This is a genomic window from Arthrobacter sp. Sr33, from assembly GCF_054511195.1.
In genome coordinates this window covers 110323-341008 of sequence record NZ_JBTNDD010000001.1, presented here as the reverse complement: position 1 = coordinate 341008, position 230686 = coordinate 110323, and the positions used below count along the sequence as shown (strand labels likewise).

At 62.3% G+C, this 230686-nt stretch carries 218 protein-coding genes, 5 tRNA genes, 2 pseudogenes and 1 riboswitch (2 of these 226 running past the window's edge); of the genes and pseudogenes, 118 read left to right on the top strand and 107 right to left on the bottom strand.

Annotated elements, in window-relative coordinates:
- Positions 1-1149 carry the 3' portion of an MFS transporter gene (locus tag ACX80T_RS01720; RefSeq protein WP_024475624.1) on the top strand. The gene continues 399 nt to the left of window position 1, outside the view, so the window shows 1149 of its 1548 coding nt (coding positions 400-1548); the start codon falls outside the window, past its left edge; its stop codon occupies positions 1147-1149.
- A 67-nt stretch (positions 1150-1216) separates the two neighbouring features.
- On the opposite strand, the gene ACX80T_RS01715 is transcribed toward ACX80T_RS01720, so the two are convergent.
- Both ACX80T_RS01715 and ACX80T_RS01710 read right to left on the bottom strand, forming a co-directional pair.
- Positions 1217-1861, bottom strand: a complete 645-nt coding sequence (locus tag ACX80T_RS01715; RefSeq protein ID WP_024475625.1) for a DUF3105 domain-containing protein — start codon at positions 1859-1861, stop codon at positions 1217-1219.
- Between the two features lie 54 nt (positions 1862-1915).
- Positions 1916-2551 (bottom strand): DUF305 domain-containing protein, encoded by a 636-nt coding sequence (locus ACX80T_RS01710; protein WP_019482115.1) that lies wholly within the window; start codon positions 2549-2551, stop codon positions 1916-1918.
- 161 nt (positions 2552-2712) lie between these two features.
- On the opposite strand from ACX80T_RS01710, the gene ACX80T_RS01705 reads away from it, so the two are divergent.
- From ACX80T_RS01705 to ACX80T_RS01695, 3 genes are read left to right on the top strand one after another with little or no spacing between them, the layout of a single operon-like run.
- Positions 2713-3024, top strand: a complete 312-nt coding sequence (locus ACX80T_RS01705; RefSeq protein WP_019482114.1) for a metal-sensitive transcriptional regulator — start codon at positions 2713-2715, stop codon at positions 3022-3024.
- Between the two features lie 29 nt (positions 3025-3053).
- On the top strand, positions 3054-3278 hold the full coding sequence (locus ACX80T_RS01700) for a heavy-metal-associated domain-containing protein (protein ID WP_019482113.1): 225 nt from the start codon (positions 3054-3056) through the stop codon (positions 3276-3278).
- 55 nt (positions 3279-3333) lie between these two features.
- Complete coding sequence (locus tag ACX80T_RS01695) at positions 3334-5613, top strand: heavy metal translocating P-type ATPase (RefSeq protein ID WP_024475626.1); 2280 nt, start codon at positions 3334-3336, stop codon at positions 5611-5613.
- Positions 5614-5631: 18 nt separating this feature from the next.
- Here the strand turns inward: ACX80T_RS01695 and ACX80T_RS01690 are convergent, their stop codons facing one another.
- Complete coding sequence (locus tag ACX80T_RS01690; RefSeq protein ID WP_024475627.1) at positions 5632-6600, bottom strand: EamA family transporter; 969 nt, start codon at positions 6598-6600, stop codon at positions 5632-5634.
- A gap of 76 nt (positions 6601-6676) precedes the next feature.
- Here ACX80T_RS01690 and ACX80T_RS01685 point away from each other — a divergent pair, with 76 nt between their 5' ends.
- Positions 6677-7222 (top strand): CGNR zinc finger domain-containing protein, encoded by a 546-nt coding sequence (locus ACX80T_RS01685; RefSeq protein WP_459303546.1) that lies wholly within the window; start codon positions 6677-6679, stop codon positions 7220-7222.
- 144 nt (positions 7223-7366) lie between these two features.
- Here ACX80T_RS01685 and ACX80T_RS01680 read toward each other — a convergent pair whose 3' ends face one another.
- The 3 genes from ACX80T_RS01680 to ACX80T_RS01670 form a co-directional block, all read right to left on the bottom strand.
- Entirely contained in the window at positions 7367-7699 is a 333-nt protein-coding gene (locus ACX80T_RS01680) for a hypothetical protein (RefSeq protein ID WP_019482109.1), read from the bottom strand.
- A 67-nt stretch (positions 7700-7766) separates the two neighbouring features.
- Positions 7767-8375 (bottom strand): hypothetical protein, encoded by a 609-nt coding sequence (locus tag ACX80T_RS01675; RefSeq protein ID WP_024475629.1) that lies wholly within the window; start codon positions 8373-8375, stop codon positions 7767-7769.
- A 97-nt stretch (positions 8376-8472) separates the two neighbouring features.
- Positions 8473-9810 (bottom strand): MATE family efflux transporter, encoded by a 1338-nt coding sequence (locus tag ACX80T_RS01670; protein WP_459303545.1) that lies wholly within the window; start codon positions 9808-9810, stop codon positions 8473-8475.
- A gap of 112 nt (positions 9811-9922) precedes the next feature.
- Here ACX80T_RS01670 and ACX80T_RS01665 point away from each other — a divergent pair, with 112 nt between their 5' ends.
- On the top strand, positions 9923-10159 hold the full coding sequence (locus ACX80T_RS01665) for a hypothetical protein (RefSeq protein ID WP_019482106.1): 237 nt from the start codon (positions 9923-9925) through the stop codon (positions 10157-10159).
- Here the strand turns inward: ACX80T_RS01665 and ACX80T_RS01660 are convergent.
- A complete protein-coding gene (locus tag ACX80T_RS01660; RefSeq protein WP_024475631.1) occupies positions 10156-10803 on the bottom strand; it encodes a TetR/AcrR family transcriptional regulator in 648 nt (215 codons plus the stop codon). The two genes, ACX80T_RS01665 and ACX80T_RS01660, sit on opposite strands and share 4 nt — an antisense overlap.
- 96 nt (positions 10804-10899) lie before the next feature.
- Complete coding sequence (locus ACX80T_RS01655) at positions 10900-11778, bottom strand: DUF4031 domain-containing protein (RefSeq protein WP_024475632.1); 879 nt, start codon at positions 11776-11778, stop codon at positions 10900-10902.
- A 91-nt stretch (positions 11779-11869) separates the two neighbouring features.
- Between ACX80T_RS01655 and ACX80T_RS01650 the strand changes: the two genes are divergently transcribed.
- The 7 genes and pseudogenes from ACX80T_RS01650 (at position 11870) to ACX80T_RS01620 (ending at position 17065) form a co-directional block, all read left to right on the top strand.
- A complete protein-coding gene (locus tag ACX80T_RS01650; protein ID WP_024475633.1) occupies positions 11870-12358 on the top strand; it encodes a hypothetical protein in 489 nt (162 codons plus the stop codon).
- A 79-nt stretch (positions 12359-12437) separates the two neighbouring features.
- Positions 12438-13286 carry a DUF4097 family beta strand repeat-containing protein gene (locus ACX80T_RS01645; RefSeq protein ID WP_024475634.1) on the top strand — a complete coding sequence of 283 codons (849 nt, stop codon included), beginning with the start codon at positions 12438-12440 and terminating at the stop codon, positions 13284-13286.
- A 41-nt stretch (positions 13287-13327) separates the two neighbouring features.
- Positions 13328-13525: pseudogene (locus ACX80T_RS01640) on the top strand (ATP-binding cassette domain-containing protein); the annotation flags it as partial.
- A gap of 309 nt (positions 13526-13834) precedes the next feature.
- Positions 13835-14923, top strand: a complete 1089-nt coding sequence (locus tag ACX80T_RS01635; protein ID WP_024475635.1) for a WD40/YVTN/BNR-like repeat-containing protein — start codon at positions 13835-13837, stop codon at positions 14921-14923.
- A 1-nt stretch (position 14924) separates the two neighbouring features.
- Complete coding sequence (locus tag ACX80T_RS01630) at positions 14925-15224, top strand: MoaD/ThiS family protein (RefSeq protein ID WP_459303544.1); 300 nt, start codon at positions 14925-14927, stop codon at positions 15222-15224.
- A gap of 12 nt (positions 15225-15236) precedes the next feature.
- Entirely contained in the window at positions 15237-15587 is a 351-nt protein-coding gene (locus ACX80T_RS01625; RefSeq protein WP_024475637.1) for an iron chaperone, read from the top strand.
- 83 nt (positions 15588-15670) lie between these two features.
- Positions 15671-17065, top strand: a complete 1395-nt coding sequence (locus ACX80T_RS01620; protein WP_019482100.1) for a DUF2254 domain-containing protein — start codon at positions 15671-15673, stop codon at positions 17063-17065.
- Between the two features lie 22 nt (positions 17066-17087).
- On the opposite strand, the gene dnaB is transcribed toward ACX80T_RS01620, so the two are convergent.
- Positions 17088-18470 (bottom strand): replicative DNA helicase, encoded by a 1383-nt coding sequence (dnaB, locus tag ACX80T_RS01615; RefSeq protein WP_019482099.1) that lies wholly within the window; start codon positions 18468-18470, stop codon positions 17088-17090.
- Between the two features lie 592 nt (positions 18471-19062).
- Between dnaB and ACX80T_RS01610 the strand changes: the two genes are divergently transcribed.
- Positions 19063-19590, top strand: coding sequence for a hypothetical protein (locus ACX80T_RS01610; protein ID WP_024475638.1), 528 nt, complete (start codon positions 19063-19065; stop codon positions 19588-19590).
- A gap of 16 nt (positions 19591-19606) precedes the next feature.
- Here the strand turns inward: ACX80T_RS01610 and rplI are convergent, their stop codons facing one another.
- The 17 genes from rplI to ACX80T_RS01525 form a co-directional block, all read right to left on the bottom strand.
- Positions 19607-20056 carry a 50S ribosomal protein L9 gene (gene rplI, locus ACX80T_RS01605; protein ID WP_019482097.1) on the bottom strand — a complete coding sequence of 150 codons (450 nt, stop codon included), beginning with the start codon at positions 20054-20056 and terminating at the stop codon, positions 19607-19609.
- A gap of 18 nt (positions 20057-20074) precedes the next feature.
- Positions 20075-20314 (bottom strand): 30S ribosomal protein S18, encoded by a 240-nt coding sequence (gene rpsR / locus ACX80T_RS01600; protein ID WP_005273147.1) that lies wholly within the window; start codon positions 20312-20314, stop codon positions 20075-20077.
- Positions 20315-20423: 109 nt separating this feature from the next.
- On the bottom strand, positions 20424-21008 hold the full coding sequence (locus tag ACX80T_RS01595) for a single-stranded DNA-binding protein (protein ID WP_019482096.1): 585 nt from the start codon (positions 21006-21008) through the stop codon (positions 20424-20426).
- A 64-nt stretch (positions 21009-21072) separates the two neighbouring features.
- Positions 21073-21378 carry a 30S ribosomal protein S6 gene (gene rpsF / locus ACX80T_RS01590; protein ID WP_019482095.1) on the bottom strand — a complete coding sequence of 102 codons (306 nt, stop codon included), beginning with the start codon at positions 21376-21378 and terminating at the stop codon, positions 21073-21075.
- A 184-nt stretch (positions 21379-21562) separates the two neighbouring features.
- Entirely contained in the window at positions 21563-22843 is a 1281-nt protein-coding gene (locus tag ACX80T_RS01585) for a M18 family aminopeptidase (RefSeq protein ID WP_024475639.1), read from the bottom strand.
- 19 nt (positions 22844-22862) lie between these two features.
- Positions 22863-23597 carry a response regulator gene (locus tag ACX80T_RS01580; protein ID WP_443110901.1) on the bottom strand — a complete coding sequence of 245 codons (735 nt, stop codon included), beginning with the start codon at positions 23595-23597 and terminating at the stop codon, positions 22863-22865.
- Positions 23590-24867, bottom strand: a complete 1278-nt coding sequence (locus ACX80T_RS01575; protein ID WP_024475641.1) for a sensor histidine kinase — start codon at positions 24865-24867, stop codon at positions 23590-23592. The genes ACX80T_RS01580 and ACX80T_RS01575 overlap by 8 nt, the downstream gene beginning before the upstream one ends.
- Before the next feature lie 36 nt (positions 24868-24903).
- On the bottom strand, positions 24904-25767 hold the full coding sequence (locus ACX80T_RS01570; RefSeq protein ID WP_019482091.1) for an ABC transporter permease subunit: 864 nt from the start codon (positions 25765-25767) through the stop codon (positions 24904-24906).
- Between the two features lie 2 nt (positions 25768-25769).
- Entirely contained in the window at positions 25770-26717 is a 948-nt protein-coding gene (locus tag ACX80T_RS01565; protein WP_459303543.1) for an ABC transporter ATP-binding protein, read from the bottom strand.
- Positions 26718-26959: 242 nt separating this feature from the next.
- Complete coding sequence (locus ACX80T_RS01560; protein WP_459303542.1) at positions 26960-27796, bottom strand: ABC transporter permease; 837 nt, start codon at positions 27794-27796, stop codon at positions 26960-26962.
- Positions 27793-28785 (bottom strand): daunorubicin resistance protein DrrA family ABC transporter ATP-binding protein, encoded by a 993-nt coding sequence (locus ACX80T_RS01555; RefSeq protein WP_019482088.1) that lies wholly within the window; start codon positions 28783-28785, stop codon positions 27793-27795. Before ACX80T_RS01555 ends, ACX80T_RS01560 begins: the two co-directional genes overlap by 4 nt.
- Positions 28786-28857: 72 nt before the next feature.
- A complete protein-coding gene (locus ACX80T_RS01550) occupies positions 28858-30057 on the bottom strand; it encodes an MFS transporter (RefSeq protein WP_459303629.1) in 1200 nt (399 codons plus the stop codon).
- A gap of 82 nt (positions 30058-30139) precedes the next feature.
- On the bottom strand, positions 30140-31822 hold the full coding sequence (locus ACX80T_RS01545) for an ABC-F family ATP-binding cassette domain-containing protein (RefSeq protein WP_459303540.1): 1683 nt from the start codon (positions 31820-31822) through the stop codon (positions 30140-30142).
- Positions 31823-32064: 242 nt separating this feature from the next.
- Positions 32065-33240, bottom strand: coding sequence for a glycoside hydrolase family 1 protein (locus tag ACX80T_RS01540; RefSeq protein ID WP_019482085.1), 1176 nt, complete (start codon positions 33238-33240; stop codon positions 32065-32067).
- Between the two features lie 30 nt (positions 33241-33270).
- A complete protein-coding gene (locus ACX80T_RS01535; RefSeq protein WP_459303539.1) occupies positions 33271-34149 on the bottom strand; it encodes a carbohydrate ABC transporter permease in 879 nt (292 codons plus the stop codon).
- Between the two features lies 1 nt (position 34150).
- Positions 34151-35080: a carbohydrate ABC transporter permease gene (locus ACX80T_RS01530; RefSeq protein ID WP_019482083.1), complete on the bottom strand. Its 930-nt coding sequence runs from the start codon at positions 35078-35080 to the stop codon at positions 34151-34153.
- Positions 35081-35082: 2 nt separating this feature from the next.
- Positions 35083-36354, bottom strand: coding sequence for a sugar ABC transporter substrate-binding protein (locus tag ACX80T_RS01525; protein ID WP_024475643.1), 1272 nt, complete (start codon positions 36352-36354; stop codon positions 35083-35085).
- Between the two features lie 133 nt (positions 36355-36487).
- Between ACX80T_RS01525 and ACX80T_RS01520 the strand changes: the two genes are divergently transcribed.
- A complete protein-coding gene (locus tag ACX80T_RS01520) occupies positions 36488-37117 on the top strand; it encodes a TetR/AcrR family transcriptional regulator (protein WP_035746769.1) in 630 nt (209 codons plus the stop codon).
- Here ACX80T_RS01520 and ACX80T_RS01515 read toward each other — a convergent pair.
- The 11 genes from ACX80T_RS01515 to ACX80T_RS01465 all read right to left on the bottom strand — a co-directional run bounded on the left by ACX80T_RS01515 (position 37114) and on the right by ACX80T_RS01465 (position 51582).
- Entirely contained in the window at positions 37114-38712 is a 1599-nt protein-coding gene (locus ACX80T_RS01515) for a glucoamylase family protein (protein WP_459303628.1), read from the bottom strand. The genes ACX80T_RS01520 and ACX80T_RS01515 overlap by 4 nt on opposite strands.
- Positions 38713-38945: 233 nt before the next feature.
- Positions 38946-39758, bottom strand: coding sequence for a methylenetetrahydrofolate reductase (locus ACX80T_RS01510; RefSeq protein ID WP_459303538.1), 813 nt, complete (start codon positions 39756-39758; stop codon positions 38946-38948).
- A gap of 3 nt (positions 39759-39761) precedes the next feature.
- Positions 39762-41135 carry an L-serine ammonia-lyase gene (locus ACX80T_RS01505; RefSeq protein WP_459303537.1) on the bottom strand — a complete coding sequence of 458 codons (1374 nt, stop codon included), beginning with the start codon at positions 41133-41135 and terminating at the stop codon, positions 39762-39764.
- Between the two features lie 8 nt (positions 41136-41143).
- Positions 41144-42472 carry a serine hydroxymethyltransferase gene (glyA, locus tag ACX80T_RS01500; RefSeq protein WP_459303536.1) on the bottom strand — a complete coding sequence of 443 codons (1329 nt, stop codon included), beginning with the start codon at positions 42470-42472 and terminating at the stop codon, positions 41144-41146.
- Positions 42469-42852, bottom strand: a complete 384-nt coding sequence (gcvH, locus tag ACX80T_RS01495; protein ID WP_459303535.1) for a glycine cleavage system protein GcvH — start codon at positions 42850-42852, stop codon at positions 42469-42471. The genes glyA and gcvH overlap by 4 nt, the downstream gene beginning before the upstream one ends.
- Before the next feature lie 35 nt (positions 42853-42887).
- Positions 42888-43994, bottom strand: a complete 1107-nt coding sequence (gene gcvT / locus ACX80T_RS01490; protein ID WP_459303534.1) for a glycine cleavage system aminomethyltransferase GcvT — start codon at positions 43992-43994, stop codon at positions 42888-42890.
- A gap of 64 nt (positions 43995-44058) precedes the next feature.
- A complete protein-coding gene (gene gcvP, locus ACX80T_RS01485) occupies positions 44059-46896 on the bottom strand; it encodes an aminomethyl-transferring glycine dehydrogenase (protein WP_459303533.1) in 2838 nt (945 codons plus the stop codon).
- 159 nt (positions 46897-47055) lie between these two features.
- Positions 47056-47158: riboswitch (glycine riboswitch) on the bottom strand.
- Positions 47159-47323: 165 nt separating this feature from the next.
- Complete coding sequence (locus ACX80T_RS01480; protein WP_019482073.1) at positions 47324-47503, bottom strand: CsbD family protein; 180 nt, start codon at positions 47501-47503, stop codon at positions 47324-47326.
- Between the two features lie 89 nt (positions 47504-47592).
- The gene (locus ACX80T_RS01475; RefSeq protein WP_019482072.1) at positions 47593-49059 is read right to left on the bottom strand and encodes a phytoene desaturase family protein; all 1467 of its coding nucleotides are present in this window, start codon (positions 49057-49059) and stop codon (positions 47593-47595) included.
- Positions 49052-50140 (bottom strand): lipid II:glycine glycyltransferase FemX, encoded by a 1089-nt coding sequence (locus tag ACX80T_RS01470; protein ID WP_019482071.1) that lies wholly within the window; start codon positions 50138-50140, stop codon positions 49052-49054. Before ACX80T_RS01470 ends, ACX80T_RS01475 begins: the two co-directional genes overlap by 8 nt.
- Entirely contained in the window at positions 50137-51582 is a 1446-nt protein-coding gene (locus tag ACX80T_RS01465) for a glycosyltransferase family 87 protein (protein ID WP_019482070.1), read from the bottom strand. The genes ACX80T_RS01470 and ACX80T_RS01465 overlap by 4 nt, the downstream gene beginning before the upstream one ends.
- A 177-nt stretch (positions 51583-51759) precedes the next feature.
- Here ACX80T_RS01465 and ACX80T_RS01460 point away from each other — a divergent pair, with 177 nt between their 5' ends.
- A complete protein-coding gene (locus ACX80T_RS01460; protein WP_024475646.1) occupies positions 51760-52845 on the top strand; it encodes an inositol-3-phosphate synthase in 1086 nt (361 codons plus the stop codon).
- Between the two features lie 158 nt (positions 52846-53003).
- Here the strand turns inward: ACX80T_RS01460 and ACX80T_RS01455 are convergent, their stop codons facing one another.
- The 4 genes from ACX80T_RS01455 to ACX80T_RS01440 form a co-directional block, all read right to left on the bottom strand.
- Positions 53004-54695, bottom strand: coding sequence for a formate--tetrahydrofolate ligase (locus ACX80T_RS01455; RefSeq protein WP_019482068.1), 1692 nt, complete (start codon positions 54693-54695; stop codon positions 53004-53006).
- Between the two features lie 98 nt (positions 54696-54793).
- Positions 54794-55558: a phosphatase gene (locus tag ACX80T_RS01450; RefSeq protein WP_019482067.1), complete on the bottom strand. Its 765-nt coding sequence runs from the start codon at positions 55556-55558 to the stop codon at positions 54794-54796.
- A 48-nt stretch (positions 55559-55606) separates the two neighbouring features.
- Positions 55607-56854: a D-inositol-3-phosphate glycosyltransferase gene (gene mshA / locus ACX80T_RS01445; protein ID WP_024475647.1), complete on the bottom strand. Its 1248-nt coding sequence runs from the start codon at positions 56852-56854 to the stop codon at positions 55607-55609.
- A 271-nt stretch (positions 56855-57125) separates the two neighbouring features.
- Positions 57126-57437, bottom strand: a complete 312-nt coding sequence (locus ACX80T_RS01440) for a hypothetical protein (protein ID WP_019482065.1) — start codon at positions 57435-57437, stop codon at positions 57126-57128.
- A 495-nt stretch (positions 57438-57932) separates the two neighbouring features.
- On the opposite strand from ACX80T_RS01440, the gene ACX80T_RS01435 reads away from it, so the two are divergent.
- Positions 57933-59087 carry a DUF418 domain-containing protein gene (locus ACX80T_RS01435; protein WP_162148010.1) on the top strand — a complete coding sequence of 385 codons (1155 nt, stop codon included), beginning with the start codon at positions 57933-57935 and terminating at the stop codon, positions 59085-59087.
- A gap of 33 nt (positions 59088-59120) precedes the next feature.
- Here the strand turns inward: ACX80T_RS01435 and ACX80T_RS01430 are convergent, their stop codons facing one another.
- Positions 59121-59768 carry a histidine phosphatase family protein gene (locus tag ACX80T_RS01430; RefSeq protein WP_050994851.1) on the bottom strand — a complete coding sequence of 216 codons (648 nt, stop codon included), beginning with the start codon at positions 59766-59768 and terminating at the stop codon, positions 59121-59123.
- The gene (locus ACX80T_RS01425; RefSeq protein ID WP_024475649.1) at positions 59765-61204 is read right to left on the bottom strand and encodes a CCA tRNA nucleotidyltransferase; all 1440 of its coding nucleotides are present in this window, start codon (positions 61202-61204) and stop codon (positions 59765-59767) included. The genes ACX80T_RS01430 and ACX80T_RS01425 overlap by 4 nt, the downstream gene beginning before the upstream one ends.
- A 149-nt stretch (positions 61205-61353) precedes the next feature.
- Between ACX80T_RS01425 and ACX80T_RS01420 the strand changes: the two genes are divergently transcribed.
- From ACX80T_RS01420 to trxA, 5 genes are all read left to right on the top strand, one after another.
- Complete coding sequence (locus tag ACX80T_RS01420; protein WP_024475650.1) at positions 61354-61884, top strand: NUDIX hydrolase; 531 nt, start codon at positions 61354-61356, stop codon at positions 61882-61884.
- 45 nt (positions 61885-61929) lie between these two features.
- Positions 61930-63708 carry a murein biosynthesis integral membrane protein MurJ gene (gene murJ / locus ACX80T_RS01415; RefSeq protein ID WP_019482060.1) on the top strand — a complete coding sequence of 593 codons (1779 nt, stop codon included), beginning with the start codon at positions 61930-61932 and terminating at the stop codon, positions 63706-63708.
- 145 nt (positions 63709-63853) lie between these two features.
- Positions 63854-65329 (top strand): hypothetical protein, encoded by a 1476-nt coding sequence (locus ACX80T_RS01410; protein ID WP_024475651.1) that lies wholly within the window; start codon positions 63854-63856, stop codon positions 65327-65329.
- Between the two features lie 132 nt (positions 65330-65461).
- A complete protein-coding gene (gene trxB, locus ACX80T_RS01405) occupies positions 65462-66526 on the top strand; it encodes a thioredoxin-disulfide reductase (protein WP_019482058.1) in 1065 nt (354 codons plus the stop codon).
- A 2-nt stretch (positions 66527-66528) separates the two neighbouring features.
- Positions 66529-66852 carry a thioredoxin gene (trxA, locus tag ACX80T_RS01400; RefSeq protein WP_019482057.1) on the top strand — a complete coding sequence of 108 codons (324 nt, stop codon included), beginning with the start codon at positions 66529-66531 and terminating at the stop codon, positions 66850-66852.
- Positions 66853-68899: 2047 nt separating this feature from the next.
- Here the strand turns inward: trxA and ACX80T_RS01395 are convergent.
- The 8 genes from ACX80T_RS01395 to rpmH form a co-directional block, all read right to left on the bottom strand.
- On the bottom strand, positions 68900-70264 hold the full coding sequence (locus tag ACX80T_RS01395) for a ParB/RepB/Spo0J family partition protein (protein WP_459303532.1): 1365 nt from the start codon (positions 70262-70264) through the stop codon (positions 68900-68902).
- Positions 70265-70357: 93 nt separating this feature from the next.
- Positions 70358-71317 carry a ParA family protein gene (locus tag ACX80T_RS01390; protein WP_192813065.1) on the bottom strand — a complete coding sequence of 320 codons (960 nt, stop codon included), beginning with the start codon at positions 71315-71317 and terminating at the stop codon, positions 70358-70360.
- Positions 71318-71577: 260 nt separating this feature from the next.
- Positions 71578-72210 (bottom strand): 16S rRNA (guanine(527)-N(7))-methyltransferase RsmG, encoded by a 633-nt coding sequence (gene rsmG, locus ACX80T_RS01385; RefSeq protein ID WP_459303531.1) that lies wholly within the window; start codon positions 72208-72210, stop codon positions 71578-71580.
- Positions 72211-72235: 25 nt separating this feature from the next.
- Positions 72236-72793 carry a Jag family protein gene (locus ACX80T_RS01380; protein WP_024475656.1) on the bottom strand — a complete coding sequence of 186 codons (558 nt, stop codon included), beginning with the start codon at positions 72791-72793 and terminating at the stop codon, positions 72236-72238.
- Positions 72790-73752 (bottom strand): membrane protein insertase YidC, encoded by a 963-nt coding sequence (gene yidC, locus ACX80T_RS01375; protein WP_019482052.1) that lies wholly within the window; start codon positions 73750-73752, stop codon positions 72790-72792. The genes ACX80T_RS01380 and yidC overlap by 4 nt, the downstream gene beginning before the upstream one ends.
- Before the next feature lie 13 nt (positions 73753-73765).
- Positions 73766-74113, bottom strand: coding sequence for a membrane protein insertion efficiency factor YidD (gene yidD / locus ACX80T_RS01370; RefSeq protein WP_024475657.1), 348 nt, complete (start codon positions 74111-74113; stop codon positions 73766-73768).
- Complete coding sequence (gene rnpA / locus ACX80T_RS01365) at positions 74110-74463, bottom strand: ribonuclease P protein component (RefSeq protein ID WP_083850837.1); 354 nt, start codon at positions 74461-74463, stop codon at positions 74110-74112. The genes yidD and rnpA overlap by 4 nt, the downstream gene beginning before the upstream one ends.
- Positions 74464-74545: 82 nt before the next feature.
- Positions 74546-74683: a 50S ribosomal protein L34 gene (rpmH, locus tag ACX80T_RS01360; RefSeq protein ID WP_022892375.1), complete on the bottom strand. Its 138-nt coding sequence runs from the start codon at positions 74681-74683 to the stop codon at positions 74546-74548.
- A 394-nt stretch (positions 74684-75077) separates the two neighbouring features.
- Between rpmH and dnaA the strand changes: the two genes are divergently transcribed.
- The 12 genes from dnaA (at position 75078) to ACX80T_RS01300 (ending at position 87814) form a co-directional block, all read left to right on the top strand.
- Positions 75078-76523, top strand: coding sequence for a chromosomal replication initiator protein DnaA (gene dnaA / locus ACX80T_RS01355; protein WP_050994850.1), 1446 nt, complete (start codon positions 75078-75080; stop codon positions 76521-76523).
- Between the two features lie 454 nt (positions 76524-76977).
- Positions 76978-78099, top strand: a complete 1122-nt coding sequence (gene dnaN / locus ACX80T_RS01350; RefSeq protein ID WP_024475659.1) for a DNA polymerase III subunit beta — start codon at positions 76978-76980, stop codon at positions 78097-78099.
- Complete coding sequence (gnd, locus tag ACX80T_RS01345) at positions 78095-79060, top strand: phosphogluconate dehydrogenase (NAD(+)-dependent, decarboxylating) (RefSeq protein WP_443110902.1); 966 nt, start codon at positions 78095-78097, stop codon at positions 79058-79060. The genes dnaN and gnd overlap by 5 nt, the downstream gene beginning before the upstream one ends.
- Before the next feature lie 10 nt (positions 79061-79070).
- Positions 79071-80246: a DNA replication/repair protein RecF gene (recF, locus tag ACX80T_RS01340; RefSeq protein ID WP_019482047.1), complete on the top strand. Its 1176-nt coding sequence runs from the start codon at positions 79071-79073 to the stop codon at positions 80244-80246.
- Between the two features lie 22 nt (positions 80247-80268).
- Positions 80269-80808: a DciA family protein gene (locus tag ACX80T_RS01335; protein WP_024475661.1), complete on the top strand. Its 540-nt coding sequence runs from the start codon at positions 80269-80271 to the stop codon at positions 80806-80808.
- A gap of 294 nt (positions 80809-81102) precedes the next feature.
- Entirely contained in the window at positions 81103-83172 is a 2070-nt protein-coding gene (gene gyrB / locus ACX80T_RS01330) for a DNA topoisomerase (ATP-hydrolyzing) subunit B (protein WP_019482045.1), read from the top strand.
- Between the two features lie 70 nt (positions 83173-83242).
- Positions 83243-85864 (top strand): DNA gyrase subunit A, encoded by a 2622-nt coding sequence (gene gyrA, locus ACX80T_RS01325; RefSeq protein ID WP_019482044.1) that lies wholly within the window; start codon positions 83243-83245, stop codon positions 85862-85864.
- On the top strand, positions 85861-86397 hold the full coding sequence (locus ACX80T_RS01320; protein WP_019482043.1) for a DUF3566 domain-containing protein: 537 nt from the start codon (positions 85861-85863) through the stop codon (positions 86395-86397). Before gyrA ends, ACX80T_RS01320 begins: the two co-directional genes overlap by 4 nt.
- An 86-nt stretch (positions 86398-86483) precedes the next feature.
- Positions 86484-86557: transfer RNA gene (locus ACX80T_RS01315), tRNA-Ile, on the top strand.
- A gap of 41 nt (positions 86558-86598) precedes the next feature.
- Positions 86599-86715: a DLW-39 family protein gene (locus tag ACX80T_RS01310; protein ID WP_237715235.1), complete on the top strand. Its 117-nt coding sequence runs from the start codon at positions 86599-86601 to the stop codon at positions 86713-86715.
- 36 nt (positions 86716-86751) lie between these two features.
- Positions 86752-86824: transfer RNA gene (locus tag ACX80T_RS01305), tRNA-Ala, on the top strand.
- A gap of 78 nt (positions 86825-86902) precedes the next feature.
- Positions 86903-87814, top strand: a complete 912-nt coding sequence (locus ACX80T_RS01300) for a DMT family transporter (protein ID WP_459303530.1) — start codon at positions 86903-86905, stop codon at positions 87812-87814.
- On the opposite strand, the gene ACX80T_RS01295 is transcribed toward ACX80T_RS01300, so the two are convergent.
- The gene (locus ACX80T_RS01295; RefSeq protein ID WP_459303529.1) at positions 87811-88680 is read right to left on the bottom strand and encodes a glycosyltransferase family 2 protein; all 870 of its coding nucleotides are present in this window, start codon (positions 88678-88680) and stop codon (positions 87811-87813) included. The two genes, ACX80T_RS01300 and ACX80T_RS01295, sit on opposite strands and share 4 nt — an antisense overlap.
- Positions 88681-88779: 99 nt before the next feature.
- The gene (locus tag ACX80T_RS01290) at positions 88780-89628 is read right to left on the bottom strand and encodes a hypothetical protein (RefSeq protein WP_459303528.1); all 849 of its coding nucleotides are present in this window, start codon (positions 89626-89628) and stop codon (positions 88780-88782) included.
- 171 nt (positions 89629-89799) lie between these two features.
- Here ACX80T_RS01290 and ACX80T_RS01285 point away from each other — a divergent pair, with 171 nt between their 5' ends.
- On the top strand, positions 89800-90342 hold the full coding sequence (locus ACX80T_RS01285; protein WP_019482039.1) for a peptidylprolyl isomerase: 543 nt from the start codon (positions 89800-89802) through the stop codon (positions 90340-90342).
- Positions 90343-90559: 217 nt separating this feature from the next.
- Entirely contained in the window at positions 90560-91219 is a 660-nt protein-coding gene (locus ACX80T_RS01280) for a rhomboid family intramembrane serine protease (protein ID WP_019482038.1), read from the top strand.
- 268 nt (positions 91220-91487) lie between these two features.
- Here the strand turns inward: ACX80T_RS01280 and ACX80T_RS01275 are convergent, their stop codons facing one another.
- Positions 91488-91739 carry a cell division protein CrgA gene (locus tag ACX80T_RS01275; RefSeq protein WP_019482037.1) on the bottom strand — a complete coding sequence of 84 codons (252 nt, stop codon included), beginning with the start codon at positions 91737-91739 and terminating at the stop codon, positions 91488-91490.
- 283 nt (positions 91740-92022) lie between these two features.
- Here ACX80T_RS01275 and ACX80T_RS01270 point away from each other — a divergent pair, with 283 nt between their 5' ends.
- A complete protein-coding gene (locus tag ACX80T_RS01270) occupies positions 92023-92667 on the top strand; it encodes an anthranilate synthase component II (RefSeq protein ID WP_116778037.1) in 645 nt (214 codons plus the stop codon).
- Between the two features lie 58 nt (positions 92668-92725).
- On the opposite strand, the gene pknB is transcribed toward ACX80T_RS01270, so the two are convergent.
- The 7 genes from pknB to ACX80T_RS01235 are packed head-to-tail and all read right to left on the bottom strand — an operon-like array spanning position 92726 to position 101945.
- On the bottom strand, positions 92726-94594 hold the full coding sequence (gene pknB / locus ACX80T_RS01265) for a Stk1 family PASTA domain-containing Ser/Thr kinase (RefSeq protein WP_116778038.1): 1869 nt from the start codon (positions 94592-94594) through the stop codon (positions 92726-92728).
- 42 nt (positions 94595-94636) lie between these two features.
- Complete coding sequence (locus tag ACX80T_RS01260) at positions 94637-96373, bottom strand: protein kinase domain-containing protein (RefSeq protein ID WP_459303527.1); 1737 nt, start codon at positions 96371-96373, stop codon at positions 94637-94639.
- Positions 96370-97812: a peptidoglycan D,D-transpeptidase FtsI family protein gene (locus ACX80T_RS01255; RefSeq protein WP_116778039.1), complete on the bottom strand. Its 1443-nt coding sequence runs from the start codon at positions 97810-97812 to the stop codon at positions 96370-96372. Before ACX80T_RS01255 ends, ACX80T_RS01260 begins: the two co-directional genes overlap by 4 nt.
- On the bottom strand, positions 97809-99212 hold the full coding sequence (locus ACX80T_RS01250) for an FtsW/RodA/SpoVE family cell cycle protein (RefSeq protein WP_116778040.1): 1404 nt from the start codon (positions 99210-99212) through the stop codon (positions 97809-97811). The genes ACX80T_RS01255 and ACX80T_RS01250 overlap by 4 nt, the downstream gene beginning before the upstream one ends.
- Positions 99209-100687 (bottom strand): PP2C family protein-serine/threonine phosphatase, encoded by a 1479-nt coding sequence (locus ACX80T_RS01245; RefSeq protein WP_116778060.1) that lies wholly within the window; start codon positions 100685-100687, stop codon positions 99209-99211. The genes ACX80T_RS01250 and ACX80T_RS01245 overlap by 4 nt, the downstream gene beginning before the upstream one ends.
- A gap of 44 nt (positions 100688-100731) precedes the next feature.
- The gene (locus tag ACX80T_RS01240; protein WP_019482029.1) at positions 100732-101217 is read right to left on the bottom strand and encodes an FHA domain-containing protein FhaB/FipA; all 486 of its coding nucleotides are present in this window, start codon (positions 101215-101217) and stop codon (positions 100732-100734) included.
- A 2-nt stretch (positions 101218-101219) separates the two neighbouring features.
- On the bottom strand, positions 101220-101945 hold the full coding sequence (locus ACX80T_RS01235) for an FhaA domain-containing protein (RefSeq protein WP_019482028.1): 726 nt from the start codon (positions 101943-101945) through the stop codon (positions 101220-101222).
- Between the two features lie 324 nt (positions 101946-102269).
- Here ACX80T_RS01235 and ACX80T_RS01230 point away from each other — a divergent pair.
- Positions 102270-102352: transfer RNA gene (locus ACX80T_RS01230), tRNA-Leu, on the top strand.
- Positions 102353-102434: 82 nt separating this feature from the next.
- Here the strand turns inward: ACX80T_RS01230 and ACX80T_RS01225 are convergent.
- The 3 genes from ACX80T_RS01225 to ACX80T_RS01215 are packed head-to-tail and all read right to left on the bottom strand — an operon-like array spanning position 102435 to position 108261.
- Positions 102435-105854, bottom strand: coding sequence for an error-prone DNA polymerase (locus ACX80T_RS01225; protein ID WP_116778041.1), 3420 nt, complete (start codon positions 105852-105854; stop codon positions 102435-102437).
- A 35-nt stretch (positions 105855-105889) separates the two neighbouring features.
- Positions 105890-107500: a DNA polymerase Y family protein gene (locus ACX80T_RS01220; protein ID WP_116778042.1), complete on the bottom strand. Its 1611-nt coding sequence runs from the start codon at positions 107498-107500 to the stop codon at positions 105890-105892.
- On the bottom strand, positions 107500-108261 hold the full coding sequence (locus tag ACX80T_RS01215; RefSeq protein ID WP_237742147.1) for a hypothetical protein: 762 nt from the start codon (positions 108259-108261) through the stop codon (positions 107500-107502). The genes ACX80T_RS01220 and ACX80T_RS01215 overlap by 1 nt, the downstream gene beginning before the upstream one ends.
- Before the next feature lie 102 nt (positions 108262-108363).
- On the opposite strand from ACX80T_RS01215, the gene ACX80T_RS01210 reads away from it, so the two are divergent.
- The 3 genes and pseudogenes from ACX80T_RS01210 (at position 108364) to ACX80T_RS01200 (ending at position 109955) form a co-directional block, all read left to right on the top strand.
- On the top strand, positions 108364-109074 hold the full coding sequence (locus ACX80T_RS01210) for an SOS response-associated peptidase (protein WP_116778043.1): 711 nt from the start codon (positions 108364-108366) through the stop codon (positions 109072-109074).
- A gap of 125 nt (positions 109075-109199) precedes the next feature.
- Positions 109200-109409: pseudogene (locus tag ACX80T_RS01205) on the top strand (glycosyltransferase); the annotation flags it as partial.
- 12 nt (positions 109410-109421) lie between these two features.
- Positions 109422-109955, top strand: a complete 534-nt coding sequence (locus tag ACX80T_RS01200) for a glycosyltransferase family 2 protein (RefSeq protein WP_243400495.1) — start codon at positions 109422-109424, stop codon at positions 109953-109955.
- Positions 109956-109996: 41 nt separating this feature from the next.
- Here the strand turns inward: ACX80T_RS01200 and ACX80T_RS01195 are convergent, their stop codons facing one another.
- The 4 genes from ACX80T_RS01195 to ACX80T_RS01180 are packed head-to-tail and all read right to left on the bottom strand — an operon-like array spanning position 109997 to position 114571.
- Positions 109997-111049 carry a glycosyltransferase gene (locus ACX80T_RS01195; protein WP_116778045.1) on the bottom strand — a complete coding sequence of 351 codons (1053 nt, stop codon included), beginning with the start codon at positions 111047-111049 and terminating at the stop codon, positions 109997-109999.
- Positions 111050-111100: 51 nt separating this feature from the next.
- Entirely contained in the window at positions 111101-112210 is a 1110-nt protein-coding gene (locus ACX80T_RS01190; protein ID WP_116778046.1) for a glycosyltransferase, read from the bottom strand.
- A gap of 55 nt (positions 112211-112265) precedes the next feature.
- Complete coding sequence (locus ACX80T_RS01185; RefSeq protein ID WP_026040977.1) at positions 112266-112652, bottom strand: DUF5997 family protein; 387 nt, start codon at positions 112650-112652, stop codon at positions 112266-112268.
- Positions 112653-112681: 29 nt separating this feature from the next.
- On the bottom strand, positions 112682-114571 hold the full coding sequence (locus tag ACX80T_RS01180) for an FAD-binding monooxygenase (RefSeq protein WP_116778047.1): 1890 nt from the start codon (positions 114569-114571) through the stop codon (positions 112682-112684).
- Positions 114572-114792: 221 nt separating this feature from the next.
- Here ACX80T_RS01180 and ACX80T_RS01175 point away from each other — a divergent pair, with 221 nt between their 5' ends.
- The 8 genes from ACX80T_RS01175 (at position 114793) to ACX80T_RS01140 (ending at position 123904) form a co-directional block, all read left to right on the top strand.
- Positions 114793-116286: a fumarylacetoacetate hydrolase family protein gene (locus ACX80T_RS01175; RefSeq protein ID WP_116778048.1), complete on the top strand. Its 1494-nt coding sequence runs from the start codon at positions 114793-114795 to the stop codon at positions 116284-116286.
- The gene (locus tag ACX80T_RS01170; protein WP_019482017.1) at positions 116279-116995 is read left to right on the top strand and encodes a GntR family transcriptional regulator; all 717 of its coding nucleotides are present in this window, start codon (positions 116279-116281) and stop codon (positions 116993-116995) included. The genes ACX80T_RS01175 and ACX80T_RS01170 overlap by 8 nt, the downstream gene beginning before the upstream one ends.
- A 28-nt stretch (positions 116996-117023) precedes the next feature.
- The gene (gene hpaE / locus ACX80T_RS01165; protein WP_116778049.1) at positions 117024-118556 is read left to right on the top strand and encodes a 5-carboxymethyl-2-hydroxymuconate semialdehyde dehydrogenase; all 1533 of its coding nucleotides are present in this window, start codon (positions 117024-117026) and stop codon (positions 118554-118556) included.
- A 52-nt stretch (positions 118557-118608) separates the two neighbouring features.
- Entirely contained in the window at positions 118609-119688 is a 1080-nt protein-coding gene (gene hpaD / locus ACX80T_RS01160) for a 3,4-dihydroxyphenylacetate 2,3-dioxygenase (RefSeq protein WP_116778050.1), read from the top strand.
- 2 nt (positions 119689-119690) lie between these two features.
- The gene (gene hpaH, locus ACX80T_RS01155) at positions 119691-120476 is read left to right on the top strand and encodes a 2-oxo-hept-4-ene-1,7-dioate hydratase (protein WP_116778051.1); all 786 of its coding nucleotides are present in this window, start codon (positions 119691-119693) and stop codon (positions 120474-120476) included.
- The gene (locus ACX80T_RS01150; RefSeq protein WP_165802558.1) at positions 120461-121264 is read left to right on the top strand and encodes an HpcH/HpaI aldolase family protein; all 804 of its coding nucleotides are present in this window, start codon (positions 120461-120463) and stop codon (positions 121262-121264) included. Before hpaH ends, ACX80T_RS01150 begins: the two co-directional genes overlap by 16 nt.
- Before the next feature lie 24 nt (positions 121265-121288).
- A complete protein-coding gene (locus ACX80T_RS01145; RefSeq protein ID WP_019482012.1) occupies positions 121289-122029 on the top strand; it encodes a LysR family substrate-binding domain-containing protein in 741 nt (246 codons plus the stop codon).
- Positions 122030-122290: 261 nt separating this feature from the next.
- A complete protein-coding gene (locus tag ACX80T_RS01140; RefSeq protein WP_459303526.1) occupies positions 122291-123904 on the top strand; it encodes an HNH endonuclease signature motif containing protein in 1614 nt (537 codons plus the stop codon).
- A 219-nt stretch (positions 123905-124123) separates the two neighbouring features.
- Here ACX80T_RS01140 and ACX80T_RS01135 read toward each other — a convergent pair whose 3' ends face one another.
- Positions 124124-125497, bottom strand: a complete 1374-nt coding sequence (locus ACX80T_RS01135) for a GH1 family beta-glucosidase (RefSeq protein ID WP_024477127.1) — start codon at positions 125495-125497, stop codon at positions 124124-124126.
- A gap of 298 nt (positions 125498-125795) precedes the next feature.
- Here ACX80T_RS01135 and ACX80T_RS01130 point away from each other — a divergent pair, with 298 nt between their 5' ends.
- Positions 125796-126524 (top strand): CPBP family intramembrane glutamic endopeptidase, encoded by a 729-nt coding sequence (locus tag ACX80T_RS01130; RefSeq protein ID WP_459303525.1) that lies wholly within the window; start codon positions 125796-125798, stop codon positions 126522-126524.
- 47 nt (positions 126525-126571) lie between these two features.
- Positions 126572-127384 carry an enoyl-CoA hydratase/isomerase family protein gene (locus tag ACX80T_RS01125; RefSeq protein ID WP_024477129.1) on the top strand — a complete coding sequence of 271 codons (813 nt, stop codon included), beginning with the start codon at positions 126572-126574 and terminating at the stop codon, positions 127382-127384.
- A gap of 55 nt (positions 127385-127439) precedes the next feature.
- Here ACX80T_RS01125 and ACX80T_RS01120 read toward each other — a convergent pair whose 3' ends face one another.
- A complete protein-coding gene (locus ACX80T_RS01120) occupies positions 127440-127919 on the bottom strand; it encodes a Dps family protein (protein WP_019484051.1) in 480 nt (159 codons plus the stop codon).
- 173 nt (positions 127920-128092) lie between these two features.
- Between ACX80T_RS01120 and ACX80T_RS01115 the strand changes: the two genes are divergently transcribed.
- Complete coding sequence (locus ACX80T_RS01115) at positions 128093-128662, top strand: SRPBCC family protein (protein ID WP_019484049.1); 570 nt, start codon at positions 128093-128095, stop codon at positions 128660-128662.
- A 78-nt stretch (positions 128663-128740) separates the two neighbouring features.
- Here the strand turns inward: ACX80T_RS01115 and ACX80T_RS01110 are convergent, their stop codons facing one another.
- Positions 128741-129859, bottom strand: coding sequence for a phosphate ABC transporter substrate-binding protein PstS (locus ACX80T_RS01110; RefSeq protein WP_024477130.1), 1119 nt, complete (start codon positions 129857-129859; stop codon positions 128741-128743).
- Between the two features lie 53 nt (positions 129860-129912).
- Positions 129913-131412, bottom strand: a complete 1500-nt coding sequence (locus tag ACX80T_RS01105) for an FAD-dependent oxidoreductase (protein WP_024477131.1) — start codon at positions 131410-131412, stop codon at positions 129913-129915.
- 131 nt (positions 131413-131543) lie between these two features.
- Here ACX80T_RS01105 and ACX80T_RS01100 point away from each other — a divergent pair, with 131 nt between their 5' ends.
- From ACX80T_RS01100 to ACX80T_RS01090, 3 genes are read left to right on the top strand one after another with little or no spacing between them, the layout of a single operon-like run.
- On the top strand, positions 131544-132605 hold the full coding sequence (locus tag ACX80T_RS01100) for an acyl-CoA dehydrogenase family protein (RefSeq protein WP_237742161.1): 1062 nt from the start codon (positions 131544-131546) through the stop codon (positions 132603-132605).
- Positions 132599-133960 (top strand): bifunctional PIG-L family deacetylase/class I SAM-dependent methyltransferase, encoded by a 1362-nt coding sequence (locus tag ACX80T_RS01095; RefSeq protein ID WP_024477133.1) that lies wholly within the window; start codon positions 132599-132601, stop codon positions 133958-133960. Before ACX80T_RS01100 ends, ACX80T_RS01095 begins: the two co-directional genes overlap by 7 nt.
- Positions 133957-134661 (top strand): glycosyltransferase, encoded by a 705-nt coding sequence (locus ACX80T_RS01090; protein ID WP_024477134.1) that lies wholly within the window; start codon positions 133957-133959, stop codon positions 134659-134661. Before ACX80T_RS01095 ends, ACX80T_RS01090 begins: the two co-directional genes overlap by 4 nt.
- A 33-nt stretch (positions 134662-134694) precedes the next feature.
- Here ACX80T_RS01090 and ACX80T_RS01085 read toward each other — a convergent pair whose 3' ends face one another.
- From ACX80T_RS01085 to ku, 5 genes are all read right to left on the bottom strand, one after another.
- A complete protein-coding gene (locus ACX80T_RS01085) occupies positions 134695-134913 on the bottom strand; it encodes a hypothetical protein (RefSeq protein ID WP_019484043.1) in 219 nt (72 codons plus the stop codon).
- 118 nt (positions 134914-135031) lie between these two features.
- Positions 135032-135829 (bottom strand): SDR family oxidoreductase, encoded by a 798-nt coding sequence (locus ACX80T_RS01080; RefSeq protein ID WP_024477135.1) that lies wholly within the window; start codon positions 135827-135829, stop codon positions 135032-135034.
- Between the two features lie 152 nt (positions 135830-135981).
- Positions 135982-136058, bottom strand: a tRNA-Val gene (locus ACX80T_RS01075).
- A 194-nt stretch (positions 136059-136252) separates the two neighbouring features.
- Complete coding sequence (locus ACX80T_RS01070; RefSeq protein WP_024477136.1) at positions 136253-136522, bottom strand: hypothetical protein; 270 nt, start codon at positions 136520-136522, stop codon at positions 136253-136255.
- Entirely contained in the window at positions 136522-137391 is an 870-nt protein-coding gene (gene ku, locus ACX80T_RS01065) for a non-homologous end joining protein Ku (RefSeq protein ID WP_019484040.1), read from the bottom strand. The genes ACX80T_RS01070 and ku overlap by 1 nt, the downstream gene beginning before the upstream one ends.
- 45 nt (positions 137392-137436) lie before the next feature.
- On the opposite strand from ku, the gene ACX80T_RS01060 reads away from it, so the two are divergent.
- The 4 genes from ACX80T_RS01060 (at position 137437) to ACX80T_RS01045 (ending at position 142700) form a co-directional block, all read left to right on the top strand.
- Positions 137437-137928 carry an SRPBCC domain-containing protein gene (locus ACX80T_RS01060; protein WP_156911334.1) on the top strand — a complete coding sequence of 164 codons (492 nt, stop codon included), beginning with the start codon at positions 137437-137439 and terminating at the stop codon, positions 137926-137928.
- Positions 137929-138008: 80 nt separating this feature from the next.
- A complete protein-coding gene (locus ACX80T_RS01055) occupies positions 138009-140480 on the top strand; it encodes an ATP-dependent DNA ligase (RefSeq protein ID WP_459303524.1) in 2472 nt (823 codons plus the stop codon).
- Between the two features lie 34 nt (positions 140481-140514).
- Positions 140515-140979 carry an SRPBCC family protein gene (locus tag ACX80T_RS01050; RefSeq protein WP_019484037.1) on the top strand — a complete coding sequence of 155 codons (465 nt, stop codon included), beginning with the start codon at positions 140515-140517 and terminating at the stop codon, positions 140977-140979.
- A 242-nt stretch (positions 140980-141221) separates the two neighbouring features.
- A complete protein-coding gene (locus tag ACX80T_RS01045; RefSeq protein WP_019484036.1) occupies positions 141222-142700 on the top strand; it encodes a flotillin family protein in 1479 nt (492 codons plus the stop codon).
- A 1-nt stretch (position 142701) separates the two neighbouring features.
- Here the strand turns inward: ACX80T_RS01045 and ACX80T_RS01040 are convergent, their stop codons facing one another.
- A complete protein-coding gene (locus ACX80T_RS01040) occupies positions 142702-144777 on the bottom strand; it encodes a caspase family protein (RefSeq protein ID WP_459303523.1) in 2076 nt (691 codons plus the stop codon).
- Between the two features lie 215 nt (positions 144778-144992).
- Between ACX80T_RS01040 and ACX80T_RS01035 the strand changes: the two genes are divergently transcribed.
- Positions 144993-146651, top strand: coding sequence for a gluzincin family metallopeptidase (locus tag ACX80T_RS01035; RefSeq protein ID WP_459303522.1), 1659 nt, complete (start codon positions 144993-144995; stop codon positions 146649-146651).
- A 3-nt stretch (positions 146652-146654) separates the two neighbouring features.
- Here ACX80T_RS01035 and ACX80T_RS01030 read toward each other — a convergent pair whose 3' ends face one another.
- The 3 genes from ACX80T_RS01030 to ACX80T_RS01020 all read right to left on the bottom strand — a co-directional run bounded on the left by ACX80T_RS01030 (position 146655) and on the right by ACX80T_RS01020 (position 149056).
- Positions 146655-147482 (bottom strand): caspase family protein, encoded by an 828-nt coding sequence (locus ACX80T_RS01030; protein ID WP_019484034.1) that lies wholly within the window; start codon positions 147480-147482, stop codon positions 146655-146657.
- A 74-nt stretch (positions 147483-147556) separates the two neighbouring features.
- On the bottom strand, positions 147557-148666 hold the full coding sequence (locus tag ACX80T_RS01025; RefSeq protein WP_024477142.1) for a GTP pyrophosphokinase: 1110 nt from the start codon (positions 148664-148666) through the stop codon (positions 147557-147559).
- A gap of 69 nt (positions 148667-148735) precedes the next feature.
- Complete coding sequence (locus tag ACX80T_RS01020) at positions 148736-149056, bottom strand: hypothetical protein (RefSeq protein ID WP_459303521.1); 321 nt, start codon at positions 149054-149056, stop codon at positions 148736-148738.
- Between the two features lie 78 nt (positions 149057-149134).
- On the opposite strand from ACX80T_RS01020, the gene ACX80T_RS01015 reads away from it, so the two are divergent.
- The gene (locus ACX80T_RS01015; protein WP_459303520.1) at positions 149135-150022 is read left to right on the top strand and encodes an alpha/beta hydrolase; all 888 of its coding nucleotides are present in this window, start codon (positions 149135-149137) and stop codon (positions 150020-150022) included.
- Between the two features lie 94 nt (positions 150023-150116).
- A complete protein-coding gene (locus tag ACX80T_RS01010) occupies positions 150117-151037 on the top strand; it encodes an ROK family protein (RefSeq protein WP_459303519.1) in 921 nt (306 codons plus the stop codon).
- A 59-nt stretch (positions 151038-151096) separates the two neighbouring features.
- Here the strand turns inward: ACX80T_RS01010 and ACX80T_RS01005 are convergent, their stop codons facing one another.
- A complete protein-coding gene (locus ACX80T_RS01005; protein WP_019484029.1) occupies positions 151097-151696 on the bottom strand; it encodes a DUF6318 family protein in 600 nt (199 codons plus the stop codon).
- A gap of 198 nt (positions 151697-151894) precedes the next feature.
- Here ACX80T_RS01005 and ACX80T_RS01000 point away from each other — a divergent pair, with 198 nt between their 5' ends.
- The 4 genes from ACX80T_RS01000 (at position 151895) to ACX80T_RS00985 (ending at position 155082) form a co-directional block, all read left to right on the top strand.
- Complete coding sequence (locus tag ACX80T_RS01000) at positions 151895-152821, top strand: carbohydrate kinase family protein (protein ID WP_019484028.1); 927 nt, start codon at positions 151895-151897, stop codon at positions 152819-152821.
- Between the two features lie 13 nt (positions 152822-152834).
- Entirely contained in the window at positions 152835-153365 is a 531-nt protein-coding gene (locus ACX80T_RS00995; RefSeq protein WP_019484027.1) for a YbhB/YbcL family Raf kinase inhibitor-like protein, read from the top strand.
- Positions 153366-153478: 113 nt separating this feature from the next.
- Entirely contained in the window at positions 153479-154291 is an 813-nt protein-coding gene (locus tag ACX80T_RS00990; protein WP_019484026.1) for an HAD family hydrolase, read from the top strand.
- A 2-nt stretch (positions 154292-154293) separates the two neighbouring features.
- The gene (locus ACX80T_RS00985; protein WP_116778878.1) at positions 154294-155082 is read left to right on the top strand and encodes a glycerophosphodiester phosphodiesterase; all 789 of its coding nucleotides are present in this window, start codon (positions 154294-154296) and stop codon (positions 155080-155082) included.
- 57 nt (positions 155083-155139) lie between these two features.
- Here the strand turns inward: ACX80T_RS00985 and ACX80T_RS00980 are convergent, their stop codons facing one another.
- From ACX80T_RS00980 to ACX80T_RS00960, 5 genes are all read right to left on the bottom strand, one after another.
- Positions 155140-156015, bottom strand: coding sequence for a DNA-3-methyladenine glycosylase family protein (locus ACX80T_RS00980; protein WP_207771340.1), 876 nt, complete (start codon positions 156013-156015; stop codon positions 155140-155142).
- On the bottom strand, positions 156016-157011 hold the full coding sequence (locus ACX80T_RS00975) for a phosphotransferase (RefSeq protein ID WP_116778877.1): 996 nt from the start codon (positions 157009-157011) through the stop codon (positions 156016-156018).
- 187 nt (positions 157012-157198) lie between these two features.
- A complete protein-coding gene (locus ACX80T_RS00970) occupies positions 157199-157582 on the bottom strand; it encodes a DUF7793 family protein (RefSeq protein WP_459303518.1) in 384 nt (127 codons plus the stop codon).
- A gap of 166 nt (positions 157583-157748) precedes the next feature.
- The gene (locus ACX80T_RS00965; protein ID WP_459303517.1) at positions 157749-158306 is read right to left on the bottom strand and encodes an RBBP9/YdeN family alpha/beta hydrolase; all 558 of its coding nucleotides are present in this window, start codon (positions 158304-158306) and stop codon (positions 157749-157751) included.
- 5 nt (positions 158307-158311) lie between these two features.
- On the bottom strand, positions 158312-159640 hold the full coding sequence (locus ACX80T_RS00960) for a uracil-xanthine permease family protein (RefSeq protein ID WP_019484020.1): 1329 nt from the start codon (positions 159638-159640) through the stop codon (positions 158312-158314).
- A 74-nt stretch (positions 159641-159714) separates the two neighbouring features.
- Between ACX80T_RS00960 and ACX80T_RS00955 the strand changes: the two genes are divergently transcribed.
- On the top strand, positions 159715-160542 hold the full coding sequence (locus tag ACX80T_RS00955) for an SDR family NAD(P)-dependent oxidoreductase (protein WP_459303516.1): 828 nt from the start codon (positions 159715-159717) through the stop codon (positions 160540-160542).
- 84 nt (positions 160543-160626) lie between these two features.
- Positions 160627-162051: an aldehyde dehydrogenase family protein gene (locus tag ACX80T_RS00950; protein ID WP_459303515.1), complete on the top strand. Its 1425-nt coding sequence runs from the start codon at positions 160627-160629 to the stop codon at positions 162049-162051.
- A gap of 13 nt (positions 162052-162064) precedes the next feature.
- On the opposite strand, the gene pgm is transcribed toward ACX80T_RS00950, so the two are convergent.
- Both pgm and ACX80T_RS00940 read right to left on the bottom strand, forming a co-directional pair.
- Positions 162065-163696 carry a phosphoglucomutase (alpha-D-glucose-1,6-bisphosphate-dependent) gene (gene pgm / locus ACX80T_RS00945; protein ID WP_459303514.1) on the bottom strand — a complete coding sequence of 544 codons (1632 nt, stop codon included), beginning with the start codon at positions 163694-163696 and terminating at the stop codon, positions 162065-162067.
- Positions 163697-163789: 93 nt separating this feature from the next.
- The gene (locus ACX80T_RS00940; RefSeq protein WP_459303513.1) at positions 163790-164416 is read right to left on the bottom strand and encodes a class I SAM-dependent methyltransferase; all 627 of its coding nucleotides are present in this window, start codon (positions 164414-164416) and stop codon (positions 163790-163792) included.
- 64 nt (positions 164417-164480) lie between these two features.
- On the opposite strand from ACX80T_RS00940, the gene ACX80T_RS00935 reads away from it, so the two are divergent.
- Complete coding sequence (locus ACX80T_RS00935) at positions 164481-164645, top strand: hypothetical protein (protein ID WP_459303512.1); 165 nt, start codon at positions 164481-164483, stop codon at positions 164643-164645.
- Positions 164646-164673: 28 nt separating this feature from the next.
- On the opposite strand, the gene ACX80T_RS00930 is transcribed toward ACX80T_RS00935, so the two are convergent.
- The 4 genes from ACX80T_RS00930 to ACX80T_RS00915 all read right to left on the bottom strand — a co-directional run bounded on the left by ACX80T_RS00930 (position 164674) and on the right by ACX80T_RS00915 (position 169371).
- The gene (locus tag ACX80T_RS00930; RefSeq protein ID WP_459303511.1) at positions 164674-166203 is read right to left on the bottom strand and encodes a long-chain-fatty-acid--CoA ligase; all 1530 of its coding nucleotides are present in this window, start codon (positions 166201-166203) and stop codon (positions 164674-164676) included.
- Between the two features lie 138 nt (positions 166204-166341).
- Complete coding sequence (locus ACX80T_RS00925; protein ID WP_024477146.1) at positions 166342-167808, bottom strand: peptide MFS transporter; 1467 nt, start codon at positions 167806-167808, stop codon at positions 166342-166344.
- A gap of 13 nt (positions 167809-167821) precedes the next feature.
- Positions 167822-169243 carry an amidase gene (locus ACX80T_RS00920; protein WP_019484011.1) on the bottom strand — a complete coding sequence of 474 codons (1422 nt, stop codon included), beginning with the start codon at positions 169241-169243 and terminating at the stop codon, positions 167822-167824.
- Positions 169240-169371 (bottom strand): hypothetical protein, encoded by a 132-nt coding sequence (locus ACX80T_RS00915; RefSeq protein ID WP_272944196.1) that lies wholly within the window; start codon positions 169369-169371, stop codon positions 169240-169242. Before ACX80T_RS00915 ends, ACX80T_RS00920 begins: the two co-directional genes overlap by 4 nt.
- 91 nt (positions 169372-169462) lie before the next feature.
- On the opposite strand from ACX80T_RS00915, the gene ACX80T_RS00910 reads away from it, so the two are divergent.
- From ACX80T_RS00910 to ACX80T_RS00865, 10 genes are all read left to right on the top strand, one after another.
- The gene (locus ACX80T_RS00910) at positions 169463-169789 is read left to right on the top strand and encodes a rhodanese-like domain-containing protein (protein ID WP_019484010.1); all 327 of its coding nucleotides are present in this window, start codon (positions 169463-169465) and stop codon (positions 169787-169789) included.
- A gap of 13 nt (positions 169790-169802) precedes the next feature.
- Positions 169803-170744, top strand: coding sequence for a prephenate dehydratase (gene pheA / locus ACX80T_RS00905; RefSeq protein WP_019484009.1), 942 nt, complete (start codon positions 169803-169805; stop codon positions 170742-170744).
- Between the two features lie 278 nt (positions 170745-171022).
- On the top strand, positions 171023-172006 hold the full coding sequence (locus tag ACX80T_RS00900) for a LacI family DNA-binding transcriptional regulator (RefSeq protein ID WP_083850969.1): 984 nt from the start codon (positions 171023-171025) through the stop codon (positions 172004-172006).
- 57 nt (positions 172007-172063) lie between these two features.
- Entirely contained in the window at positions 172064-173386 is a 1323-nt protein-coding gene (locus tag ACX80T_RS00895) for an ABC transporter substrate-binding protein (protein ID WP_019484007.1), read from the top strand.
- Positions 173387-173464: 78 nt separating this feature from the next.
- Positions 173465-174478, top strand: a complete 1014-nt coding sequence (locus tag ACX80T_RS00890; RefSeq protein ID WP_116778876.1) for a carbohydrate ABC transporter permease — start codon at positions 173465-173467, stop codon at positions 174476-174478.
- The gene (locus ACX80T_RS00885) at positions 174475-175368 is read left to right on the top strand and encodes a carbohydrate ABC transporter permease (RefSeq protein ID WP_019484005.1); all 894 of its coding nucleotides are present in this window, start codon (positions 174475-174477) and stop codon (positions 175366-175368) included. The genes ACX80T_RS00890 and ACX80T_RS00885 overlap by 4 nt, the downstream gene beginning before the upstream one ends.
- Entirely contained in the window at positions 175365-176948 is a 1584-nt protein-coding gene (locus ACX80T_RS00880) for an alpha-amylase family glycosyl hydrolase (RefSeq protein WP_024477147.1), read from the top strand. Before ACX80T_RS00885 ends, ACX80T_RS00880 begins: the two co-directional genes overlap by 4 nt.
- Positions 176949-177021: 73 nt before the next feature.
- On the top strand, positions 177022-177753 hold the full coding sequence (locus tag ACX80T_RS00875) for a DUF72 domain-containing protein (RefSeq protein WP_019484002.1): 732 nt from the start codon (positions 177022-177024) through the stop codon (positions 177751-177753).
- A 63-nt stretch (positions 177754-177816) separates the two neighbouring features.
- A complete protein-coding gene (locus tag ACX80T_RS00870) occupies positions 177817-178791 on the top strand; it encodes a DNA topoisomerase IB (RefSeq protein WP_019484001.1) in 975 nt (324 codons plus the stop codon).
- A gap of 84 nt (positions 178792-178875) precedes the next feature.
- Positions 178876-179241 carry a hypothetical protein gene (locus ACX80T_RS00865; protein ID WP_019484000.1) on the top strand — a complete coding sequence of 122 codons (366 nt, stop codon included), beginning with the start codon at positions 178876-178878 and terminating at the stop codon, positions 179239-179241.
- Here the strand turns inward: ACX80T_RS00865 and ACX80T_RS00860 are convergent.
- Positions 179238-180338, bottom strand: a complete 1101-nt coding sequence (locus ACX80T_RS00860; RefSeq protein WP_024477149.1) for a diacylglycerol/lipid kinase family protein — start codon at positions 180336-180338, stop codon at positions 179238-179240. The genes ACX80T_RS00865 and ACX80T_RS00860 overlap by 4 nt on opposite strands.
- Positions 180339-180410: 72 nt before the next feature.
- On the opposite strand from ACX80T_RS00860, the gene serS reads away from it, so the two are divergent.
- Both serS and ACX80T_RS00850 read left to right on the top strand, forming a co-directional pair.
- Positions 180411-181697, top strand: a complete 1287-nt coding sequence (gene serS, locus ACX80T_RS00855; RefSeq protein ID WP_019483998.1) for a serine--tRNA ligase — start codon at positions 180411-180413, stop codon at positions 181695-181697.
- Positions 181698-181740: 43 nt separating this feature from the next.
- Complete coding sequence (locus ACX80T_RS00850) at positions 181741-182571, top strand: HAD family hydrolase (protein ID WP_019483997.1); 831 nt, start codon at positions 181741-181743, stop codon at positions 182569-182571.
- A gap of 14 nt (positions 182572-182585) precedes the next feature.
- On the opposite strand, the gene ACX80T_RS00845 is transcribed toward ACX80T_RS00850, so the two are convergent.
- Positions 182586-183233, bottom strand: a complete 648-nt coding sequence (locus tag ACX80T_RS00845) for a hypothetical protein (RefSeq protein ID WP_024477150.1) — start codon at positions 183231-183233, stop codon at positions 182586-182588.
- Positions 183234-183302: 69 nt separating this feature from the next.
- Positions 183303-183869 carry an inorganic diphosphatase gene (locus ACX80T_RS00840; protein ID WP_024477151.1) on the bottom strand — a complete coding sequence of 189 codons (567 nt, stop codon included), beginning with the start codon at positions 183867-183869 and terminating at the stop codon, positions 183303-183305.
- Between the two features lie 142 nt (positions 183870-184011).
- Between ACX80T_RS00840 and dacB the strand changes: the two genes are divergently transcribed.
- The 24 genes from dacB to dhaM all read left to right on the top strand — a co-directional run bounded on the left by dacB (position 184012) and on the right by dhaM (position 208060).
- Positions 184012-185445: a D-alanyl-D-alanine carboxypeptidase/D-alanyl-D-alanine endopeptidase gene (dacB, locus tag ACX80T_RS00835; protein WP_116778875.1), complete on the top strand. Its 1434-nt coding sequence runs from the start codon at positions 184012-184014 to the stop codon at positions 185443-185445.
- Positions 185446-185486: 41 nt separating this feature from the next.
- Entirely contained in the window at positions 185487-186635 is a 1149-nt protein-coding gene (locus tag ACX80T_RS00830; protein WP_019483994.1) for a zinc-dependent metalloprotease, read from the top strand.
- 43 nt (positions 186636-186678) lie between these two features.
- Positions 186679-187671: a tRNA lysidine(34) synthetase TilS gene (gene tilS, locus ACX80T_RS00825; RefSeq protein ID WP_024477153.1), complete on the top strand. Its 993-nt coding sequence runs from the start codon at positions 186679-186681 to the stop codon at positions 187669-187671.
- 41 nt (positions 187672-187712) lie between these two features.
- Entirely contained in the window at positions 187713-188264 is a 552-nt protein-coding gene (gene hpt, locus ACX80T_RS00820) for a hypoxanthine phosphoribosyltransferase (RefSeq protein ID WP_024477154.1), read from the top strand.
- Between the two features lie 192 nt (positions 188265-188456).
- On the top strand, positions 188457-190529 hold the full coding sequence (ftsH, locus tag ACX80T_RS00815) for an ATP-dependent zinc metalloprotease FtsH (protein ID WP_019483991.1): 2073 nt from the start codon (positions 188457-188459) through the stop codon (positions 190527-190529).
- Between the two features lie 36 nt (positions 190530-190565).
- Positions 190566-191183, top strand: coding sequence for a GTP cyclohydrolase I FolE (gene folE, locus ACX80T_RS00810; RefSeq protein WP_019483990.1), 618 nt, complete (start codon positions 190566-190568; stop codon positions 191181-191183).
- A gap of 14 nt (positions 191184-191197) precedes the next feature.
- Positions 191198-192103 (top strand): dihydropteroate synthase, encoded by a 906-nt coding sequence (gene folP, locus ACX80T_RS00805; protein WP_024477155.1) that lies wholly within the window; start codon positions 191198-191200, stop codon positions 192101-192103.
- An 8-nt stretch (positions 192104-192111) separates the two neighbouring features.
- Positions 192112-192501 carry a dihydroneopterin aldolase gene (folB, locus tag ACX80T_RS00800; RefSeq protein WP_026041228.1) on the top strand — a complete coding sequence of 130 codons (390 nt, stop codon included), beginning with the start codon at positions 192112-192114 and terminating at the stop codon, positions 192499-192501.
- Entirely contained in the window at positions 192498-193013 is a 516-nt protein-coding gene (folK, locus tag ACX80T_RS00795) for a 2-amino-4-hydroxy-6-hydroxymethyldihydropteridine diphosphokinase (RefSeq protein ID WP_019483987.1), read from the top strand. The genes folB and folK overlap by 4 nt, the downstream gene beginning before the upstream one ends.
- Positions 193001-193498: a DUF3180 domain-containing protein gene (locus tag ACX80T_RS00790; RefSeq protein ID WP_459303510.1), complete on the top strand. Its 498-nt coding sequence runs from the start codon at positions 193001-193003 to the stop codon at positions 193496-193498. The genes folK and ACX80T_RS00790 overlap by 13 nt, the downstream gene beginning before the upstream one ends.
- Positions 193491-194006 carry a PH domain-containing protein gene (locus tag ACX80T_RS00785; RefSeq protein WP_019483985.1) on the top strand — a complete coding sequence of 172 codons (516 nt, stop codon included), beginning with the start codon at positions 193491-193493 and terminating at the stop codon, positions 194004-194006. The genes ACX80T_RS00790 and ACX80T_RS00785 overlap by 8 nt, the downstream gene beginning before the upstream one ends.
- Positions 194003-195598, top strand: a complete 1596-nt coding sequence (locus ACX80T_RS00780) for a PH domain-containing protein (RefSeq protein WP_019483984.1) — start codon at positions 194003-194005, stop codon at positions 195596-195598. The genes ACX80T_RS00785 and ACX80T_RS00780 overlap by 4 nt, the downstream gene beginning before the upstream one ends.
- The gene (locus ACX80T_RS00775; protein WP_237742162.1) at positions 195564-196496 is read left to right on the top strand and encodes a Rossmann-like and DUF2520 domain-containing protein; all 933 of its coding nucleotides are present in this window, start codon (positions 195564-195566) and stop codon (positions 196494-196496) included. The genes ACX80T_RS00780 and ACX80T_RS00775 overlap by 35 nt, the downstream gene beginning before the upstream one ends.
- Complete coding sequence (gene panC, locus ACX80T_RS00770) at positions 196493-197410, top strand: pantoate--beta-alanine ligase (RefSeq protein ID WP_459303509.1); 918 nt, start codon at positions 196493-196495, stop codon at positions 197408-197410. The genes ACX80T_RS00775 and panC overlap by 4 nt, the downstream gene beginning before the upstream one ends.
- 146 nt (positions 197411-197556) lie before the next feature.
- The gene (lysS, locus tag ACX80T_RS00765) at positions 197557-199020 is read left to right on the top strand and encodes a lysine--tRNA ligase (protein ID WP_083850973.1); all 1464 of its coding nucleotides are present in this window, start codon (positions 197557-197559) and stop codon (positions 199018-199020) included.
- Positions 199013-199207, top strand: a complete 195-nt coding sequence (locus tag ACX80T_RS00760) for a hypothetical protein (protein WP_019483980.1) — start codon at positions 199013-199015, stop codon at positions 199205-199207. Before lysS ends, ACX80T_RS00760 begins: the two co-directional genes overlap by 8 nt.
- A 126-nt stretch (positions 199208-199333) precedes the next feature.
- Positions 199334-199654, top strand: a complete 321-nt coding sequence (locus ACX80T_RS00755) for a histone-like nucleoid-structuring protein Lsr2 (RefSeq protein ID WP_019483979.1) — start codon at positions 199334-199336, stop codon at positions 199652-199654.
- A gap of 130 nt (positions 199655-199784) precedes the next feature.
- The gene (locus tag ACX80T_RS00750) at positions 199785-202292 is read left to right on the top strand and encodes an ATP-dependent Clp protease ATP-binding subunit (RefSeq protein ID WP_026041226.1); all 2508 of its coding nucleotides are present in this window, start codon (positions 199785-199787) and stop codon (positions 202290-202292) included.
- A gap of 203 nt (positions 202293-202495) precedes the next feature.
- Positions 202496-204586 carry a S9 family peptidase gene (locus ACX80T_RS00745; protein ID WP_019483977.1) on the top strand — a complete coding sequence of 697 codons (2091 nt, stop codon included), beginning with the start codon at positions 202496-202498 and terminating at the stop codon, positions 204584-204586.
- A 34-nt stretch (positions 204587-204620) separates the two neighbouring features.
- On the top strand, positions 204621-205169 hold the full coding sequence (locus ACX80T_RS00740; RefSeq protein WP_019483976.1) for an amino-acid N-acetyltransferase: 549 nt from the start codon (positions 204621-204623) through the stop codon (positions 205167-205169).
- Between the two features lie 85 nt (positions 205170-205254).
- Entirely contained in the window at positions 205255-205437 is a 183-nt protein-coding gene (locus ACX80T_RS00735; RefSeq protein WP_019483975.1) for a CsbD family protein, read from the top strand.
- A gap of 228 nt (positions 205438-205665) precedes the next feature.
- A complete protein-coding gene (gene dhaK / locus ACX80T_RS00730; protein ID WP_024477164.1) occupies positions 205666-206667 on the top strand; it encodes a dihydroxyacetone kinase subunit DhaK in 1002 nt (333 codons plus the stop codon).
- A gap of 2 nt (positions 206668-206669) precedes the next feature.
- Positions 206670-207329, top strand: a complete 660-nt coding sequence (dhaL, locus tag ACX80T_RS00725; RefSeq protein ID WP_459303508.1) for a dihydroxyacetone kinase subunit DhaL — start codon at positions 206670-206672, stop codon at positions 207327-207329.
- Entirely contained in the window at positions 207326-208060 is a 735-nt protein-coding gene (gene dhaM / locus ACX80T_RS00720; protein WP_459303507.1) for a dihydroxyacetone kinase phosphoryl donor subunit DhaM, read from the top strand. The genes dhaL and dhaM overlap by 4 nt, the downstream gene beginning before the upstream one ends.
- 15 nt (positions 208061-208075) lie before the next feature.
- Here the strand turns inward: dhaM and ACX80T_RS00715 are convergent, their stop codons facing one another.
- Positions 208076-209023: an HhH-GPD family protein gene (locus tag ACX80T_RS00715; protein ID WP_459303506.1), complete on the bottom strand. Its 948-nt coding sequence runs from the start codon at positions 209021-209023 to the stop codon at positions 208076-208078.
- Between the two features lie 86 nt (positions 209024-209109).
- Here ACX80T_RS00715 and ACX80T_RS00710 point away from each other — a divergent pair, with 86 nt between their 5' ends.
- On the top strand, positions 209110-209829 hold the full coding sequence (locus tag ACX80T_RS00710) for a hypothetical protein (protein ID WP_459303505.1): 720 nt from the start codon (positions 209110-209112) through the stop codon (positions 209827-209829).
- Positions 209830-209832: 3 nt separating this feature from the next.
- On the opposite strand, the gene disA is transcribed toward ACX80T_RS00710, so the two are convergent.
- The 3 genes from disA to ACX80T_RS00695 form a co-directional block, all read right to left on the bottom strand.
- Positions 209833-210909 (bottom strand): DNA integrity scanning diadenylate cyclase DisA, encoded by a 1077-nt coding sequence (gene disA, locus ACX80T_RS00705; protein ID WP_019483969.1) that lies wholly within the window; start codon positions 210907-210909, stop codon positions 209833-209835.
- A gap of 169 nt (positions 210910-211078) precedes the next feature.
- Positions 211079-212455 carry a DNA repair protein RadA gene (gene radA / locus ACX80T_RS00700; protein WP_024477168.1) on the bottom strand — a complete coding sequence of 459 codons (1377 nt, stop codon included), beginning with the start codon at positions 212453-212455 and terminating at the stop codon, positions 211079-211081.
- Positions 212456-212528: 73 nt separating this feature from the next.
- Positions 212529-213656 (bottom strand): FUSC family protein, encoded by a 1128-nt coding sequence (locus tag ACX80T_RS00695; protein WP_026041224.1) that lies wholly within the window; start codon positions 213654-213656, stop codon positions 212529-212531.
- Between the two features lie 268 nt (positions 213657-213924).
- On the opposite strand from ACX80T_RS00695, the gene pstS reads away from it, so the two are divergent.
- From pstS to pstB, 4 genes are all read left to right on the top strand, one after another.
- The gene (gene pstS / locus ACX80T_RS00690) at positions 213925-215049 is read left to right on the top strand and encodes a phosphate ABC transporter substrate-binding protein PstS (RefSeq protein WP_459303504.1); all 1125 of its coding nucleotides are present in this window, start codon (positions 213925-213927) and stop codon (positions 215047-215049) included.
- 159 nt (positions 215050-215208) lie between these two features.
- Positions 215209-216156, top strand: a complete 948-nt coding sequence (pstC, locus tag ACX80T_RS00685) for a phosphate ABC transporter permease subunit PstC (RefSeq protein WP_459303503.1) — start codon at positions 215209-215211, stop codon at positions 216154-216156.
- Positions 216156-217259, top strand: coding sequence for a phosphate ABC transporter permease PstA (gene pstA / locus ACX80T_RS00680; RefSeq protein ID WP_019483964.1), 1104 nt, complete (start codon positions 216156-216158; stop codon positions 217257-217259). Before pstC ends, pstA begins: the two co-directional genes overlap by 1 nt.
- A 29-nt stretch (positions 217260-217288) precedes the next feature.
- The gene (gene pstB, locus ACX80T_RS00675; protein ID WP_019483963.1) at positions 217289-218068 is read left to right on the top strand and encodes a phosphate ABC transporter ATP-binding protein PstB; all 780 of its coding nucleotides are present in this window, start codon (positions 217289-217291) and stop codon (positions 218066-218068) included.
- Between the two features lie 53 nt (positions 218069-218121).
- Here pstB and ACX80T_RS00670 read toward each other — a convergent pair whose 3' ends face one another.
- The 3 genes from ACX80T_RS00670 to ACX80T_RS00660 form a co-directional block, all read right to left on the bottom strand.
- Positions 218122-219132: an inorganic phosphate transporter gene (locus tag ACX80T_RS00670; protein WP_019483962.1), complete on the bottom strand. Its 1011-nt coding sequence runs from the start codon at positions 219130-219132 to the stop codon at positions 218122-218124.
- Positions 219133-219750, bottom strand: a complete 618-nt coding sequence (locus ACX80T_RS00665; RefSeq protein ID WP_024477172.1) for a DUF47 domain-containing protein — start codon at positions 219748-219750, stop codon at positions 219133-219135.
- 298 nt (positions 219751-220048) lie between these two features.
- On the bottom strand, positions 220049-220696 hold the full coding sequence (locus tag ACX80T_RS00660) for a hypothetical protein (RefSeq protein WP_019483960.1): 648 nt from the start codon (positions 220694-220696) through the stop codon (positions 220049-220051).
- Between the two features lie 482 nt (positions 220697-221178).
- Between ACX80T_RS00660 and ACX80T_RS00655 the strand changes: the two genes are divergently transcribed.
- The 5 genes from ACX80T_RS00655 to ACX80T_RS00635 all read left to right on the top strand — a co-directional run bounded on the left by ACX80T_RS00655 (position 221179) and on the right by ACX80T_RS00635 (position 224123).
- Positions 221179-221251 (top strand) — tRNA-Lys (locus tag ACX80T_RS00655).
- Positions 221252-221443: 192 nt separating this feature from the next.
- On the top strand, positions 221444-222067 hold the full coding sequence (locus ACX80T_RS00650) for a hypothetical protein (protein WP_116778957.1): 624 nt from the start codon (positions 221444-221446) through the stop codon (positions 222065-222067).
- Between the two features lie 158 nt (positions 222068-222225).
- Positions 222226-222510 carry a hypothetical protein gene (locus ACX80T_RS00645; RefSeq protein ID WP_133185515.1) on the top strand — a complete coding sequence of 95 codons (285 nt, stop codon included), beginning with the start codon at positions 222226-222228 and terminating at the stop codon, positions 222508-222510.
- A 159-nt stretch (positions 222511-222669) separates the two neighbouring features.
- Complete coding sequence (locus ACX80T_RS00640; RefSeq protein WP_024477176.1) at positions 222670-223404, top strand: hypothetical protein; 735 nt, start codon at positions 222670-222672, stop codon at positions 223402-223404.
- Positions 223401-224123, top strand: coding sequence for a hypothetical protein (locus ACX80T_RS00635; protein ID WP_459303502.1), 723 nt, complete (start codon positions 223401-223403; stop codon positions 224121-224123). The genes ACX80T_RS00640 and ACX80T_RS00635 overlap by 4 nt, the downstream gene beginning before the upstream one ends.
- A 166-nt stretch (positions 224124-224289) precedes the next feature.
- Here ACX80T_RS00635 and ACX80T_RS00630 read toward each other — a convergent pair whose 3' ends face one another.
- Both ACX80T_RS00630 and ACX80T_RS00625 read right to left on the bottom strand, forming a co-directional pair.
- On the bottom strand, positions 224290-225027 hold the full coding sequence (locus tag ACX80T_RS00630; protein ID WP_116778955.1) for a response regulator: 738 nt from the start codon (positions 225025-225027) through the stop codon (positions 224290-224292).
- Positions 225024-226607, bottom strand: a complete 1584-nt coding sequence (locus tag ACX80T_RS00625; RefSeq protein ID WP_243400619.1) for an ATP-binding protein — start codon at positions 226605-226607, stop codon at positions 225024-225026. The genes ACX80T_RS00630 and ACX80T_RS00625 overlap by 4 nt, the downstream gene beginning before the upstream one ends.
- 162 nt (positions 226608-226769) lie before the next feature.
- Here ACX80T_RS00625 and ACX80T_RS00620 point away from each other — a divergent pair, with 162 nt between their 5' ends.
- From ACX80T_RS00620 to ACX80T_RS00610, 3 genes are read left to right on the top strand one after another with little or no spacing between them, the layout of a single operon-like run.
- Positions 226770-227765, top strand: coding sequence for a Bug family tripartite tricarboxylate transporter substrate binding protein (locus ACX80T_RS00620; protein WP_019483953.1), 996 nt, complete (start codon positions 226770-226772; stop codon positions 227763-227765).
- A gap of 5 nt (positions 227766-227770) precedes the next feature.
- Positions 227771-228316, top strand: coding sequence for a tripartite tricarboxylate transporter TctB family protein (locus ACX80T_RS00615; RefSeq protein ID WP_019483952.1), 546 nt, complete (start codon positions 227771-227773; stop codon positions 228314-228316).
- Positions 228309-229865, top strand: a complete 1557-nt coding sequence (locus tag ACX80T_RS00610; RefSeq protein ID WP_019483951.1) for a tripartite tricarboxylate transporter permease — start codon at positions 228309-228311, stop codon at positions 229863-229865. Before ACX80T_RS00615 ends, ACX80T_RS00610 begins: the two co-directional genes overlap by 8 nt.
- Positions 229866-229877: 12 nt before the next feature.
- Here ACX80T_RS00610 and ACX80T_RS00605 read toward each other — a convergent pair whose 3' ends face one another.
- Positions 229878-230153 carry an HPr family phosphocarrier protein gene (locus ACX80T_RS00605; RefSeq protein WP_024477181.1) on the bottom strand — a complete coding sequence of 92 codons (276 nt, stop codon included), beginning with the start codon at positions 230151-230153 and terminating at the stop codon, positions 229878-229880.
- 24 nt (positions 230154-230177) lie between these two features.
- On the bottom strand, positions 230178-230686 hold the final stretch of the coding sequence (gene ptsP / locus ACX80T_RS00600) for a phosphoenolpyruvate--protein phosphotransferase (protein ID WP_026041220.1). 1189 nt of this gene lie beyond the right edge of the window; the window shows 509 of its 1698 coding nt (coding positions 1190-1698); its start codon lies off the right edge, out of view; it ends in the stop codon at positions 230178-230180.

Sequence of the window (230686 nt, the reverse complement as noted above, 5' to 3'; positions counted from 1 at the left end):
ATGCTGATGCCCTCGACGCTCTCCTTGCTGCGGAACATCTTCACCGATCGCAACCAGCGCCGTCTAGCTATCGCTATCTGGGCCGCCGGGTTCTCGGCCGGCGCAGCCATGGGACCGCTAGTCGGCGGCGCACTTCTTGAACACTTCTGGTGGGGGTCGGTATTCCTACTGGCCGTCCCGGTACTGGTGCTGATGCTGGCGCTCACCCCGGCGCTGGTTCCGGAATCGAAGGACCCCAACCCGGGGCGGGTGGACTACTTGAGCATCGTCCTCTCCGTGACCACCATGCTGCCCATCGTCTTCGCGATCAAAAACTTCGCGAAGGGGGACTCGGTGACGGTCACCGTCGCCGCCGTCGTCATCGGACTTACGGCGGGCACGCTGTTCACCAGGCGCCAGCTCAGCCGATCGAACCCCATGCTCGACGTGCGGCTGTTCACGGTGCGCGCCTTCACGGGGGCGGTGCTGGTAAATCTGCTGGCGATCTTCTCCCTGGTGGGGTTCATCTACTTCGTGTCGCAGCACCTGCAGCTGGTCCTTGGGCTGAGCCCCTTGAACGCGGGCCTGGTTCTGGTTCCCGGCCTGGTAATGACGATCATTGCGGGACTCACGGTGGTTCCCATCGTCCGCCGGGTGCCACCGCGCGTAGTTGTACCCATCGCCTTGCTGCTATCCGCCGCAGCGTACGCCTTCGTGGCGGTCACCGGTCAGGGTGGGTCGGCCGCCATCTTGTTGTTCGCGTTCATGCTGCTTGGTGTGGGTGTCGGTGCATCCGAGACGGTGTCCAACGACCTGATCCTCGCAACGGTGCCCGCAGAAAAGGCCGGGGCGGCGTCAGCAGTATCCGAAACCGCCTACGAGGTTGGTTCGGTATTCGGCACGGCCCTGCTGGGTAGCGTGCTGCTCGCGTCCTACCAGCGCAACCTGGTCCTTCCGGAGGGCTTGAGCCCGGATCAGGTGACCACCGCGACCGAAACACTGGGCGGCGCGGTGAATGTGGCCGCCGCGCTACCGGCCGACGGCGGCAGTCGGCTGCTCGAGTCGGCTTTCCACGCCTTCGACAGCGGAGTGGTGCTCACCTCAAGTATTGGGGCAGCGCTCATGCTGTTCGCAGCCGCGTTGGCCCTGTGGAGCCTGCGGCGCGCTTAAGAAACCGCGGGCGTACGTGGGGAGTATGCCTTCCCACGTACGCCCGGCAGATTCGCTCCCGGCAACCCTAGGCCGAAGGGGTGATGCCACCGGAGCAGGCAGCGCCCGGCTCAAGGGTCTGCTCGCCCTGAATGTACCGCTCCAGGAAGACCGCGAGACGGTCGTCGTCGGCCGTGTCAACGCCGAGCTGTAGGCCCCAGGCACTCGCGGCGATGGGCGACTCCTGATCGGCGTAAGGGCTGAGCAGGACGTACCCACTGGACCCCACGAGGTCGGTCAGGGCATCAATTTCGTCCTGAGGCAGATCGGGCTGATAGGTGATCCATACTGCACCGTGCTCCATCGAGTGGACGGTGTTCTCGTTGGGAAGCTCCGAGGTGTAGACGCCGCAGTTGGTCCAGACGGCGTTGTGATCTCCGCCCACGGGTGGAGACTGCTCGTACTCAACAGGGGCGTCGACGTGGTTGTTCGTCAGGCCATCAAATTCCTGCAGGCCTTCGATGGGCTGACTGGCGAGCGCTTCGATGCGCTGGTTCTCCTGCACCTGACCCACAATCACAATGGTCACCGCGACAATGATCGCCACGACCACCGCGCCGATGCCACCAAGGATCAGAGTGGTGCGCTTGCGGTCGCTGGCGCGCTGCTTGGACTGGATGGCAGCCAACCGCGCCTGGCGGTCGGCATTGTCCTGGGCTCGCTTCTTGTTCAACGCGTAAATCCTTTTTCCTTGAGTGTGTTTGAAACAAATGTACCGTCGGTGCCGCTAGAGCTTGTCCAGCATGTCTTCCATTGCAGTAATTTCGGCGACCTGGGCTACAGCCATCTTCTCGGCAGCACCCTTCACCCGGGGCTCCTGGGCAAGTTCCGCGCCTGCCTGCGCCATCTCGGCGCCTGCCTCATGGTGGGTGATCATCAGCGTCAGGAAAATCCGCTCTGCCTCGACTCCCGAAGCATCAGCAAGTTCCTGCAGCTGCTCGGCGGTAGCCATCCCAGGCATCAGACCGTTCGGCTCCAACATGCTTCCACCGGTGTGATGATCCATTGACCCTGCCATCCAGGCCATATTGGGCGCGGAGGAACTTTGGGGCAGCCCCCACTCTTCCAGCCAGGCATACATCTGACCGATCTGGTGCTGCTGCGTCATCGCAATGTCATACGCAATGGTGCGCACCACCTCGTCATCGGTCCGGTCTCGCACCAACCGCGACATCTCGACCGCCTGGGTGTGATGAATCTGCATGTCGCGGGCAAAACCAGCATCGGCGCTGGTGCCGGACGGATGGTCGGTGCCCGTACCGATCCGGCCAGCAACAAAAGCAAGGACAAATAGCGAGACCAGCAGCGCTCCGGCCAGAACAATGAGCAGGCGCTTCTGCCACGTCTCGAGGTGCAGGGTCATCTATCTTTTTTCCTTGTTTTCCAGGTGCTGGCGGTGGTTCCTTCTTCTCTAACGTATTGCATCAGGCTCGACGTTCCCTGAACGAACATGAAGATACCCCCCTAGGGTACTTGAAATATACCGGTAGGGGGTATATGTTCGATGAAGAACGAGGAGGACCAATGAGTGACACCACCATCGAACACGGCTATACAGCGGACAAGGACGCCTATCTTCGGCGCCTGAGGCGGATCGAGGGCCAGGTCCGCGGGATCGCCCGGATGATCGAGGAAGACAAGTACTGCATTGACGTCCTCACCCAGGTGTCGGCGATCAACAAGGCCCTCCATGCGGTCAGCATGGGGCTCCTTGAGGAGCATATTGCCCATTGCGTGGTGGGCGCCGCCAACGAGTCCCAACTCACGGGGAACCCCGAAATTGTCCAGGAAAAAGTCCAGGAAGCCTCGGCAGCGATCAGTCGCCTGCTGAGGTAGCAAACCCCCAACACCCAAGGAGTACACCCATGAGCACCACCACCGTCAGCATTTCAGGCATGACCTGCGGCCACTGCGTTGATTCGGTCAGCGAAGAAATCAGCGCCCTCGACGGCGTCCAGAGCGTCACCGTCGACCTCAACAAGGGTGGCGTCTCCACCGCCACCGTGACCTCCGACGGCGACCTCGACCCCGACCAGATCGGCGAAGCGGTAGCCGAAGCCGGCTACCTCGTTGTCGCCAACGACGCCTAGGCGCAACAGCGCCTAACTCCAGCAGTTCGACTTACTAGCATCACCAAGGACCCCCATGAGCACCGATCAGCTGTCCACCTCTCCACCGACCAGGATTGTCGAACTCGATATCCAGGGCATGACCTGCGCGTCCTGTGTGGGACGGGTGGAGCGCAAACTCGGGAAGCTTGAAGGAGTCCAGGCGAGTGTGAATCTGCCGCTGGAGTCCGCCACCGTCACAGTCCCCGAGAACATATCGGATCAGGACATCGTGGACACGGTCCATGCGACCGGGTACACCGCCCAACTGAAGCGGCCGGCCCACAGCTCCCCTGGCGACCCAGCACTGGACGGCACGGACCCGGTGCACTCCGATCACGTGTCACACGGGGGGACCGCCGCGCAATTGCGGCCGCGGCTAATTGTTGCGGCGCTGCTCACGGTGCCGGTCGCCGTCATTTCCATGGTGCCCGCGGCGCAGTTCCCCCACTGGGGGTGGCTGGTTTTCGCTCTCACCCTGCCCGTGGTCACCTGGTCTGCCTGGTCATTCCACCGGGCGGCCGCCATCAACGCCCGCCATCTCTCTTCCACAATGGACACCCTGGTCTCGATCGGCGTCACGGCCGCGTTCCTCTTCTCGGCCTGGCAGCTCCTGGCCGACCCCTCGATCACCGAACACGCCGGTATGGCCATGAGTGATCACGCCCTGTACTTCGAGGTGGCGGCCGTCGTCGTCACTTTCCTGCTGCTGGGCCGCTACCTGGAAGCGAACGCCAAGCAGCGCGCAGGGGAGGCACTCAAAGCGCTCCTCAGCCTCGGAGCCAAGGAGGCGACAGTGCTCCGCGATCAGGATGGGCGTCGCGTGGAGGTCAAAGTGCCCGCCGACTCCCTCGTGCACGGCGACCAGTTCGTTGTGCGGCCCGGAGAGAAAATCGCCACCGACGGCGTCGTGATCGATGGGGCGAGTGCTGTTGACACCTCGCTGATCACGGGCGAGTCAATGCCGGTGGATGTCGGTGTTGACGACGTCGTCACCGGCGCCACCATCAACACTTCGGGACGCCTGATTATCCGGGCCACCCGGGTAGGCAGCGAAACCACCCTCGCCCAAATGGGACGGCTGGTCAGCCAGGCGCAAAGCGGCAAGGCACCGATTGCCCGCCTGGCGGACCGGATCAGCGCCGTATTCGTGCCGATTGTGTTGGTTATTGCCGTCCTGACCTTTGTCGGGTGGATGGTCCTTACCGGCGACCTTCAATCGGCTTTCACTGCCGCGGTCGCCGTCCTTGTGATCGCCTGCCCGTGTGCGCTGGGCCTGGCCACGCCGACGGCCCTGCTGACCGGTTCGGGTCGCGGCGCCCAGCTGGGCATCCTGATTCGCGGCCCTCAGGTCCTGGAAGACACCCGGACCGTCGACACCATCGTGCTGGACAAGACCGGCACCGTCACCACGGGCAAACTGGCCGTGACCGACGTCGTCGTGCTTGGGGCACTCGACCGCACGCGTGTCCTGGCACTGGCTGGCGCCGTCGAGGCGGCCAGCGAGCACCCGATTGCCCAGGCGATCGCGGCTGCTGCCCCTGGGCATCCTTCGGTGACGGGGTTCAGCAGTTCAGCGGGCGGCGGGGTCCGGGGCACCGTCGACGACGGCGGACGGGAGGTCACGGTGGTTGCTGGGCGCTCGGGCTGGTTGGAGGAGAACGGCGTCGTCATCAGCGGGGAGCATCTGGCCGAACTGCAGGACCAGCAGGATGCAGGTTCCACCGCCATCTGGGTGGCAGTGGACGGCCGCGTCGCCGGGCTGGTGTCCCTGAAGGATACGGTCAAGGAATCGTCGGCGGCCGCCATCACACGGCTCAAGGAACTGGGTCTCCGGCCCATCCTGCTGACCGGCGATAACGCTGCAGTTGCCCGGAGGGTGGCCGAGCAGGTCGGCATTGCCCCCGACGACGTCCTCGCCGGAATACTGCCCGAGGGGAAGGTCCAGGCGATCCAGAAACTTCAGGCCGAGGGGGCCACGGTGGCCATGGCCGGCGACGGAGTCAACGACGCCGCAGCGCTGGCCCAGGCCGATCTTGGCATCGCGATGGGCTCCGGCACTGACGTGGCTATCGAGGCAGCCGACCTGACCGTGATGGGGAACAGCCTGGAGCAGGTGGCCCAGGCCATCGAGCTCTCACGGATCACCCTGCGCACCATCAAGACCAACCTGTTCTGGGCCTTCTTCTACAACACCATTGGAATCCCGGTGGCGGCCCTCGGCTTCCTCAACCCCATGGTCGCCGGCGCGGCGATGGCCGCGAGTTCGGTGCTGGTAGTGGCCAACTCGCTCCGGCTGCGCAGGTTCGGCAAGTAACGGTCGGCGGGGATGGTTCTAGGGCAGCGGAACAGGTTCGACGTCGTTCGCCCGCTCCAGGGGCTGGATCCCATCAGCTGGCGTGCGTAGCTCATCGACGCGAACCATCACCACTCCGCCGATAATCAGCAGACCGCCCAGCAGCTGGATGGGTCCCGGCAGCTCACCGAGCATCAGCCAGGACGCGAGCACCGCAAACATCACCTCGGTGAGCCCCACAAAGGAAGCCACCTTCGAGCCGAGCTGACGGGCGGCAAGGATCCCGGTGAAGTAGGACACCACGGTCGAGATCAGGACCAGGCCGAGGACGGGGACCAGCCAGCTCGTCTCCCAACCAGCCAGTGTCACATCCCGAAATTCAAAGGTGAACGGCATGATGCCCACCAGCCCCATGACCCCGATCGCCACGGCGCCCACCACCATGCCGCCCCCTGCCATCACCAGCGGCGGCAGGCCGTCGTCGGCCTTGGCTGACATGAGGAAGAAGACCGCCAGGCAGACCGCCGCCGCAAGCCCGTAAATGACTCCAATCGGGTCCAGCCGCTCGTCCGAGGTGAGATCCAGCACCAGGAGCAAACCCAGCATCGCCGTCACCGAACCAGCGGCGGTGAGGCGGCGTGGTGCCCGGCGGCTTCGCGCCCACAGCCATCCGACAATCAGTATCGGCGCCAGATATTCCAGCAACAGGGATACGCCCACTGACATCCGCTGCACAGCGTTGAAGTAGAAGAACTGGCAGAGCGCGATGGCAGTGACACCGTAGATGATGAGGGTCAGTGCACTGCCGCGAAGTGCGGTCCAGCGCCCGCGGAGCGCAAACAGGACCGGAATCAGCAAGACCAGGGCGGCACCACCAATGCGCACACCGACGGCAGCTCCGGGGCTCCAGCCGATTTCCAGCAGCGATTTGGCAAACGGCCCGGACACGCCGAATGCCGCCGCCGAGATGACCGCCCACCACAGACCCGCCGCTGCGCCGTTTTTCATGCTGAACCTCATTAGTGTCATGACCAAAAGTTGATTATGGTAGTGACAGTAGACCCCAACAATGTCAGGAGTCAATGTGACCTTTGCTAATGACACAGAGGTTGCGTTGATCTCTGCGGCAGCGCTCATCAACACGGGCAAGGAGGAACCCGACCAACTGACAACACTGGCGGACCTCGACCGATTCCTGGCGGAACAGGACTTCTCCGGCTCGCGCGCCCATACTGCCAACGAGTTGGCTGCGGTGGTGCAGCTCAGGGCAGAGCTGGAGGAGGTATGGACGTCAACGGAGGACGACGCCGTCGCGCACGTCAACCGGATGTTGAGCGACGCCCGCGCCCTTCCCCAACTGGTACGTCATGATCACTGGGACTGGCACCTGCATGCCACCGGGCCCGAGGCTCCGCTGGAGGACCGAATGGCAACCGAAGCGGCGATGGCGCTGGTCGATGTCATCAGGACCCATGAAATGGAGCGGCTGCGGATCTGCGCGGCCGACGACTGCAGCGCCGTGGTGCTGGACCTGAGCCGGAACCGCTCGAAACGGTACTGCGACACCGGAAATTGCGCGAATCGCGCCCACGTCAAGGCCTACCGGGCCCGAAAATCGGCTACGGGGTAACCCCTCGGGGCCAGAAAAGTCCCGCACCCGCATACCAGTGGTTGCCCAACAGCGCACCTGCAGTGCCACCACTTTTCTGGACCTGGGCCTGCAGTGCCACCACTTTTCTGGACCTGGGCCGGAACGACGGGCCAGCGGGCAGGGTCAGCGAGGGCTGTCCGGGCCGCCGCGCGGCGTCCCTTTGATGTTTCCGTCCTTATCGAGGTTGCCTGCGCCGCCCTGGATTTTCGACGATGACCGATTGATGCCGGTTCCCTTGCCCAGGTGATCAGCGTTGGGCTTCTCCGTCATCAGGAGCAGCGCACAGACCACCAGCGCCGCAATGAACGCGATACCGGCAGCGGTGAGGCCGATATCAACCCTGAGTTCCCTCGTTCCACCACCGGTGGAGACAACCATCGCGACGATACCGGCCACCGCCCCGAGGACAGCAGAGAAGATGAGAGGGCCTTTGACACCCTTGACCGATTTGGACACTGTTACTCCTTGAGAAATTGCCGCCGCACATTCTTCTACGAAGGGTAGAAAGACTGCCGTGTCTAGTTTACGCGGTTGACGGGGACGCCTTATCCGCGTGACGTACATCATGCCGGAAGCCGAACGACGCGATCGCCAGAACAACGGCGATGATGATCGCCCCGCCTCCCGTGACGCCGAGCAGCGCGTGCGCCCCAGCGTCCTGGAAAAACGGAAGCAACAATCCCGAGGTCATCCCCACTGCACCGACCACGATGAGATCTTTCCCAACGACGTTGAAGCGGCGTTGGCGGATTCCCACAAACAGGTCAACAGCCCCGGAAATCACCAGAACGAGCGCAACAACCTGGGCGAACATCGCATCGGTATGAATCCACAGGTTGAGCACGCCCCCCACCAGGAGGAACCCCGGCCCGATCCCGGCCACCCACCGGTCGCCGCTGGTCTTCACCCCGGCAGCCCGCTCCAACCAGGCCGCCAAAACTGCGAGCGCCAACAGGTACAGTCCACCGGCCACTGACGCGACATGAACCGATGGTTGAACCCAGAAAATCGTCAGGGCCCCGAAGGCCGCGGACACAATCGCGCGAAAGAGCAGCGGCCGCCAGACCGCCGCCGCTTGATCGAGCGGAGTGCGTGGCGGTTGGACCGTCGCATCCTGGGGTGCGGCACCCATTGCGTAGACCTCCGATAGACACAGGGCTGATCACTTCAGTCCAGAAGTCCTAGTTTATCCCCGAGTGGACCCCGTGAAGTCTGTCGGGGACCCATGCCTAGTGGGCGCCGGTTACCATCCAACGGTCGTTGCGGACCCGCCAGGCCAGGGTCAGGCCACGAGCAGCCATGTAGCCCACACCGAACGCCACCCACAGCCAGACGATACCGGCGGGTCCGGTCAATTCGGCGTTGAAGACCCAGATCAGCAGCGGCAGGTAGAGCAAAAGATTGACGACGCCGGCGATCGCCAGATACTTCGCGTCTCCGGCTCCGATCAGCACCCCGTCAAGCACAAACACCAGCCCACAGATGGGTTGTGACGCGGCGAGGACAAAGAGCCCCGCCGCGAGCGCCGACTGGACTGACTCGTCAGTGGTGAAGATCCACCCGACAAACGGCGCAGCCACCGCAAGGAGCGCACCGGTAATGACCCCAAATCCCAACCCCCAGCCGATCATTCTGCGGGTCAACGCGTGCGCGAGCGGCTTGTCGCCGGCACCCAGTTCCTTGCCGATCAGGGCCTGCGCAGCGATGGCGATCGCATCGAGGGCAAACGCAAGGAAGATGAAGATGGTCATCACTAGCTGATGTGCGGCGAGGGAAACCGACCCCTGCGCCGTCGCGACGTAGACCGTGGCGAGGATTGCGGCCCGCAGGCTCATGGTGCGCAACATGAGCCACGAGCCGACCCGCGCCGTCGCCCGTAGTCCAAGCCAGGACAGGCGCAGCGGGACCCGGTTCTTTCGGGACAGCCGGTAGACGATGGTCAGGTACACGGCGGCCATCCCCCACTGCGTGATGCTGGTCCCGAGCGCCGACCCGGCCACCGAGAGCCCCAGCCCGTACACCAGGAGGAAATTGAGGCCGATATTCACCGTGAAACCGATGCCCGCCACCAGCAGCGGCGTTTTGGTGTCCTGCAGGCCGCGGAGCACGCCGGTTGCCGCGAGCACCACCAGCATCGCGGTCAGGCCAGGCATCGAATACCGCAGGTAGTCGACGGCGAAGTCATGCACCTGCCCCTCGGCGCCCATCAGAGAGGACAGTCCGGGCGCCAGCACCCAGCCCGCGGTGGACAACACCATGCCCAGCACCAGTGCCAGGCCAATCCCGTCCCGGCCCGCTGCCACCGCATCCTGCATCCGCCCCGCGCCCAGGAACCGTGCGACGGCGGGCGTGGTCGAGTAGGCGAGGAAGACCATCAGCCCGACCGCGGTGTGCAGCACGGTGGACGCCAGCCCAACGCCCGCAAGTTCGTCGACACCCAGGTGCCCCACAATGGCTGAATCGGCCAACAGGAACAACGGCTCCGCGATCAGCGCGCCCAACGCCGGCACGGCAAGGTGAAGGATCCGGCGGCTCAGCTCGCGGGTGTCAGGCAGTGCGGTGGTCACAGTGCCACCTTAATGCCTTGCTCCGAACCGTCTCCTACCCGAGTGGAAGCGGTCAAGGGACGCTGGTCGGCTAGGCTTAATGCCGGGGCACGACGGCGCACAGGAGAGTTCAATGCAAAAACAGGTCTGGTTCTTCATCGGCGGTCTGGTGGCCTTCTTCCTGAGCACTCTCTTCATCCCGCAGGGCATCTCCGATTTCGCCAGGGCCGCTGCGCTCAATGAGGCGGTGCCCGCAGGTGCCGGGCTGAACCTCGGGATCGGTGCGCTCCTGATCGCGATAGCGATCGCCTCTCTTGCGACCGGCTATGTCGTCCGCCGCAAACACCACTCCAGCCTCGACCAGGACTAGATCCCCTTCTCCACCATTTCCAGCAGGCGCCCCGCGGCACTCAACCGCTGATCGGCGTCCAACCCGCGCAGCGGGCCGTCGATCACCAGCATGGCCAGCCCATGCACCGCCGACCAGGCAACAAATTCCGCACCCGGACGCCGGTCAACCGGCAACACCCCGGCGTCAACGAGCGCATCCAGGGCGTCGGACAGCAGCTGGAACGGGGTCCTGCCGTGCGGCCCGGCAGAGTCTTCAATCGCAGCGTCCCGCAGGTCAATATGGTTGGCGAATGCGGTTCTGAACAACCCCGGCTCGGTTTGGGCGAAACGCAGGTACCCGGCCCCGACCGCGCGTAGTTTCGCGCGCGCGAGCCCGACATTGCCGAGACGAGCGCCGTCGTCGTCGTCGATCGCTGACTGCTCCTCCTCCATAGCTGCCGCCAGTCTCGACTGTGCGGCAAGGGATACAGCCCACAACAGCGCTCTCTTGTCAGCAAAGTGCCGATAGGCGGCGTTCGGGGTCACACCGGCGCGGCGGGTCACCTCACGAAGGACGACGGCGTCGGGTCCACCCTCACGCGCCAGCTCGGTTCCCGCTGCGATCAGCGCCCGCCGCAAGTCACCGTGCCGGTACGTGGTGCGCGGATTCGACTGCTGGGTCACAGGCCCTCAACCTAACTTCGGACAACTAAAAGTAAACAGTGTCAACAATTGTGTCACGAGGCATCAGCCGTCCTGCAACGAAACCCCGGAGGAAGATCAGGGCCGCAGCTCGTTCAGCAGATTGGCGCGAGCGGCTTCCAGCCACAGTCGTTGCGCCGGGACGGTGCGGAACAATCGGTCCATGGCGAGGAGCCGCCGCACGACGTCGCTGCGGCCGACAGTGAAGTCGTGATCCGACACGTGGGCATATTCCTGGCGTACCGCCGCGACATACTGCCCGTATTGGTGCTCCGGCCTCCCCAGGACGGCCAGATCCGCGTCGCACAGCAGCTCGCCGGCGCGGTCGCCGGGTATCGGGTCGTGTGACGCGGTCAGGTGCACCAGTCTGGCCACCTCCGCCACCTCAGCTGCCGGCACTATCTCTGACAGCCAATCCTGGGCCAAGGCAGCAGACGCTCGCTCGTCCGCTCCGGCGACGCCCTCGTAGACGGCATCGTGAAACCACGCGCCAAGCCGGACCCGGCGGCGCAGGTGCTCGTCGTCGGACGGCAGGAAAATCACATCGAGCGCCTCCAGCACCTCGAGGAGATGGGAGGGTGTGTGGTAGCGGCGATGCGCCTCGGACCATCGGCCCAGCAGGCTCTCACCCAACTGTGGAGCCTGCGGCGCCACCGCACCCCACCGCACCAGCAGGGCACGCCGTAACCTCGGCGCGCGCTGCCGGGCCGGGATGCGCAAACCACTGGAGATCAGGATCCGGGTCAGGGTTCCGCAATCCACCTCCCTCGCCCCCAAGGCCACGAGTGTGCGGTAGCGGCGGGCCGGAACATCGTAGTGATCGCCGTCGAAGGCCCGTTCGGCAATCCCGGCGACGGCAGCAAAAGCGTGAAGCTCGGCGACGGAGGTATCCGAGATCAGGTGGGAAAATTCGGTCCCGTGGGCTGGCCATAGCGGGGGGTCTATGAAGATGGCCATTGCTCCAGCTTACCGGGGGCAGCGCGGGCCACTCAGAAAGTGACACCACTTATCCCTTGACGTGACACCACTGTGGTGTCACGATGGTGAGATGGAACTAGGGCAGTACATCCGTGACCTGCAACGCCAGTTGGTGGACGCCTCCGAGACCGGCGCCGACGACACCCGGGCAATCGCCGAACGGCTTGCCGCCGGGCTGGATGCTGCAACCCGGATCGTCCTGCTCGATGTCCTGTCGGCGGCAGCCGGCGAAATTACCCGGGACCTGGCACCTGGGTCCGTGGACCTCCGACTCAGGGGCCGGGAGGTCGAGTTTGTGGTCTCCCTGCCCGCAGTGGAGACGGAAGCGGACGGACCGAGCTCTGTGGCTGTTGACCATGAGGATGCGAGCACCACCCGGACCACACTCCGTCTTCCCGACGCGCTGAAGGCGCGGGTGGATGATGCGGCGGCGGCCGACGGTCTATCAGTCAACACCTGGTTGGTCCGGGCGGTAGCGGCCGCGCTCCAGCCCAAGCAACGACGCTCAGCGCAGCGTGCCCTGCGCACCGGCGACAACTTCGCGGGCTGGGCGCGCTAACCCGTCCGCCTGACAACTCCATTAACCACGCGAGCCCGCGGGGTAATACACACACGCCTACCAAGGGGAGTACTTCAGCATGCCTACCTACACCACCCCCAGTGCCATCGACCTCGCCATCAATCTGCAGGTCGGTGCGATCGACGTCATTGCCAGCGACCGGCCCGACACGGTGGTCACCGTTTCGGCCACCAACCCGGACCGGGCGGTCGACCGCCGGGGCGCCGAAGCGACAACCGTCGATTTCGACGGGCAACGGCTCACTATCTCCGGCCCAAAGCCCCGCTTCAGCGTGATTGGCCCCACCGAATCGGTGGACCTGCTCATCGAGCTGCCAGCCGATTCGCGGCTCACCGTCAAAATCGCTGTCGGCGGTGTGCGCACCATCGGCCGCCTGGGCGCCACCCGGATCAAGAGCTCGATGGGCCCCGTGGAAGTGGACGCCGCCACGGGCGACCTGTGGTTGCGGGTCGGCCACGGCAACGCGACAGTCGGCTCGGTCGGAGGTGGTGCCGAGGTGACTGCCGACCACGGTCAAATACGGGTCGGCGCCATCACCGGCGACGCCATCCTCAAGGCCTCCCATGGCGCCATTTCAGTGGAGGAAGCCGCGGGTGAACTTGAGGCGAAGCTCTCCTACGGCGACCTCCATATCGCCCGGGCGCTGGCATCCGTCACGGCCAAGACAGCCTACGGCAGCATCACCCTCCCCGACGTCTCAAACGGCAGCATCGCCGTCGAGAGCGGGTTCGGCCAGATCAGCATCGGGGTGCGGCGCGGCGTCGCCGCCTGGCTCGACCTGGCGTCAAAGCTTGGCCAGATCCGCAATGAGCTCACCGGCGATCAGGCTCCAGCGCCATCAGAGCAGTCAGTAGCCGTCCGGGCACGCACCCATGGCGGCAGCATTTCCATCAACCGCGCCCCGTAGGTGGGCGCGCTCATCGAGAACACAGAATCCAGGAACCAGACATGGGAACTTCAGCAATCAGCGTTGAGGGGCTGCGGAAATCGTACGGGAACAAGGTGGTGCTCGACGACGTCCACCTCCACGTCAGTGCGGGAACCGTTACAGCCCTACTCGGCCAGAATGGCGCGGGTAAAACGACAACGATCCATATCCTGTCTACTCTCATCCGGGCTGACGCCGGCACCGCGGCGGTCGCAGGATGCGACGTCGTTAGCTGCAGTGGTTTGCCCAGTATCAGCCGTTTACCCCCTTCATCGAAGCTATCCGCGGGTTGCTGCTTGGCAACCCACTGGACTGGAACCTTGGCTTGTCGCTCGGGTGGTGCGCCGTCATCATCGCCGTCGGCTACGCCTGGTCGATGGCAATCTACGAACGGAAGTCGGTGCGCTGACCCAAGCCTGCCACGTCGCCGACGACGCCGCGGCGTCCGATCGACCTATGTACAGGACACCGCGCCTATGCCATTGTTTACAGTGTTCACATCAGTTACCCACTGAACCGAGGACCCCATGACAACAACTCTCCTGGCCATCGGCACGAAGAAGGGCCTCTGGCTTGCGACCAGCACCGACCGGCTGACCTGGACGCTCTCCGACCCACACTTTTTGATGCAGGAGGTGGCGAGCGTGGGCATCGATACCCGTGAGGGCCGAACCCGGATCATGGCGGGCGTGCTGTCCTACCACTGGGGCCCGACGGTGGTCTACTCCGACGATCTCGGCGCCACCTGGTCTGAACCCGAACACGGTGCTATCAAGTTCGCGGCGGACGACGACGCTGCCGTCGAACGGATCTGGCAGCTCCATCCCGATTCCGCCGACCGCCCGGGAGTGGTTTGGGCCGGTTGTCAGCCCATCTCGGTGTGGAAGTCGACCGACTACGGCGAGCACTTCGAACTGAATCGCGGCTTATGGGATCACCCTCACCGCCCCGAATGGGGTGCCGGTTTCGGTGGCGCCGCAGCGCACTCAGTGGCTCCGAGCCCGGTCGACGACACAGTCCACGTGGCGATGAGCACTGGCGGGGTGTATCGCTCCGACGACGGTGGAACGTCCTGGACGCCGCGGAACAAGGGCATTTCGGCGTACTTCATGCCCGACCCCAACCCCGAATTCGGTCAGTGCGTGCACAAGATAGCCCGCGACGCGGTGGAGCCCACGAGACTGTATGCGCAGAACCACCACGGGGTCTATCGGTCGGACGACAGCGCCGAAACCTGGGAATCAATTGCCGAGGGCCTGCCCGCGGATTTCGGATTTGTGATGCTCGCGCATCCGCATCGTGCTGGAACGGCGTGGGTGATCCCACTGAAGGCCGACGGCGAACGCATCCCGCCAGCTGCCAGGCTCGCAGTGCACCGCACCTACGACGCCGGATCCTCCTGGACGCGGCTGGACCAGGGGTTACCGGAGAAGGAATATAACGCGGTGCTGCGGGACGCCGCCGGCGTGGACGCGCTGGACCCGGTGGGTGTGTACTTCGGCACCCGGGGCGGCACCGTGTACGCGAGCGCCGACGAGGGCGCAACGTTCACCGAAGTGGTCTCCCACCTGCCCGACGTCCTGTGTGTCCGCGCCTCAGCTGTCGTCGGCTCCTAGGGTGGGCGCCACCTCGGGCGGTGTGACGGTCCTGATTCCGACCCTCTTGCGGCCCTTGATCGGCGACCGGTCATCGGTGCCTGTCGCCGCTGAATCGCCGGTCCCCCTCGCTCAGCTACTCGACACCCTGCACGAGGGTTATCCGGTGTTCGCCCGGCGTATTCGTGACGAGACGGGCGCCCTGCGCCGGTACGTCAACGTGTACGTCGATGGGGAGGACGTGCGGCGCCTGGCGGGGCTTTCGACACCAGTCCCGCCAGGCGCCGAGGTGATGATCATCCAGTCCGTGGCTGGCGGCTAGCCGGATACACCGATGGATTCACTTGATGAGGCAGTGGCGGCGTTGGGTCAACCCGAGCGTGAGTGCCTGGAACGGCTTATCGCTGTCGCTCGCGCAGCGGCACCCGACGCCGTCGCCGGGGTGAGCTACGGAATACCTGTATTGAAAGTCGGGGGCAAACCGCTGATCGGTGTCACGGCCAGCGCCCGGCACCTTGCGGTCCACCCCTTCTCACCGGCAGTAGTCGACCAGGTCCGGGGAAGGCTCGGCGACTATTCACTTTCCACCGGCACGATCAGGTTCACGCCGGAACACCCCCTTCCGGCGACGGTAGTTGTTGAGATTGTGCGGGCACGGCGAGCTGAGATCACGGGTTCCGCCTAATTTGGGGTTGCTCACGGTAATCCACGGCGGCCTGGTCTACGCTTTGCAGGTACCTGTAACACCAACAAGGAGCCCTACCGCCGATGGCTATGACTTCAGGCCCAACCAGCCGGATCGGCGATAAGTTTCGCGCTGCGGGCGATGCCCTGCGCACGCAGCTCTGGCCGCTGCCGGTCTTTGCCGTGCTGGTGGCAATCGGACTGGGTGTGTGGCTCCCTCTCCTGGATGCCGCGATTGGCGAGGACATGCCGTCGGCGGTTTCCTATCTCCTCATCAACGGTGGTCCCGATGCTGGCCGTGCCATCCTTGAGGCGACGGCCGGTTCGCTGATCACTGCGACGTCATTGACCTTCTCCCTGACGGTCGTAACGCTGCAACTGGCCAGCAGCCAGTTTTCTCCGCGGCTCCTGAGAACCTTCACCGGGGACCGGGTGGTGCACGCGACGCTGGCCCTGTTCCTGGGCACCTTCGCCTATGCGCTGACCGTCCTGCGGACAGTTCGTTCCGGTGAGGACGGCGAGGAAGCGTTTGTTCCACACATTGCGGTGACTTTCGCCTTCCTTCTTGCGATTGCCAGCGTCATCGGGCTGGTGTTTTTCCTGGCCCATCTGGCCCGGGAAATCAGAGTGGAAACGATTATGCGTAAGGTCCACGGCGAAACGGCGGCGACCGTTGAACGGGTATTCCCCGATCGACGGGGTTCAGCAAGCCCGGTGCTGCCGGTAGCGCCAGACTCCGCGGCCCTGATAGTCGCGGCGAAGTCCGGGTTCCTGACCGGGGTTGATGAGGAACGGATCCTTGCCGCAGCGGTGAAGCACCATGCGATCGTGAGAGTTGATTGCCGCGTCGGTTCGTCCCTTGTGAAAGGCGTACCCATGGCCGTCGGTTGGGCGCGCAGCGGGGAGCCGAGTATGGATGATGAGGCACTGAAGGCATTCCGCCACGACGTGGTAGCCGCTTTCAACTACGGATTCGAACGGACCGCGGTGCAGGATGTCGCCTTCGGGTTCCGACAGCTTATTGATGTGGCGGCCAAGGCCTTATCGCCCGGCATCAACGACCCAACAACCGCGATCCACGTGCTTGGGCACACTTCAGCGCTGTTGTGTGATCTCACGCAGCGGGAGCTGGGAGAGCGCGTACTGCGCGACGACGACGGGTTGGTTCGGGTCATTCTCCACCGCCCCGACTTCGCCGCGTTCCTGAACATCACCCTCGACCAGCCAGTGCTTTACGGGAGTTCCGACCCGGCGGTGGTTGATCGGGTCCTGAGTCTGCTGCAGGAGGTCGCCTGGCACGCGGCTGATGAGGACAAGCCGGCGGTCCGCGAACAGCTACAGCGAGTCGCTGCAGCTATCCGGCAGGAATCGCACCCGCCGGCAGTGCAGGAACACCTGCAGGGCCGGCTGGACGAGGTGAACCAGGCCCTTGACGGCGTCTGGTCACCACGCGGCCCGGTGGCAGGCGGCCGGGTCTGATCACCAGGGTCCGGTAATCCGGTCAGAACCCGCCGCCGCCACCGTCCACAGCCATGTTGTTGAACCGGGAATAGTGGCCCTGAAACCCGACCACTATGGTTTTGGTGGGGCCGTTACGGTGCTTGGCGACGATCACGTCGGCCTCACCGGCCCGGGGGGATTCCTTGTCGTAGACGTCATCGCGATGCAGGAGGATCACCATGTCGGCGTCCTGCTCGATCGAACCACTCTCGCGAAGGTCGGAAACCATCGGGCGCTTGTCGGTGCGCTGCTCGGAGCCACGGTTCAGCTGGGAGAGTGCCACCACCGGTACGTTCAGCTCCTTGGCAAGCAGCTTCAGCGCACGGGAGAACTCGGAGACCTCCTGCTGACGCGACTCGACCCGCTTGCCCGATGACATCAGCTGCAGGTAGTCGAGGACCACCAGTTTCAGGTCATGGCGCTGCTTAAGCCGCCGGCACTTCGCCCTGATTTCCATCAGGGACATATTGGGGCTGTCATCGATGAAGAGCGGCGCATCGTTCATCCGCCCCATGGTGGTGGCGATCTTGCCCCACTGTTCGTCCTTGATCGTGCCCTTGCGCAGGTCCTGCAGCCCGATGGTGGCTTCGGCTGACAACAGGCGCATGGCAATCTCGTTGCGCCCCATTTCCAGGGAAAAGAAGACGGTGGTCATGTTGTGCTTGATCGCTGCGGAGCGAGCCCAATCCAGGGCGAAGGTCGACTTACCCATCGCGGGCCGCGCCGCCACCACAATCATCTGTCCGCCATGGAGGCCCTGGGTTAGTTCATCCAGTTCAAAAAAGCCGGTCGGGACCCCGGTCATACCCTCACCGCGGTGTCCGGCCGATTCAATCTCGTCGACGGTGCTTTCGATGATGTCTTTCAGCGCGACATAGTCCTCGGCACTTCGCCGCTCGGCCACCGCATACACCTCGGCCTGGGCGGCGTTGACAATGTCATCCACCTCGCCGTCGTTGGAGTAACCCAGCTGCACAATTTTGGTCCCGGCATTCACGAGCCGCCGCAGCACTGCGCGTTCCCGCACAATCTCCGCGTAGAATCCGGCGTTCGCGGCCGTCGGGACTGACTGGATCAGCGTGTGAAGGTAGGCGGGTCCTCCGATGCGGGAAATTTCGCCGCGTTTTGTCAGCTCATCGGAGACGGTGACGGCGTCGGCGGGTTCCCCGCGGCCATAGAGATCAATCACGGCCTCGTAGATGCTTTCGTGGGCCGGACGATAGAAGTCCACCCCGCGCAGTACCTCGACGCAGTCGGCGATGGCGTCCTTGGACAGCATCATTCCGCCGAGAACTGACTGCTCAGCAACCAGGTCCTGAGGCGGGGTTCGGGTGAACTCCGGGGACCGGGTGTCCTCTGATGAATCAACGCGCGTGAGGGACACCGCTGCACTCTCTCTTCCAGTTACCTACCCCGGGAACCACTCCGACGGATCGTCGGGGGTGGTCGTATCCGGTCTGATAACTGAGTCTTATCACCCGGTACGGACAGTTTTAGCGTCTGGGATACTCCGCAACGGTAGTGCCGAAGCACCATCCTGCCAAGCGAGTAATCCACAGGCCCTGTGGATTGACTGTGGATTACGCGGCGTGTCTTGTGCACAGGATGGGGACAACAGTGTGGATAACTAAATACTTATCCACCCAATATGTCTCTGACAAGGCCAAACACCCTCCAGGACCTGTGGAGTAAATGTTTCAGTCACCCAACGTTCATCCACTACTTGCGTGTTGACAGATGCTCCCACAGCGCCTACGGGACGAGTTATTCACCAGCTATCCACAGCTTTGTGGGTTACCAGTGTGAGTCGGACCACAGATAGAACGACGTCCCACCGGCCTATATACCGGTCACCGCACCCGCATGCCGCGCTCACACCTGAAATATGACCCTTCCGGCATACTTCCACCAGCGATGTACCCCGAGCGGTGCGATACTTTGAGTGGACACCACCCCGGGGCGAAGGGAACAGGTCGATGGAACTACAGCTGATCAGCGCAGTGCTGCTCACAGCGCTCCTCCTGACCGGCGGGTTGATCAGTTACGTGGGTCGCCGTGATCGAGGGGCAGACCCGGCCTCCGGCCCGGCGCCCGGATCGTCTGGTGAATCGCACCACCGTCGGGCTGACATTGACTATCCCGCGCCGCGGCCGGGGACTGGGCAACGGACCGCATCACTTCCTACCGATTCGAAAACCCGCCAGGCTCACGACGCACCATGGCTCCACCCAACGGTCGTCGCCGGCCCGCTGGGGCCCGGGCAGTCGGGGAATGAGGATGACGGCGTGCTGGCTACCCGGCAGGCTCTCGCGGCCAACCAGGCGGCCATGAGCGATCCACGCGTCAGCACCCTGGACCGGGTGCAGGCGCTGATGAGCAGCCCCGCCTTCGCCCTGCACCTGCAGGGCCTGGGGCTGGAACAGGCCGGAGTGCCACCCGGTGGGCCGACCGAGGACGACAAAAGGGACCCCCGCGGTAAGCGGGAGCCCCTGGAGCCGTCCTGAATGATGCGTGCCGGAACTAGCTGGCGACAACGTTCAGGTCGATAACTGCTGCGACATCGTCATGCAGCCGGACGTTCGCCTGGTAGGTGCCAACCGACTTGATGTGGGCGGGCAGTTCTACCTTGCGCTTGTCGATGGTGCCAAGGCCTGCGGCCTCGACTGCCTTCGCAACGTCGTCAGCCTTGACGGTGCCGAACAGGCGTCCGGACTCACCGGCCTTCACGGTCAGCTTGACCGGCTTGGCGGAGAGAGCAGCTGCCTGCTTCTGGGCGTCCTCGAGCGTGGAGTGCTCGCGAGCGAGGCGGGCAGCCTTGATCGACTCGACCTGCTTCTCGCCGCCCTTGGTCCAGGTGAGGGCGAAGCCGCGGGGCAGAAGAAAGTTACGTGCGTAACCGTTCTTTACCTCGACAATGTCGCCTGCAGCACCAAGACCGGTTACTTCATGGGTCAAAATGAGCTTTGCCATTGGGTTGGGTTCCTTTCCTTAACCGCGGCCTGCGCCGGAGTACGGCAGGAGGGCAACTTCACGGGCATTCTTGATTGCCTGCGCAATTTTGCGCTGCTCCTGAACGGTGACGCCGGTAACGCGGCGTGCACGGATCTTTCCGCGGTCTGAAATGAACTTACGCAGCAAAGCTACGTCCTTGTAGTCGATGACGGTGACGTCAGCGGCCTTCAAGGGATTGGACTTTGGTTTGGGCTTACGAAGTTCAGCCTTTGCCATCGTGGTGCTCCTTATGTCTGGTGGAGCCCGCAGAACGATTCTGCGGGATGGGAACTACTTGGCGGGTGGCCGCTGCCAACAGCGGAGCGGTCCTGCCGGTAAAGAAGGGTTAGAAGGGAGGCTCGGACGAATCCGGGCCGTTGCCCCAACCGGAGGAGTTACCTCCGGAGGAGTTGCCCCCAGCGGGTGCGCCCCATGGGTCATCAGCTGGCTGTTGCGCCTGCTGACCACCCTGCTGGCCGCCGCCCCAACCTGAGTTGGAGTTGTTTCCGCCGCCACTGTTCCCGCCGCTGTTGCCGCCGAAACCACCACCGCCGCCACCGCCTGAGCGCTGGGTGCGGGTGACCTTGGCTGACGCGTAGCGCAGGGATGGACCAATCTCGTCCACCTCAAGTTCCATGACGGTGCGCTTTTCGCCTTCTTTGGTGTCGTACGAGCGTGACTTGAGGCGGCCCTGAGCGACGACGCGGGTTCCCTTGGTCAGGGTCTCCGCAACGTTCTCTGCCGCTTCACGCCATACCGACGCACGGAGGAACAGCGTTTCGCCGTCCTTCCACTCGTTGGACTGGCGGTCGAAGGTCCGCGGCGTCGACGCAATGGTGAAATTTGCCACTGCTGAGCCTGACGGGGTGAAACGAAGTTCGGGATCGCTGGTGAGATTACCGACGACCGTAATTAGTGTCTCGCCTGCCATGGTGCCTCCTACTGTCACAGCCCACTGTGGTGGGCCTGTCCTAATCTGTGAAGCTAAGCCGAAATTATTCGGCTGAAACCTTCTGCTCCTCGGGACGGATGATCTTGGTACGCATGATCGTCTCGTTGAGGCTCAGCTGGCGGTCAAGCTCGGCAGCGATTGCTGGAGTGGCGGTGAAGTTGACTACAGCGTAGAAACCCTCAGCCTTTTTCTTGATTTCGTAGGCCAGGCGACGACGTCCCCACAGGTCTACCTTGTCTACGGTGCCGCCGCCGTTGCGGACGACATTCAGGAACTTCTCGAGCGAAGGCTCAACGGTACGTTCCTCGACATCGGGGTCGATGATTACCATCAATTCATATGCACGCATTTGTGAACCCACCTCCTCTGGGCTAAACGGTCACGGTCTTTCCGTAACAGGAGGTTCTATTTGCGTTGGCCTGCCTGACACCTGATTCCCAGTTCGGGCCGGTGCCAGCGCAGACTTACCAATGTTACCGGAGATTCGCCGGCCCACCGAACCGCGTGTGGATAACCGGTCCCCGGCTTCGTCGCTACCTGATGGAGGTGAAGAACAGTTCGGTGGCTGTGGCCAGGTGGTGCGGATCTTCAACGCCGCACAGTTCCCGGGCGGAGTGCATGGACAACAGTGGGGTCCCGACGTCGATCGTCCGGATCCCGAGCCGGGTGGCGGTCAGCGGACCAATGGTTGAGCCGCAGGGCATCACGTTGTTGGAGACAAACTCCTGATACGGTACCCGCGCTTCGCGGCACAGCCGGGCCCAATATGCGGCGCCTGGGGCATCGGTGGTGTAACGCTGGTTGGCGTTGATTTTCAGCAGCGGGCCACCACCGAGGATGGGGCGGTTCACGGGATCGTGGCGTTCGGCATAGTTGGGGTGCACCGCGTGACCGGCATCCGCTGAAACGCAGAACGAGGCGGCCAGCGCGCGCCGGCGTTCCTCGGACTCCGCTCCCAACCCACCCGAAATGCGGTGCAGTACATCCTCAAGGAAGGGCCCACTCGCCCCGGAGCGGGAGGCGCTGCCCACCTCCTCGTGGTCAAAGGCGGCGAGAACGGCGATCGGCCCATCCGGAGCCGCTGTGGCACCCGCCGCGATCAGGGCAACCAGTCCGGCGTGCACCGAAGAAAGGTTATCCAGCCGACCGGCGGCGAAGAACGCACCGTCCGCGCCGAAGACGCTGCCTGGCTGGGTGTCCGCGACGACGACGTCGTACCCGCCAACGTCCACCGGGGCAATCCCTGCTGAGTCGGCCAGAAGCGCGAGGAGGTCGGCGTCGCGTGGGTCGCCAACTCCCCAGACCGGATTCATATGCTGTTGCTTGTCCAGCGCGAGTCCGTCGTTGACTGCCCGATCGAGGTGGATCGCGAGTTGGGGGAACCGCAGCAGGGGGGCCGTGGACACCAGGTGCTCGACGCCGTCGTGGGTGACGAGCCTGCCCGCGAGCGCCAGCTCGCGATCCAGCCAGGAGTTGAGCAGCGGGCCACCGTAGACTTCGACGCCCGCCTGAAGCCAGCCGTGCCGACCGGTGGTGGGCTTGGGTTTCAGTTTGAAGCCCGGCGAATCGGTGTGGGCGCCCAGGATGCGGAACCCGGTGACGGGGGTGGCGTTGGCCGGGGTTACCCAGGCGATCAGGGCACCATCACGGACCACCAGGAATTTGCCCTCCCGTGCTGTCCACGTGTCGGCTTCCTGCAACCGGACAAACCCGGCGGCCTCCAGCCGGGCTGCGCCCTCAGCCGCGGCGTGGAAGCTGGAGGGTGAGGCACCAATGTAGGCGCCGAGATCGGTGATGTGCTGGAGGGCGGTCATGGAAGTGAGCCTACCAAGCTCAGTAGTCCTGTCCCTGGCTGGGGACCACCAGACCCGACTCGTAGGCGTAGACAACTGCCTGCACCCGGTCCCTGAGGTGAAGCTTGGTGAAAATCCGCCGCACATGGGTTTTCACGGTGGCTTCGGAGAGAAAGAACTTGTGGGCCAGTTCCGCATTGGAGAGTCCCTCGGCGATGGCCTCCAAAACCTCCCGTTCACGGGGGGTCAGGTCCTCCAGCAATGGATCGACGGGCCGTGGAGTCGCAAGGGGTGGCAGCGATCGCACGTAGGTTTCAAGGAGCCGGCGGGTCACCCGCGGAGCGACAACCGCGTCTCCGCTGGCAACCACCCGGACGGCATTCACCAGCTCATCGGGTCCCACATCCTTCAGGAGGAAAGCAGACGCTCCAGCCTGGAGGCCTGCGAAGGCGTACTCGTCCAGGTCAAAGGTGGTCAGGATGATGATGCGTGAACACGAACCAGACTGGGTGATCAGGCGGGTTGCCTCGATCCCGTCCATGATCGGCATTCTGACGTCCATCAACACGACGTCCGGCTTCAGGGCGGCCGCCATCCGCACTCCTTCGGCGCCGTTGGACGCTTCACCGACGATGACCACCCCGTCCTCACCCTCGAGGATGAGCCGGAACCCCATCCGCAGCAGCGGCTGGTCGTCAACCAGTAGGACCCTGATGGTCTCCCCGGCCAGCGTTTCGGGCACGGCTGTCTCGTTGAGCGCTAACCCCTCAGGCACTTCGGACACTTGGTGCTCCCCTGTTGGTGGATTGTTGCTCCTCGGGGATAACCAGTCGAGCGTCCACGACCCAGCCGCCGTCCGGGCCCGGACCGCAATCAACCGTCCCCGAATAGATGGCGGCGCGCTCCTGCATTCCAGCGATCCCCTGCCCGGAACCCACCGACACCACGGGCCCCATACTGCCGCGGCCGTCGTCGGACACCCTCACCCGGACCAGGGTTCCGGTGCGCGCAATAGCTACATCAACAGTCGTGACGCTCTTGCCGTACCGCAGGACGTTGGTCAGGGATTCCTGAATAATCCGGTAGATGGTCAGCTGGAAGGCTGGGTCCTCAGGCAATCCCGGACCCGAGAGTCCCAGTCGGATGGAGAGTCCCGCCGCCCGGAACCCGTCAAGCAGTGTGGAAAGCGAGCCGGCCGCTGGCAGGGGCTCGCGAGGTGCGGCGTCGGGGTTTTCCCGCAGGACGCCGAGCACCCGGCGCATGTCGGCCAGGGCCGTGCGTCCGCTGGTCGAAAGCTCATCGAGGACCTCTCGGGCACGGTCCTGGTCCCGCTTCATCACGACGGCGGCGCCGTCGGAGAGGGCGATCATCACCGACAGGGAGTGCGCGACGACGTCGTGCATCTCCCGGGCAATGCGGTTGCGCTCGGTGGCGGACGCCAGTTCGGCGTTGCGGATGGCCCAGTCGCGGAGGGCTGTTTCATGCTCCCGATCCTTGCGGGTGGTAACCCCAAATCCGACGGCAAGGAAATACCACATCAGGACAAAGCCGGTCACGATCCAGATGAGGTATGGCGCCTCATCGACAAACAGTGCGTCGACAAACCAGAGGGGGGTGATCGTCAGCAGTGCTGCTCCGGCGAGCGCCCAGAGGGCGCTGCGGAAGGGATGCTGGACGGCCACAGCGTACAGAGCAAACCAGACGCCGAACCCAACACTCGCCTCACCGTCGGAGGCCATGAGGCTCGCCCATTCGAGTGCCATCAAAATGCCCAGGACAATCAGTGGGCGGTCCCGGCGCCAGAAGAGGACGATCCCTGCTGCAACGACGGGGATCAAGGCCAACCATCGATCGGCCAGCACGGTTCCGACGATCGCCTGTGGCAGGCTCGCGGCGAGGTAGAGGACTACTATCAGCGCGTCGGTTACCCGCGGGTGGCTCCTGAAATAGCGCCGGAACGGGCCTAGCCGTCGTGCATTGAGCTCAGTGAAGGAGGCGGCGGCCGTTCGCTCCGCCGCCCCCTCCACCGAGGCTTTTTCACTCATTGAGTGAGCTTATCGATCCGCTGTTGACCCGCTGGGTTACACGTCCCGCTTCTTGGTGACCAGCAAGGAGGCAACCAGCAGTACGAGGGCCCAGGCGCCCAGTACCAGCGCGCCCTGCCACTGGTTCAGTGCGCCGTCGGCGATGGTGATGGCCACCATCTGTTCCCCCGCGCTGCTGGGAAGGAAACGAGCAGCGTCGGGAACCCAGTCGGCGATCCCTGCCAGCAACGTGGCTACCAGGATTGGCAGGATCAGGAGTAGGCCGATCGTGGTGACCACGCCTCCGGCCGTGTTGCGCAGTAGGGTACCAATCGACATCGCGATGATAGCCATTAGGGCGAGCACCGAACCGGTGTTGATGATGTGCATCAGCACCCCCTCGTCACCGAGTCCGAATTCGAGTTCCGACGGGGTCAGGATAGGTTGTGCGATGAGGTAGCTGACCAGGGCTGAGCCGGCGCCAACAACGAAGGCCACCACTGCGAACACGGCCTGCTTGGCGAGGAGTGCTGGAATACGTTTTGGCACTGCCACCATCGTGGAGCGGATCATCCCGGTGCCCCATTCAGACGCGATCAGGACAACTCCCAGCGACCCAATCAGCAGTTGGCCAAAGATCAGTCCCGAACCCGGGATGGTGTTGGTGATGGAGGTGGCGTCCGGGGCGCCCTGCATCTGGGCGGCCATCTCCGGGTCTCCCTGTAGATCGAGCAAAACCGTCGTTTGCCACGCAAAGAGAGCTGCCAGACCAATCATCACGATGACCGTGATCGACAGCATGATCACGGTGGAGGGCACCGTGATCAACTTGATCCATTCGGACTTCAGGATCCGCATGAAGTTCACGCCACTACCCTGGGTTGTGCCGCGCGTAGGCGCTGCGACTGCTGTGTGAGACATGGCTAGTTTCCTTCCCCGACGCCGGCGGCCTGGGTTGCCTGCGGGAGATCGGCCGAGTGATATTCGACCGAATCGTTGGTGAGCTGCATGTACGCCTCTTCAAGGGACGCCTGCAGCGGTGTGAGCTCGTAGACCAGCACCCGGTTGTCCAGGGCGGTGCGGGCGATCCGGTGAGAGTCGGCGCCGGTGATCTCGAGCATCTCGGGCTCCAGCTGCTTCGAGGTCACACCGTCACCGGCAAGCGCCCGGATGAGTTCGCTTGGGTTGTCGGTGCGTACCCGGGTGCGCGCCTGTCCCTGATCCGAGATGATTTGCTCGATGGGGGCGTCGGCAATAATCCGTCCGCGGCCAATCACAATCAGGTGGTCGGCGGTCAATGCCATCTCCGACATCAAGTGGGAGGACAGGAAAACTGTGCACCCTTCAGCGGCGAGCCCCTTGGCAAGGTGGCGCACCCACTGGACGCCCTCGGGGTCCAGTCCGTTGACTGGCTCATCGAGGATGACAGTGTGGGGATCACCCAGGAGCGCTGCGGCGATGCCGAGGCGCTGGCCCATGCCGAGGGAGAAGCCGCCGACCCGCTTCTTGGCAACGGGGCCCAGCCCGGTCATTTCGATGACTTCCTTGACCCTGCTATTGGGGATGCCGTGGGTCGCTGCCATGGCTCGCAGGTGGTTGTAGGCGCTGCGCTTGGTGTGGACTGCTTTCGCGTCCAGGAGGGCGCCGACCTCGCGGAGGGGCGCCCGGTGCTCGGCGTAACGCCGGCCGTTGACTGTCACGTTGCCGGAGGATGGGTTATCCAACCCGACGATCATCCGCATCGTGGTGGACTTGCCGGCGCCATTGGGGCCGAGGAAGCCGGTGACCTTACCGGGGTGGACCGTGAATGACACGTTATCCACTGCTGTCTTGGAGCCATAGCGCTTCGCCAGGCCTTGTGCCTCAATCATGGCTGCGTCCTTAAGATTGCTGTGGTGCCCACGGTGCTGGGCCTACCTCTACCCTACGGATTGTCCTTCGCCCGGTCGCCGCTCCTTGGGATGATGTTTGGCGGCCTTCGCCTACACCTTTCGGATGAGTAGGCAGCGTGCCCCCGGACCTCCTGACGCAGAAACGGCCCCCGGGGTCAGGAGTGCCGGGTGCACCCGGCGAACCTGACCCCAAGAGCCGTTTCTCGGTATCCGACGTGGGTCTACCGTGAGCTGATGGACTCAAACTTCCTGATGCAGAGCGGCACGAAGAAGAGCAGCATCAGCGCGATCCCCACGAAGATCGTGATGAACGGATTCTGAAGGGTCCACGCCGTGGGTTCCGGGAAGTCCGGATTGGTGTTGCCGAACAACTGCCGGGCCGATTCGACCAGGGCCGAAACCGGATTCCACTCGGCGATGTTCTTCAGCACCTCGGGCATGGTGTGGATTGGCACGAAGGCGTTGGAGATGAAGGTCAGCGGGAACAGGATCATGAAGGACGCGTTATTGATGACCTCCGGGCTCCTGACGCTCATACCCAGCAACGCCATCACCCAGCTGAAGGAGTAGCTGAACAGCAGCAGGATGGCCACGCCGCCCAGGAATCCCCAGACGGAGGTGGTGACGCGCCAGCCGACGATCCAGCCGGTACCCATCATGATCAGCATCGAAATACTGTTGATGACCAGGTCCCCGTTGGTGCGACCAATCAGCACCGCCGCGGGGTTCATCGGCAGGGTGCGGAACCGGTCAATGATGCCGTCCTTGAGGTCCTGGGCCATAGCGGCGCCGGAGAAGGTCGACCCGAAGATCACCGTCTGGGCGAAGATTCCAGCCATCAGGAAGTTGGTGTAGTCGGAGACGTTCATCGCCCCGCCGTAGACCTGGCTGAACAGCAACACGAACATGATCGGCTGCAGGATAGTGAAGACCAGGATCTCCGGCACCCGTTTGATCTTGATCAGGTTCCGCCGGGTCGCGATCCATCCATCCGAGAGGAGCTGCCCCGCGGGGGTGCCGACACTCTCGTAGGTCGTCTGCTTGGTGAGGACACTCATTTGGCTTGCTCCATTTCGGATTTCTCGGTGTCCTGCTCGTTTTCCGCAGTGTGGCCGGTGAGCTTGAGGAACACATCATCGAGGGTGGGGCGGCGCATACCGGCGTCGTGCAACCCGACGTTGGCCTGCCCCAGGTCCGCGAGGATGTATTGCAACGCGCGTGGTCCTTCGGTGACAGCCACCTCGACGCTGCGCCGGTCACTGGAAACCCTTGCCTCACCCTCGCCATGGCGGGCGAGGATCTCACTGGCCGCGCCGGCGTCGGACTCGTCGACGAGGGCCACCACCACGCGATGCCCGCCAATTCGGGCTTTCAGCTGGTCGGAGGTGCCCTCGGCTATCACCTTGCCGCCGTCGATCACCGCGATGTCGTCGGCCAGGTGGTCTGCCTCCTCAAGATACTGGGTGGTGAGCAGCAACGTAGTGCCGTCATGGACCAGGTTCTTGATGATCTGCCACAGGGCCAGCCGGCTCCGCGGGTCAAGGCCCGTGGTGGGCTCGTCAAGGAACAGGATCTTCGGGTTGATCACGAGCGCCCCGGCAAGGTCGATCCTGCGGCGCATACCGCCGGAAAAACCCTTCACCGGGCGGTTGCCGGCCTCGGTGAGCTCGAACTGGTCGATCAGCTCCTGGGCACGACGCCTCGCCGTCTTGGCTCCGAGATGGTAAAGACGGCCCACCATTTCCAGGTTTTCGAACCCGGTCAGGTTCTCGTCAACTGCCGCATACTGTCCGGACGCCCCGATGATCCGACGGGCTGCCCGGGGGTTCGAGAGCACATCGATGCCGTCAACGAACGCCGTGCCCTCCGTGGGCTGGATCAGCGTTGTCAAGACCTTCACAACGGTGGTCTTGCCCGCACCGTTGGGACCGAGCAGCGCCTTGACGGTGCCCTGGGGCACTAGCAAGTCCAACCCGTCCAGCGCGTGAACGGGGCCACTCTTCGATTTGTAGGTCTTTTTCAGACCTCTGGCCTCAATAATTGTCATGCGTCCAATCTTAAGGTTCGGAGCAGCCCGCAGGTAATCATTGAGGACAGTTTTTGTCCGCGAGGGAAGCGGTCAGAGTGGGCCCGGTTGGTCCAGCTTCTGGGGGACGGGTGTGCCCAGGGGATCGGCGTCGGTCCGGCGTTCGGCGGCAGCGGGTGCGACCAGGAATGAGGCGAGAACCGCCACCCCCACGACGAGCAGTGCGTTGCGGATGCCGACCACATCGCCGAGGAATCCAAGGAGGGGCGGTCCGGCCAGGAACGCCAGGTAGCCGATGGTGGAAACCACAGATACCCGGGCCGCTGCATGACGCGGTTCGTCGGCGGCCGCCGACATTCCCATCGGGAAGCCCAGCGCTGCGCCGGCACCCCAGAGCACCGCTCCCACCCCCGCAAGCGGCACGGTGGGCGCAAAAACGAAGATGATGAGCCCCACCAGCGACGACCCGAGGCTGATCTGCAGCACCCTGACCCGGCCATACCGGTCAATCAATCCACCGCCCACAAACCGAAACAGGGTCATCGCAGCCACAAACACGCCGAACATGATCGCGCCAGTCGCTTCGCTGGCCCCCAAGCCGTCGACGGTGGCTTTGGCCACCCAGTCGTTGGCCGCACCCTCGGTCAGGGCAGCGCCCAGCACCACCAACCCAATGAGCAGTGTCCTTGGCTCCAGCCAGGCAGCGAACCGGCTGGGCTGGGGAGTATCCGGGTACGCGTCGGCGTGGGAGATGTCCGGCAGGAAATAGCGGGGCACCCAGAGGGAAACCACGAGGACGACGGCGGCAACCCCCAGCAGGTGGTAGGACAGGTCGACGTCGAGGTGTGACAGACCGGCGCCGACCATTGCACCAACGAAGGCGCCGCCGCTGAACGCCGCGTGGAACTTGGGCATGATGGTGCGGCGGAGGCGGTGCTCGACGTCGGCACCCTCAATGTTTTGGGCCACATCCCAGAGGGCAACGCCCACGCCGAAGAGAAATAGTCCGATCGCGGTGAGGGAGACCGACGTCGTCGTCAATCCGCCGGCAATGGTCACCGCCGCGAGGGCAGACACCACGCCACCGATCCTGACCGTATTGGCGACCCCCACCCGGCCTGAGATCCCGCCCGCGAGGGGGAGGGCAATCACCGATCCGGCGGCAGCAGCCAACAACAGGGCGCCCGTCTCCCCCGAGCCGAGGCCCAGCACCGAGGACGCGGACGGGATCCGGGCAGCCCAACTCGCGAAGACCAGGCCGTTAAGGCCGAAGACGGCGAACGTCGCCCACATGGCCGACAAGACATTTGTTTGCACCAGTAAACCGTATGCGCAATTTTCGGAGCCGGTCTACTGCCTCAGCCGACCGTTTGGGTCAGCGGTCCCGCTGCACCCGGCCCTCATCCCAGACCGGCTCCTCAGTTTCGTACACCAAGCCGTCCGACCCGAAAACCATGAACCGGTCAAAACTACGCGCGAACCATCGGTCGTGGGTGACAGCCAGCACGGTACCCTCGAACGCGTCGATGGCCTTCTCCAGCGCCTCGGCCGAGTGCAGGTCGAGGTTGTCGGTGGGCTCATCGAGCAGCAGGAGCGTGGCACCCGAGAGTTCCAGCAACAGGATCTGCAGCCGTGCCTGCTGCCCACCCGAGAGGGAGTCGTACAGTTGCTCCGCCTGACCCGCCAGACCGTAACGGTCCAGAACTCCTGACGCCGCTTCGCGCGGCAATCCCGACCGGTGATCATCGCCGCGGTGCAGAATGTCGAGCAGGGTGCGTCCCAGGAGGTCGGGTCGCACGTGGGTCTGCGCGAAGAAGCCGGGTCGGATCCGCGCACCGAGCTTCACTGTTCCTTCGTGTGGGACGGGCTGGATGCTGACCTCGGAGACCGGTTCGTGTTCCTTCTCCGGATCGGTGCCGCCACTGGCAAGCAGTCGTAGGAAGTGGGACTTGCCGGAACCGTTTGAGCCCAGCACTCCTACCCGGTCGCCGAACCAGATCTCGGTGCTGAACGGCTTCATCAGCCCAGTGAGTTCGAGTTTCTGGGCGACGACTGCCCGCTTGGCCGTGCGACCACCCTTGAGCCGCATGGTGACGTTCTGCTCTATCGGGATCGCTTCCGGCGGCCCGGCCTCAAGGAACTTCGCGAGCCGGGTCTGGGCGGCGTGGTACCGGTTGGCCATGTCGGACCGGAACGCCGCCTTGTTCTTGTACATGTTGACCAGCTCTTTGAGCTTGAGGTGCTCCTCGTCCCACCGGCGCCGCAGTTCCTCGAACCTCAGGTTCCGGTCGGTGCGGGCCTGCAGGTAGGTTTCGAAGCCGCCACCGTGGATCCAGCTGGATGCGCCGAGCGCTCCCGGTTCAAGGGTGATGATGCGGGTGGCGGCGTTGGCGAGCAGTTCCCGGTCGTGGCTGACGAACAGCACCGACTTCTTCGATTCGTTCAGCTTCGCCTCCAACCAGCGCTTGCCGGGGACGTCGAGGTAGTTGTCGGGTTCGTCGAGGAGCAGCAGCTCGTCCGGTCCGGAGAACAGCGCTTCGAGGACCAGCCGTTTCTGCTCGCCGCCGGACAACGACGACGACGCCCGGTACTGTGCCCGGGCGTAAGGCACCCCGAGTGCAGCCATGGTGACTTCGTCCCACGTGGTTTCCAGTTCGTATCCACCGGCGTCACCCCACTCGGTAATCGCGTGGGCGTAGCGCATTTGGGTGGGTTCGTCGTCGTTCTCCATCATGGCGAGCTCGGCGTCGTCGACCGCTTTCGCGGCCTTGGCGAGGGCTGGCGGCGCGGCGGAGACCAACAGGTCCCGGACCGTCGTCTCATCCCTGACCTGGCCGACGAACTGGCGCATGATTCCCATGTTGCCGGAGCGGGTGACGGCGCCTTCATCGGCGGTGACATCGCCGGCGATGATGCGCAGCAGTGTGGTTTTGCCCGTGCCATTGGGGCCGATCAGGGCCGTCTTGTGCCCGTCGCCGACCTTGAAGCTGACGGCGTTGAGCAACTGCCGCCCGTCGGAGAGGAAGTAGTCAATGTTGGAAACGTCTAGATGAGCCACACTTTAAGTTTGTCACCCGGAGGCAAACCGGCCCCCGCCTGCCACCTGGGGTGTTTGTCGCCGATGCGGGCTGCCCAGCAGCGAGAAACGGCCCTTGGGGTCAGGATTGCCAGTTGCAACCGGCGATCCTGACCCTTGGGGCCGTTTCCGTGCGGAATTGGCTACTGGGCAGCTCTGTGCGGAATTGGCTACTGGGCAGCTCCGTGCGGAATTGGCTACTGGGCAGCTCCGTGCGGAATTAGCTACGGGGCAGCGTCAGCCGGCTCCAGCAGCGAGTTCGCCGCGGCCACCCTCCCCAGCCAGCCGAGGCTTGGCTTGGGGTGCCGCTCGAACGTCTTGGCGTCCCAGCCGATCAGGCCGAAGGTTGGCTTGAAGCTGCCCCACTCGTAGTTGTCCAATGCGCTCCAGTGCAGGTAACCGCGGACCTCGATTCCGTCGTCGATGCACCGGGCAACGGCTTCCAGGGCGCCGCGCGTGTAGTCGATTCGACGAGTGTCATCGCCGGTAGCAATCCCGTTTTCCGTGATGTAGATCGGCACGCTATTGCGCTGCCAGGAATTTCGGATGCCGTCCTCGATGGCTGCGGGGTAGTATTCCCAACCGGTGAGCGTCCGCTCAGCGTCGTCGTCAATCGGCAGCGGACCGTCAACGCCCACCTTGGTTCGGGTGTAGGCCTGGACCCCCACCCAGTCGTCACCGACGCAGGCCTCCAAGAAGACGTGCTCCCGTGTTCGGCCGTATTCTTCTGTGACATCCTCGGCCCCCGGTTCAGCCTGGTAGGCCTGGGTTGCGACCGACCAACCGGCTTGCTTGCCCGCGGCCTGCAATATATCGACGGCACGGCGATGCGCGGCGATGAGGTTCGTAGTGACCTCGGGGTTGCCTGCGGGAAGTCCGATCGAGGGGAAACCCTGCTCGGGGTCAGCCAGAACAGCGACCATGTTCGGCTCGTTGATGGTGCAGACCAGGTCGACCCCCTCGAGCACAGGCAGAGCGTGCTGAACGTAGCGGGCAAACCGCTCCACCGACCCAGCGTCCTTCCACCCACCGGCCCGCGCGAACCAGATGGGATTCGTGAAATGGTGCAGGGTCACCATTGGGGTGAGACCGAGTTCGACGGCGGTCGCCACCATCCGACGGTAGTGATCCACGGCGGCGCGGGAGACAAAACCCTCTTCCGGCTCGATCCGCGCCCATTCGATGCTGAAGCGGTAGGACGTCAGGCCGGCGTCGGCCAGCAATGTCATGTCCTCGCGATACCGATGGTAGCTGTCAGCAGCGTCACCGCTCGGGGCCTCGACTGGAGCGCCGGGGAAATGACCGTGCTCCCGCTGCCACCAATCAGAATTGACGTTGCCGCCCTCAATCTGGTGCGCCGCCGTGGACGCACCCCACAGAAATCCGTTTGGGAAGTTCATAGTCGACTACTTTCTGCCGGCGCAAGCCAGCTATTTGATGCCTGTCAGCGCGATGCCCTGCACAAAGTACTTCTGCAGCAGGACGAAAATGAGGAGGATTGGCAGGACCACGACGACGGCGCCAGCCATCATGAGGCCGTACTCCGCTGCATTCTGACCAACCGAGTACAACGCCAGGGCGACGGGCAGCGTGTAGCGGTCCTCGCTGGTGGCCACCACGAGGGGCCAGAGAAAGTTATTCCAGGACGCAAGGAACGTGAGGATGGTCAGGGTGGCGACGGCCGGCCCACACAACGGCATGATCACCCGGAGGAAGATTCGCCATTCACTGGCGCCATCAATGCGAGCCGCCTCAATGAGGTCATCCGGGAGGCCCAACATGAATTGCCGCATGAGAAAGACGCCCAGCGGTGCGATCAGGAAGGGCAGAATTAGCCCCGGATAGGAATTCACCAAACCAAGGTTGGCGGTCAGCACAAACAGTGGGACGAAGGTCACCACTCCAGGCACCATCAGCGTGCCAAGGACCAACATGAACAGGATCTTTTTCCCTGCGAAGTCCAGCTTCGCCAGGGCATATCCCACCATTGACGAGAAGATGATGTTGCCGGCGGTGACGAAAACCGCCACCACCAGGCTGTTGGCGAAGAAGGTGGCGAAGTCCAGCCGGACAAACAACTCGGTGTAGTTGTCGAGAGTTGGCTCCATGGGCCAGAAGTTCAGCGGGTACTGCCGAATCTCGGCCGTCGTCTTGAAGGATCCAAGGATCATCCACACGAATGGCAGGATCATCGCAATCATGCCGACTGCCAGCACAACGTACAGCCACAGCCTGGGGCGCTGCTGAAGGTGTGAGCGCTTACGGCTGGCGGGAACCGCAACGACCGGTGGTGCAACGGAGGTAGCCATGTCAGTCCTTCTTTCCAAGGATTCGGAACTGGATGAGGGACAGGATCACAATGGCGAGGAACAGGACGTAGCTCGCCGCTGAGGCGTAGGAATAGTTACCGAACCCAAACTGGTCATAGGTGTACATGGCGGTCGAAAGGGTCGCATCGAGCGGGCCGCCACCAGTCATCACATACGGTTCCTCGAAAAACTGCAGGAACCCGATGCCGGTGATCACTGCCGCGAACAGGATCGGCGGCCGCATCGCGGGAAGGGTGACATTCCAAAACCGCTGCACGGCGGTTGCCCCGTCCATCATGGCCGCTTCGTGGTGCTCCCGTGGAACTCCCTGCAACCCGGCCAGAAAGATCACCATCAGGGTTCCGATATTGCGCCAGACCGCCATGAAAATAAGGGACGGCAGGGCCGTCAACTCATTTTCGAGCCAGTTAGGACCAGCGATGCCGAATACCCCCAGTAAGCCGTTCAGGAGTCCGTCCGGCTGCAGGATGAACCGCCAGACGATCGCGACCGCAACAATGCTGGTCACTACCGGGGCGTAGAAGCCCACCCTGAAAAGCGTGCGGAACCGGGTGATCCCGTTGTTGAGCGCCAGCGCCACCAGAAGGGCCACGGTCATGGTGAGTGGCACACCAACCAACACAAACGCTGCGGTGTTGACCAGGGAGCGGACGAACCGGGTGTCGTTGAACAGAGCGATGTAGTTCTCGAATCCCACGAAATTCACCCCGAACGGGCTTCGCAGGTCCCGGGTGGTCAGATCAGTGAAGCTCATGGCGAGGGATGCCACGATGGGCCCCGCCATGAAGATCACAAAAAGAATCAGGAACGGCGCAGCGAAACTCCAGGCGACGACAGTCTGCCGGCTCCGGCGCGAGCGCGGTTTGCGCGACCGCGCCGGAGCTGGTTTTCCCGTTTGGGCGAGTGCCACTGTTACAGACCTGTCCCTATGCTTTCGGCCTGTCCCTGAATGGCGGCCAGCGCCTCATCGACTGTGGTGTCGCCGCGGGTGACCTTTTCAAGCTCCTGATCGATGACCGCCGACACCTGAGCCCAGGTCGGAATGGCGGGCGGTGCCTTGGAGTCCTCGAGCTGATCGGCAAAGACGCTCAGGTTGGGGTCCTCGGCGAAAGTGGGATCGTCGTAGGCAGCCTGGACGCTGGGCAGCGTGGTCGAAATGTCGTACCAGGCGATCTGCGTTTCGGGTTCACTGAGCCACCGCACGAATTTCCAGCTGGCGTCGCGGTTCTCGCTGTCATTGAACACAGCAAGGTTGCCGCCGCCGGTGAAACTGGTCCGCGCATCAGTGCCTGGGACCATCGCTACGTCGAACTGGTCGGCGAATCCTTCGCCGCCCTGCTCTTCAAGGAGACCAACGTGGAAGGGGCCGCTGAAGAAGGAGCCCACCTCACCGGAAATAAACTTCTGTTCAATCTCACCTGTCTCCAGCCGCACCGGATCTGAGATTCCCTCGGAGAAGAAGCTCGAGTAGTACTCGAATGCTGCCTTCCACTCAGGGGTCTCGAAGGTGAACTCGGAGCCGTCCTCGTTCATGATGTCCCCACCCTCCTGCCACACGAACGGTGCCAGGTACTGCCAGGAATCAAAGCCGCCCGGTGGCAGGGAGATGCCTGCCTCGGCGCCCTCCGCCTGGAGGCCTTCCGTGAAGGTCTTGAACTCGTCCCAGGTGGTTGGCGGTTCAACGCCGGCCGCCTCAGCCATGTCGGTCCGGTAGTAGAGGGCACGCGTGTCCACGTACCACGGGACCCCGTAGGCCACGTCGTCGACCACTGCCGTGCCCCAGGATCCTTCGAAGAAGTCGCCCTCATCGACGAGACCCTCGGGCGTCGGTTCCAGAGCCCCGGTTGCCGCAAACTCACCCACCCAGGTGGTGCCCAGCATTGAAATGTCAGGGGTCTCTCCGCCCGCGATGGAAGTGGCGATGCGGTCATGCGCGCTCTCCCAAGGGACCGGAGTGACGTTGATGGTTACGTCAGGGTTCTCAGACTCGAAGTCGGCGGCCAACTGGTCGAGAATCTCACCCTCATTGCCCATCGCCCAGATGGTGACCTCTCCGGTTGCGGGAGCGTCGTCGATGGGGCCACCGCCCTCGGGTCCGGACGCACTTCCCTCTTCGCGTCCGCAGCCTGTCAGTGCGAGTGCGCCGATGACGGCCACCGCGCTCCATGATCGCCATTGATTCATAGTCTTGCCTCCAGTAGGTGGGGTGAACACTCCGCAGGACACGGCTTTCGCCGTCGGAGTTCGTTGTCAAGCTACCACAAAAACCTTACATGCGGAAGGTTTTTATTTCCGGTCATGCGATAGGTTTTTGTCTATGACTATGCCCCCCGACCGAAAACGCGGCAGTTATGCCAAAGGCCAGGCAAAGCGCCAGGAAATTCTGGACGCTGCGCTTGTGGTCTTCGGGCGCAGCGGATTCCACAGCGGGTCCCTGCGGGAGATCGCCAAGCGGGTTGCACTCACACCGGCCGGGTTGATGCACCACTTTGCGACGAAGGAAGAACTCTTCACTGAAGTGCTGCGCCAACGTGACGAGCGCGTCAAGGATGCTGCCGGCGATGTTGCCGAAGACACCCTGCTACAACAGATGCGCCGGGTGGTCTCCTACAACCAGACCACCCCGGGGCTCACCTCGTTGTACACGGTGATTGCGGCCGAAGCCACCAACGCAGACCATCCGGCTCACGAGTATTTTGCTGCCCGGTACGCCGATCGGGCACAGCAGACGGCGAAGATCCTCGCCGACGCACAGCGCGATGGCCTGGTGCGTAGTGATCTCGACGTCCACCATGCGTCGCGGTTGATCGCTGCGGTGATGGATGGCCTGCAGCAACAGTGGCTGCTCGATGACACCGTCGACATGACCGCGGTCTTCGACGAGTTTGTCAGGGGATACTTTCTGATTCCGGCACCCGCTGGGGTGCCGGAATCAGAAGAGCGCTAGTTTTCGCCGAGGTTGGTGCCAAAGATTTGAGCCTCGACCAGCGGCCGGACAGCCTTCTCGAAGCCACGGTCTACAAAGTAGTCCTTCAGCCTGTCCTTCTTCTGCTCATTGAGGATCGCACCCATGATCATTGACTGGTCCAGGCTGAGATAGCGCTCGGCTGCGGTGCCACTGCCCACCGCGACCGAGTCATAGAATCCGCCGGGCCCGTAGGCGCCGAGATTGTTCTTGATGCCATCGAGGTTTTCCAGTACCGCCGTGCGATCGTACGGTAGGGCGAGGAATGCCGCGTGCGGCGTCACGACCCCGTCGCCAAATTCTGGCTCCGGGTTCGCGGCTTCCCGGCAGCCCTCGTACCCCTTGTCGACGTCGGTGCTCTCGACGTCGCTCGCGTAGCCGGTGCTGCTGATTCCGATCTCCTCGACCCCGTACTCGCGGTAGGAGGCGAACGGATCACTGGCGGGCGAGAAACCCCAGTACCCATAGCCGGCCTCCTCCAGGCCATGCTCAATGTGAGCCCGCACTGTCGCTGCATGGTTCGGCGCCCAGGAACGCTCGCCCCAGTCCGCCTCGGGGACGAAGAGGTCGGGCATCAGGGCTTCGAACATACTTCCGCCCCACGCCGGGACAAGTTGCATGCCGCGGTAGGAATATACCCCCTCAAAGACACTCACGCCAAGGTATTCACGGGTCTCACCGGTCGGCTTCTGCTCCTGCCAACCGAAGTCGCAGCCCCGATCCGGCATGGTGCGATAGGTCCCATAGTAGGCGGACGGCGGAATCTGGCCGTTGGCAATACCGAGATAGGTGGCTATGCGCGCCTCACTCACCGATGTGTCGTACCAGTGGCACGTGTAATAGACGTCGGGACCCTCGTCACCGTAGTTGTCGGGAACCGCACACCCGTCCCCGGGCGGCGCATCCCAAAACCCACCGCGGTTGAGGCTGACGCCCTCCCGGGCATTGAGGTCGTGATAAAAGCCGAAATCCATGCTGTCATAAAGTGCATCGGCCTGCCTGGCGAGGCGTGGTTCGGCCTCGGCCACCACCCTGAGTGCTGCGGCGAGCCAGCCGTTATCAACGGTGCTCAGGAATGGGTGAACGACGTCGCCGCTATCCGGCCAGGTCGTCAGCTTGCTGCCGTCGGTGGGTGAGTACCAGTTGTAGTACATCCCGCTAGGCTCGTGCACTTCGAGGGTTTCAAGGGTGTCGAGGGTGGTTGCCAGCCGGGCACTGGCCTCCTTCCGATCAATGATCTTGAGATCCCGGGCCGCAATGGTCGACCATAGATAGCCACCAATGTTCGTGGGGCTCGTGTACTCGCTTGGCGTGGTGAGATCGCCCTCGATATTGTCGGCGGGCAGTCCGGTCGCATCATCGGTCATCGCTGCGAGTGACAGCCAGCTGTCGGCGGCGTACTGATTCAACGGGTCGGCTTTCTTGCCGACATCGGGTCCACCTGCTGGGCCGGCGACAGCGGCCGACGGAACAACGAGCGACAGGACCGCTGCGGTTACTCCCGCCGCGAGTGCCGCCCTACGTCTGACTTTGGGACTGGGGTCAAGCTGGTTGCGGTGGCTGGGCTGCATGGGCATTGGCATGGGAACTCCTTCGTTCATCCGATGAGGAACAGGGTTCCATAGAAACCTTACACGCGCAAGGTTTCTGCGTGGCTCTGCCGTTTTCCGGTCAGGAACGGCCGCGCGGGTCAGGTTGGCCGGTTGCAATCGGCCAACCTGACGCCGAGGGCCTTTTCTGGATCGGGTCACCGGTGATCAGTCGTGGGTCAGGTCGCTGGCGGACCGCCTCCCGGCGGGATAGGCAGTGGTCAGCCGACGGTGAAGATCCGACTGATCGGCGCAAGGTTGTTGAAGCTGTAAACGTGGAGGCCCGCGAAACCACCCGAGTCGAGGACTGACCGGACCAGCGGCGAGGGGTCGTACGACGACGGCGCCAGCACGCTGCGCACGAGCGACCCACCCCCGGTGCCGGTCAGGGACCGCCTGGCAAACTTCAGCGATGGACCTACACCGATGCGTGCGGCGAGTGAGATCAGCCTGGCACGGTCAACGGCGCCCGGCACCCCAGCCCAGAGAGGCAGGGTAATTCCAGCGGTGCGCAGCTCGGCCACATAGGCTGCGAGTACTGGTCCGGAGAAGCAGAGCTGAGTGACCGCCCAGGAACATAGCTCCTGTTTGGCCAGCAGCAAATCGGTGAGCTCCCCGGCCGATGCTCCCGGCCGGCCCTCCGGGTAGGCGGCAGCTCCCAGGACGAAGGACCCGCCGCCGATCGAGGCGATGTCCTCTATCAGGGCCCCGCTCCAGGCATAGGGGCCCGCGGCGGAGCCGCCGTCACCCGCTATCACGAAGATGTCAGAAACGCCGGCCGCCTGCAGCCGGCCCAGGAAGCCAGTGAGCTGCCCGCGCGACGCGATGGATCGGGCCGCCAGGTGCGGGACGGCCTGATACCCGAGGCCGGACAGGCGCACGGCAAGATCTACAGTTTCCTCGGCCCCGTGGTGCGGGAGGCAGGTGATCGTCACCACCGCGGGCGGCGGCAGGTGTTCCTTGAGCGCCTCAACGACCCCGCGACCCGGGATGATTTCCACCCGGAGCGGAAGACCCCCAGGGTGGTCAACCATGGTTCAGCACTCCACCACGTTCAGCGCCAGGCCCCCGCGGGCTGTTTCCTTGTACTTGTCCATCATGTCGGCGCCGGTGTCCCGCATCGTCTTGATCGCGACGTCGAGCGAAACGTGGTGCTTGCCATCGCCCCGGACCGCCATCCGGGCCGCAGTGATGGCCTTCATTGCGCCGACCGCATTGCGTTCAATGCACGGGATCTGCACCAGACCGCCCACCGGGTCGCAGGTCAGGCCCAGGTTGTGTTCGATGCCAATCTCGGCAGCGTTCTCCACCTGCTCAGGGGTCCCGCCGAGCGCCTCAGCCAGTGCGCCGGCAGCCATCGCGCAAGCCGACCCCACTTCGCCCTGACAGCCGACCTCTGCACCGGAAATGGAGGCGTTCCGCTTGAACAGGGCACCAACGGCTGTCGCCGCGAGCAGGAACCGGACGACGCCGTCGTCGTTGGCTCCCGGAACGAAGTCCACATAATATTTCAGGACCGCAGGGATGATCCCCGCGGCACCGTTGGTCGGTGCCGTGACCACACGGCCACCGGCCGCGTTTTCCTCATTGACGGCGAGTGCAAAGAGCGTGACCCACTCCATGGTGCTCAACTTGTCGTTGGGATCCTCGGCCTTTTGCTGCAGCCTGAGCTGGGTGGCTGCCCGACGTCGGACGTTCAACCCGCCGGGCAGGATTCCGTCGGTGGTGGATCCGCGGCGGATGGTGTCCTGCATGACGTCCCAGATTTCGAGCAGGCCGGCACGCACCTCGGCTTCGGTGCGCCAGGACAACTCGTTGGCCATCACGATCTCGGAGAACGATTTGCCGGTCGCGGCGCAGACTTCAAGGAGCTGTTCGCCGGTATCAAAGGGGTGCTGCACCGGGGCGGTCGCCTCGGCGGCGGGGTCCGCGCCGATCTGGTCCTCGTCCAGCACAAACCCGCCGCCCACCGAGAAGTAGTCCCGGACCAGCAGTTCCGACCCATCAGCTCCGTAGGCGTGGAACCGCATGCCATTGGTGTGGAAGTCCAGCCGCTTCCGGCGATGCATGATCAGGTCGACTTCCGGATCGAAGTCAATCTCACGCCGCCCAGCGAACCGCAGCCGGCGGGTCTCACCCACCTCATCCACGCGTGGACCGGCCGTGATGGGGTCAACCAGTTGCGGCTGCTCACCCTCCAGGCCCAGGATTACCGCCTTGACGGTGCCGTGCCCGTGACCGGTTACCCCCAGCGACCCGAACAGTTCCACCTCGACCCGCTGCACCGCATCCACCAGGCCCCGCTGCTCCACCAGCTCCGTGTAAAGGAATGCAGCCGTCATCGGCCCCCCGGTGTGGGAGCTGGAGGGGCCGATTCCAATTTTGAACAAGTCAAAGGCGCTAATAGGCATGGGGTTCCTTAGCTGTGATTCTGAGTGCCCGCACCGAAAGGCACGACGTCGGCATACAGCGGGTATTGGGCGGCCAGCGCCTGAACCCGCTGCGTGAGTGACGTGAGGTCGGCATCGGCGGGAGCAATGAGGGCCTCAGCAATGATGTTGGCCACCTCGGTGAACGCTGCGGCCTCAAATCCGCGGCTCGCGAGCGCTGGCGTGCCGATGCGCAGCCCCGACGTGACCATGGGTGGGCGGGGATCGAAGGGCACCGCATTGCGGTTCACGGTGATGTCGATCTGCGCCAACCGGTCTTCGGCCTGCTGGCCGTCGAGCTCGCAGTCACGCAGGTCCACGAGCACCAGGTGTACGTCGGTACCTCCGCTGACCACTGAGATGCCGTGCGCGGCGACGTCCGGCTGAGTGAGCCGGTCGGCAAGGATCCGTGCGCCGTCCAGGATGCGCTGCTGGCGTTCCTTGAACTCGGCTGATCCCGCGATCTTGAAGGCGACGGCCTTACCCGCGATGACATGCTCGAGGGGTCCGCCCTGCTGTCCCGGGAAGACCGCCGAGTTGATCTTCTTCGCAATATCAGCATCGTTGCTGAGGATAATTCCACCACGCGGGCCAGCGAGGGTCTTGTGCGTGGTGGAGGTGGTGACGTGGGCGTGCTGCACGGGGCTGGGGTGGAGTCCCGCCGCGACCAGACCGGCGAAATGCGCCATGTCGACCATGAGGTAGGCGCCCACCTCGTCGGCGATGCTCCTGAACCGTTCAAAGTCGAGCTGCCGTGCGTAGGCGGACCAGCCGGCCACAATGAGCTGCGGCTTGTGCTCGCGGGCCAGGCGTTCGACGTCGTCCATGTCCACCCGGTAGTCATCGGTCCGCACCTGGTACGGGACCACGTTGTAGAGCCGGCCAGAGAAATTGATCCGCATGCTGTGGGTCAGATGGCCGCCGTGGGCCAGGTTCAGGCCCATGATGGTGTCGCCGGGCTTGATCAAGGCGTGCATGACGGCGGCATTCGCCTGTGCTCCGGAGTGGGGCTGGACGTTGGCGAATGCCGCGCCGAAGAGGGCCTTTGCCCGGTCGATGGCAAGCTGCTCGAGCACGTCGACGTGCTCGCAGCCACCGTAATAGCGACGGCCCGGGTAGCCCTCGGCGTACTTGTTGGTCAGCACCGAGCCCTGCGCCTGCATCACCGCGACCGAGGTGTGGTTTTCGGAGGCGATCATCTCCAGTCCGTTGCGCTGCCGGGTGAGCTCAGCGTCGATGCTGCGCGCCACCTCCGGATCCAGATCGGCGAGATTCGCGTTCAGGTGGCCAATGGTGTCCAGCTCGGTCAGGGTGCTCATGGGTCTATCCCGTTCTTCGTGGCGTATTCCTCGGCGGACAGCAGGGGGCCCTCGCTGGCGACGGTGACCTTGAACAACCAGCCAGCTCCGTAGGGATCCTCGTTCAGAATGCCCGGGTTGTCCACGGCGTCCTGGTTGATCTCGGTGACCTCTCCCGTCACGGGAGCGTAAAGGTCGGAGACGGATTTGGTCGACTCAACCTCGCCGCAACTTTCGCCAGCGGTCACCGTGTCGCCCACCTCGGGGAGGCTGACATAGACAACGTCGCCGAGCGCGTCGGCGGCGATGGCTGACACGCCGACGGTGGCCGCGCCGTCTGCTGGGGTGTCGATCCATTCGTGCTCGGCTGAGTAGCGGAGACCTGATTTAATGATGCTCACGTGGGTATATACCTTTCAGGGTATGTAAAGCCTGGCTATTTTTGGCGGCGGTAGAACGGCGTGGCAACCACCGTGAACGGTTCTGGCTTCCCTCGGAGATCAACCTGTACCTCGGTGCCCGGCTCGGCCAGTTCGGTCTTCACATAAGCCATCGCCACAGGGTAGCCGAGGGTGGGGCTGGGCAGGCCCGACGTCACGGTCCCCACGACCGAGCCGTCGACGACGACGTCGTACCCGGCGCGGGCCGACCGGCGTCCGGCGCCCTGCAGACCGACCAGTTTCCGTTCCAGCGTGGCTTCTTTAAGAGGCTCCAGCACCGACCTCCCGACGAAGTCCTCGGTCTTTTTGAGGCTGACCACTCCGCCGAGTCCTGCTTCGAACGGGTTGGTGTCCAGGCCGAGCTCGTTGCCGTAGAGCGGCATGCCCGCTTCCAGGCGTAGCGAATCCCGTGAGGCGAGACCGCAGGGTGCCAGCTGATGCTGGGCTCCGGCCGCGGCGACCGCTTTCCACAGCTGTACTGCCTCGGGGTTGCCGATGAATAGTTCGAAGCCGTCTTCGCCGGTGTATCCGGTGCGGGCCAGGAGGACCTGCAGACCCGCCAGCTCCACCTCGACGGCCGCGTAATACAACAGGTCAGTGATCAGTTGACGTGACCCAGTAGCGGCGATCTCCAGCAGGATTGCTTCGGCTGCGGGACCCTGAACGGCAATCAGTGCCGTGCTCTCGGAAACGTCCTCCACTGTCACATCGAAGGTGGCGGCCCGTTCCTGCAGGGCGGCAGCGACCGTGTCGGCGTTGCTGGCGTTGGGAACCACGAGGTACCGGTCGTCTGCCCGACGGTAGACGATCAGGTCATCGATCACGCCACCATCCTCGGTGCAGATCAGCGAGTACTTGGCTTTGCCGACGGCGATGGCGGCGAGGTTGCCCACCAGCGCATAGTTCAGGAACTCGGCGGCCTGGGCTCCCGAGACCCAGATTTCGCCCATGTGGGAGAGGTCGAAAAGCCCTGCGGCGCGCCGGACCGTGTGGTGTTCCTCGAGCTCGCTGCGGTACTTCAGGGGCATCTGCCAGCCACCGAAGTCGGTGAAACTGGCTCCGAGCAATTCATGTTCGGCGTACAGGGCTGTCTGCTTAGTCATGGTGATCCTTCCAATCGAGCGTGTGGGTCAACCCGGACAGCCGGCGGCTGCGCGGGGACTAGCTTCAGTCTTCGAAGTCCTCGATGGGCGGGCAGGAGCACACCAGATTGCGGTCGCCGTGCGCGCCGTCAATGCGTCGGACCGGCGGGAAGTACTTGTTGTGCTTCAGCGCGCGGACCGGGTACGCGGCCAACTCCCGGGGGTACGCCTGGTCCCAGGTGTCGCTGATCAGGGCGAATGCCGTATGCGGTGCCTGCCGGAGCGGGCTCTGCTCCAGCGAGTACTCGCCCGCCTGCACCTGGTCGATCTCACCCTTGATCGCGATCATGGCGTCGATGAACCGGTCCAGTTCGCCAATGTCCTCGGACTCCGTGGGCTCGACCATCAGGGTTCCGGCCACGGGGAAGCTCAGGGTCGGAGCGTGGAATCCGTAGTCGATGAGCCGCTTGGCGACGTCTTCGGCGGTCACTCCGGTGGCAGCGGTCAGGGGCCGCAGGTCCAGGATGCATTCGTGCGCGACCAGACCCTTCTCGCCCGAGTAGAGCACGGGGAAGTGTTCAGTCAGGCGAGCCGCAACATAGTTGGCGGCCAGCAGCGCATGCCCGGTCGCTGAGGTGAGGCCCTCGGCTCCCATCAGGGCCACATAGGCCCAGGAAATCGGCAGCACCCCGGCGGAACCGTACCGTGAGGCGGAGATCGGAACCCCCGCATCCCCGCTCTCGGGTGCTGCGGCGTCGCCGGGCAGGAACGGTGCCAGGTGCTCGGCAACAGCCACCGGGCCCACGCCCGGTCCGCCGCCACCGTGGGGGATGCAGAAGGTCTTGTGCAGGTTCAGGTGCGACACGTCGCCGCCGAACTCACCGGGCTTCGCGAGGCCCACCAGGGCGTTGAGGTTGGCGCCGTCGATGTAGACCTGGCCGCCGGCGTCGTGCACCTGCGAGCAAACCCACCTGACGTCTTCCTCAAACACACCGTGGGTGGAGGGGTAGGTGATCATGATGGCCGAGAGCTGCTCGGCGTGCTGGGCGATCTTCGCCTTGAGGTCGTCGTGGTCGATATTGCCGTTGTTGGCTGTCTTGACCACCACAACCTTCATCCCGGCCAGCACTGCCGAGGCCGCGTTGGTGCCGTGGGCGGAGGAAGGGATCAGGCAAACGTTGCGGTCCTGGTCCCCGCGCGAGAGGTGGTAGCCACGGATGGCGAGCAGCCCCGCCAGTTCGCCCTGCGAGCCGGCGTTCGGTTGGATGGACACCTTGGCGTAGCCGGTGATTTCGGCGAGCTTGTCCTCAAGATCCTCGATCAGCCACCGCCATCCTTCGGTCTGGTGCGCGGGGGCGAACGGGTGGATGGTGGCGAATTCAGGCCAGGAGATCGGCTCCATCTCCACTGTGGCGTTGAGCTTCATGGTGCATGAACCCAGTGGAATCATGGTGCGGTCCAGCGCCAGGTCCTTGTCGGAGAGGCGGCGCAGGTACCGCAGTAGCTGGGTTTCCGAGCGGTGGCTGGAGAAGACCGGGTGCGTCAGATAGGTCGAGGTGCGGACCAGGTCGGCTGGGACCCCGGCGTGCCCGTGGATCTCGGCAAGTTGTTCGACGCCGAACACGCCCGCAAGGGTGCCGAGGTGCTCGTCGGTGGTGGTCTCGTCGCAGGAGACGCCGAGGTGATCCTCGTCTACCAGGCGAAGGTTGATGCCCGCAGCCTCGGCTTTGACCTGGAACTCCTTGGCCCTGCCAGGGACGTTGATCAGGATGGTGTCGAAGAAGTCGGCGTGGACAACTGTGACGGTATCGGCGAGCGTCGCAGCCAACCGGGCGGCGTGTGAGTGCACGCGCGCGGCAATCGCCTTCAGTCCATCGGGGCCGTGATAGACCGCGTACATGCTGGCGACGATAGCCAGCAGCGCCTGAGCGGTACAGATGTTCGACGTCGCCTTCTCCCGCCTGATGTGCTGCTCACGGGTCTGCAGCGCGAGGCGGTAGGCGGGTGCGCCGTCGGCGTCCTTCGACACCCCGACCAGCCGCCCGGGAAGCATCCGCTCAAGGCCCTTACGGACCGCCATGTACGCGGCGTGGGGGCCGCCGAAGAAGAGGGGTACACCGAATCGCTGGGCCGACCCGACGGCGATGTCGGCGTCCTGCTCGCCCGGAGGTGTGATCAGGGTCAGCGCCAGCAGGTCGGCCGCCACGGTGACGAGGGCGCCGCCGTCGTGCGCTGCGGCGATCACTGACCGGTGGTCACGGAGGGCACCCGAGGCGCCGGGCTGCTGCAGGATGACGCCGTTGATATCACCGTCGGGCAGTCCCTGGCTGAGATCCGCCACCTCCACCTCGAAGCCGAGTGCTTCGGCGCGGCCGCGGACGACGGCGATCGTCTGCGGCAGGCAGTCGGCGTCGAGCACCGTCTTGCCCTTGTTTTTGCCGGACCGGCGCATCAGGAGCGCAGCTTCGGCGACGGCTGAGGCTTCGTCGAGGAGTGAAGCGTTGGCGATGGGCAGGGCGGTGAGGTCCTGCACCATGGTCTGGAAGTTCAGCAGGGCTTCCAACCGGCCCTGGGAAATCTCCGGCTGGTACGGGGTGTACGCGGTGTACCAGGCGGGGGCCTCGAGGACGTTCCGGCGGATGACCGGTGGCGTCACGGTGTCGAAGTAGCCCTGGCCGATCATCTGGACGGCAGTCGTGTTCTTGCCGGCGATGTCGCGCAGCTGCGCCAGAACCTGAGACTCACTCAGCGCGGCTGGGAGGTTCAGCGGCTCGGCCGAGCGGATATTGGCGGGGACCGCAACCTCCACCAGTTTGTCGAGACTGGGGTAGCCGAGCAGGCTGAGCATCTGGGCGGCGTCGGTGGAGCGTGGGCCGATATGGCGATCGGCGAAGGTTGATTCGGTGAGGGGCTGAGCGGTCATGGGAACTCCCTTGATGAGGTCCGGGCGTCGGCGTCTGCCCGGATTATGGTGAGTTCCTCCCCGCTCTGTATGGGACCTGAGAGATTCCGCAGAACTACACGCCTGCTTGCACCGTCGGTGAGGTGGACGTGGATCCGTCCGCCTGCTTTCCAGAGTTGCCTAGCCGCAGCGGTACTGGGCCTGAGAGATTCCTGGGGAGGATTTGCTCCTACGGCGCCTGCCGGAGTGTGTGTCTACGGAAGTACTCTCCCGCTGCAGATCAAGGGCTATGAAATTATGAGAATCGTGATCTAGCTTACTAGGCCTCGGACAGGAGTGCCAAAAACTCCGGTCAGGTGAATCGGTGGTCAATCTGGAGATTGGGGGTGGAAATCTTGACCCCCTATGTCCTGATTGACCCCACCGACGGTTCTAGGCGCCAAAGAGGCTACTTGTCACCCTTAAAGACGTCCTTGATGTTTTCACCGGCCTGCTTGGTGTGGGCCGACCCCTGATCGACCTGGCCGTCACGCGACAGGTCCTGGTTGTCAGTGGCATCACCGACGGCTTCCTTTGCCTTGCCGGTAAGTTCTTCGGCCTTGTTTTTCGCCTTATCAATGAAGCTCATGGACATCCTTCTCTCTTGGTAGGTGATAGCTCGATAGGTCAGCTCTCACAAAGTACCTACAGGAGTAGGACGTGCCGCTCCGAGAATCCTCACGGTAAAGTTCGCCGATCCGCTTGGAGACCCACGCCGAGCGGCGGAACCGCCAGCCCGAACACCTGCTTCAGGGCCAGCCGTGCCGCATGGTAGCCGCCCATTCCGTGGACTCCCGGCCCGGGCGGTGTCGACGCCGAACACAGGAACACACCATCCAGCGGCGTCCGCCAGGGAGCGGGAGACAACACCGGCCGCGCCAGCATCTGCGAAAGGGTCACTGCTCCTCCCCCGAAGTCGCCCCCCACATAGTTGGCGTTTGACGTAGCCAGCTCGGCCGCCGTCGTCGTGAACGAACTGACGACGACGTCGCGGAAGCCCGGTGCGAAGCGTTCGATCTGCGCGGTAATGGCATCGGCCATGTCATGGGTGGAACCACTGGGGACGTGGCAGTAGGTCCACAGGACATGTCGGCCCTTGGGGGCACGGGACGGGTCAAACAGCGACGGCTGGGAGAGCAGAACGTACGGGTTATCGGCGTGTTTACCGGCGGCCACCTGGGCTTCGGAGGCGACAATTTCGTCGCGGGTACCGCCCAGATGAACGGTTCCGGCGTGTGCAACATCCTCGTTGCTCCACGGCACTGGACCGGACAGGATGTATTCCACCTTGCAGGCGCCATCACCGAACCGGAATCGTTCGAGGGCTCGTTCGTAGCTGCGGGGAAGCCTGCCGTCCGCTAGCTCGAGCAGCCCGGGCGGGGCAACATCCAGCAGGACCAGCGGAACGCCCCTCAGTTCGGACAGGGACTGCACTGCGTGGTCGGCAACAATGTTCCCGCCGTGCGCCCGAATGTCATCGGCCATGGCGTTGGCGATTGACTGGGACCCACCCAGTGGGATTGGCCAGCCGCCGGCATGTGCCAGCGCGCCCAGAGTCAGTCCGGCTCCGGCAGCGGGGAGGGACGGCAGGGTGCCCACCGGGTGGGCCGCGACTCCGGTGAACAGTGCTGCGGCTGCGTCAGTGCTGAACCGCCGGTTCCAGAGCGGTGTCCCTTGATCGAGGGCGGCCAGGCCAAACCGCACCGCCGCAATGGGGTGGCGTGGCACCCGCAGCAGGTGATTCAGCGCTACATCGAGGGTGCCTTCGATGTTCCGTACGAGGGGCTCCATGAGCCTGCGGTAGGCGGGGCCGTCGCGCCCCAGCCCGTCGGTGGTACGCGCAAGGTCGCGGAACGCAACCCCGGCCCGACCGCCGTCGAGTGGGTGAGCGTAGGAAATATCCGGCACAGCGAAGTCGATTCGCCGCTGCAGTTCGAATTGGGAGAAGAACGGGGAGGCAAGAGCCATTGGATGCACGGCCGAACAGAGATCGTGCAGGTGGCCCGGCTCAAGTTCACCGGTGCGGGCTCCGCCGCCAATCGTCGTCGCTGCCTCGTAAACCGTGACGCTGAGGCCCGCGCGGGCAAGGACAACTGCTGCAGCAAGCCCGTTGGGGCCCGACCCGACTACTGCTGCGTCAGTCATCGCTGGGCCGCCGTCGCAACAGGGACCCGGTGCGGGTCTTGGCTGATGCGGTGAGCGATCGTACGGCTAACGGCAACGTGCGCCGCGCCTTGAGCGCTAGGGCAACCGCGCGGTAGCGAAGCGGGTCCAGGGGCACATCGTAGGTGGTCGGAACCTCGACGATGTTCTTGGAGAAGTTCCGTTTAAAGGTGGTTACGTTGCTGAGCTGTGGGTAGTTCTCGCTGACGATGCCAGTCAACCCACAGCTACGATTGCCTGCCGCTTTGAGCTCCTTGAAAGCGTGCCACAGGAGGAGATAGGGGGCGAATAACTTCCGGGCCGCCTGGGTACTCGCCGCGAAGTAGTACACCGAATAGCCACGGTACTCGGTGGTGATGAGCCAGCTGATCGCCTGACCGTCGAGGTAGGCGACCATGAGGCGGAGATGATCACCGAGTTGCTCCAGGAGTTGCTCGTAATAGGCTGACTCGAAACTGGTGAAGCCATCGCGGGCGGCGGTCTCTTCCAAGATGGGGAACAGTTCGGAGCTGAAGACAGCCGACCAGTCGGCTCGCTCGATGCTGCGGATCTCGACGCTGGCCCGTTCAGCCCGACGGATGCTGTTGCGTGCATTTGGTTTGAACGCCTTGTAGATTTCGGCTTCGCTGGGGGTGAGGTCAACGACGATCTCCCGCTCGTACCAGCCATGCTCGATTGGTCCGGTCGCCGGATCCTGCAGATGCTGGACCTGGAGCCGAACATAGAGGGGCTTGACGGCCGGGTCCGCCCCGAACTGCGCCCTGACGGTCTGCAGCAGGCGTGCTTCGGTGTCAGATGTGCGCTCGGTGAACCAGACTGGCCCATTCACCGCGACCAGCGACTTCCTGAACCGCCTGCTGCTCCAGAGGTAGCTGGCGACGGCGACCAGGGTGACGCCGTCGTAGTAGGCCCAGATGCCATAGGGAGTGCGCCCGCGGCTGGATTCGAATGCCGCCCACTGGGGGGTCTGTTCGAGCGGGATCAGCACTGCCGGGTGGGCCGACGACAGGGCTTCGAAGCCTTCCGTGCTGAGTTTCTCAAAGCGAAGGGCAACTGCGGTCACGGATGATCTTTCGGTTCAGGGGCGGGTCGGCTCAAGCGTACCCGAGTGCCGATTGATGCGACGTGGCGACGGCCGGATCGCCGATGGTCAGGTGCGTGATCGAAAGGGCCACCCTGGGGATCGTCAATGTCGAGGCGCCGTACGGGATCCTGACGGGGGTCGATAATGCCCTCAATCACGCGGTACATAATATATGCCGTTGCCAGCATATGTCCGATGACGGCCAGTAGGTAGTACGGCAAATCAATGTTGTTCTGCTGGTCGCCGCCGCTGGCCTCCCGCGCGAGGTACATCATCAGAGCCCACCAGTGGGCCGCTTCAAAGAGTTGCCAGGTCAGAAAGGTCCGCCACTTCGGATAGGCAAGCGCCACCAGTGGTACCAGCCAGAGCGCGTACTGGGGCGAGTATTCCTTGCCGGTCAGAATCAGCGCTCCCACCAGGAGCAGCGCCAGCTGGGCCAGTCGTGGCCGCCGGGGCGCCATCAGCGCAAGCGCAGCGATACCGACCCCGAGGAGGGTGAACGCCACGGCCGCCAGCACCGTGGTTGTGGCAGCACTCATTTCCCAGCCACCCACACGGGCGATCATCGAATTGTAGGCAAACCAGACTGATGAAGGTCCGGCCTCCGCGGTCAACGCCTCCGCGACGTGGGTTGTCCACCCCCGCGGGTCGTACAAAGCAAAGGGAAGATTGGCCGCCAACCAGGTTGCAGCCAGCACGATTCCCGTCAGTGCAGCGCCCCTGAAGAGGCGGGTGCGCCACGCCAGCAGTGAGACTGCGGCGAAGATCAGCAACGGGTAGCCTGCAGCGGCCGTGCCGAGACCGAGGAAGATTCCGGCCAGGACGAAGCTCCCACGCGCAAAACCCAACATTCCCAGCGCGGTAAACATCACCGCCCAGAGATCCCAGCCGAGGAACCCGGTCAACACAATCATTGGTGCGACGGCGACCATCGCCGCATCCCACGGCCGCCGGTTGGTCATTCGCACGGTCGCGTAGACGGTGACCAGCCACGCTGCAACCGCCAGCACCGAATGCAGGTCGTAATACCTCAACGTGCTTCCTGCGGGAACGAGGTGAGCGGTCACTCCCGCAAAGGCTCCCGTCAGCGCGGAGTGACCCAGCTGCAGGAAGGATGCCCCATCACCGAGATCCGCAAAGGCGTCGGGCCACTGCGAATGGCAGGCCATGTAATAGCGGTCCGGGCCCAACCATCCCTCGACCCGGCAGGGGTTCCTAATCAGAGCGGCAAGCACCGCCGCCGTCGTCGTCAGCAGGATCAGCACGCGTTCCACCGTGAATGTCCCGGGATCAATCGTGCCCGGGCTGGTCTTCCGGCCCAGCGGGCCACCGATCAGTTCAGTGAATTCCCGCAACAGTGCATCGGCACGCGACGGCGCCGAGATGCGCACCGGCCGCCGCCGGGACTGACCGGTTCCCATGCCTGAAGCCTACCGATCAAGTACGTCATTCACAGCGAATTTGGCCTATCTATCAGGATGCTGGAATGCTTCGGGAAGATCGGGTGTTAGGAATAAGAAGTAGACTGGATTAGCTGTTCGATCTGTTACGGGAGAAATCCGGCGGGTCGGCATAAGAAGTGATTCAAGAGGAGAACAGTGGGAACTAACCCCATTAGGGTGGCAATCGTTGGTGTCGGCAACTGCGCGGCGTCACTGGTGCAGGGCGTACGTTATTACCAGGATGCGGACGCTACGGCGTCGATACCAGGCCTGATGCACGTCGAATTCGGTAAGTACCACGTCAATGACGTTGAGTTCGTTGCCGCATTCGACGTCGATGGCAAGAAGGTGGGGCTGGACCTCGCCGACGCCATCGGTGCCAGCGAGAACAACACCATCAAGATCGCCGATGTACCGACGACCGGCATCAAGGTACAGCGGGGCCACACCCTCGATGGTCTGGGCAAGTACTACCGCGAGACCATCGTGGAATCCGACGCGGAGCCAGTCGACATCGTCGCCGAGCTCAAGGCCAACAAGGTCGACGTCATGGTTTGCTACCTGCCCGTCGGGTCCGAAGACGCGGCACGGTTCTACGCACAGTGCGCCATCGACGCGAAGGTGGCCTTTGTCAACGCGCTGCCCGTCTTCATTGCCGGCACCAAGGAGTGGGCTGACAAGTTCACTGCCGCCGGTGTTCCCATCGTTGGCGACGACATCAAGAGCCAGATCGGTGCAACGATCACCCACCGTGTGATGGCAAAGCTCTTCGAGGACCGGGGCGTCACCCTGGACCGCACGTACCAGCTCAATGTCGGCGGCAACATGGACTTCAAGAACATGCTGGAACGCGACCGGTTGGAGTCCAAGAAAGTTTCCAAGACACAGGCTGTCACGTCCAATGTGCAGGCTGATCTGGGCGAGCGGAACGTCCACATCGGTCCGTCCGACTACGTAGCCTGGCTGGATGACCGCAAATGGGCGTTCGTCCGTCTCGAAGGACGCAACTTTGGCGACGCGCCCGTCTCCCTGGAGTACAAGCTCGAGGTATGGGATTCGCCGAACTCTGCCGGTGTGATCATCGACGCCATCCGTGCGGCGAAGATCGCCCTCGATCGCGGGATTGGTGGTCCACTGCTTTCGGCGTCGAGCTACTTCATGAAGTCGCCACCGGAACAGTACGCCGACGATATCGCCCACGAGAAGGTTGAAGCCTTCATCCGTGGAGAGCTTGACCGCTAGCCTGCGGGTCTAGCTACCGCAGCCTTCGACCGCCTGCGTGGGCGCGGTGGACCTGTGGGGTGGTAATTTTCCGCCCCATGCCCACCGCGCCCACGGGCGTCCGGTGGCTGCGCGCCGCCAGGGCACACCACAAGATGGGCGCCGCGAGGGCCCGTGACCTAGAACAGGCCGACCGCGCCGCCGTCGTCGTCGACGTCCATGCGCATCGCGGCCGGTTCCTTCGGCAGCCCCGGCATCGTCATGACCGTGCCGGTCAGCGCCACAATGAATCCGGCACCGGTCTTGGTGATCAGATCGCGGACGTGCACCGTGAATCCCTTCGGGGCTCCGAGCATCGCAGGATCATCGGAGAAGGAGTACTGGGTCTTCGCCATGCAGACCGGCAGCCCACCCCAACCGTTGGCTTCGATCTCTGCCAGCCTCCGCAGCGCCGGCACTGAGAAGTCGACGCCGTCAGCCCCATAGATTTCCTGCACGATGGTCCTGATTTTTTCCTCCACCGAAAGCTCAAGCGGGTACAGGTGACGGAAGCTCTGCGGCCCTGCCAAAGCGGTCAGCACCTTCGCCGCGAGTTCGTCCCCGCCGGATCCACCGCCGCCCTGTCCCCAGACATCAGCCACAGCGGCTTCGATTCCTTCAGCAGCGCACCACTCGAGTAGCCAGTCCAACTCTTCTTCGGGGTCGGTTGCGAACCGGTTGATTGCCACCACCGGGGTAATACCGAACTTCTCCACGTTGTGGACATGGCGGCGCAGGTTGGCGACCCCCGACTCCAGTGCGGCCGGATCAGGCTTCCGCAGATCGGTCTTGGCCACACCGCCGTGCATCTTCAGGGCACGGATGGTGGCGACGATGACGACGGCGGCCGGCGCCACGTCCGCGTACCGCGCCTTGATGTCCATGAACTTCTCGGCACCCAGATCGGCTCCAAACCCAGCCTCAGTGACCACGATGTCGGCAAGTTGGCGGGCAGTGCTCGTGGCGATGACCGAGTTGCAGCCGTGTGCGATGTTGGCGAACGGGCCACCGTGGACGAGGGCGGGCGTACCGGCAATGCTCTGGACGAGGTTCGGTTTAATCGCATCCCGCAGGAGCAGGGTCAACGCGCCCTCCACGCCCAGATCCCCCACCGTCACTGGTTTACGGTCGAAGGTGTAACCGAACGTGATTTTCGCCAGCCGGTGCTTGAGGTCCTGCAGATCCGAGGCGAGACAGAACACCGCCATAATCTCTGACGCAACCGTGATGTCGAAGCCGTCCTGTCGGGGGGTGCCCTGTGTTGGCCCACCCAATCCAATCACCACCTCGCGCAGGGCCCTGTCATTCATGTCCAGGACCCGCTTGAAGGTGATCCGTCGCGGGTCGATGTTCAGCTGGTTGCCCTGGTAAATATGGTTGTCCACCAGCGCCATCAATGCGTTGTTGGCGCTGGTGACCGCGTGGAAGTCACCAGTGAAGTGCAGGTTGATGTCCTCCATCGGTAGGACCTGCGAATAGCCGCCCCCGGTGGCGCCGCCCTTCATGCCCAGGATCGGCCCGAGGGATGGTTCCCGCAAAGCGATCATGACATTACGTCCGCTTCGTGCCAAAGAGTCCGCCAGGCCAACCGTGCAGGTCGACTTTCCTTCACCGGCGGGCGTGGGGCTCATTGCGGTCACCAGAACCACTTTGCCGGCGGGCTTCCCGGGGTTTGGAAGCAGCTTTGCCGTATCGATCTTGGCCTTGTACCGACCGTAGTGTTCGAGTGCTGCGGCCGGTATGCCAGCTTTGGCAGCAATGTCGTCTATGGGTTGGATGGCTGCGTTACGGGCGACTTCCAGGTCGCTCGTTGGGGTGGGCAAAGACTTCATTGTCAACAGTCCTCTGGGCTTGTGGCGCGTCGGGAGTGAGTCCCATAAGGTGCCGCGGGTCTGGGCACAGCGTCAAATCTACCAGCGGCATCCGCGATTCAGCTGAGCCCGGACCGCCGCAACAGGTAGGCGATCATGGGTTCGTAGAGCCCTGGGGACACGTTGTCGTCAAGGGGAACCGCTACCTTGAGTTGCCCCTCTGCCTCGGAGACGAACAATCCCGGGTCGTTGCAGTCGGCGAACCCCACCGCTGGGATTCCTGCGCTGGCGGCGAACCCAGCCCAGCCGTGGTCGGCCACCACCAGGTCAGGGGTTGGCTCGCCGAGTTCCGCGAGCAGTTCGAGGCTAAGCTGCATTGGTTCCGGCGAGTGAGTGTGCGCCAGCCCGCCGTGCTGATGCCAGACCAGGACCCCGAAAAGTTGCCGGATGTCACCCTGCCTGAACTGTTGCCCCTCGGGTACCTCGACCACCGTTGCCCCGGCCCGGCGGGCCGCAGCGGCCAGGGCCGCATGCACCGGGAGCAGGCCTGCAGGGTGCCCGGTTGCGAAGAGGATGCGATGCCTGGCCGCCACAGCGGCTCCGAAAACGGACCCAAACCGGTCCAGCGCGGCCACGCACCGGGCCGAGTCGATGGTGTCCTGCCCCGTCACGTGGTTACGGTTCGGGCTGATCCCTACCCGGTCACTCATCAGGTCGAAAACCTCATCGAAGTTCCATGGGCGGGTGGTGCGGACACCAAACTCGAGGTGTTCGCTGCCCTCGAGGAATAGCTGCATGTGCCGCAGATTGTCTTCACGCGGGGTGGCTACCGCTCCAGTGATTTGGACAGAGTCAAGGTAGGCAGCAAGTTCGGTGGAGTTCACAGAACCATCCTAGGTGAACTCGTTTGCGGGCGAACGCCGCCGGGACTATCAGCGCGCTGCGGCTTCTTCGAACCGCTCGACGGCGGTGCGGTAGCTTTGCGCTGTCAGGAGCGCGGTACGCTGCCACCCGAAAGCAAGGGCGTGAATAGCGGCGCCCCTGCCAAGTGACGCGCGGGTCGCGGCGTCGTCGTACATGGTTTCAAGTGCAGCTGACCACAGCTCAGGGGTGTGACCGTTGACCAGGGTGCCGGTCCGGCCGTCGCTGATGGCCTGCGGCAGGCCTCCCACATTGGCGGCTAGCACCGGGGTGCCGCACGCCTGCGCCTCGAGCGCCACCAGCCCGAATGATTCAGTGAAGGAGGGCATCGCCACGAGGTCCGCCGCTCGGAACCAATGGGCCAGCTGGTTCGCCTGGACTGGCGGGTAGAGTCTCACCCTGTCCTGGAGCCCGACGTCGTCAATGAGGGGCTGCAACCGCAGTGCCTCCGCGCCGCTGCCCGAGCCCAGAATGCTGAGCTGCAACGGGATGTCCGGGCGACGTGCCGCGAGGTCGGCGGCGGCCGCGACCAGCACCTGCGGTCCCTTCAGTTTCTGGATTCGTCCCGCGAATACCACGTGAAAAGCGTCAGGCGCGAAATTGAGGGATGCCCGGGATTCGGTGCGTGACTCGGGGTTGAACGTCTCAAGATCAACGCCGGGCGCCACGATGTCCACTCTTTCGGGTGCAGCACCGTACAGGGATTCCAGCTCGGCTGCCTCGGTGGAAGTGTTGGCGATCAGGCGGGAGGCGCCATCGACAATTGCCTGTTCCCCGGCAACCCGGACATCCGGCTCCGGTGTACCACCAGCGTGCAGGCGAATGTTCTTGACGCGTGCCATGGTGTGCATCGAGTGCACCAGGGGAAGGTTGAGACTGGCCCCGACGGTAAGACCGACACTTCCGGAAACCCAGTAGTGGGAGTGGATGACGTCGAAGTGGCCATCCGCCAGGAGGTCGGTCACCTCGGCGATAGCATCGGTGAACGATTCGGACAGGCCCGGCAGTTGTTCCTTGGGAACCTTACGCTGCGGTCCCGCCCGAAGGTGTCTGACGATGACCCCCGGCGCGAATTCCTCGGAGTGCGGTTGCCCTTCGGAGGCTGCACGGGTGAAGATTTCGACGTCAATTCCGACACGAGCCAATTCCAGGGCCAGGGAACGCACATAAACATTCATTCCACCGGCGTCGCCAGCCCCCGGCTGATCCAGCGGGGAGGTGTGCAGGGAGAGCATCGCCACACGCTTTACCGGAGGCATAAGATCTCCTCTCCCCTGATTGCTCTCGAACTTGTCGAGCGCTTGAATTGTCTGACGTTTTGCCGCCGCTACTGACCATATAACGTGCCGTGCAGGCTGCACATTCCGTGTCATGCTGCAGAGTGCCGAATATTCGCGCGCGTTAAAGGCGGAAGCCCGCGCTGGGAAGCGCGGGCTTCTCGATTGGTGGGACTAATGACTTGCATCAGATCCTCCTTCGCGGGTGGTCAACAAGGTCAGAACCGGGCCATTCGCAGCGTGGATGAACCAGCTACTTGACGTACATGGTGTGCTGCGGCAGGACAAGACGGTCAACCGTGTCCCTCGCGACAGGCGGGGGTGGCTCGGGTATTCGTTTCCACAGGGACACACTGTCCCTGAGCTTCTTCAACATGATTTGCACCTCCTCTCGAGAGGCATAGTTGGGCATGACTGTGATTGGCGAATCGGGTATACCAGTTTCCGGATCCCCGGTGGCGGTGAAATTGCCAGCCATGATGAATTCGCCATGCGCCCGGATGGGGTTGCCGGGGGTAACTGGTGAGACGGCAGGGGAAGTGGAACTGGTCAGCAAAGTGGACACAGGGGTCTCCTGAATTTGATGGTGCAAAGGGAATCCTCAATCGAGGAGGGCGGGCAAACAGCGCACGCAGCAGGGCGGCGGAAACCGCCTGAGCATCAAAAGGGATACCGAAAATGGGTCGCCTCCCGCCAGGTGGGAGGGCGACCGAATCAGCAGCTAGCTAATGCGCAGCAACGGAGGCCGGACTGGTGTACGCGGTAAACGATCGGCGTAGCTTTGTATTCACAGTTCCCACCTCCCTTTCATCTAGTGCGCCAATAGAGACAGTGCCGAAATTCATCAAGCGATCACTCGATTGAGAACTCCCAATGGCACAAATCAAAAGTACCGCACGGGACGGTGATCGCCTAGGCTTTTGACTGACAATTCTCAAATGTTTTGCCCACCCCGGAACTTTCAGGGAGCCAGCCCCGTCTTCAGCCCGGTGGGCGCGTCCCGGGCTAGGCTGACAGCATCCTGCGACTGCAGGTCCTGACCAGTGAGATGGGGGCAGTCGTGGATAGGCTCCGAGAGCTCGACGGTCTGCGTGCCTTCGCGCTTTTCGGCATACTGACAGTGAATATCTGGTTCTTCGCCGACCCCTGGGCGTTCGCCGGAGACATCAGCCCCGACCATTCGTCGCCGGCGGACATTGCAGTCCGGTTCCTCGTGACGATGCTGTTTGAAGGCAAGTTCTACATACTGTTCGCGTTTCTCTTCGGGTACGGCTTCGCCCTGCAGGAGCGGGCCGCCGCCCGGGCGGGAGTGCCATTGGGGCCTCGCATGCTGCGCCGTTTGGCGGGGCTCGCGATGCTCGGGCTGGCTCATGGCTTCCTGCTGTTTTTCGGCGACATCCTGTTGACCTATGCAGTGATGGGGGTGGTGCTGTTCAGTTTGCGGACCATCCGAGCGCGGATGTCCGTCCTGATCGCGGCCGGTATTACCGTGGGCATGTCACTGCTGTTGACCCTGGTGGGAGCCTTCGTCGCTACTGTCAACAATCCAGTCGACGACGGCGTGATCCCCGCCCCGAGCGTTGCGGCCCTCACGGAAAGTCCGGGATCAGCCCTGGCAGCGAATGTGGAAAACTATCTCATCGCCCTTCCCTCAGTGATGCTTTTCCAGGGGCCCCTGTCCCTGGCGATGTTCCTTCTGGGTCTCGCCGCCGCCCGGAAAGGGATACTTGAGCGACCCCTGAGCAGTTCAACGCTGCGCCGGATTGCCATCGTCTGTCTGCCGATTGGGCTGCTCGCCGCTGGGGCCCAGTCCGCCTTGCTGTATTACGCCGACCACGACCGCTTTTCTCTTGTATCGACCGGCATCACCACGTTGACCGCGCCCCTCCAGACGGCCGGGTACGTGTGTTTGTTGTTGTTGGCTTTTCGTTCCCCGCCAGGACAAAACGTCCTGGGCGCGCTGGCTCCGGCGGGACGAATGGCGTTGACCAACTATCTGGGCCAGTCGCTGGTGCTCGTGATCGTGTTCACCGGTGTTGGGCTGGGGCTGACCAATGTCTTGCCGCCCGCCTGGGTGATGATGGTCGTCGTCGTCCTGTTTGGTGCCCAGGTGGTGCTGAGCCGACTTTGGTTATCGCGGTTTGGCATCGGCCCAATGGAGGCGCTGCTGAGACGCGTTACCTATTCGCCGCAGGAACGGCACCCTCCAGCCTGACAGGTTCACCCACCGGACGGCTTGAGTCGGGTGTCAGAGATTCCAGTGCACAATGGCGGGTGTCCGCTTATCCCATCCCAGTGCGCACACCGCCGCAGTACCGAGGACGAACCGTCGGCCCTGGCCGGGATCCATCTCCAGCCACCGCGCGGCGACCACCCGCAGGAAGTGCCCGTGCGCGACAAGCAAAACGTTACGGGCCGGGTGCGCGGAAGGATCCTGGTCTGCTGGGGTGCCGCAGCCGGCCTGGACCGTTGAGATGATCCGGTCAGCGCGCCCAGCAACCTGGGCGAGGGTTTCACCGTTCGGCACTCCGTCATTCCAGATCAGGTACCCGGGATTCTCCGCGCGAACCGTGGCGCTGTTGCGTCCTTCGTTGTCGCCGTAATCCCACTCGTGCGCATGCGGAAGAATCTCCGGATCAGGAAAGCCCGCCAAATGCGCGGTCCGGACCGCGCGCTGCAACGGTGAGGACAAAACAGCGTCGAACGTGATCCCTTTGAGGTGCCGTGCAGCGTCGACCGCCTGCTTTTCCCCGCTGGCGGTCAAGGGAAGGTCGGTGAGGCCCGTGTAGTTGCCGTCCCGGGACCACTCGGTTTCCCCGTGCCGCATCAGCCAGAGGTGCGGTAGTGGAGTTCCTGCTGGTGTCAGGTCTGGTGAGGCTGCGCCGGAGAGGCTCATGGTGTCGCCGACTCTGGTTGTGACGCCCACCAGGTGCGGAGCAACGCCTCGGCTTCTTCGGCCGACTGAGGTCCATGTTCCATTCGTTCCTCCAACAGGAATCGGTACGCCCGGCCAACCACCGGGCCGGGTTTGATGTTCAGTAGTCCCATGATCTGCGCTCCGTCGAGGTCCGGGCGAATGGATTCCAGTTCCTCCTGTTCGGCCAGCGCCTCGATTCGCGCTTCCAGGTCGTCGTAGGCGAAGGCCAACCGCTCTGCCTTACGCTGATTCCGGGTGGTGACGTCCGAACGCGTCAGCCGGTGCAGCCGTTCCAGCAGACTCCCCGCATCGTTGACGTACCGGCGCACCGCGGAGTCGGACCAACCGGCCTCCCCGTAGCCGTAGAACCGCATGTGCAGCTCCACCAGCCGCGACACAGCCTTGATCGAGTCGTTGTCGAAACGCAGGGCTTTCATCCGTTTTGCGGTGAGCTTGGATCCCACCATGTCATGGTGCCGGAAGCTGACCGCCCCGGAGGGCTCAAATTTACGGGTGGCGGGTTTGCCGACGTCGTGCATCAACGCAGCAAACCGCAGCACGAAGTCAGGCCCGGGGACGGCCCCGTCGGCGCCCGTCTCCAGGCGGCAGGCTTGCTCGAGCACAGTCAACGAGTGCTGGTAGACATCCTTGTGACGGTGATGCTCATCGATTTCCAGACGCAACGCCGCCACCTCGGGAAGCACGTAGTCGGCCAACCCGCTTTCCACCATCAGGTCAATGCCCCGTTGAGGTGCGTCCCCCAGGACCAGTTTCACCAGTTCGTCGCGGACCCGCTCGGCGGAGATGATGGTGATGCGTTGGGCCATGGAAGCCATCGCCTCGGACACTTCAGGGGCCACCTCGACCCCCAGTTGGGAGGCGAAGCGTGCGGCCCGCATCATGCGCAGGGGGTCATCCGAGAACGACGACGACGGTGCCCCGGGGGTCCGCAGCACCCCCGTTTTCAGGTCCCGGAGGCCCCCATAGGGATCCACCAGCTCCATCGATGGAAGCCGGAGCGCCATGGAGTTGATGGTGAAGTCACGGCGCAGCAGATCATCCTCCAGGGTGTCCCCGAAAGCGACAACCGGTTTACGGGACGCGGGGTCGTAAGCCTCCGCCCGATAGGTGGTCACCTCGATCATGAAGCCGCCCTTACGGAGTCCGATAGTGCCGAAATCTCTGCCGATCTCCCAGTAGGAATCGGCCCACCCGCGGATGACATTCAGGGTCTGGTCCGGTGTGGCGTTACTGGTGAAGTCGAGATCCGGGGAGGTGCGGTGCAGGAAGAGGTCGCGGACAGGCCCGCCCACCAGCGACAGTTCATGTCCGGCGGCAACGAAGAGCCGTCCCAATTCGGTAACAACCGGGGGGAGCGGAGCGGTAAGGGTTGAGTTGTCTAACAGGTGCACCATAGTGCTTAAAGGGTGCCAGATGCCACGGCAAATTCCACTATGGGGGCGGCCGGGGCCGGGGACGGCCGACACGCGGGTACCGGCCCAGCAGGACGGCGGAGCTTATGGATCGTCATCAACCGAAGCGAAAGATCGTTAGAGTGGACTGCATGGACCGTCCTGTTCCAAGCGCACCCAAGCGGACCCCGTTGACAGTGTCAATGGGCAGTGCTGGCGCGCCCCAGGTCCACCAGTCGCTGCCGACCGTCGAGGAAGTGTCAGCAGGCGGCATAGTGGTCGATACCTCCGATGACCAGCTCAACGTAGCGATCATTGCCCGGCTGAACCGTGGCGGCCGACTCGAGTGGTGCCTTCCGAAAGGTCATCCCGAAGGTAGAGAAAACAATTCCGAAGCTGCGGTGCGGGAAATCGAGGAAGAAACCGGCATCAAGGGCCGCATTCTTACTGCCTTGGGCAGTATCGATTACTGGTTCACCGTCAGTGGGCACCGCGTTCATAAAACAGTTCACCACTATCTCCTGATCTCCACTGGTGGCCGGCTCACCATCGAGAATGACCCGGACCACGAAGCAGTCGATGTGGCGTGGGTTCCCCTGGCTGAGCTGGGAAAGAAGCTCTCCTTCCCCAATGAGCGCCGCATCGCTGACCTGGCCCGGGAAGTCCTCCCGGACTACCTGTAAGTCCGCGTTATCGCCACGGGGCCAGTGGTGAGACGATAGACAACGATGTCGGACTCAAACACAGCCTCCCTCCCCGTGCAGGACGCTGGGGTACTGCCCAGCCGCCGCGCAATTCAATCTGGCGACACTGCTGCCACCTCAGCCGACGACGGCGCGCACTCTTCCACTGAAGCCCCGGATACAACAGCGCGCTCGAGCGCCATCATGGCGGCGGGAACCCTTGTGTCCCGAGTGCTCGGACTGGTCCGGGTGGCCCTCCTTGCGACGGCGCTCGGCGCCTCCGGCGGGGTGGTGGATGCATTCTCCATAGCCAATAGCCTGCCGAATTTCATCTATCTCATGGTTGCCGGCGGGGTGTTCAACGCCGTCCTGGTGCCGCAGATTATTAAAGCTACGCAAAACCCTGATCGGGGAGCCGACTTCATCAGTCGCCTCATTACCCTCGCTGTCATAGTCCTCCTGGTCCTGACTGCTTTGGTCACTCTCGCCGCACCCCTGATCATGACCCTGGTCACCGACTTTTCGGGTGAGCGTCTGGCGCTAGCCACCATTTTTGCGTATTGGTGCCTCCCACAGATTTTTTTCTATGGCCTCTACGCGATTATCGGTCAGGTCCTCAACGCCAATGGCTCCTTTGGCCCCTATATGTGGGCGCCGGTCGCAAACAATATCGTGTCAATTGCTGCGCTGGTGTCTTTCATTGTTTTGATGGGCTCGCAACTCGACAGCTCGCACACACCGGACTCGTGGACCTCGTCCCAGACACTGCTGCTCGCGGGAGGTACCACTCTCGGGATCATCATTCAGGCATTGGTTCTCTTCTGGCCGCTGAAGAGGCTCGGGCTGGGCCTCAAGCCAACATTCGGGTGGCGGGGGGTGGGATTGGGTCGCACCGGCAAACTGGCTTCCATCACCATCATCACCATGCTTGTAGGCAACGGCTTGTACCTGGTCAACATCCGTGTTGCCTCAATTGCCGCCGAAGCACGGCCGGACTATCTCGCCAGGGTGCCGCCGCAGCAGATTGCGGGACCCTTCAACCTTGACATCGGAACAATGGTGTACGTCCTGCCCCATTCCGTGATCGCCCTCTCTATCGCCACGGTGATGTTCAATCAGCTGGCGGCGGCCCATAGTCGCAACGATTTGGCCTTAATCAAGGAGACACTGTCACGTGGCCTTCGCATTATGGGGGTAGCAACAGTTTTCGGTGCGGCAGTTCTACTGGCGCTGGCAGTACCACTGGGGATGCTGTTCTCGGGTGGGATCCGACCGGACGGAGCACTCAACGCCGTGCTCATTTCCCTGCTGGCCATCGGGGCACCTTTCCTCAGTGCCAACTTCTTCCTGAACCGGGTCTTCTACGCGGCCGAGGACGCCGTGACTCCGCTACGCATCCAGCTCATCCTGTCTGTAATCGGGGTGGCGTTGGCATTGATATCCGGGACTTTTGCGCCGGAATACATTGTCCCACTGCTGGCTGTCAGCTACTCGCTGGGCAACATCATCGCCGTCGTCGTCAGCCACACGTTCCTGGTGCGCAAGATCGGCTCTTACGGTGCGGGCCGCGTCTACGATGTCCATGTTCGGCTTGTCCTCGCCGGGATGGCGTCCGCTGCAGTTGGTACCGGGGCGCTCTGGCTTTTCGGTGGCTACAGCATCGAAGGCTTTGTCTGGCAATCGGTCCTGGCCGCCTTCAGCGTGCTCGCCGTTTGTGGCACGCTGATGGCGCTTGTCTACCTGCTCATGCTCAAGGTTCTGCGCATTAGGGAGCTGGATGACTTCCTGGCTCCCCTCTTGTCCCGATTCACTCGCACCAAGTGAACTCGGCACCGGCATGCGAGCCGAAAACCCGCGGATCCACGGTACTGACCGGTAGCATTGGTGGGAATCATCTGCAATTGACTTCACGCGCTGAACAGGATGCTGTTCGTCGCCCGAGAATCCATTCATTCCACGGGAGGAACACGTGCCACAACCAGTAGACGTCGGATCAGTATTGGGAGGCCGCTACAAGGTCACCGCCTACGTACTGGCTTCTGCTGACCGGGACCTCGTGCTCGACGGTATGGACCAGGTATTGAATCGGCCAGTCAGCATCCTGGTCGCTTCAGCTTCCAACGCCAGCCAAATAGCCGCTACCGCCCGTGAAGTGGCCACTGGTGAACGGGCGGGGAACATCCAGGTCCTTGATCTGGGCGTCACCGACGAGAGCACCTATCTGGTCACCAACCGTGCCTCCCCAGCCGACTTGTTGGATCTCGTTGTCCCTCAGGATGCACCGTTTGTCGAACCATTTTTCACCGATACCCTTGGATCGGAAATCTTCGGCGGGCCCCGCTCCACCGAACCCGAGACTTACGATGACGACGACGATTACGACTACTACGACGACGACCAGCCCGAAAAGAAGTCCCGCCTGCCGAAGGCCCGGCTGCCGAAGTTCGGCAAGGGTGCCGCGGCTGCTGGCGCTGCGGGTGTCACTGCGGGAGCCTCCGGCGCTGACGCTGCCACCCCCGCCTCAGCCAACCCGGCGTCCGCTTCGTCAGCGGTTCCTCCGCCGCCGGCATCTGCGCCCCGCGGCAGCGACCAGCCCAAGGTGTCCCTCTGGTCAGAAAGCGACTACGACGCCGATGCAAAGCGGACAGACGATTCCGGCCGGGCCGCGTCACACTTTCCTGCTGCAGCCGCCTCCGGTGGCGGAGCACCTGAAGATTACGACGAATACGACACAGCTGAGGACGATGACGAGGGAAACAACCCGAAGTACACCCGGGTCCTCGTCGGAGTGGTGCTCGCGATCATCCTGGTGACCGTCGTTGCCCTGGCCGTCAACCAGCTCAGCAACTACTTTTCGCCTGACCCCCTAGCGGGCGCCGAGACCACCACCGCTCAGGTGGAAGAGGAACCGACCGACGACGTCGCAACCACCCCTGCCGAAGGCCCTGAGGAAACTCCAGAACCAACGGTGGAAGCAGTTGAGCCAGTCCCCGCGAATGTGACACGCCTCGTCCCCGATAATGCAGAGTTGAACGCCGAAACTGACGCGGACCTTCCCCTGATTATCGATGGTAATCCTGGCAGTTTCTGGGGCTCCCTCGTCTTCGCGAACGAGACTTTTGGCGGCTTGGCCCAGAGCATGGCTCTTGTCGTCGAACTCGAAGAGGAGTCGACCATCAGCCAGATCCAGATCGAGCAACTCAACGGCTCCGGTGGCAGTTTCACTGTCCTCCTCAATGATGAGCCGACCCTCGACGGCGCAGATCAGATTGCGCAGAGCTCCTTCACCGGGCCGACAATCAACATCCCTGTCCCACCAGGCGCGGAGGGCGAGCCCGCCACCGCTCAGTACGTCATTGTCAACCTCACCCAGCTTCCGCGTTTGACCAACGTTCAGGCCATCTTCCCCTGGGGCGTCCGGATAGCGGAGATCAGCGTCTCCTAAACTTCACCTTTTGTTGAGCGGTGCGCTTCGCGGACGGAATAAGCTTGACCCTGACGCGGTTCTTATAAATGACCGCTCAGCCGGGCCCCAGGCTCCTGTAGTGGTGTCAACAAAGGAAGGTCTACCAAACCCGTGAGTATAGAAACCGGCACAACCGGAACCAGCAGCACCGATCCACAGAAGATCCACGATGTGATCATTGTGGGCTCAGGACCGGCCGGATACACAGCCGCCGTGTACACCGCCCGCGCGAATCTGGCGCCTCTGATGATTGCCAGTTCCGTCAAAGCCGGCGGTGAACTGATGAACACCACGGATGTGGAAAACTATCCTGGCTTCCCTGAAGGTGTCATGGGACCGGATCTGATGGAGCAGTTCGAAAAGCAGGCCGTACGGTTCGGCACAGAGATACTGTTCGAAGATGTGACGTCGCTTGAGCTCTCCGGCGCGGTCAAGACGGTCACCATCGGCACAGGTGAGACTTTCAGCGCGCGATCCATCATTGTGTCTACCGGTTCCGAGTATCGTGAACTCGGACTTGAGGATGAGAAGCGTCTTTCAGGGCACGGCGTCAGCTGGTGTGCAACCTGTGACGGGTTCTTCTTCAGGGACCAGGACATTGCAGTGATTGGCGGGGGTGACTCCGCAATGGAGGAAGCCCTTTTCCTGACGAAATTTGCTCGCTCCGTCACAGTGGTCCACAGGCGAGACTCGCTTCGTGCATCCAAGATCATGCAGGACCGGGCATTGAGCCACGAGAAGATCCGCTTCATCTGGAACTCCGAGGTTGTGGGGATCGACGGCGACTCCAAGGTAACGGGTTTGCGCCTGGCTAGCACTGTAGACGACTCAACCCAGCATCTCCCGGTCACCGGGGTTTTCGTTGCTATCGGCAACGACCCTAGGGTGGACCTGGTACGGGGAGTGCTCGAGCTCACGACAGAAGGCACCATCGCTGTCCAGGGCCGCACATCCAAGACCTCCATACCCGGGGTATTTGCCGCGGGCGACGTGATCGACCCTACCTACCGCCAAGCCATCACTGCCTCCGGTTCAGGATGTGTTGCGGCAATTGACGTAGAGCATTACCTCGCTGACCTCGGGGACTCGGTTGAGACGGCGGCGGAAGTACCAACACCGCCAGCCGAACAGGTCTCTGAAGATGCCCACGTATCCAGCACCACCCAAGGAGAGTAGCTATGACTGCAAGAGAAGTCACCGACGCGTCCTTCGACGCCGATGTATTGAAATCAACAAAGCCAGTGCTCGTCGACTTCTGGGCCGAATGGTGTGGACCGTGCCGTAAGTTGTCGCCTATTCTCGACGAAATTGCCGGAGAACATTCGGAAAAGGTTGATGTCGTCAAACTCAACGTCGATGATAATCCGGCTACCGCTGCGAAGTATGGAATCACTTCGATCCCGGCCGTCTATGTGTTCAAGGACGGCGTAGTTGCAGCACAATCCATCGGTGCTAAGCCAAAGCAGGTTTTGGAGCAGGAATTCGCTGACTTCCTGAAGTAGGAAGCGTTTCGAGCCTGCACCTCTTTCCAGGGGCCATCACTTCTGTACGAAGTGGTGGCCCTTTTCACGCCTGCTGACTGTTTCACGTGAAACTGAATTGGACCCCGGAGCCATAGCCTCATCTTGGTAGGACTTTCAGCCGAGGCACGTCACGTGGTCGGACTGACATGGCCGACCCTGAAGGACGCTGCGTGATAATCAATATGGTGCAGCCCGTATGAAATGTACTTGCAGCAGCGAAGTAGACCGGCATCCTTCCACCCCATGACTTCTCGTAGCCAAAAGGTGCTATCAACGGATCCGTACCGCGCCGTCGCGCGAAATCTCACTCCGCGTCCCGTGGAGACAAACGGGTCCGCATCGACCGGTCTCTTAGACCCGCGCATGGCACTGGAACTAAACAACTCAGGCCCCGCCTTCTGCACAACATCTCCGGCCTCGCGGGGTGACATCTCCAGCCTGACTCCGTGACCTTTCAGCTGACTGCTAGCTTCACTCAGGTCACCACAGATACTAGTCACGGCTCGGGATTCTTTTGTGGCGTCCACAATGTTCCACGTGAAACGTTCGGTTCTGTGGAAGGCCTCGTGTCATGCCGCATAAGTGGATGCCAGCTGCCAGGATCCAGTCCGGTCCCGTGCATCGGAAAGGCGGGCCCACACGGGACGCCGGAAAGGGTCGTTGCTAGTGCAGCAACGACCGGATACCCGTAGATCGACCTTTATAGCTAGCGCGGCGCCCTCAAGTGGACAAATGTTGCTAAATAACCGTCTTTTGGTGGAATACGGATGGATACTGACGCGGGGACGCTCAAGTCGAATTCGCCGCTCTCCTAAGACTGCAAAGATCACGAAGGATCCGATGAGATCCGAGTATGTCTTCCCACGCGGGGTGGGAACCTCCGACCATGGAAACCTCGCTACCAGTCGTCCCTGAGTTGGTTCGTATTCGAAGTTGTGACCCAGCCTGCGCATCCCAGGCCAGAAGACACTTGTTCCACGTGAAACATCTTCTCTGCCAGCTACAGGCTAAATAGGAGTCAAAGGGGCGCCAGCTGCCAGAAATCGCCAGAAATCCTAGCCATGGTGGAACTCCCGCTAGCGTGGCGACCCCTGATGTCGCTGATAGGCAACTTTCGGCCTGCGCGGCACCCAGTGCACCGGGTAGGTACAACAATCCCGTCAGGTGTGGGGAGAACCGCAGGGCAATATTAGGGACCCTTACGGCAGTTGTGTTTCCCCCCTGGGGAAGGACCCTCTAGGGCTTCTCGTCTAGACCTCACTTCTCGCTAGCTGCCGTCCACGTGAAACGTCGGAGGGGACGGTCGTTTCACGTGAAACGACACCGTGCGGCGCCTTGGTACTCCAGAGCGCTCGGAGCGAAGTGACCGGGAGTCAATTCAGAAACGCTAGACGCTGCATCAGGGCAAAAGAACTGTCGGCGAATGCGAACGCGGCCAGAGATGAGGCGTGAAGTTGTCGTATGACGACCATTGCCCACTATTCGGCTGGTTGTGGATCGAATTGGACTAGGGCAGCTTCGAACACAACAAGAACACCCTCATGTTCTGTGTCTCAGTCCGGGAGAAGCTGCCGAATGTGCAGCCTATCGGTGACTAAAGGACGGCTGTTTCACGTGAAACCGAAGATTCCTGCCCCGGACCAGCAACGTTGTACAACAGCGCTCACAATAGGGGCAAAGTGCTACCGATTCAGCAAGGTTATGGACAGCACACGGCAACCATGGCTAATCTGACCTGTTTCACGTGAAACCTGCCGCCCTGCGGATCTATGTATCCAGCACGTCCATGAGGTCCACTGCACAAAAGGGGGCCTGTCACGCCTGATATCTGAAAGTCCTGGCTACATTCCGGGGGCAAATTGGCACCGAAACACACAGAGTCTTGCCCCCCAGATGGAGATCTCTTGATTTTTCTAACCCACTTCCCAAGGCACTACCCGAAACATCCAACTCTTTTGGGCAACCTTTACCGCCTTGCTGACATGTTTCACGTGAAACAGCGCATATCTAGCCCGGATATCTAGGCCTAGGAGGCCCCCGAGGTACCGAGAACTCCCATAATGCGGTTGAGGTCGTCGACGCTGGCGAATTCGATGCTGACCTTCCCCTTACGGGCGCCCAGGGTGATCTTGACGCTGGTGTCAAGACGGTCTGAGAGGGAGGATGCTAGATAATCCAACCGTTCATGCCGAGCTCCGGCGCGTGGCGTGTTCGGCTTCACCGGGCGGCGCAGCCCATCGTTCATTGAGACGAGCTCTTCCGTGGTGCGCACGGACAATCCCTCAGCGACGATCTTCTGAGCCAGCTTTTCCATCTCAACCTGATCGCCTAATCCAAGCAAGGCCCGAGCATGTCCGGCCGAGATAACGCCAGCAGCAAGGCGCCTCTGGACTAGCGGTGGCAACTTCAGCAGACGGAGGGTGTTCGATATTTGCGGGCGCGAGCGACCAATGCGTTCTGCGAGTTCGTCATGAGAACAACCAAAATCGTCCAGCAATTGCTGATATGCTGCGGCTTCTTCAAGTGGATTGAGTTGACTACGGTGCAAGTTCTCCAGGAGGGCATCCCTGAGGAGATCGTCGTCGGTCGTCGATCGGATGATTGCCGGCACCATTGCAAGGCCAGCTTCTCTGGTTGCGCGCCAGCGCCGTTCACCCATGACGAGCTCGTAGGGCTGTTCCCCACCCTCCGTCGAAGGGCGGACAACAATAGGCTGGAGCACTCCGATTTCGCGAATTGAGTTAACAAGTTCGGCCATCTCGTCGTCGTCAAAGACACTTCGAGGCTGTTTCCGATTCGCGTGGATGAGGTTCACGGGGATCTCGGCAAATGTCGCGCCAGGCACCGCGACCAAATTCGGGTCTGCTGGCTGCGGTGCTGTTTCACGTGAAACGTTCTCCGGAGTGCGGTCTGAATCCGCCTCTACAGAAGGGCTAGCGTCCTCCACCTCCACCACCTGATCTTCCAGCGGGCCGGAGGGTTCACCGACAGTGGGAATGTTTTCGGTCGTGAGATTAGACGAGGTGGGAGTAGACTCGACGACCGCGGGGGGCACCTCAACCGCTGTATCTTCTCCGGATTCCTCGGCTGCGCTTTCGCTGGCAACCCTTTTGGGAACCCGCGTGGCTTTCTTCACAGGCGTTCGTTTGGAGCCCCGGGTAGAGGCCGTAAGCGCATCCTTGTTGATTCCAGAAGCGGGTCGCTGTGAACGCGCAGACCCCGAGACGGAATCCTCCGCCTCCTCCCTGGGCGGTGCTGATGGGAAAAACAGATCAGCCGGCCGCCCGCTGCGCGGCGTCACAGAGTCTATCCCCGAGGTCTCTTCGTTCGACGGGGCGCTTGGAATGAGAGCTCCCAGTCCACGTCCCAATCCGCGTCGCTTTTCGGCCATGACCAGGTCCCTTCAAAAGTGCAGAGCAATCCGCATCGGGTGATTATTGATACCCACACTACTGCGGGAAGTGCTGAAACGGCTTGAGGCTAGCTATCCGCGCAGGGCGATTTCCGAAGCTGCTTCAAGGTAGGACAGAGCACCGCTCGAGGACGGGTCGTAAGTAATCACCGTCTGTTGGTAACTCGGCGCCTCAGAGATCCTGACCGAACGCGGTACGACGGCCTTCAAAACCTGCTTGGGAAAGTGCTCTCGCACCTCCGCAGCCACCTGCGCTGCAAGGTTTGTCCTACCGTCATACATTGTCAGCAGGATTGTAGATACCACTAACTCAGCATTGAGGTGCTTTTGGATCATCTCAATATTCTTCAGCAGTTGACTGAGACCCTCCAATGCATAATATTCGCACTGGATTGGTATCAGAACCTCCTTCGCGGCCACAAAGGCGTTTACCGTGAGGAGGCCCAGGCTTGGGGGACAGTCAATAAAGACATAGTCCAACCGTTCGTCACCACGGTCTTCGCGCTCCTGAGAGTAGAGGTCAATGGCCCGCCGCAGGCGCTGCTCCCTGGCCACCAGCGATACCAGTTCGATCTCCGCGCCGGCAAGATGGATGGTTGCAGGAGCACAAAGGAGCTTCGGAACATCAGGACACGGGACTACGACTTCCCCGAGGGGGAGGTCATCGATGAGCACGTCATAGATACTGTCGACTTCTGCATGGTGCGGAATCCCCAGGGCCGTGGATGCATTGCCCTGAGGGTCGATATCGATGACCAGCACATTCAGGCCCGCTGCCGCGAGTGCTGCGGCAATGTTGACAGTGGTCGTGGTTTTCCCCACGCCACCTTTTTGATTGCTCACCGTCAACGTGCGGGTAGCACTAGGTTTGGGAAGGCTACGCCCGCTCAGTTTTTCCCTGCGACGGTTCTCGCTGGCCAACTCCCGTGCCAGGGGTGTGCTGTCGTCCATCGCGTCCATAACATTCCTTGGTGATGCGCTAGGGGTAATCGTTTGGGCAGGAACCGGTGCCGCCTGGGAACTGGACACCATAAAAGTGGTTTCACGTGAAACAATTCCCATATTTGCCGGATCAGCAAACACTTCTGGTTGTATTTCGCCAAGAGTGACAGCTAACTGCGACCCTGCTGATAGCAAGGATTGACTTCGCTTCGCAGCGTCTTTTGTTGTCACGCAGGATAACTCGCTTTCAGCATTCCGGGGTCGGTCCTACTTCTAGAGTACCGGTCACTGGCTCGAACGAACCTCGGGACAAGCGCTATTGGTGAAGATTCGAAGGGGCTGTAAGCAGACTACCCAACGGTGATACGGACGACCGTAGTTGGTTGGTCCAATACTCCGGCACCGACCTGTACTACAGAGGTATTCCGGCCACCTAGCTTCCGGATCAGTTTCGCGGCCTTTTTGACTTCCTCAGCAGCACTTTGTCCCTTGATCGCCAACACCTGACCGCTTCCAGCCAGAATGGGAATCGTCATTGTCGCAAGGCCCCCCAGCGCGGATACGGCCCGAGCAGTAACGACGGTTGCCGAGACCTTCCCTACAGCCTCCTCCGCGCGTCCGCGAAACACCTTGACATTGTCAAGACCTAGATCGGCGACTACCTCATTGAGCCAGGTGACACGACGCTCGAGTGGCTCGATAAGGATGAAGGACAAGTCGGGGCGGGCGATAGCCAACGCTATGCCAGGCAATCCGGCACCGCTGCCGACATCTGCCACCACAGCCCCTGCTGGGAACAGTTCGGCAGTCACTGCGCAATTCAAGACGTGGCGGCTCCATAACCGTGGAACCTCTCGCGGGCCCAGCAGACCACGTTCAATACCGGTCGTCGCCAGATGCTCTACGAAGCGCTCAGCCAAGCCGAGGCGGTCACCGAAGATTGATCGGGCAGCTGCAAGTTCTGATTCACTAATTTCCACCATCAGGTATGCCTCGACTCCCGGATTCCTAGGAATCCGCCGGTGAGACAACGATATGCCGCCCGGACCCTTCACCTTCCGACTCGCTGATCGAGCCGAGCTCCGCGACCACATCATGAACGATCTTGCGCTCATATGCAGACATAGGCTCCAGGGCGACCTCCTCGCCCGATTCCTTGGCCTTGTTCACCGCATCCACCGCAATGGTGCGTAGCTCTTTGCCCCGCACCTCACGAAACCCGTCAATATCGAGCACCAGTCGTGACCGGTTGTCCGTCGATGTGAGAACCGAGAGCCGAGCCAGTTCCTGCAGAGCCTCCAACACCTCACCATCTTTTCCAACCAAACCGCTTAGTGCGCCACCGTCTGGATCCTCGGAGACGATAGAGATGTAGGTACGCCCGTTCCGAACCTCAATGTCGATATCTCCGTCGATATCGGCGATGTCCAGTAGCTCCTCCAGGTAATCCGCTGCAACATCACCCTCATCCTCGAGCCGACTGATAGTTGCCGATGAATCACCGGCCTCGCCAGCTGAGTCGACCACTTCTTCCACGCCGTCCGCCGGTGCACTCTCAGCTGTCATTTTTTCTTCCTGTTCTTACGCTGGGGCTGTGTGCGCTGACCCTTGGTCTCAATGACCTCTTCAGACGCTGGATCGGCGTTCTTCTCGCCAAGCAGGGGGGTCATCGGAAGCCCCTTCTTCGCACGTCGCTCGGCAAGCGCCTTCGCCGCAGGCGACCCTGGAGTGGGCATTTTTCGGATCACATAGAACTGCTGAGCCATCGTCCAGATGTTGGTCGTGGTCCAGTAAATAAGCACGCCAATCGGAAAGTTGATACCGCCAATACCAAACACCAAAGGCAGGATGTACAGCATGAGCTTTTGCTGACGCATAAAGGGGCTTTGCATTGCCTCTTCAGACATGTTCTTCGCCATGATCTGTTTCTGCGTTATGAACTGTGACCCGGTCATCGCCAAAATCATGATCACCGACAGAATGATCACGCTGACGTTCGCGTTGTCCCCAAAGCTGCCCAGGAACGTGGACGAAAGAGGTGCGCCGAATATTGATGCGTCATCGAACTGCCGGACTTCTTCGGTGGTCATGGCACCGATTGTTTCCCCAGTCTCGGATGCCTTGGACACACCGTTGAGCACCGTGAAAAGTGCAAAGAAGAACGGCATCTGGATCAGGATGGGGAGACAGGCCGCGAACGGGTTGGTGCCATGCTTCTTATACAGCGCCATCTGCTCTTGGGTCATCGCCTGCCGCGACAGCTGGTCTGTCTTACCCTTGTATTTCTTCTGCAGTTTCCTCAGATCAGGCTGGAGTGCCTGCATGCCGCGCTGAGCTTTAATCTGTTTGACGAAAACTGGGATGAGGGCCGCACGGATCACCACCACGAGACCCACGATGGACAGGGTCCAGGTCCAGCCAGACGCCGCGTCCATGCCGAGGAAGGTGAAGCCGTCGTGGAAGAACGTCATGATCCACGACACCAACCACTGGAACGGGAAGAGGATCGTATTGAAGAAGTCCATAGCTATTTGCTCCTCAGGCCGCCGAGCGGCTTTCGTCATCAGCGGGAATCACAGGATGATTCAGCACAACAATTTTGGGTATTTTTCCGTCCGGGAACGATCTTCCGCCGGCAGGCACGTGATCCACCCCGCCGTCGTTCCAGGGATGGCAGCGGCAGATCCGACGAACGGCAAGACTGCCGCCCTTGACCGCTCCATGGACCGTCACTGCTTCCAGCGCGTAGGCGGAGCAGGAGGGGAAAAATCTACAGACCTGGCCATATAGCGGGGAAATAACCACCCGATAAGCCTTCAAAACAGCGATCATCGCGTTCCCGGGGAATTCACGGAGCAGCGAAACGCCAGAGGCAGCCGTGGTCATGTGCTGCCTCTCTTCCTGCTGGATGCCGAATCAAGTGCCCGGTCGAAGTCACTAGCGAGCTGACTCCAGGTTGCATCAGCGGCAGGCGGCAGCGCTCGAACCACCACCGCCAATCCACTGGAATGCCGGGATAAGGCTGACGCAGCCATTTGTCTTAGTCTCCTCTTAACGAGGTTTCGTGTCACTGCGTTCCCCACGCCCTTTGAGACGATGAACCCGAACCTGCTGGGTTCATCTGCGGAGGTAGTTACCGCATATAACACCAAGTTCCGGCGCCCAGAGCGGGAGCCGGAACGTACGGTATAGGTGAAGTCGGAGGCCGTTCGGACCCTGTTGATTCGAGTCAACATGTCAAAGTGTCCGAACCGGCCGGGTTGCCGTGGCGTTATGTATCGCCTGGCGAACCCACGTCTTCAAGCTAGCTGGGGCTGCTTATGCTGACAGCTCGGTGCGGCCTTTGCCGCGGCGCGCTGAAAGGATGGCTCGGCCGGCGCGTGTGCGCATCCGAAGGCGAAAACCGTGCTTCTTAGCCCGGCGGCGGTTATTCGGCTGAAAGGTCCGCTTGCTCACTGTATTTACTCCAAGACAATCTTAGGATGCGTCCGGTCCGTTGCTACAAGGGGGAAGAACAGACTGGCGATTCGACGTTTTGATATCTGCGGCTGATGCAGAGGCCAGCGGGTTTGTTTGATCGTCGATCAATTCGCAGGCATGCAGAATGCAGACATATAGGACTACATAACGTTAGGCGACTGCACACAGGCCAGTCAAACCGAGCGGCAGGGAGAGGTCGAGGGCTAAATCCACAAATCTGTGGACAACCTTGGTTAAGCCCCCATCTCACGGTCCGGCGAGGGCCCCAAAGCACACCCGCTCAGCCCCGTAGACCAGCTATCTTCTCCAGTACCCATCCTCTAGTCTTGCCCAAGGGTCGTTTATCCACCAGCTGTGCATAACTCTGTGGATGAGGGCCGTTTTCGATGGACATGGTGGAGAGGTATTTGTGGGCCCGGACGAGATTAATGATGTAGGGAGTTCCTGGCGCAAGGTCATTCGCACCCTGGAACACGATGAGAGGGTCACGCCCAGACAGCGAGGATTCGTTGTCTTGGCCCAGGCTCAAGGGTTGATCGGGACTACCCTCCTGGTCGCAGTCCCGAACGAACTGACCCGTGAGGTTCTCCAGACCCACCTGAAGGCTGCCCTGGACGAGGCGCTGCGGGAAGTGTTCCGTGAGGATTTGCAGTGCGCTTTCGTTATCGACCCCGAACTCACACCGGTCGAGGTTGACGAGAGCGAGCCAGTACAGACCGCAGAACCAGTCAGGGAAGAGGCTAAGCCCGCGCCAACCCTGCCGAGCAACTCTCACGAGTTCGGTCGCCTCAACCCGAAGTATGTCTTCGATACCTTCGTGATCGGTTCGTCCAACCGGTTTGCCCATGCAGCAGCGGTAGCTGTTGCGGAGGCGCCCGCCAAGGCCTACAACCCCTTGTTCATCTACGGCGACTCCGGGCTCGGTAAAACCCATCTCCTGCATGCCATCGGTCATTACGCCCGGCATCTCTACACAGGAATTCGGGTGCGCTACGTCAATTCGGAGGAGTTCACCAACGACTTCATCAACTCGATCCGCGATGACGAGGGCACAAGCTTCAAACAGACTTACCGGAACGTCGACATCCTCCTTATTGACGACATCCAGTTTCTCTCCGGTAAGGACCGCACCCAGGAAGAGTTCTTCCACACCTTCAATGCCCTCCACAATCACAACAAGCAAGTGGTCATCACCTCAGATCTACCCCCAAAACAGCTCTCAGGGTTCGAGGAACGGATGAGATCACGGTTTGAGTGGGGTCTGTTGACCGACATTCAGCCACCGGAGTTGGAAACCAGAATCGCCATTCTCCGAAAGAAGGCGATCAGTGAGGGAATGAGCGCTCCAGACGATGTGCTCGAGTACATCGCATCAAAAATCTCCACCAATATCCGGGAACTTGAGGGGGCGCTTATTCGCGTCACGGCCTTCGCCAGCCTGAATCGTCAACCAGTGGACGTGACACTCGCTGAGGTGGTTCTCAAAGATCTCATCACCGACGACGGCGCTCAGGAGATCACCTCCGCCGTGATCATGGCCCAAACTGCCGACTACTTTCAGATCAGCATGGAGGAGCTCTGCAGTAAATCCCGTACCCGGACTCTCGTGACCGCGCGGCAGATCGCAATGTATCTCTGCAGGGAGCTCACCGACATGTCACTCCCAAAGATTGGCCAGGAGCTGGGAGGTCGCGATCACACCACAGTGATCCACGCCGACCGGAAGATCCGTGAGCTCATGGCCGAACGCCGCGCAATCTTCAATCAGGTCACCGAACTGACCAACAGGATCAAACATCGCCGGAAAGACGCCTAACTACACCAGTGGTATTAACAGGTGTGGATAGAACTGTGGATAACTGGTCGAACAACAGCGATGTTAATGAGGACAACCCCCCAGAGCCTGTGGACCCGCTAACTTTCAAGGATTTTCCCCACAACCCCCCGCGCCTCCAAGGCTTCTCTATACACAACTTCTCAACAGGCTGTTGCCTGTACCTGCATAGTGTGAGGCAGTTATCCACAGTTTCAACAGGTGTTACTACGACTACGAACCTTAAATCCAAGGGTTCTTCCAAATAACATTTTCCCGCTCACCCACCCACGCTCCGATCCCGGCCAAACAAACCCAGAGCTCCCGAAAACCGCCCGGCGGCAGTCAGGCTAAGCTTTCTGTGAGTAATGTAGTTCCTTGCCCTCCGGCTGAGTCCTTTCCCCCGTTGGCCAAGCAATCTTCCCGAGAATTATGTTGAGAAAGGCGGCACCCTTCAGTGAAATTCAGAGTCGAGCGGGATGTTCTAGCTGAGGCCGTAACCTGGACGGCGCGTTCCTTGTCCCCCCGTCCGCCTGTGCCGGTGCTGTCGGGTCTCTTGATTAAGGCAGCCGGTGGAACACTTAGCCTTGCCAGTTTCGACTACGAAATTTCTGCGCGGCTCGAGATCCCAGCTGATGTAGCTGAAGAGGGGACCATTTTGGTGTCCGGGCGTCTATTGGCTGACATCTGCCGTAGCCTTCCTTCGGCCCCTGTCGAGGTGGAAACTGAAGGCACCAAGGTGACGTTGACTTGCCGCAATAGCCGATTCAACCTGGCAACAATGCCGGAGGGTGAGTATCCCGAACTTCCGACCCCACCAGAAGTAAGCGGAGTTGTCGACGGAGACGCTTTCTCACAAGCCGTCTCCCAGGTCATCATCGCTGCAAGCCGGGATGACACACTGCCCATCCTCACGGGTGTGCGGATGGAAATTGAAGATGACCTGATTACCCTCCTTGCGACAGACCGATACCGGCTCGCGCTGCGCGAAGTGTCCTGGAAACCCAGGACGCCCGGAATCTCCACTAGCGCACTGGTAAAGGCCAAAACACTCAACGAAGTAGCGAAAACCCTTGGAAGTGCCGGCGATCTGAGCATTGCCCTTTCAAACGACCGGGAATTGATCGGCTTTGAAAGCGGGGGACGCCGAACTACATCGCTCCTGGTCGATGGCGACTACCCCAAGATTCGGGCGTTGTTCCCGGAAAGCACGCCCATCCACGCGACTGTCGAGACCGGTGTGCTGGTCGAGGCAGTTCGCAGGGTCTCGCTGGTTGCCGAACGAAATACCGCTGTCCGCATGGCCTTCAGCGCAGGACAGGTGACGCTCGATGCGGGTACGGGCGAAGATGCCCAGGCCTCTGAAGCAATCGAGGCCACCTTGGATGGGGACGACATCACGGTCGCTTTCAACCCGCATTATCTCAGCGAGGGCCTGGGCGCCTTCAACAGCAAATTTGTTCGGTTCTCCTTCACCACACCCCCGAAGCCCGTGGTCATCTCCGCACAGGAAGACGCGACCGGGGAAGACCGTACGGACTACCGATACCTGCTGATGCCGGTCCGAATGGCCAATTGATAAGTTCACCAGCGACAGAGAAACGTCGGGTAGATCCCAGTCCCCGTCCTCAGGAAGCGAAGCGGAAATGCACATTGGCCTCATCGGACTCGGCAAGATGGGTTTCAACATGCGGGAAAGGCTTCGCCGAAAAGGGCTGACCGTTACCGGATTCGATAGAAACCCAGATCTTTCAGACATCGGTTCTCTCGACGGTCTGGTATCTGCGGTCCAGACACCGCGCGTGATCTGGGTGATGGTCCCCGCTGGAGAGATCACCAAATCTGTGATCCGCGATCTCGCCGAGCTGCTGGAACCTGGGGACCTGGTGATTGATGGCGGCAACTCACGCTTCACCGATCACCAAGAGAACGCGGCGTTGCTTGCGAAAAAGGATATTGCTTTCGTCGACTGTGGTGTTTCCGGTGGCGTTTGGGGCCTCGAAAATGGTTATGGGCTGATGGCGGGCGGAGCCGACGCCGATGTGCAGCGGGCTCTCCCTGTCTTCGACGCCTTACGTCCGGATGGGCTCCGGGAAGAAAGCTTTGTGCACGTCGGTGACGTAGGCGCTGGGCACTACGCAAAAATGGTTCACAACGGGATCGAATACGGCCTGATGCAGTCTTATGCGGAGGGTTATGAACTGTTGGCAGCGAAAGACATCATCAAGGATGTTCATGGCACCTTCCAGGCCTGGCAACATGGAACGGTCGTCCGATCGTGGTTGCTTGACCTGCTGGTCAAGGCGCTCGACGAGGATCCGGAGCTGAGTAAGATCGCCGGTTATGTTGAGGACTCCGGCGAAGGACGATGGACTGTAGAGGAAGCTATCGCCAGCGAAATTCCGGTTCCCGCCATCACTGCGGCGCTGTTTGCACGATTTTCCTCCCGCCAGGATGATGCCCCCGCGATGAAGATGGTGGCTGCACTCCGAAACCAATTTGGTGGACATGCAGTACGCACCCCCAAGGAATCCGCGTGAGTGGGTCATCATGTACGTTCAGCATCTGTCCCTGACGGACTTCCGCACCTACAGCCAGGTTGAAGTGCCGCTGGAAGCGGGAGTAACAGTCTTTGTAGGTCCCAACGGCGTGGGCAAGACAAATATCGTCGAGGCCATCGGCTATCTCGCTTCTCTTTCCTCGCACCGGGTGAGCTCAGACAAACCCCTGATCGCGTTCAACGCGGAGCGTGCTCTGGTCAGGGGAAGACTGGTTCGCGGAACCCAAACCACCAGCGTCGAGGTTGAGATCAACGCTGATCGGAGTAACCGCGCACGGATAAATCGTGCGAACCCGGTCAGGGCGAGCGACGCGGCTGGCATCCTCCGTACTGTACTTTTTGCGCCGGAAGACCTTGCACTGGTGAAAGGTGATCCTTCCAACCGGCGGCGATTTCTGGATGATCTGATGGTGACTCTGCTCCCACATCGGGCGGGAATTAGCGCCGACTATGAGCGGGTGCTCAAACAGCGGAATGCATTGCTGAAATCGGCACGGGCCAGCGGAAAGTTCACTGCCTCCCATGAAGCGACGCTCGATGTATGGGATCAGCACCTCGCGGAAGCTGGCGCCAGGTTATTGCATGCCCGACTCGTCGTGCTGGGTCAGCTAAAGCCGCATCTGGAGCGGGCATATCACCAGCTCACCGACGGATCCAAGGTTGCGGTAGCGACGTACCGGTCGTCCCTGTCGGGAGCCGACGACGACGGCGGGGGTGCCAGCGAAGATGACACCTTGAGTTCATTAAGTGTGGAAGAACTGACTGAGAAATTTATCGCAGTGCTTCTGGTCCACCGGAAGAAGGAGCTTGACCGCGGGATATCGCTCGTTGGACCCCATCGGGATGATGTCGACCTCGTGCTCGGTGGGACCGTTGCCAAGGGGTATGCCTCACATGGTGAAACCTGGTCGTTGGCTCTCGCCCTCAGACTGGGGTCGTATTATCTCTTGATTGAGGATGACCACACCCCCGGAGCAACCCCCGTGCTCATTCTCGACGATGTGTTCGCTGAGTTGGACGCCAGTAGGCGGAAGAAACTTGCGGCAATCGTCGGTGGAGCTGAACAGGTCCTGGTTACTGCTGCTGTCAGCGATGATATTCCCGAATCCCTAGTTGGACACCAGTTCCAGGTGGTGCCGGGAGGCCTGGTCAGTAGTGGAACCTAGGAACCCTCGTCCGGAGGGAACCGTGCCGGAAGACTCGCCCGAAGACGATCAGGCTGGGGGCGGGGAACCCTATCTGGATGCTCCGCAATCATTGTTGAACAGAGTCCGCGATGCCTCACGAAGCCGCGGAAACACCCGGTTACCCGCCGGACGGCGTGGTGTGGCAAGCCCCAAACGGCGGGCGCCAGGGTCCATCACCTATACGGGCCGTGATCCCGAGGGGTTGGGAAATGTCTTTAGTCGGCTGCTTAGTGAACGCGGGTGGAAATCCCCAGTGGCGGTGGGCTCGGTGCTTGCCCGGTGGGATGAACTCGTCGGACCGGAGATCGCATTGCACTGCAGGCCCGAAAGTTTTGACGGGAGTACCGTGCTCGTTCGCTGTGACTCTACTGCCTGGGCTACACAGCTCAGATTGATCAGCCCGATGCTAATTCAAAGGTTTGATGCCGAGTTGGGCAGCGGCGTCGTCACCCGCATCTCGGTACTCGGGCCGGCTTCCCCCAACTGGAGGAAAGGTGGCCGGTCCGTCAAGGGAAGAGGGCCACGCGACACCTATGGATAAGGCCCTGTAGGACTCCGAGGGATGGGTCTATTGCCAGTTCGGTAAACGCCGTGTAGGGCCCTGAACTCCCCGCTGGAGGTATCCGGCCTTAGCTGCCGCCCTCCCGACGGCTTATATGCGGCTTTATTCGCCATTAGAGGCCTGTTCAGTGAGGTATTGTCCACGACGGCAAGGTAGAATGATGGGAAATGGCATTCCTGAGGGGATGCCTTCGATCTGTTACCTGCTCCGCAGGTGTCAACAGCGAAGCTTTTTTTGACCCAGATTCCTACCTTTGAGGAGCCGACAGCGCCTGTGGCTAATGACAACGAGCTGGACGCCAAAACCCAGGGCAATCCGCAGTCCGCTGCAGGAGCCCAAAATGGGACCACCGGATACGACGCAAGCGATATCAGCGTCCTCGAGGGTCTTGAAGCGGTTCGTAAACGACCCGGCATGTATATCGGTTCGACCGGCCCCCGAGGCCTCCATCATCTGGTGAATGAGGTGGTCGACAACTCTGTCGATGAGGCTCTTGCCGGGTATTGCGACACCATCAGGGTGACGCTACAGGCTGATGGCGGTGTCCGGGTGGTTGATAACGGCCGTGGCATCCCTGTTGATATGCACCCCACTGAGGGGCGCCCCACCGTCGAGGTCGTCATGACCATCCTGCATGCCGGCGGAAAGTTCGGTGGTGGTGGGTATGCCGTGTCTGGCGGTCTCCATGGGGTAGGCATCTCCGTAGTCAATGCTTTGTCCTCCCGGGTGGAAACCGAGGTGAAGCGTCAGGGGTATGTCTGGAACCAGTCCTTCGCTGATGGCGGAAAGCCGGTAGGAGAGCTCCGCCGTGGAGCTGAAACCACCGAAACGGGAACCACCCAGACGTTCTACCCGGACGCCTCCATTTTTGAGACGGTGGAGTTCGACTTCGAAACACTAAGGGCCCGCTTCCAGCAAATGGCGTTCCTCAACAAGGGGCTTCGGATTATCCTGGTCGACGAACGGGTTGACGAGGTGGAAACCGAGGAGATCGCTGAAACGTCGGATGCAGGGACCTCCGGCGAGGATACGCCGAAGCACCGCCAGGTTGACTACATGTACGAGAACGGGCTGCTTGATTACGTCAATCACCTGAACTCGGCAAAGCGTGTGGACGTCATCCATGAGGACGTCATCGGATTCGAGACCGAAGACACCGACCGCAAGATCGCAGTCGAAGTAGCAATGCAGTGGACCAGCGCCTATTCGGAAAGTGTCCACACCTACGCGAACACGATCAATACGCACGAGGGTGGCACCCACGAAGAGGGTTTCCGCGCGGCCATGACTTCATTGATCAACCGGTACGCGCGAGACAAGAACATCATCAAGGAAAAAGACGAAAACCTGACCGGTGATGATATTCGAGAAGGACTGACCGCGGTCATCTCGGTGAAGCTCTCCGAACCACAGTTCGAAGGACAGACGAAGACCAAGCTGGGGAATTCCGAAGCCAAAGGCTTTGTCCAGCGCGTAGTCACCGATCAGTTGGGCGACTGGTTGGAACGGAACCCCGGCCCTGCCAGAGACGTCATCCGCAAATCGATTCAAGCGGCGCAGGCACGCCTCGCAGCGCGCAAGGCTCGTGAATCCACCCGACGCAAAGGTCTGCTCGAATCCGGTGGGATGCCCGGAAAGCTCAAGGACTGCCAGTCGAAGGACCCATCGAAGTCTGAAATCTACATCGTCGAGGGCGACTCTGCAGGCGGTTCGGCCGTCCGTGGACGTAACCCCGATACCCAGGCCATCCTGCCGCTGCGCGGCAAGATCCTCAACGTTGAACGAGCCAGGCTTGATCGTGCGCTCGGGAACAGTGAAGTCCAGGCCATGATCACAGCCTTTGGTGCCGGGATCGGTGAGGATTTCGACGTCGCCAAGGCGCGTTATCACAAGATCGTTCTCATGGCCGACGCCGACGTTGATGGGCAGCACATCACCACGCTGCTGCTGACCTTGTTGTTCCGCTATATGCGCCCCCTGATCGAGAACGGCTACGTCTATCTGGCGCAGCCACCGCTCTACAGGATCAAATGGTCCAACGCGACCCACTCCTACGTGTTCAGCGACCGTGAGAGGGATGAAGTCATCAAAATGGGCTTGGCCAACAACCAGCGATTGCCCAAGGACAACGGTGTACAGCGGTACAAGGGGCTCGGGGAGATGAACTACACCGAGCTTTGGGAAACCACCATGGACCCCGACAATCGCACCCTGCTTCAGGTGACGGTCGACGATGCGGCCGCAGCGGATCAGATTTTCTCGGTCCTGATGGGTGAAGACGTTGAATCACGACGGAACTTCATCCAGCAGAACGCGAAGGACGTTAGATTCCTCGACATTTAGGGAGTTTCGGCGATCGACGGTAATCGCCATCTCCAACGCCTTGGCACTTAGAACTGAACGGAACTGACGTATGAGCGACGAAGAAACACCCGATCTCCCCCTCGAAGGACGGGTCCTCTCCGATCGAATAGAGCAAGTCGACCTGCAGACGGAAATGCAGCGGTCGTACCTGGATTATGCGATGGCAGTGATTGTTGGGCGGGCGCTTCCCGACGTCCGTGACGGGCTGAAGCCCGTCCACCGGCGGGTTCTCTACGCGATGTTCGACGGCGGCTACCGACCGGACCGATCCTTCAACAAGTGTGCGCGCGTGGTGGGCGAGGTCATGGGGCAGTACCACCCGCATGGTGATACGGCCATCTACGATGCGTTGGTCCGGCTCATCCAGGACTGGACCATGCGGTACCCGCTCGCCCTGGGTCAGGGAAACTTTGGTTCGCCGGGTAATGATGGTGCTGCTGCGCCTCGTTACACCGAAACCAAGATGGCACCGCTCGCCATGGAAATGGTCCGGGATATTGACGAGGAGACCGTCGATTTCCAGGACAACTATGACGGCAAGAACCAGGAACCGACCATCCTTCCGGCACGGTTCCCCAACCTGCTGGTCAACGGATCGTCGGGTATCGCCGTCGGCATGGCAACCAACATCCCACCGCATAACCTTCGCGAAGTCGCCTCAGGCGTCCAGTGGTACCTCGAAAACCCCGAGGCAACCAAGGAAGAACTCCTTGAAGAACTTCTGCTGCGAATAAAAGGACCGGATTTCCCCACCGGAGCGCAAATCCTGGGCCATAAGGGCATCGAAGATGCCTACCGCACGGGCCGTGGGTCGATCACCATGCGGGCTGTCGTCAACGTCGAGGAAATTCAGGGTCGCACCTGTTTGGTTGTCACCGAATTGCCCTACCAGGCAAACCCCGACAATCTGGCGATCAAGATTGCCGACCTGGTCAAGGACGGGAAGGTCAACGGTATCGCCGACCTTCGTGACGAGACATCGGGCCGCACCGGCCAGCGGTTGGTGGTTGTGCTCAAGCGGGACGCCGTCGCGAAGGTGGTCCTGAATAACCTGTACAAACACACCCAGCTGCAGGACAACTTCAGCGCGAACATGCTGGCTATTGTCGACGATGTGCCACGCACGCTGAGCCTGGATGCCTTCATTCGTCACTGGGTGACCCACCAGCTTGAGGTTATTGTCCGGCGCACCCAGTACCGGTTGCGGAAGGCCGAAGAGGCGGCCCATATTCTGCGGGGTCTGCTGAAGGCTCTCGACGCACTTGATGAGGTAATCGCCCTGATCCGACGATCCTCGACGGTCGAAGATGCCCGCAACGGGCTCATGGGCTTGCTCGAGATCGATGAAATCCAGGCTCAGGCAATTCTGGATATGCAACTGCGTCGCCTGGCGGCCCTGGAACGTCAGAAGATCCAGGACCAGCATGCCAAACTCGAAGCCGAGATAACCGAGTACCAGAAGATTCTCGCGTCGAAGCAACTGCAACGGGATATTGTCTCCACTGAGCTCCGCGAAATAGTCGACAAGCATGGCGATGACCGGCGCACTGAGATCCTCATGGGTTTCGACTCGGATATGAGCATGGAAGATCTGATCCCTGAAGAGGAGATGGTCGTCACCATCACCCGCGGTGGCTATGTGAAGCGGACCCGTAGTGACAACTACCGCCAGCAAGCCCGCGGCGGGAAGGGTATCAAGGGAGCACAACTACGCGGCGACGACGTAGTCGAGCACTTCTTCGTCACTACCACCCACCACTGGCTACTTTTCTTCACCAACCTGGGACGGGTGTATCGGGCGAAGGCTTACGAGTTGGTTGAGGCTGGGCGCGACGCGAAGGGTCAGCATGTCGCGAATCTGCTGGCATTCCAACCCGACGAATCGATCGCACAGGTGCTCGATCTCCGGGATTACCAGCAGTCCCCTTATCTGGTGTTGGCAACCAAGCGCGGACTCGCGAAGAAGACCAGGCTTGAGGATTACGACACCAACCGGACGGCCGGAGTGATCGCGATCAACCTGCGCGACGGCGACGAACTGGTCTCCGCGCAGCTGGTCTCCGAGAGCGACGATATGATGCTCGTTTCCAGGAAGGGTCAGTCCCTCCGGTTTACCGCGACGAACGACGCTTTGCGGCCCATGGGTCGGGCAACTTCGGGTGTCACCGGAATGAAGTTCCGCGAAGAAGATGAACTACTGGCCGCCAACGTGGTCACTGACGAATCCTTCGTTTTCATTGTCACCGAGGGTGGGTTCGCGAAGCGCACCAAGGTTGAGGAATATCGGGTACAGGGTCGTGGCGGCCTGGGGATTAAGGTTGCCAAGCTCGCGGAGGAACGCGGAGACCTTGTGGGTGCCCTGATTGTCCAGGAAGAAGACGAAGTCCTGGTCGTGATGGGTGGTGGCAAGGTGGTGCGCTCAGCGGTGACTGGGGTGCCAGCCAAGGGCCGGGACACGATGGGTGTCATCTTCGCAAAGCCTGACAAAAAGGATCGAATCATAGCCGTCGCCCGCAACAGTGAACGGGGACTCACGGTCGACGACGGGGGTGTTGACGTGACGGGGGAGAGCATCGAATCCGCCGGGGCAACAACCGATGAAGTACCGTTGACCTCAGAAGAGACGGCTGAGCTGGAAGCACAGTCACCAGATAATGGAGGTACCGAGTGAGTTCGCCTAACTCAAACCCACGGGCAGCCGGAGGATCGGTCAAACAGACCGGCACCGGGCCCCGCGTGAATGCTCCCGCACGGCCACCCCAGCGTCCAGCGGGTGCCACTTCAGGATCCAAACCGGCCGGCGCCCGGCCAGGTCTGGTGAAACCAGCGCCCAAGGCCAAGGCCCGCAAGGCGAGACTCCTGGTCAGTAAGGTTGACCCTTGGTCTGTGCTGAAGATGTCATTCCTCCTGTCCGTAGCCCTGGGTATTGTCACGGTTGTCGCGGCCATTGTCATTTGGACGGTTTTGGATCTCACCGGAATTTTCGATGGCGTGAATGATCTGCTTCGCGAAATAGCCGGCACCGAAAGTGGCGGTTTTGACCTTCGCCAGTTCGCCTCCCTGGGCCAAGTGGTCTCTTTCGCAACAATCATCGCGGTGGTGAATGTGGTGCTTTTGACCGCTCTGGCGATGCTTTCGGCGGTCCTTTACAACATTTCATCTACGCTGGTTGGCGGAATTGGTGTTACCCTCACCGACGATTAACCCCGCCGGGGGACGCCTGTTTCCGGACGATTTGATGATTGCCGAGATACTCCTGTAAAGTCGTATTTCGGCCCGAACAGGCTTCGGGGCGTATAGCTCAGGCGGTTAGAGCGCTTCGCTGATAACGAAGAGGTCCCAGGTTCAAGTCCTGGTACGCCCACGGACCTATCACCCGCAGGTAACTGCGATAGGAGAAGCACTGTGAAGAAGTTGTTGGTAATTGCAGCAGCTGTAGCAAGTGCGTTCGCCTATAAAAGGTGGCAGGAATCCGAAAGGGACAGAGCGGTATGGAGTAAGGCAACCGACACGGTTGACTAGGCTATACTGGTGAGGTTGCCGTCAAGGCAACCGATCGGGGGCATGGCGCAATTGGTAGCGCACCTGCTTTGCAAGCAGGGGGTTCGGGGTTCGAGTCCCCGTGCCTCCACCGAGAGAAAGGGTTCCGGCCAGTGGCCGGAACCCTTTCTTTTTAACTGAACTGCACCGGGTGGATTAGTGTTACTGGGTGATTATCTTCCTCTCCATTCTGGGTGTGTTGGGCGTTGCGGCGTCCGGACCTATTATGGCGGCGACGGTGGCCCCGGCACTGGCGATAGCCTTCTGGCGCAACGCGATCGGTGCGCTGGTGATGGGCGGACCCGCGGCACTTTCCAAGCGGCATGAGTTCAAGGCCCTGCGACGATCCGACTTCGTGCGGCTCGCGATCGCCGCCACCGCTTTGGCCCTCCACTTTGCCTGCTTTATTACCGCGTTGAAACTGACCTCCGTAGCGGCTGCCACCGCGCTGGTCTGCCTTCAAGTGGCCTGGATCGCGCTCTTTAACGCGATCCAGGGTTCGAAGCCGGCTACCAAGGTGGTTGTGGGTCTGAGTGTGGCGCTGCTCGGCGTCGTCGTCATCACTGGTTTTGATCTGACCCTCTCCCAGGATGCGATCATCGGTGACCTTTTGGCCCTGGCTGGCGGGGCCCTGGCTGGTATTTATCAGATGGCCGGGGCGAGCGCCCGGAAAACCATGTCCACGGGCACCTACACCACCCTGTGTTACGGAGGGTGCGCACTCATCCTGCTCGTTATGTGCCTGATCTTCAGGCAGCCACTAGTGGGATTTTCACCGGCAGCATGGGTGGGGATCCTCGCCGTCACGCTGGTCGCCCAACTGATGGGTCACACGGTATTCAATCATTTGCTGGCGGTAATGAGCCCGCTGGTGGTTTCGATGATCATCCTGCTTGAAATCCCTGGGGCAGCCTTGCTTGCGGCAATCTTTCTGGGGGAGCAACTGCCGGCCGGTACCTATGGCGGGTTACTGCTGATCCTGGTGGGCCTGGCTATCGTGGTCCGCGGGCAAATGAATCCGCGGCAGAGAACTACAGTGGAAACCGCGGCCTCTCCACCGCCCGCGCTGGGTGGCACCTAGCCCCTCTGCGGGCCCTCACCAGCGGCCTGGGGCGCTCCACCCCGGTGGAGGCTGGGGCCGCGCACAGAGTGAACAGCACGGATCATTTTCGCTGGATAGTAGATAGACATGAAAATCAGCGGAGGTACCTTGAGGATTCGTTTGTTGATGCGGTGAGCCTTGTACGTGCGATCGAATCGGGTCACGTAGTAGCGGTAATCCTTCGGCGAATCCTCAAGTCGACGCGCCGACATGCCGCTGACCATGGTCGGCAGGTAGCGAATTACCAGATCGTGTTCGGCCAGGTGGAGCGAAAGGTCGATATCCTCGTGCATTTCGTCCGCCTCGTCCCGGCAGGTGGACTCACGAATCTGTTCCCAGGCTGTCCGGCGGATAGCCATGTTGGAGCCGAAGAGGAAGTGGTATTGATTACGGGCCAACTTGAGGATTAGTTGGCGGATCTTGTCATCGGCAAGCAAACCCCAGCGCCGCATCGGCATGTCGTAATAGACCACTGGGCCAGTCGCGGCGGCAACATCGGACTCAGCGAAGCCCGCAAGGACCTTCTCCACCCAGTCGGGCTCCAGCACGGAGTCAGCGTCAATTCGCCCGATGATGTTGCCTGACGCGCTATCAAATCCGAAATTGCGGGTTGGTATCAACCCCTGTTCGGCTGAATGCTGAAGAAGCTTGATCGGGCTTTCGGGATACTCCAACTGCATCTGCCGCACAATTCGACAGGTGCCATCGGTGGAGCGGTTGTCGATCACTATGATTTCGTCGGCTGGTACCGATTGGTAGATGGCCGCGATCAAACACTGTCTGATGACACTTTCCTCGTTATACGCCGGAATGACGATAGAGACGGCGTTCTGGAGAGGGTGCACGGCCGTCAATCTACCACCGTGGTTCCCGGTTACGGCATGAATGAAAAAAAGAAAGGCGGCTCCGAAGAACCGCCTTTCCTTTCAAGCTAGGCCAAATGACTATTTGGTCGCATCCTTCACGTCTTCTGCTGCATCAGCGACCTTGCCGGTCGTTGCTGTACCAGCGGACTTCGCTGCATCTGACGTCTCGTCGGCAGCGTTGCCAGCCTTGGCTGCCGCCCGATCGACGGCCTCCTTGATGTCAGCGACAACCTTCTTCGCCTCCTCAGCGCGCTCAGCCTCACCTGCGGGCTTGGTATCCACCTTGACGGGGGTTTTCCAGGGGTCCTCGACCGGCTTGGAAGCCCGCCAGACGGCAACGCCAGCGGTAATCGCTGCGGCGATGATACCGAAGATCAGCCAGCCCTTGCTGCCGCTCTTCTGCCGCTTCTTAAGATCGCGCGAGGCTTTCATGGCGGCGGCTGCTGCAGCCTTCTGGGCCTTTTTCACCGTCTTCTTGTCTCCGGTGACCTTGGTAACCGCCCGATTCACCGGTTCAGGGATCGTTGCGCCGGACAGGGAACGGGACACGCTGTCAGCGGCGTCTCCCAGTTTGTGGGACAGGGTCGGCAAATAATCGCCAACTACCTTGTCACGAGCGCCGGTGATCGCTGGAGCTGCGCGGTCGAGGGTCTTCTGGATGTGCGGGGTGGTGGTGTCAACCACCTGTGAAATACGCGGAGCAACCTTATCCAGGCCGTCCTGAATACGTGGGGTGACGGTGGAGATACCGTCGGAAATGCCGTGTGCGGCACGCTGTACTCCGTGCTGGATCATCGGCGACGCAGATCCGTAACCCTTTTCGATCCGTGGTGCAACCCAGTTGTAGGCGGCATCCACGCGTGGAGCTGCCCAGTCCCGTGCGGCTTCGGCACTCGTTACGACGCTCTTCTCGAGGTCGCGGGTCATACGTTTGTTCTTCTTCACATCTGCCTCCCGGGAATAGTGACTGTTGACTGTCAGCCTACGGGGTATCGCAATGACGTGCTATTCGTTCGCGGTGTCCCCGACGATTTTTCACTGTGCGCGGAACAGCTCAATCTCAGTGGTTTACCAGAGGGCGCATGAAAGAATGGAGGTATGACAGCTATTGCAACAGCACAAGCAACTATCCACACCAACCTCGGCGACATCAAGGTGAACCTCTTTGGGAACCACGCGCCGAAAACCGTGCAGAACTTCACGGGCCTCGCCACGGGTGAAAAGGCCTGGACCCACCCGCAGAGCGGCGAGGAATCCACCAAGCCGTTGTACGACGGGACGATTTTTCATCGGGTCATCAAGGATTTCATGATTCAGGGTGGAGACCCACTAGGTCAGGGTATCGGCGGACCGGGTTACCAGTTCGATGATGAGATCAACCCAGATCTGGATTTCACTGCGCCCTACAAGCTGGCCATGGCGAACGCAGGAATCCAGGGTGGCCGCGGTACCAACGGTTCACAGTTCTTCATCACCTCGGTCCCAACAACCTGGCTCCAGGGTAAGCACACCATCTTCGGTGACGTCACCGACGAAGCTTCGCGCACCATCGTCGAGCAGCTGAACGCTATTCCCACCGATGCACGGGACAAGCCACTGGAAGATGTTGTCATCAACTCGATCACGGTAGAACAGCTCTAAAACACCAATGACATACGGAATCCCGGCGGACCAGCCGCAGCAGGAAGTCCCCGTGTGCGCCCGACACACAGACCGTGTCAGCTACGTCCGCTGCCAGCGATGTGGCAGACCTGCGTGCCCGGAGTGCCACCGACCGGCTGCCGTCGGGATTCAGTGTGTTGACTGTGTGAGGGAAAGTGCGCGGAACGTTCCCACCCAGCGAACCATATTCGGCGGTGTGGCCAGGCAAGGGAAGCCTATTCTCACCTTTTCAATCATCGGCATCTGCGCGGTGCTCTTCCTGCTGCAAATGGTCATCCCCGGGCTGACCGGAGCACTGGCCTATGCCCCCCTCTATACCTCCGAATACCTGTCACCTGAACCTTGGCGAATGCTGACGGCCGCGTTCCTGCACTCCACCGGGTTCCTGCTCCACATCGCTTTCAACATGTACGCGCTCTGGATCATGGGGCAAGCACTGGAACCGTTGCTGGGGCGTACCCGTTTCCTGGCTCTCTACCTGTTGTCCGCGTTTGGCGGATCCGTGGCAGTACTCCTGCTCTCCAACCCCCTGCAATCCGTGGTGGGAGCATCAGGCGCCGTCTTCGGCTTGTTTGGTGCGATGTTGATAGTCCAGCGCCGCAGAGGTGGCGACGTGCGTCAACTCGTGGTCCTGATCGCCATCAACGGCGTATTGGGCTTCGTGGTTCCAGGGATCTCCTGGCAGGCGCATCTTGGTGGGCTACTCACCGGAACCGCAGCCGCCGCAATCATCGCCTACGCCCCCAAAGGGAAGAACCGGTCCCTGATCCATTGGGGAGGTCTGGCGGGTCTGGCTGTGCTGCTCGTAGCCTTGACGATTCTCGGCTCGGCACTCGTACAACTACCGCTGGGTTAGAAGTTGTCCACAAGGTTTATCAACAGCGGGGATAACTTACACACATGTAATTCCACAGCTGTGGATAAGCATGGGGCCGAAAACGTCCACCTTCAGACCTGATCCCAGCAAAGTTACCCACAGCTGTGGATAACTTAGTGCACAACGTGTGTACGAGTCCGCCTTAACGGCAAACGCGTCCGCAGTAACTATGGGACAGGGACCGAAATTGGCTCTGTCCCACTACCAGTGCGGACGCGTCAGGGAAGTGGTTGTGGGGAAGCGTGGGTCAGTGCCACTTCGTCGTCATCAGAAACCCGATGATCGCCAGGCCGAATCCGATCATGATATTCCACGAGTCGATTGAGGGAATAGGGAAGCGTGCCTCGGATACGTAGTAGACGATGATCCACAGCAACCCCAGAATCATCAACCCGAACATGACGGGTTTGTACCAGACCGGATTGGGCTTCCGCTCGGCGGAGGCAGCGGTGCTGGACTGACTCGGTTTCCTGTTCTTGCGGGACTTCGACTCGGGCACTGGTCCTCCTAGAGAGGCGAAGCCACAGTGGCAACGCCTTAGTGTTTACCCTCACAAGGGCTCGGCAGTCGGCGATGACGCACGCTATCCTGAAAAAAGGATCAATGTCATCAGCACGGTTCCGCACAATTCTAACCACTGAACCGGTGCTGGGGTGCAGTACCCCACCCAGGTGGGGTACTGGTAGCCTGCGCGCAGTGCGGGACAAACCAGCGGAGCACGTTGCTGGTGATCAAGGTACAACAGGCCGCAAGAGTTCAACGACGGGCATTTCACGAGCGCTATGAGCAAAACCACCCGCATTCTGGTCATCGACAACTACGACAGCTTTGTTTACACCCTGGTCGGCTACCTGCAGGAGTTGGGCGCCGAAACCACTGTGGTGAGGAACGACGACGTCACCCTGGCTGAGGCGATCGCTCTCGCGGAGGTGCGTGACGGTGTGCTGATTTCACCGGGCCCAGGGACGCCCGCCGATGCCGGGATATGCGTCGAGATGATCAAGTGGTGCGGTGCCAGTTCGACACCGATGCTCGGGGTCTGTCTGGGGCATCAGGCGTTGGCGGAGGCCTTCGGTGGCAGCGTTACCCATGCACCAGAGCTGATGCACGGCAAGACATCCCTGGTGGAACACGAGGCAGGGAGCATCTTTACGGGGCTGCCGTCGCCGTTTACCGCGACCCGCTACCACTCGCTTGCCGCGGTCAGCGATGTGGTTCCACCAGATCTGGTGGTCACAGCGCGCACGGCAAGCGGCATCATCATGGGGTTGGAGCACCGAACTGCTCCGCTGTGTGGGGTGCAGTTTCACCCAGAGTCCGTGTTGACCGAGGGCGGGTATCGCATGCTCGGCAACTGGCTTGAGTCACTGGGTCTGGTCGGGGCCGCTGAGAAGTCGTCAACCCTGAGCCCGCTGATTTCCAAATAGGTCCAGCGACCCGGAAAGCTAGGCTTTGCAGTCCAGAGCCAAGGTTGACAGTCCTGAGCTAGGGCTCTGCAGTCTCTTCCGGCGGCGTCGGGGCAGGAGTCGGCTCAGGGTCTACTGACGGGTCGTCCTCGGGTTCGGGAGCAACGGCTACGGTAATCACTATTTGCGTGCCCGGCGCGACCACCGAACCGGGTTCTGCACTCTGCTTGGTGACAGTGTCGGGGTCCACAACGGCGTTTTCTACTTCTTCAATGCGGTAGGTCAAACCCTTCGCCGGGTCCTCCAACTGCGCTATCGCTTCTTCCGTAGTCAATTCGATCAAACGCGGCACTTCGACCAACCCGGTAGATAACACCAGGTCGATATCGGATCCGATCGGCACTGACTCTCCTGCCCCGGGGCTGGTGGAGATCACACGGTCGGCCGGAACCGTTGCGCTGTTCTCCTGGGTCACCGCGCCGCCGCTGAGGCCGGCTGAGGATAACGCATCCCTGGCTGACGACTCGGTCATGCCAATGATGTTCTCGGGAATGATCGCCTCGGAGGGGCCCTCGGAAATGGTGACGTTAACTGTTGAGCCGGGTTCCACCTCTTCCCCCGCCCCCGGGTCCGAATCGATTACCAACCCGGGATCGACGGAGTCGCTGAAATCCTCGTCAAACTGTGGGCGCAGGTCGGCAGCGAAGATGGCATTGGCTGCCTCATCCTGAGTCATGCCCTCGACGGTCGGTACCGCCTGCAGCACCGGACCCTCTGGCTCGGAGTTAAGGAGGTTCAACAACACAAACGTCCCACCGGCGAGAACCAGTGCCACGATGATAAAAAATGTTGTGGTCCACGCCCGCCGGGCCGCACGACGGCGGTCTTCGTCGGCATCGCGGTCGGCGTTAAACGTCCGAGAAATCGACAGTGGAGGCTGATCTTCCGTGAGGGGACCCGAACTCATCGACCCGCCGGCCAGCACCTTCGCCATGGCGCGGGTCTGCGGGCCCTCAGCCCCGGCGGCCGAAACGGCAGCCGCGGGTAGGGTCGATAGTGCCTCGGTGGCGCGTTCCTGGGGCTGGGTAGTAGGAACAACACCCTTGCGGGCCTGCTGCAATGCAACCCGGAAGGCCACAGCGTCCTGGTAACGGTCCTGACGGTCTTTTTCAAGGGCCCGGTGCAATACCGCATCGAGTGCCGGTGAGACTTCGGGGTTGAACTGACTGGCCGGTTTGGGTACTTCCCGGACGTGCTGGTACGCCACTGAAACCGGGCTGTCGCCGACGAACGGCGGACGAGCGGTGAACAGTTCGTACATCAGGCATCCAGCCGAGTACAGGTCACTGCGCGCGTCAACGGTCTCGCCCCTGGCCTGTTCAGGCGAGAGATACTGGGCGGTGCCGATGACGGCCTGGGTTTGGGTCATGGTGGCAGCGGAGTCGGCGATGGCCCGGGCAATACCGAAGTCCATCACCTTGACGTTTCCCTCCGGCGTGATCATCACGTTCGCGGGTTTGATATCGCGATGCACAATACCCGCCTTGTGGCTGTACTCCAGTGCCGACAGCACGCCCACCATGTGCTCGGCTGACTGGTCGAGGGTCAGCTCCCCCGCGCGAATGAGATCGCGAAGTGTCCGTCCCGCAACGTACTCCATCACGATGAACGGGACCTTCACGTCGTCTACTGAACGCCCGGCGATTTCTTCTTCGCCGGTGTCATAGACGGACACGATGGTGGGGTGGTTCAATGCGGCGACTGCCTGTGCTTCCCGACGGAAACGGGACTGGAACAGAGGGTCCCGGGCCAGGTCCTGACGCAACAGTTTGATTGCCACGGACCGGCCCAGCCGGATGTCACGACCGAGGTGCACATCGGCCATCCCTCCACGGCCAATGAGCTCACCTACTTCGTAACGCCCGTTCAGGACCCTGTCAGTGGTCACTTGTCCGCCTTCCGCCTGCATCTGAATAGTGAGGGAAGCGCGTTAGGGCGCTTCGGTGGTGGGTGGGGGGCTGGTGGTTTCTTCGGGTGGCGGGGTGGTCTGCGGAGGTCCGGAAGACACCACGTAGTTGACGGCGCTGCCGGGTTCAACTTCCGAACCTTCGCTGGGGTCCACTCTCAGCACAGTTCCGGCAGGCTCCTCGGATTCCTCTTGTCCAGCATTGGCTGGTTGCAGGCCCGCATTGAGCAGGGCTTGCTGGACTTCCTGTTCAGTGGAGCCCACCAGACCTGATGGCACCTCAACCGGCGCCGGTCCCGAGGAGGAGGTGACCGTCACTGCTGCACCACGCGCAAGGGTTCCCACCGGGCTGACACTGAGGACGAGGCCTTCTGCTATGTCGGATTCTTCCTGCTCGGTCGAGACCGCCAGGCCGAGGGCACCGAGTTCGGCAACCACTTCATCGACCGGGCGGCCTTCGAACTGAGCGGCACTAATGACAATTTCAGGCTCTGCGGTCTCAACGGGTTCAGTCGTGGGCGGTTCGGAGGGGGTTTCCGATTCCGTCTCGGACGGTGTCGCGCTAGGCGAGGTTGTGGTCGTAGTGGTGGCCGGGGGGGTACTGGGGTCGTCGTCAGCCCCGGTCAGAACGGGCCAGAGGAAAAACAACCCGACGCCAAGTCCTACCAACAAAAACAGGAGAATCAACGGAATCAGCCAGGGGCTCCTGCCGCGAGACTCTGGTACCGGCTCGCCCCGGTCGATCTCCTCTTCGTGCCATTCGCGGGACGCTGCAACGTCGTCGTTCCCCGCAGCAGCGGCGCCGACCATCGGCATCGACGACGTCGACGTCGGCACTACCGTCGTAGCCGAAGTTTCCGGAGCCGGGACTGGTGCGGTGATCGGTCCGGTGCTGTTGCCGAATAGGAGCATGCCTGGGACCGCGGCTTCAGCAGCACGGATGTCATTCCTGCGGATGGCGGCTACCGCCTGTGCCAGCAACTCGGCATCGGCGGGGCGATCGGCCGGGTCCTTGGCGAGCATCGAGGCTATGAGCGCGCGGACCGGGGTAGGGATGGTTTCGGGGAGTGGCGGTGGGGCGTCATTGACCTGGGCCAGTGCAATAGCGATCTGGGATTCCCCGGAGAACGGACGGCGGCCAGCGAGTAGCTCGTAACCAATCACGCCCAGGGCATAGATGTCGCTGGAGCCGGTGGCAGCCTGGCCTGTGGCCTGTTCAGGGGCAAGGTATTGGGCGGTGCCCATGACCTGTCCGGTGGCGGTCAGTGGAACCTGATCAGCGAGACGGGCGATACCAAAGTCGGTGATTTTGACCCGACCGTCAGGGAGGATCAGCAGGTTGCCGGGCTTTACGTCGCGGTGAACCAAACCCTGACGGTGTGCCACCGACAGCGCCGTGGCAGTCTGGCCAACGATGGACAGCGCCCGGTCCGGTGAGAGGACCTGTTCGCGTTCGATGATGGTGGACAAGGGCTGGCCGGGGACCAACTCCATGACCAGATAGGCCGAGCCGCCTTCCTCGCCGTAGTCGAAGACATTGGCAATGCCATCGTGGTTCAGTAGCGCAGTGTGTCGAGCCTCAGCGCGGAAACGGTCCAGGAAATTAGGGTCACCCGTGTATTCCTCTTTGAGGATCTTGATCGCAACTTCCCGGCCCAGGACCTGGTCCATTGCCTTCCAGACCTCGCCCATTCCGCCAATGGCAATCCGGTCGGTGAGCTTAAACCGTCCGCCTAAGGTGATACCTGATGTAGGTCTCACTTATTCAACACCGCCTCTATCAATTGCCTAGCGCTTGGACTTGTTAGTTGTGCACCCGTCGCTATGTCGACGTTCTGCATCACGATCGATACCACCACCTGCGGGTCGTCCGCTGGTGCGAAACCAGTGAACCAGGCGTTGTCGCCCTGGCCTGAAACCTCGGCCGTGCCGGTTTTGCCCGCCACTTCCACCCCTGGAATAGCCGCTGCCCGCGCCGTGCCGTTGTTGACGACGTTCACCATCCATTCGGTGAGCTGGTTCGCGGAGTCAGCGCTCATTGATTCCCTCAGTACTTCGGGTTCGGATGCGCTGATCCGCTCAAGATCGGGGGCGCGCAGGGCCTTCACCAAATTGGGCTTCATGAGGACCCCGTCATTGGCAATGGCGGCGTTCACCATGGCCATTTGCAGCGGAGTGACCCTCACATCGAACTGGCCGATTGCTGACTGGGCGAGTGCTGGCTGGCTGAGCTCTGCAGGGAACTGGCTTGCGGCAACCTCAACCGGGACGAAGAACTTCTCCCCGAAGCCGAAGTCCTGCGCCTGCTCCAGGACTGTTTCTTCGCCCAATTCCCAGGCAATCTGCGCGAACGGCGTATTACAGGATTGCTCAAGCGCGAATTCCAGGTCAGCAGTTGCCCGGGCAGCGCAGCCTCCGTTGATGAAGTTGGGAAGGCCAGCGTCCGTGCCGGGCAGGTCGAGGACCGCCGGGTTGGGTATTTCTGAATCTGCGTCAAAGTCGCCTGACTCAAGTGCCGCGGCTGCTACCACAAGCTTGAAGACCGAACCGGGCGCAACCAGTGACTGCGTGGCTGGGTTGAAATACGGCGACAGTCCGGGAACCGACGAGAGTTCCTCGAGGTTTTCCATCACCACACCCGTGTCATGGCCTGCAAGCAGGTTCGGGTCGTAGGACGGCTTGGAGACCATGGCAAGGACGTTGCCGGTGCCGGGTTCCATGACAACGATCGACCCTTGCTGACCGTCGGGAATCAAATCCCAGGCGAGCTGCTGGATCTCTGGATCGATAGTCAACTCGACCGACGCGCCCTTAACCTGGGCACCGGAGAACAACTGAACAATACGGTCATAGAACAAGTCGTCACTTGCGCCGGAAAGCTCATCGGCCATCACGCTTTCCAACTGGGTGGCACCGTTGGCCAGAGAGTAGAACCCGGTCAGGTGGGCGTAAAGGTTCGGTTCGTTGTAGACCCGCTGATAGTTGAACTCGTCATCGGACGGGACCGACTCCGCTATCGCCCGCCCGTCCACAAGGATAGATCCACGATTCTTTCCAAAATCCTGGAGGAGTGACCGGTTGTTCCAGTCGTTGTCCGCCAAGGCCTCAGCCTCGAAGAACTGGACGAACGTCAGAGCCCCCAGAACCAAGGTGAACATGGCGAGGGCTACCAGCCATGAGCTTCGTATTGCCTGGTTCACGCGCTGACCTCCTTCGATCCGCTAGTCAAGTTCCCGGCGCGGAAGTCCTGTCGGTCAGGAAAGGAATCCTTCATGGGCCCTGTGACAGCTGGGCGGCGCGCGGACTCAGAAATGAGTAGAAGGATCGCGACGATAATCCAGTTTGCAAGCAGCGATGATCCACCAGCCGACATGAACGGTGTCGTCAGACCGGTAAGTGGGATAAGCCGGGTGACTCCACCCATGACAACGAAGCACTGAAGAGCGATCGTGAAGGACAAACCACAGGCCAGGAGCTTGCCGAATCCGTCCCGGGTGCCCAGAGCCGTGCGGATGCCTCGAGATACCAGCAGCACGAAGAGCATGATGATGCCGAAAAGGCCGATCAGTCCGAGCTCCTCGCCAAGTGCGGCGATGATCATGTCGCTGTTGGCATAGATCACCAGATCGGGACGGCCCTCACCGAGACCTGTCCCAAAGAGTCCACCGTTGGCGAGCCCAAACAGACCTTGGACAACCTGGAAGCTACTCCCCGCCTGGCGGTTGAATACGTCTGGATCAAACGCATTGATCCAGCTATCAATGCGCAGCGAGACGTGGCTGAACAACTGGATTGCAGCGAACCCGCCGGCTGCAATCATCAGCAGGCCGATCAGGACCCAGCTGATTCGACTGGTGGCAACGTAAATCATGACCATGAACAGGCCGAAGAACAGGACGGAGGAGCCGAGATCACGCTGGAAGATCAGGACCCCGATGCTGACCAGCCAGGCCACCACCATGGGGGCGAGGTCTTTGAAGCGGGGAAGCTGCAGCGGCCCCACCTTTTTCCCTGCCAGAAGAATCAGGTCACGGTTGGTGGAAAGATACCCAGCGAAGAAGATGGCGAGCGTAATCTTGGCGATCTCTCCGGGTTGGAAGGTTCCAAACCCAACGTTGATCCAGATCCGCGCACCATTGATTTCAAGTCCGAGCGGTGACAGGGGCAGCAGCAGAAGGACCGCACTCGCGATCAACGAGATGTAGGTGAAGCGCCGAAGCATCCGGTGGTCTTTGAACACCAATAACACGGCGATAGATGCGGCCATGGCGACTGAAGTCCATAAAAACTGGCTCTCAGCGACGGTGGTGTCATTGGCAAGGTCAATCCGGTAGATCATGGCCAGACCGATGCCGTTCAAGGCAATCACGATAGGAAGTATTACCGGATCGGCATATTTAGCCCTGAAGCGCAGAACAATGTGAAAGGCGAGGGCCAGTGCCGCGAGGATGCCGCTCTGGGTCCAGAAGGCGGAGTCCAGCGGGTTTTCTTTATCGAGGCCGACAATAAGGTTGGCGCTGATTGCCACCCCGAGGGCGATCACGAGTAGCAGCGCTTCCACGTTACGGCGTGACTTTGAAACGGTAAGGACGTCGCTCATGATGACTCGTCTCGGCAACCCTGGGCATCACCGGGGGCGGCTTGGGCGCTGCTCTCGGGACTGGGGCTGCTGGTTGGTTCTGCTGCGGGGTCGGCGGAACCCGAGGGTGAGGCGGACGGCGATGGGGACGGCGACGGGGTCTCATTCCCTGGCGGGCAGGCGACGGCACGCAGGTCGCCGCGCAGATCCTCGACAATACGCTGGGCATGTTCAAGGTCGGTGGCAGGTAGCGAACTTTCTACCCGGGCGCGCTGGTATTCGGGAAGGTTGGACACCGGAATGTCAGTGGTTTGATCGAGGTGACTTAGTGTCACCGGCCCGATCGTCTGGGAGACACCGTTGAAGATTGCCACGTTGTCCTCGTACTCGGCGACGTAGTAGCGAGTCTGGGTCCAGGCGTATCCGAACCACAGCACCGCAACGAGAATGAGTGCCATCAGCCCCAGAAACGCGGGGATCAACCATCGTTTCCGGGCACTGGCAGGTTCCTCGGCGTCGGCGTCGTTGTCGTACAACTCGGCATCGAGTGCAGCTTTATGGGTAAGCATCATCGCGGCCCGGCGTTCGGTGGTCCGCTGCGTAACGATCGGGATTTGACCGGTCTCGGTTGCTAGCGCCGCAGAGCCGACCAGCATGTGCGGTCGGGAAGAAAGGTCCTGTCGGATAACGTCGGCGCGGATAGCGCTCCCCGGCAGCTGATCGCCGGTTGGCTTGTCGTCGCCTTTTTCGCCGGCCGCCTCTTTGGCAGGCGGCAGGGTTGTCAGGGCGGCCGTCCGTAGGTCCTCGGGGGTCGCCTCGGCTATTTCGACGACCGCAATGGTCACGTTGTCCGGGGACCCACCGGCCAGTGTCAGATCGACGAGGGTGTCGACGGTGGCCCGTAGGTCTGGGGTTTCACGCACGATGCGCTCGATAAGCTCATCGCCGAGGACGGCGTTCAGTCCATCGGAGCAGAGGAGCCAGCGTTCTCCAGCGGCGACTTCGAAGGAATCAAGATCGAGTTCAGGGCTGGCGTCGACGTCGCCGAGGACCCGCATCAGCACGTTTTTGTGCGGGTGGACATCGGCTTCTTCTGGCTTCAACCGGCCTTCATCAATGAGCCGTTGCACGAACGTGTGATCGACGCTGATCTGCTCAAAGACGTCGTTCTTGAGCCGGTAGGCCCGGGAGTCGCCAATGTGCGCGAATTCGAGTCTATTTCCATTCAATAGGAGGGCAGTAACGGTGGTGCCCATCCCTGCCAGCTGTGGGTTGGCGTTCACCAGTTCGGACAGCAGGGTGTTTGCGGTCTGAATCTCATCGGCTAGCTGGTTGGCGGCATCACCGTCGTCGTAATCTTTTCGGTCCAGATGAACCAGATCCAGCACTGTTGAGGCGGAAGCAACGTTCCCACCAGCGTGGCCGCCCATACCGTCGGCGACAACGGCCAGATAGCGACCCACGTAGGCAGAATCATCATTCTTGACGCGGACCATCCCTACGTCTGAACGGGCCGCGAAACGCATGATGTAGGCCAACGCTATGACCTCAATTCGATGACCGTCTTACCGATCCGGACGGGAACACCCAGATCAACCGGCAACGCGCGGGTCAGCTGACTGCCTGCAAGGAACGTGCCGTTGGTGGACCCGAGGTCCTCAATGAACCAGCGGCTTCCCTGGGGAAAGAGACGCGCGTGTCGGCCAGAGGCGTAATCGTCCTCAAGCACGAGGGTTGCTTCCTGGGCCCGGCCCAGCAGGATGGGGCTGGACGCGAGATCCAGTGTGGTGCCCTTCAGAGGCCCTTCGGTGACCACGAGGGTGCGTGCGGTAACGCGCGCTGGTGCCTCCTCGACGAGTTCGGGGTGCTTTCGCGCTTGACGGGCAGAAGGGGTCCCCAGCCGGTTTTTGCTACCGACCACCAGGTCTCGGCGCAGGGCGCTCACTACACTAATTACCAGGATCCAGATCAGGATCAGGAAGCCATACCGCAGCACGGTGAGAGTCAGTTCGCTCAGGTCACTCATTCCTAGCGGCCGCCGTTCGGTAGCGAGATGAGTCGAAAGGTCATGCGGGTGCGGCCCATGGTGATGATCGACCCGTCAGTGAGGTCGATCTGGCCCTGGACGCGTTGACCGTTCACGTAGCTGCCGTTGGTGGATCCGAGGTCCACTGCCTGGGTGGTGCCACCCTGTGTGCGAATTTCGAGGTGTTTCCGTGACACTCCGGTGTCATCGACGAGGATGTCAGCCTCGGATGAGCGACCGAGAATGATTGACCCTGCATTGAGTGAATAGCGCTGACCGTCCAGGTCCAGCACAGGTTGCACCCGGGTTGGTTGGCGGCTGGGCGCGTTGGGGGTTGCGGACCGTTTGGGACCCGCTTGTTTCTCGGTTGAGGAATCAATCTCGAAGACCCCAGCCTTGAGCTCTTCATCCCTGGTGAATGAGACTTTGACGGGACCTCGAAGTGTGTAGCTCTGGCTGTTGACGTGTTTGATCACCACGTCGCATAGCTCTTCAGCAAGCGTTGATCCCCATTCCTGGGCCAAGACGAAGTCCGAGTCTGACAGCCGCGCTGTGAAGACATTCGGGGCCAGGGTCCTGCCCTCGGCGAGGGTGATGGACTTGTTGTCCAATTCGCGACGCAGGGCGCTAGCAATTTCGACGGGCTGAACCTGGGACCGGGATCCGGTTGAGAAGGCGCCGCGGACAATCTTCTCCAATCCGCGTTCCACGTTGTCCAAAATACCCACTTGTTGCCTCCTCACCCTTCGATTGAATAGTTTGTCGGTACAGCGATCCACGGCCTTTGTCGGGTGCGAAGGCATGGTCAACGTACGACGCGATCAGTTCGATACTACTGGGGACCTCTCTAAAAGGCCTTAATCACGTGCCCGGATAGACCACTAAGTGATAACGATTCCTCGGGCCGTAGTGGCGTAGTTGCTTGATGTATCGGCTCTGGGCAGAGGGATCAGGCGGGGCGTTTAGGTGATTTCAGTGATGCTCCGTTATGCTTGTTTCTGCTGTTCTCGAAGGTCTTCGACTGGTTTGTTGAAGTGTTTTGGAGTGGTTGCGCGCGAGTGGCGGAACGGCAGACGCGCTGGCTTCAGGTGCCAGTATCCGAAAGGGTGTGGGGGTTCAAATCCCCCCTCGCGCACGGTTTAGACCCCCGGTTATCCGGGGGTCTTTCTCGTTAACGAGAAGTTGTGGGAGTAGTTCCGGGTTCTCGGGGACGGCAGCTACTGAAAGTCTCGCGACTTTGTGGTCGCCTTCATTGTCAACACCTCAAACTTGTCAGCCACAATATTGACTATTCCTTCCGTGGAGCGCTCCAGCATGCCCCGGACCAGGACACCGCTTGCTTCCCGGGCAATGCGCCGGTATCGCTGCCACACCCCCACAGAGCAGATGACGTTCACCAGCCCTGTTTCATCTTCCAGATTCATGAAGGTGATTCCGCTTGCCGTGGCGGGTCGCTGCCGGTGAGTAACCACACCACCAACCTCCACCCTGCGTCCTGGCTCAGCCTGCAGCAGGTCAGCTGCAGTCAAAACACCGCGTTTGACCAGAGTTGCTCTGATGTGACGAACCGGGTGATCGTCGGGTGTGATGCCAGTTGACCAGAGGTCTGAGGCTACCCGGTCTGCAGCAGTGAGGTCGGGGAATAGCGGTGGCTGGATGTAGACAGTGGTGCCTTTCAATTGGCCCGCTCGCTCAGTGGCTGCCGGGCCGGCATTCCAAAGAGCCTCCCGCTCTGTAAGCCCCATAGATTCGAAGGCTCCAGCAGCTGCCAGGGACTCAAGTTGGCTGGAGTTGAGTTCAGTGCGCCGTGCCAGATCTGCCATATCCGCATAGCCGCCATTGGCGATGCGCTCGGAAACAATTTGTTCTGCAACACGAGTCCCAATTGTCTGGACGCTGTCCAGACCCAGCCGGACTGCGAAGTGGGCATCCCTTCGGTGCAGTGTCGAATCAAAGGGGATGGACCTGTCAAAAGGACCTACGGGGGGCTGATTCTGGTGGCAGCAGGAATCCATGCCTGTAGCTTGTCCGGTGGAGGAGTTCGCAGGTCCAGTGAGAGGCTCAAGATCCGCGTGGATTCCTGAAAGCAGCAGGTCCGGCCGGTGTACCTTCACCCCGTGACGGCGGGCATCGGCAACAAGGGTCTGCGGTGAGTAGAAGCCCATAGGCTGGGCCCGCAACAGTGAGGCAAGGAATGCCCCGGGATAGTGAAGTCTCAGCCAGGCACTGACGTAGACCAGTAAGGCGAAGCTGATGGAGTGGCTCTCAGCGAAACCGAAATTAGCGAAGGCCTGGATCTTGAGGTAAATCGAATCGGCTGTCTCTCCGGTGATGCCGTTTGATGCCATCCCCGCGTACAGCTTGTCCCGCAACGTATCAATGCGTTCAAGACCACGTTTGGACCCCATCGCCCGGCGCAACTGATCAGCATCTGCTCCGGAGCAATTCCCCACCACCATTGCCATCTGCATGAGCTGTTCCTGAAACAGGGGTACCCCAAGGGTCCTTTCCAACACCGGTTCCAGTTTGGGGTGGAGGTAGGTGACCGGCTCTTCCCCCAGTTTGCGTTTAATGAAGGGGTGTACAGCGCCACCCTGAATGGGGCCGGGCCGGACCAGGGCTACTTCTATCACCAGGTCATAAAACCTTCGGGGTTGCAGACGGGGGAGCATCCCCATTTGAGCTCGGCTTTCCACCTGGAACACCCCAATGGAATCGGCGAAGCAAAGCATGTCGTAGACGCCCTGCTCCTCCTTTGGAATGGTGTGCAGATCCCAGGACTCACCAAAGTGTTTCTCCGCGAGGTCGAAGTTGTATTGGATGGCTGCAAGGATGCCCAGCCCCAACAAGTCGAACTTCACCAATCCCATCCAGGCGCAATCGTCCTTGTCCCACTGCAGGACAGTGCGGTCTTCCATTCGTCCATGTTCAATGGGACAGACTTCGCCTACCGGCCGATCGGTAAGCACCATCCCGCCGGAATGAATCCCAAGATGTCGAGGAAACTTGAGGACACTTTGGGCAAGGTGAACGACTGCTTCCGGGATGTCATGATCGTCACTGGACACGAGGCCACCCCAACGTTCAATCTGCTTGGACCAGGCATCCTGCTGTCCGGGGCTGTGGCCGAGGGCCTTGGCCATGTCACGAACAGCAAATTTTGGCCGGTAGGTGATCACATTGGCCACCTGGGCGGCATTGAATCGTCCGTATTTGTTGTACACATACTGGATGACTTCCTCCCGGCGATCGGAATCGAAGTCGACGTCAATGTCCGGTTCCTCGTCCCGCATGCTGGAGAGAAAACGTTCAAATGGCAGGTTGTACAGAATCGAATCAACTGCTGTGATCTCCAGCAGGTAGCAGACTGCGGAGTTCGCTGCCGAACCGCGGCCCTGACAGAGGATGCCCTCGCTCCGCGCAAAGTGAACCAGGTCGTGAACAATCAGGAAGTAGCCCGGGAAATTCTTGCTCTCAATAACCTCCAGTTCCTTTTCGATCCGCTCCACCACGTCACGCCGGCCTGGATAAAACTTGTCTGCACCTTGCCACACCAGTTTCCGCAAATAGCTCATCTGGGTGTGACCGTCGGGGAGGGCAAGATTAGGCAAACCCGGTTTGACGCTCCGCAACCTGAACGCCAGATCGTCGGCGAGGTCCACAGTCCGTTCGATAGCACCGGGATAGGCAGCGAACCTGGCAGCCATTTCAGCCCCACTACGAAGATGAGCTGAACCTGCCGCGGGTAACCAACCATCCATTTCATCAAGGCTTCTCCTGGCGCGCACCGCAGCCAGAGCCGTAGCTAGCCGATGCTGTTCAGGTGAGGCATAGTGCACGTTGTTGGTGGCAATGACTGGGAGTTTCAACCCTGATGCCACTGACGCCAACGCATCGTTGATCGAACTATCCAGTGGGTTTCCCTGATCCGAGAGTTCAACGACAACGTTGTCCTTGCCAAACAGTTCAACCAACTGCCCGACGGCGTCTCGGGCCCCTCGCTCTCCATTGCGCACCAATGCTTGACGGACTGACCCTTTACGGCAGCCGGTGAGAATCAGCCAATTTCCTGACGCCTGTTCGGCCAGCCTTTCAAGGTTGTAGCGGGGCTTGCCTTTCTCGGCTCCTTCAGCCAATTGCGCTGCAGTGATGGCACCAGCCAACGTCCGGTATCCCTCGGTTCCGCGGGCCAGAATCAACAGATGGCTACCCTCGGGATCCGGTTCGCCATTTTGTGGTTTGGAAAGGTCCAGGGAGAGTTCAGTGCCATAGACAGTGCTCAATTGCGGGAACTTTTCTGCAGCTTCAGCGAGACGCACCACCCCGTACAATCCATCGTGATCGGTCAGTGCCAGTCCGTTCAGGCGCAACCGGTTGGCTTCCTCGACCAGTTGTTCCGGGCTGGAGGCACCATCCAGAAAACTGAAGTTCGAGTGGACATGCAGTTCCGCGTAGGGAACCAGCGGACCACCTGGTTCGGGGGGCGTCGTGGTAGGCAAACGATATGGCTGCCGTTTCGGTGACCATGCGGGACTATCACCACCATCAGCTCCAGCAGGTGGTGCACCGGGCCTGCTTCGATCGGAGAGGGTCCGCTCAAATTCTGACCACGAGATCGGGGGGTTACTCCACCCCACAGTGGCCTCCCGTTTCCCATAAGGTGATGGCTGCTCTAGTCATAGCTGGCTTCTGCCCACCACTGGTGGTCTTCCAGGAGTAATAGCCAGGCAGCACCCGTCTCATCCACCAGTTGAAAACGGTTGAGAGCCCGCCCTGAGGAGTCCCACCACCGTTCGTTGATGGGCCATGGTCCGGCCCAGTGATGTACCAGGCGCTGCTTGGCGGGTGAACCTGGTGGTGTGAATTGCGCTGGCGCACGGGTGAGCATTCCTCGAGTGTCAACGTCAACGCTGTGACCACTATCGTCGATCACACGCACTTCACGAGGGGAGTCAAAGACTGTAGCTGGTGCTGGTCCGGGCAACTTGCCGGGCCAGGGCAACTGCCGGGCAGCCCTCACCGCTATTGGATTGCTGCCTGAAGAATCCCCCCACGGAATGAGCACTCTGCGATCTTTGAGCATCCGGCCACCAGCAATCATCGCTGTCAGTACGGCTCCATGACCCAACATGCCTTGGACGCGGGCCAACCCGTTGTGGACGCCTTCGTCAGGTCCGGTACCCCACAGGCCATCAGCATGGTCGCCTAGATCCTCGACAGTGTCAGGAATGGTTTGCACTCGGGTGATACCTGATTGAAGACCATGCTCAATCAGTCCGCCACCCTGCAGCTGCCACCTAACCCGATCAAGAATGTCATCGGCATCGAACCATCGTGGATGACGCCACAACCGGTCTGAAACTTCACCGGATTCAGAGTGCAACACCACCCTGACCACTGTGCAAACCAGGCCGGAATCACTCAACCGGTCCACGAATCGGTCCGCGGAGGTGCGGAAAGCAAACGCCAACTGATCAATTCGTACCAAGGCTGGTTCGAAGTCAACAAGGACGTCCAATTCCGGTGGTGGCTTACGCACCACCACTGAGTGATGATCAAGTCCGCTGGCCTTCCGATGGGCGATTGCACCTTCAACGCCGAACCGGTTCCTAACGTCTCCAGCAGCAAGCGCTGAAAAGTCACCGAGTGTCTTGATTCCCAATCGTCGCAACAAAACTGCGAGTTTTGGTTCGGCCAACACTTCCAGCGGAAAAGAGCTCAAAAACTGGGCTGATTCGCCAGGTGGAACAACCCAGATGGCGTCCTGTTCAGCGCCCTCCAACACCTCAGTGGCACGGGCTGCATGCTCTGCAGCGAACGGTGAATCAGCAACACCGATCCTGGCGTTGGTTAGTCCAAGGGTCGAGAGAGTGGAGAGCAGAACCGATGCCGCTGCGGTTTCACCGCCGTAATACCGGCTCGGCCCCTGTGCAGGGATGGCGCATAAACCAGGGCGTAACAGTTGAACTCCGGGCATAATCTTTTCAATTGCTGAGACCACAGGTTCAAAAACCCGTTCATCGAGGGCAGGGTCATATTGCTCAACGAGGAGGTCAGCACACCGTGCCTGAGCCTCACGGACCCTGAGCCTGCGTTTTACACCTTCAGACCGCGCCGCTGGCGAACAGGCATAGACCTCACCTTTATCGACCAGGGCTAGTGATGCATCGATAGGGAGGTTCAGCTCGCGCAGGGCAGCAGCGATGGGCCAGTCGGGACACCAGAGCATCATGATCCTGGTGGCACCCTGCCTGAGTGTTTGAGAGGGTGTTTGCAGCTTCATCAAGCGCCAACCACCTGGGGGACGAAGCGCTGATCAATAGTCCTGCTGTCAGCAGTATTGAGTTGAGGCCAGGTGCGTTGCTGAAGTTCAGTGAGTGAAAGTTCAGAGCTCCGTGACCGACCGTTGTTCCCTTTGGCAGTGACTTTCAACCTGCGGGTTTGCAAATGACCTGATCCGGTTCCCAACCCGCCCCACTGATTGTCGGAGACACTGAGTACCGCCTCACTCTGTGGCCAGGCTCCGATGGTAATGAGCGCTGCTCCCCGTTGCCTTAACCGTGCCCGCAGCCGAGCAGCATCGGTGCTGGTAATAGTTGCCGGCGCGGTGGTCAAAATGATTGACACCACATCCACCATTGCCGCAGTCACAGTGAGCCACTGGCCGTCGAGGTGGGGGATAAGAATAAGACGGTCTAGATCAATGCCCAGATTTGCTGCAGCTTCTACATTGAAATCAGGGATACCTATCACGCTGCACCACGCGCCTGAACCCGAGGGGCCAGCAAGCAATGCCATTGCCAGCGTGGTGGAGTTCTCAACCGAGTAAGCCGCTCCCGCCATCAATCCTCCACCGGGAAGGATCCGTCCCAGAGCGGGAATGGTGGGTAAACGCCGTGAGCCCAACCGGCTTCCCTGCATCTGATTGATCTTTTCCTGCAACCCCGACTCGCTGCGCAGCTGACCAGCAAGTTCAGGTACCAGCAGGTCCTGATCCAGGGTGGTGCCCGGGGACATCCGGGGGCTTATTGCTAGTGCAGTCACCCCTTAATATTCGAAGATATGTTCGATTAAGTCAATCGGTTGGTTTGGTCCTCAGGCACCCCGGGAATGAGGTTTGAAGCTACCCCGGAGTACCCTATCCTCATGTGCGGACGTTTTGTGGTGGCGGGATCTGACCGGGACCTGATAGACCTATTTGACGTTGATTTCGTGGATAAGGATCTACCTGAGCCTTCCTACAATGTGGCGCCCACTGACACCGTGAGACTTCTCATGGAACGACTCGACGACACAGGTGAAACACCCACTAGACGGCTCACCACAGCACGGTGGGGGCTGGTACCTTCCTGGATGAAAGACCCCAAAAAAGGTCCCCCCTTGATCAATGCCCGGGCCGAGACCATCCTTGAGAAACCATCCTTCCGCACCGCTGCCTCCCGGCGCAGGGGCATCGTGATGGCCAACGGGTATTACGAGTGGGAGAAGGGTCCCGAGGGTAAAATTCCCATCTACCTCCACGGCCAAACCAGCGACATGCTAGCTTTCGCCGCCTTATACGAATACTGGCCGGATCCAACCCTTCCCGAGGACCATCAGGACAAGTGGTTGCGCAGTTGCACCATTATCACCACGACCGCCAGCGACACCCTCGGTCATATTCATGACCGGACACCACTCATCCTTCCGGCAGACCTGTATTCAGACTGGCTTAACCCAAAAATGACCGGTAGTTCCGACGTGCAGGCACTGATTGACGCCATTCCGGAACCGAAACTTGTCCCCCGGGTAGTTGGCAACGCCGTCGGATCGGTCCGCAACAATGGGCCCCAACTAATCGAACCAGTTGCCTCTTGAGAACTACATCTACCCGGGACTTTTCGGTCCTCGTGATCAGCGCCAACCGCGATAAACATCTCGCGAACCTTGTGATTGGGTTGAATCGTTCAACCCGTACGCCTGCAGAGCTGGTCGTTGTGTATATGGGTCAGCCCAACCCCACTCCACTGGACACCGCAATCCCATTACGTCTGGTTCATCTTCCGGCATCCGGGTCTGGGACTTTGAACCTTGCGGCTGCACGGAATGCCGCCGCTGCAGCGGCTTCCACTGATACTTTGGTTTTTCTGGATGTTGACTGCATACCTGCCACCAGGCTCTGTGAAACCTTGATGCGGGACCTCGATAGTTTGGGTGGTCTGGTGATGGCCCAACCCCGCTATCTAAGCGAGGCCGGGTTTCCGATGGATGATTGCGACGCCGGACTAATGCGTGCCTCGATCCCGCACCATGCCCGCACCATGTTGGCACCCGCTGATGGCGAGCCCCCCGCCGCAACTGAGAAGTATGAGCTGTTTTGGTCTCTGGGTTTCGCGGTAGCGGCCGACGATTTCACCCTGATAGGCGGGTTTGATGAATCCTTCACTGGGTACGGCGGGGAAGACACCGACTTTTCCTTCACTGCCCGTGAGAGGGGGGTCATCCTTTCCTTCTCAGCCGCCACCATGTTCCACCAGCATCATGGGGTCACCAGCCCACCCCTGCAGCACTTCACTGACATAGTTGCCAATAGCCTGGTGTTTCACCACAAATGGGGACTGTGGCCAATGACCGGATGGCTGTCGGCGTTTGCGGCCGCTGGGTACATCGGCTGGAACGCCGATGCTGAGGGAATCGATGTACTGAAGCACCCCACTGACGACGACGTTGCTGCCGCTCGCGTGAATGCGCCCTACTAGATACCATCCGATCCAGAACCTGCCGAGTCTGACCCAGTCAACTAAGAGCCAGCTCCCGACGCTTTCGACACCAGATCCAACAACCCCACCTTGAAACTCTCCTGGCTGACGAACAAGGCCTTCCGCAGGGCGTTCGCATCCGATGCCGCCGCCTGGCGGAGGAGATCCGGCCAGCTGACATCCGACCAGCTCTCAGCCATTGGAATCCCCGCTGTGATGGCCAACGCCCGCGCAAAGGCGGCCTGCTCACCGAACGGTCTTTCCTCCGGCACCAGGATGGTGGGGCGACCAGCTGCGGCCGCCGCTGCAACGGCGTGGTATCCCGCGGAGGTGATGATGATGTCTGCGGCGGCGAGTTCCTGGGCGGGATCCTTCAGAACGCCAAGCAGGCGAACATTGGGCGGCAGCTCAATGCTCCCGGTGCTCAGCCCTGCCACGTTCCATTGCCAGGAGGGGCAGGATCGAGCGGCCTGGACAAGATCACCGAGATTTACACCGTTGCCACCCAGGCTGGTCTGCACAGTGATGATCCTGCCGCCTGGCTTTGCCGAATCTGTCTCAGCGCCGCCGGTAGGTGAAAGCATCCCCAGATACTGGGTCCGATGCCCAAATGCCTCGAGATAGGAGGATTCCTCAAGGCGTCGGGGGTAGTAGGCAACCAGCTCAGAAGCTGACGCATAGGCCAGCTCATGCACCGCATCGGAGCGATCCCCGGGCATGCGCCGGTAGATGACGGGATACCCACAGAGCCGGGCGAAGATTGCCGCCTCGGCCGAAACATCAATAATGATTACCTGCGGATCAAAGTCTCGCCATGCAGCATGCAGCTCAGCGAATCGGTTCCTGATCGCTGAATTGATGGGCGTGTAATGCAGAAATGGTTCCTCGGGTGTCGGGTATGGCTCGCCGTCGGGCCCGGTGTCAGTCGTGAGCTGGGCAAACCGGGTATGCGGAACTGTCCTGAGTCCGGCGGGTTCGGTGGATCCAGTGACCAACAGATCGACAACCTGCAAGCGCGCGATGTTCAGGGCGTGGCGCAGGTGTCCCGAACCGTGGTGGTGGGTGTAGTAGGCCACGCGGGGGAGAGTCGTCATGGGGACGACACGGGGGACGACACGGGGGACAACACGGGAATCAACACTGGCCTAGGATGCCAGCATCTCGGAGTCGGAGAGTATGTCCTGATTCACCAGTTCACCGAGGTGCTGCTCATAGTTGGCAATCATCACGCCGGCTGCAAACCGTGCCGCAGAAGCCCGAACCGCGGTGCTGTCCGCTCTGCGCGCCTGTTCAATTGCCAAGGCAAGGTCTGCAGCAGAGAACCCGCCTGCCACTACTCCGCCGCGCTGGTCAATAATCTCAGCCATCGCACCGCAGGGAAGCGCCGCCACTGGGGTGCCGCATGCCATGGCTTCGACTGTGGTTAGCCCGAACGGTTCCGCCCACAACGGTGAAGCAATAAAGACGGTCCCGGAGCTGAGGAAAGACGCCAGCTGGCCATGGTTCAGGTGACCTACGTGCTGAACTGATTCGCTCAGTAACGGCGCAATGGTTCGGGTGAAGTAGTCCTGATCACTAATGGGTCCGGCAAAGCGGATCCGCATTCCGGCGAGGGATGCGGCCTCGATCGCAACGTGCAACCCTTTTTCGGGGGTAATCCTGCCGGCCCAGACTGCGGTGTTGGAGCGCCGGCGGGTCAGTACTCCTGCATGCCATTCATCGAGCCGGATCCCGTTGTGAACAATGCTGATGTCGTCGAGGTGGTTCCGCCACTGCCGTGCATTGGCCGCTGAAACGCTGACAAACCGTTGCCGAGGCGAGGGACGGTAGCCGGATGCCTCGAAGACGGCAGTCACCCGCGGTAGCAGAGGGGTATGGAGAATGGTCAACATGGGGGCTGTGGGCGGATCAGCATGCGGTAGCGGGCTGAGAGAGTTGTTGATGACGACGTCGAAATTGCCTTCGTCAATCAGGTTCAGGGTGGTGTTGTGAGCATCATCCAGGTGGCGTGTCTGCGCGTCACGGGCTGGGCCCTCGGGATGCTTGGCGAAGTGGAACCTGGCGTCAAGCACGGGCACCACGGTGCCTGTGGTGTGGCTGCCACCCTTGGCGAAAAGAGTGACCGAGTGTCCACGAGCCGTGAGTTCTTCAGTCAACAGCGCAGTATGCATTTCCAGTCCACCCGGAAATGGGCTGGCAATGGGGTGGTGCAGGTGGGCCATCACGGCAATGTTGAGCGGTTGTGCATGAAGCATAATAGTAAGTATGCTTCATTCCCGCGAAAAGTCGACACGGCCAAGCTGGTTTGGCCTACTGGTCGGCCTTCTCGGCATGCAGATTCTTGGTGATCAGATCCTGTTTGCGGACTGCCGCATGGGTCGAGCGTTCAGCTACCAACCAGGCCGGGGGCTCCTGTAGCAGCGCGGTGATGTCCGGCGTCGTAAGCGGTTCGGTGACCCCGCCACGAGCCAGACCGCTGATGGAAATGCCCAATTTCTGAGCTACCACTGGGCGGGGGTGCGGTCCGTTGCGGCGGAGCTCCGCGAGCCATTCCGGCGGATTCTGCTGCAGTTCGTTGAACTCCGCACGGGTAACGTCGTTGTCCTGGAACTCTTGAGGAGAGGCTGGCAGGTAGATTCCCAGTTTCTTGGCCGCTGTGGCGGGTTTCATGGTCTGGGGGCTTTTTGCGGGGGTCATTCCTTAACCCTAGCTGCCCCCGCCGACCGTCAACCGCGTCTGGTGCGCATTTTTGCAAAGAACCCGGCAAGCTCTGCAGTCGCGGTCAGTGGCAGCACCTGAGCTACATACTGATCCGGGCGAACGACGACGACGACGCCGTCCCGGCTTACGCCCCGCAGGTCGAAGATATCCTCGGCCGGGTTAACGCCGAAGACCTTTTCCAGATAGTTGAGCTTGAAGGGTCCAACCTGCGGTTTGAACACCGCAGGAACGGCGGTGATGTCCAGGCTTTGGTGATCTTGCTGGTAGATCACCCTGACATCGAACCACGCGTCCTGGTCAGCACCCACGGGAGTTGCAGCGAGGGGTGACTCTGGTGAATTGGCGAGCCATTCCGCGAAGGTGGCCACCTTCGATGGTGCACCTGGCAGCGGTTCATCAGCGAAAACGTAGACGCGCCAACGTCCGTCGGCCGTCGCCTGGTGGCCCAGGTGAAGCAGATTGGTGTCGCAAACACGGGCGACCTGCGCGGACTTGAACCGTTTGCCGATGGGGAACCCGGTGGCGAGTTCCTGATGGGTGGCCTGGCCGACGATGATGGATGGCTGGTACTCGGTCATGAATCCGGCGGGAAATTCCATGGTGCTGGTGTAAAAGTTTTCGAGTTCCGTGGGGTCCTCAAAGTCTTCTGGTTTTTTGGCCATCAACGAAGACCACTGCTTGTCGAAGTCAATCAGGTTCTTGGCTACTACCTGGCGTTCGGCGGAATAGGTGGAGAGCAGGTTATCAGCACTGCGGCCCTCCAGGACATGTCCGAGTTTCCAGGCGATATTGAATCCGTCCTGCATCGAGACGTTCATTCCCTGGCCCGCCTTGGCGCTGTGGGTGTGGCAGGCGTCCCCGGTGATGAAGACCCGGGGTGTTCGGGTGCCGACCTCCTCGGGGAGGACGTCGTCGAAGCGGTCCGTCAGGCGGTGGCCGACTTCATAGACGCTATGCCAGGCGACGTTGCGGACGTCGAGGGTGTAGGGGTGGAGGATCGCGTTGGCCTTATCGATTATTTCAGCAATCGTGGTGCTGCGGATTTCCCCTTTGGTGTGCGCATCGACATCACCCAGATCCACATACATGCGGAAGAGGTGACCACCCTCGCGGGGAATGAGGAGGATACTCCCGCCAGTACCGGACTGAATGGCGCACTTCAGCCGAATGTCTGGGAAGTCGGTGACGGCAAGAACGTCCATGACCCCCCACGCGTGATTCGCCGCGTCGCCGGCGAGCGTGCAGCCGATGGCGCTGCGGACGTTGCTCCGGGCGCCATCGGCGCCAATCACGTACTTGGCCCTGACCGACCGCTGCGTTCCTTCGAGCGGCCCAGCGGTATGGGCGAGGGTGACAGCAACGGGATATTCGCCCTCGTTGGCAACATCGAGCCCGATGAAGTCCAGGCCGTAGTCAGGCTTCATCCGGGTAGGGGAGTTTGCCATGAACTCGGCAAAATAATCGAGGACGCGCGCCTGATTGACGATCAGGTGCGGAAATTCGCTGACCCCTGCCGGGTCATCGAGAGGGCGGGCGGTCCGGACAATACGGGCGGGATCTGCGGGGTCCGGTTTCCAGAATGCCATCTCGGTGATCCGGTATGCCTCGGCGGTAATACGCTCGGCGAAACCAAACGCCTGGAACGTCTCAACACTTCGGGCCTGGATGCCATCTGCCTGACCAATCGCTAGCCGTCCGGGACGGCGCTCCACAATGCGCGTAGTGATCTCCGGGAACTGGGAGAGCTGGGCGGCCGCGAGCATTCCGGCTGGGCCGCTGCCGACAATCAGGACGTCAACCTCGTCGGGCAGTTCGTCCGGCCGATCGATACCGACGCCGGACGCTACCTGGACGCGGGGGTCACCTGATACGTAGCCGTGATGGTGAAAATGCACGGTCTTCCTCGCTCACTTCGTTGTGAAAGTTCTTTATTTGAACACGTAATCCGATAATCGAATGACGCTGCTCACACTGTACGACGGGTATGACCAGCGACACAACGGGTGCCATGATCATGGACTCTTGACGTGGTGCCGGTCACAGTGGATAGTATATCGTATACGATTTCGTACATTGGGAATCGGAGAGAGAGTTCGACGACGACGAGGAGCGCGATATGACGATGGAGTCCACGACCGAGGCCGTGAGTGCCGAACTGCTGGCCCGCACCCGGAAGGTGATTGCGGTTCACATCAACTACCCCAGCCGTGCCGCGCAGCGAGGACGTATTCCGCTGCAGCCTTCCTACTTCCTGAAACCCTCCTCGTCCCTCTCGCTCGGATCGCTTGAGACGCCCGGTGTCGTTGTTCGTCCGCTGGGCTGTGAGCTGCTCGGCTACGAGGGCGAAATCGCTCTCATTATTGGCACAGCCGCCCGCAGGGTTAGCCCTGCTCAGGCGTGGGGCCACGTCCAATGGGTGACCGCCAGCAACGACCTGGGTGTTTACGACCTCCGCTACGCAGATAAGGGTTCAAACGTTCGCTCCAAAGGTGGCGACGGATTCACCCCGGTTGGGCCACGTTTGATTCCAGCGAATGACATCGATCCCACTGCACTGCGGGTGCGCACCTGGCACAACGAGGAACTCGTCCAGGACGACACCACTGAGGACCTGCTGTTTCCCTTCGCCCAGCTGGTCGCCGATCTGTCACAGCTCCTCACCCTGGAGGTAGGGGACATTATTTTGACCGGCACCCCGGCCGGTGCGTCGGTGGCGAATCCGGACGACATGGTAGACATCGAGGTCACCGCCGGTGCCTACAGCAGCGGGCGACTCAGGACCTGCGTGGCGGAGGGAACGACGCCGTTCGCTGACTTCGGCGCTCAACCCAAAGCCGATGACACTCAGCGGGAAGAAGCCTATGGGTCACGCGAGGCAGCCGGGCTGGAACCGGTAAGCCACGCGCTGGCACCTGAATTGAAGAAGAAGCTGGAGGGCATCGCCACCGCAACGCTGTCCTCACAGCTGCGCAAGCGTGGGTTGAACAATGTGAGCATTGATGGGTTGCAGGCAACCCGCCCTGACCGCCGAGTGGTGGGGCTGGCCCGCACCCTCCGGTTCGTCCCCAACCGGGAGGATCTCTTCACCACCCACGGTGGTGGGTTCAACGCCCAGAAACGCGCCATTGACTCGGTGAACGACGGCGAAATTCTCGTCATGGAGGCGCGGGGCGAAAAGGGTACCGGCACGGTGGGGGACATTCTGGCCATGCGAGCCCAGGTCCGGGGAGCGGCCGCCATCATTACTGATGGCGGTGTTCGTGACTATTCGGCTGTTGCTGATCTCGACATGCCGACCTACTTCGCCAACCCCCACCCGGCTGTCCTGGGTCGACGCCACATCCCATGGGACACCGATATCACCATCGCGTGCGGCGGAACGACCGTCCAGCCAGGGGACATCATCGTGGCCGACTCGGACGGCATTCTCGTCATCCCGCCGGCACTTGCTGAGGAACTCGTTGAGGACTGCATCCTGCAAGAGCAGGAAGAGAGGTTCATCCTCGAAATGGTCAAGCAGGGAAGCGGTGTGGACGGGCTTTACCCAATGAATGCCGACTGGAGGGCGAAATACGTGCAGTGGGTCGCCGACGGAGCAACACGTGGCTGACGCCGTCGTCGCTCCGTCACTCGAGACCAGTGGCGGGGCCAGGCGCGGTGATGTCGAACCGGGAAGTAAGTCCGAGCGGGCCTACACCTCGATCAAATCCCGCATCATCGAAGGCTCCTTTTCACCCGGATACCGGCTGGTGCTAGCGAAAATCGCTGAGGATCTTGGCTTCAGCGTGGTCCCGGTCCGGGAGGCAATCAGGCGGTTGGAGGCTGAAGGTCTTGTGACGTTTGAACGCAACGTCGGTGCCACCGTCTCCGGGATCGACCCCACCGAGTACTTGTATACGATGCAGACTCTGAGCATCATCGAGGGGGCAGCGACGGCCCTGTCCGCACCGCTGATCGATTCGGTGGCGGTAGCCCGGGCGCGCGCGGTCAACGCCCAGATGCGAGAGTGCCTTGACCATTTCGACCCGGTCCGTTTCACGGCACTGAACCAGGACTTTCACAGCATCTTGTTTGAGCATTGCCCCAATCCGCACATCCTTGATCTGGTGCACCGCGGCTGGAACCGGCTGGCGGCGCTCCGGTCGTCCACGTTCAGGTTCGTTCCCGGGCGCGCCAAGGAATCTGTCCTGGAACACGAGGCGCTGCTGCAGCTCATCGAATCGGCGGCCAACGCCGACACCATCGAGCACGCCGCCCGCCGTCACCGCTCCGCAACCCTGGACGCCTACCTTGCGCAGGCCTCTGCTCCCATCGAATAAGCTCCACCAAATAGTCAGGAAGAAAACCATGACGTCCACCGTCCCTGAAACCACCCACTATGTACCGCAGGACCTGCCCACCCACATCCAGCACTACATCAACGGAAAGTTTGTCGATTCCGTCAGTGGGAAGACCTTCGACGTGCAGGATCCGGTGTCCAACACCAACTACGCCACCGCTGCCGCTGGGCAGAAGGAAGACATTGACCTCGCGGTCGCCGCTGCACGCGAGGCATTCGTCAACGGCCCGTGGCCGCGGATGAAACCCCGCGAGCGAGCCCGGGTTCTCAACAAAATCGCCGACGCCGTTGAGGCGCAGGAGTCCCGCCTGGCCGACCTGGAGAGCTTCGACACCGGGTTGCCCATCACCCAGGCGAAGGGCCAGGCCCTGCGTGCAGCCGAGAACTTCCGTTTTTTCGCTGACCTCATCGTGGCTCAGTTCGACGACGCCATGAAAGTCCCGGGTTCCCAGATCAACTACGTGAACCGGAAGCCGATCGGCGTCGCCGGACTGATCACCCCCTGGAACACTCCGTTCATGCTCGAATCCTGGAAACTCGCACCGGCACTGGCCACCGGCAACACCGTGGTCCTCAAGCCCGCCGAATTCACGCCGCTCTCCGCCTCCCTGTGGGCCCAGATATTCAAAGACGCCGGCCTCCCCGACGGGGTGTTCAACCTGGTCAACGGCCTCGGCGAAGAAGCGGGTGATGCGCTGGTCAAGCACCCACAAGTCCCCCTGATTTCCTTCACCGGTGAGACGACCACCGGGCAGACCATCTTCCGTAATGCAGCCGAGAACCTTAAGGGGCTGTCCATGGAACTCGGCGGGAAGTCACCCTGCGTGGTCTTCGCCGATGCGGACCTGGACGCGGCGATCGATTCGGCGCTCTTCGGTGTTTTCTCCTTGAATGGTGAGCGTTGCACCGCCGGATCCCGCATTCTGGTGGAACGCGGCATCTACGACGAGTTCTGCGACAAGTACGCGGCCCGAGCCAAGTCCATCGTGGTCGGCGATCCCCACGATCCCAAGACCGAGGTCGGCGCGCTGGTCCACCCAGAGCATTTTGAGAAAGTCGCCTCCTATGTAGAGATTGGGAAGTCGGAGGGGCGGCTGCTGGCTGGCGGAGGCCGGCCGGACCACCTGCCCGAGGGCAACTACATCGCACCGACCGTGTTCGCCGACGTCGCTCCTGAAGCACGCATTTTCCAGGAGGAGATCTTCGGCCCGGTCGTCGCCATCACCCCGTTTGAAGACGACGACGAAGCGCTGGCACTCGCGAACAACACCAAATACGGGCTCGCCGCCTACATTTGGACGCAGAACCTGACCCGCGCCCACAACTTCTCCCAAGACATTGAAGCTGGCATGGTCTGGCTCAACAGCCACAACGTTCGCGACCTTCGCACTCCATTTGGCGGCGTGAAAGCGTCGGGTCTGGGACATGAGGGCGGCTACCGGTCAATCGACTTCTACACCGACCAGCAGGCAGTTCATATCAGCCTCGGCGCTGTCCACACTCCGAAGTTCGGCAGCATCGACGACGCACCCAAGGGCTGACCCCCTTCCCCAGGCACCTCCCCCGCGCCCTGCTCAAAGAAGAGAGACCATCATGACAAACTTCGTCCCCACCCCCACTGCTCCGGCCCCCGACATTGTCCGTTGCGCCTACATGGAAATCGTCGTAACTGACCTCGTGAAGTCGCGTGAGTTCTACGTCGACGTCCTCGGTCTGCACGTCACCGAAGAAGACGACAACAACATCTACCTGCGCTCCCTTGAGGAGTTCATCCACCACAACCTGGTGTTGCGGAAGGGGCCGGTGGCCGCCGTCGCCGCCTTCGCCTACCGGGTCAAGTCGCCGGCGGAAGTGGACGCCGCCGAGGCGTATTACACGGAACTTGGTTGCCGGGTGGAGCGCCGAAAGGAGGGGTTCACCAAGGGCATTGGCGATTCCGTCCGCGTCGAGGACCCACTTGGCTTCCCCTACGAATTCTTCTACGACGTCGAACATGTGGAGCGCCTCACCCAGCGCTACGACCTCTACTCTGCCGGCGAGCTGGTGCGCCTGGATCATTTCAACCAGGTCACCCCTGACGTACCGCGGGGACGCAAGTACCTCGAGGACCTCGGCTTCCGGGTCTCTGAGGACATCCAGGATTCCGATGGCGTGAGCTATGCGGTCTGGATGCACCGTAAACAGACGGTGCATGACACCGCACTGACCGGGGGTAACGGCCCACGGATGCACCACGTCGCCTTCGCCACCCATGAGAAGCACAACATCATCCAGATCTGCGACAAGATGGGCGCCCTGCGCATCTCGGACCGGATTGAACGCGGCCCCGGCCGGCACGGCGTGTCCAACGCTTTCTACCTCTACATCCTTGACCCGGACGGGCACCGCATCGAGATCTACACCCAGGATTACTACACCGGCGACCCGGACAACCCTACGGTCACGTGGGACGTCCACGACAACCAGCGCCGCGATTGGTGGGGCAACGCCGTCGTCCCCTCCTGGTACAGCGAAGCCTCGCTGGTCCTGGATCTCGATGGGAATCCCCAGCCCGTGATTGTGCGTGAGGAAAAGAGCGAAATGGCGGTGACGGTCGGTGCCGACGGGTTCTCCTACACCCGCAAAGACGATGATGGTGCCGAGCAGGGGTTCAAGTTGGGGGCGCAGCTGTAGCCATGCTGGATGCCACAACAATTGAAGCCATTGCCGATGAGCTGGTCGAAGCCGGGCGCAGCCGCACCCCGGTTCCGCGGCTGACGGCCCGCTATCCGGACATGACCGTTGAGGACGCCTACGCGGTGCAGCAGCTGTGGCGTCAACGCAACGAGGCTGCCGGGCGAACGCTGGTGGGGCGCAAGATCGGCCTCACCTCGAAGGCCATGCAGGCGGCCACCGGCATCACCGAACCCGATTACGGAGCCATCTTCGACGATATGGTGTTGGACACCGGCTGCTCGGTGGACTGGGATCGGTACACCCATCCGCGGGTCGAAGTGGAACTGGCGTTTGTGTTGAAGCAGGATCTGTCGGGACCAGGGTGCACCATCTTCGACGTACTGAATGCCACCGACTACGTGGTCCCCGCCCTTGAAATCCTGGATTCCCGGATCGAGATGGAGGGTAGGACCATCGTTGACACCATTTCGGACAACGCGGCGATGGGCGCCATGGTGGTGGGTGGTCGTCCGGTGAGACCGGACGCCGTCGACCTCCGTTGGGTAGCGGCAATCCTTTACAAGAACCAGACGGTCGAGGAAACCGGCGTCGCAGCTGGAGTGCTCGACCACCCGGCGGCCGGTGTTCACTGGCTGGCCAACAAGATTGCCGCCCACGGTGACAGTATGAAGGCCGGTGACATCATCCTCGCCGGGTCCTTCACCCGCCCACTGTGGGTCAATAAGGGTGACACTATCCACGCCGACTACGGACCGCTGGGAGTAGTGACATGCCACTTCCACTAAATGACACGTTTCGTGTAGCGCTCGCCGGGGCCGATCGGCCGCTAACTGGCATGTGGGTGTGCTCGGGAAGCCCCTTGATCGCCGAGCTCTGCGCAGGAGCTGGCCTGGACTGGCTCCTCATCGACGCTGAGCACAGCCCAAATGGGCTGGAATCCATTCTTGCCCAGCTCCAGGCCGTTCACGGCTACCCGGTGCACGCAATGGTTCGTCCCCCGGTGAATGACACAGTGCTCATCAAGCAGTATCTGGACCTGGGGGTGCAAAATCTGCTGATCCCGATGGTCCACTCGGTGGCTGACGCTGAAGCAGCAGTTGCGGCTACCCGGTACCCGCCGGGTGGTGTGCGGGGTGTTGGATCGGCGCTGGCGCGGGCTGCCCGCTGGAACCGGGTTCCCGATTATCTGGCCGTGGCTGATGAGACCATCAGCGTGACGGTACAGATCGAATCTACCGCCGCCGTCGCCGCCGTCGAGGCGATCCTTGCCGTTGACGGTGTTGACGCAATCTTCGTTGGCCCCTCGGACCTCGCTGCGTCCATGGGCGTGCTGGGCCAGCAGGAGCACCCCGAGGTGCGAGCCGCCGTCGAACACTGTCTCGCAGCGGCACAGAAGGCCGGAAAACCGGCCGGAGTGAACGCCTTCAACCCCGCTACCGCACGCCACTATCTGGATGTCGGAGCCAGTTTCATCCTGGTGGGTGCCGACGTCGCCCTGCTGGCTCGCGGGTCGGAGGCCCTGGCTGCCCAGTTCATTCCGGCGCCCGACGACGATTCGCCCGCAAGCTACTGACCTCCCGTGGGTTAGTGTGATCAGATGTCCGAGCCCCAGCCCAGCGTCCTCACCGTCGGCTTTGTCCCCGGTGTGACACCCGGGAAATGGGTCAGCCGGTGGCGCGACAGGTTTCCAGCAAAACCACTGGAAACGCGTGAGTATGAAGCCGCCAGCCAAGAGGAGGCTCTGCGCGCAGGCACGGTTGATCTCGGTTTCGTCCGTCTCCCGGTGGACCGCGAAGGCCTCAGCGTGATTCCCCTCTATGAGGAGCAGCCGGTGGTGGTGGCGGGCAAGGACCACGAATTGTCACTGTTCGACGAGGTTCCCCTCGCCGAACTGGCCGCCGAGAACCACCTTGATGTGATTGCCAATGGTGGCGAGAAGGCCACCATTGAACTCGCGGCAACGGGTGCCGGTGTGGTGATTGTGCCCATGTCGATTGCACGCCTCTACGCCCGCAAAGACGCGGTCCACCGGCCCGTTCTCGATGTTCCGGCCACCACAATTGCCGTGGCCTGGCTTTCAGAGAACACCGCCGAGGACATCGAAGAGTTCATCGGCATCGTCAGGGGGCGCACTGAACGAAGCTCGCGGCAGCCCTCGGCCAAGGAACCTGAGAAAAAGGAAAAGAAGGCGCAAAAGGCGGCAAGCAAAAAGCAACCGTCCGCGCGTTCCTCAAAGCCCACGCAGAAAGCCGGTGGGCCCAAGAAGCCGGCAGCTGGGGGTAAGAAGCAGAACCCGCGCGGCCGGAAGCCCGGTGCCGGTGGGCGTGGCCGCCGCTAGACGTCAACACGCCCTAGCCAGCCTCCCCGCTGCCCTTTCCATCCCTTACCCCTTCCTTCGCCGAGACGGTAGATCTGGTGAGCTAAAGGGCGAACAGGTCGCCACATCTCACGGTTTGGCGGGTGGTAGCGGGCGGTCCGGGACTGGGTCTGCGGTGCCTGAATTCCGGTGCTGAAAAATAGTTGAAAAAAGTTTTCCTGGGGGCCCTAAATGGGGCCCTATTTTGTCATTACTGTCAGTGCTCGATGATGGAATAGAGGTATGAAAAGCAGTAAAGCCTCTGCTACCGGATCGGCATTCTTCCCCGATTCCGGCTCCGATTCCGCTTCTGATAGCGGGTCCGCGAACACTGCCTCGGGTGCCTCGGGTGCCTCGGGTGCCTCGGGTGCCTCGGGTGCCTCGGGTGCCTCGGGTGGGTATGGTCCGGGTGGTCCGCTCAGCGTTGACGCGTTCTGGGAGGCACCTCAGGCCGACGGGCCTGACGTGCCCGGTCCGGTATTTGGTTCGGGTGGGCGGGTGCGTTCCAGTGCGGAATCGCCGGCCTTGACCGGCCATCTCGGGTTGGCTGCGGTGGCGGGTCTGGACTCTGCTCAGACGTTGGACGCGTTGAAGGACGTCGCTGAGCTGAGGTCCTGGCTTGATGCGCAGGAAGCCAAGTTAGCTACCCGGGCGTTGGACCTCCAGGCCGAGCAGATCCACGGCGGTCGCGGGGCCTTTGGATTTGATAAGCCCCTCGCCGCGGCCGAGGTCGGCGCCGCCTTGCATTTGCCGGAACGTACCGCGGGGTCCCTGATCGAACACAGCACCCTGCTGGTCCGGCATTACCCTTCCACCCTCCATGCTTTGGAAGCTGGTCGGTTTTCCCGTCGCCACGCGTGGGCTGTGGTGGAGGAAGTCACCAGCATCCCCCATACCTTCGCGGCGGCGTCGGCGGCGTTCGAGGACCGGCTCATTACGATGGCCGGGAAGATGACGGTCTCGAAGTTCTATTACCAGGCAGTGAGGCTCCGGGAGAGGCTGCACCCCGAGTCGATCAGCACCCGCCGTCAAAAAGCAGTCCTGGGCCGGTTAGTGCAGCTGAGTCCTGCCTACGACGGGATGGCGTGGCTCGAAGCCTACCTACCCACCGACCAGGCTGCCGGGATTTTCCACCGCGTCGACACCGCAGCCCGGGCCTTGCAGGGACCCGACGAGGCCAGGACTCTCACCCAGTTACGCGCCGATGTTCTAGTGGACGTTCTGACCAGCGCCGGACCCACCGGCGATCATGAAACGGGCGCCGAGGACAACGGCGGCAACGATGGCAAGAGCGACAGCAAATCGACCGGGTCCAGCGGATCCAGCCAGTCGGGGGAGGCCAGCACGTATTGGGGTGTGCAGGCGAAGGTGTTCGTCACCGTCCCGGTGATGACTCTCCTCGGCGGGGATGCTCCCGGTGAGCTGGAAGGCTACGGGCCGATTGATCCCGAGACGGCACGGAAGCTCGCCGGGCACGCACCATCGTTCACCAGGATCCTCACCCACCCCTTCACCGGGGCCAGGCTTGGCGCTGATGCGACCACGTACCGGGTCCCGCAGGACCTGAAGGATGCGGTCCGGGTCAGGGACGGGACGTGTCGGCATCCGGGATGTAACCGGTTGGCGGTGTTCTGCGAACTCGACCACACCACCCCCTGGTCCCAAGGAGGCACAACCAGCTACGGGAATCTGGCGGCCCTGTGTAAACGTCACCACATGTTCAAAACCGAAGGCTACTGGCACTACCAACAACCCGAACCCGGGACCATCATCGCAATCTCGCCTGCCGGCGAAACCTACCTCACCACAGCCGACCCACCACCAGCACCACCACCCGACATACCTCCGCCCTTTTAGTGATTTGTTGCGGCTAGCGACGCCTGTCGGTAAAGGTACAGTGGCGACGACCTTTTTGCCCCACACGCGCTGCCCGCACGCGGGTCCAGACCCCATCGCTCAACTGTGAGATCGGGCGACCCGCGACCCGCGACGCTCCAAGCCAGCCAGGCCGCCAGACTAATCAATCGGCGCTAAGGCGCTAAGGCGGCAAGGCGGACGTGGACGGGCTCAGACCGGTCAGGATGGGTAGGCGTTGGTGGGACTACCCGCTGAACGGATAATTTCGGCATATCTGTGGAAGGACGCCCGTGGTACCCGTTCCAGCGTCGCTGGCTCCAGCCGCACCAGACCAAACTTCTTGGTGTACCCCTCCTGCCACTCCCAGTTATCCAGCAAGGTCCAGTGGAAGTAACCCCTTACATCAATTCCAGCCGCGATCGCCTCTCCGACGGCGGCGAGATGCTGCTCCAGAAAGTCGATCCGGCGGGTGTCCTGCAGCGCGCCCCCTGATCCCTGAAGCCCACCCTGCGGGCCGTCGTCGTAAGCGCAACCATTTTCGGTGATGTATACCGGGGGCAGCCGGGGATAGGCGGCTTTCAGTTGCTTAAGAATTCTGAGCAGGCTGGCGGGCATCACCGGCCAGCCAAAGTCGGTGACCGGCACTCCCACAAATTCTTTGGGAGCGAACGGCACCGGATAAAACGGGGGAGCCGCACCCACCCGGGTCGGAAAATAATAGTTGACGCCGTAGAAGTCCAGGGGGGTGGAGATGATCTCCATGTCACCGTCGTGGATCACCTCAAAGGAGATTCCGTCCACCTCCTCGAGTTCCGGTGGATACCTGCCGGTCAGGACCGGCCCAGCGAACTGGCCGTTGTGATACTGGTCGTAAAGGACCGCAAGACGCGCGTCCCGGTCTGAGCCGGTGGCTGGCTGCACCGGCGAATGATTGTTCACGATACCCACCGGCGAGGAAAGGGTCTCCCGAAGGGTACGCACGGCGTTACCGTGAGCCAGGAGAAGATGATGCGCCACGACGAAGGCACTGCCCAGCATCATCAGTCCCGGCGCGGCACGGCCAATTGCGTGTCCGACGCCGGTGTGGACCACCGGCTCGTTGACGGTCATCCAGGCCGCTACCTTGTCGCCGAACTCATCCCGAAGAATCCGGGTGTAGTCGGCGAACGCATCAACGGTGTCGCGGTTCTGCCACCCGCCAGCGTCCTGCAGCGCCTGGGGCAGGTCCCAGTGATAAATGGTCACCCACGGCTGAATACCACGGTCCAGGAGGGCATCGAGGAGCCGGTGGTAGAAGGCGATACCCTCGGGGTTGGCCGGTCCGCGTCCGAGGGGTTGAATACGTGGCCACGCGATCGACATCCGATACGCCTGCCCACCCAACTCCCTGAGCAGGTCAAAATCCTCCGCATACCGGTGGTAATGGTCGCAGGCAATGGCCGCACTCGACGCATCCAGGATGTTCCTGTGAGTCCTGGCGTACGCGTCCCAAATACTCTCACCGCGGCCACCCTCGTGGACGCCACCCTCAATCTGGGCTGCGGCCGTCGCCGTCCCAAACACAAACCCGGGCGGCAATCCAAAGCTGGTCACGGTGCGCTCCTTTATGGGCTTTCAGCCTGATCCCTTCACCTAAATCCCACCGACCCCGTTGCGTCAATGCCTTGACGCTGTGAACTTGCTGGCTGGCTGCAGAGAGGCAGGGAGGTAGTGTGCTGGATATGCGCATCAACCCCACCCCGACCACCCCGGCGCACAGGCAATGATCCCCTCGAATGTCCCAGACACGGCACGGATATCAGCCCGGTTTGCGAACCCCGCACAGCTTGGTCCGACGGGCCCACTGAAGCCCGGGTGGGGACTCTGGCAGGCCGCAGTGGGATTGCTTCTGGTGTTGGCCCTTCCCCTGGGCGGCACGCTAGCGCTCTCTTCGATGCTCAGCTTCGGACCTGAACTAGTCTTCGCTTCACTTTGCTTCACCTGGCTTGCCCTGCTGGGGAGCAGTGTTCTGGCCTCAAGGGTGTGGGGATTTGGCTCGCTTGCCAGGGACTTCGGTCTGAGATTCAAATGGATTGACCTGGCCATAGGACTCGGAGTCGGCATCGCGGCCCGCATTATCCTGGCATTAGTTCAGGTGATCATGACTCTGCTCTGGCCGCTGGGCGAGGGCGAGGTGCTGCAAGGCAACGCGGAAATCTTTCTCACTGGCGACAGCGGTTGGATCTTTGTGAACGCCGTCCTCGGCGGAGCCCTCATTGCGCCTTTCCTTGAGGAACTCTTCAACCGCGGACTGGTCCTGCGAGCTGTGCAGAACGCATGGTGGCTGAAAGGCTCAGCGAAGGGCCGGGTCTCGACCGCGACTCCGCAGCGGTCGTTGACGACTGCAACGGTTGTGGCGATCCTGGCCAGTTCCCTCGCCTTCGGCCTCTTGCACACCGGCGCGGTAGGGGACCTGAGATCGTCGATCTATCTCCTCGTAGGCACGTTTACGGTTGGGGTGATCTGCGGATTCCTAACCGTCTGGACCGGCCGTCTGGGGCCAGCAATCGTAACCCACGTCGTTTTCAACGGAACAGCCATCGGCCTGCTTCTGGCGCTTCCGCCGGAACTGCTCCCCTAGGAATTTTCGGCTACAACCCACGCCGCCACCGTCGACAGGAAACCAATATGCAGTATAAGGAATATTCAACCATCCAGGCTAGCTACGCTCAGTCGGTGGTAACGATCACCCTCGATCGGCCCGAGGCGCTGAACGCCCTCTCCACCCAGGTCGTTGATGATCTGGACCATCTTCTGAACGTTCTCGAAGGGGAATTCAGGAACGACGACGGCTGGCAGGTCCGCGGGGTCGTGATCACCGGCGCGGGGGAGAAGGCATTTGCCGCTGGGGCCGACATCCGTGAAATGACGGCCATGACACCCGGCCAGGCGTGGGACTACAGCACCAGGATGCAGGCACTCACGCTCCGGCTCGAGTCGCTCCCGGTGCCCGTAATTGCAGCGGTCAACGGATTCGCCCTGGGCGGGGGATGCGAGCTGGCGCTGGCCTGCGACTTCATCTATGCCACAGAATCAGCTTCGTTTGGGCAACCCGAAGTGAGCCTGGGCCTGGTTCCCGGATTTGGCGGTTCAGTGAGATTGCAGCAGCGGGTGGGACCGTCCCAGGCCAGGGAACTGTTGTTCACTGGGCGGCGCATCAGGGCCGAACAGGCTCAACGCCTTGGTTTGGTCAACGCGGTATTTGATGATCGGGAAGCGTTGCTGGCCGCGGCTGGGAAAACTATCGCCGAAATCGCCGGGCACTCTCCCACCGCAATCGCAGCGGTCAAGGAAACAATGGCCCGCGTTGAAGGCCGGCCCACCTCCGACGGACTGGCGATCGAGGCTGATTCATTCAAGCAGGCGTTCACCACGTCAGACATGCGCGAAGGAACCCGGGCGTTCCTTGCCAAAGAAAAACCTGCCTTCCCCGGTAACTAATCGGGGAAGGCAGGTTTGCTGTACCAGGGCTTTGCTGGACGAAGACTTTGCTGAACTAGGCCTTTGCAGGCTGGGTAACCGTTGCGGTCGGTTCCATGTTCTCTGCGTCAACCATCCAGGCGTACTGCTCAAGCTTCTCAATGAAGGCGTGCAGAATGTCGGCGGTGGTGGGGTCTTCCTCGTCGATCTGGTCATGCACGTCGCGCATGGTCTTTACCGTGCCTTCGAGCATGGCAACAACCATGGTGACCGTGTCTTTGGTGGAGACCAGACCGGCCGGGAATTGGTTGAGGGTGGTGCCCTTCGCTACCGAACCGCTCCGGCCATCAGGAACGGCGTGCAGGGCGCGCATACGCTCGGCCATCTGATCGGCAAACAGGCGGGCGTCGTCGATGATCTCGTCCAGCTGCAGGTGCATGTCGCGGAAGTTCTTGCCGACGACGTTCCAGTGCGCCTGCTTGCCCTGTAGGTGCAGCTCGATGAGCTCAACCAGCACGGCCTGCATGTTGTCAGTCAGTGTTTTGGAAGCCTTCATGTTTTTCCTCCTGTGGGTAGAACCTGCCCTCCCCCGGTGCTGGGAAAGCGCCGGGTGCGAGGTTTGGATCAATCTTCAGCCTAGACCGCGGATGTTGTTGAAATCCAGCGGCAAGGAATACAATCAGTTTACTTAGTAGTTCACTGATTGTGGAACTTGCAGGAGGAACCCATATGACGACAGTCCAGGAATCCATCGACGTAGCAGTACCCGTGAGTACTGCCTACAACCAGTGGACGCAGTTCGAAACCTTCCCCCAGTTCATGGGCGGGGTGGAATCGATCACCCAGACATCTGACACTCGTAGTCACTGGGTCACCAAGATCGGCGGTGTGGAACGAGAGTTCGACACCGAAATCACCGAGCAGCACCCCGATGAGCGAATTGCCTGGAAGAGCGTCGACGGAAAGTCCCACGCAGGAGTGGTTACTTTCCACCGGATTGACGACACCACCTCCCGTGTTGCTGTCCAGTTGGACTGGCATCCAGAGACCTTCACCGAAAAGATTGGCTCGGTAGTCAACGCCGACAATCGGCAGGTGAAATCCGATCTCCAGCGTTTCAAGGAGTTCATCGAAAGCAACAACTCCGAGACAGGGGCCTGGCGCGGTGACATTGACGCGCCACCGTCAGGGACCACGTCGGGGACCTCGACGGCCGCAGCCGGAGCAGCGGATCTCAGTGATCCGTCACTGGACGATCCCGAGTCGGGTGGCCCGCGCGCCACCGTCGCGCCGAGCTAGCCGGGACTCACGTTAGAAAGCTTCGGCCGGAACTACGCATAAGTGGAGATCCGGCCGAAGCCGTCTAATGGGATTGACCTAGTCGCGGACCGTAATCCCGGCAATCGCCTCAGTTGCGCGTTCGGAGAGCTGGGCGGAAATGGGTGAGCTTTTCGCCGATTCTGCGGCAGCCTCCTGACCCTCGGGGCTAACCACGTAGGTGCCGAACTCCTTGATGAGTCTGACCGTTGTCTCGTCCGGGTACGAAGTGCAGAAGACGTGATAGGACACCAGAATCAGCGGGTAGACGTCCGCTTTGGTGGTGGTCCGGTCGAGGGTCAGCGCAATGTCGTAGCTGGGCCGGCCTTCGACCGGAGTGGCGATGTCGACGGCGGCGGCTGCCGCTTCGGTGCTGACCGGCACGTATTCGTTTCCCACCAGCAGGTTCGCCCTTCCCAGCGGTGGGCCAACAGCTGAATCGTCAGCGTAGGTGATTGCCCCCTCGGTGCCGGCGACGGTGCTTACAACACCGGCGTTGCCCTTGGAGTTCTCGTTCCCGAGCTCACTGGGCCACGTGCCATCCGCTTCGAAGGTCCATTGGTCCGGAACGGTCTCGTGGAGGTAGTCGGTGAAGTTCTCTGTGGTTCCCGAATCGTCCGACCGGCTGACCGGGGTAATCCGGAGGTCCGGTAGATCGACGTCGGTATTCTGTCCGGCAATGGCTGGATCATTCCAGTTGTCGATGTCGCCCAGGAAAATGCTGGCGATGGTTGGTGCATCCAGGTTTAACTCGGTGAGCCCAGGAAGGTTGAACGTGACACTGATCGGCGATACGTAGGCCGGAATATTGAACGCGCCGTCTGGGCCGCAGGCCTCAGCGGACTCGGCGATTTCCTCGTCATTGAGGTAAGCATCCGAGCCGGCGAACTGCACTGCTCCGGCAAGTAGCGCCCCCCGCCCGGCACCGGAGCCGTCGGGGGAATACTGCAATTGCGCCTGGGAGTGAAGGGTGCCGAAACCTGATATCCAGCCGTCCATTGCTGGACCCTGCGCCGAGGATCCGGCGCCAGTGATGGTGCCTCGAAGGTCTGAGTTGGCGCGCTGGGCTGCGGCTTCCTGCTCGGGGCCCAGGGGATAGTCGGACCCGCAGGCGGTGAGTGAGAGGCCGAGGACGGCGGTGGCAAGGAGGGCAAGGCGACGCGTGGGGTGAGGCAGCACCTAATTTACGATACAGGTGAACAGTGGGTGAACGAATTGGGCAGGTTCCAGCGTCAGCTGCCCTTAGTGAGGTCGCGGGTGGCGGGGCCTTCCAGCAAGGTTCCCTCTGCCGTGAATCGTGACCCGTGCAGGGGGCAATCCCAGGACTTCTCGGCGTCGTTCCAACCCAGAACACCGCCCAGATGAGGGCAGACCGCCGAAACCCGGTGGGTGACGCCGTCGACCACGCAGACCCCCTCGGGGCGGGCGCCGTTGCGGACCACCACACCTTGACCCTCCGGTGGGCTGACGGTGCTGGTCCGCGCCAGGCCACCAAGCCAACCGTTCAGGAGTTCCAGTCCGGCACCGGCGTTTGTCTTGACCGTACTGAGCGCGTCCTGCCGGGCGACGCGGGTGGCATACAGTTTGTTGGCCCAGGGCATCTGCCCGCCGAGAATTTCGGCCGATAAGGCCAAGGCCGCCGCGACGGCGTTGGTCATGCCCCACTTGTTGTAGCCGGTAGCTGCGTAAATGTTGTGTCGACTCAGTGGGAGCTTGCCCACATAGGGTACGGCTGATGCGGGTTCGTAGTCCTGGGCCGACCAGTGATGAACCGGCTTCACCGACGGAAAGTGTTGCTGGGTCCAACGCACCAGATCATCGACCAGGGCTTGCGTATGGGTTTCGCGGCCGACGCGGTGGCCATTGCCCCCAGCGATCAGGTACGTCCTTCCATCGACGACGGCGGTGCGCAGGGAACGTGTCGGTCCGTCGATGGACAGGAACATCTCATCCATACCCTCAAGGGTCTGACCCTCAACGGCAAAAGCAACGGCATAGGACCGCTGAGGGGTGAGGACTGAGAAGTGTCCGCCGCGATCGAGAATGGGGGTGCCTGTTGCCAGGATCAAGTGCTCAGCCCACACCGTTCCGCGAGGGGTTTTGACCTCAATTTTGTCCCCCTTCAATTTTCCGGTGCTAATCCCCTCCACCCGGACTCCTTCAATCAGGTGGCCGCCATGAGACCTGAAGTCAGCAGCTAGTCCAGCCAAACCCTGCAGGGGATGAAACTGTGCTTGCCCCGGGAGGCGGAGGCTACCAGTAACGGCGAACGGCAGGGAGGAGGCGTCCTGCAGCACCGGGGTCAGCCCCGCCGCGAGGCACGCCTCATGTTCGGCTTTCAGCGCAGCAGCACCAGTGTCGGTGACGGAGTAGGTGACCGCGTCCCGAGTGTCGAACGGAATGCCGTGCTCGCGGAAGAACCGCAACAACCAGGATTGCCCTTCAAGGTTTCCGGTGACGTAGTGGCGGGCTGTCTCGGCGTCATGGTGCCGGATAATAGAGGAGAGTTGGGTCCCCTGAAGGAGTGATATTTTGCCCGTGGTGTTTCCGGTGGTGACATCCCCTGCGCGCCTTGCCTCCAGTACTGCTACCCGTTGGCCTGAGCGTGCCAGCAGCAGCGCGGTAATGATTCCGGTAAGCCCGGCACCCACCACCACTGAGTCATAGGTGGCGCCGGGCATGAACGGGTCGGCCGGGAACTGCGGACGGGTTGCCTGCCAAAGGGATGTCATCGGATGCCTTCTGCCGTCGGGTTGTGGGACCTAAGCCCACTCCCAAAATCCGTTCCAGTCAAGGACCCGTAGATGTCCCGCGGTGTCTTCGACTACGGCAGGCACCGGATTGAGTAAGTATGCTGATTATCATGCCGCAAGATGAAGAGGATATTGTGACGACGCCGAAGCGGTCAGTACTTTTGGATAGTGGGTCAAACACCCAGGACACCCTTTACGAGAGCGCTGTCGCGGCGGCTGGCTCGGTGTCGCGGGCGCTCGCCCTTGCCGCCGAGCTTGGTGCGCGGACCCCGTTGCCGGGCGGAGGATCCACACTGACCCTGTGGGAGACCTTGGCCACCATCGCAGCAGCCGACCTGTCGGTGGCGCGCACCATTGAACCTCACCTCGACGCGGTAGCCATCCTGCGGCAAGCCGAACTGTCAGTCGCAGCGGGAACCTGGGGGGTCTTCGCCGCTGAGGCGCCCGAGCACCGCCTGGAAGCGCACCACTCTTTCGACAACGACGGCGACTGGCAGCTGACCGGGCGGAAACCCTGGTGCTCATTGGCGGGCAATCTGGACTACGCGGTCGTGACGGCCCATGTCCCGGATGGCGAACGGCGCGCCTTCAGCGTAGACCTGCGCCAACCGACGGTTCAGGCTATCCGCGGTACCTGGGTTAGCCGTGGGCTGGCAGCGGTGGACAGCGGCCCCATTGACTTCGATGCGGCATCAGCCCGCCCCGTAGGTGCCGACAACTGGTATTTGCAGCGCGACGGGTTTGCCTGGGGAGGGCTCGGGGTGGCTGCCTGTTGGTATGGGGGAGCGGTCGGCATTGCGCGGCGGTTACTGCGCTCAGTGGGGGAACGAACCCCCGATCAGGTAGCGCTGATGTATCTCGGAGAGGTGGACCGTCACCTGTACGCCGCGCGGGGGGCGCTCGCGGCGGCTGCAACCGACATTGACGCGGGTCGGGCCCACGGTGCCGCCGGGGCGCTGCTGGCTGCGCGGGTGAGGGGCGTTGTTGCCGACGCTGCCGAAGCCATCCTTCGGATGGTAGGCCACGGGCTCGGTCCGGCACCCCTGGCCCTGGAGGAAGACCACGCCCGGAGGGTGGCCGATCTGCAGGTATATCTCCGCCAGCACCACGCCGAACGGGACGCAGCAGCCCTGGGCCGCCAGCTCCAGAACACCGGAGTTGCACCGTGGTGACCTTTTCGCACGAGGACGCCGGAACGCCCGAGCACCGCTGGAGCCAGGACTGGCGCAGCGACGCCCGGCTCAGTATTGAGGCCCTTTTCGATGGGCGAATGCCGGAACGGGTGATAGTGGTTGCGGCCCACCCCGACGACGAGACGCTTGGGGCAGCCGGGCTGGTGCGACGCCTGGCCCGCGCCGGGGTTGCCACGGATATTGTGGTCGCCACCAACGGCGAAGCGTCCCACCCGAACTCCCCGACCCACACTGCTGTCCAGCTGGCCGAGTTGCGGCGGATTGAACTCGAGCAGGCCGTCGAATTGTTGGCACCGTCAGCACGGACGCACTTCCTCAACCTTCCCGACGGCGGGTTGGATGCCGAGGAGCTCGCCGAACAGCTCCGCCGGATTGTTGCCGCCGGTGGGCGTCCGGGCGAACGCACCTTGCTGGTGGCCCCGTGGCGGGGGGACGGGCACGGGGATCACGAAGCTGGCGGTACGGCTGCGGCACAGCTGGCAGCGGAACTGAACCTTCCGCTGCTTGAGTACCCGGTGTGGCTGTGGCACTGGGCGACGCCGGATTCCTCCGAGGTGCCATGGAACCAGCTCGAAATCCTTGATCTTGCTGGCGATGAGCAAACCCTCAAACAGTCGGCCCTGCTCATGCATGCGAGCCAGACGGCGCCCCTGTCCGACGAGCCGGGAGACGAAGCACTGCTCGCCCCGGGGTTCCTGGACCACTTCGCCCGCGGTTTTGAGGCCTTCATCCCCACCCCATCATCGGGTGTGTTCGAACGGCTGCACGCCGACACGGACGATCCGTGGGGGCTCAAGGACCGCTTCTATGAACGACGAAAACGTTCAGTGGCTTTGGCGCTGTTACCGAGGGAACGGTTTGCGGCTTCACTCGAACTGGGTTGTTCAATCGGTGTACTCTCCGCCGAGCTCGCCGCGCGCACGGATTCCCTCCTTGCCCTGGATATCAGTCCAACGGCGGTGGCGGCTACGCAGGAACGGTTGAGCGATTACCCCGAGGCGACTGCCCGGGTTGCGTCCGTGCCACGGAATTGGCCCTCGGGGCAATTCGACCTGATCGTAATCTCCGAGGTGGGCTACTTCCTCAGCCGGACACAATTGCTGGATGTCGTGGCACGTGCGGTCGCATCGCTGGCAGCCGACGGGGTCATTCTCCTGTGCCACTGGCGGCACCCAATAGATGGCTGGGAACTGGATGGGGACACCGTCCACGAACTATTTCGTTCAGCCTCGTCACTAGCTGTTTTTGCAGAACACCGCGAAGAGGATTTCCGCATCGACCTTCTGGTGCGGCCACCGGCGGTGTCGGTGGCCAGAGCGACCGGTGTCTTGTGAAGGCGTCGTCCGTGCCGGCGGCGGTGGCGGTCGTCGTCCCGGCCCGGAACGAGGAGGAGAGCCTGCCGCGGTGCCTGGCCGCCCTCGATGAGGCGGGCAGGGCGCTCGCCGACGCGTACCCGTCAGTCGCCCTGTCCGTCACCGTGGTCCTGGACGGATGTACCGACGCTTCGGCACGGGTGGTGGCCGAGTATCCAGTTGCCCAGCCTCTGGCAGTTGACTTCGCCTCGGTGGGATTGGCACGTAGGGCCGGGGTCGCCCACGCGGTGGCTCAGCTCGGCCAGCCAGCCAGCCAGATCTGGGTGGCGAACACCGACGCCGACACTGAGGTGCCCGGGCAGTGGCTCGTCGAGCAGTGCCGGCTGGCCGCCTCGGGGGTGGAACTGATCCTGGGGACGGTGGTTCCCAACCCGGTAGGCCTGGATGCCGCGCTGGAGCGCGCCTGGCATGCCGCTCACCCGCTCGACGACGGCCACGACTACGTTCACGGCGCGAACCTGGGATTCCGGGCGGACAGCTACCTGGCGGTCGGTGGTTTCGCTGCCCTGGACATCCATGAGGATGCAGATCTGATCGCTCGGCTGAAATCGCTGGGGGTGAGGTGGGCTGCGGTGGACTCCATCAGGGCCACGACATCCGCCAGGACAACGGGCCGGACACCCGGCGGGTTCGCCGGCTATTTGCGGGACCTTCCCCTATAACCAGGGAAAGCGGAGCGAACAGGAGGTTCGGGATCAGTCAGCCCGTTTGAGCCGGTATCCGTCTTCGCAATGGATGAGGCGGCGGCCGGCACCTTCGTTGAGTTGAATCCACAACACCGAGGCGTCGTCGGTGCGCATCTCGACAACCCCCGCTACGGGCCCATCGCTGTCGTGATTGAACGCGACCCGCTGCCCACGGCGGAGGGTGGACCAGTCCGAGATGCCCTCGCGGGACGGAGACGAAGTTTCCATGGTCGGTGGGTCCTTTCAATACGGAAAGCTAATGCCTTCAACGTACTGCGCCTGTCTGAACGGCAAGTGAATGCCACCTGAGTGTTCGGGGTGGCTCCTGTCACCCGGGCATGGAACGTCAGACTGCGCGCCACTTACCGCTGGTCAGGTGGGAACCGGCCTGCGGGCCCATCTGGAGCATGCCGCCGTCGACGACCCAGGAGGCGCCGTTGACGTAACTCGACGCCGGTGATGCCAGGAACGCGATCACTGCCGCGACTTCCTCCGATGCACCGGGGCGGCCCACGGGGATACCCGGGCGGTCAATGTCGTGGGGATCCTTGTCCTCGGCATCGTTCATTGCCGTAGCAATTTCGCCAGGCAGGACCGCGTTCGCGGTAATGCCCTGATCGCCCAGCTCCAGGGCGATCGTCTTGATTAACCCGCCGAGACCGTGTTTTGACGCATCGTAGGCTGCGGAGCCCACGCGCGGCTGTTCCTGATGAACGCTGGTGACGGCAATGATCCTGCCGCCGTTCCCGGCGGAAATCATTTGTGCCGCCGCACGCTGGATGCAGACAAATGCACCATCCAGGTTGGCTGCCAGGGTGCCGCGCCATTCGTCATAGCTGGTATCCATGAAGGGGGTTCCGCCGTTGACACCAGCGTTGTTCACGAACACGTCAAGTCCGCCGAGGTCACTGATCATCTGGTCCACCACATCGCCGCAGGCTGGCGCATCAGTGGTGTCCAACCGGGTCACCACCGCTTTACGGCCAAACTCACGGACTAACCGCGCGGTCTCGTTGGCGCCGTCCTCATCAGAGTGCCAGGTGATACCGACATCACAACCTGCCTCAGCGAGGGCGAGGGCCGTGGCCCGGCCAATGCCCGAGTCGGATCCGGTGACTATTGCAGTGCTGGGTGTGTAGGCCATCACCCCATCCTTCCGAGGAAGGACCCTGGAAAGCAAGTGTGCTGACCTTCCTAGGGCATAAAATCCGGGCTGCAGACCCAAAACTGGGCTGTTGACACAAATCCGGCCTGTTGACACAAAACCGGCCCCCCGCGTTGGCGGAGAGCCGGTGGTGGTGCCTGCGCGGGGCCTTGATCCCCGGGCCTTCCGCGTGTGAAGCGGATGCTCTACCAGACTGAGCTACACAGGCGCGCGCCCAACCCAGACGCGGTCGGACAGTTGCCAGTTTAGGCCATACCCGGGCTGGAAAAAATTCGGCCGCTTGAACCATGGTGACCGTGGTCCCTATTCCCTGCCGCCCGGACGAACAGTCAGTTCGCTACAAGATCCCTCGGCGAGCCCCCATCGTCTGCTGCGTGGGTTACCCCAGGGTGAGGCTGCCGGCTAACGCCGTGCCAGCCAGCCGAGGGTCAAGCCGCCCAGGGTGCGGCGGAATCCGCTCTCACCGCGGGTCAGCTCAAGCACTGCCCACAGTCCGAGGCACACCCGGCTGAGAGTCAGCAATAGCCGCTTGTTTCCGTCCTGCTGTGCCAGGAGGGAAGCGAGGCCGAAGACCGTCCACCCGAGGACCGGCGCGTTGGGTGCCTGCACGATGGTCTGCTCGCCACGCGAATTGGTGAAGAAGCTGAGCAGAAGTGAGGACGAGGTGGCCATCAGGCGCCTTTCGATTTTGTTTTGGCTGGTGCTGAGGACCCTTTGGATGCCGGTTTTTTCTGATCGGACGGCGTGCCCTTTTTCTCACGGTTCTTCTCGACGCTCCGCCGGAGTGCCTCCATGAGGTCGAGGACTTTGCCACCGCCCTCGTCGTCGTCGGATTCCCCGAAAGTTTCCTCAGTGTCGAGGGCTTCCCCCTTCTCAAGTTTCGCCTCGATCAGAGTGCGCAGCTGTTCCTGATACTCATCGGTGAAGTTCTCAGGATCGAAATCGGTCGAGAAGGAATCCACCAGCGCAGCCGACATTTCCTTCTCCTTGGCCGAGATCCGTACCCGCTCGTCAAGGGCGGGGAACTTGGCCTCGCGTACCTCGTCATCCCAGAGCAGCGACTGCAGCATCAGAACGTCCCCACGCACCCGCAGCGCACCGAGCCGGCTCTTCTGCCGCAGCGTGAACTGCACGATAGCCGTGCGGTCGGTCTCCTCAAGGGTGCGGCGCAGCAGCACATAGGCCTTGGTGGAACTGGAATCCGGCTCCAGAAAATAGGACCGGTCCAGCATGATCGGGTCTATCTGGTCGCTGGGCACAAACTCGACGACGCCGATTTCCCGGCTCTTCTCGACGGGAAGGGTCGCGAAGTCCTCGTCGGTGAGCACCACGGTGCGCTCGCCGTCGTCGTACGCCTTGTCGATGTTTTTGTATTCGACCACCTCCCCGCAGATCTCGCAGCGGCGCTGGTAGCGGATCCGGCCGCCGTCCTTGTCGTGGACCTGGTGGAGGCTGATGTCGTGGTCTTCGGTGGCGCTGTAGACCTTGACCGGCACATTGACCAGCCCAAAAGCGACGGCGCCCTTCCAGATGGCTCTCATGTACCAAGTGAACCAGTGTTTGGGTTCCGCGGATACGATGGCTTGGTGAATCCTGAAAAAGCTGAGCCCACGGTCACCAAGACCACAGTCGACGGCAAGCCCGCCCTCCGGTTCGAGATGCGGTACAACTTTCCCGCGTCAGTGCTCTGGAAGCACCTGACAGACCCCCGCAAACTCAAGTACTGGTTCCCCTGTGAACTTGACCTGCTCCCGCGTAAGGGCGCCGAAGTGACCTTCACCTTCCCTGGGGAACGGCCCACCAAAGGCACGGTCCTCGAAGCCGAGAAGCCGAACCTTCTCGCCTACACCTGGGATCGGGAGGTGCTGCGCTGGGAGTTGGCGAACGACGGCGACTCCGGCGCCCTGCTGACCCTCACCAACACCCTGCAGGACCCAGACGCCGCGGGTAGTTCGGCGGCGGGCTGGCACTTCACGCTGATTGGCCTCGACGATCTCCTGAACGAGCGTCCGCTGGGCCAGAACCCCGCTGACTGGGAGCGCCTCGTCGCTCAATACCAGGAGAAGCTCAGCGACTAGCAGCACCCCGGGACAGGATCCCGTGCCCTGCTTTCCGGGCACGTGTGGCGTTTGCGGCGCTTCCAGACAAGACTGGTGTCATGGGTTCCAGCACCGGTCAGCAGCAGCAGACTGTCACTGTGGACGGTCAACGCCTCCGGCTGACGAACCTCAACAAGGTGATCTATCCCGCCTCCGGGACCACCAAGGCGGACGTTCTCGCCTACTATGCTGCGATCGCCGGCTACCTGATTCCGCACGCCAGGGACCGGGCGGTGACCCGCAAGCGCTGGGTCAACGGGGTGGGAACCGCGGAGCAGCCCGGACAGGTCTTTTTCCAGAAGAACCTCGACCAGTCGGCGCCGGCGTGGGTGCAACGACACTCCATCGCCCATAAAGACCACGTCAACGTGTATCCGATGGTCAATGACCTGGCCACCCTGACCTGGTTTGGACAGATTTCGGCCCTGGAAATCCATGTTCCGCAGTGGAGGTTCGGCCCGGACGGGGAGATCAACAATCCGGACCGGTTGGTCCTCGACCTTGACCCTGGCGACGGGGTGAGCCTCGGCGACTGCGCCGAGGTTGCTCGCCATGCCCGCGTGATCCTGCAGGACATGGGCCTGGAACCCTACCCCGTCACCAGCGGCTCCAAGGGCATCCACCTGTATGCGGCACTGGATGGTTCCCAGTCCTCCGACGAGGTATCCACCGTTGCCCATGAGCTGGCCAGGGCGCTCGAGGCTGACCACCCCGACCTGGTGGTCAGCGATATGAAGAAGTCCCTGCGCGGGGGGAAGGTGCTGGTGGACTGGAGCCAAAACAGCAGGAACAAGACCACCGTGGCGCCCTACTCCCTGCGTGGCAGGCTGCGCCCCACTGTTGCCGCGCCCCGCTCCTGGGCGGAGTTGGAGGACCCTGAGCTGGCGCAACTCGACTACCGGCAGATGATGGACCGGGTGAAGGAACTCGGTGATCTCCTCGCCGGGCTGGATGAGACCTCCGGAGGGCCTGACGGCGACCGGGGCGGGCCCGGGGACACAACGACATCCGAGCCTCGCGTTCGTGACCGCCTGCACACCTACCGCTCCATGCGGGACAGCGCAAAGACCCCTGAGCCGATCCCCGACAGCGTCAGTGACGCCGGCGGCAACCGTTTTGTCATCCAGGAGCACCACGCCCGCCGGTTGCACTACGACTTTCGGCTGGAACGCGACGGCGTCCTCGTCTCCTGGGCTGTACCCAAGGGGCCGCCGGACACCCCCAACAAGAACCACCTCGCCGTCCAGACCGAGGACCACCCCCTGGAGTACGCCGTCTTCGAGGGCACCATCCCCAAGGGGGAATACGGCGCCGGGGAGATGTACATCTGGGATTCCGGGACCTACCACGCCGAGAAATGGCGCGATGGAAAGGAAGTGATCTGTACGGTTCAGGGGCGCGACGACGGTGGTCTGGCACGCAGCGGCAGCCCCGTCCGGCGGTATGCCCTCATCCACACCGGCGGCGACGAGTCGGGCAAAAGGAACTGGTTGATGCACCTGATGAAAGACCAGGGCGCCGCTGACGCCTCGGCCGAAGCCCCGGCGTCGGGCGCCGCCGAGACCCCGCCGGAGCTGATGCCGATGCTCGCCTCGCCCGGCTCGGCTGGTGACGTGACAGCCGATGAGGACTGGGCTTTCGAAATGAAGTGGGACGGGGTCAGGGCAATCGCCACAGTGACACCCGACGGGGTGCGTCTCACCAGCCGCAACGCCAATGACATGACGGCGCTGTACCCCGAACTGGCGGATCTGGGCGACTACGTCAACGGCAACAATGTAGTGCTCGACGGGGAAATAGTGGCACTGAACAAGTCGGGCCGTCCCGACTTCGGGTTACTGCAGAACCGCTTCAATCTCACCAAAAGCTCCGAGATCGACGCCGCACGCCGTAAAGCCCCAGTGCATTTCATGATTTTCGATCTGCTTTACCTCGACGGCAACTCGCTGCTTCAACTGCAGTATGCCCAGCGCCGGGAAATCCTTGAGCAGGCGGTGGACAGCCCCGCGGATGGCCATATTCAGGTGCCCCCAGCCCTGCATGCCACCATCGAGGAGGCCGTGGCCGCCAGCAGGGAGCTCGGTTTGGAGGGGGTGGTCGCCAAGCGCACCTCCGGTACGTATACGGCCGGTCGCAGGTCCAGGGGCTGGGTCAAGATCAAAGACCAGCTCACCCAGGAAGTGGTGGTGGTCGGGTGGCGGCCGGGCAAAGGCAGCCGTGCGCACAAGGTGGGTTCCCTCCTGGTGGCCGTGCCCGACGGCGTCGACCTGAAGTATGTGGGCCGGGTGGGGTCAGGCCTGACCGAACGTGATCTTGCTGAAATTGGTTCACGACTCCGCAAGATGTCCCGGAAGACTGCACCACTTGCGGATGTGCCAGCCGCTGATGCCTCAGACGCGCACTGGGTCCGCCCAGCCCTGGTCGGGGAGGTGCAATTCAGCGAACGAACCGGAGCGGGGAAACTCCGCCACCCCGTCTGGCGGGGTTGGCGGCCCGACAAACTGCCGTCCGACGTCGTCGTCGAACTGTGAATATGACTGACCAACAACATCAAGGAGTACAACAATGAGTGACAAGAAAATCACCTCGTCCCGCGTCATCGACGCTTCAGCTGACGCGATCTTCAACGTCCTGTCCAACCCCGCGCGCCACGCGCAGATTGACGGCTCAGGCATGGTGCAGTCCGACGAGAAGTCGGACAGGATTACGGCTGTGGGACAGATGTTCACCATGAACCAGTACTGGGACAAGCTGGGTGGGGACTACAAGACCGACAACCATGTGGTGGGTTACGACCACAACAAGCTCCTTGCCTGGAAAACGGCTGAGGCTGGGGCCGAGCCTGCCGGTTGGCAGTGGGTGTGGGAGTTGACGCCCCAGGGCCCCGACTCCACCGAAGTGACTCTCACCTACGACTGGAGCAGCGTCACCGATTCGACTGTGCTCAAGAAGGTATCCTTCCCGGCGGTTTCCGCCCACGATCTGGAGGCTTCGCTGAACAACCTGGCCGCCGCGGTGTCCGAGGTTTAACCCACCTGACGTTCGACGCCGGACCGCCGCCAGCCCAACGATGGTGGCCGTCCGCGTTGTCGTCGAGCTTTGGAACGCCCAGCTTCCCGGGAGTGGGTCGTGTACCGTCCATAGGGTGGCGTCCGACACATAACGGGCGGTGGGGGACCGCACGGGCACTCCAGTATTGACCCGGCCGATACCGGCGAGGCACTGGAACTTCCGGCCACTCATCCTTTGTAAATCCCATAGAAGGGGCTGTAGTGGACCTCAGTCAGTTTATTGTTGTCGGCATTGTGCTTGCCGTGTTGGTGGTATTGGCAGTTATTGCCGCCATCGTCGCGCGTCTTGCACTGCGGATTGCGAGCCCGTCCGAAGCACTGATCATCACCGGCAAAGGCAGCCAGGAAAGCCAGCGTGTGGTGTTCGGTCGCACATTCATCAACCCGTTCAGCCAGAAGGCGTTCTCCATCTCGCTCGCCTCACGCCAGGTGACCCTTCAGATTGAGGGTATCTCCAAGAACGGCATCAAGCTTCGGCTGACCGGTGTCGCCCAGATCAAAGTGGGGGGCGACGAAGAGGCGGTGCGCCGCGCCGCTCAACGATTCTTGAACCAGCAGGATCAGATCGACCATTACACCCAAGAGACCCTGTCCGGTTCGTTGCGCTCCATCGTGGGCACGCTGAGCGTGGACTCGATCATCAAGGACCGTGCTTCTTTCGCCAAGAGTGTCAAGGAAGAGGCCGAGCACTCAATGCATAACCAGGGTCTGGAGATTGATACCTTCCAGATCCAGTCGGTCGACGACGATTCCAGCTACCTGAAGAACCTGGGCCGGCCCGAGGCGGCACTCGCTGAGAAGCAGGCGAAGATTGCCGAAGCGAATGCGGCGCAGGAAGCTGCCGAGGCCGCTGCGATCGCGGACGAGCAGGTTGCGCTTGCCGAACAGCGGCTCGCCATCCGCCGGGCCGAGCTCAAGGAGGTCGCGGACGCACGGCAGGCCCAGGCCGACGCGGCGGGTCCCTTGGCTGCAGCTGAGCAGCGCCAGTCGATCCTGGTCAAGGAACAGCAGGTTGCTTCACGGCAGTCCGAGCTGCGTGAACGTGAACTGGATATTGAGATCCGCAAGCCTGCCGACGCAGAAAAGTACCGGGTGGAGCAGGAAGCGGCCGGTAAGCTCGAGCAGCGCAAGCGCCAGTCTGAAGCCGATCAGGTTGAGGCGGAAGTGGCGCTGACCAAGCGCCGCCTCAGCGCCGAGGGTGACAAGGTCACCGCTGAAGCTGAGGCCGCCGCCAACACCGCACGCGGTAACGCAGCGGCGTCAGTGACCCGGGCCAACGGTGCAGCGGAAGCGGAGATCATCGCGCTTCGCGGCCAGGCTGAGGCAGACGTTGTCCGGCAGAAGGGAATCGCGGAGGCCGAGGGAATCGAAGCCCAGGCCAAGGCGTACGAGCAGTTCAACGAAGCAGCAATTCTCAACAAGGTGATGGAAATCCTCCCGCAGATCGCTCGGGAAATCGCCGCCCCAATGTCGGGAATCGACAACATGACCGTCATCTCCAACGACGGTGCCACCCAGTTGAGCAAGAACGTGTCCGGCGGGTTGCAGCAGACCTTCCAGCTACTCAAGGACACCACCGGGCTAGACGCCGTCGAGATGCTGAAAAACTGGGGCGCCACGGACGGTGCTGCCACGGAACCGGCATCGCCAACTGAAAACACCCACGCGCCGTCGGTCTAATTCACCCGTCGATGAAATCGGCAGTCGCCCGCAGGAAGGTTGCCGCTGCTCGTGCGCGTGCGGCGGCAACCTCCGGGGCGACTGCACTGGTTTCACTGGTTTGACCGGACGCTGGACGGAGGCCCTGGCCGGCATCCACGGGCCGGGTCAGCGGTGCCAGGAACGTCCTGGCGGAAGCAGCAGCGACACCGTAGAAGTAGGGGTTCTGCCGCGGCTGATGAGCAAACGATTCGAGCACTTTGGCCAGAAAATCGGCGTTGGTGATCTTCTCGGCGCTTGGGGCCAGCAGCAGGCTTGCTGCGGCGGTGAAGTCGCCGTGCCCGCCGGTCTCGTAGGCCACTTCGTCAGGCTGACAGGCGCTAAACAGTAGTTCGCGGGCGGTGGCTCGTTTGCCCGGGTTCGCGGCTGCGCCGCGACGTAACCGGAAGTTTTCAATGGTGGTCGTGTCAGGGACCAGGAACCGTGCCCGTCGGCCATGATTGGCTGCCTGCTCGGCCCCGTCAGTGACTGCAGTGCCCAGCGACGGTAAGAGCCGGGTACCGTCACCTGAATGACAGGAGTCGAAGAAGGCGGTGAGGCTTACCCCTTCCGGGAGTAGGTCGAAGAGTTCCCCAAGATCGTCATCGATGATCAGGTTTCCGCCCTGAAAGTCCACCGGGCAAAGCGCCTCGTCGAACAGCTTTTCTCCGTTGCCATCCTCCGCTTCATCACCATCGAGGTCATCAATGTACGTCCCATGGCCCGCGTACTGCATGACGAGCACATCCCCGGCGGTGCTATGCGCCACCAGGTCGAAAATGCCCTGAAGAATGTTGACCCTGGTGGCCGCCCCATCGAGCAGGGTTGTCACCTCGAATCCGACCGACTCCAGCTGTTTGCCCCACGCCTCCGCGTCAGCGACGCAGCCATACAGTTCTTTGCCCGGCGGGTAGGCATTGATTCCGATGCATAGGGCGCGTCGGGTACTTACGGGGGGTTCCTCGCGGACGGTGGGGGCCACAGCCCACGGCTCACTGATCATTCGGGCGCCGAAGGGTTTCGGTTTCCTGCCCGTAATCCTGCGGGCGACGCTCTCCATGGTCGTAGTGTTGTCGTCGAATCCCCCGTGGGTGGTCGCAGTGCTCCGGCGTGTTTCAGGTCCGGTCTCGGAAATTGACCAGATCACCTCTGCCTTCGCCTTACCGCCGTCGTCATCGAAGAACTTGAGCAGTTCGGGGTCCGCGTTGACGCACTCCTGCAAACCCAAAATGGGCGTGAACTCTTCCTTTTCGAAGGACGCACGGACCAGATACAACAACGATTTCCCGTAGCCACCGGGGCAGGTGTCAGTAAGCTCGGCCTGCTGCGTCATGGTGTACATCGCCAGGGATTTGATGCCTTTACCGGCCTCGGGTGCCAACTTCGCCTTGAACGTATCAGTGCGGACGGCGGGTGCCAGTAGGCTGACCGTCGCGAACTCGGGGACCCCGGCCTTCAGGGCGGCTGGCACAAAGTAGGAGTGGAAGATGGAGCCGGCGCTGTGGCCGACGGCGTGGACGCTGGTCTTCGGGTGTGCTGCCACATAATTGCCGAGTGCTTTTGCCACGTAGAGCGCGCCGCCACCCGTTGCCGAGGCGTCTTCGGCAAACCGCTTCATTTCGCCCCAGATCCGCTCACCGTTAGCGGCCCGGGCCATCAGCTCGATTGCGCGGTCCCTCACATCTCCCAGGACGCCCCTGGTTCCGGGCAGAGAGCCGAACAGTGCATCGAGGAAGCCTGTCTCCCAGACGAAGAAGATCGGGTACACGCCATTCGATTTCCACCATTCGCTTTGCTGATGTGCGGAACGGAGGCCAGCTGCCTCGCTCACCAGACCGCCGTGGGCGTAGACCATGATCGGTGCGTCGCCGTCTGGTGCGAACTTGGGGAGATGATTCTGGAAAATGGCATCCACGTCGGCTGCAGTGGTACTTATTTCACCACCGGTCGAGAACTTGCCTCGGCTGAGGTTCACTACATGCGGTTTCAGGGCCGTGATCTGGGCGGCGCTGAGCCCGGACCCCCGTTGGGTAGCGGCGGTCGCTGCAGTGGTATTCATGGCTACTCCTCGTTGAGTGGCATCGACTGGAGCGGCGTTCGTCAGGTAGCAGTGTCCACGCGACGGCGCCGGCGGTTGGCAGCCAGTATCTGCTGCACGGTGTTATTGGGGTGTTACTGGGATTTTGGTGCTTGACGGCCGGGGCGCAGGGGTAGATATTTTTGGTAGCGGTCCGGTGGAAGACTGATCCCGGGTCGCAGTAGGGAGAGGTGCCAATGGCGGGCGTGATGCTGGGGCCCGGAAGCCATACCGGGGAGCTGCGCCCCTTGACCATTCTGGCCGAGGGTCCGTTCACGTTGGGCGCCGAAGGTCCGATGACCACGACGCTCCGCGTGCCCGTTGAGCGCATTGGTGGGGGGCCGCGCAGCGCGCGATTCGACATCGTCGTTCGCGGCCCGCGTGGGAAACCGTTGGAGCTACTCCTGGGCGAGGACGTCGATCCGTGGATGCTGATGGACGAGAATCCACCGAATGACCTCGGTGAGTTGCTGGCCAACCGCCGCTTCCTGGCCCAGCACACGTACGCCGTGGCGGCGTCGACGCTGGCAGCCTTCGAGTCAACCCTCGGCCGCCGGATGGGATGGGCCCGAGGACGGCGGCTGCGGATCCACGCGTATGACACGGTGCCCTACGCCGATTCTGGCTACGACCGGGAAGACGGAGTGGTCCGGTTTGGGCATCGGCGGGATGGCCGGGAGCGTCTGTCGGTGCCGTTGGCGTTGTATCGCGACCTGGTGGCCCATGAGGTGACCCACGCGATCCTTGCGGGGTACCGAACCCGCTGGTCGGACCAGTTCGCTTCCCTCGACCAGTTTGCGCTGCATGAGGCGATCGCTGACCTGGTGGCCATGCTGTCAGTGTTTTCCTCGGCGGAGCGGGTGGAGCAGTTGTTGGATCCACTGGGGTCCGGGGCAACCGACCTGACCGGGCTGGATGAGCAGATCCTGCTGAGTGGTCTCTTCAGCTTTGGCGACGGTTTGTTCTCGCATGGGCCAGCGCGACAGCCGATGCGGACGCCGGTCCCCACCGGCTGGCGCACGCTGCCGGACCCGCACCGACGCGGCGAGCCAGTGGTGCGGGCGATGCTGAATGTGGTGGCGCGGCTATGGCAGATCCGTCTGGACCAGCCCGGTGGCCGCTCGAGCCTGCACCAGGTGGCGAAGTCCGGGGCGAAGGTGGGTGAACAGGTCCTGGCGATGCTGATCCGTGGGCTCGGGTACATGGCTCCGGTGGACGTGACCTGGCCGGACTTGCTGCGGGGCATCCTCTCCGCCGACCTGGTGCTGGTTCCGCAGGATCGTTTTCACTATCGGCAGGTGGTGCGGGACTGCTTCGCCGAGGTGGGGGTTACGGTGCCGGCCGATGATTTGCTCACCGGGATCGAACGCATGAGCAGCCTCAGGTACCCCGTCCGGCTATCAGCGCTGGGAACCGACCCGGAAGAGATCGTGAGGTTCATCTGGGAGAACGGGGACTTGTTACGGGAAACCGCGATGGATGAGCGGCATTCAATCACCGTGGACCGGGTGCGACCCAGCATCCGGATCAGCCCGGACGGGTTCGTCGTCTCGGAGATCGGCGCCTCCTTTGTTCAGGAGTTCACTATCGGGCGGCCCGAAATGCGCCGCATGGGGTTGTCCGGGCCCGGACCCGTCATCCTGCGCGGAGGTGGGTTGCTCAGATTCGACGAGGGAGGCCACCTTTGTTACGCGGCGTTGAAACCGGTCTATGACCCGGTGAGGCAGCAGGAAAACGCACAGGAGAAGGTTCGGGATGCCACCACCCTGGCGGAAATCACTCCTTCTGATGCACGGCCCAGGTCTGGCACTGGAACACCGAAAATCACGTTCCATAGCCGGGGGCGCGGCCGCTAGTTCCTAGAAGGCGGTGCCCCACGCGGCGCTTTTGGCCGCCACTGGCGCTTCCAGTTGGGCCCGCTGGGTGAACTTCCCATCCCGTAAGTCGGCGCTGACGCGTTTCAGCAGCACTCGCCGGCTTGCCGATGGGTCGTCTTTGACGGCCTGGAGCAGGTAGTGGCTGAAGGCACCGCTATATCGTCCAGCGAAGTCAGCATCAGCCGCTGTCTGATCCGACCGGCAGGCGGCAAACAGGACTGGTTTCGCCTTCGCATCGGACCGGACCAGGTCGCGGAAGGCGCGCGGATCCGCCGATTCGGTGAGCTCCAGGCCGAGCGGCGTCGGGGGCGGAACGAACCGGGGCCGTCGGGTGGGAAGTAGATCCAGCGCCCTGAGCCCGGTCCCGCTGTGGCACGTGTCCAGCACGACGTCGAGCAGGACCCCGTCGGGAAGGGTACCGAGCAGGTGATGTAACTCGTCGTCGAGAATAAGGGTGGCGGCGTCCCACTGGTCACCCTTTTGCCGCATATCAAAGGTGACGAATGCTTCGTCGGCGCCGTCCGGTTCATCACCTGAGACATCGAGGACCTGGGTGCCGTGGCTGGAGAACGTGAAGACAAGGTGATCCCCGGGTTTCGCCCGTTTGAGCATGGCCTGCAGCTTCCCGACCACCGCAGCCTTCGTAGCCTTTGAATCGAGGAGCACCGCAACGTTCCGCTTCGCGAATCCGTAATGCCCAGTGAGAAGCGCGGCGAAGTCCTTGGCGTCGTTGACGCAGCCATTGAGCCACGCGTTGGTCGGAAGGTTTTCGAACTTATTGATGCCGACGCAGAGTGCGTACTTGGCCATGGCACAGTTCCTTCCGCAGGACCTGCCCCGTCGCAGGTATGCCGCAACCTAGCGGGACGGGTGTTACTGAGGCGTTATTTGCTGGCCTCCAGCGCCCGGAAGGTGGTCATTTGCCGATGCCGACGCTGCAGGCTGTCGCGTCGTGGCGAGACCGCTGCCTCGGCTGCCTCGGCGGTGAGGTCGATGTGGCGTTCCCCGTAGTGCCACAGCAGCACGTCGTCGAGCAGCCGGTCCGGGCCCGGCGAGTAACGGTGGTCCAACGCTCGGCGAACCGACGTAATGGTGTCCGCCTGGAGCAGCGACGCCAGCGACGTCGTCGTCGTCAGTCCATGGGCGGCGAGCAGTTCCGCAGCCCAACCCCAGTTGTCGTCGGATTTTCGGTCAACGTGGGGGAGGAGGGTCTGCCACACGTCGCGGACCCGGTTGGGGCTCAGGGGGGCGCTTCCCTCCCCGTCCTCATCCCAGAACCCGGTCACTGTCTCGTACCGCTCGTGCAGCTCGGCGAAAGCTGATTCCACTGACTCGAGCATCGCGGCGGTGCCAGTGAATTGCCGGTCGAAGTAGGGGCTCCATGCCCGAGGATTTGATGCCTTGAAACGGATGTCGTGCTCGATTTCGGACCACGCATGAGCCAGGACCGTACGGATCTGCACCTCGAGCATGTAACTGCCGCCAGCCTTGGCTGCCGGGTCCAGGGCGCGCTGGTACTCTTTGACCGCTTCGCTTTGGATGGTGCGCAGGATGAGGTGCCGGCTGGAGTAGCCGTAGGTGCCGGACTCGATGGTGCCGATGTCCTTCTCCCGGTCGCCCCGGCAGTCAAATTCCTGCCGCTGCCGCTTGATCAGATTCGCTGCGACGTCCACCTCGTGGGGCAGGGTGGTGATCACCCGAACGCCGACGACGTCGGTCAGGTTTCTTAGCGGGTCGGGGAACACCAGGGTGGGGGCGTCTCCGGGGACTGTTGAGGCGAGCATGCGTGAGGCCTTGTCACGGAATGACTCGATACTCTTGGTCCGAGCCGTGACGAACAGTGGGCTGAGTTCGGTGCCGACGAAGATTTCCTGGATGCTGGCCTGCATTTGCCGGGTCACTTCTTCAAGGCGCGGCCGTACCCGCTCGAACTCACGGGTGCTCGCTTCCACCGCGGGGCGGAGACGGTCATCCAACTGATCCCAGGCGCTCATTAAGACTCCTCCGACGATGGCTTCAGGCCATCATATCGGCCGGGTCTGACAGTGCTGGTGGAGGGCTGGCTAGAGGGGCCCGCCGATCTGCCCCTGGCGGGCGGCAGTCGGCATGGAGTGGCTGTCGATGGGCCGATCATCGTCCTGGGTGGCCGGCTGCCGGGTGTCGTAGCTTCGGGGAGTGCTTAAGTCTCGTGATCGCAATCGCAGGCCGGTGACGACCAGAACCAGTCCCCCCGCCAGGAGCGCCGCCCCGAGGACGAAGAGCACCATCGTGAGGCCCTCAGCCGTTCCGTTGAAGACTTCGAACAGTGGCGTCGGGAGGATGAAAATCGTGGCTACCAGTGCGATACCGCCCGTGATGAGCCGCCGGGTTCCTTTGGTCTGCATTGTTCCCCCTTGATTGGTCCATTCATTCAAACACCCTCCCCGGCGCATGTGAAGGGTCGGCAAGGTTACGCTTCCGGTGTGGACAACCTACGCCGACGCACCGTCCTGGGCGCCGCCGGCCTCGCTGCAGCGACCGCACTCGCCGGCTGCGCGCCCGGGAGTTCAGCCAACCCCACCCAGCAACCGGAGGAACCAGTGACACCCCAGCGCTACACCTATGGCGATGATCCCAGCCAGTTCGCCGAGTTGTACCTGCCAGCCGGGGAGCACCTCCCGGGCGTCGTCGTGGTTATCCACGGGGGCTATTGGCGCTCAGGGTACGGACTGGATCTTGGCCGGCCTCTCGCCGAAGACCTGTCGTCCCGGGGCTACGTCTGCTGGAACCTTGAATACCGGCGGGCCGGCAATGGGGGTGGCTGGCCGGAAACCTTCGCCGACGTGAGCGCCGGCATAGATCTCCTGGCGACGGCGGCCGACGAACACAGCCTCGATCTGGGCACGACGACGGCGCTTGGCCATTCGGCCGGCGGCCACCTCGCGGTATGGGCCGCCGGGCGGTCAACGCTGCCCGACGGGGCTCCCGGCGCCGGAACGCCCCTGGTGCCGCTGACCGGCGTCGTGAGCCAGTCGGGTGTGCTGAATCTGGCAGCAGCCCATGAACAGGGGCTGGGAGACGGTGCCGTGCTGAACCTGCTGGGCGTGGGCCCGGCCGAGGATCCCGTTCGGTACCGGTTGGCTGACCCGATGACAGCGATCCCGCTGCCCATTCCGGTGCTAGCTTTGCACGGTGAGGACGACTCAACGGTGCCGCTCAGCCAATCGGACAGTTATGTGACGACGGCGGCGGCCGCAGGTGCGGCTGCTGAGTTGATCATGATCCCCGGCGACCACTCCGCGATGATCACCCCGGGGACCGAAGCCTGGGTGCGGGTGGTGCAGGCGGTAGATCGGCTGATGGCGGTCTAGCCGATTTGGGGGAGGCTCCCGCGAGGACCGCAACGAATTACTGTTGATCCTGGTTCGGAGATACCGTATTCGGACAGACTGAAAGGCACCATCAATGAGTGGCAACACCATCCCTGTGCTCGAAATTGGAGGCACCCACCTCACGGCCGCGGTGGTGGAATCCGGAACGTGGGTTATCGACCGGGACTCCCTGGCTCGGGTCGACCTGCAGGCCCAGGGGACCGCCGAGAGCCTGGTCGAGGAGATTGGTGCTGCTGCCGACGCGCTGCGGGGCGAGCCGGGAGCGACCTGGTCGGTAGCTATTCCCGGCCCCTTCGACTACAACCAGGGCATTGGCCGTTTCGAGCATGTGGGAAAGTTCGACAGCCTGAACGGCTTCGATCTCGGTGAAGCGCTGATGAAGCGGATTAAACCGACCCCCGGCACGATCCATTTCCTCAACGACGCCGACGCGTTCGGCATCGGGGAATACGCCCTCGGGGCGGCTCGGGGGAATGAGCGGGCCATCTGCATCACGCTGGGCACCGGCGTCGGCTCCACCTTCCTGATCAACGGGCAGCCGGTCAGCACCGGGCCGGCGGTCTCACCGGATGGGAGCATCCACCACGAGGTCTATCAGGGCCGACCCCTAGAAAACACCGTGTCCCGACGCGCCATCCGCGCGGCCTACTCCGACGCGGCCGGTCTGAGCCCGGACTCCGGTCCCGACGTCCACACCATTGCTGAACTCAGCCGGGCCGGTGACGAAACTGCACGACTCGTGCTGGACCGAGCTTTCGGAGCTCTGGGCGAGACTCTCGCAATCGTGATCAGCCGGTTCGACGCGGGGATCCTGGTGATCGGCGGGTCCATGTCCAGGTCCTGGGATCTGGTTGAACCGGCAATTCGCGCGGGAATGGCTCTTGCCGACCCGCGGCTCGCAGAATTCAGGATCGAGCAGGCGATCCTGCCCGACGACGCCGCGCTCGTGGGTGCCGCCTATTGGGCTTCGCTGGGCTCCGACACTGAGAGCTGAGTTGCACTCGGAGCCGGAGCCGGGCCGCCAGCCGTAACAGGCTGACGGCCTAAACCGGGTTACTCCGCCGGGATTTCTGCGTCAGGGGTTTCTTCCAGGTAGGTAGCCTGCCAGGCGCCGTCTGAATAGACAATTGTCGCTGAGTAGATGGTGCCGGCCGGGTCGAACGGGCGGGTCTCCTGGACCTCACCCGATTCGCCGAACGAAGTGTAGGCGTCAGGGTTGACGGTGATCAGGGCGTCAACCTCGACCTCCTCGGCTACCTCGTCCGCTGGGGTGGTGACGATGATCTGCTTGACCTTCGGCTGTCCGCCGAGAACCCAGCCGCCGTCCTCGTACATGGCCGCGAATTCCTCAGCCTCTTCGGTTGCTGCTTCGGCACCATCGAAGGTGGCGAGCAGCTGCTCGGTTTCACCGGTCCGCTGGTTGTAGGACTTCAGCTCGAAGACGTGATGCAGGAAGGCTCGTGCGCCTTCGGGGCTGGCCTCGGCCATGAGGTCGTTGGTCTCCGGAGCCTGGATGTTCTGCGCGGGTGCCGTGGAGCTCGCCGGCGTGGGAGCGGCGGCCTCGGAAGGGGCCGCAGGCTCTGATGCCTCGCCACAGGCGGTCAGCGAGGCGAGTGCGATGACGGCGATGGCCGCCGCGTTCTTGATTTTCATGGTTTCCCCAACAACTAGTACGTGGTTAGCGCCGCGGATAGCGGCAATCCCGCACCATCCTAGCCGTAGCCTTAGGCAACTAGCGGATTATTCCGGCGAGTGTGCGTGAGATCACCTAGGCTCGAGGGTCAGCCGGGGTCCTCGATCCCGTTGTCCCCACAAGGGTCTTTCCGCTGCCCGGGATGCTAACTTATTAGCGTGCTCACAGTGATCGGGGAAACCCTCATAGACGAAGTCATCAGCGATGTCTCCTCGCCACGCGCCCATGTTGGCGGCAGCCCCATGAATGTGGCTGTGGGCCTGGCCCGGCTGGGGCACCCCTGCCGGTTCATCGGGCGTTGGGGCGACGACCAGTACGGCCGGATGATCCATGAACACCTTCACAGCAACTCGGTGCTGACCCCGATCGGGCCAGATGGGCACCCCACCAGCATTGCAACGGCACGCCTGGACCCTGCCGGTGGTGCCTCCTACACGTTTCAGCTCGTCTGGGACCTGCCCACCGTCCGTGAGCAGATGGACCTGATCCTCGACGGCACCACACTGCTGCACACCGGCTCGATTGCCACCATGCTTGAGCCGGGAGCGGCCGAAGTGCTCGCCGTCGTCCAGCGGGCTCACCCATTGGCCACCATTTCCTATGACCCCAACTGCCGTCCCAGTATCGTCACCGATGTCGATTACGCCCGCGCGCAGGCCGAGAAATTCGTTGCCCTCGCCGACGTGGTGAAGGCCTCCGACGAGGATCTTCAATGGCTCTACCCGGGCCAGGACGTCTTCGAGACTGCACGGCTGTGGCTGGCTAAAGGGCCGGCCATGGTGGTGGTGACGCGTGGTTCCCTCGGTCCGTGGGCCGTCGTCGAACGCGGTGAAACGTCGGTGCCCGCGCCGGCCACCCAGGTGGTGGACACGGTGGGGGCGGGGGATTCCTTCATGTCGGCGCTCCTGGGCTCGCTGGCGGACCGCGGGCTCGTTGGGGCCCAGCTGCGGAATGACCTACGCCACATCTCCGTTGAACAGGTGGAAGCGGTCCTTGCCTACGCGGCAAAGGCGGCGGCAGTGACCGTTTCCCGTGCTGGCGCGAATCCACCGGTGCGCAGCGAGCTAGTAGCAGACCCCAAGTGAACCAGGAGCAGTAATGACCCGCGATCCGTACGCAGACCTGCCAGCAGTCCCCGCATTCGCCCTCACCAGCACTGACATTGAACACAACCAGCCGCTGGATGCGAGGCATGCGTCAGGAGTCATGGGGATCGATGGCGGGAAGGACCTGTCACCGCAGCTGTCCTGGAGCGGGTTCCCGGAGGGCACCAAAAGCTTTGCCGTGACGGTCTACGATCCGGATGCCCCAACCGCCAGTGGCTTCTGGCACTGGGCGGTCTTCAACCTCCCCGTGAGTACCACTTCCTTGCCTACTGGTGCCGGAGTCGAGGGGAGCACCGACCTGCCGGAAGGCACCATCCAGTTGAAGAACGACGGCGGCTTCAGCGGCTTCATCGGCGCTGCCCCACCGGCCGGTCATGGACCGCACCACTACCACGTTGTAGTGCATGCAGTAGACGTGGAAACCCTCGAGGTGCCCGCGGAAGGCAGCAACGCCTACCTCGGGTTCAACCTGTTCTCGCATACCCTTGGGCGGGCCCGCCTGATCGCCACCTTCGAGCAGTAGATCCCGCCCAACCAGCTTCCTCTCGATGCCCCGGACGCGTGTCACGCACCGGGGCATCGGCCTGCTCCGGGCAGGTACGCTTAAACTCACCTGCTCACTGAAGGAGTACCCGCATGCGCCTGGTCGCCAGCGACATGGACGGAACTATTGTCGGTCACGACGGCAAGATCAGTCCCCGCACCGTCGAAGCGTTTCAGAGGTGCCTGGATGCTGGTGTCGAGGTGGTGTTTGTAACGGGCCGGCCGCCTCGCTGGCTGGACCCGCTGCGTGAACAGCTGGGTCACCGTGGCACGGTCATCTGTTCCAACGGGGCCGTGACCTACAACCTGGATGATGAACGGGTGCTGAGCGCCCACCTGCTCGAGCACAGCAACATTCTGGCGGCTCGCGAAATCATCCTGGACCTCTATCCCGCGGCCGCTTTCGCCGCCGAGACCGTCACCGGATTCCACATCGAGCATGGGTTCGCCGAGGAGGGTTCGGTTGAACTACTCGCCGGCGCAGTCGCCATGCCCCTTGCGGATTCGCTCGCAGGTCAGGGCGTCATCAAGTTCCTGGCCCGTGAACGCGAGGTTTTGCCCGACAATTTCCTCAACCGGGTCCGCCCGGCAGTCGCCCATTTGGTGACTGCCACCCATTCTGCGCCCAGCGTTGCCCTCCTGGAGATGTCGATGCCTGGCATCAATAAGTCGGTAACCCTCGCCGAGTTCGCGGCCAGCCGGGGTATCAGCCAGGCCGACGTCGTCGCCTTCGGGGACATGCCCAACGACGTGCAGATGCTCAGTTGGGCCGGCACCGGCTACGCAATGGCGTCGGGCCACCCGGAAGCCATTGCCGCGGCGGATCAGCAGGCGCCAGCGTTTGAGGAGGACGGGGTGGCGCAGATTCTTGAGGAACGCCTCGCCGCGCTGAGGGCCTCCTTCTAGGCATGTTGCCGTACCTGCGAAACATCGGACTGGACGGGGAGCAACGGCCGCTCGCCCTGTCGCATCGCGGCTTTTCGCTCGACGGGCTGGAAAATTCGATGGTCGCTTTCGAGGCGGCAGCCGAACTGGGTTTCGGCTATTTGGAGATAGATATCCGCACCACCCGCGATGGAGTGGTCATGGTCTTTCACGATGAACTCCTGGACCGGGTTTGTGACGCATCGGGGCCAATAGCGGACCGGTCGTTGGAGGAGTTGCGGACCGTCCACATTCAGGGCACCGAACCGATCCCCACGCTCGAAGAGTTGCTGACCCGGTGGCCGGCGATGAAGTTGAATATCGACATCAAGGACGACGCCTCGGTGGAGCCTTTCGCTGACGTAGTTGAACGCCTGGGCGCGCATGACCGGGTGTTGGTTGCCTCCTTCTCGGACCGGCGGCGCCTGCGGGTCCTGAAGCGGTTGTCGCGACCGGTGGCGTCTTCGGCCGGTCAGGCGTATTCAGCGCTGCTTTGGTTGCTGAGTCCGCTGGGTCAGACCCGGCGCCTTGCCCGGATGCTCCGGGTCGATTGCCTGCAGGTTCCGGTCCGGCACGCCGGAGTGACAGTGGTGACCGAGCGGTTTGTCCAACGCTGCAGGCGGGCAGGGCTGCCGCTTCACGTCTGGACCGTCAACGACCCAGAAGCGATGGAACGGCTGCTCACCCTGGGTGGTGGCGTGGACGGTCTGGTATCCGACCGTGCAGACCGGTTGGCTGGGGTCATGCACCGCAGAGGGTACTGGCCCCAATAATCCGGCCCACCTCCCTCCACGGCCAGAAAAGTGCTTCGCCTGCAGATTAGTTGCTGCTCAACGACTAACCTGCGGGTGCGGCACTTTTTCGGCCGAGGTGGCTTCGGTCCACAGGTGAAACAGGGCATACGCCCGGTACGGCCGCCACCGTTCAGACTGGATGTCGGCTTCCCTGATGCTGGGGTTGCCCATGGCACGGCGCAACACCAGATCCCCCGGGGTGAAGGCATCCCGATCCCCGAGTACTCGCACCATCAGGTAGTCTGCCGACCATGGCCCGATCCCCGGGATGGCCAGGAGCTCCTGCCGGATATCGGTGGGGTCGCCGTGGAGGATCAGCCCGTCGCAGAAGGCCCGGGCAACGTGCTGCACTGTTGCTCCGCGGGTTCGGGTCACGCCCACCGCACTGCGAAGCTGCTCCGGCGGCGCGGAGGCAAGCGCCTCTGGGGTGGGGAAGACGGTGAGGCCGGCCGCCCCGGGTGTTCCGTACGCAGCGGCCAACCGTCCGCCAAACGTGCCAGCGGCCGCCACCGAGACCTGCTGGCCAAGGACTGTCATGATCGCTGCTTCGAACGGTTCGGGATAGCCCACGGCACGCAGCCCGGGGCGGTGCCGGACCAGCGGACCCAGCAGGGCGTCGTCGTCGAACGCTGCTGCCACCGCCGTGAGATCGGTGTCCAGATCGAGCCAGCGCCGGATGGTTGCGGTGAGGCCGGGGACCTGGCTCAACGGCGCAGAAGTGCTCACTTCAACCCCGGACGAACCAACGGTGAGGGTTACAGCGTGGTGCCCGCTGGCGGTACTGAGGAGCCGGGTGTGTGAGCTGCCGGAGCGATCCGGAACCTCACAACCCGGGATGAAGTGGTTCGCGAGCAGGGCAACCATGGGTACGGTCTCGATTGACCCGTTGGCTGCGAGAAAGACGCTGTTCACCTACCGCAGCACCGGATCCGTCAGGGTTCGCAGGTACTCGAGGGCGTGTGGGCCGTACTCGCTCATTGCCGAATCGTCGGCGTGGATGAGGAGGCGCAACCACGATCCATACCGGTGCAGCCGCGCCAGTTGGAGTGCCGGTTCGACGGCGAGACGTAGCTCCGCGAGGGGGGCGTAATCGGTCCAACACTCAAGGTAGGCGGTGATGACGCGGCGGATCCGGGCATCGTCAACAGTTGTCTCCCACTGTTCCTGCATTACGGTCAACGGAACGTAGAGCGAACTGAACGGGTGGGCCCAGTAGGAGTCGCCGAAGTCGAAGAATCGTAGTGGCGCTGTGGTGGTGCCCGGGATGAAGGCGTTCCCTGAGTGCAGGTCGTTGTGTTCCAGGCTCAGGGGGACACCAGAGGCCAGGACCGCGGCAGCGGCTTCTTCCAGCGCCGGAATGCTGAGGTAGACCCCGTCGGCGGCCTGCGGCGAGAGATGCAACGGATGCTCGGGGGGCAGGCCGGTGTGGAGGAGCAGTTGGTTGCTGGCGAAATTCCCGGCGATCGCGGGGTCCATGCTCACTAGTCCGGCGGCGGCCAGCGGCACTTTATGGGGAATGAGTTGTTTTTGAAGGTCGGCGAAGTCCATCACCACCCGAACCCATAACTGGTAGTCAGTCGATTTTAGTGAGGCAAGGGTCTTTCCATGGTCAGGAGTGAGCATCCAGCCCTTGGCCGGCTCTATCGCCAGGGGAGTCACCACATGGTCCGGCACCAATTCGGACATGCACGCCACGAGGGCCGCCTCGGTGAACTGACCGGGGTTGTTCGCTTTGAACCAGAGCCGCCCGTGATTGGTGGGGACCGTCAGCTGGGTGGACCAAAACCGGATACGGGCCGGCTCCAGGGGGCCGGTCTGTGACAGGTTGCAACTGTCCAGCACCTGCGTGATCCACTGCTGGACCTGGTCCCGCCAATCAGGGGACGCCCAGACCTTTTGCAGATCCATCAGGACTCCGTCGGCTCGGCTGAATGAAGTCCGCCCGGCCGGTCCGTTTCCGTAGCGGTGATCAGCCGGTAGTACCCAGTGTGATTTCCCCTGCGCACGCCGCCCGACAGCCCGATCCTCAACATCACACCAGTTTAGGCACTACCGGGAGGGCGGGGCTCACCCAGGGCCTGAGTGGGGTGTGGGGTCAGGCGAAGGTGTCCAGCCAGTCGACGGCTGCGTCCTCGGAGGTGAAGAACTGCGCTGGGTGAGCGGCGTTATCGGCGAAGGCGGCGACTACCCGGTCAACGGGATCCTCGCCGAGCAGAGCGATGGCGGTAATGCCCTGCTCGGTGCAGATGGCCCGGCGGGCGGCGTTGGTGAACGTCACAGCTGTCATTCTCATCAGGATCCGCCGGGATCCGGGGTTGAGGAGCGATGCATCGAGAGTGACCCGCGCGTCGTCGACAGAGACCACCGTCGACGGTCGCCACCAGACGTGCAGGATGCCGTCTTCCCGCAGGGTCAAACGTTGGGTTTCGCCGGCATCCGGGTGGCGTTCAGTAGTAGTGGTGATGCATGAAGTGTTCATGATGTGTCCTGAAGTCTCAGCAGATCCATTTAACTTAGTAGCAAGCGTCAATGGGGTACTTCGTCGTCCACGACAGTTTGGATGTGTCCGACAGCTCACCAAAAGACGTCCGCAGCTGCTCCTGCGCGGGCGGGGCCTTCGGGTGAAGGACGACTTGTTTGCCTTCCTAGCGTGCGGTGGAAAGTAGCCCAGCCAGTTCCTGCTGCAGCTCGGGGAAACGCTGGTACCCGTCGGCGGACCCGAAATGGCCACCGCCGGGGATGGTGATGAGCGTTGCGTGCAGCCTGGCCGCGAGCCGGGCAGTGGCGGCAGGATCAACCACTGTGTCGTTGTCTGACCTGATCACTGTGCAACGGGAGACCACTAGTTCGTCGACGAAACCGTTGTCGGCGGTGAAGGGATCGAGGAGCGGAAGTGAAGCGACGGGTTCGGCGAACCCTGCGACCAGGATCAGCCCCCTGAGAGACCACCCCGGCTCCAGCGACGCCAGATAGCGAAGGGCGGTAATGCAGCCGAGACTGTGCGCAACGATCACCGTGTCCCCGGTGGGACGGCCGATGGCGCGGTGCAGTTCGGCAGTCCAACCGCTCTCCGCAGGTTCATTCGGGGTCGGTAGTTCGAGCACCGTCACGCTGTCCTGTGCCGTGGTGAAGCGGGACTTCAACCAGGGAAACCAGTGCTCGCCGGGGGACGCCTGGTATCCATGAACCACGAAGATCTTCATCCGGCTCAGCCCAGCTTCGAAGGCCGGGACCCTTTGTCGGAGGCGTCGACGGCGTCGGGCCCGGTGAGATGTTCGCTGCCCCGCCAGCGGGCGAGCCCGTTCATCACGTGGTAGATCGCGAGTGTCGCTGCGGTACCCAGGGCAATGCCTTCGAAGGTGAGCTCCCCAATGGTCCAGGTGAAGTTGGCGATGCCCACCACCAGGGCAACCCCTGCGGTGGATAGGTTGATGGGGTTGGAGAAGTTGACCTGGTTCTGTACCCAAATCCGCACCCCGAGAATGCCGATCATGCCGTAGAGCACCACTCCTGCGCCCCCAATGACCCCGGCCGGGACAGTGGCGATCAGGGCGCCGAACTTCGGGAACAGGCTCAGCAGGATGGCGACAATGCCTGCCACCCAGTAGGCGGCCGTCGAGTACACGCGGGATGCCGCCATCACACCAATGTTTTCTGCATACGTGGTGGTTCCGGAGCCACCGCCGGACCCGGCGAGCATCGTGGCGAGGCCATCGGCCATCAGCGCGCGCCCGGTGACGGGGTCAAGGTCGCGGCCGGTCATTGCCGCCACCGATTTCACGTGGCCGATGTTTTCGGCGACGAGAACCAGCACCACCGGGATGAAAAGACCCACCACTGAGAGGTGGAACTCGGGGGTCTGGAATGGGGGGAGACCAATCCAGGCGGCGTCGCCGATCGCAGCGAAGTCCACCTCACCGCGCAGCATGGCGACAACGTACCCGGCCAGGACACCCACCAGGATGGACAATCGCCCGAGGATGCCCTTGAACAGGACCGTGACCAGCAGGATGACCACCACGGTGATCAGGGCGGTGAGGGGAGCCTGCTCAAAGCTGGCCTTGGCCGTGGGTGCGAGGTTCAGTCCGATCAGCGCGACGATCGCGCCGGTGACGATTGGTGGCATCACCACCTGGATCCAGCGGGAACCAGCCTTGTGCACAATGGCGCCAATGATCGCCAGCACCGCACCGGCCATGATGATGCCGCCAAGCGCCCCAGCGGGACCGTGCTGGCTTTGGGCGGCGGCGATCGGCGCGATGAACGCGAAGCTTGACCCGAGGTAGCTCGGTACCTTCCCCGCGGTAATGATCAGGAAGAGGATGGTGCCAATGCCCGAGAACAGGAGGGTGGTTGCCGGGGGGAACCCGGTAATCAGGGGGACCAGGAACGTGGCGCCGAACATGGCGACGACGTGCTGGGCGCCAATACCGATCGTCCGCGGCCAGCTCAGCCGCTCATCAGGGGCAACGAACTGCCCCGGCAGGACGTTCTTCCCGTCGCCGTGAACTGTCCAAGCGGTACCGAACCTGCTCATGGCTGTGCCTTCCAAAGATGTGGGGTGATCTGTCGGAAATCTTACCGTCCGGCGCGGGATGTTACGTTGCACTCATGTCATTCACAGTCGAAGGCCAAACAGTCCTCATCACCGGTGCCGCCAGCGGGATGGGTCGGCTGTACGCGGAACGCGCTGTCAGGGAGCGGGCAGCAGCCGTGGTGCTCTGGGATGTGGACGCCGAGGCCCTCCGCGGGGCCGCCGATTTCCTGAGCGGTGCCGGCTCCTCGGTGCACAGCTACGTGGTTGACCTCGCGTCCCTGGAGGAGATCACGACGGCGGCTGCCGCCGTGCGGAACGACGTCGGGGTCCCGACCGTGCTGGTCAATAATGCTGGCATCGTGCGCGGGAAGTACTTCTGGGAACACGACCAAGCGGCCGACATCGCTCTGGTGATGAACATCAACACGCTCGCGCTCATGCATCTGACCCGGGAATTCCTGCCGGACCTCATCGCGGCGGGAAACCAGGCACGCATCCTGAACGTCGCGTCAGCGTCCGGCACCCTGTCGGTGCCCCGGATGAGCGTGTACACCGCCTCAAAGTGGGCAGTCATCGGATGGAGCGACTCGCTGCGCCTCGAACTGCGCGAAGCCGGGCACAACCACATCAAGGTCACCACCCTGATTCCCAGTTACATCAAGACCGGCATGTTCGAAGGTGCCCGAGGGCCACTGTTCACGCCGCTGATGGACCCGGCAGACGTTGTCGATAAGGCCTGGCGGGCGATGCTGGTGGGGCGTGCCCGCCTTCAGCTGCCCTGGTCGGTGGCCCTGGGCAGCGCGCTGCGTGGGCTTCTTCCCCAGCCGGTCTGGGATGTGGTGGCTGGCCGGGTTTTCAAGGTGTACAGCTCCATGGAGCACTTCACGGGCCGCGCCAGCTGAGCTGCCACCCACCAGAAGACCGCACCCGTAAAAAAATGTCCCAGCCAGCGATCCGCTGGCCGTTCTGTCAAGAAGGAACCCTAGATGACCAGTAGTCCAACACTAATTGCGGGCGGCTCCGGTGCTCAGGATGGTGCCGTCGCTGAGGGAACGACCGCGGCGGACCGCCTGCGCCGCACCTTCGACGACGGGACCACACGGCCACTCGCGTGGCGCCGAGCCCAATTGCAGGGCCTGGTGCGGATGTTCGCCGAACGGGAACAGGACTTCGCCGACGCGTTGCAGACAGATCTGGGCAAGAGCCGTCTCGAGGGACTGGTTTCTGAGCTCTCGCTGGTCCGGGCGGAGGCCGAGTTTGCTCTCAGGCATCTGGCGGAGTGGACCAGCGTCGAAAGGGTACGGGTCCCGATCGGCCTGGCGCCGGCGTCGGCCCACCGGGAGCCTCAGCCCCTGGGAGTGGTGCTGATCATCGGGCCCTGGAACTATCCGGTGCAGTTGCTGCTGTCGCCCCTGGTTGGTGCGCTCGCCGCCGGGAACTGCGCGGTCCTGAAGCCGAGCGAACTAGCGCCCGCCACCTCGGCTGTGATCGCTGACCTCCTGCCTCGATATCTCGACGGCGCGGCCGTGGAGGTGGTGGAAGGCGGACCCGAGGTGAGCACCGAGTTGCTCACCCAGAAGTACGATTCCATCTTCTTCACCGGAGGTGCACGCGTGGGGAGGATCGTCGCCAAAGCCGCTGCTGAGCAGCTCACCCCTGTCACCCTCGAGCTGGGAGGCAAGTCCCCCGCCGTCGTGATGGACGGAGACCTTCGCGCCGTGGCCCGGCGTCTGATCTTCGGTAAATTCCTTAACGCCGGGCAGACCTGCGTCGCTCCCGATTACGTGCTCGTGAAGGCGGGGCTGGAATCACAACTCCTGAAGCAGCTGAAACGGGCGCTCGCCGAGTTTTACGGCAGCGATCCCAGCCAGAGCAGTGACTATGGCCGGATTATCAACGAAACCCACTTCGATCGTCTGGTGGGGCTCCTGGATAGCGGCCGCAGCTACGCTGGCGGCTCGCACGACCGGGCCACCCGATACCTCGAACCCACACTGTTGACCGAGGTGCAGCCGGACTCGCCGGTCATGCACGACGAGATCTTCGGACCAATCCTGCCCATCCTGACCGTGAGCGGTATGGATGAAGCGGTGGAATTCATCGCCGCCCGGCCCGCCCCTCTCGCTGCCTACCTGTTCAGCAGGAGCAGCGCGGTGCAGCAGAGCTTCGAAGCCCGGGTCCGAGCCGGCGGGATCGGCCACAACGCCTGCAACCTGCACCTGACGGTTCCCGGACTGCCTTTTGGAGGCGTCGGTGACAGCGGGACGGGCGCCTACCACGGGCGCTATTCCTTCGACACTTTCAGCCAGCTGCGGGGAGTGCTCTCCAAAGGGACCGGCATCGACACCCTGCGCCTCGCCTACCCTCCTTACAGCGGTCTGAAGAAGTGGCTCTTGCGCCGGCTCCTCTGACCACCCCCGAGGGTTACCCGATCACCCCGTCCACCAGTGCTTTCGCTTCGTCCTGGACCTGCTTGAGGTGGTCGGCACCCTTGAAGGACTCGGCGTAAATCTTGTACACGTCCTCCGTACCCGAGGGGCGTGCAGCGAACCAGGCGTTCTCGGTGGTGACCTTCAACCCACCGATTGGAGCCCCATTGCCCGGTGCTTCCGTGAGCCGGGCCGTGATGGTCTCGCCGGCCAGGGTGGTGGCTGAGACATCCGTCGGCGAAAGCTTCCCCAACGCCGCCTTCTGGTCCCGTGTCGCTGCCGCGTCGATCCGCGCGTACACCGGTGACCCGAACCGGTCGGTCAGGCTGGCGTAGTGCTGCGACGGGGTGCGACCGCTGACCGCAGTGATTTCCGAGGCTAGCAGGGCCAGCAGGATGCCGTCCTTGTCTGTGGTCCAGGTGGTGCCGTCGTGACGCAGGAAGGAGGCCCCCGCGGATTCCTCACCACCGAAAGCCAGGCCACCGGACAGCAGGCCCGGTACAAACCATTTGAAGCCCACCGGAACCTCTTCGAGCGTTCGGCCCAGATCCGCTGCCACCCGGTCAATGATCGACGAGGACACGAGGGTCTTCCCGACGACGGCGTCTTGCCGCCACTGCGGCCGATTCCGGTAGAGGTAATCGATGGCGACGGCGAGGTAGTGGTTGGGGTTCATCAGGCCCGCATCCGGGGTGACGATACCGTGCCGGTCCGCATCGGCGTCGTTACCGGAAGAGATATCAAACTCGGAGGACCGGGCAATCAATGAGGCCATGGCCGACGGCGAGGAGCAGTCCATCCGGATCTTCTCATCCCAGTCCAGGGTCATGAACGCCCACTGCGGGTCAACTGACGGGTTGACGACTGTCAGGTTCAGGTTGTGGGTCTCACCGATGGCACCCCAGTAATCTACTGCTGCGCCCCCCATGGGATCCGCACCGATGTGCAGACCGGATGCCCGGATGGCGTCGAGATTGAGGACGCTGGGCAGGTCCTCAACATAGTGCTGCAGGAAATCGTAGGTTCCGATGCCCTCTGCCTGCAGCGCCTGGCTGGCGGGCACCCGTCGGACCTCCCGCAGGCCGCCCTCCATCAGGGTGTTGGCTCGATCGGCGATCCAGTTGGTGGCGTCGGAGTCGGCGGGTCCCCCGTGCGGTGGGTTGTATTTGAAACCGCCGTCCCCGGGAGGGTTGTGCGAAGGGGTGATGACGATGCCGTCTGCCTGGTCTGCGCCGCGCGAGTTGTAGGCGAGGATGGCGTGCGATACGGCCGGGGTGGGGGTGAAGGCGCCACGGGCATCCACACGGACCGTTACATTGTTGGCGGCAAGCACCTCCAGCGCCGTCTGCTGGGCGGGATCCGAAAGCGCGTGAGTGTCCTTGCCCATGAAAAGGGGACCGGTGATGCCCTGCCCGGCCCGGTATTCAACGATCGCCTGGGTGATCGCTGCAATGTGTCCTTCGTTGAAGGACGCCTTGAGCGAGGAGCCGCGATGTCCCGACGTGCCAAACGCCACTCGTTGTGCCGGGTCGCTGAGATCGGGAACGACGTCGAAATACGCGTCCAGAAGGGAAGTAATGTCGACGAGATCGCTGGGTAGGGCGACTGTGCCCGCTCGGTTTGCCATTGCTACAGCATGCCAAAGAACCGGGACGAATACAGCCCCGGACGCCAATTGTGGCGGAGTGTGCCGCGTAGGCCGTGCAGCAGCACAACAGAATCAGGGTTTGAGGGCGTGGATTCGTTCAATCGAGCCGGCCTTAAGACGCTCGACTTCGACGACGGTGAACCCAGCAGCCTCCACCAGGGGCAACTGTCGGCGCGTGAAGTACTCACCCGCCATGCGGACTGTGGCCCGCTCCAACAGCCATTGCATCGCGTATACCGGGGGCCAGCTGCTCGCCACGTGATCCAGAAGGAGCAGGCGTCCGCCGGGCACCAGCACCCGCTTGGCTTCTCCGATGGCTGAGGCTGGGTTGGGTATCCCACACAGCGACAGCCCGCAGAGAACGGTATCGAACGAGCTGTCCGCGAAGGGAAGGTCTTCGGCGTTGCCTACCCTCAAATCCATCGGGCGGCCCAGACGGGATGCCCGTCCGGCGGCAATGCTCAGCATCGCCGGGCTGAGATCGATCCCGCTGACCTGCGAGTCGACCGGGAGATGGGGCAGATTCAGCCCGGTGCCGACCGCCACTTCAAGGACGCGCCCGGTTGCCCGGGCCCCCAGCCATTCCCGGCCACCGCCAAACCAGAACCGATCCAGGAATGCGATCTGCCGGTCATAGCTCGCAGCGTTCTGCTCCCAGGCCCGCAAAACCCTGGCCGTCTGGTCTTCTGCTGGGGTCATCGTGGTCTCCTCCAAGTGATAAGTTCGCTGTGTACTTAGCCAAATACAGGAAAGGTGCCATCCCATGAGTGAACAGATTGACAAGGAACGCGACGACGCGGCGGAGTCGGTCGGCGGGTCCGACAAGATCGATGCTGGCGGCTACGGTGGTCCCGGCCCGGCAAGTGAACTTCCCGAGGGTAAGGAAGTCAAAAGCGAGGATAACCGGGAGAACGACGACGACTCCTGATCCACGGGGTTGATCCCGGCGGCTGCCGCTAGACCCGGATTTCGCGTTTAAGGATCTTGCCGGTCGGGCCCTTGGGGAGGGCCTCCACCAGCAGGACCCGCCGAGGGTACTTGTAGGCCGCGACGCGTTCCTTGGTGAATTCGAGTATTTCGGAGCTCAGGCGCTCGCGGGCGGCGTCGTCCGCCGGTTCCGCTTCGGCTCTGATGCCGACAACGGCCACGATCTCCTCGCCCTGCAGCTCATCAGGAACACCAATAACTGCTGCTTCGGCGACTGCCGGGTGCTCGTAGAGAACTTCTTCGATCTCGCGTGGGTACACGTTGTACCCGCCACGCAGGATGATGTCCTTTTTGCGGTCCACGATGAAAATGGCTCCGTCCTCGTCAAATCTGGCAAGATCGCCGGTCCGGAACCAGCCGTCGGGGATAGCGGCGGCGGTGGCGTCGTCGTTGTTCCAGTAGCCCTTCATGACGCAGTGGCCGCTGACTGACAACTCGCCCACCTCGCCGGTAGGCACCTCCGCGCCGTCGGCGTCGAGCATCCGTACCTGGACGCCGTCGACCGGGGTCCCGATCGAGCCCGGTTTCCGTACTGTCCCGCGTCGGTTGAAGCTTACGATCGGCGATGTCTCCGACAAGCCGTATCCTTCCAGCAGCTCGGCACTGAAAACCCGCTCAAATTCGTGGAGCACCTCCACGGGCAATGCGGACCCTCCCGAAACCGCCACGCGCAGCGACGACAGGTCGGTCTCCGCGACCGAGGGGTGCCGCAGCATCGCGATGTACATGGTGGGCACCCCTTCGAAGATGGTTACCGAGTCGCGGGCTATAATCTCAAGGGCCTTACCTGGTTCAAACCTGGGTAGGAGGGTCACGGTCGCGCCGGTCAGTACTGATGCGTTCAAGGCGCAGGTCTGCCCAAAAATGTGGAAGAACGGCAGCCCCCCAAACAGCACATCCCCGGTGGCGATTCCCATCAGGTCCCGTGATATCTCAGCGTTGCGGCGCAGGTTGACGTGCGTCAGGGCGGCGCCTTTTGGCCGTCCGGTCGTTCCAGAGGTGTAGAGCAACACCGCGGTGTCCTCGTCATCGACCTCGACCACCTGCGGTGCTGGTTCAGTAGTTGAGAGCTGCTGCATGAAGGCGCCCGAATCGACAGCGATTACCTCGAGAGTTGTTCCCTGCGCCGCGCTGGCCGCAATCTGTCCGACCGCCGACTCAGCCTCCGATGCCACCCCCTCCCACGCGAAGACCAGGCGTGCCCCAGAATCGTCCAGATGATAGGCAATTTCCCGGGCTTTCAGCAGGGGGTTGAGGGGAACCACCACCGCACCGAACCGCAGAACGCCGTAATAGATAAATGCCATCTGCGGAATATTCGGCATGATCAGGGCTATCCGGTCGCCGGCTTGCACGTCTTTCTGTGCAAGCAGCGCTGCAACCCGTTGGCTCCACTGATCGAGCGCCGAGAAGGTGAGCTCGACGTCGTCGAGCTTGATCGCTACCGCCTCCGGGTGCTCGTGGGCAGTGGAAGTGAGGTTGTTGGCGAGGTTAGGCACGCGATCTCCTTTGATCAGGCTAGTTACTGATGAGTAACAGTCTGTTTCATGGAGTCGGGCTGCGCAATGGGGGCCGGGTCAGCGGGACGCCACAGGCGCCCACCAAATGCAGGTGGACGCCTGTGAAGAGTGGAGAGATTAGCGCACGCCCATCATCAGCTTCTTGATGGCTGGGGTGCCAACAACCAGCACTCCGCCGATTACTATCACCGAAATGCCAAGCACCGAGAAGTAGGTGCCCTCAGTTGATGGATCGTAGCGGCTCGCCAGAATGCCGGACAGCGTTGTCCCGAGGGAGATCGAGAGGAAGTTCAACGCAACCATCTGGGTCCTAAAGACTTCCGGCGCCAATTTGGTGGCCACCGACAGGCCGATGGGGGAGATCAACAGTTCGGAAATTGTGAAGACCAGCAAAGTGATTGCCATGGCGACTAGCGGGGTTGTGTTCGCGCCGCCGCCAGCGAACGGCAGGAACATCAGGTACGCGAGGCCGATCCCGATCAATCCGAAGGCAAACTTCAGGGGAGATGATGGCTGTCGGTCGCCCAACTTGGTCCACATTGCCGCGAAGATGCCGGCAAGCACGATGACGTATACCGGCACAAAGGAAACAATCCACTCAGGCAGAATCTCCAGGCCGAAGAAGTTCCGATTCAGCCTTTCCTCGGAATAGACGATGATCAGGGTGAACAGCTGCTGGTAGAGGGCCCAGAATGCGGCACTGGCAATAAACAGCGGAATGAAAGCCATGGTCTGCTTTCGCTCCGGAGCGGAAACCTTCGAGCTCGTCAGGATGACAGTGAAGTAGCCTGCTGCCGCGAGGATGGCCGCCCATGCCATTACCTGGGCCAGGTTGTCGGTACTGATCAAGCCGCTGAGGAAGGCGACAGTGACCACAGCAACGGCAGCGAATGCGATAGCGATCCACCGGAGGTATTGGGACCGGGGAAGGGGGTTCTCGATGACGTGCGCGTCGGCGGAGAAATGCTTCCGGACGATCGAGTATTGCACCAAGCCGATTGCCATGCCTATCGCTGCGGCTCCGAACCCGATGTGGAATCCTGCGGTATCACGCAACCACCCCGTGAGGAGTGGGCCAAACAGGGCGCCGAGGTTGATGCCCATGTAGAAGATGGAGAATCCAGCATCGCGTCGCTGGTCCTTCTTGCTGTACAGGGTGCCGACCAGAGAGGTGGCGTTTGCCTTCAATCCGCCAGAGCCGACTCCCACCAGCACCAGTCCGATGGTCAGTCCCACCCCGCCGGGGAGGACGGCTAGCGAGATGTGCCCCAACATGATCAGGATGGCCGAGTAGAACAGGGCCTTCTCGGACCCAAGCACGCGATCTGCGAGCCACGCGCCGAGAATTGTTGAGAGGTAGACGCTTCCGCCATAGGCACCCACCAGAGTGAGGGCCAAGCCCTGCTCAATGCCCAGGCCGCCAGCGGTGACTTCGAAGTACATATAGAACGCAAGGATCGCCTGCATTCCATAGAACGAAAACCGTTCCCACACTTCAAGGCTGAAGAGGTGGGCCAGCATTCGAGGGTGACCAAAAAAAGAGGTATCCGCCGAGCGGGGCGGTGAACTATGCGATGTGATCATTTATACGATGGTGTCACTCCACCAGGCCGGTGTCATCTGGGCCCCAGGCCGATTCGAGTTGGGCTGCAACCGACAGTAACTGGGCCTCACCGCTGGGGCGTCCAATGAGCTGGATACCCATTGAAAGCCCGGCTTCAGTGGTCAGGGTCGGCAGCGCGATGGCAGGCAAGCCGCAAACATTAACCATCGATGTGAACGGGGAGTACTGGCATTGCCTGAGGTAGTCGGTGTCCCCGTCCTCGGACGTGTACCACCCTATTGGCCTGGGGGTCTGCCCGAGCGCTGGGGTGAGGATGAAATCGTGAGCCGAGTACTGGGTGATGGTTTCCTGCTCAAACTGTCGCAGAATATCGATCGCCGCAACCAGGTCAGCCGCGCTTCGTGACAGCGCCCGCTCGCGCATGGTGGCGGCAAGCGGGGTGAGTAGCCGTTCATTGCCTGGCGGGATGGGCGCCGTCGCCAGTGCCGCTGTCCAGACGGTCTGAAAGGCTTGATGGTAGCGACTGTCGTAGGTGATCGAGGCTTCGACGACGTCGTGCCCGGCCGCGATGAGCGCCTCAATCCCCTTCTCGTAGGCGGCACGTGCCGCTGGGTCGAGCGCAATGTCGAATGCCGAGGCGAACGGTGACAGCGTACTGGCCCCGATGCGGAACGTGCCCTCCGCCTGGAGGGCAGCGTCGAGGAATGACGACGACGGCGGCACCGCGCTGGTCGCACGGAAATTTGGGGCATCCACCATCGCATCGAGAAGGAGTGCCGCGTCCGCCGTCGTGCGGGCCAGCGGCCCGGCGACCACAAATTGTCCGAGGTCGGCCTGCCCCGACAGGGACGGGATTCGGCCACGATTCGGTTTCAGTCCGATCAGCCCCGTGGCCGACGCCGGAATACGGACAGACCCGCCGCCGTCACTGCCTGGAGCGAAGGGGATCATGCCCGCAGCAACAGCTGCGGCACTGCCGCCCGAGGAGCCGCCCGGGCTGAACGCCGGATCGAGCGGATTGCGGGCAGCTGGTGCAATGTCATTCTCGCTGTGGCAGCTGAGGCCGAACTCGGGCACCTGGGTTTTGCCCAGACTGATTGCGCCTGCTCTGCGCAGGATGGCCACCAGCGGAGAATCGCTTGTCGCGATCGCCGGGGGAAACGCTGCGGTACCGAAGGTGGTGGGGACACCTGTGACATCGGCGAGATCCTTGTGGGCCAGGGGCATCCCGTGCAGTACCGGAAGCGACCCGGCAGCAGGCGATGCCAGCCGGTCATCGGCCGCTGCGGCTTCTCTCATGGCCAACTCACCGGTCACGGCGATGAACGATCCGAGGCCCGGATTGAGCTCATCAATCCGATGCAGGTAGTGGGCGGTCAGCTCCCGGGAGCTAAGTTCCCCGCGGGCGATTGCGTCACGCTGGGCCAACGCTGTCAGTTGGTGCAGTTCCGTCACTGAATGCTCCCCGGCAGTCTGGCGGCCAGGGGTTCCCCAACTGCTATCGCGTCAGCACTTCCCACGTAGGTAACGCGAGGACGACGACCGGTGGTGCCGGCGAGGATGGTGGGTTGATCAGCGGGCATTGTTACCTCCCGTTTGGGTACAGCATTGTGGGTGAGGTTCGTCTCCCACTATAGGCTTGGCGAAATAGGACCTTTGGGAAGGGGTTTGCCGATGAGCGAGTCCGAGAATGTCTCGATCGAGTCAATTGCCGACAGCAGCGCTGTGTTGGATGTCCGGGAGGACTACGAGTGGGAGGCAGGCCACATTGACGGGGCGGTGCACATTCCGATGGAGCAGATTCCAGCCCGCCTGGATGAACTTGACCCGGACACCGACCTGCACGTAATTTGCCGGACCGGTGGTCGCTCCCAGCAAGTCACGCAGTGGCTGGTTGCCAATGGCTACTCGGCAGTTAACGTCACTGGTGGGATGGGTGCCTGGCTTGAGGCAGGTAAGCCGATGGTCTCCGACACCAATCAGCCGCCCACCGTTCTGTGACTGTGAGGAATCCATGAGTTCTCGCGTTCCGGAGGCGTCCTATACTTTCCTGGGCCCGGAGGGCACCTTCACGGAGGCAGCTCTCTTGCAGGTTCCCGGCGCCGACGTCGCCCGGCGGGTACCGGCGCCGACGGTGAACGCAGCCCTGGACCTGGTGCGCAGCGGTTCCGTTGAGGCCGCGATGGTGCCAATCGAGAACTCAGTCGAGGGCGGGGTGAGTGCGACCCTTGACGCCATCTCCCAAGGCGAGCCCCTGCGGATAATCCGCGAAGTACTGGTTCCCATCACCTTCGTCCTGGTCGCCAAACCAGGGATGCAGTTGAACGAAGTCCACACCATCTCCACTCACGGGCACGCCTGGGCTCAGTGCCAGTTGTGGACCACCCAGAATATTCCAGGGGCAGAATATATGCCGGGTTCATCCACGGCCGCAGCGGCTGTGGGCCTATTGGAAGCAGACTGTCCGTACGATGCAGCGATTTGTTCACCTTTCGTAGCTGAGCGGTTGGGCTTGCCGGTGCTGGGAAGTCACATCGGGGACGTCGCGGATGCAGTTACCCGGTTCATTCTGGTGAGCCGGCCCAACATCCTGCCCGAGCCCACCGGCGCCGATAAAACCACTCTCGTCATCCCGCTGCCGGAAGACCACCCCGGTGCACTGATGGAGATCCTCGACCAGTTTGCTGCCCGTGGAGTGAACCTGAGTCGGATCGAATCCAGGCCCACCGGCCAGTTCCTCGGTGACTATTTTTTCAGTATCGACGCCGAAGGCCATATTGCTGATGCCCGGGTGGCCGACGCGTTGCAGGGGTTGCATCGGATCAGCCCCCAGCTGCGCTTTCTCGGTTCGTACGCCAGGGCCGATCGGCGCGAACACTCAGTCGCCAGGCACACCTCAGACGAAGCCTTCAAGGCAGCTCGGATCTGGGTGGAATCGCTCCAGCAGAGTGACTAGGTGATCGCCACCGGTTATTTCGCGAACGCGGCCCGGTCGCCTGGAGGCGGGGTGTGCCAAGACCTTAGTCGAAGACATTCCCCGACCGTTGTCAACCAGTTCCGGGATGCTCGGGTACCCCAGTAGACCGCGATCGGATTCGACCGTTCGGCCAGCTGTTTACGAAACGTGCTGGCTTTCTACTTCCCTCGGCTTAGCGTTAGTGCTGCAAGTCACGAAACCGTTTACGTAAACCGTTTGCGCGCAGGGTTTCGTGACTCCTCAGAGGGGAGGGAACCGTGACAACGATCAGGGATGTGGCACAACAAGCTGGCGTTTCGCCTGCCACTGTGTCCAGGGTTATCAACGGCCTGGTTGGCTATACGGACGCCACACGCCAGCGCGTGGAGGGGGCGATTGCAAAACTCAACTACGAGCCGGACTCCCTTGCGCGAACGCTCAAGACCCGTCAGACGTCCGTTATTGGCCTCCTGGCACCAATGGTGTCCGATGCCCTCGCCTCCGAGGTGATGCGGGGGGTCGAGGATGCAGCTCGTGAGCGCGGCTACGCGGTTATGCTCGGCCGGACAGGCGTGAAGTCCACCTTCATCGCCGGCTACCTGAGAACCCTACGCACCTACCGCGCCGCTGGGGTTATCCTGATCTCGGCCGTCATCACCCCGGAAATGCGTCAACTCCTGGGCCCCGCCATCCCGATCATCTCCGTTGCCATTAGCGATAACTCCGGTTCACCGAGCGTCGCGATCAACGATGAACTCGCTGCCTATGATGCCACCCGGTACCTGTTGAAGCTCGGTCACCGGCGCATCGGTTTACTTGCCGGAGATCCACTATCCATTTTCGTCGCAAAACCCCGGCAGCGCGGCTATGAACGGGCGATGAACGAGGCAGGCTGCGCGACGGTTACGGCGGCAGGCACATTCTTCTACGAGAGTGGCGCTTCCGGCCTCGCTCAACTCCTTCAACAGGACCCGGGCCTGACCGCCATTTTTGCCATGAGCGACGAAATGGGTGCCGCCGTCGTCAATGAACTCCAGAAGCTTGGTCGAAGAGTTCCCGAGGACGTTTCAGTGCTTGGCTTCGACAACACCTCGACCTCACAGCATGTTCACCCAGCCCTGAGCACGATCGCGCAGCCCCTGGAGGACATGGGACAGATCGCCGTAAGGAAAATTCTTCGGTCCCGGGATCTCGGTCCACGGGTAGTGCAGCACCGGTTGGTCAAGCGTGGATCGACGGGCCCGCCGCGGCCCGGTTCCTGACGTCACCACACAATTCCTTCTCACCATCACCATCACCAAACACACAAGGAGCAGTACATGAGGCAACGTCGCCAACACCGGCACATCCTTTTCGGCACGGCAGCATTTGCCATCTCAGCCCTCGCGCTTTCGGGCTGCGCGGGTGGCGAAGTATCCGAGGACGAAGGAACAGCCGTATCCGAAGCAGAATTTGAGGGCCGTGGTCCCATCAACTACGTCTCTTCGCGAGATGCTTCGGGGGCTGCACAGGACAGTCTCGACAAGTGGAATTCCGAGCATCCCGATGAGCAGGTGACTCTGATCGAGCTCCCGGACTCGGCCGATCAGCAGCGTCAGCAGCTGATCCAGAACGCGCAGATTGAGTCGGACACCTTCAGCGTGCTGAACCTCGATGTCGTCTGGACCTCCGAGTTCGCGGCGAACCGGTGGATCGAGCCGCTCCCCGAGGATGCGCTACCCACCGATAGCATGATCCCCGCTACGGTCGATGCCGCGTCTTACCGCGACACGCTTTACGGGGCTCCGTACTACACGGATGGCGCCCTGCTCTACTACCGGACCGACCTGCTGGAGGCGGCAGGGATCGACTCGCCCCCAGCAACCTGGGACGAGATGGAGGCTGCGTGCGACGCCATCCTTGCGCTTCCCGAGGGACAGGACATGTCCTGTTACGCGGGCCAGTTTGATAAGAACGAGGCACTCACCGTGAACTTCACCGAGGCTGTAGCCTCGGCAGGCGGCGCGGTGTTCGACGAGGAAGGCAACCCGACCGTCGATTCTCCGGAAGCCTTGGCTGGATTGACCCAGTTGAGTGATGCCTTCGCCGACAACCTCGTTCCGAGTGACGCCATCACTTATCTCGAAGAACAGGGACGTCGGGCCTTCCAGGACGGCGAAGTGGTGTTCTTGCGAAACTGGCCCTTTGTGTACGCGTCGTTGACCGCTACTGACGGTTCTAGCCAGGTGCTGGACAAGTTCGGCATCAGCTCGGTCCCAGGCATTGGAGACAATCCCGGCGTTTCCACCCTTGGTGGCCGAAACCTGGCCATTTCGCCGTTCACCGCCAATAAGGCCACGGCTCTGGATTTCATCAAGTTCTTCACCAGTGAAGAAGAATCTCGCGCCCGGCTGGACAAGAGTTCGCGTGCACCGGTGTATGCGTCTCTTCTGGAGGACCCGGCCGTTGTTGAGCAACGGCCGTTCTACCCCACCCTCCTGGAGTCGCTGGAGAATGCACAGCCCCGTCCAAAGGTAGTCCAGTATGGCGCCACTACAACGGCTATCCAGGAAGAAGCATACGCAGCGCTGACAGGCGACAAGGACCCTGAAGCGGCACTCGCCGATATGCAGGCGAAGCTCGAGGAATTGTCCGCCGAATAGTGACACTCGTGTCCGCCCGGGGCACCCCGGGCGGACACGGCACGTATCAGAATCTGTTGCAAATCAAGTGAGGACCACATGAGTACGAGAACTTCCGCGTCCGCGCGGTCGACGTCGGGTGCCCGCCCACTCGGGCGGAATAAACCCGGTAAACGCACAGCAGGCGAAGGTCGGATGGCGGCGATGCTGCTCTCTCCAACCCTTCTCGTGCTCGCCCTGGTCATTGCCTACCCCTTGATTTCGGCGCTCTACCAGTCCATGTTCCGGCAGCAGTCGGGCCTCGACGCTGACGGGTTCGTGTCTGAAGGAGAAGTCTTCGTTGGGCTCGGAAACTACACTGATCTTTTCGTTGGTGAGACAGGTGCCCGGTTCCTCAATGCCTTCGGTAACACCACCTTCTTCACCGTCACCACCGTCGCACTCGAAACCATTCTGGGCCTCTGCCTTGCTCTCGCGATGAACCGGGCCTTCCGTGGCCGGAGCTTCCTCCGGGCAAGCATTTTGATTCCCTGGGCTATCCCCACGGCCGTCTCGGGCCTCCTGTGGCGATGGATTTTCCAGTCGGACGGCATCGCCAACAATCTGATCGGAAGCGAGATCCTGTGGACCGCCGAAGGCGTCGCATCGAAGGTGGCAATCATCGTGGCGGAGGTCTGGAAGACCGCACCCTTCATCGGTCTGCTAGTTCTGGCAGGTATGCAGATCATTCCGGAGGAGGTCTACGAGGCGGCAAGAATTGACGGTGCCGGGTTCTGGCGCCAGGTTCGCTCCATCACTCTTCCACTCGTCAAGCCCACACTCCTGGTTGCGGTCCTGTTTCGCCTGCTCGACGCTCTGCGAATGTTTGACCTCCCGTTCGTGCTGATCGGTCCCGGCAAGGAATCAGTCGAAACTCTCTCGATGCTCGCCTGGGACGAATCAAACCAACTGCGGTACGGCTCGGCATCGGCATTCGCGATCATCCTGTTCCTTTATGTTGCGGTTGTTGCAATCGCTTTCGTCAAAATCCTCGGCGCGGATGTCGCCGGGACCAAAGAGGTGCGGGCGTTGAGCCGAGCCACCAGCACCCGAAAGGTCAAGGCAGCCCGATGACACAGATTCCCGTAATTCCGGCCGTTGAAACACCCGCCGAGGCAGCACCCAAGCGTCTGGGAAAGCGGCGAGGGTGGAAATCCTATTCGGTGTACGTAGGCCTGGCCGCAATCCTCGTCTACTGCCTGGCACCGTTCTATTGGATGCTGGTTTCGAGCTTCCGACGTACATCCGACATTTTCGACAACAGCCTCCTTCCTCAGCCGTTCTCCGCCGAAAACTACTTCAAGGTTTTTGACGGTTCCACCATGTTCGGGCAGGCACTGCTCAACAGCCTGATTGTTGCCGGCGTCACCACTGCGGCCGCGCTGGTTCTGGGAATCTTCGCGGCGTACGCTATCTCCCGGCTTAACTTCCGGTTCAAATCGGTGATCCTGGGCGTCATCATTGCAACATCAATGTTCCCCGGCATCTCAGTTGTTGTTCCCTTGCTGCGGCTCTTCACCGATATCGGCTGGATCAACACCTACCAGGCGATGATTGTGCCCAACCTTTCCTTTGCGATCCCGCTAGCCGTATGGAATCTGACCACCTTCATGAAATCACTGCCGTTTGACCTTGAGGAAGCCGCCATGATCGACGGCTGCAGCAAATGGCAGGCATTCCGGAAGGTGTTGCTTCCCCTTGCGGCGCCGGGTGTCTTCACCACCGCAATCCTTACTTTCATCCACAGCTGGAATGAGTTCATCATTGCTCTCTCGATGGTCAACGACCCTGCGATCCAAACTGCGACGGTCGCCATTTCCAAGTTCACTGGTGCTACCGAGTTTCAGGCACCCTTTGGGGAGCAGATGGCCGCGGGGGTGATTGTCACCATTCCCCTGGTGATCATGGTGCTCATTTTCCAGCGCCGCATTGTTGAGGGTCTCACCTCCGGGGCCACCAAATGAACGATCCGTGGTGGCAGACAGCTGTCATATACCAGGTATATCCGAGGTCTTTCGCCGACGGCGATGGTGATGGAGTAGGGGATCTGGCGGGTCTGCTGGCTCGACTTCCGTACATCGCGTCTCTCGGTGTGGACGGCATCTGGCTAACTCCATTCCAGCCTTCACCCCAGGTGGATCAGGGCTACGATGTCAGCGATTACTGCGATGTCGACCCCCTCTTTGGGACCCTTCAACAATTCGATCAACTTCTCGATCTTGCCCACTCGCTGGGCCTGAGGATAGTGCTCGACGTCGTTCCCAACCACTGCTCGTCGGAGCACCCGCTATTTCAACAAGCGATCAGCTCGTCGCCGGGCTCGTCCGAGCGGGCGATGTTCCATTTCGCCGACGGCCCCGATCCCGTCACGCCCCCAAATAATTGGCAGAGTGTCTTCGGTGGCAGCGCGTGGAGCCGAGTAAATCCGGGCTCGGACTCCGACCACCAGTGGTATCTGCACCTGTTCTCGCCGGCGCAACCGGACTGGAACTGGCGCAACCCGTTGGTCGGGGACTACTTCGCGGAGGTGCTGCGTTTTTGGTTCGACAGGGGAGTGGATGGACTGCGCATCGACGTAGCTCATGCACTGTTCAAGGCTGAGGGCCTGCCGGATGCGGCAACCACGGGCACCGTCATCGACGGGCTCAGATCAAATCCACTTGTGTCGGACCAGGAGGAGGTCCACGAAGTGTATCGGCGCTGGCGAACGCTAACCGATTCGTACACCCCGGAGCGTTTCCTTGTGGGCGAGGTCAACCTCGAGCCGCAGCGGGCGGCGCGGTATACCCGCAGCGACGAGATGCATCAGGCGTTCGCCTTTGCGTTCGTCCGCCTGGGCTGGGACGCAAATGAGTGGGCTGGTGTTGGGCGTGAGCTTGAAACAGCCCGGCTGGAACATGGTGCATCGCCCACTTGGGCTCTGGAGAACCATGACATTGTTCGTTCGGCAACACGCTTCGGAGGTGGCAGCCGCGGCGTGGCGCGGGCGCGGGCAGGTCTCCTGGCCATTCTTGGCCTACCCGGGGGAGCCTACATTTATCAGGGGCAGGAGCTTGGGCTGGCGGAGGTCGAGGTGCCAGTGGGCGCACGGGTGGATCCCATGTGGGAGCGCGGTGGGGTTTCCCGCGACGGCGCGCGAGTGCCGCTGCCCTGGACGGTGGCGCCCGAAAAATCCCATGGCTTCTCACTCGTCGATTCACCATCCTCGCCGTGGCTTCCGCTTCCGTCGTCGTGGGGGGCATCGGCTGTCGAGGTGCACCAGGCGGATGAGCATTCGACGCTCCGTCTAGTCACCTCCGCGCTTGAACTGCGGCGTCAGCTGGCTTTTAAGGGCGTGCTCGACTCCAACGATGCTGGCGTCTGGCGGGTGGGGAACGGAAACCTGCTCATGTGTGAACGCGGATCGGAGTTCTTTGTTGCTGTGGCCATGGGGGATGCACCAGTACGGTTGCCTACCGGCAGCACGGTGGTCATCGCTTCCTCGCCCCAGGCTGAGGAGGGCTGGTTGGAGCCGGATAGTGCGGCGTGGGTGCTTCGGCGCTGAAACGGCAAGCGAAGTACTCATACCGGGATCCTGAATGCCTAGCCCTGGAGCGGCCCGGTAGCCTGTTCTGGTGATGGGCATTCACATCGGCACCTCCGGATGGAGCTACGTCCACTGGAATGACGTGATCTATCCCGCAGGCACCGCCTCCAGTAAACGGCTGAGCTATTACGTGCAGCGGTTCGGAACGGTGGAACTCAACGCGAGCTTCTACCGTTGGCCGCGCGACACCACATTCGCTGGTTGGCGCAGCAGGCTTCCCGAAGGATTTCTTCTCTCAGTCAAAGCGCCACGAGGGCTCACTCACGGCAAGAAGTTGTACCAACCTGAGGTGTGGGTCGAACGCATCACCCGCTGCTGGCATGAGCTCGGGGATAAACGCGCCATCCTGCTCGTCCAGCTCCCGCCGGGCCTGCACCGTGACGACGCCCGTCTCGATTACTTCCTCGGACTGCTGCCGGACTGGATCCGGGTCGCCGTCGAGTTCCGGCACCACAGTTGGGACGACGAAGGCGTCTACTCACTGCTGGAACGCCACGGTGCGGCGTACTGCGTGATGAGCGGGGCACACCTGCCGTGCGTCCTCCGGGCCACTGCCCCGTTTGTCTATCTGAGGATGCACGGACCCGACTCCGAGCATTTGTACGGCGGTTCCTATACCGACGCCGAGCTGCAGTGGTGGGCGGGCCGGATCCGGGAATGGCAGGGAGCGGGAAAGGACGTTTACGTGTACTTCAACAACGACGGCGGCGGCAACGCGGTGCGGAACGCCGATAGCCTGCGTGCCATCCTTGGCGTGGGATAGCCTGCGGTGCCCTAATCAGGAATACGCAGTAGGCTGATCTTCTCAATCCGGAAAGGTGGCCCAATGCCCAGACTTCGCCGCAGCGACTGTGAAAAGCCGGGCATTACTCGCCGTCGACACGGTAAGGGGTTCGGCTACCGGCTAGCCGACGGAACCCCGTTACGTGACGCCGCTGATCTTCGACGCATCAAGGACTTGGCCATCCCGCCGGCATGGCAGGATGTCTGGATTGCTCCCTACCCCAATGGGCATATTCAGGCGCTGGGTACCGACGCCGCGGGCCGCCGCCAATACGTCTACCACACGGCCTGGCGGGAGAAGAAGGATCGCGAAAAGTTCGATCGTGCACTTGAATTCGGGGAAAAGCTGCCCGCCGCCCGACGAGTCATCACCACCCGCCTTCGCAGTGAGGGTATTCCTCGGGAGCGAGCCTTTGCCGCTGCACTACGAATCGTCGACTCAGGGTCACTCCGAATCGGCTCCGAGCAGTATGCGGAGACCAACGGATCCTTTGGGGTCACCACCCTGCAGGTGGAGCATGTCCGGATCAAGGGTCCGATGATCACCTTTGAGTTCCCGGGAAAGAGCGGTCAGCGGTGGGAATCATCCGTTGAGGATGCGGACCTTGCGGCGGCGATGCGGCCCATGTTGAAGCGGGAGCAGGCGGACACCGCTTTGGCCTACCGCACCCCCGACGGCGAATGGCATCGCGTCGACGCGTCGCAACTGAACGGGTTCCTCCGCCAGGTCACTGGCGAGGGCTTCACGGCCAAGGATTTCCGGACCTGGCAGGCCACAGTGGTTGCAGCAATGGACCTTGCCCGCAGCGACCTATTGGCCACCAGTAAGACCGCCCGGCAGAAGGCTGTGGCGGCGACAATGCGCGCAGTTGCCGAAAAGCTGGGCAACACGCCGGCGGTCGCCAAACGTTCCTATGTTGATCCGCGGCTGGTTGATCGGTTCATGGCCGGCGAAGTGATCGAGATTGCCAGCTACTCGGCTTCCGAGAAGGCTGTTCGCGGGCTGCTTAAAGCTTAGGGATCCTTCCCAGTTGAACCCGTTCATCAGTAGGCTTCACTCAAGGCGCCGGGGTCGGCGCAACCGTTCAACGAAAGGCGCACCATGAGCGAGCAAGCTAACGACGGACGCGACGTCAACCCAAACGAGGGCGGCGGAGCCACCTCTGACGAAAACTACCGCGGGGACGCCGGAGACCAGGCCAATGATCTGCGCTTCTCCGAGGAGCAGCAGCTCATCAACAGCCAGGCGAAAGGGGAGTTCCCGGACTCGAATAGCGAGAACCTTGAGCCAATCCCCGGCGGTGGCTACACCGGCGGTCAGAAAGAAAAAGAGACCGAAGGCGGCTACACCGGCGACCAGGACCCCGAGAAAGAGGGCGAGTACACGGACGTCGAGGAAGATCCAGCGGACGGTACCGGGCCTCAGGGAGAATACACGGATTCCGACACTGACCGCGGCACCCGCTAACTCCTAGTCCTTCGCGCCATTGATCTGGTGCGTTGCAGGTCAGGGAACGATGGGACCCTGACAAGCAACGCGCCAGGATCAATGCTGACGTCAAGTGAGGTGACGGCTCCGGAGAGGTCGCCGTCAAGCTGGGTCTCTGTAGGATCCGCTACCGTCACGGTGACCCGTCGTGCCTGATAATAGTTAATCACCGGGATGACGCTATGGGGGCGGAAGACAATCTTGGTCCCCAACCAGATCCACCCCACTATGCTGCGCGGGCTCATCACCACAACATCCAGATAACCGTCATCGAGGGTCGAGTTCGGGATCAGTTCGATGCCGCCCGGCAGCCGCCCGCAATTGGCGAAAAGCACGCTGTGCACCTTCCGGCTCTGAGCGGGCTGACCGTCGAGGCTAATGCTCACCCGCTGGCGCCTCCCCGGGAGGCTGCGGAACCCGGCCTCACTGTATGCCAGCCAACCCAACCGTTTTTTCAGGACGTCGCTGGTCGCCGCAACGACCACTGCATCAAGTCCAACGCCACCCATCACCAGGAAGACGTGCTCGGCACGGAACCCGGTCTGCTCGTTGTGTAACTCGATACGGCCCATATCAATTCGCCGCCCGTCGCCGTGAAGTGCAGCGCGCACGCTGGCTTTCAGGTCCGACACGGGAATCCCCAGATTGCGGGCCAGCAGGTTCCCGGTCCCCAAGGGCAGCAGCCCCAGCGCCGCATCCTGATGCGCCAGTGCCCGGGCAACGGCACGAACCGTCCCATCACCACCAGCGGCGATGACGACGTCGGCCCCCTCCCGCAGCGCCCGGCTCGCCTGCTCAAAACCCGGCTCGGAGACCGTGGTCTCAAAGACCAGGGGCGGGTCCCACCCGGCGTCAACGCATGCCGTTTCCACCTGGCCGCGCGCAAGATCGGCGTTGAGTTTTCCGGGGTGGATGATTAGGGCCACCCGCTGGCGGCCCGTCGGGGCCGGGAGGCGAGGCAGCGCCGTCGGAGCTGGATGCTGCCGGGAATGCAACCGGCGGACCCCCAGCCAGCTCATTGCGGAGGCGGCAGCGGCAAGGGCCAGGACAAAGAGGAGAATCAGGCGAATCGGCATGATGCACCTCAGCGTATCGCCATGAAGTGTCTGCCGGGGATAATCGTCCTGCGCCATTGATAGTCTTGGCTCGTGATCGATGTTAATGAACTCCGCGAAAACCCTGAGAAATTCCGCACCTCGCAGCGAGCCCGCCGCGCCGACGTTGCGCTGGTGGATGCGATCATTTCGGCTGATTCCCGCCGTCGTGAGGTGGTAACCAGCGCCGAATCCCTCCGGGCAGACCAGAACGCTTTCGGAAAGCGGGTCGCCCAGGCCAAAGGTGACGAAAAGCAGGCGCTGCTCGCAGAGGTAAAGGAGCTTGCCGCCTCAGTCAAGGCGGCGGCAGTCGAGGCTGAAGCGGCCAGGCAGGATCAGGACTCACTCCTTCGCCGGTTGCCGAACGCCATCCAGGACGGCGTCCCGGCCGGCGGCGAGGACGATTTCGAGGTCATCAAGACAGTCGGCACTCCACGGGATTTCAGCGCTGAAGGCTTCACCCCCAGGGACCACCTGGAAATCGGTGAGCTGATCGGTGCAATCGACATGGAGCGGGGGGCGAAGGTCTCGGGGTCCCGCTTTTACTTCCTCAAGGGTGTTGGTGCCCGGCTGGAGCTTGCGCTGCTGAACATGGCCATGGACCAGGCTATTCAGGCTGGTTTCACCCCCATGATCACCCCCACGCTGGTTCGCCCGGAAATCATGCAGGGTACTGGGTTCGACGTCGCCCACGACGCCGAAATCTACCGCCTGGCGGAGGATGACCTCTACCTAGTGGGCACTTCCGAAGTAGCAATGGCGGGCTATCATTCCGACGAGATCCTCGACCTTTCCGGCGGGCCGGTCCGTTATGCCGGCTGGTCCTCCTGCTATCGCCGGGAAGCTGGCTCACACGGCAAGGACACCCGTGGAATCATCAGGGTCCACCAGTTCAACAAGGTCGAAATGTTCGCTTACACCACCGAGGAAGAGTCCTACGCGGAGCACGCCCGCATGCTCGCGTGGGAAGAGGAAATGCTCGCCAAGGTGGAACTGCCCTACCGGGTGATCGATACTGCCGCCGGGGATTTGGGCATGTCCGCCGCCCGCAAGTTCGACTGCGAAGCCTGGGTTCCCACCCAGGAGGCTTACCGCGAGCTGACATCCACCTCTAACTGCACCACCTTCCAGGCCCGCCGCCTCAACATTCGGGAGCGGCAACCGGAGGGACAGAAGGGCACCCGGGCAGTTGCAACACTCAACGGCACGCTCGCCACCACCCGCTGGATCGTCGCTATCCTCGAGCACCACCAGAATGCCGATGGGTCAGTGACGGTTCCGCAGGCGCTCCGTCCCTACCTGGGCGGGCTGGAAGTGCTCCCGGTCCTCGGAGCATCCTGAGCCGACCTACCCCGGGGAGCAGCGAGTCTGGTTCACTGGAGTAATGAAAGAATTCTCCACTGCAGGCATCGAGGACCGGCAGACCGAACGCAAACTCATCGCCCTCGACGTCGACGGTACCCTCGTGGACCACGAGGGAATTATGTCCGAAGAGGTCCGTGATGCCGCGCGGGCGGTTGTCGACGCTGGGCATCAGGTCATCATCGCCACGGGACGCTCACTGGGAGCGGCGCTGCCCATCATCAAACAGATCGGCATCACCAGCGGGTACAGCGTGTGCTCCAACGGAGGAGTGACACTACGCGTCGATCCGACACTGGCCCACGGATTCGAAATTATTGATCGGGTCACCTTCGATCCCAGGCCAGCACTCGTCGCGCTGAGGGAGAAGTTGCCCACCGCCAAATATGCGCTTGAGGATGACGAGGGAAATTTCCTTGCCACCGAACGGTTTCAGGATGCCAGCTTCGGCGCCGAGACCCATACGGTGGACTTCGACGAAATGCTCGACGCTGCCGCGGTGCGGGTGGTGGTGTTCAGCACGGACAGCACTGCCGAACAGTTCGGGGAGGCGGTCGAGGCGATTGGCCTGCACGGTGTCACCTACTCGGTGGGGTGGACGGCCTGGCTGGATATTGCCGCGGCTGGTGTCACCAAGGCGAGTGCTCTTGAACTGCTTCGCCGACGTCTGGGTATCGACCCGTCCGGCACTGTTGCCATCGGTGATGGTCGGAACGACATCGAGATGCTCGAGTGGGCGGCCAGGGGTGTGGCGATGGGACAGTCACCCGATGAAGTGCTCGCGGCAGCAACCGAAGTGACGGCCAGCGTGTACGACGACGGTGCCGCGAAGGTCCTCCGCACCCTCGTCTAGCGCGCGGCACCCAGTCAGTAGACGCTGCCCGATTCGTAGGGCAGCGTCGCTGGTGGTAGCGCCGCCGGACCGGCCGTAAGGTCGAGGAGCCTGGCGGCCGCCGGACGGGTTGCCCATTCCTCCACCCAGTGCGACCTGACCACCGCCTTGCTGACCGCTTGGGTGGTGATACCCAGTTCCGCGGCGATCAGCTTTTGCTGACCCCGGGCGCCCGGGGTCAGCAGATCCAGCACGTTCCACTCGGCCTCGGTCCGGGTGAACACAATTTGCCCCAACAGCCGAAGCACCGCTTCAGCCTCCGCCGCTACCTGCGAGTCAGGTCCCTCCACGGCCAATGGAATGCGTTCGCCGGTCTTCTGCGCCCGGGTGACCGCCCGTCGCGCGTACACCAGGCCGTAGCCCTGGGCTTCGAGAATGTTTTCAGGGATGGGCGAGTGAACGCCACCCACGCCAATCCCAACATGCCATCGGCGGTGACGCAGGGCCGTAAGCGCGACGTCGATAGCAGTGGTGGCGTTATCGACGACACCTTGCAGTTCATCGCCCGTTGACCGCTGGAATGGCACCACGGTTTCGACATGACGCAACCCGCGCAGTAGATCATTGACCAGGTCACCCACCTCACGGGAGTCACGCTGGTTGATCGTTAAGACGTAGAGCATGGCTTCAGTATGCCTGAAGCCATGCTCTTAACCGGTGTAATCAACCGGAAAACGTTGTTTTTGAACCTGCTAGCGGCCCTGCGGCGTGGTGGTGGCGTTCTCGACATCGGCGTCGACGTCGCGGCCCTGTGGCTCGTCCTCTTCCCGCTGTTCCCCGAGGTCCTGGAACCGCTTCAGTGAGGCCTCCACCTCGGCCTCCGCGGCTTCCCGATCCGCCCAATCGGCTGCTTCAACCCATTTGCCGGGCTCAAGGTCCTTGTATCGTTCGAAGAAATGCTTGATCTCTTCCAGCAGGAAGGGTGACACATCCGAGAGGTCCTTGATGTGATCGAAGCGCGGGTCGGTGGGAACGCACAGCACCTTGGCGTCACCGCCGCCGTCGTCGGTCATGTTGAAGACGCCGATCGGACGCGACTCGACCAACACACCCGGGAGGAGGTCGAAGTCCTGGAGCATGACCATCGCATCCAGCGGATCACCGTCCTCACCGAGCGTGTTTTCGAAGTAGCCGTAGTGGGTGGGGTACTGCATTGAGGTGAAGAGGACACGGTCCAGGCGTAGCCGGTGCGTCTCATGGTCGATTTCATACTTGACGCGTGATCCTTTGGGGATCTCGATGGTGACGTCGAGGTTCATGGCACTCTCCTGTGGAATCCTGTGGGGCAGCGCGGCGGTGTGCCTCAAAGGCTGCCGCGTCGGTCTAATCTTAAACATATAGGGTGAGGGCGCATCTCGTGGGTTCGAACCAGTGTGACAGCCAATCGATTGGGGGACCTGGATGCTCCGCGGCGCACGCGTGATCACCGCAGCCCTCCTTGTTGCCGTGTTCGCGGTTCTGGCAGTGCCCCTGGGGTTTGCCGCTGTTCCATCGGTGGTGCGCGCCCTCGAAGAGCCGGCAGCCACGCCGCAGCCCAGCACCCCTGAGCTCCAGATACCGCCGTCGGAGCTGACTCCGCCTGCACACGTAGCGGCACTCGACCCTGAAGCGCCGCTCCCAGATCCCGGGCTCCTGACGGCAGCCCTCGAAGCCGAGCTCATGCTCGACGGCCCTGGGAACCTGTCGGGGGTGGTGGTGGACGCCATCTCCGGCGATGTCCTTTTCGACCAGGATGGGGATGCTCACCAGCTACCGGCATCCAATCAGAAGCTGCTCACCGCCGCCGCCGCGATGACCAAGCTTTCAGCCGAGCGGCGGTTCGAAACAACAGTGGTTGCCGGTGCGAGAAGCAGCGAGCTGGTGCTGGTTGCTGGGGGTGACGTGCTGCTGTCCGCCGGGGAGTCGGATCCGGACGCGGTGGTGGGCCATGCCGGCCTGCAAACCCTTGCCAATGAAACCCTCGACGCGGTGGACCCGGCTGACGGGCCGTTCACCATCCTGCTCGATGACACGATGTTCGTGGGACCCACACTCAACGCAGGATGGTTGCCGGGAGACATTGCGGCAGGAGAGATAAGTCCCATTTACCCGTTGGCGATCAATTCGTCATGGGTGGAAGAGGGCGTCTCCCGGGGGCCCCGCTCAGCCGACGCGGCATTCGACGCCGCAACGGCCTTCAGCGCGGCGTTTGCCGCCGCTGGCAGCGAAGCCGGTGTGGAGGTGGCGGCGGAAGTCATTCGGGCCTCAGCGCCTGCCGACGCCGTCGAGCTGGCAGCGGTCGCATCGGCAACCGTGGAACAACAGGTTGAGCATATGCTTCTCACCAGCGACAACTATCTCGCCGAGACACTCGCCCGGCTGGCGGCGGGAGCCGCTGGCCAGCCGGCATCGTTTGGTGGCGCCACCGATACCATCGATAGCGTCCTGGGCCAGTTGGGAGTGCCCGGGGAGGGGCTGGTAGTCGGCGACGCTGCTGGGCTCTCGCCGCGCAACGACGTGTCGCCAGCTCAGCTCGCCGCAGTGGTGCGGGCCTTGGCAATCTCCGAAGATCCTGCGCTCGTCGCGGCCCTGGGGGGCATGCCGATTGCTGGACTATCCGGCACCCTGCAGGATAGGTATGAGCTGCAGGGTCCTGCCGCTAACGGCGCCGGTCTGGTGAGAGCAAAAACGGGAACACTCAACGCGGTGACCGCGCTCAGCGGGTACGTGGTCACTGTTGACGGACGGCTTCTGGTGTTCTCGTTTATTGCCGGAGAATTGGACGGAAACACTGTCGCGGCGCGTACCGCAATCGACCGGACGGCAGCGGCCATCGCGGGTTGCGGTTGCCGATAGCTGCGCCAATCTTCACAGGCTAGTGTGGTCGAATGGACCACATGGAGAGCAACTTTTCGTCCACTGTCCGCCACAAGGCACCGCCTCAACTCATCAACTGGGAGCTGGCTGCCGCTAGCGCAGCCAAACTCACGTCCGCTGGGCCGCAGGTCAGTCCACGGGAGATTGCCGAGGTTGTCGCTGAACTCCGCGCCGCTGCTGACGCATCGATCGGCTACGTCCACCAGATCACCGGGCTCGACGCCGCCAAGGACCTGCGGGACTCCGATCTGTTGATCGTGGATCGGGCGTCCTGGGCGAAGGCAAACACCCAGAGCTTCCAGGCGCTGATGGCGCCAGCGCTGGAGCATCTTTCACGCACCAAAAAGGAGCAGCTCACCACCGCCAGCGCCGCGCTCGGCGGAACCCTCACCGGTGCCCAGTTCGGTGCAATCCTGGCCTTCCTCTCCTCAAAGGTGCTTGGACAATACGACCCCTTCGGGCCGGCGAAAAACGGATCAGGCGGGCGCCTGATGCTCGTAGCACCCAATATCCTCGCGGTGGAGCGTGAGCTGAACGTAGAGCCTGCCGACTTCCGGTTGTGGGTATGCCTTCACGAGCAAACCCACCGGGTCCAGTTCGCCGCCGCACCCTGGTTGAAGGACCACATGCTGGCGCACATTTCCGAGCTGACCGAGGGGTTGCTGGATAAGGCGGATGGACTCTCCGACCGACTGGCGAAGGCGGCAAAGGGTCTCACCAGCGGCGGTGCTCCCACCGACAGTGACAGCAAAGACAGCGACCCCAAAGACAGCGACAACGGAATCCTCTCCCTGCTCCAGGATCCGCAGGACAAGGCTCGCATGTCACACCTCACCGCCGTCATGAGCCTCCTCGAAGGGCACGCGAACGTGGTGATGGACGCCGTTGACTCAAGCATCGTCCCGAGCGTCAAAACCATTCGCCGCCGCTTCAACGCGCGGGGAAAGTCACGCGGCCCGGTGGAGAAATTCCTGCGGCGGGTCCTTGGGCTCGATGCCAAGATGCGGCAGTACAGCGACGGTGCGAGGTTTGTGCGTCGGGTCGTGGACCGGGTGGGTATGGAGGGATTCAACAGCGTCTGGACCAGTGCAGAGCACCTTCCGACTGAGGAAGAAATCCATGCCCCTGACAAGTGGATCGCCCGGATGGGGTTGCGCAACGGTGGTTAGGCGACCCCGGCTCAGCCCGGTGGTGGCCAACGCCCGCAACCTGCTGCAACACGCCCTTGAATCGGGGGGAACCCCGGTGGGGTCTCTCATCCTGGTGGCCTGCAGCGGAGGACCCGACTCTTTGGCACTGGCATCCGTCGCAGCACACTCAGCCCGCTCCGGACGGTACCGGGTAGGAGCGGTGGTAGTGGATCACGGCCTCCATCCAGACAGTGCAGCGGTCTCCGCGCAGACGGCAACCAAGCTCACAGAGCTGGGGCTGGAACCGGTGAGTGTACGGGCAGTCACTGTCGACCAGACAGGCATGGGACCGGAAGCGGCGGCGCGTACGGCCCGGTTCGGGGTTCTGGACGCGGCTGCAGCCGAACTGGGTGCGTCAGCGGTGCTCCTTGGCCACACACTTGATGACCAGGCGGAGCAGGTGCTGCTGGGGTTGGCGCGCGGATCCGGCACCAGGTCCCTCGCCGGCATGCCGGCCCAGCGCGGCCGCTACCTTCGGCCCTTCCTGGGACTGCGTCGTGAGGAGACGGTCGAAATTTGCCGTTTCGAGGGCCTTGAACCTTGGCATGATCCGTCAAACTCTGATCCCAGCTTCGCTCGTTCCCGGGTCCGAACCCAGGTACTGCCCTACCTGGAAGACCAGCTCGGCCCAGGGGTGGCCCGGGCACTGTATCGCACCTCACGCATTCTGGCGCAGGACGCCGACTATCTGGATCGGGTCAGCCTGGAAAAGTATGAGCAACTGCACGTGCTCGACGGCAACGACATCCTGCTCCCCGAAGACGCACTCCGCGCGCTCCCGCCATCCCTCCGGCAGCGCGTCCTGGCCCTCACTGCCGTCCGGCTCGGCGGGGAACAGCCGAGTTTTGAAAGGATCCGTGCGACAGAGACGTTGCTCGAGCGCCGTGGCTCTGCCGGCCCGGTGCAACTTGGCGGATTCATCAGCGTGCACCGTCAGGTGCGCGGGAAATCCGTTCCCCAAGGGGACCCAAGCTATGGCAGTCTTGTCTTTAGAAACAACCGCGCACTTTCCTAAGCCCTTCGGTGCCGCCCTATCCAAACCCTCAGGAGCAATTGGTGGATTCACAGGACGTCCATGACGACCTCAAGCATGTTCTCTACACAAAAGAGGAAATCCAGCAGCGCGTAGCCGAGCTGGCGGCCCAGATAGACGCCGACTACGCCGGCCGGGACATCCTGATCGTCGGTGTACTGAAGGGCGCAGTAATGGTGATGGCTGACCTGGCGCGTGCACTGCATTCCCACGTCACCATGGACTGGATGGCGGTATCGTCATACGGCTCTGGCACCCAGTCTTCGGGGGTGGTGCGTATCCTCAAAGACCTGGAAACCGATCTGATGGGAAAGCACGTCCTTATCGTGGAGGACATCATTGACTCGGGTCTGACCCTTTCCTGGCTGAAGTCCAACCTGCAGTCCCGCGGACCGGCCTCCGTTGAGATCTGCACCCTCCTGCGGAAACCAGAAGCCGCGAAGGTCAGCATCGACGTGAAGTACGTCGGCTACAACATTCCCAACGAGTTTGTGGTCGGCTACGGCCTGGACTTCGCAGAAAAGTACCGCAACCTTGACTTCATCGGTACCCTCGCCCCGCACGTCTACGAGTAGACCGGGTCACCAGCGGGGCGGGCACACTCGAAATCTGTCCGCCCATAGGGAACTTATGCGCAATTTGGTGCGTGGTTGTGTGAAGACGGTGTAAAGCTTGGGTAGCAGCTTTCGTTGCGCGCGGACCGCGTTGCCGTAAGCGATATTTGGTTTGTTAAGCAGGAGGGACAGGGTCTCGCAGCCCTGAGACGAATGAAATTTAAGAACCTTTTCAAGGGGCCCATTTTTTGGATTGTGCTCGCCGTGGTGGCGCTGCTGATCATTTTGCCCAACCTGTTCAGTACCAGCAGTTCGCGGGTTGACACCAATGTTGGGCTGGACCTGCTGAACGACAACCAGGTGGAGCAGGCCAAGATTTACGACGGCGACCAGCGGGTTGATCTCACGCTGCGTGACGACTACGAGGATATGGGCCGCAGCGTCCAGTTCTTCTTCAGCACCGCCCGTGCGGAGGACGTGGTTGCAGCGATCAACACCTCCGACGTCGACGGTTTCACTGATCAGCCAGCCGAAAGCAACTGGTTCACCAGCCTGCTCGGTCTACTCCTGCCCCTCCTGATCATCGGCGCCATTTTCTGGTTCCTGCTCTCCCGGATGCAGGGCGGCGGATCCAAGGTGATGCAGTTCGGCAAGTCCAAGGCGAAGCTCGTCACCAAGGACATGCCGCAGGTCACCTTCAACGACGTCGCCGGCGCTGACGAGGCGGTCGAGGAACTCCACGAAATCAAAGAATTCCTGCAGGAACCGGCCAAGTTCCAGGCCCTCGGTGCCAAAATTCCCAAGGGTGTACTGCTCTACGGTCCCCCGGGGACCGGCAAGACCCTGCTGGCCCGAGCGGTAGCCGGCGAGGCGGGGGTTCCGTTCTATTCCATCTCCGGCTCCGACTTCGTGGAAATGTTCGTCGGCGTGGGCGCTTCACGGGTCCGTGACCTGTTCGAGCAGGCCAAAGCGAACGCGCCCGCGATTATTTTCGTTGACGAGATCGACGCCGTCGGACGCCACCGTGGCGCCGGCGTCGGCGGCGGCAACGACGAGCGCGAGCAGACCCTGAACCAGCTACTGGTTGAAATGGACGGCTTCGATGCAACATCGAACGTCATCCTCATCGCTGCCACCAACCGGCCCGACGTCCTGGATCCTGCGCTCCTTCGGCCCGGACGCTTCGACCGGCAGATTGGGGTTGAAGCACCCGACATGCTGGGCCGGGAACACATCCTCACGGTGCATTCCAAGGGCAAGCCGATGGCTCCGGGGGTGGACCTCCGTTCGGTAGCCAAGAAGACCCCAGGTTTTACCGGCGCTGATCTGGCCAACGTCCTTAACGAGGCGGCCCTCCTGACCGCACGTTCAAATGCCCAACTGATCGACGACCGGGCACTTGACGAGTCGATTGACCGGGTGATCGCCGGACCGCAGAAGCGCAGCCGGGTCATGAAGGAACTGGAACGCAAGATCACCGCCTACCACGAGGGTGGGCACGCCCTGGTAGCGGCCGCCCTGCGCAACACCGACCCGGTCACTAAGGTCACCATCCTCCCGCGTGGCCGCGCCCTGGGCTACACGATGGTGCTGCCCAGCGACGACAAGTACTCGATCACCCGCAATGAGCTGCTGGACCAGTTGGCCTACGCCATGGGCGGCCGGGTAGCGGAGGAGATCGTCTTCCACGACCCATCGACTGGTGCATCCAACGACATCGAGAAGGCAACTGCCACGGCCCGCAAAATGGTCACCCAGTACGGGATGAGCGAGCGGATCGGTTCGGTCAAGCTCGGACAGGGTGGAGGTGAGCCGTTCCTCGGACGGGACATGGGTCACGAGCGCAATTACTCTGATCACATCGCGTACATCGTCGACGAAGAGATCCGCAGGCTGATCGACAACGCCCATGACGAGGCTTACGAAATTCTGACCGAGAACCGGGATGTGCTGGACCGTGTCGCGCTGGAGTTGCTGGAGCGGGAGACACTGAACCAGGCGGAAATCGCGGAGGTGTTCACCGAAATCCGCAAGCGTGACCTGCGCGACGTCTGGTTGTCCAAGGATTCCCGTCCGGTACACGCCCTGCCTCCGGTGGTCTCAAAGAAGGAGCGCGAGGAAGCCAGCGAGGCCGGCGAACCTGCGCCCGAGACCGTTGCACCCCAGGATCAGATTGCTGACGCGCAAATCGTTGGCGACTTTGATGTTCACGGCAACGATCTGCCTGAGCCCGAGTCCGGCGAAGGCTCACCCGGCAAAGGTGGCGCAGAGAGTTCCCAGCCCTAAACGGTGGGATTGCAGGTACCGCGTAGGATTGGTTCAGTGACCGAATTCGACGACGAGGTGTTCTCGGCGGCCCTTGAAGCGGCCGGTTCCCCAGTAGACCAGCCCAGAATCCAACGTGCAGTGCGGGAAATCCTTGCTGCCATTGGAGAGGACCCCGACCGGGACGGGCTGGTGGAAACCCCCAAACGGGTTGCAAAGGCCTACGCCGAGTTCTTCGCGGGGCTCCATCAGGACCCAGCGGAAATCCTCTCCACCACCTTCGAAATTGATCATGAAGAGCTGGTCCTGGTCAAGGACATCCCGTTCTACTCCACCTGCGAGCATCACCTGGTTCCTTTCCACGGGTCAGCCCACATCGGGTACATCCCCTCGGCGGAGGGGCGTGTCACCGGGCTAAGTAAGCTGGCCCGGCTGGTGGAAGTGTTCGCGCGCCGCCCCCAGGTGCAGGAGCGGCTGACCACCCAGATTGTTGAGGCGCTCATGACGCACCTGCAGCCAAAGGGTGCCATTGTGGTTATCGAGTGCGAACACATGTGCATGTCAATGCGTGGAGTTCGCAAACCTGGAGCGAAAACTGTCACTTCAGCCGTCCGCGGCCAGGTGCGCGACCCCGCCACCCGTGCCGAAGCCATGAGCCTGATACTCGGAAGATAGGACACCACATACCGATGGATTCACTCGCTGCGGCGCCGGGAACCGGACCCGCCACATCACCAATTCCTGTCCTGAGGGTCTCCAGAGTGGCGAAGACCCTGGCAGACCTACCCACCGACCGTTCACTCGTGATGGGTGTACTGAACATCACCCCTGATTCCTTCAGCGACGGCGGGCGCTTCACCAGCGCCGATGAGGCTATCGCGGAAGGCCTCAGGATGCATTACGCCGGCGCGGACATCATCGATGTGGGGGGCGAATCCACCCGCCCCAACGCTGACCTGGTCAGTCCGGACGAGGAACAGAAACGGATCCTGCCGGTGGTTAAGGCCCTGGTGAAGGCCGGTGCCCTCGTCAGCGTGGACACCATGCACGCCTCGACGGCAGGGAAAGCGCTCGACGCCGGCGCTGCGTTGGTGAACGACGTTTCCGGCCTGGACTACGACCCCGAGATGCCCGCCCTGATTGCTGAGCGGAAGGTGCCCTACGTTCTGCTGCACCGCCGCGGCACGGCCGCGACGATGGGCTCACTCGCCGAGTACGAAAATGTCGTCGACGAGGTGATCGCCGAAATGAGCCAGGTTCGGGACGCTTTCGTCGCAGCCGGTGTGGAGCCACACCAGATCATCCTTGACCCAGGCCTCGGGTTTGCCAAGGATGAGGCCCACAACTGGACAATCCTGCGCGCCATTGACCGGTTCAACGCGCTGGGCCATCGGGTCCTGATCGGTGCTTCACGTAAGCGGTTCCTGGGGACGCTCCTCACCTCGGCGGGCAAAGCAGCCGCACCGCAGGAGCGCGACTCGGCAACCGTTGCGGTGTCGGCGCTGGCCGCGGCCGCAGGCGCCTGGGGTGTACGCGTGCATGAGGTCGGGCCCAACCTGGACGCCGTCAAGGTTTCCGCCGCGTGGACCGGCTAGGTCCCGACATGACACCGGTCCAGCAGGACACCATCACGATCACCGGAATAACCGCAGTAGGTTTCCACGGCGTTTTCGAGTCCGAGCGCAGGGACGGTCAGCCATTCGTCGTCGACGTCGTCCTGCATCTCGATCTCCGCGAGGCGGGCGCCACCGACGACCTCACCACCACCGCACATTACGGTGACGTCGCTGAGCAGGTTGCCGCGGTCATCACCGGCGACCCCCTGAACCTCATCGAAGCGCTAGCCGAACGGATAGCGTCGCGGCTTCTCGCGTCGTTCCCGGCCGAGACGGTTCAGGTAACGGTTCACAAACCACGGGCGCCGATTCCGGTGCCGTTTGGGGACGTCGCTGTTTCGCTAGTGCGCACCCGGATCGGCCAGGAAGCCTCGTGACCGAACGGGTGCGCTCGGTGCTGGCGTTGGGGAGCAACCTTGGCGACAGTCACAGCACCCTGTCCCTCGCCGTCGCCGATCTGGTGGACAGCGCCCGGGTGCGGTTGCGTGAGGTTTCACCGGTGGTACGGTCGATCCCGGTCGGGGGTCCGGCGGATCAGCCGGAGTACCTGAACATGGTGATCGAAGTCGAAACCGATCTGGGACCCTACGAGTTCCTGACCCACTGTCAGTCGGTAGAGGAAAAGCATCACCGGACCAGGGACGTCAGGTGGGGACCGAGGACTCTCGACATCGACATCATCACCTTCGGCGACTTCAGGTCAGACGACGAGCGACTGACCATCCCGCATCCCAGGGCAGCCGAGCGGGCATTTGTCCTGCAACCCTGGGCCTGGATGGACTCTACTGCGCTGCTTGACGGGCGCCTGGTAACCGAGCTGGTCAATGACACCGCGGACCGCACAGGAATCCGACCGTATGAGGGGGCCGACACTCAGTGGGTACCCTAAAGGTCGGCTGGCTGGCAGCATTCGGAGTGGTTGCCGGTGTTGGTGGCTGGATGATGAACTGGTGGGCGGGCCGGAACGGTTTTCCGGTTCCGACACTGCACCTGAGTTCGCTGCTGACGGTGGCGGCCATCCTGACCGTAACGCTCATCTTCGGGATCCGGGTCCAGCGCTGGCGGAACGGGCGCCGCGACCGGCCGCTCAACCCCATCCTCGCCGCCCGCACCGTGGTGTTGGCCCAGGCGACAGCGTACGCTGGCGCATTGAACGCCGGCTGGCATCTGGGCATTCTGGTGGATCAGCTTTCGCTCGTCGCCGTGCGCGGTGTGACAGCCTCAGTCTGGGGCACGGTCGCATTGGTGGCCAGCGGCATGGTGATGATCGTTGTGGGGCTGATGGTGCAGGGATTCTGCCGGCTGCCGCCCGACGACGGTGCCACCGGCGTTGACGGGGAAAGTGGTCGCAATGACGAGGGGGAGTATGCGTAAGGAACCTATTGATCCGGCCGGTCTGGAGTGGACACGGGTATCACCGAAGTATCTGAGGGTGCGCCTGCTCGGCTGGGTGATCGGCACGATCATCAACGTCGCCATCTTCAGCATTCCCCTGATCCTGCGTCTCACCGACATCTGGTGGGGCTTCCCACCCATGTGGGTAGCCTGGGCCCTGCCGATCGGGGCGCTGGTTCTTTCCGTTTGGCGAGGAATTCTGCTGCCACGGCAGGTCAGGGCTATCGGCTACGCGGAGCGGCACGAAGACCTGTTGATCCGTACCGGGGTCTTCTACCAACGGACCATGGTGGTGCCCTACGGGCGGATGCAGTACGTGGACGTCGCTGTCGGCCCAATCGAACGGGCCTTCGGATTATGCACCCTGAAGATGCACACCGCTTCCCCCGGCACCAACGCTTCCATCCCTGGGCTGCCAGCAGACGAAGGCGCACGGCTGCGCGAGCAACTCTCTGCCCGTGGTGAGGCGAAGCTGGCCGGACTGTGACAACCCACGACCAGACACCCCATGAGGACCCGGTCGTTCCGGATGAGTCACTGCTGGCGACCTCCGACAATCAATGGCGCCGGGTGCACGTAATTTCCCCACTGGTGCGGGGCTGGATTGCGTTGATCGCAATCGCCTTTTTTGCGGGCCAAGACCTGTTTGAGAGCCTCCTCAGCGGTGATGGTATTCCCAACCTGTCCGACGGCGGGGCGCGGCTGCCGTGGACCATCGCCGCCATTGCCGGGATCGTGGTGCTCGTCGCGATTGGCTTCCTTCTGTCGTGGTACTTCACGCGCTATCAGGTGACGGCCGAGCATGTGAAGGTCAACTCGGGGATAGTGTTTCGGCAGAACCGGCAGGCACGGCTTGACCGGGTACAGGCCATCGACGTGGTGCAACCCTTCCTGGCGCGGGTCTTTGGCCTGGCGGAACTAAAATTCGAAGTGGCTGACGCAGGCGAGTCCGCTGTCAAGCTCGCATTCCTCAAACTCAGCGATGCGCAACGCTTGCGCGCCACCATCCTGGCCCGGGCAGCGGGGGTCAGCATTGACCCCGATAACCCCGACGATATTCAGGAGGCACCCGAGCGCGAGGTGTTGGCTCTGAAACCCGGGCGGGTGATCGCAGCCGCGCTGCTTTCAGGAACCACCATCTTCCTCATCATCGGTGTGGCAGTGGTGGTTGTCCTGGCGGTGATCCTTGAGCAGGCGGCGCCGCTCGCGGTGATAATACCGTTGGGCCTAGGTGTTGCCGGAGGCTACTGGAGCAGCATCAAGAACGGGTTCAACTTCCGGGCCGCTATTTCCCCGGACGGCATCCGGGTCCGCTACGGGCTGCTGGATACCCGAACACAGACCGTCCCACCCGGGCGAATCCAGGCGGTCGGAATTACCCAGCCCCCGCTCTGGCGGGCCAAGGGCTGGTACCGGATGACAGTCAACGTAGCCGGATACGGCATTTCAGCATCGGGAGACGCCCAGGCGCGGGCAACGCTCCTGCCCGTAGGCACCCGGCAGGACGTCCTACAGATCCTGGCCCTGGTCCTCCCAGACCCCGGCACTGACGAACCCCTCGACGTTTTTACCGCCGGAATGGAGGGGAGAGACAGCCGGGCCGGGTTCCTCTCGACCCCGCGGCGTGCACGGTGGATTGGGCCGCTGGAATGGCGCCGCAACGGCTTCGCGGTCACCAGGACGGCTCTCCTGATCCGGTCGGGATTCTTCTGGCGGAACCTTGCCGTGGTCCCGCACGAACGGACCCAATCGCTGGCACTTCACCAGGGGCCGGTGTACAGGCGATTCCGGGTCGTCGACCTGTTGCTTCATACCACTCCGGGGCCGGTCAGCCCACGGATCCAGCAGGTCGATGAGGACACCGCCTGGCGGCTCTTTCACGAACAGGGCATCCGCGCCGCTGAGGCGCGTCGCCGCAGTCTGCCGGAGCAGTGGATGAGGCCGGTGGAGGTTGCAGACGCCACGCTGATGCCACCGCCGCCAACCTATGACGGAGCGACACGACCGGACGACGAACCTGAGGAGCTAGAGGAAATGTCGGTGGATGAGGAAGGAACCCCTCGAGATGGCGAGCGGTAGCGGGGCACGGCGCCCGGGCCGACTCGGGGTCGGAGTCATTGGCGCCGGCAAGGTAGGAGCGGTGCTCGGTGCAGCCCTGCGCGCCGCCGACCACGCAATTATCGGGGTGTCGGCTGTTTCTGAGGCGAGTCGGGAACGTGCGGAAATGCTCCTGCCCGGCGTGCCGGTGCTGGAGATTCCGGAGATCATCGAGCGGTCCGAGCTGGTCCTGATCGCGGTTCCCGATGATGCGCTTCCGGAACTCGTCGAGGGTCTGGCCGTGCTCGGGGCATGGCAGCCCGGGCAACTCGTTGCCCACACCTCCGGGCGGTTCGGTATTTCGGTGCTGGACCCAGCCCGCAAGCTAGGAGCCATTCCGCTGGCGTTGCACCCTGCGATGACCTTTACCGGCATGAGCCTTGACCTCGCTCGCCTGCCCGACTGCAGCTTCGGGATTACCGCGCCAACAGCCGTGCTTCCGGTCGCCCAGGCACTGGTAGTCGAAATGGGTGCGGAACCGGTGGCGATTGAAGAAGCTCACCGGCCGCTGTACCACGCGGCACTGGCTCACGCGTCGAACCATCTTGTGACGATCACCGCTCAGTCGACCCAACTGCTCTCTGACATTGGCGTTGAGCAACCCCACCGAATGCTCGGACCACTGATGCGGGCTTCACTTGAGAACGCTCTATCAGCAGGGGAGGGAGCGCTTACCGGGCCAGTGGCACGCGGCGACATAGGGACCGTCGAGGCGCACATGGCGGCTTTGAAAGCCCAACCCTCCGAGGACATCCGCGCCGCCTACCGTTCACTGGCGGTTGCCACCGCCCGACGGGCCGTCGAACGGGGACTTCTCAGCCACGCACAGGGTGCGGCAATCGCCCATGCCCTCGCACTCGATACGTTGGGCACCTCGTGAATGGTTCGAACCGCCCGACGGTGGTCAGGACCCCGGCCGAACTAGCTGAGACCACCGCCGACCTCCTGGACCGACGCCCGGGAACACCCCGCGGTGAGCGGCGTCCCACCCTCGGCTTTGTCCCCACCATGGGTGCCCTCCACGACGGGCACGCGGCACTGGTGAGGGCGGCACGCAAAAACAACGAAGTAGTGGTCGCCTCAATCTTCGTCAATCCGCTGCAATTCGGTGAACGAACCGATCTGCAACGCTACCCGCGGCAACTGGATCAGGATTTGGAACTGTTGGCCAACTGCGGGGCAGAGGTGGTCTTTGCCCCCTCGGAGACGGTGATGTATCCGGACGGCCCACCGCTTGTTTCCATCAACTCCGGTGCCCTCGGTGAAAAGTTTGAAGGGGCCGCCCGGCCAGGGCATTTCGACGGAATGCTCACGGTGGTAGCGAAACTGCTGCACCTTGCGGCGCCAACAGTTGACGCCGGGTTCAAGTGCTATTTTGGCCAGAAGGATGCGCAGCAGCTTGCCCTGATCCGCCGGATGGTTCGGGACCTGGACTTCCCCGCCGAAATTGTCACGGTACCAACGGTCAGGACCGCTGATGGGCTGGCGCTCTCCAGCCGCAACCGTTTCCTGACGGCGGCCGAAGAAGAAGCAGCGTTGGTGCTGTCGCGTGCGCTACGTCTCCTGGAGGGTCGGGCGGAACGGAATGAGCCGCTGGACCTGGACTCCGCAGTGGCATTGGTCACTAGCCAGCCGCTGGTGGAACTGGACTATTTTGAGGTTGTCCACCCCTCGACGCTCGAACCGTTGGCTTTCAACTGCCGCCAGACACCCTTCACCGGAGAGGCATTGGCGCTGATCGCGGCGAAGGTTGGAACGGTCAGACTAATTGATAACGCTCCACTGGGGTCCTGACCGAACCGCGATCTTGATCGGCTGCAAATCCGGGTGGCGAAAAGCAGCCGGTAAACTTATATCTCGTGACCCCAGATAATTCCAGCACCGCCAAAGAATCAGTCCTCGCCGATGTCGTGGGCAACGCCGACGAAACCAACGAGCAGATGCGTATCCGCATGGAGAAACGCGAGCGGCTGCTCGAACGGGGGGATGAGGCCTACCCGGTTAAGCCGGCGCGCACACACTCGTTGGCCGAGCTGCGGAAAGAGTTTGGGCAATTGCCCGCTGAAGCCACCACCGGTGAGATGGTGTCGGTGGTGGGTCGAGTGGTGTTCATTCGCAACACCGGGAAACTGTGTTTCGCGACGCTGCAGGAGGGTGGTGGGGCCAGGCTTCAGGCCATGCTCAGCCTGGCCGAAATTGGTGACCAGTCGCTTGCGGACTGGAAAGCGCTGGTGGACCTCGGGGACCACGTTGAAGTGCACGGTGAAGTAATCAGTTCCAGGCGCGGGGAGCTCTCGGTCATGGCGGACGGGTGGAGCATGGCCTCAAAGGCACTGCGTCCGCTGCCAACCCTGCATACGGGAGTCAGCGAGGAAACCCGGGTCAGGCAACGCTACGTCGATCTGATGGTGCGCGAAGAAGCGCGGGAGATGGTTCGAACCAGGGCCGCTATCGTGCGATCCATTAGGGAAACTCTGCACTCGCTGGAATATGTAGAAGTAGAAACGCCAATGCTGCAGTTGGTGCATGGCGGTGCTGCTGCACGACCGTTTGAAACCCATCTCAACGCTTTCGATCAGAAAATGACTCTTCGAATCGCACTGGAGCTTTATTTGAAGCGGGCGGTCGTCGGCGGAATAGACCGGGTCTATGAGATTGGCCGGATTTTCCGCAATGAGGGGGTCGACTCAACTCACAGCCCCGAATTCACCATGCTGGAGTGTTACGAGGCGTACACCGACCAGTTCGGAATGGCCGAACGAATGAAGGAAATCATTCTTAATTGTGCGGACATCCTGGGCACACGGACCATCGAAACAGAGGCCGGCGTGATTGACCTTGATGGGGAATGGCGGTGGCTCGGCGTGTACCCGGGGCTTTCGGAGGTAGTGGGTAGCGAGGTAACTCCGGAGACATCCGCTGAGGAGCTCCGGAATATCGCCGAAATCCACCAGGTGAAGATTGCGCCGGAATGGGGCAGCGAAAAGCTTGTCCTCGAATTGTTCGGCGAGCTGGTTGAGCCGACCCTGATCCAGCCTACTTTTGTCTACGACTACCCTCCCTCGGCCCAGCCGCTGGCCCGGCCGCACCGGGAGGATCCCGCTCTGATTGAGGCGTGGGACCTGATCATCGGCGGAATGGAGCGAGGGACGGCGTTCTCTGAACTCATCGACCCGGTGGTGCAGAGGGCACGCCTGGTTGAGCAGTCCCTGCAGGCAGCTGCCGGCGACCACGAGGCTATGCAGTTCGATGAGGATTTCCTCCGCGCGCTCGAATATGGCGCACCCCCCATGGGAGGCATCGGCCTTGGGATTGATCGACTGGTGATGCTGTTCACCAATGCAGGTATTAGGGAAACCATCCTGTTTCCCATTCTGAAACCAGTTGGAGATAGTCGTGCTTGAGTATGTTGCGGTATTGCTGCCATCGATAGGGGTCGGGGCGATCTTTTACTTTGTCATGCGGTCCATTTTCAACGCGGATAGGGCTGAGCGCGAAGCAATGAGCCAGGCCGAGGAGCGTCAGGCCCAGGCACAGCAGGAAGCGCCAGTTGCAACGCCCGATCACGAGGACCCAGCCGAGTCCCGATGAAGTAGTTTTGTTCGCCTTTTCGAAAAAGTTCCCAAAAGTAGGATTTTTCACACTTTGACGATTACTGTCTGCCTAGCCCATAATTAGAGTTACATATAAATTCAGTACAAAACGCAGGAGCTAACCGTGGCACAAAAAGTAAAGATCCTCCTGATCGATGACCTCGACGGTGGCGAAGCTGATGAAACCGTACGTTTTGGCCTTGATGGTGTGCAGTATGAAATAGATCTTTCAAAATCCCATGCGAAAGAACTCAGGGCCGCTATGAGCAATTACGTATCCGGGGCCCGCCGCAGCACGCAGGTAAAAGCGCGGGTGGCGACGCCGGGTCGTAACCAGGAAGCAGCCCAGGTGCGTGAATGGGCGCGAGCCAATGGCCACAATGTCTCGGCGCGTGGACGCGTCAACAGCGAAATCGTCGAGGCCTACCGGGCAGCTCAGCGCTAAAGAGGAACCGGACTGCGCCCCCTGGGGCGCAGTCGCAGGTGGGTGTGATATCTCGCCTGTGGCGAACACGCTCCAAAAGCCTGTGCAGGACACGTAGCATCGAATTACGCGTTAGCTAGGAGTGTGCCCCATGTTTGAGAGATTTACCGACCGCGCCCGTCGTGTTGTAGTGCTGGCCCAAGAAGAGGCCCGCATGCTCAACCACAATTACATCGGCACCGAGCACATCCTGCTCGGGCTCATCCACGAGGGTGAAGGGGTCGCCGCAAAGGCGCTCGAATCCCTCAGCATCTCCCTCGGCGCCGTCCGTGAGCAGGTCCAGGAGATCATCGGCCAGGGCCAGCAGGCACCGTCCGGCCACATCCCGTTCACCCCGCGCGCCAAGAAGGTACTTGAGCTTTCGCTGCGGGAAGCGCTGCAGCTCGGCCACAACTACATTGGCACCGAGCACATCCTGCTCGGGCTCATCCGTGAGGGTGAAGGCGTCGCAGCCCAGGTACTGGTCAAGCTTGGCGCCGACCTCAACCGTGTCCGCCAGCAAGTGATCCAGCTGCTGTCCGGGTATCAGGGCAAAGAGCCTGCGTCAGTGGGCGGCCAGCAGCAGGAAGGCACCCCAGCCGGTTCGGTGGTCCTTGACCAGTTTGGGCGGAACCTCACCCAGGCTGCCCGCGAAGGCAAACTTGACCCGGTTATTGGGCGTGCCCTGGAAATGGAACGCGTGATGCAGGTGCTGTCGCGCCGCACCAAGAACAACCCTGTTCTGATCGGTGAGCCAGGCGTCGGCAAGACGGCAGTCGTCGAAGGTCTCGCGCAGGCAATTGTCCGCGGTGACGTGCCCGAGACGATCAAGGACAAGCAGTTGTACACCCTCGACCTCGGGTCGCTGGTGGCAGGATCCAGGTACCGCGGAGACTTCGAGGAACGCCTCAAGAAGGTGCTCAAGGAAATTCGCACCCGCGGCGACATCATCCTGTTCATCGACGAGATCCACACCCTGGTGGGTGCGGGAGCCGCAGAAGGTGCAATTGATGCCGCTTCGATACTGAAGCCGATGCTCGCCCGGGGGGAGTTGCAGACCATTGGCGCCACCACCCTCGACGAGTACCGCAAGCACATCGAGAAGGATGCGGCCCTGGAGCGTCGATTCCAGCCCATTCAGGTGCAGGAACCGTCAGTGGCGCACACCATTGAGATCCTCAAGGGCCTGCGGGACCGTTACGAAGCACATCACCGCGTGTCAATCACCGACGAGGCGCTCACCTCGGCTGCGACGCTCGCCGAGCGTTACATCTCGGACCGGTTCCTGCCCGATAAGGCAATCGACCTGATCGATGAGGCTGGTGCGCGGCTGCGTATCCGCCGGATGACCGCCCCGCCCGAGCTGAAGGAAATTGACGACCGCATTGCGGACGTCAAGCGGGAGAAGGAGTCGGCGATCGATGCGCAGGACTTCGAGGGTGCCGCCTCACTGCGCGACAAGGAGCAGAAGCTTCATGACGAGCGGATGGAGAAGGAGCGTCGTTGGAAGTCGGGCGGTCTCGATGACATTGCCGAGGTCGATGAGGAACTCATTGCTGAGGTCCTCGCCAACTCAACCGGTATTCCGGTCTTCAAGCTCACCGAAGAAGAGTCCACGAGGCTCCTCAAGATGGAAGACGAGCTGCACAGGCGGGTCGTCGGCCAGAACGACGCCATCAAGGCGATCTCGCAGGCAATCCGGCGCACACGTGCCGGGCTGAAGGATCCGAAACGGCCGGGTGGATCATTCATCTTCGCCGGCCCCACCGGTGTCGGTAAGACCGAGCTCGCCAAGGCCCTGGCGGAATTCCTGTTCGGTGATGAGGACGCGTTGATCACCCTCGACATGTCCGAATACTCCGAGAAGCACACGGTGTCCCGGCTCTTTGGTGCCCCTCCCGGTTATGTGGGCTACGAAGAGGGTGGGCAGCTCACCGAAAAGGTGCGGCGCCGTCCGTTCTCGGTGGTGCTGTTCGATGAGGTCGAGAAGGCCCACGCGGACCTGTTCAACTCGCTCCTCCAGATCCTGGAAGACGGTCGCCTGACTGACAGCCAGGGCCGGGTGGTGGACTTCAAGAACACGGTCATCATCATGACCACCAACCTCGGCACCCGGGATATTTCCAAGGGCGTCATGACGGGTTTCCAGTCCGGCACCGACACCACCACCACCTACAACCGGATGAAGGCGAAGGTGACGGAAGAGCTGAAGCAGCACTTCCGCCCCGAGTTCCTCAACCGTGTTGATGACACGGTGGTATTCCCACAGCTCACCCAGGACGAGATTGTCGAGATCGTCGACCTGTTCCTTGAGCGGCTGGGCAAGCGGATGGCTGACAAGGGGATGAGCATCGAGCTGACCCCCGCGGCGAAGGTACTGCTGGCCACCCGCGGTTACGATCCTTCGATGGGTGCCCGGCCGCTGCGCCGCACCATCCAGCGGGAGATCGAGGACCAGCTCTCCGAGAAGATTCTGTTCGGTGAACTGAAGTCCGGTGAACTGGTCTCCGTTGATGTCGAAGGCGAAGGGGACGAAGCCCGCTTCACCTTCGTTGGGCACGGTGCTCCGAAAGAAATCGAGGATGCTCCTGCGGCTATTGAGGCCACAGTCCCCGAGTAGACAGCGGTGACGCCGGGTGGCGTCAGCCTGAAGGCCTCCGGCCGGCACCATGGTGCTGGCCGGGGGCCTTCGGTTTATCAGCTACCGACACGGCAGGCCCGGCCGGAAGCTCACCTTGTGTGCCTGAAGCAACTTATTACTCTCTCAGAGAAGTCGCTGTGAACCACGCCACGTCCGCTGCGGGACGGTGGTAGACAGGGGCGATGACACCCGAATCGGAACAGCAGCCCGAAACCCCCTTCCACGACCTGGATCTCTTCATCGCGATGCCCCGGCTGGCCGCCCTGGCGCTGAGCCCCGACGGGTCTCGACTGGTGACGACCGTGGCTACGCTCAATGCCAAGGCAACTGAATACGGGACGGCGCTCTGGGAAGTTGATCCGCGCGGAGAGCAACCCGCGCGCCGGATTACGCGCAGCGCCAAGGGCGAAACGGGTGCCTCATTCCTGGCTGGCGGGGACCTGCTGTTCACCTCGGCGCGGCCCGATCCGGATGGGGCAGAGGGGGATGCGGCCAAGGAACCCACCAACGCGATCTGGCGGCTCCCGGCCCGGGGAGGGGAGGCGCAGCTGGTGCTCTCTCGCCAGGGCGGTGTGAGCAGCGTACTAACGTCCTCCGAGGCGGAGTCCGCCATCGTCGTCGCTGACGTCCTCGCGGGTTCGACCGACGAGGGCGACGACGGTGCGCGCCGTACTCTGCGGAAGGAAGCCAAGGTGGGCGCCATCCTGCACTCCGGTTATCCGGTTCGTTATTGGGATGCCGATCTAGGTCCGGCAGAGCCTCGTTACTTCGCGTTGGAGGGGAAGGGGACCGCCGGGCAGCCGCTCCAGGCAACCGACGCTGCAGCCCGGTTCGAGCTCCGCAACATCACACCCGCCGCAGGCACCTCCCTCAGGAACGCCAAGCAGGTGATCAGCCCGAACGGTTCAGTTGTGGTGACAGCGGTGAGCATTCCGGTGGGTAAGGGGGACGCACGAAGCATCCTTGCCAGGATTGATGTTGCCACCGGGGAGCGCTCGGTCCTGCTCGACGACCCCGGCTACGACTTCTCGCCCGGACCGATCAGCCCCGACGGTGCCACCCTGGTGGTCCACCGGGCCAGACGGACCACCGCTGAGGTTGCGCCGCAACAAACACTTGGCCTGCTCCCACTCGCCGGCGGGGAACTCCTTCCCCTTGCCGCAAAGTGGGACCGTTGGCCGTCCCCGGCTGCGTGGTTGCCCGATGGCAGCGCAGTGCTGGTCACTGCCGATGAGGAGGGCGCCTCGCCGCTGTTCTTGATCGACGTAGCCACCAATGAGGTGACCCGGGTGACCAGCGACGCAGCCTCGTACACCAACGCGGTGGTGGCCCCCGATGGTCACACCGCCTACGCACTGCGCAGCTCCTACGAATTTCCCGCCGAAGTGGTCACAATTGACCTCATCAACCGAACCGTGGCGGCACTACGGGGACCAGTCGAGCGACCAGCCTTGTCGGGGCGGCTGGAACGAGTAGAGACCACCGCCGACGATGGACAGACGATTGGATCCTGGCTGGTCCTCCCCGCCGGAGCGGACTCTTCCCGGCCCGCTCCGCTGCTTTTATGGATCCACGGCGGCCCGCTGGGCTCCTGGAACGCCTGGACCTGGCGGTGGTCGCCGTGGCTGCTGGCGGCCCAGGGCTACGCGGTCCTGCTCCCTGATCCAGCCTTGTCTACCGGGTACGGCCAGCACATGATCGACCGGGGCTGGGGACAGTGGGGCAAAGCACCGTTCACTGACCTGATGACAGCAACCGATGCCGTGGTAGCACGAGACGACATCGACGAGACCCGGACCGCCGCCATGGGCGGGTCCTTCGGCGGCTACATGGCCAACTGGATAGCTGGCCACACGGACCGGTTCACCGCTGTAGTCACCCACGCCAGTCTGTGGGCGCTCGACCAGTTTGGCCCAACCACTGATGCGTCCTACTACTGGGAGAAGGAGATGACGCCCGAGATGGCGTCGGAAAACTCTCCGCACCACCACGTGGAGAACATATCGACACCCATGTTGGTGATCCACGGGGACAAGGATTACCGCGTCCCAATCGGAGAGGGCCTCAGGCTCTGGTACGAACTGCTGTCACGATCCCAGCTGGCAGTAGATGAGGAAGGCCGGACCGCTCACCGGTTCCTTTACTTCCCGGATGAGAACCACTGGATTCTCAAACCCCAGCACGCGAAAGTCTGGTACGGCGTCGTCGGGCATTTCCTGGCGCACCACGTCCTCGGTGAACGCAGAGACCTGCCCCCCGAACTCGGACTGTAGCTGATACCTGCGGCAGGGTTTGTAGACTGCCTTAGTGAGTTCCTCCTTCAGAATCCGGCCCGCGCGTACTTCCGACGTCCCAGCAATCAAGGCGTTGGTGGCCCCGCTTGCTGAGAGCCGGGTACTGATGGCCAAGGAAACTGTTGCCTACTATGAGGGTTTGCAGGAGTTCCGGATTGCCGAGGACGACGACGGCGTCCTCGGTTGCGGGGCGCTGCACGTCATGTGGGAAGACCTGGCCGAGATCCGCACCCTTGCCACGTTCCAGGCCGCGAAGGGGCGCGGCGTCGGCAGTGCCCTGGTGGCGAAGCTGCTCGACGACGCGCGCGCCCTGGGCGTCGAACGCGTCTTCTGCCTGACCTTTGAAGTGGAGTTCTTCCAGCGCCAGGGGTTCCAGGTGATGGCTGACCAGTCGGCAGTGGACCCGGCGGTCTATTCGGAACTCCTTCGTTCCCACGACGAGGGCGTCGCTGAATTTCTCGACCTTGCCCGGGTCAAACCGAACACCCTCGGCAACACCCGGATGATCCGTCAGCTCGGGAATAGCCCGCATAAGGTGGCAAACCGAGGTCAGGATCGATAAGCTAAGGGAGCTTGGCATCTATGATGATGCGAAAAGCGGGACCCGGACCCGGGCCCCGACACACCGAGCGGAAGTAGGTCAGACTATGGGTGCAGACGACAAGGCAGCAAACAGCGGCGAGAAGCTGGGCGGCAAGATCAAAGAAGGCGTTGGCAAGCTCACCGGCAACGAAAAGATGGAAGCCGATGGCCACAAGGACCAGGCCTCCGGCGACATCAAGAACGCCGGCGAAAACGTCAAGGACGCCTTCAAGGGTGACAACCGCTAGATCTGGTCCAGCAGGCGTTCACCCGATTCATAGTCGCCAGTGGAAGCCGCCGAAGGATTAGTGCTGTGGGAGGAGCCGAGCGTAAGTAGCTCGGGGGCCTCCCACAGCCGTTTAACCAGTAGTGCACCCTATAGGCAAGCAGTTGACCGGAGGGTAGGGTTCAGACAAGGCCAGCAGGTCCGGCGGGCCGGCAAACCCAATCCTGTGTCCTTTCACCGAGGAGCCGCCATGAAAAAGCTAATCAATGACCCAAAGCAGGTCGTCACCGAGTCCGTTGAAGGGTTCGGGGCCGCCCACGCAGACCTGGTCAATGTCCATCCCGACCCCCTGTTCATCACCCGGAAAGACGCACCCCGCCAAGGAAAAGTCGGGCTGGTCTCCGGCGGGGGCAGCGGTCACGAACCGCTGCACGCCGGATATGTAGGTCGGGGAATGCTCGATGCCGCCGTACCCGGGGCCATGTTCACCTCCCCGACCCCCGACCAGATTCTCCCAGCCACCACAGCTGTTGATGGGGGAGCGGGGGTGCTCCACATTGTGAAGAACTACACGGGCGACGTCCTGAACTTTGAAACCGCAGCCGAGCTCGCTGAAGCCGAGGGCGTGACCGTGCGGACGGTCCTGGTGAACGACGACGTCGCAGTCGAGGATTCGCTGTACACCGCTGGCAGACGCGGCGTCGGCGGAACGGTCCTCGTTGAACGGATCGCGGGCGGCGCAGCCGAGCGGGGAGACACCCTCGATGCGGTGACTGCAATCGCCCAGCGTGTCATCGACAATGTCAGGTCCATGGGGGTGGCGCTCGCCGCCTGTACTGTGCCGCACGCCGGCCAGCCGAGCTTCGACCTCACCGACGACGAGATCGAGATCGGCATCGGCATCCACGGTGAACCCGGCAGGCATCGCATTGCGATGGAAAACGCCGACGGGATCACCGGACGGCTGATGGAGCCAATCCTCGCCGATCTCAAGGTGGACAGCGGCGAGAAGGTGCTGCTCTTCGTCAATGGCATGGGAGGCACGCCGGCAAGTGAGCTGTACATCGTCTACCGGCGCGCCAGGCAACTCCTTGAGGAGCAGGGAATCGTTGTTGAACGATCCCTGGTGGGCAACTACATCACCGCCCTGGAAATGCAGGGCGCCTCGATCACCGTGCTGCGACTTGACGACGAAATGGTCGAGTTGTGGGATTCGCCAGTTAACACTGCTGCGCTCCGGTGGGGAGTCTAGGCGTGGTAGAGGGATCCACCAATACCCTCACCACTGAATGGGTGGTCGCGTGGCTGCGGGAGAGTGCCCGGGTGGTCAGCGAGAACCGGCAATACCTGATCGACCTTGATCGGGCTATCGGCGATGCCGATCACGGTGAGAATCTCGATCGTGGGTTCACGGCGGTAGTGAAAAAGCTCGACGACGGTACACACCCCGCCACGCCGGGTGCCGTGCTGAAGCTGGCCGCGATGACCCTCATGTCATCCGTGGGGGGCGCAGCTGGGCCCCTCTATGGAACCGCCCTGCTCCGTGCAGCCACCTCGCTGGGCGACACCGAGGCAATAGGCCCCGACGACGTCGCCGGGCTGCTGACCGCTGCCCGCGATGGGATAGTAGCGCGCGGCAAGGCCGAATCCGGTGACAAGACGATGGTCGATGCCTGGACTCCTGCGGCTGAGGCGGCAGGCACCGCCGCGATGGCCGGCGCATCGGTTGCAGAGGTGCTGGCGGCCGCCGCCAACGCTGCAAACGCCGGGGCCGCGGCTACCGAACCACTGATTGCACGGAAGGGCCGTGCCAGCTACCTCGGCGAACGCAGCGCCGGCCACCTCGACCCGGGCGCCGTCTCGTCAGGGTTGATTTTGCAGGCAGCGGCCGATGCGGCAGGTGCGCAGGAGTGAACGTTGGCCTGGTCATTGTGTCCCATAGTTCGAAGATCGCCGAGGGAATCTGCGACCTCGCCCGTGAGATGGCGGGGGACGTCCCGCTCGTCGCCGCCGGTGGGTTGGACGATGATTCTGGTGTCCCACTGATCGGAACCAGCTTCGAGAAGGTGCTTGAGGCTATTTCGACGGCGGACCAGGGTGCCGGCGTCGTGCTCCTGACAGATCTGGGCTCTGCCGTGATGACTGCCGAGATGGCGCTTGAGTTCATTGACAGCGACCAGCGTTTGCGGGTCAGGCTTGCCCGCGCGGCCCTGGTCGAAGGTACAGTCGCCGCGGCCGTCGAGGCGCAGTCCGGAGCCGATGTAGACACGGTGACACGTGCCGCCGAGACAGCGATCGTCGCGCTGGATCCAACGGAGCTCGAGCCGTTTGTCAGCCATGCTGCAGCCGCGCCCGGAGAAGGCGGATCTCAATCCTCCACCGATGGAAATCCGGTTGAGGCAGCCTGGGAATTGCCCAACCCGATGGGGTTGCACGCCCGCCCCGCGGCAACCCTGGCCCGGATGATGAGTGAACTGGATGTGGAGGTGACGGTCAACGGGGTGGACGCGAAGTCGGTGATGCTGCTCATGAGCCTGGGTCTCGGCCAGGGCAAGGTCCTGACCGCGTCAGCCGCTGGCCCCGACGCGCAGAAAGCCATTGATCAGATAGGTGCTGAGGTGGCCAGCGGGTTCGGGGAACTCTGAAGCGGTCTGGGCCGGTCAGCTGGGGAGGCTGATGCCGGCCGGGGTCTCGCTGGCAAGACCATCCGCCACGAGCCCGTCAAGGGACCGTTCGAGTTGCTCCCTTGACGCGTTCAGGCGGTGCAGTTTCATCAGTGGGGACACTACGGTGCCGGGCGGCGAGCCGAGCGCGAGGTCCACCGGTTCGGCAACGAGCACCTCCCTGATCACCGGTGCCACCGCGTCCCGAAGGACTCCCATCATCGCCCCGCGCACCTGACGATCCGTCCCGGCCCAGGCCTGTCCCCTGGGCACGTAATGAGGTTCCGGTCGCCCCGCAGCAACCCATGCGCAGGCGTCGAGCACCGGACACTGGGAGCACTTGGGGGCCCGGGCAGTGCAGATCAATGCGCCAAGCTCCATCACTGCCGCGTTCCACTTGACTGATTCGCCGTCGTCGTCGGGCAGGAGGTCAGCCGCCCGCCGCATCTCGGCGGCCGTCAGGGTGGGGGCCGGCAGAGCATCCCCGCCGAGCAGCCGCGCGTGGACTCTGCGGATGTTGGTGTCAACAACTGTCTCCCGCTTCCCGTACGCAAACGCTGCCACCGCAGCAGCCGTATAGGTGCCGACGCCGGGAAGGGTCAGGAGCTCCGCGGCGGTGCGGGGCACCCGGCCCCCGTGGTGTTCGACGATGGCCCCCGCGGCCGCGTGGAGGCGCAGGGCGCGGCGTGGGTAACCAAGTCGCCCCCAGTGCCTCAAAGCATCACCGGCTGGAGCCGCGGCAAGGTCAGCCGGTGCGGGCCACCGGTCGAGCCAGTCGGCGTAGACGGGCAGGACCCGCACCACCGGTGTCTGCTGCAACATGAACTCGCTGACCATTACCGCCCAGGGGGTTCGCCCGGGACCACGCCACGGGAGGTCCCGGGCCTGGACGTCGAACCAGCCAATAATGCGTCGATGCAGCTGGGCGGTGGGAACCGGGATCATTGGCACTCCTGATAGTTGACCATCAATACTGTACTGACCGGCGTGGTGTGACGCGCATCCGAGGATTGGGTCCCTAGCCTTAACCCATGGATTCACGCGGGGGGCCGTCGCGAGGCGGGCCGCAGGACAGGTCAGCGCGGCCGTCCAACGCGCCCCGGGTCAGCCCGAAGGTGTATCGCCGACGCAGGATTGTGGTGCTGGTCCTGGGCCTCATCCTGGCCGGCGTACTGGTATGGGGCGGAATCGCCCTAGCTGGCCTCATCGGCAACGGTGCGAACACCGACGACGCCGTGAGCGCACCCACCGGATCGGCCCAACCAGCCCCCTCAACCTCCCCGTCCGAACCCACGGCAGAAGTCAGCGAGCCCGCAGCACCGACCGAGTCCGCAGCACCGACCGTGTCCCCTTCGCCGTCGGAACCCGGGTGTGGTCCGGAGCTGGTGGAAGTCAGCGCATCGACCGATGCGGACGCCTACGCCCCCGAAGAGAATCCAGTGCTCACGCTGACGGTAACCAACACTGGTGATATCCCCTGCCCGGTCAATGTGGGAACCTCACAGATGGAATTCCTGGTCACCAGCGGTGAGGATCGCATCTTTTCCTCTGCCGACTGCCAGGAAGGTGCCGAGGACCTCAACCGGGACATCCCGCCGGGCGGGTCGGAGGAAGCGAACTTCACGTGGGAACGAAACCGTAGCGCACCGGGTTGCCAGGCGGTCGAGGCGAACCCTACCCCCGGTTTTTACAACCTGACGGTGACGCTCGGCGAACGGACCAGCGAAGAAGCAACTTTCGAGCTGCAATAGCAGCTACATGAAACGGTCGAGCAGGCTCGTTTCAGCGATCCTTGACAGTCCCTCACGCACGGTCCGGGCACGTTGCTCACCGATCCCATCCACAGCCATCAGGTCATCAATGTTCGCTGCCATCAGGTTTTGCAGGCCCTCGAAGTGGTCGACCAGCCGGTTCGCCACTGCAGGCGGCACAGCCTTGATGCCGGACACCAGCCTGAAACCCTTGGGTTGCACCACTGCGTCCAGAGAGTCAACTGAGGGATTGAAGCCCACCACGCTGGCGATGGTGCCGAGGTCGATGAGGTCGGTGGAGCTGAAGGCCTGCAGCTTCGCAAGTTGCTCTTCGACCACCAGGTTGGCGTCTCCAAGGTCCAGGTAATCCCGGAGCACCATTTCGCTGCCCGGGCCCAGCCCGGTGGTCAGTTCTTCCACCTGCAGTGAGAGGAGCCGGCCATCGACGCCGAGCTCGAGCACGTACTGCGAAATTTCCTCGGAGATGCGTCGGACCATTTCCTGGCGTTGCAGGGTCACCGCAACATCCCGGACCGTGACCATCGCCTCGATTTCCAGGGCGGACAGCGAGCCGGTCACCTGGTCCAGTCGTGCCCGATAGCGTTCGAGGGTGGCGAGGGCCTGGTTGGCTCTTGCCAGGACCGGCTCGGAGCCTTCCAGCACATGCCGCAGTCCGTTGATGTAGAGGGCGATGATGTGCATCGACTGGCTGACTGAGATGACCGGGAGCCCGGTCTGGATGGCTACCCGCTCTGCTGTCCGGTGCCGTGTCCCGGACTCCTGGGTATAGATGGTGTGGTCAGGTACCAGCTGCACGCCCGCCCGGAGGATATTGCTTGCATCCTTATCGCAAACGATGGCGCCGTCCATTTTGGCAAGTTCCCGGAGTCGGGTGGGGGAGAAGGTGATACCGATATCGAACCCGCCGGAACAGATCGAATCCACGGTGCGGTCAAAGCCGAGGACGATCAAGGCTCCGGTACGCCCGCGAAGGATGCGTTCGAGACCATCCCGCAACTGGGTGCCCGGCGCAACGCGCGCCAAAGTGGCCTTCAACGCGTCCTCTGGGCTGCGAACCATTGCCACTTCCTTCCGGCTACCGGCGTTGCCAACCGGTTCCCGGATGTGCAAGGCCCTGCCGCGCAGGCACCAACGCAGCCGTTCCAATCCTAGTGGGCGCGCCGCCTAAACCCGGATACCAGCTACGGGCGCAAATGTATAACGGTTATCTGCCGGTCCAGCCGGAAGTCTAAAAGAGTAGCTCCAGGGCTTCGGTCAGGGTCGATACCTCGTGCACCTTGAACCCCGCTGGAACCTTGCCTGGCCCATTGGGTGAAGCCGGCACCACAGCGTGGGTGAAGCCGAGCCGTTCGGCCTCCTGCACCCGCTGGGCGATGCCAGGAACCGGCCTGACCTCACCGGCAAGGCCCACCTCGCCGAAGGCGATGAGCCGGGCTGCGAGCGGCTGGTTGGTTTTCGCCGAGGCGATGGCCAGCGCCACTGCCAGATCGGTGGCCGGCTCACTGAGCTTCACCCCGCCGACTGTTGCAACGTAGCTGTCGTCCTTATGCAGGCTCAACGAAGCGCGCTGCTGGAGAACAGCCAGCAGCATGGCCACCCGTGAACTGTCGAGCCCGCTGGTTGCCCGCCGGGGCTGCGAGTTTGACGACTCCGCGAGGAGAGCTTGCACCTCGGCCAGCAGCGGCCTGCGCCCCTCCAGAGTTACGGTGATGCAGGTGCCGGACACGGGGTCTTTGGTACGCGACACGAACAGGCCGCTCGGATCGGCGAGGCCCTCCACACCAGTCTCGGTCAGGTCGAAGCAGCCCACCTCGTCGGTGGGTCCATACCGGTTCTTGATGGCCCGCATCAGGCGAAGCCGTGAGTGACGATCCCCTTCAAACTGGCACACCACATCCACCAGGTGCTCCAGCAGGCGGGGGCCGGCGATGGACCCGTCCTTGGTGACATGCCCCACCAGGATGGTGGTCATGCCTCGGGTCTTCGCGGCGGCGATCAGCGAGGCGGCAACCTCCCGCACCTGCGTGACCCCGCCGGCGGTCCCGTCGACGGCGGCGCTACTCAGGGTTTGAACCGAGTCCACGATCAGCAGCGACGGCGACAACCGTTCCACCTGCCCGAGGGCCTGCCCCAGATCGGATTCGGCGGTGAGGTAGAGGGTGTCGGCGAGGGCGCCGATCCGTTCTGCCCGTAGCTTCACCTGGGCTGACGATTCCTCCCCGGTGATATACAGCACGTCCTTGCCGAGTCGCGCCACCCGGGCCGCGACGTCGAGTACCAGGGTGGACTTGCCCACGCCGGGTTCCCCCGCGAGGAGGATCACCGCGCCCGGTACCAGGCCGCCACCGAGAACCCGGTCCAGCTCACCAATCTGCGTCGGCTGGTAGGACGCGGCACTGGCGTCGATCTCCGAGATCCGCAGGGCTGGAGTGGCGACGGTGACAGCCGCCGTCGTTCTCGCCACCACCTGGCCGGTCTCCTCGACCGTCCCCCAGGCCTGACATTCACCGCAGCGGCCCACCCATTTCGCGGTAGTCCAACCGCATTCTCCACACCGGTAGGCGGGTGCGGAGGTGCGTGCCGGGCGTGCTGTCTTTGTAGCCATGCCCTCTAACGTACCGGCGGGTAGGGACGTGCAGCGGCAAAGACACTACCGCGGGAGCCAGCTTTGACCAGGCTCACAATTTCGGCAGGTACCCGGCAGCCTCATCGTGGGGGAGACCCGTTGCCTCCAGAAGGTCAACTATCAGAGGGCGGTACAGCAGCACCAGCCCTTCTCCCTCCAACCGTTGGATCCGCAGGAGGCGGGGGTGGAGCATGGTGGCCACTGCCGCAAGGTCTTCCCGTGCCTGGCGGAGCGTCAGCCCCCGTTCGGGGGCGCTGGCCGCCGAGAGGGCCCGGCCAAGCATATCGACGGCATCGGCGGTGTCCTCAATGACCTGGGAGAGTTCCTGCACTGCCTCGTCGGTGAGCGCAGCGTGGTTGATGACCGAGGTCAGCCGTCGGGTGAATACCCGGGCGTTACGGACGGCAAGGTCTATCGAGTCGATTGATCCTCCGAGCTCGGCAAGTTCCTGCCGATGGCGCCGGTAGGCGGGGGAGAGGCGTGCCACTTCCCTGGCCGCCCCCATGCTGCCGGAGAGACCCTCCATCAGGGGCTGGCAGCTGCGTGCCCTGATCAGGGCGTGCCAGGCCAGGGTCGGGTCGCTGCGGGTCAGCGCGGTCGACGATTCGCGAAGCACAGTAGAGAGTTCGCCCAGTAACTCCCGCACGTTCGTTTTGGGCTCTTTCCGTGGGTCCTTTGGCGCGAGGATCACAATCACCAGGGCGAACAGACCGCCGACGATGGCGTCGACACTGCGGGTGAATGGGCCGCCGTCGGGGGCTGGGAGTAGTACCACCAGCAAGGACTGCAGGCCCAGCTGCGTGGTGAAGATGGTACCGCTGTCCAGGAATCGTGCCAGGAGGATCGACACGAACAGCACCACCGCTGCCTGCCAGATCCCGGTGCCAAACAGGGCCAGGAGGACGTCTCCCAGCGCAATGCCGAGAGTGCAGCCCACCCCAACTTCCAACACCCGGCGAAGCCGCGGGTCGCGGGTGAAACCGAGCGCAATCATCGAGGAGGTGGCGGCGAACAGCGGTCCGCTGTGACCAAGGACCCGTTCCGCGAAGACATAAGCGCCCACCGCACAGACGGTCATCTGGATGGCGGGGATTACCGAGTTGGAACTCCGCCGGAAACCTACCCGCGTCCGGTTGCGAACAAAGGAGCGGGCTCGCGAGAAGTTTGATGGCCGCGGCATGAAACCCAGCCTAGCCCCGGTTTCCCGGGTTGGGGGCCGCAACCGCGCCAGGAGATCCGCACAGCACCCGGAGCGGTTTGGCAAGGCTAATGAACGGGCTGATCGCAACTGTACGTTTCACGTTCACCCTCCGTTCACTTTGATCCGTCAGTCTCTTTACCTGTGGCGCCTAGCTTATTCAAGGTACGCATACTGAAAAGTTCAGATTCTAGTTTTTCATAGGTGCCCACAGCACCAATTTTCGACTCCCTGGAAGGGGCAACATCAAGTGAAGGTTCTTCGCTTTGGCCGCGCAGCGGCAGTAATTTCTGTCGCCGCGCTCGCATTGACCGCCTGCGGCTCCGACAGCGCAACCGACGAGCCAGCGGCAACCACTGGGGGTAACGGCGCTGCTGAGAGCACCGTTTCTGGCACCCTGACGGGCGCTGGATCTTCGGCACAGGGCGCGGCAATGACCGCCTGGCAGTCCGGGTTCCAGGAAGCCAACCCTGACGCGACCGTCCAGTACTCGCCGGACGGGTCCGGAGCTGGCCGCGAGGCATTCCTTGGTGGCGGTGTGCAGTTCGCTGGGTCGGATGCCTACCTGGATGAGGAAGAGCACGTTGTAGCCCAGGAGGTCTGCGGACCCGAGGGCGCCTTCAACATTCCTACCTACATCGCGCCTATCGCGGTAGCTTTCAACCTGCCAGGTATTGACGAGTTGAACATGGACGCCGACACGATTGCAGCCATTTTCCGTGGCGATATCGCTAACTGGAACGACGAGGCAATCGCCGCCCAGAATGAGGGAGTGGAGCTTCCCGATCTGGCCATCACTGTTGTGCACCGTAGCGACGAGTCGGGCACCACCGAGAACTTCGTCGACTACCTTGCAACGGCCGCCCCAGAGGTATGGACCGACGAGGTATCGGGTGACTGGCCCGCCGAAATCGTCGCCGAGAACGCACAGGGCACTAACGGTGTCGTGTCGACCACCTCAGGCACCGAAGGCGCTATCACCTATACCGATGCGTCGGCCGTTGGTGACCTCGGTCAGGCTTTGGTTCAGGTAGGCGAAGAGTATGTGGCGCTGACCCCAGAGGCCGCTTCACGCGCCGTTGAGGTTGCCGAGCCAGCCGAGGTGGAAGGTTCCCCCGAGGGCGATATGTCCTTCAACCTCACCCGGGACACCACCGAGTCGGGCACCTACCCGATCGTCCTGATCTCTTACCACATCTACTGCGCCACCTACCCTGATCAGGAGACAGTCGACCTGGTCAAGGCCTTCGGCTCCTACGTGATCAGCGAAGACGGTCAGGCCGACTCGGCCGACTCGGCCGGCAACGCCCCGATCTCGGACGGGCTGCGCGAGCAGGCCCAGGCCGCAATCGATTCGATTGCAGTTGCCTCCTAAGAGGCGTCGATTGCCCCGTCCGGTCCTCACGGACCGGGCGGGGTTGTCCTTTGCGCCCAGCCATTAGGCTGGTATGCAGTTACCACCTCCACCGCTGACAACGCCCGCTCTCGGCAACCCAGCAGGAACAACCAAGTACCAGCACCGAAGGGTTCACTAGTGTCCACGAAGACTGTGTCTCCGAACACGCTGCGCAGACAAGGCGACAGCGGTCAATCAGGGGACAAGATATTCTCAACAGCCAGCCTGCTGGCTGGCTGCCTCATTCTGGCAGTGCTGTTCTGTGTTGCGGTCTTCCTGCTGGTCCAGGCCTTCCCCACATTCGTCGCCGATCCCGCGGAAATCTCCGGTGGCAGCGGATTCTTTTCCTACATCTGGCCGATCGTTATCGGTACGGTCATTGCTGCGACTATCGCCCTCATCCTCGCCACCCCGGTGGGTATCGGCGTCGCTCTTTTCATCTCGCATTACGCACCCCGACGGCTTGCCCAGGGGTTTGGCTATCTGATCGACCTGCTGGCCGCAATCCCGTCAGTGGTCTACGGCGCCTGGGGTTATGCGGTGCTGGCTCCACAGCTGGCATTGGCGTACGAGTGGCTGGCAAACAACCTCGGCTGGATTCCCATCTTCGAGGGCCCCGCCAGTAACACCGGGAGAACCATCCTTACCGCAAGCATCGTGCTGGCCGTGATGGTGCTGCCCATTATCACCTCCCTCAGCCGCGAAATCTTCCTCCAGACCCCCAAACTTCACGAAGAGGCATCGCTGGCCCTCGGCGCCACCCGGTGGGAAATGATCAAAATGTCGGTGTTGCCATTTGCCCGGCCGGGGATCATCAGCGCCGCAATGCTCGGCCTGGGTCGCGCGCTCGGCGAAACGATGGCAGTGGCCCTGGTTCTCTCAGGCGGTGCACTGAACGCCAGCCTGATCCAGACTGGCAACCAGACCATCGCCGCTGAAATCGCCCTCAACTTCCCCGAGGCGTTCGGACTTCGCCTGAGTGAGCTCATCGCGGCGGGCCTCGTGCTCTTCGTGATCACCCTCGCCGTCAACGTCGTCGCCCGGTGGATCATCAGCCGCCACAAGGAATTCTCAGGTGCCAACTAATGAGTAATGCAACCATGACCCGGCGACCGTCCCAATTCACCAAGAACAAGCTTCCCAAATGGTCCATCTGGGCCGTTCTGGTGGGCGCACTGATCCTCGGCGCAGCAGTCTCGTCCCTGTTCGGTTTCAGCCCGGTTTCGATGGCCGTTTTCGCTGCGATCTTCTTCGTGGTCGGTGGTACCGCGACCGCGGGTGCAGTAGAGGGCAGCCGTAAAGCAAAGGACCGGTTCGCTACCTATCTGGTCTACGGCGCTTTCATCATCGCCGTACTGCCGCTGCTGTCAGTGATCTGGACCGTGCTGGAACGCGGCATGCCAGGGATGACCAGCGACTTCCTGTTCCGGTCGATGAATGGGCTGACCGGTGCCATCGATAACCAGACAGTGGCTGAAGGCACGCCGGTCCTGGGCGGGGCCTACCATGCGATCCTCGGAACCCTGCAGATTACCCTGTGGGCGACGATCATTTCGGTGCCGGTTGGTCTGCTGGCGGCCATCTACCTGGTGGAATACTCTACGGGTGGCCCGCTCAGCCGGGCGATCACCTTCTTCGTCGATGTCATGACCGGAATCCCCTCCATCGTCGCTGGCCTCTTCGCCGCAGCATTGTTCGGGCTGATCTTCGGGCCAGGCACCCGGACCGGATTCGTGGCAGCCGCGGCGTTGTCGGTGCTGATGATCCCGGTGGTGGTCCGTTCCACCGAGGAGATGCTGAAGATTGTCCCGAACGAGCTCCGCGAAGCCGCCTTCGCGCTGGGCGTGCGGAAGTGGCGGACCATCACCAAGGTGGTCATCCCGACAGCAATCTCGGGCATCGCTTCCGGAGTCACTCTCGCCATCGCTCGGGTGATTGGCGAAACCGCGCCGATCCTGGTGACGGCCGGGTTTGCCCGTGGCATCAACCTCGACGTCTTCAGCGGATGGATGAGCACTCTTCCCACCTACATTTACTACCAGATTATTACCCCGACCTCCCCGACCAGCACCGACCCGAGCACCCAGCGAGCCTGGGCCGCAGCCCTGATTCTGATCATCCTCGTGATGCTCCTGAACCTCGCTGCCCGCCTCATCGCCCGGATGTTCGCCCCTAAAACCAGCCGCTAACCTGCGCTGTACAACCCATAAGGATTTAGATGTCAAAGCGTATCGACGTCAAGGATTTGAATGTCTACTACGGCAAGTTTCTTGCCGTGGAAGACGTCAACGTAACCATCGAGGCCCGCTCCGTCACCGCCTTCATCGGACCGTCCGGCTGCGGCAAGTCGACCTTTCTTCGCACCCTGAACCGGATGCATGAGGTAATTCCCGGCGGGCGCGTCGAGGGCGAGGTCCTGCTCGACGGCGACGACCTGTACGACGACGCGGTTGATCCCGTGCACGTGCGAAGCCAGATCGGTATGGTCTTCCAGCGGCCCAACCCGTTTCCCACCATGTCCATCCGTGACAACGTGCTCGCTGGTGTGAAGCTCAACAGCAAGCGCATCAGCAAATCCGACGCCGACGCGCTCGTGGAGAAGTCCCTGCGGGGCGCCAACCTTTGGAACGAAGTCAAGGACCGTCTGGCCCGCCCCGGCTCCGGCCTTTCCGGTGGCCAGCAGCAGCGCCTGTGCATCGCCCGGGCCATCGCGGTCTCTCCCGAGGTCATCCTCATGGACGAACCGTGTTCAGCCCTGGACCCGATTTCCACGCTTGCCATTGAGGACCTGATCAACGAGCTGAAGAACGATTACACGGTGGCGATTGTTACCCACAACATGCAGCAGGCCGCACGGGTGTCCGACAAGACCGCGTTCTTCAACATCGCAGCGACCGGCAAACCGGGGAAACTGATCGAGTTCGGCGACACCTCCGACATCTTCAACAGGCCCAAAGAGAAGTCCACCGAAGACTACGTGTCAGGCCGTTTCGGGTAGCCAAACCGGGGGGCCGCTTCTGCTTGTCCAGCGGGTGGCACGCCACCGACGGGCTAGAGTAGCGGGCTCATTGCCAGGAAAAGAATCGCGCCGATGAGTGCGGTGACTACCGCCGTCGAGAACCACACGATCAGCACCTTCACCACTTCACGGCCGCGCACGGTCGGGAACCGCTGGTTGGCGCCAGCTCCAAGAATGGCCGAGGTCATGGTGTGGGTGCTTGAAAGCGGCATCGACAGCGAGATGGAGCCGACGAAGAGCATTGCCGAGCTAACGCCCTGGGCAGTCATCCCCCGCAGCGGGTCCACGCGGACCAGCCGGTGCGCCAAGGTGTGGGTGATACGCCAGCCGCCGAACAGCGACCCGGTCGCCAGCAGCACTGCCGCAAAGATTTGCACCCAGAGGGGAACCTCGGCGCCGGTTGCGATACCGCTTGCCACCAGGGCGAGGACCACCACCACCATCGTCCGTTGACCGTCCTGCAGGCCATGGCCCAGCGCAAACACCCCGGCAAGCACCGATTGCGCCATCCGGCTACCGGAATTCACCTTCCGCGGCGGACTGTAACGGAGCAGCCAGATGGCCGGGAACACTGCCAGATAGGCGAGCAGGTACGCCACCAACGGCGAGAGCAGCAAGGGGAGGGCAATCTGCAGCAGAAAAACCTGCTCGGAGTCGGCGATCGATTCGCCACCAATCAGGGCCGACGCCCCACCGGACCCGATCAGGCCGCCAATGAGGGCGTGGGTGGACGACGACGGCTTGCCCCGGTACCAGGTGAACAACCCCCAGCACAGCGCACCGAGAAGGCCTGCGATTAGGATGCCGAGGCCAACCCGTCCGGACGGAACCCGCAGGGCGTCGCCGGCGAACAGGAGGGCGACGCCGGTGCCAAGGAGTGCGCCAATGAGGTTGAAGACCGCTACCAGAAGCACGGCGATACTGGGGGTCAGCGCCCGGGTGCGCACGGCGGTGGCCACCGAATTGGAGACGTCGTGGAACCCGTTGAGAAACGCGAAACCTCCAGCGAGCACGATGACCATGCCCAGGAGGAACTGTTCCACCTATGATTCCTTGACGAGGATGCTGCCCACGTGGGTGGCAACCTTTCGGATGTCTTTGGTGACGTCGACCAGCTGGTTTGCCACATCCCGGTGTCTGGCGTAAACCAGGGTCTTGTGGTCGTTGAGGAGTTCGGAACACCAGATCCGGTGGGTGCGCTCGGCGCGTTTGGCTAGCCGGAGGATCTCGATCCAGTACTCCTCGAGATCATCCATCGAATTCAGTCGTTTCATCGCCTCAGCGGTGAGTTCCGCCTGCCGGGTGATCACCTCGAGCTGTTCAGTGGCCCGGCGGCTTAGCTTACTGAGTTGGTAAAGGGAGATGAGCTCGGCAGCGCCGTCGAGCTTCTCGATTGCCTCGTTCAGCATCCTGGACAGGGCATAGAGGTCCTCACGCGGCAGCGGGTTGACGAAGCTGCTGCGCATCGACGTGAGCAACGCGTAATGGAGATCGGTTGAGTTCGCCTCGTGCTGGTGCAGTTCCTCAGTCAGGCTGTCGTAGTCGCGCTTGTCCGCCCCGAGGATTCCCGACATGGTGCGCACCCCGAGCACCAGTTGCTGGGCCATGTCCGAGAGTAAGACAAGGCCAGCATCCTCCTGTGGAAAGAGGCGAAGCTTCACGTGGACTACCTAACCTGCCGGGGCATCGAGTTGATCAGTTGCTGCCTAAGAATAACTGACAGGCCCGGGGAGGCTCATTTCGACTAGTTGTCACCGCCCTGGCGCCCGGCCGCGTCGCCGTTGCCACTCAGATGTCGTTCAGTAGGCACAAAAATGGTGTCGAACCGGGAGCGCCTCTCGGCGGAAGGCCGCTCGAAGCGGCTAAATGTTGAAGCCCGGGGGTTCCACGGTCCGACACCACTTTCAGTGTTCTCCTCCGGTGCGCTCATGTCAATATTGACCGGCATCCCAGTGCTGACTAGTCCAGTTCGCCCCGGCGCCAGGAGGCAGCAGCATGCTCAAGGTCTTCGGCGGTTTTGATCAGCTGGTGCGAGTTGCGGGTCAGCTTGGCCGCGTGCACCCCGTTGGCTGGTTCGGCGTCGTCGGCATGATGGGTCTGGCCCAGGGCGATCACCCGGCAAAATGCTGCGAAACGTTCGAGTGCGACGTCGAACTCGCCTTCGAAGGCACCCGAGAGAATAGTGTCGGCCATGGACCGGACCTCCTCTGCACCCGGCGGCTCGGCAACGCCGGCCACTACCTTGGAGACCTGTGCGACATCCTTACCTGACTCAAAGTAGGCGGCGATACGTTCGGGATTTTGCTGGGTAGCCGCCCGAAGGGCGTAGAGCCGCCACAGCGCGCCGGGAAGGGATCGTGCGGGACTTTCCGCCCACATCTCCGCGATTGCCTCAAGGCCCTGCTGGTCGGCCAACTCAACAAGACGCTGGGTGATGTCCGGATCGTCAGCGAGCCGGCCATGGTGAACCAACGCGTGTGCCGAGAGGTGGGCGGCCTCCGACACTCGTGAGGGATCGGCACCGCCCGCGAAAACTTCAAAGTCCAGTGGCGCGAAGGGCTTGGGCTTGTGATGCCGTGGACTCTGGTTCTCGTAGTTGCCGCTCATGAATTGAGGATACTCCTGCCATTTCCCTCCATGCCAGAGTCACTGGACCGGAGCCCGCCGGCTAGTTCGCCAGGCAGGTGCGATTGGGATGGGGAAGGCCTCGACTTTGCTTGCCATCATTGTTCCAATGAGTGGTAAGAGCACGCGCAGATCCGATCTCAGCTGGCCTACGTCGAGCAGGAGACACCCATCGTCCCCGGTACCATCCGGGACAACCTGCCCCTCACGCACCCTGATGCCACCGATGACGAGACCTGGGATGCTCTGCGCGCGGTGAGGCGGGCGGATCAGGGCCAGCGGAACCCACAGTGAGTTGCTCGATCGTGACGACCTGTACCGTCAGCTGGTCGAGGCTCTCCGGATAATTGAACCCGCGGTCAGCTGACCCACCGGCCCGGCAAATGGCCGCGTTCGGCACACGGCGGCAGGATGCGATAATGTAGGCAGGTCATTTCGACCACTTCGGTGGTCAGGAATGATGCGGGCCTTTAGCTCAGATGGTAGAGCATCGGACTTTTAATCCGTGGGTCGAGGGTTCGAGCCCCTCAGGGCCCACATCAGTGGGATACCCGAACAAGGAATCCCCGCCGTTGAGCGCAACGGCGGGGATTCTTTGCATTTCAGGTGAGAAGCGGGATTGACTCCACCGGGTTAAGCGTTTGAATAGATAGTAGGCAATTCCATCTGGGCGCCACGGTTTCGGCCCAACCCGGTTCGAGACCTCGGCCCCCGCTGAGAGGACGACCCATGGATGCTGCCAGTTTCATCCTTCAAGCGGCGATTGCCCTTGCGCTGGTAGGGATCCTCTCCGCGGCAACCGCCTTCGCCTTGTCCAGGTGCCTGAGGCGGAACGACGACGCCGATTCCCTGTTCTGGTACGGATTCTCGGGTTTACTGGCGGTCGTGTTTGTCATCATCGGCGCGGTAGCAACAGTTCCCGGGAGCGGCGGATTGGTCAGCGCAGGGGCACTGGTCTTCGCTGGCGTAGCGATGGGCTGGCTGTGGCGGGGCGAGCGTGAACGTCGGCGCAGGGTCCTGGCCGAGGAGATTCGGGAGGTGCGCGAAGGTCTGCGGACCAGGCACGAGGGAGTCCTGCAGCAGTGGGTCACCTATGAGCTGGATCCGGCCGCGGCAATCGACTTCCCGGCGATGACTGACCTCAGCCGTAGCGACACCTCACAGTTGATCCGTTCGATGCGTGCGGCGGCGCTGTTGCGGGAGCAGTTCGAGGGTGGCGACGTCGGCAGCTCCGAGTATGAAAGGGCCGTAGCAGGGCTGGAGGCGGCACTACGGGCCGCCGAGACGGCCGCCGGGGTTATCCGGACCGACCCGACGGGGCGCGAGCTACCGGCCACCGGCAAATCCATCTAGTCAGTCTCCGGGCGGCTCTGGCCGAGCTGCTGGGCAGCGTGTAAGTTTAGGCACATGAGAACACTAATTTTCGAGTAGTCCCTCAGGGATTACCTGCTGCCTACCGAAAACCATGCTCGTCGAGGCCGTGCCTCCGAGCGACGTTTCTTACTCACCCAGTGGCCGTTGAATCCAGTTCGGCGGTCGACTATTTAAGGATTACCATGACCGACCAAGCGAAAAACCACACCAGTAATGCCCAAGACCAGACCGACGAACTGTCGATACATTTATCGGACTCGGCGGCAAAAAAGCTTCAGGACGACCCACGGGCCAAGCTTGCACTGGAGAAAAAGAACCCAGACTTCGGGAAGCTGGCGGGATCGCGGAGCACCGGGCCCAACCACCAACCGGTTCACCGCAGCGGGAAGCAGGGCAAGACCGAGAAGAAGGCTCGCTGGTAGGCCGTCGCCCCGAGACGGCGGTGTCACCGACCCGAAATGGGGCTGGCCGTTAAATTGAGACTGGCTCCGCGTTCTGCGTATGGGGGAATCGCAGAATGGGGAGCCAGCGATCTCAGTATACTTCAAATTTTGTACTGGAAGTCCAATTGAGAGGTTGTAATGGCAGTCACAGCTAAGTCATTTCAGCTGTGGCGTGCTCGGGTCGCACCCGAGGATACCGTCGCGGACCTTTGCCGCAAGGCAGGAATCAAGAGATCTACCCTCGGCCAGCAGCTGGTTCGGGGGAAGGTGGCGATCGGGACCGTCGTCAGTAGTGCCCGAGCCTACGGCCTGAACCCAGCACAGGAGCTCGGCAATTTCGATGGTTACCGGGACCTGCCCACAGGGATTCGGGAGCCAACCGACGCAGAGCTGGTCAGCCAGGTTTCACACATCGATATTCTGAGACTCCTTGTGGCCCGTAGCCAGGATGAAGAAGAGGCGGGCCGCGAAGTCCGGTTTGAGTTGGCACCGTTTCCGCATCGAAATTCGGTGCGGGCGTGGATTGACGCCGTGGATCGGGGCGAACTGCGCCAGGGACTCGCCGCCAGGGCAGGGATTGCTCCGCAGAATTTATCGGCGCAGCTCACTGCTGGCCGGCTGACCCCTGAACTCGCTGTCGAGGCTGCGCGGGTCGCGGAAGTCTCTCTCACCAGCGGGTTGGTCGTAACGAGCCTCCTCACCTCGGCTGAGGGCGGGTGGCCAGCCGACGGCCGGAATCGGGCGTTGGGTATGTTGTCCGATGCAGACCTTGTGCTGCTGGCCCGCGACCGGCTTGATGTGCTGGGCAAGTCATTGAAGAAGCTCGAGCTAGCCAATAGCCGAGATCAGAACCTTTGGGAGAACCTCGGATGAATGGGCAAGTGATCCAGTGGATAGTGCTGGGGCTTTGCATAGCGTTTGTCCTGCTGCGTCTTCCTGACGCTATCCGCGGGCGGGGGCGGGGGATTTTCACTGCTCTGGTGCTGCTGGTAATTGCCGTGGGGCTGAGCTTGCCGCAGATTTACCTCCCCTGTGACCGGTTTCTTGGCGGAATCAACATTGCGAACCTCATCATCAGGCTCTCCCTGTATGCGGTTTTCGTGCTGCTTGGTGTCCGCATCGCCGCGGCGTTCAGGTCGCCACGTACGCGCTGGCTTATCGTCGGTCCAATTGGCGTCACAGTGTTGGCAGTGATCGTTCTGGCTACCGTCGTACTCTTTGCGATGAGCGACCTCCCGGAAAGCTCTACTGGCCTGTTCGCCTACGGGGGTCAGGAAACGGTTCGTCTTTACGCGGAGGCCGGGAGGCTCTACCCGGGTTACGTCGCAGCCTGCCTGGTCCTGCCCGCCCTTAAAGACCTCGCGGATCCTGCCGGGCGGCCCGCGCACCGGAGCGCATCGGCGCTGCTGGCCGTCGGGTTCGGAGCAGTTGTGGTCTTTGCAGTGGTCAGCCTCGTGCCAGGGACGCGCCTTGGGGTCTGGGAGATTGGTCTGCCCTTCGGCGCGATCGTGCTGGTGACGAGTGGCCTGACGATCATTTGGGCGTCACGAAGGCGGACCGAGTTGTCGCCGCGCACCAATCATCTTGCGTGATTTTTGACGTTTTTGTGATTGATTACCCCCTGGGTATTCACGTTTTCATCATCGTGTGGCAAAATTATGATTGTGTAACTCCGCTTGCCGTGGGGGACGGCGGAGCTACAGAGCGGGGTGGGGCGTCCATTAGAACGGGTGGACGCACCTACCCGCTCTTTGGGTGTCAGCCGGTCCAGGCGTAGCGTTTCTCCGGCCGGCCCGCGGTGCCATATTTGGGCGTGATCTTCGCTTGTTCCCGAGCCACCAGGTACTCGAGATAGCGACGAGCGCTCACCCTCGCCAACCCGAGTCTCAGGGCAACCTCCGATGCCGACGACCCTTCAGGGGCCGACCGGAGATCACCGATCACTGCAGCAAGGGTTGGACCGGATAGCCCTTTCGGGAGGATAGGCGGGAGCATTGCTTGCGACGATCGAGATCCACCGACCGCTCCCCGTTGCTCCTGCGCGGGGCCCAAGAGCGAGTCAATTCCCGCCTGATCGAGCGTAGGAGACCCCCCGGCACTGTGTTCGAGGATGCTGCGCCGATGGGCAACATACTGATCAAGACGTTCCAGTAGGACCTTCGAGTTGAATGGCTTCACCAGGTAGTGCAGCACACCACCGGCCATCGCAGCGCGCACCGTCTCGAGTTCACGGGCAGCGGTAATCGCAATGATGTCCACGGGGTCGCCTGGTAAATTCCGGGCCGCGCGTAGCACCTCAATACCCGATAGATCCGGCAGGTGAATATCCAGCAGCACCAACTCTGGTCGGTCGTTGGTAATTAGCTGCAACCCGTCGGTTCCGTTGTAGGCAACGCCGACCACGTCAAACCCCCCATGGGCCAGCAGGAACCCGGTATGGATCCCAGCTACCTCCCGGTCATCATCGATGACTGCGGTGCGGATCAATTGTGTCACTGGCGCTCCACGCCCACTGCGACCGGCGCAGGGGCGAGGCTGACCCTGAACTCGGCACCCCCGAGTGGGGAATCGGTCACGGAAATCTCACCCTTCCGGCGTTCTGTCACCCGCTGAACCAGTGATAGCCCAAACCCTCGGGCAGCTGATGGGCCGTCGGCCTTGGTGGTGATGCCGCTTTCGAAGATTTGCTGCCGCGCAGACTCCGGGACGCCTGGTCCGTCGTCGGACACCGTGATCACGCACCCCGCTTCGTTTGCTGTCGTCGAAATATGGATCGTCCCGTTCGAGACGATCGCCTCCATCGCATTGTCGATCAAATTTCCGAGGATGGTCACCTGGTCGGTGGTCCCGTCGGGATTTAACGTCGAATTCCCGTCAACAATCACCTGGATGTTCTTTTCCTCACCGATCGTACTCTTCGCCATCAGCAGGCTCGCGGCGTCGGGGTCGGTGATTCCCGGGCAGAGGTCGCCGGAGACCACTGATCCACCGTGCCCCGAACGGGTGATGAAATCAACTGCCTGTTCGGTCCGGCCGAGTTCCAGCAGACCGGAAATGACGTGCATCTTGTTGGAGAACTCGTGGGCCTGCACGCGCAACGCCTGGGTCACATCCCGGGCACCGTCCAGGTCCTGCAGTAGCTGGTGCAATTCGGTGCGGTCCCGGAGGATCAGCACGCTACCCACTCGTCTACCGTCAACAACCGCGCGGTTGGCCTGGGCCAGCAGCACCCGTTCGCCCACCAGCACTGTGGTTTCCATCGCCCCGTCCGAATCGAGCATCCCGCCGAGGGCTGGCTCCAACACTTCATCGATGGGTCGCCCAACGGCCGAGTCATCAAGACCCAGCAGCCGCCGCGCCTCATCGTTGATGAGTGCCAGGTTCCCGCGTTCGTCGACGGCCACCATTCCTTCGCCGATGCCGTGGAGCATGGCGTCCCTGGTCTCGAGCAGGGTGGCAATTTCTTCAGGTTCGAGTTTGTAGATCCGGCGCCAGACCAAGCGGGACACGTAAATGGCTCCTGCCGATCCCATCAGGGCCGCAGCGATCAGCCAGATCAACAACTGGGGCAGATCCTCCTGAAGGTCCTGGCTGAGCCGGGACTCGAGGATTCCCACCGAAGCGGTACCGATCACCGAGCCGTCGGCATCGAAGATGGGGACCTTCACGCGCCACGACTCTCCCAGCGTTCCTGTCTGGGTGCCCACGAAAGTTTCACCCGACAATGGAACTGAGGGGTCAGTGGAGACCATGCTCCCGATCATTTCCGGGTTTGGATGTGAGTAGCGGATCCCTGAGTCATCGGTGACCACCACGTAGGTGACGTTGGTTGACTGGGCAATCAGTTCGGCTATCGGCTGGATGGTGTCGCTGGGACGTTCGTCGTCGAACGCCTCGATGATGGTGGGCAGTTGCGCCACCGATTGCGCGACCCCAACCATGCGCGATTCGTACGCATCGCGAATCTGCTGCTCCTGCATTCGGATTGCCACTGACCCAGCGATGAGAACAATGATCAGCACGATCGACAGCTGCAGCAGAAACAACTGTGACCTAAGCGACATTGACTGGATCATGAAGCTATTTTGGCACGTCAGAGCCCGTTCGACGCCGTGCACCCCATGACCGTAATGACCAATACGCGCGTTATGTCCACATTCTTCCCCGCTGAACCATGGCTCCCTACGATGAACCGGACGGCTTGGTGATCTGCATCACGCCCAGGAAAGGAATTCATCATGAAGCTTGATCGCCCAATGAAGCGAAGTTCAGCTTTGGTCGCTGCGGCGGCCGTATCGGTATTGGCCTTGTCGGCGTGCGGTGACAGCGGTGCCGAAACCCCCGAAGGCGGCATAGACCGCCTGAACATCGTGGTTCCCGCCGATCCAGGCGGTGGCTGGGACCAGACCGGAAGGGCCATCCAGGCCGATCTCGAGGAAAACGAGCTGGTCGGGAGCGCCTCAGTGGTCAACGTCGGCGGCGCCGGTGGCACCAACGGCCTCGCCCAGCTCGCCACCGAACAGGACCCCAACACCCTCATGGTGATGGGCTACGTCATGGTGGGTGCAGTGGAGACCAACTCCGCGGAAACCCGGATTGAGGACACCACCCCAATTGCGCGGCTCACTGACGAGCCGCTGATCGTCGTCGTACCAGCCGATTCCCCGTACCAGACCATTGAAGACCTGGTTACTGACATTGACGAGAACGGGCAGGCAGTATCGGTCACTGGCGGGTCGGCTGGCGGCGCGGACCACATTCTCGCGGGAATGATCCTCGAGGCCGAGGGAGTAGCCCCCGACAAGCTCAACTACATCCCGTACTCCGGCGGCGGCGAATCGTTGGCTGCGCTGCTGGGCAACCAGGTATCGGCTGGTATCTCAGGTGTCGGCGAATACGCTGAACAGGTCAAAGCCGGAACGGTTCGCGCGCTGGCAGTCTCCGGCGAGGAACCTGCCGGTCAGGTGCCCGAGGTTGAGACCCTGACCGATCAGGGCATTGACGTGGTTCTGACCAACTGGCGCGGCGTCGTCGCTCCAGGCACGATCGACGAGGAGCAGGCAGCCGTCCTGACCGAGCTGATCACCGAACTCCACGAAACCGAATCGTGGCAGGAGACTCTGACCGAGAACAACTGGGCTGATGCTTTCCTCGTCGGCGAGGAGTTCCAGACGTTCCTCGACGAGGACATCGAGACGGTCAAGACCACCCTGACAGACATCGGTCTGCTGTAGCCGTTATGAGCACTCACCCACCAGAGGCACAGACCGGCGGCGTTGACACCGCTGCCGGTCGGCCCATCGGAGAAATCATTTTCGCGGCGGGGGTCCTCAGCCTCGGCATTGTCGGGTTTGTTGCCGGCGCAGGCATCAAGATGCCGCCGTCAGCCACCGGTATTGGCCCCCGCGAATTCCCTTTCATCGTGTCAGGTCTGCTGATTTTCCTTGGCACCGCCATCATCATTCAGCTGCTGAGGGGCCGTCGAGGCGCCCCCGAGGAGGGCGAAGACGTGGACCCCAACGCGAAAACCGACTGGCTGACGGTTGCCAAGCTGGTTGGGTTCGTGGCGCTGCACATTCTGCTTATCGTGCCAGCAGGCTGGCCGGTTGCCGCTGCGGTCCTGTTCTTCGGGGCCAGTTGGACCCTGGGCAGCCTGTCGTGGTGGCGGAACGCGGTGATCGCCGTCGTCATGGCGTTGGTGCTGCAGTTCGTGTTTGCCGGTCTCCTGGGCGTCTCGCTGCCCGCCGGGTTCCTCCTGGAAGGGGTTGAGATCTTCAATGGATAACTTCATGGCCCTGATGGAGGGTTTCTCGGTTGCCATGCAGCCGATGTACCTGCTGTTTGCCCTGGGTGGAGTGCTCGTGGGTACTGCGGTTGGGGTGCTACCCGGTATCGGCCCGGCGATGGCTATCGCGCTGCTGATGCCCATCACGTATAGCCTCGACCCGACTGCCGCCATTATTGTGTTCGCCGGGATCTACTACGGCGGCATGTACGGCGGGTCAACGACGTCGATCCTGCTCAACACGCCGGGTGAATCGGCGTCCGTGGTCACTGCCCTTGAGGGTAACAAGATGGCGAAAGCGGGTCGCGGAGCGGCCGCGCTGGCGACGGCGGCGCTCGGCTCGTTCGTCGCGGGCACCATTGCCACCGTGCTGCTGACCTTCCTCGCTCCGATGCTCGCCGAGTTCGCGGTTCGGATTGGCCCGGTTGAATACGTTGCCCTGATGGTCGTCGCCTTCCTTACCGTCGGCGCGCTGCTGGGTGCCTCGGTGCTGCGCGGGCTCGCATCATTGTGCATCGGTTTGTTCCTTGCCCTGGTTGGTGTTGACGCTCTGACCGCCCAGCAGCGCTACACCTTTGGCAATCCGTTCCTCACCGACGGTATCGACGTGGTGCTGGTCGCTGTGGCGCTGTTCGCGATGGGTGAGGCACTCTACATCGCTTCACGGATGCGCCACGGGTCGGTCGATGTGATCCCGGTCAGTGGCAACTGGCGGAAGTGGATGAAGCGGGAGGACTGGCGCCGGTCCTGGAAGCCCTGGTTGCGGGGCACTTTCATCGGGTTCCCCATCGGGACCATTCCGGCAGGCGGCGCCGACGTCGCCACCTTCGTCTCCTACGCGGCTGAACGCAAGCTCGCCAAGGGGGAGGACAAGGCCCAGTTCGGAAAGGGTGCCATCGAGGGAGTTGCCGGTCCCGAATCGGCCAATAACGCTGCCGCTGCGGGTGTGCTGGTTCCGCTGCTAACGCTGGGTATCCCCACCACCGCTACGGCGGCGATAATGCTGGTGGCCTTCCAGCGGTACCAGATCCAGCCTGGCCCCCTGCTGTTCGAGGTCGAGGGCGCGCTGGTTTGGGCCCTGATTGCCAGCCTCTACGTCGGCAACCTGATGCTACTGGTGTTGAACCTGCCGCTGGTGGGGCTATGGGTGAAGATTCTTCAGATCCCCCGTCCCTACCTGTACGCAGGGATCCTGGTGTTCGCAGCACTAGGGGCGTTCTCGGTGAACTTCACGCCGGTGGATGTCTGGATTCTACTGATCATCGGGATTCTCGGGTTTTTCATGCGGCGCTATGGTTACCCGATCGCGCCGCTGGTGGTGGGGCTGATCCTCGGTCCCATCTTCGAGGATCAGCTCCGTCGGTCCATGGCCATCTCGCAGGGTGATCCGACCGCGTTGATTACCTCACCGATTGCGGCGGTGATTTACGCGACCCTCGCGCTCATCTTCGCCCTGTCGTTCTGGATGAAGAAGCGCCAGAAGGCGATGGAATCATCAATGGCTGAAGACTCGGTCACCAGCGGAGGGGGAGACCAGGCCCGAGCCTAGGCGTAAATCCGCCTAGGCGTCGTGGTCTGTCTCCAGGATCTGCGCCAGGCCCTCGAGGGCCTCCTCGGCACCGTCGCCGTCTGCACGAAGGACGACGACGTCGCCGTGGGAGGCCCCGAGGCCCATCAGCGACAGGATGCTTGACGCATCCATCGCATCTTCAGCTGGTTCACCCTCCATGGCGATGGTGACTTCCAGTGGGAGCTCACCTGCCGCCTCAGCGAAGATTGCTGCGGGCCTTGCGTGCAGGCCGACACGGCTCGCGACTGTGGCTTTGCGTTCTGACATAGGGTTCCTCCTTGGTTGGGGCGCTTACTGGCCCAGGGTTTCCAGAATGGGGAGCCGTTCACGGACGGCGGTGCGTCCGAGGTCGGCTGTTGGAGCGGCGAGGGCTAGCGCCGCCAGCTCCTGGGCTTCGGTGCGGGTCACTGAGGCGAGAACCGCAGCGACGGTGGGGAGCGATCGGGCTGACATGGAGAGAGTCTGAACTCCCAATCCCACCAGCACGACGGCGAGGGCGGGGTCAGCTGCAGCCTCGCCACACACCCCCACCGGCTTCGCGTCCGCCGTGCCTGCGGCTGCCGATTCGGCGCCGGCGACCGTGAGTTTGATCAGCTGCAGCACGGCAGGCTGCCAGGAGTCGTTGAGGGTGGCCAACTGTCCCAGCTGCCGGTCGGCGGCCATCGTGTACTGGGTGAGGTCATTCGTTCCCAGCGAGGCGAACCCCACATGCTGCAGGATGGCTTCGGAAGTCAGCGCAGCCGAGGGTACTTCGACCATCACGCCGGGCTGGTCGAGGCCCTCGGCCAGGCACATTTCAC

Coding starts and splice junctions, on each gene's coding strand:
- ACX80T_RS01710 (WP_019482115.1), bottom strand. CDS start 2,551: ATGACCCTGCACCTCGAGACGTGGCAGAAGCGCCTGCTCATTGTTCTG.
- ACX80T_RS01705 (WP_019482114.1), top strand. CDS start 2,713: ATGAGTGACACCACCATCGAACACGGCTATACAGCGGACAAGGACGCC.
- ACX80T_RS01700 (WP_019482113.1), top strand. CDS start 3,054: ATGAGCACCACCACCGTCAGCATTTCAGGCATGACCTGCGGCCACTGC.
- ACX80T_RS01695 (WP_024475626.1), top strand. CDS start 3,334: ATGAGCACCGATCAGCTGTCCACCTCTCCACCGACCAGGATTGTCGAA.
- ACX80T_RS01690 (WP_024475627.1), bottom strand. CDS start 6,600: ATGAAAAACGGCGCAGCGGCGGGTCTGTGGTGGGCGGTCATCTCGGCG.
- ACX80T_RS01675 (WP_024475629.1), bottom strand. CDS start 8,375: ATGGGTGCCGCACCCCAGGATGCGACGGTCCAACCGCCACGCACTCCG.
- ACX80T_RS01665 (WP_019482106.1), top strand. CDS start 9,923: ATGCAAAAACAGGTCTGGTTCTTCATCGGCGGTCTGGTGGCCTTCTTC.
- ACX80T_RS01655 (WP_024475632.1), bottom strand. CDS start 11,778: ATGGCCATCTTCATAGACCCCCCGCTATGGCCAGCCCACGGGACCGAA.
- ACX80T_RS01650 (WP_024475633.1), top strand. CDS start 11,870: ATGGAACTAGGGCAGTACATCCGTGACCTGCAACGCCAGTTGGTGGAC.
- ACX80T_RS01645 (WP_024475634.1), top strand. CDS start 12,438: ATGCCTACCTACACCACCCCCAGTGCCATCGACCTCGCCATCAATCTG.
- ACX80T_RS01635 (WP_024475635.1), top strand. CDS start 13,835: ATGACAACAACTCTCCTGGCCATCGGCACGAAGAAGGGCCTCTGGCTT.
- ACX80T_RS01625 (WP_024475637.1), top strand. CDS start 15,237: ATGGATTCACTTGATGAGGCAGTGGCGGCGTTGGGTCAACCCGAGCGT.
- ACX80T_RS01620 (WP_019482100.1), top strand. CDS start 15,671: ATGGCTATGACTTCAGGCCCAACCAGCCGGATCGGCGATAAGTTTCGC.
- ACX80T_RS01610 (WP_024475638.1), top strand. CDS start 19,063: ATGGAACTACAGCTGATCAGCGCAGTGCTGCTCACAGCGCTCCTCCTG.
- rplI (WP_019482097.1), bottom strand. CDS start 20,056: ATGGCAAAGCTCATTTTGACCCATGAAGTAACCGGTCTTGGTGCTGCA.
- rpsR (WP_005273147.1), bottom strand. CDS start 20,314: ATGGCAAAGGCTGAACTTCGTAAGCCCAAACCAAAGTCCAATCCCTTG.
- ACX80T_RS01595 (WP_019482096.1), bottom strand. CDS start 21,008: ATGGCAGGCGAGACACTAATTACGGTCGTCGGTAATCTCACCAGCGAT.
- rpsF (WP_019482095.1), bottom strand. CDS start 21,378: ATGCGTGCATATGAATTGATGGTAATCATCGACCCCGATGTCGAGGAA.
- ACX80T_RS01585 (WP_024475639.1), bottom strand. CDS start 22,843: ATGACCGCCCTCCAGCACATCACCGATCTCGGCGCCTACATTGGTGCC.
- ACX80T_RS01575 (WP_024475641.1), bottom strand. CDS start 24,867: ATGAGTGAAAAAGCCTCGGTGGAGGGGGCGGCGGAGCGAACGGCCGCC.
- ACX80T_RS01570 (WP_019482091.1), bottom strand. CDS start 25,767: ATGTCTCACACAGCAGTCGCAGCGCCTACGCGCGGCACAACCCAGGGT.
- ACX80T_RS01565 (WP_459303543.1), bottom strand. CDS start 26,717: ATGATTGAGGCACAAGGCCTGGCGAAGCGCTATGGCTCCAAGACAGCA.
- ACX80T_RS01560 (WP_459303542.1), bottom strand. CDS start 27,796: ATGAGTGTCCTCACCAAGCAGACGACCTACGAGAGTGTCGGCACCCCC.
- ACX80T_RS01555 (WP_019482088.1), bottom strand. CDS start 28,785: ATGACAATTATTGAGGCCAGAGGTCTGAAAAAGACCTACAAATCGAAG.
- ACX80T_RS01550 (WP_459303629.1), bottom strand. CDS start 30,057: ATGTGGGCGACGTTCGCCGTCTTCGGCCTTAACGGCCTGGTCTTCGCG.
- ACX80T_RS01540 (WP_019482085.1), bottom strand. CDS start 33,240: ATGAACTTCCCAAACGGATTTCTGTGGGGTGCGTCCACGGCGGCGCAC.
- ACX80T_RS01535 (WP_459303539.1), bottom strand. CDS start 34,149: ATGGCTACCTCCGTTGCACCACCGGTCGTTGCGGTTCCCGCCAGCCGT.
- ACX80T_RS01525 (WP_024475643.1), bottom strand. CDS start 36,354: ATGAATCAATGGCGATCATGGAGCGCGGTGGCCGTCATCGGCGCACTC.
- ACX80T_RS01520 (WP_035746769.1), top strand. CDS start 36,488: ATGACTATGCCCCCCGACCGAAAACGCGGCAGTTATGCCAAAGGCCAG.
- ACX80T_RS01515 (WP_459303628.1), bottom strand. CDS start 38,712: ATGCCCATGCAGCCCAGCCACCGCAACCAGCTTGACCCCAGTCCCAAA.
- ACX80T_RS01510 (WP_459303538.1), bottom strand. CDS start 39,758: ATGGTTGACCACCCTGGGGGTCTTCCGCTCCGGGTGGAAATCATCCCG.
- ACX80T_RS01505 (WP_459303537.1), bottom strand. CDS start 41,135: ATGCCTATTAGCGCCTTTGACTTGTTCAAAATTGGAATCGGCCCCTCC.
- glyA (WP_459303536.1), bottom strand. CDS start 42,472: ATGAGCACCCTGACCGAGCTGGACACCATTGGCCACCTGAACGCGAAT.
- gcvT (WP_459303534.1), bottom strand. CDS start 43,994: ATGACTAAGCAGACAGCCCTGTACGCCGAACATGAATTGCTCGGAGCC.
- gcvP (WP_459303533.1), bottom strand. CDS start 46,896: ATGACCGCTCAGCCCCTCACCGAATCAACCTTCGCCGATCGCCATATC.
- ACX80T_RS01480 (WP_019482073.1), bottom strand. CDS start 47,503: ATGAGCTTCATTGATAAGGCGAAAAACAAGGCCGAAGAACTTACCGGC.
- ACX80T_RS01475 (WP_019482072.1), bottom strand. CDS start 49,059: ATGACTGACGCAGCAGTAGTCGGGTCGGGCCCCAACGGGCTTGCTGCA.
- ACX80T_RS01465 (WP_019482070.1), bottom strand. CDS start 51,582: ATGGGAACCGGTCAGTCCCGGCGGCGGCCGGTGCGCATCTCGGCGCCG.
- ACX80T_RS01455 (WP_019482068.1), bottom strand. CDS start 54,695: ATGAAGTCTTTGCCCACCCCAACGAGCGACCTGGAAGTCGCCCGTAAC.
- mshA (WP_024475647.1), bottom strand. CDS start 56,854: ATGCCTCCGGTAAAGCGTGTGGCGATGCTCTCCCTGCACACCTCCCCG.
- ACX80T_RS01430 (WP_050994851.1), bottom strand. CDS start 59,768: ATGAGCCTCTCCGGCGCAGCCTCACCAGACCTGACACCAGCAGGAACT.
- ACX80T_RS01425 (WP_024475649.1), bottom strand. CDS start 61,204: ATGGTGCACCTGTTAGACAACTCAACCCTTACCGCTCCGCTCCCCCCG.
- ACX80T_RS01420 (WP_024475650.1), top strand. CDS start 61,354: ATGGACCGTCCTGTTCCAAGCGCACCCAAGCGGACCCCGTTGACAGTG.
- murJ (WP_019482060.1), top strand. CDS start 61,930: ATGTCGGACTCAAACACAGCCTCCCTCCCCGTGCAGGACGCTGGGGTA.
- trxA (WP_019482057.1), top strand. CDS start 66,529: ATGACTGCAAGAGAAGTCACCGACGCGTCCTTCGACGCCGATGTATTG.
- ACX80T_RS01395 (WP_459303532.1), bottom strand. CDS start 70,264: ATGGCCGAAAAGCGACGCGGATTGGGACGTGGACTGGGAGCTCTCATT.
- ACX80T_RS01390 (WP_192813065.1), bottom strand. CDS start 71,317: ATGGTGTCCAGTTCCCAGGCGGCACCGGTTCCTGCCCAAACGATTACC.
- rsmG (WP_459303531.1), bottom strand. CDS start 72,210: ATGGTGGAAATTAGTGAATCAGAACTTGCAGCTGCCCGATCAATCTTC.
- ACX80T_RS01380 (WP_024475656.1), bottom strand. CDS start 72,793: ATGACAGCTGAGAGTGCACCGGCGGACGGCGTGGAAGAAGTGGTCGAC.
- yidC (WP_019482052.1), bottom strand. CDS start 73,752: ATGGACTTCTTCAATACGATCCTCTTCCCGTTCCAGTGGTTGGTGTCG.
- yidD (WP_024475657.1), bottom strand. CDS start 74,113: ATGACCACGGCTGCCTCTGGCGTTTCGCTGCTCCGTGAATTCCCCGGG.
- rnpA (WP_083850837.1), bottom strand. CDS start 74,463: ATGTTGACTCGAATCAACAGGGTCCGAACGGCCTCCGACTTCACCTAT.
- dnaA (WP_050994850.1), top strand. CDS start 75,078: ATGAGGGCCGTTTTCGATGGACATGGTGGAGAGGTATTTGTGGGCCCG.
- recF (WP_019482047.1), top strand. CDS start 79,071: ATGTACGTTCAGCATCTGTCCCTGACGGACTTCCGCACCTACAGCCAG.
- gyrA (WP_019482044.1), top strand. CDS start 83,243: ATGAGCGACGAAGAAACACCCGATCTCCCCCTCGAAGGACGGGTCCTC.
- ACX80T_RS01290 (WP_459303528.1), bottom strand. CDS start 89,628: ATGACCCGCGACCTCGAGAAGAGCGTCGTAACGAGTGCCGAAGCCGCA.
- ACX80T_RS01285 (WP_019482039.1), top strand. CDS start 89,800: ATGACAGCTATTGCAACAGCACAAGCAACTATCCACACCAACCTCGGC.
- ACX80T_RS01270 (WP_116778037.1), top strand. CDS start 92,023: ATGAGCAAAACCACCCGCATTCTGGTCATCGACAACTACGACAGCTTT.
- ACX80T_RS01250 (WP_116778040.1), bottom strand. CDS start 99,212: ATGAGCGACGTCCTTACCGTTTCAAAGTCACGCCGTAACGTGGAAGCG.
- ACX80T_RS01245 (WP_116778060.1), bottom strand. CDS start 100,687: ATGGTCCGCGTCAAGAATGATGATTCTGCCTACGTGGGTCGCTATCTG.
- ACX80T_RS01240 (WP_019482029.1), bottom strand. CDS start 101,217: ATGAGTGACCTGAGCGAACTGACTCTCACCGTGCTGCGGTATGGCTTC.
- ACX80T_RS01220 (WP_116778042.1), bottom strand. CDS start 107,500: ATGAAGCTGCAAACACCCTCTCAAACACTCAGGCAGGGTGCCACCAGG.
- ACX80T_RS01210 (WP_116778043.1), top strand. CDS start 108,364: ATGTGCGGACGTTTTGTGGTGGCGGGATCTGACCGGGACCTGATAGAC.
- ACX80T_RS01200 (WP_243400495.1), top strand. CDS start 109,422: ATGGCCCAACCCCGCTATCTAAGCGAGGCCGGGTTTCCGATGGATGAT.
- ACX80T_RS01195 (WP_116778045.1), bottom strand. CDS start 111,049: ATGACGACTCTCCCCCGCGTGGCCTACTACACCCACCACCACGGTTCG.
- ACX80T_RS01190 (WP_116778046.1), bottom strand. CDS start 112,210: ATGCTTCATGCACAACCGCTCAACATTGCCGTGATGGCCCACCTGCAC.
- ACX80T_RS01185 (WP_026040977.1), bottom strand. CDS start 112,652: ATGACCCCCGCAAAAAGCCCCCAGACCATGAAACCCGCCACAGCGGCC.
- ACX80T_RS01175 (WP_116778048.1), top strand. CDS start 114,793: ATGACGATGGAGTCCACGACCGAGGCCGTGAGTGCCGAACTGCTGGCC.
- hpaE (WP_116778049.1), top strand. CDS start 117,024: ATGACGTCCACCGTCCCTGAAACCACCCACTATGTACCGCAGGACCTG.
- hpaD (WP_116778050.1), top strand. CDS start 118,609: ATGACAAACTTCGTCCCCACCCCCACTGCTCCGGCCCCCGACATTGTC.
- hpaH (WP_116778051.1), top strand. CDS start 119,691: ATGCTGGATGCCACAACAATTGAAGCCATTGCCGATGAGCTGGTCGAA.
- ACX80T_RS01150 (WP_165802558.1), top strand. CDS start 120,461: ATGCCACTTCCACTAAATGACACGTTTCGTGTAGCGCTCGCCGGGGCC.
- ACX80T_RS01145 (WP_019482012.1), top strand. CDS start 121,289: ATGTCCGAGCCCCAGCCCAGCGTCCTCACCGTCGGCTTTGTCCCCGGT.
- ACX80T_RS01140 (WP_459303526.1), top strand. CDS start 122,291: ATGAAAAGCAGTAAAGCCTCTGCTACCGGATCGGCATTCTTCCCCGAT.
- ACX80T_RS01125 (WP_024477129.1), top strand. CDS start 126,572: ATGCAGTATAAGGAATATTCAACCATCCAGGCTAGCTACGCTCAGTCG.
- ACX80T_RS01120 (WP_019484051.1), bottom strand. CDS start 127,919: ATGAAGGCTTCCAAAACACTGACTGACAACATGCAGGCCGTGCTGGTT.
- ACX80T_RS01115 (WP_019484049.1), top strand. CDS start 128,093: ATGACGACAGTCCAGGAATCCATCGACGTAGCAGTACCCGTGAGTACT.
- ACX80T_RS01105 (WP_024477131.1), bottom strand. CDS start 131,412: ATGACATCCCTTTGGCAGGCAACCCGTCCGCAGTTCCCGGCCGACCCG.
- ACX80T_RS01100 (WP_237742161.1), top strand. CDS start 131,544: ATGCCGCAAGATGAAGAGGATATTGTGACGACGCCGAAGCGGTCAGTA.
- ACX80T_RS01085 (WP_019484043.1), bottom strand. CDS start 134,913: ATGGAAACTTCGTCTCCGTCCCGCGAGGGCATCTCGGACTGGTCCACC.
- ACX80T_RS01080 (WP_024477135.1), bottom strand. CDS start 135,829: ATGGCCTACACACCCAGCACTGCAATAGTCACCGGATCCGACTCGGGC.
- ACX80T_RS01070 (WP_024477136.1), bottom strand. CDS start 136,522: ATGGCCACCTCGTCCTCACTTCTGCTCAGCTTCTTCACCAATTCGCGT.
- ku (WP_019484040.1), bottom strand. CDS start 137,391: ATGAGAGCCATCTGGAAGGGCGCCGTCGCTTTTGGGCTGGTCAATGTG.
- ACX80T_RS01055 (WP_459303524.1), top strand. CDS start 138,009: ATGGGTTCCAGCACCGGTCAGCAGCAGCAGACTGTCACTGTGGACGGT.
- ACX80T_RS01050 (WP_019484037.1), top strand. CDS start 140,515: ATGAGTGACAAGAAAATCACCTCGTCCCGCGTCATCGACGCTTCAGCT.
- ACX80T_RS01040 (WP_459303523.1), bottom strand. CDS start 144,777: ATGAATACCACTGCAGCGACCGCCGCTACCCAACGGGGGTCCGGGCTC.
- ACX80T_RS01035 (WP_459303522.1), top strand. CDS start 144,993: ATGGCGGGCGTGATGCTGGGGCCCGGAAGCCATACCGGGGAGCTGCGC.
- ACX80T_RS01030 (WP_019484034.1), bottom strand. CDS start 147,482: ATGGCCAAGTACGCACTCTGCGTCGGCATCAATAAGTTCGAAAACCTT.
- ACX80T_RS01025 (WP_024477142.1), bottom strand. CDS start 148,666: ATGAGCGCCTGGGATCAGTTGGATGACCGTCTCCGCCCCGCGGTGGAA.
- ACX80T_RS01020 (WP_459303521.1), bottom strand. CDS start 149,056: ATGCAGACCAAAGGAACCCGGCGGCTCATCACGGGCGGTATCGCACTG.
- ACX80T_RS01010 (WP_459303519.1), top strand. CDS start 150,117: ATGAGTGGCAACACCATCCCTGTGCTCGAAATTGGAGGCACCCACCTC.
- ACX80T_RS01005 (WP_019484029.1), bottom strand. CDS start 151,696: ATGAAAATCAAGAACGCGGCGGCCATCGCCGTCATCGCACTCGCCTCG.
- ACX80T_RS00995 (WP_019484027.1), top strand. CDS start 152,835: ATGACCCGCGATCCGTACGCAGACCTGCCAGCAGTCCCCGCATTCGCC.
- ACX80T_RS00990 (WP_019484026.1), top strand. CDS start 153,479: ATGCGCCTGGTCGCCAGCGACATGGACGGAACTATTGTCGGTCACGAC.
- ACX80T_RS00985 (WP_116778878.1), top strand. CDS start 154,294: ATGTTGCCGTACCTGCGAAACATCGGACTGGACGGGGAGCAACGGCCG.
- ACX80T_RS00975 (WP_116778877.1), bottom strand. CDS start 157,011: ATGGATCTGCAAAAGGTCTGGGCGTCCCCTGATTGGCGGGACCAGGTC.
- ACX80T_RS00970 (WP_459303518.1), bottom strand. CDS start 157,582: ATGAACACTTCATGCATCACCACTACTACTGAACGCCACCCGGATGCC.
- ACX80T_RS00965 (WP_459303517.1), bottom strand. CDS start 158,306: ATGAAGATCTTCGTGGTTCATGGATACCAGGCGTCCCCCGGCGAGCAC.
- ACX80T_RS00960 (WP_019484020.1), bottom strand. CDS start 159,640: ATGAGCAGGTTCGGTACCGCTTGGACAGTTCACGGCGACGGGAAGAAC.
- ACX80T_RS00955 (WP_459303516.1), top strand. CDS start 159,715: ATGTCATTCACAGTCGAAGGCCAAACAGTCCTCATCACCGGTGCCGCC.
- ACX80T_RS00950 (WP_459303515.1), top strand. CDS start 160,627: ATGACCAGTAGTCCAACACTAATTGCGGGCGGCTCCGGTGCTCAGGAT.
- pgm (WP_459303514.1), bottom strand. CDS start 163,696: ATGGCAAACCGAGCGGGCACAGTCGCCCTACCCAGCGATCTCGTCGAC.
- ACX80T_RS00940 (WP_459303513.1), bottom strand. CDS start 164,416: ATGACCCCAGCAGAAGACCAGACGGCCAGGGTTTTGCGGGCCTGGGAG.
- ACX80T_RS00935 (WP_459303512.1), top strand. CDS start 164,481: ATGAGTGAACAGATTGACAAGGAACGCGACGACGCGGCGGAGTCGGTC.
- ACX80T_RS00925 (WP_024477146.1), bottom strand. CDS start 167,808: ATGATCACATCGCATAGTTCACCGCCCCGCTCGGCGGATACCTCTTTT.
- ACX80T_RS00915 (WP_272944196.1), bottom strand. CDS start 169,371: ATGCCCGCTGATCAACCCACCATCCTCGCCGGCACCACCGGTCGTCGT.
- ACX80T_RS00910 (WP_019484010.1), top strand. CDS start 169,463: ATGAGCGAGTCCGAGAATGTCTCGATCGAGTCAATTGCCGACAGCAGC.
- pheA (WP_019484009.1), top strand. CDS start 169,803: ATGAGTTCTCGCGTTCCGGAGGCGTCCTATACTTTCCTGGGCCCGGAG.
- ACX80T_RS00895 (WP_019484007.1), top strand. CDS start 172,064: ATGAGGCAACGTCGCCAACACCGGCACATCCTTTTCGGCACGGCAGCA.
- ACX80T_RS00890 (WP_116778876.1), top strand. CDS start 173,465: ATGAGTACGAGAACTTCCGCGTCCGCGCGGTCGACGTCGGGTGCCCGC.
- ACX80T_RS00885 (WP_019484005.1), top strand. CDS start 174,475: ATGACACAGATTCCCGTAATTCCGGCCGTTGAAACACCCGCCGAGGCA.
- ACX80T_RS00880 (WP_024477147.1), top strand. CDS start 175,365: ATGAACGATCCGTGGTGGCAGACAGCTGTCATATACCAGGTATATCCG.
- ACX80T_RS00875 (WP_019484002.1), top strand. CDS start 177,022: ATGGGCATTCACATCGGCACCTCCGGATGGAGCTACGTCCACTGGAAT.
- ACX80T_RS00870 (WP_019484001.1), top strand. CDS start 177,817: ATGCCCAGACTTCGCCGCAGCGACTGTGAAAAGCCGGGCATTACTCGC.
- ACX80T_RS00865 (WP_019484000.1), top strand. CDS start 178,876: ATGAGCGAGCAAGCTAACGACGGACGCGACGTCAACCCAAACGAGGGC.
- ACX80T_RS00860 (WP_024477149.1), bottom strand. CDS start 180,338: ATGCCGATTCGCCTGATTCTCCTCTTTGTCCTGGCCCTTGCCGCTGCC.
- ACX80T_RS00850 (WP_019483997.1), top strand. CDS start 181,741: ATGAAAGAATTCTCCACTGCAGGCATCGAGGACCGGCAGACCGAACGC.
- ACX80T_RS00845 (WP_024477150.1), bottom strand. CDS start 183,233: ATGCTCTACGTCTTAACGATCAACCAGCGTGACTCCCGTGAGGTGGGT.
- ACX80T_RS00840 (WP_024477151.1), bottom strand. CDS start 183,869: ATGAACCTCGACGTCACCATCGAGATCCCCAAAGGATCACGCGTCAAG.
- dacB (WP_116778875.1), top strand. CDS start 184,012: ATGCTCCGCGGCGCACGCGTGATCACCGCAGCCCTCCTTGTTGCCGTG.
- ACX80T_RS00830 (WP_019483994.1), top strand. CDS start 185,487: ATGGAGAGCAACTTTTCGTCCACTGTCCGCCACAAGGCACCGCCTCAA.
- ftsH (WP_019483991.1), top strand. CDS start 188,457: ATGAAATTTAAGAACCTTTTCAAGGGGCCCATTTTTTGGATTGTGCTC.
- folP (WP_024477155.1), top strand. CDS start 191,198: ATGGATTCACTCGCTGCGGCGCCGGGAACCGGACCCGCCACATCACCA.
- folB (WP_026041228.1), top strand. CDS start 192,112: ATGACACCGGTCCAGCAGGACACCATCACGATCACCGGAATAACCGCA.
- ACX80T_RS00785 (WP_019483985.1), top strand. CDS start 193,491: ATGCGTAAGGAACCTATTGATCCGGCCGGTCTGGAGTGGACACGGGTA.
- ACX80T_RS00775 (WP_237742162.1), top strand. CDS start 195,564: ATGAGGAAGGAACCCCTCGAGATGGCGAGCGGTAGCGGGGCACGGCGC.
- lysS (WP_083850973.1), top strand. CDS start 197,557: ATGCGTATCCGCATGGAGAAACGCGAGCGGCTGCTCGAACGGGGGGAT.
- ACX80T_RS00750 (WP_026041226.1), top strand. CDS start 199,785: ATGTTTGAGAGATTTACCGACCGCGCCCGTCGTGTTGTAGTGCTGGCC.
- ACX80T_RS00745 (WP_019483977.1), top strand. CDS start 202,496: ATGACACCCGAATCGGAACAGCAGCCCGAAACCCCCTTCCACGACCTG.
- ACX80T_RS00735 (WP_019483975.1), top strand. CDS start 205,255: ATGGGTGCAGACGACAAGGCAGCAAACAGCGGCGAGAAGCTGGGCGGC.
- dhaK (WP_024477164.1), top strand. CDS start 205,666: ATGAAAAAGCTAATCAATGACCCAAAGCAGGTCGTCACCGAGTCCGTT.
- ACX80T_RS00715 (WP_459303506.1), bottom strand. CDS start 209,023: ATGATCCCGGTTCCCACCGCCCAGCTGCATCGACGCATTATTGGCTGG.
- ACX80T_RS00710 (WP_459303505.1), top strand. CDS start 209,110: ATGGATTCACGCGGGGGGCCGTCGCGAGGCGGGCCGCAGGACAGGTCA.
- disA (WP_019483969.1), bottom strand. CDS start 210,909: ATGGTTCGCAGCCCAGAGGACGCGTTGAAGGCCACTTTGGCGCGCGTT.
- radA (WP_024477168.1), bottom strand. CDS start 212,455: ATGGCTACAAAGACAGCACGCCCGGCACGCACCTCCGCACCCGCCTAC.
- ACX80T_RS00695 (WP_026041224.1), bottom strand. CDS start 213,656: ATGCCGCGGCCATCAAACTTCTCGCGAGCCCGCTCCTTTGTTCGCAAC.
- pstA (WP_019483964.1), top strand. CDS start 216,156: ATGAGTAATGCAACCATGACCCGGCGACCGTCCCAATTCACCAAGAAC.
- pstB (WP_019483963.1), top strand. CDS start 217,289: ATGTCAAAGCGTATCGACGTCAAGGATTTGAATGTCTACTACGGCAAG.
- ACX80T_RS00660 (WP_019483960.1), bottom strand. CDS start 220,696: ATGAGCGGCAACTACGAGAACCAGAGTCCACGGCATCACAAGCCCAAG.
- ACX80T_RS00650 (WP_116778957.1), top strand. CDS start 221,444: ATGGATGCTGCCAGTTTCATCCTTCAAGCGGCGATTGCCCTTGCGCTG.
- ACX80T_RS00640 (WP_024477176.1), top strand. CDS start 222,670: ATGGCAGTCACAGCTAAGTCATTTCAGCTGTGGCGTGCTCGGGTCGCA.
- ACX80T_RS00635 (WP_459303502.1), top strand. CDS start 223,401: ATGAATGGGCAAGTGATCCAGTGGATAGTGCTGGGGCTTTGCATAGCG.
- ACX80T_RS00625 (WP_243400619.1), bottom strand. CDS start 226,607: ATGATCCAGTCAATGTCGCTTAGGTCACAGTTGTTTCTGCTGCAGCTG.
- ACX80T_RS00620 (WP_019483953.1), top strand. CDS start 226,770: ATGAAGCTTGATCGCCCAATGAAGCGAAGTTCAGCTTTGGTCGCTGCG.
- ACX80T_RS00615 (WP_019483952.1), top strand. CDS start 227,771: ATGAGCACTCACCCACCAGAGGCACAGACCGGCGGCGTTGACACCGCT.
- ACX80T_RS00610 (WP_019483951.1), top strand. CDS start 228,309: ATGGATAACTTCATGGCCCTGATGGAGGGTTTCTCGGTTGCCATGCAG.
- ACX80T_RS00605 (WP_024477181.1), bottom strand. CDS start 230,153: ATGTCAGAACGCAAAGCCACAGTCGCGAGCCGTGTCGGCCTGCACGCA.